General features: G+C 63.7%; 198 protein-coding genes and 14 pseudogenes (2 of these 212 running past the window's edge). 109 read left to right on the top strand and 103 right to left on the bottom strand.

Annotated features, from left to right (window positions below):
- From aspS to DRB87_RS24115, 14 genes and pseudogenes are all read right to left on the bottom strand, one after another.
- Positions 1 to 362, bottom strand: the 5' portion of a protein-coding gene (gene aspS / locus DRB87_RS03935) for an aspartate--tRNA ligase (RefSeq protein WP_130024947.1). Its footprint begins 1,441 nt before the window's first position; 362 of the gene's 1,803 nt are visible here — the first part of the coding sequence; the start codon lies at positions 360 to 362; its stop codon lies off the left edge, out of view.
- Between the two features lie 47 nt (positions 363 to 409).
- Complete coding sequence (locus DRB87_RS03930; protein WP_017235625.1) at positions 410 to 1,054, bottom strand: DUF502 domain-containing protein; 645 nt, start codon at positions 1,052 to 1,054, stop codon at positions 410 to 412.
- Positions 1,055 to 1,157: 103 nt separating this feature from the next.
- Complete coding sequence (locus tag DRB87_RS03925; protein ID WP_130024946.1) at positions 1,158 to 1,499, bottom strand: FmdB family zinc ribbon protein; 342 nt, start codon at positions 1,497 to 1,499, stop codon at positions 1,158 to 1,160.
- Between the two features lie 220 nt (positions 1,500 to 1,719).
- On the bottom strand, positions 1,720 to 3,165 hold the full coding sequence (locus DRB87_RS03920) for a sodium:solute symporter family protein (RefSeq protein WP_130024945.1): 1,446 nt from the start codon (positions 3,163 to 3,165) through the stop codon (positions 1,720 to 1,722).
- Positions 3,166 to 3,539: 374 nt separating this feature from the next.
- Complete coding sequence (locus tag DRB87_RS03915) at positions 3,540 to 4,238, bottom strand: methyltransferase domain-containing protein (protein ID WP_130024944.1); 699 nt, start codon at positions 4,236 to 4,238, stop codon at positions 3,540 to 3,542.
- A gap of 14 nt (positions 4,239 to 4,252) precedes the next feature.
- Positions 4,253 to 5,818 (bottom strand): ubiquinone biosynthesis regulatory protein kinase UbiB, encoded by a 1,566-nt coding sequence (gene ubiB / locus DRB87_RS03910; protein ID WP_130024943.1) that lies wholly within the window; start codon positions 5,816 to 5,818, stop codon positions 4,253 to 4,255.
- A 3-nt stretch (positions 5,819 to 5,821) separates the two neighbouring features.
- Positions 5,822 to 6,457, bottom strand: a complete 636-nt coding sequence (locus DRB87_RS03905) for an SCP2 domain-containing protein (protein WP_039830728.1) — start codon at positions 6,455 to 6,457, stop codon at positions 5,822 to 5,824.
- A 143-nt stretch (positions 6,458 to 6,600) separates the two neighbouring features.
- Positions 6,601 to 7,583 (bottom strand): annotated as a pseudogene (locus DRB87_RS03900) (TIM44-like domain-containing protein).
- A gap of 208 nt (positions 7,584 to 7,791) precedes the next feature.
- Positions 7,792 to 8,526, bottom strand: coding sequence for a bifunctional demethylmenaquinone methyltransferase/2-methoxy-6-polyprenyl-1,4-benzoquinol methylase UbiE (gene ubiE, locus DRB87_RS03895; protein ID WP_130024941.1), 735 nt, complete (start codon positions 8,524 to 8,526; stop codon positions 7,792 to 7,794).
- A gap of 59 nt (positions 8,527 to 8,585) precedes the next feature.
- Positions 8,586 to 8,999, bottom strand: a complete 414-nt coding sequence (locus DRB87_RS03890) for a gamma-butyrobetaine hydroxylase-like domain-containing protein (RefSeq protein WP_130024940.1) — start codon at positions 8,997 to 8,999, stop codon at positions 8,586 to 8,588.
- A 79-nt stretch (positions 9,000 to 9,078) separates the two neighbouring features.
- Positions 9,079 to 9,516: an HIT family protein gene (locus tag DRB87_RS03885; RefSeq protein WP_130027711.1), complete on the bottom strand. Its 438-nt coding sequence runs from the start codon at positions 9,514 to 9,516 to the stop codon at positions 9,079 to 9,081.
- Positions 9,517 to 9,590: 74 nt separating this feature from the next.
- Positions 9,591 to 11,282 (bottom strand): Na+/H+ antiporter, encoded by a 1,692-nt coding sequence (locus DRB87_RS03880; RefSeq protein WP_130024939.1) that lies wholly within the window; start codon positions 11,280 to 11,282, stop codon positions 9,591 to 9,593.
- Between the two features lie 52 nt (positions 11,283 to 11,334).
- Entirely contained in the window at positions 11,335 to 14,490 is a 3,156-nt protein-coding gene (locus tag DRB87_RS03875; protein ID WP_370363927.1) for a DUF3400 domain-containing protein, read from the bottom strand.
- 110 nt (positions 14,491 to 14,600) lie between these two features.
- Positions 14,601 to 15,329, bottom strand: a complete 729-nt coding sequence (locus DRB87_RS24115) for a DUF3683 domain-containing protein (RefSeq protein ID WP_370363479.1) — start codon at positions 15,327 to 15,329, stop codon at positions 14,601 to 14,603.
- A gap of 574 nt (positions 15,330 to 15,903) precedes the next feature.
- Here DRB87_RS24115 and DRB87_RS03870 point away from each other — a divergent pair.
- Both DRB87_RS03870 and DRB87_RS03865 read left to right on the top strand, forming a co-directional pair.
- On the top strand, positions 15,904 to 16,362 hold the full coding sequence (locus DRB87_RS03870) for a (2Fe-2S)-binding protein (protein ID WP_130024938.1): 459 nt from the start codon (positions 15,904 to 15,906) through the stop codon (positions 16,360 to 16,362).
- 15 nt (positions 16,363 to 16,377) lie between these two features.
- Positions 16,378 to 18,600 (top strand): xanthine dehydrogenase family protein molybdopterin-binding subunit, encoded by a 2,223-nt coding sequence (locus DRB87_RS03865; protein WP_240756171.1) that lies wholly within the window; start codon positions 16,378 to 16,380, stop codon positions 18,598 to 18,600.
- A 217-nt stretch (positions 18,601 to 18,817) separates the two neighbouring features.
- On the opposite strand, the gene DRB87_RS03860 is transcribed toward DRB87_RS03865, so the two are convergent.
- Entirely contained in the window at positions 18,818 to 19,417 is a 600-nt protein-coding gene (locus tag DRB87_RS03860) for a YqaA family protein (RefSeq protein ID WP_130024937.1), read from the bottom strand.
- Positions 19,418 to 19,559: 142 nt separating this feature from the next.
- Here DRB87_RS03860 and DRB87_RS03855 point away from each other — a divergent pair, with 142 nt between their 5' ends.
- The 4 genes from DRB87_RS03855 (at position 19,560) to queF (ending at position 23,642) form a co-directional block, all read left to right on the top strand.
- Complete coding sequence (locus DRB87_RS03855; RefSeq protein WP_017235558.1) at positions 19,560 to 20,180, top strand: NTP transferase domain-containing protein; 621 nt, start codon at positions 19,560 to 19,562, stop codon at positions 20,178 to 20,180.
- A gap of 121 nt (positions 20,181 to 20,301) precedes the next feature.
- Positions 20,302 to 21,831 carry a threonine ammonia-lyase, biosynthetic gene (gene ilvA, locus DRB87_RS03850; RefSeq protein WP_130024936.1) on the top strand — a complete coding sequence of 510 codons (1,530 nt, stop codon included), beginning with the start codon at positions 20,302 to 20,304 and terminating at the stop codon, positions 21,829 to 21,831.
- 64 nt (positions 21,832 to 21,895) lie between these two features.
- Complete coding sequence (locus DRB87_RS03845; protein WP_130024935.1) at positions 21,896 to 22,828, top strand: 5'-nucleotidase; 933 nt, start codon at positions 21,896 to 21,898, stop codon at positions 22,826 to 22,828.
- Positions 22,815 to 23,642: an NADPH-dependent 7-cyano-7-deazaguanine reductase QueF gene (gene queF / locus DRB87_RS03840; protein WP_130024934.1), complete on the top strand. Its 828-nt coding sequence runs from the start codon at positions 22,815 to 22,817 to the stop codon at positions 23,640 to 23,642. The genes DRB87_RS03845 and queF overlap by 14 nt, the downstream gene beginning before the upstream one ends.
- Before the next feature lie 68 nt (positions 23,643 to 23,710).
- Here queF and DRB87_RS03835 read toward each other — a convergent pair whose 3' ends face one another.
- The 5 genes from DRB87_RS03835 to DRB87_RS03815 form a co-directional block, all read right to left on the bottom strand.
- Positions 23,711 to 24,232 (bottom strand): hypothetical protein, encoded by a 522-nt coding sequence (locus DRB87_RS03835; protein WP_130024933.1) that lies wholly within the window; start codon positions 24,230 to 24,232, stop codon positions 23,711 to 23,713.
- Positions 24,229 to 24,651, bottom strand: coding sequence for a hypothetical protein (locus DRB87_RS03830; RefSeq protein WP_130024932.1), 423 nt, complete (start codon positions 24,649 to 24,651; stop codon positions 24,229 to 24,231). The genes DRB87_RS03835 and DRB87_RS03830 overlap by 4 nt, the downstream gene beginning before the upstream one ends.
- 193 nt (positions 24,652 to 24,844) lie before the next feature.
- Entirely contained in the window at positions 24,845 to 25,231 is a 387-nt protein-coding gene (locus DRB87_RS03825; RefSeq protein WP_130027709.1) for a RidA family protein, read from the bottom strand.
- 45 nt (positions 25,232 to 25,276) lie between these two features.
- Complete coding sequence (locus DRB87_RS03820) at positions 25,277 to 26,767, bottom strand: amidohydrolase family protein (RefSeq protein ID WP_130024931.1); 1,491 nt, start codon at positions 26,765 to 26,767, stop codon at positions 25,277 to 25,279.
- Between the two features lies 1 nt (position 26,768).
- Entirely contained in the window at positions 26,769 to 27,650 is an 882-nt protein-coding gene (locus DRB87_RS03815; protein ID WP_130024930.1) for a MurR/RpiR family transcriptional regulator, read from the bottom strand.
- 164 nt (positions 27,651 to 27,814) lie between these two features.
- Here DRB87_RS03815 and DRB87_RS03810 point away from each other — a divergent pair, with 164 nt between their 5' ends.
- Positions 27,815 to 29,086: an amino acid deaminase gene (locus DRB87_RS03810; protein WP_130024929.1), complete on the top strand. Its 1,272-nt coding sequence runs from the start codon at positions 27,815 to 27,817 to the stop codon at positions 29,084 to 29,086.
- A gap of 190 nt (positions 29,087 to 29,276) precedes the next feature.
- Here DRB87_RS03810 and DRB87_RS03805 read toward each other — a convergent pair whose 3' ends face one another.
- From DRB87_RS03805 to DRB87_RS23390, 4 genes are all read right to left on the bottom strand, one after another.
- Entirely contained in the window at positions 29,277 to 29,828 is a 552-nt protein-coding gene (locus tag DRB87_RS03805) for a MarR family winged helix-turn-helix transcriptional regulator (protein ID WP_130024928.1), read from the bottom strand.
- Between the two features lie 4 nt (positions 29,829 to 29,832).
- Complete coding sequence (locus tag DRB87_RS03800) at positions 29,833 to 31,428, bottom strand: MDR family MFS transporter (RefSeq protein WP_130024927.1); 1,596 nt, start codon at positions 31,426 to 31,428, stop codon at positions 29,833 to 29,835.
- 199 nt (positions 31,429 to 31,627) lie between these two features.
- On the bottom strand, positions 31,628 to 31,972 hold the full coding sequence (locus DRB87_RS23395; RefSeq protein WP_240756170.1) for a hypothetical protein: 345 nt from the start codon (positions 31,970 to 31,972) through the stop codon (positions 31,628 to 31,630).
- Positions 31,969 to 32,268 carry an alpha/beta hydrolase gene (locus DRB87_RS23390; protein WP_240756169.1) on the bottom strand — a complete coding sequence of 100 codons (300 nt, stop codon included), beginning with the start codon at positions 32,266 to 32,268 and terminating at the stop codon, positions 31,969 to 31,971. Before DRB87_RS23390 ends, DRB87_RS23395 begins: the two co-directional genes overlap by 4 nt.
- A 340-nt stretch (positions 32,269 to 32,608) precedes the next feature.
- Between DRB87_RS23390 and DRB87_RS03790 the strand changes: the two genes are divergently transcribed.
- The 5 genes and pseudogenes from DRB87_RS03790 (at position 32,609) to DRB87_RS03770 (ending at position 37,543) form a co-directional block, all read left to right on the top strand.
- A complete protein-coding gene (locus DRB87_RS03790) occupies positions 32,609 to 33,382 on the top strand; it encodes a helix-turn-helix domain-containing protein (protein ID WP_017235545.1) in 774 nt (257 codons plus the stop codon).
- 120 nt (positions 33,383 to 33,502) lie between these two features.
- Positions 33,503 to 33,967, top strand: coding sequence for a RidA family protein (locus DRB87_RS03785; protein ID WP_130024926.1), 465 nt, complete (start codon positions 33,503 to 33,505; stop codon positions 33,965 to 33,967).
- The gene (locus DRB87_RS03780) at positions 33,964 to 35,355 is read left to right on the top strand and encodes an adenylosuccinate synthetase (protein ID WP_130024925.1); all 1,392 of its coding nucleotides are present in this window, start codon (positions 33,964 to 33,966) and stop codon (positions 35,353 to 35,355) included. Before DRB87_RS03785 ends, DRB87_RS03780 begins: the two co-directional genes overlap by 4 nt.
- Positions 35,345 to 35,964: pseudogene (locus DRB87_RS03775) on the top strand (pyridoxamine 5'-phosphate oxidase family protein). Before DRB87_RS03780 ends, DRB87_RS03775 begins: the two are co-directional and overlap by 11 nt.
- Before the next feature lie 205 nt (positions 35,965 to 36,169).
- Positions 36,170 to 37,543 (top strand): MFS transporter, encoded by a 1,374-nt coding sequence (locus tag DRB87_RS03770; RefSeq protein WP_130024924.1) that lies wholly within the window; start codon positions 36,170 to 36,172, stop codon positions 37,541 to 37,543.
- Between the two features lie 166 nt (positions 37,544 to 37,709).
- On the opposite strand, the gene DRB87_RS03765 is transcribed toward DRB87_RS03770, so the two are convergent.
- Positions 37,710 to 38,279: a YdeI family protein gene (locus tag DRB87_RS03765; protein ID WP_130024923.1), complete on the bottom strand. Its 570-nt coding sequence runs from the start codon at positions 38,277 to 38,279 to the stop codon at positions 37,710 to 37,712.
- 439 nt (positions 38,280 to 38,718) lie between these two features.
- Positions 38,719 to 39,161: pseudogene (locus DRB87_RS03760) on the bottom strand (winged helix-turn-helix transcriptional regulator).
- A gap of 88 nt (positions 39,162 to 39,249) precedes the next feature.
- On the opposite strand from DRB87_RS03760, the gene DRB87_RS03755 reads away from it, so the two are divergent.
- The 5 genes from DRB87_RS03755 to DRB87_RS03735 all read left to right on the top strand — a co-directional run bounded on the left by DRB87_RS03755 (position 39,250) and on the right by DRB87_RS03735 (position 43,639).
- Positions 39,250 to 40,110, top strand: coding sequence for an oxidoreductase (locus DRB87_RS03755; protein WP_130024922.1), 861 nt, complete (start codon positions 39,250 to 39,252; stop codon positions 40,108 to 40,110).
- 9 nt (positions 40,111 to 40,119) lie between these two features.
- Positions 40,120 to 40,527: a hypothetical protein gene (locus DRB87_RS03750; protein ID WP_130024921.1), complete on the top strand. Its 408-nt coding sequence runs from the start codon at positions 40,120 to 40,122 to the stop codon at positions 40,525 to 40,527.
- Positions 40,528 to 40,622: 95 nt separating this feature from the next.
- The gene (locus DRB87_RS03745) at positions 40,623 to 41,624 is read left to right on the top strand and encodes an NADP-dependent oxidoreductase (protein WP_130024920.1); all 1,002 of its coding nucleotides are present in this window, start codon (positions 40,623 to 40,625) and stop codon (positions 41,622 to 41,624) included.
- A gap of 393 nt (positions 41,625 to 42,017) precedes the next feature.
- Positions 42,018 to 42,941 (top strand): LysR family transcriptional regulator, encoded by a 924-nt coding sequence (locus DRB87_RS03740; protein WP_240756167.1) that lies wholly within the window; start codon positions 42,018 to 42,020, stop codon positions 42,939 to 42,941.
- A gap of 284 nt (positions 42,942 to 43,225) precedes the next feature.
- On the top strand, positions 43,226 to 43,639 hold the full coding sequence (locus DRB87_RS03735) for a VOC family protein (protein ID WP_130024918.1): 414 nt from the start codon (positions 43,226 to 43,228) through the stop codon (positions 43,637 to 43,639).
- A 285-nt stretch (positions 43,640 to 43,924) separates the two neighbouring features.
- Here DRB87_RS03735 and argC read toward each other — a convergent pair whose 3' ends face one another.
- Entirely contained in the window at positions 43,925 to 44,854 is a 930-nt protein-coding gene (gene argC, locus DRB87_RS03730) for an N-acetyl-gamma-glutamyl-phosphate reductase (RefSeq protein ID WP_130027708.1), read from the bottom strand.
- A 136-nt stretch (positions 44,855 to 44,990) separates the two neighbouring features.
- Here argC and DRB87_RS03725 point away from each other — a divergent pair.
- Both DRB87_RS03725 and DRB87_RS03720 read left to right on the top strand, forming a co-directional pair.
- A pseudogene (locus tag DRB87_RS03725) lies at positions 44,991 to 45,874 on the top strand (LysR family transcriptional regulator).
- A gap of 52 nt (positions 45,875 to 45,926) precedes the next feature.
- On the top strand, positions 45,927 to 46,364 hold the full coding sequence (locus tag DRB87_RS03720; protein WP_130024917.1) for a GNAT family N-acetyltransferase: 438 nt from the start codon (positions 45,927 to 45,929) through the stop codon (positions 46,362 to 46,364).
- 159 nt (positions 46,365 to 46,523) lie between these two features.
- Here the strand turns inward: DRB87_RS03720 and DRB87_RS03715 are convergent, their stop codons facing one another.
- Positions 46,524 to 47,444 (bottom strand): alpha/beta fold hydrolase, encoded by a 921-nt coding sequence (locus tag DRB87_RS03715; RefSeq protein ID WP_130024916.1) that lies wholly within the window; start codon positions 47,442 to 47,444, stop codon positions 46,524 to 46,526.
- Between the two features lie 104 nt (positions 47,445 to 47,548).
- On the opposite strand from DRB87_RS03715, the gene DRB87_RS03710 reads away from it, so the two are divergent.
- Positions 47,549 to 47,917 carry a MerR family transcriptional regulator gene (locus tag DRB87_RS03710; RefSeq protein ID WP_130024915.1) on the top strand — a complete coding sequence of 123 codons (369 nt, stop codon included), beginning with the start codon at positions 47,549 to 47,551 and terminating at the stop codon, positions 47,915 to 47,917.
- A 504-nt stretch (positions 47,918 to 48,421) separates the two neighbouring features.
- Here the strand turns inward: DRB87_RS03710 and DRB87_RS03700 are convergent.
- Positions 48,422 to 49,312, bottom strand: coding sequence for an alpha/beta fold hydrolase (locus DRB87_RS03700; RefSeq protein ID WP_130024914.1), 891 nt, complete (start codon positions 49,310 to 49,312; stop codon positions 48,422 to 48,424).
- Between the two features lie 176 nt (positions 49,313 to 49,488).
- The gene (locus DRB87_RS03695; RefSeq protein ID WP_240756166.1) at positions 49,489 to 50,109 is read right to left on the bottom strand and encodes a TetR/AcrR family transcriptional regulator; all 621 of its coding nucleotides are present in this window, start codon (positions 50,107 to 50,109) and stop codon (positions 49,489 to 49,491) included.
- Between the two features lie 408 nt (positions 50,110 to 50,517).
- On the opposite strand from DRB87_RS03695, the gene DRB87_RS03690 reads away from it, so the two are divergent.
- Entirely contained in the window at positions 50,518 to 52,092 is a 1,575-nt protein-coding gene (locus DRB87_RS03690) for a SulP family inorganic anion transporter (protein ID WP_240756165.1), read from the top strand.
- A 361-nt stretch (positions 52,093 to 52,453) separates the two neighbouring features.
- Here DRB87_RS03690 and DRB87_RS03685 read toward each other — a convergent pair whose 3' ends face one another.
- Genes DRB87_RS03685 through DRB87_RS03675 form a run of 3 tightly spaced genes read right to left on the bottom strand, consistent with a single transcriptional unit; the run spans position 52,454 to position 55,246 of the window.
- Positions 52,454 to 53,452 carry an NAD(P)H-quinone oxidoreductase gene (locus DRB87_RS03685; protein WP_130024913.1) on the bottom strand — a complete coding sequence of 333 codons (999 nt, stop codon included), beginning with the start codon at positions 53,450 to 53,452 and terminating at the stop codon, positions 52,454 to 52,456.
- Positions 53,449 to 53,796, bottom strand: coding sequence for a carboxymuconolactone decarboxylase family protein (locus DRB87_RS03680; protein WP_130024912.1), 348 nt, complete (start codon positions 53,794 to 53,796; stop codon positions 53,449 to 53,451). Before DRB87_RS03680 ends, DRB87_RS03685 begins: the two co-directional genes overlap by 4 nt.
- A gap of 13 nt (positions 53,797 to 53,809) precedes the next feature.
- Entirely contained in the window at positions 53,810 to 55,246 is a 1,437-nt protein-coding gene (locus DRB87_RS03675) for an NAD-dependent succinate-semialdehyde dehydrogenase (RefSeq protein WP_130027705.1), read from the bottom strand.
- 343 nt (positions 55,247 to 55,589) lie between these two features.
- On the opposite strand from DRB87_RS03675, the gene DRB87_RS03670 reads away from it, so the two are divergent.
- Positions 55,590 to 56,555 carry a LysR family transcriptional regulator gene (locus tag DRB87_RS03670; protein ID WP_130024911.1) on the top strand — a complete coding sequence of 322 codons (966 nt, stop codon included), beginning with the start codon at positions 55,590 to 55,592 and terminating at the stop codon, positions 56,553 to 56,555.
- A gap of 273 nt (positions 56,556 to 56,828) precedes the next feature.
- Here the strand turns inward: DRB87_RS03670 and DRB87_RS03665 are convergent, their stop codons facing one another.
- A complete protein-coding gene (locus tag DRB87_RS03665; RefSeq protein ID WP_130024910.1) occupies positions 56,829 to 57,812 on the bottom strand; it encodes a LysR substrate-binding domain-containing protein in 984 nt (327 codons plus the stop codon).
- Positions 57,813 to 58,001: 189 nt separating this feature from the next.
- Here DRB87_RS03665 and DRB87_RS03660 point away from each other — a divergent pair.
- Positions 58,002 to 59,341: pseudogene (locus tag DRB87_RS03660) on the top strand (MFS transporter).
- Positions 59,342 to 59,375: 34 nt separating this feature from the next.
- Positions 59,376 to 60,941: a sulfatase-like hydrolase/transferase gene (locus DRB87_RS03655; RefSeq protein ID WP_130024909.1), complete on the top strand. Its 1,566-nt coding sequence runs from the start codon at positions 59,376 to 59,378 to the stop codon at positions 60,939 to 60,941.
- Positions 60,942 to 61,147: 206 nt separating this feature from the next.
- On the opposite strand, the pseudogene DRB87_RS03650 reads toward DRB87_RS03655, so the two are convergent.
- Positions 61,148 to 62,544: pseudogene (locus tag DRB87_RS03650) on the bottom strand (MFS transporter).
- Positions 62,545 to 62,657: 113 nt separating this feature from the next.
- Here DRB87_RS03650 and DRB87_RS03645 point away from each other — a divergent pair.
- Positions 62,658 to 63,530 carry a LysR family transcriptional regulator gene (locus DRB87_RS03645; protein ID WP_130024908.1) on the top strand — a complete coding sequence of 291 codons (873 nt, stop codon included), beginning with the start codon at positions 62,658 to 62,660 and terminating at the stop codon, positions 63,528 to 63,530.
- A gap of 168 nt (positions 63,531 to 63,698) precedes the next feature.
- On the opposite strand, the gene DRB87_RS03640 is transcribed toward DRB87_RS03645, so the two are convergent.
- Positions 63,699 to 64,484: an IclR family transcriptional regulator gene (locus DRB87_RS03640; RefSeq protein ID WP_130024907.1), complete on the bottom strand. Its 786-nt coding sequence runs from the start codon at positions 64,482 to 64,484 to the stop codon at positions 63,699 to 63,701.
- Positions 64,485 to 64,772: 288 nt separating this feature from the next.
- On the opposite strand from DRB87_RS03640, the gene DRB87_RS23215 reads away from it, so the two are divergent.
- The 4 genes and pseudogenes from DRB87_RS23215 to DRB87_RS03620 all read left to right on the top strand — a co-directional run bounded on the left by DRB87_RS23215 (position 64,773) and on the right by DRB87_RS03620 (position 68,289).
- The gene (locus DRB87_RS23215; RefSeq protein WP_206100066.1) at positions 64,773 to 64,958 is read left to right on the top strand and encodes a hypothetical protein; all 186 of its coding nucleotides are present in this window, start codon (positions 64,773 to 64,775) and stop codon (positions 64,956 to 64,958) included.
- A complete protein-coding gene (locus DRB87_RS03635) occupies positions 64,934 to 66,400 on the top strand; it encodes an AMP-binding protein (protein ID WP_206100065.1) in 1,467 nt (488 codons plus the stop codon). Before DRB87_RS23215 ends, DRB87_RS03635 begins: the two co-directional genes overlap by 25 nt.
- Positions 66,393 to 67,171: pseudogene (locus DRB87_RS24110) on the top strand (enoyl-CoA hydratase/isomerase family protein). The gene DRB87_RS03635 and the pseudogene DRB87_RS24110 overlap by 8 nt, the downstream one beginning before the upstream one ends.
- A 53-nt stretch (positions 67,172 to 67,224) precedes the next feature.
- Positions 67,225 to 68,289, top strand: coding sequence for an ABC transporter substrate-binding protein (locus DRB87_RS03620; protein ID WP_130024904.1), 1,065 nt, complete (start codon positions 67,225 to 67,227; stop codon positions 68,287 to 68,289).
- A gap of 16 nt (positions 68,290 to 68,305) precedes the next feature.
- On the opposite strand, the gene DRB87_RS03615 is transcribed toward DRB87_RS03620, so the two are convergent.
- The gene (locus DRB87_RS03615; protein ID WP_130024903.1) at positions 68,306 to 69,208 is read right to left on the bottom strand and encodes a LysR substrate-binding domain-containing protein; all 903 of its coding nucleotides are present in this window, start codon (positions 69,206 to 69,208) and stop codon (positions 68,306 to 68,308) included.
- A gap of 150 nt (positions 69,209 to 69,358) precedes the next feature.
- On the opposite strand from DRB87_RS03615, the pseudogene mdcA reads away from it, so the two are divergent.
- The 9 genes and pseudogenes from mdcA (at position 69,359) to mdcH (ending at position 76,873) form a co-directional block, all read left to right on the top strand.
- Positions 69,359 to 71,019, top strand: a pseudogene (gene mdcA, locus DRB87_RS03610) (malonate decarboxylase subunit alpha).
- A complete protein-coding gene (locus tag DRB87_RS03605; RefSeq protein WP_130024902.1) occupies positions 71,019 to 71,927 on the top strand; it encodes a triphosphoribosyl-dephospho-CoA synthase in 909 nt (302 codons plus the stop codon). Before mdcA ends, DRB87_RS03605 begins: the two are co-directional and overlap by 1 nt.
- A gap of 11 nt (positions 71,928 to 71,938) precedes the next feature.
- Positions 71,939 to 72,241 (top strand): malonate decarboxylase subunit delta, encoded by a 303-nt coding sequence (locus DRB87_RS03600; RefSeq protein ID WP_130024901.1) that lies wholly within the window; start codon positions 71,939 to 71,941, stop codon positions 72,239 to 72,241.
- Between the two features lie 12 nt (positions 72,242 to 72,253).
- On the top strand, positions 72,254 to 73,111 hold the full coding sequence (locus DRB87_RS03595; RefSeq protein WP_130024900.1) for a biotin-independent malonate decarboxylase subunit beta: 858 nt from the start codon (positions 72,254 to 72,256) through the stop codon (positions 73,109 to 73,111).
- Positions 73,108 to 73,929 carry a biotin-independent malonate decarboxylase subunit gamma gene (gene mdcE, locus DRB87_RS03590; protein ID WP_130024899.1) on the top strand — a complete coding sequence of 274 codons (822 nt, stop codon included), beginning with the start codon at positions 73,108 to 73,110 and terminating at the stop codon, positions 73,927 to 73,929. Before DRB87_RS03595 ends, mdcE begins: the two co-directional genes overlap by 4 nt.
- A 179-nt stretch (positions 73,930 to 74,108) precedes the next feature.
- A complete protein-coding gene (gene madL / locus DRB87_RS03585) occupies positions 74,109 to 74,504 on the top strand; it encodes a malonate transporter subunit MadL (protein ID WP_017235504.1) in 396 nt (131 codons plus the stop codon).
- Between the two features lie 13 nt (positions 74,505 to 74,517).
- On the top strand, positions 74,518 to 75,282 hold the full coding sequence (madM, locus tag DRB87_RS03580) for a malonate transporter subunit MadM (protein ID WP_026132280.1): 765 nt from the start codon (positions 74,518 to 74,520) through the stop codon (positions 75,280 to 75,282).
- A complete protein-coding gene (locus DRB87_RS03575; protein ID WP_174966536.1) occupies positions 75,279 to 75,938 on the top strand; it encodes a malonate decarboxylase holo-ACP synthase in 660 nt (219 codons plus the stop codon). Before madM ends, DRB87_RS03575 begins: the two co-directional genes overlap by 4 nt.
- Positions 75,935 to 76,873 (top strand): malonate decarboxylase subunit epsilon, encoded by a 939-nt coding sequence (gene mdcH, locus DRB87_RS03570; RefSeq protein ID WP_130024898.1) that lies wholly within the window; start codon positions 75,935 to 75,937, stop codon positions 76,871 to 76,873. The genes DRB87_RS03575 and mdcH overlap by 4 nt, the downstream gene beginning before the upstream one ends.
- A gap of 119 nt (positions 76,874 to 76,992) precedes the next feature.
- Here mdcH and yddG read toward each other — a convergent pair whose 3' ends face one another.
- Together yddG and DRB87_RS03560 are read right to left on the bottom strand one after the other, a co-directional pair.
- Positions 76,993 to 77,925, bottom strand: coding sequence for an aromatic amino acid DMT transporter YddG (yddG, locus tag DRB87_RS03565; protein WP_130024897.1), 933 nt, complete (start codon positions 77,923 to 77,925; stop codon positions 76,993 to 76,995).
- Positions 77,926 to 78,008: 83 nt separating this feature from the next.
- Positions 78,009 to 79,544 (bottom strand): PLP-dependent aminotransferase family protein, encoded by a 1,536-nt coding sequence (locus DRB87_RS03560; protein ID WP_130027703.1) that lies wholly within the window; start codon positions 79,542 to 79,544, stop codon positions 78,009 to 78,011.
- Positions 79,545 to 79,841: 297 nt separating this feature from the next.
- Between DRB87_RS03560 and tauA the strand changes: the two genes are divergently transcribed.
- The 4 genes from tauA (at position 79,842) to DRB87_RS03540 (ending at position 84,407) form a co-directional block, all read left to right on the top strand.
- A complete protein-coding gene (gene tauA / locus DRB87_RS03555) occupies positions 79,842 to 80,900 on the top strand; it encodes a taurine ABC transporter substrate-binding protein (protein WP_130024896.1) in 1,059 nt (352 codons plus the stop codon).
- Positions 80,901 to 80,979: 79 nt separating this feature from the next.
- Positions 80,980 to 81,804: a taurine ABC transporter ATP-binding protein gene (locus tag DRB87_RS03550; protein ID WP_130024895.1), complete on the top strand. Its 825-nt coding sequence runs from the start codon at positions 80,980 to 80,982 to the stop codon at positions 81,802 to 81,804.
- A gap of 140 nt (positions 81,805 to 81,944) precedes the next feature.
- Positions 81,945 to 82,760: an ABC transporter permease subunit gene (locus DRB87_RS03545; RefSeq protein WP_130027702.1), complete on the top strand. Its 816-nt coding sequence runs from the start codon at positions 81,945 to 81,947 to the stop codon at positions 82,758 to 82,760.
- 243 nt (positions 82,761 to 83,003) lie between these two features.
- Positions 83,004 to 84,407: an amino acid permease gene (locus tag DRB87_RS03540; RefSeq protein ID WP_130024894.1), complete on the top strand. Its 1,404-nt coding sequence runs from the start codon at positions 83,004 to 83,006 to the stop codon at positions 84,405 to 84,407.
- A 284-nt stretch (positions 84,408 to 84,691) separates the two neighbouring features.
- Here the strand turns inward: DRB87_RS03540 and DRB87_RS03535 are convergent, their stop codons facing one another.
- The 4 genes and pseudogenes from DRB87_RS03535 to DRB87_RS03520 form a co-directional block, all read right to left on the bottom strand.
- Entirely contained in the window at positions 84,692 to 85,579 is an 888-nt protein-coding gene (locus tag DRB87_RS03535) for an ABC transporter permease (RefSeq protein ID WP_240756164.1), read from the bottom strand.
- Positions 85,580 to 85,582: 3 nt separating this feature from the next.
- On the bottom strand, positions 85,583 to 86,845 hold the full coding sequence (locus DRB87_RS03530) for an ABC transporter permease (protein WP_130024893.1): 1,263 nt from the start codon (positions 86,843 to 86,845) through the stop codon (positions 85,583 to 85,585).
- A gap of 104 nt (positions 86,846 to 86,949) precedes the next feature.
- On the bottom strand, positions 86,950 to 87,984 hold the full coding sequence (locus DRB87_RS03525; protein WP_130024892.1) for an ABC transporter substrate-binding protein: 1,035 nt from the start codon (positions 87,982 to 87,984) through the stop codon (positions 86,950 to 86,952).
- A gap of 57 nt (positions 87,985 to 88,041) precedes the next feature.
- Positions 88,042 to 89,174 (bottom strand): annotated as a pseudogene (locus DRB87_RS03520) (ABC transporter ATP-binding protein).
- Between the two features lie 171 nt (positions 89,175 to 89,345).
- Here DRB87_RS03520 and DRB87_RS03515 point away from each other — a divergent pair.
- Positions 89,346 to 90,854: a PLP-dependent aminotransferase family protein gene (locus DRB87_RS03515; protein WP_130024891.1), complete on the top strand. Its 1,509-nt coding sequence runs from the start codon at positions 89,346 to 89,348 to the stop codon at positions 90,852 to 90,854.
- A gap of 233 nt (positions 90,855 to 91,087) precedes the next feature.
- Positions 91,088 to 92,371, top strand: coding sequence for a 4-aminobutyrate--2-oxoglutarate transaminase (gene gabT, locus DRB87_RS03510; protein WP_130024890.1), 1,284 nt, complete (start codon positions 91,088 to 91,090; stop codon positions 92,369 to 92,371).
- Between the two features lie 66 nt (positions 92,372 to 92,437).
- Here the strand turns inward: gabT and DRB87_RS03505 are convergent, their stop codons facing one another.
- The 4 genes from DRB87_RS03505 to DRB87_RS03490 form a co-directional block, all read right to left on the bottom strand.
- Positions 92,438 to 93,352 carry a GTP-binding protein gene (locus DRB87_RS03505; protein WP_130027700.1) on the bottom strand — a complete coding sequence of 305 codons (915 nt, stop codon included), beginning with the start codon at positions 93,350 to 93,352 and terminating at the stop codon, positions 92,438 to 92,440.
- 68 nt (positions 93,353 to 93,420) lie between these two features.
- Entirely contained in the window at positions 93,421 to 95,088 is a 1,668-nt protein-coding gene (locus tag DRB87_RS03500; protein ID WP_130024889.1) for an amidohydrolase, read from the bottom strand.
- Positions 95,088 to 96,509: a sodium:solute symporter gene (locus DRB87_RS03495; RefSeq protein WP_130024888.1), complete on the bottom strand. Its 1,422-nt coding sequence runs from the start codon at positions 96,507 to 96,509 to the stop codon at positions 95,088 to 95,090. Before DRB87_RS03495 ends, DRB87_RS03500 begins: the two co-directional genes overlap by 1 nt.
- Positions 96,510 to 96,641: 132 nt before the next feature.
- Positions 96,642 to 96,842, bottom strand: coding sequence for a DUF3311 domain-containing protein (locus DRB87_RS03490; RefSeq protein WP_130024887.1), 201 nt, complete (start codon positions 96,840 to 96,842; stop codon positions 96,642 to 96,644).
- Between the two features lie 300 nt (positions 96,843 to 97,142).
- Between DRB87_RS03490 and DRB87_RS03485 the strand changes: the two genes are divergently transcribed.
- From DRB87_RS03485 to DRB87_RS03465, 5 genes are all read left to right on the top strand, one after another.
- Positions 97,143 to 98,576, top strand: a complete 1,434-nt coding sequence (locus tag DRB87_RS03485; RefSeq protein ID WP_174966535.1) for an FAD-binding oxidoreductase — start codon at positions 97,143 to 97,145, stop codon at positions 98,574 to 98,576.
- A gap of 34 nt (positions 98,577 to 98,610) precedes the next feature.
- A complete protein-coding gene (locus DRB87_RS03480) occupies positions 98,611 to 99,000 on the top strand; it encodes a nuclear transport factor 2 family protein (RefSeq protein WP_130024886.1) in 390 nt (129 codons plus the stop codon).
- A 177-nt stretch (positions 99,001 to 99,177) separates the two neighbouring features.
- Positions 99,178 to 101,010 (top strand): sulfoacetaldehyde acetyltransferase, encoded by a 1,833-nt coding sequence (gene xsc / locus DRB87_RS03475; protein ID WP_174966534.1) that lies wholly within the window; start codon positions 99,178 to 99,180, stop codon positions 101,008 to 101,010.
- An 80-nt stretch (positions 101,011 to 101,090) separates the two neighbouring features.
- Entirely contained in the window at positions 101,091 to 102,131 is a 1,041-nt protein-coding gene (pta, locus tag DRB87_RS03470) for a phosphate acetyltransferase (protein ID WP_130024885.1), read from the top strand.
- The gene (locus DRB87_RS03465; protein ID WP_130024884.1) at positions 102,128 to 102,895 is read left to right on the top strand and encodes a sulfite exporter TauE/SafE family protein; all 768 of its coding nucleotides are present in this window, start codon (positions 102,128 to 102,130) and stop codon (positions 102,893 to 102,895) included. Before pta ends, DRB87_RS03465 begins: the two co-directional genes overlap by 4 nt.
- A 21-nt stretch (positions 102,896 to 102,916) precedes the next feature.
- Here DRB87_RS03465 and DRB87_RS03460 read toward each other — a convergent pair whose 3' ends face one another.
- On the bottom strand, positions 102,917 to 104,659 hold the full coding sequence (locus DRB87_RS03460) for a cobalt chelatase (RefSeq protein ID WP_130024883.1): 1,743 nt from the start codon (positions 104,657 to 104,659) through the stop codon (positions 102,917 to 102,919).
- Positions 104,656 to 105,642, bottom strand: a complete 987-nt coding sequence (locus DRB87_RS03455; protein ID WP_130024882.1) for an AAA family ATPase — start codon at positions 105,640 to 105,642, stop codon at positions 104,656 to 104,658. The genes DRB87_RS03460 and DRB87_RS03455 overlap by 4 nt, the downstream gene beginning before the upstream one ends.
- 219 nt (positions 105,643 to 105,861) lie before the next feature.
- Between DRB87_RS03455 and DRB87_RS03450 the strand changes: the two genes are divergently transcribed.
- A complete protein-coding gene (locus DRB87_RS03450) occupies positions 105,862 to 106,650 on the top strand; it encodes an IclR family transcriptional regulator (protein WP_130024881.1) in 789 nt (262 codons plus the stop codon).
- Positions 106,651 to 106,654: 4 nt separating this feature from the next.
- Here DRB87_RS03450 and DRB87_RS03445 read toward each other — a convergent pair whose 3' ends face one another.
- Positions 106,655 to 107,434 carry an IclR family transcriptional regulator gene (locus tag DRB87_RS03445; protein ID WP_130027697.1) on the bottom strand — a complete coding sequence of 260 codons (780 nt, stop codon included), beginning with the start codon at positions 107,432 to 107,434 and terminating at the stop codon, positions 106,655 to 106,657.
- Positions 107,435 to 107,867: 433 nt separating this feature from the next.
- On the opposite strand from DRB87_RS03445, the gene DRB87_RS03440 reads away from it, so the two are divergent.
- The 3 genes from DRB87_RS03440 (at position 107,868) to DRB87_RS03430 (ending at position 112,398) form a co-directional block, all read left to right on the top strand.
- Complete coding sequence (locus tag DRB87_RS03440) at positions 107,868 to 109,538, top strand: GMC family oxidoreductase (protein ID WP_130024880.1); 1,671 nt, start codon at positions 107,868 to 107,870, stop codon at positions 109,536 to 109,538.
- Positions 109,539 to 109,581: 43 nt separating this feature from the next.
- Complete coding sequence (locus tag DRB87_RS03435; RefSeq protein ID WP_130024879.1) at positions 109,582 to 110,910, top strand: MFS transporter; 1,329 nt, start codon at positions 109,582 to 109,584, stop codon at positions 110,908 to 110,910.
- 237 nt (positions 110,911 to 111,147) lie between these two features.
- A complete protein-coding gene (locus tag DRB87_RS03430) occupies positions 111,148 to 112,398 on the top strand; it encodes an EAL domain-containing protein (RefSeq protein WP_017231497.1) in 1,251 nt (416 codons plus the stop codon).
- 88 nt (positions 112,399 to 112,486) lie between these two features.
- Here the strand turns inward: DRB87_RS03430 and DRB87_RS03425 are convergent, their stop codons facing one another.
- Positions 112,487 to 113,593, bottom strand: coding sequence for an NADH:flavin oxidoreductase/NADH oxidase (locus DRB87_RS03425; RefSeq protein ID WP_130024878.1), 1,107 nt, complete (start codon positions 113,591 to 113,593; stop codon positions 112,487 to 112,489).
- 176 nt (positions 113,594 to 113,769) lie between these two features.
- Here DRB87_RS03425 and DRB87_RS24105 point away from each other — a divergent pair, with 176 nt between their 5' ends.
- Both DRB87_RS24105 and DRB87_RS24100 read left to right on the top strand, forming a co-directional pair.
- Positions 113,770 to 114,306: a LysR family transcriptional regulator gene (locus tag DRB87_RS24105; RefSeq protein ID WP_206100064.1), complete on the top strand. Its 537-nt coding sequence runs from the start codon at positions 113,770 to 113,772 to the stop codon at positions 114,304 to 114,306.
- Between the two features lie 214 nt (positions 114,307 to 114,520).
- Positions 114,521 to 114,691 carry a hypothetical protein gene (locus DRB87_RS24100; RefSeq protein WP_206100063.1) on the top strand — a complete coding sequence of 57 codons (171 nt, stop codon included), beginning with the start codon at positions 114,521 to 114,523 and terminating at the stop codon, positions 114,689 to 114,691.
- A 90-nt stretch (positions 114,692 to 114,781) separates the two neighbouring features.
- Here the strand turns inward: DRB87_RS24100 and DRB87_RS03415 are convergent, their stop codons facing one another.
- From DRB87_RS03415 to DRB87_RS03400, 4 genes are all read right to left on the bottom strand, one after another.
- Entirely contained in the window at positions 114,782 to 115,813 is a 1,032-nt protein-coding gene (locus DRB87_RS03415; RefSeq protein WP_130024877.1) for an Ldh family oxidoreductase, read from the bottom strand.
- Complete coding sequence (gene dctA, locus DRB87_RS03410; RefSeq protein WP_130024876.1) at positions 115,810 to 117,132, bottom strand: C4-dicarboxylate transporter DctA; 1,323 nt, start codon at positions 117,130 to 117,132, stop codon at positions 115,810 to 115,812. Before dctA ends, DRB87_RS03415 begins: the two co-directional genes overlap by 4 nt.
- A 183-nt stretch (positions 117,133 to 117,315) precedes the next feature.
- Positions 117,316 to 118,491 carry a UxaA family hydrolase gene (locus DRB87_RS03405; RefSeq protein ID WP_130024875.1) on the bottom strand — a complete coding sequence of 392 codons (1,176 nt, stop codon included), beginning with the start codon at positions 118,489 to 118,491 and terminating at the stop codon, positions 117,316 to 117,318.
- A gap of 49 nt (positions 118,492 to 118,540) precedes the next feature.
- The gene (locus DRB87_RS03400; protein ID WP_206100099.1) at positions 118,541 to 118,882 is read right to left on the bottom strand and encodes a UxaA family hydrolase; all 342 of its coding nucleotides are present in this window, start codon (positions 118,880 to 118,882) and stop codon (positions 118,541 to 118,543) included.
- Positions 118,883 to 119,052: 170 nt separating this feature from the next.
- Between DRB87_RS03400 and DRB87_RS03395 the strand changes: the two genes are divergently transcribed.
- Positions 119,053 to 119,820: a GntR family transcriptional regulator gene (locus DRB87_RS03395; protein WP_130024874.1), complete on the top strand. Its 768-nt coding sequence runs from the start codon at positions 119,053 to 119,055 to the stop codon at positions 119,818 to 119,820.
- A gap of 107 nt (positions 119,821 to 119,927) precedes the next feature.
- On the opposite strand, the gene DRB87_RS03390 is transcribed toward DRB87_RS03395, so the two are convergent.
- A complete protein-coding gene (locus DRB87_RS03390) occupies positions 119,928 to 121,037 on the bottom strand; it encodes a tartrate dehydrogenase (protein ID WP_130024873.1) in 1,110 nt (369 codons plus the stop codon).
- A gap of 107 nt (positions 121,038 to 121,144) precedes the next feature.
- Between DRB87_RS03390 and DRB87_RS03385 the strand changes: the two genes are divergently transcribed.
- On the top strand, positions 121,145 to 122,044 hold the full coding sequence (locus DRB87_RS03385) for a LysR family transcriptional regulator (protein ID WP_130027695.1): 900 nt from the start codon (positions 121,145 to 121,147) through the stop codon (positions 122,042 to 122,044).
- A 42-nt stretch (positions 122,045 to 122,086) separates the two neighbouring features.
- On the opposite strand, the gene bglX is transcribed toward DRB87_RS03385, so the two are convergent.
- On the bottom strand, positions 122,087 to 124,417 hold the full coding sequence (bglX, locus tag DRB87_RS03380) for a beta-glucosidase BglX (protein ID WP_130027694.1): 2,331 nt from the start codon (positions 124,415 to 124,417) through the stop codon (positions 122,087 to 122,089).
- Between the two features lie 205 nt (positions 124,418 to 124,622).
- On the opposite strand from bglX, the gene DRB87_RS03375 reads away from it, so the two are divergent.
- The 3 genes from DRB87_RS03375 to DRB87_RS03365 all read left to right on the top strand — a co-directional run bounded on the left by DRB87_RS03375 (position 124,623) and on the right by DRB87_RS03365 (position 128,667).
- Positions 124,623 to 126,260 carry a glucan biosynthesis protein G gene (locus DRB87_RS03375; protein WP_130024872.1) on the top strand — a complete coding sequence of 546 codons (1,638 nt, stop codon included), beginning with the start codon at positions 124,623 to 124,625 and terminating at the stop codon, positions 126,258 to 126,260.
- Positions 126,261 to 126,604: 344 nt separating this feature from the next.
- Positions 126,605 to 127,984, top strand: coding sequence for an MFS transporter (locus DRB87_RS03370; protein WP_130024871.1), 1,380 nt, complete (start codon positions 126,605 to 126,607; stop codon positions 127,982 to 127,984).
- 257 nt (positions 127,985 to 128,241) lie between these two features.
- Entirely contained in the window at positions 128,242 to 128,667 is a 426-nt protein-coding gene (locus tag DRB87_RS03365) for a hypothetical protein (protein ID WP_130024870.1), read from the top strand.
- 78 nt (positions 128,668 to 128,745) lie between these two features.
- Here DRB87_RS03365 and DRB87_RS03360 read toward each other — a convergent pair whose 3' ends face one another.
- Positions 128,746 to 129,624, bottom strand: coding sequence for an IclR family transcriptional regulator (locus tag DRB87_RS03360; RefSeq protein ID WP_240756161.1), 879 nt, complete (start codon positions 129,622 to 129,624; stop codon positions 128,746 to 128,748).
- Positions 129,621 to 130,442: an IclR family transcriptional regulator gene (locus tag DRB87_RS03355; protein WP_240756160.1), complete on the bottom strand. Its 822-nt coding sequence runs from the start codon at positions 130,440 to 130,442 to the stop codon at positions 129,621 to 129,623. Before DRB87_RS03355 ends, DRB87_RS03360 begins: the two co-directional genes overlap by 4 nt.
- A 251-nt stretch (positions 130,443 to 130,693) precedes the next feature.
- Between DRB87_RS03355 and DRB87_RS03350 the strand changes: the two genes are divergently transcribed.
- The 3 genes from DRB87_RS03350 (at position 130,694) to DRB87_RS03340 (ending at position 133,816) form a co-directional block, all read left to right on the top strand.
- A complete protein-coding gene (locus tag DRB87_RS03350; protein ID WP_130024869.1) occupies positions 130,694 to 131,653 on the top strand; it encodes an MBL fold metallo-hydrolase in 960 nt (319 codons plus the stop codon).
- 125 nt (positions 131,654 to 131,778) lie between these two features.
- A complete protein-coding gene (locus tag DRB87_RS03345) occupies positions 131,779 to 133,515 on the top strand; it encodes an FAD-dependent oxidoreductase (RefSeq protein WP_130024868.1) in 1,737 nt (578 codons plus the stop codon).
- 67 nt (positions 133,516 to 133,582) lie between these two features.
- Positions 133,583 to 133,816 carry a DUF2783 domain-containing protein gene (locus DRB87_RS03340; RefSeq protein WP_130024867.1) on the top strand — a complete coding sequence of 78 codons (234 nt, stop codon included), beginning with the start codon at positions 133,583 to 133,585 and terminating at the stop codon, positions 133,814 to 133,816.
- Between the two features lie 82 nt (positions 133,817 to 133,898).
- On the opposite strand, the gene DRB87_RS03335 is transcribed toward DRB87_RS03340, so the two are convergent.
- Positions 133,899 to 134,699, bottom strand: coding sequence for an IclR family transcriptional regulator (locus DRB87_RS03335; protein ID WP_130024866.1), 801 nt, complete (start codon positions 134,697 to 134,699; stop codon positions 133,899 to 133,901).
- Positions 134,700 to 135,000: 301 nt separating this feature from the next.
- Here DRB87_RS03335 and DRB87_RS03330 point away from each other — a divergent pair, with 301 nt between their 5' ends.
- From DRB87_RS03330 to pcaF, 3 genes are all read left to right on the top strand, one after another.
- Positions 135,001 to 135,678, top strand: a complete 678-nt coding sequence (locus tag DRB87_RS03330) for a 3-oxoacid CoA-transferase subunit A (protein ID WP_130024865.1) — start codon at positions 135,001 to 135,003, stop codon at positions 135,676 to 135,678.
- A 25-nt stretch (positions 135,679 to 135,703) separates the two neighbouring features.
- Positions 135,704 to 136,354, top strand: a complete 651-nt coding sequence (locus tag DRB87_RS03325; protein WP_130024864.1) for a CoA transferase subunit B — start codon at positions 135,704 to 135,706, stop codon at positions 136,352 to 136,354.
- Between the two features lie 102 nt (positions 136,355 to 136,456).
- Positions 136,457 to 137,659, top strand: coding sequence for a 3-oxoadipyl-CoA thiolase (gene pcaF / locus DRB87_RS03320; RefSeq protein WP_130024863.1), 1,203 nt, complete (start codon positions 136,457 to 136,459; stop codon positions 137,657 to 137,659).
- 155 nt (positions 137,660 to 137,814) lie between these two features.
- On the opposite strand, the gene leuA is transcribed toward pcaF, so the two are convergent.
- Positions 137,815 to 139,527, bottom strand: a complete 1,713-nt coding sequence (leuA, locus tag DRB87_RS03315) for a 2-isopropylmalate synthase (protein WP_130024862.1) — start codon at positions 139,525 to 139,527, stop codon at positions 137,815 to 137,817.
- Between the two features lie 342 nt (positions 139,528 to 139,869).
- Positions 139,870 to 140,343 (bottom strand): Lrp/AsnC family transcriptional regulator, encoded by a 474-nt coding sequence (locus DRB87_RS03310; RefSeq protein WP_130024861.1) that lies wholly within the window; start codon positions 140,341 to 140,343, stop codon positions 139,870 to 139,872.
- A gap of 290 nt (positions 140,344 to 140,633) precedes the next feature.
- On the opposite strand from DRB87_RS03310, the gene hppD reads away from it, so the two are divergent.
- The 3 genes from hppD to DRB87_RS03295 all read left to right on the top strand — a co-directional run bounded on the left by hppD (position 140,634) and on the right by DRB87_RS03295 (position 144,664).
- On the top strand, positions 140,634 to 141,707 hold the full coding sequence (hppD, locus tag DRB87_RS03305; protein WP_130024860.1) for a 4-hydroxyphenylpyruvate dioxygenase: 1,074 nt from the start codon (positions 140,634 to 140,636) through the stop codon (positions 141,705 to 141,707).
- Positions 141,708 to 141,871: 164 nt separating this feature from the next.
- Complete coding sequence (locus tag DRB87_RS03300; protein WP_130024859.1) at positions 141,872 to 143,260, top strand: amino acid permease; 1,389 nt, start codon at positions 141,872 to 141,874, stop codon at positions 143,258 to 143,260.
- A 204-nt stretch (positions 143,261 to 143,464) separates the two neighbouring features.
- Positions 143,465 to 144,664 (top strand): amino acid aminotransferase, encoded by a 1,200-nt coding sequence (locus tag DRB87_RS03295; protein WP_130024858.1) that lies wholly within the window; start codon positions 143,465 to 143,467, stop codon positions 144,662 to 144,664.
- Positions 144,665 to 144,777: 113 nt separating this feature from the next.
- Here DRB87_RS03295 and DRB87_RS03290 read toward each other — a convergent pair whose 3' ends face one another.
- From DRB87_RS03290 to DRB87_RS03275, 4 genes are all read right to left on the bottom strand, one after another.
- Positions 144,778 to 145,668: an MBL fold metallo-hydrolase gene (locus DRB87_RS03290; RefSeq protein ID WP_130024857.1), complete on the bottom strand. Its 891-nt coding sequence runs from the start codon at positions 145,666 to 145,668 to the stop codon at positions 144,778 to 144,780.
- Between the two features lie 57 nt (positions 145,669 to 145,725).
- Positions 145,726 to 147,084 carry an MFS transporter gene (locus tag DRB87_RS03285; RefSeq protein ID WP_130024856.1) on the bottom strand — a complete coding sequence of 453 codons (1,359 nt, stop codon included), beginning with the start codon at positions 147,082 to 147,084 and terminating at the stop codon, positions 145,726 to 145,728.
- A 64-nt stretch (positions 147,085 to 147,148) separates the two neighbouring features.
- Entirely contained in the window at positions 147,149 to 148,165 is a 1,017-nt protein-coding gene (locus tag DRB87_RS03280) for a succinylglutamate desuccinylase/aspartoacylase family protein (RefSeq protein WP_130024855.1), read from the bottom strand.
- A gap of 156 nt (positions 148,166 to 148,321) precedes the next feature.
- The gene (locus DRB87_RS03275) at positions 148,322 to 149,215 is read right to left on the bottom strand and encodes a LysR family transcriptional regulator (protein ID WP_130024854.1); all 894 of its coding nucleotides are present in this window, start codon (positions 149,213 to 149,215) and stop codon (positions 148,322 to 148,324) included.
- Between the two features lie 183 nt (positions 149,216 to 149,398).
- Between DRB87_RS03275 and DRB87_RS03270 the strand changes: the two genes are divergently transcribed.
- A complete protein-coding gene (locus DRB87_RS03270) occupies positions 149,399 to 150,118 on the top strand; it encodes a glutathione binding-like protein (RefSeq protein WP_130024853.1) in 720 nt (239 codons plus the stop codon).
- A gap of 126 nt (positions 150,119 to 150,244) precedes the next feature.
- Here DRB87_RS03270 and DRB87_RS03260 read toward each other — a convergent pair.
- Positions 150,245 to 152,766, bottom strand: a pseudogene (locus DRB87_RS03260) (penicillin-binding protein 1A).
- Positions 152,767 to 152,863: 97 nt separating this feature from the next.
- Positions 152,864 to 153,580 (bottom strand): FadR/GntR family transcriptional regulator, encoded by a 717-nt coding sequence (locus DRB87_RS03255; RefSeq protein ID WP_130024851.1) that lies wholly within the window; start codon positions 153,578 to 153,580, stop codon positions 152,864 to 152,866.
- Between the two features lie 322 nt (positions 153,581 to 153,902).
- Between DRB87_RS03255 and DRB87_RS03250 the strand changes: the two are divergent.
- The 5 genes and pseudogenes from DRB87_RS03250 (at position 153,903) to DRB87_RS03230 (ending at position 159,349) form a co-directional block, all read left to right on the top strand.
- A pseudogene (locus tag DRB87_RS03250) lies at positions 153,903 to 155,607 on the top strand (lactate permease LctP family transporter).
- 79 nt (positions 155,608 to 155,686) lie between these two features.
- The gene (locus DRB87_RS03245) at positions 155,687 to 156,469 is read left to right on the top strand and encodes a (Fe-S)-binding protein (RefSeq protein WP_130024850.1); all 783 of its coding nucleotides are present in this window, start codon (positions 155,687 to 155,689) and stop codon (positions 156,467 to 156,469) included.
- Positions 156,466 to 157,875, top strand: coding sequence for a lactate utilization protein B (locus DRB87_RS03240; RefSeq protein ID WP_130024849.1), 1,410 nt, complete (start codon positions 156,466 to 156,468; stop codon positions 157,873 to 157,875). Before DRB87_RS03245 ends, DRB87_RS03240 begins: the two co-directional genes overlap by 4 nt.
- A complete protein-coding gene (locus tag DRB87_RS03235; RefSeq protein ID WP_130024848.1) occupies positions 157,872 to 158,501 on the top strand; it encodes an LUD domain-containing protein in 630 nt (209 codons plus the stop codon). Before DRB87_RS03240 ends, DRB87_RS03235 begins: the two co-directional genes overlap by 4 nt.
- 140 nt (positions 158,502 to 158,641) lie before the next feature.
- Positions 158,642 to 159,349: an OmpW family protein gene (locus tag DRB87_RS03230; RefSeq protein ID WP_240756159.1), complete on the top strand. Its 708-nt coding sequence runs from the start codon at positions 158,642 to 158,644 to the stop codon at positions 159,347 to 159,349.
- Positions 159,350 to 159,525: 176 nt separating this feature from the next.
- On the opposite strand, the gene DRB87_RS03225 is transcribed toward DRB87_RS03230, so the two are convergent.
- Complete coding sequence (locus tag DRB87_RS03225; protein WP_130024846.1) at positions 159,526 to 160,098, bottom strand: cytochrome b; 573 nt, start codon at positions 160,096 to 160,098, stop codon at positions 159,526 to 159,528.
- Positions 160,099 to 160,687: 589 nt separating this feature from the next.
- Here DRB87_RS03225 and DRB87_RS03220 point away from each other — a divergent pair.
- Both DRB87_RS03220 and DRB87_RS03215 read left to right on the top strand, forming a co-directional pair.
- Entirely contained in the window at positions 160,688 to 161,521 is an 834-nt protein-coding gene (locus DRB87_RS03220; protein WP_130024845.1) for an aldo/keto reductase, read from the top strand.
- A gap of 85 nt (positions 161,522 to 161,606) precedes the next feature.
- Positions 161,607 to 162,875: an FAD-binding oxidoreductase gene (locus DRB87_RS03215; RefSeq protein WP_130024844.1), complete on the top strand. Its 1,269-nt coding sequence runs from the start codon at positions 161,607 to 161,609 to the stop codon at positions 162,873 to 162,875.
- Positions 162,876 to 162,957: 82 nt separating this feature from the next.
- On the opposite strand, the gene DRB87_RS03210 is transcribed toward DRB87_RS03215, so the two are convergent.
- Positions 162,958 to 163,959: an LLM class flavin-dependent oxidoreductase gene (locus DRB87_RS03210; RefSeq protein WP_130024843.1), complete on the bottom strand. Its 1,002-nt coding sequence runs from the start codon at positions 163,957 to 163,959 to the stop codon at positions 162,958 to 162,960.
- A 162-nt stretch (positions 163,960 to 164,121) separates the two neighbouring features.
- Here DRB87_RS03210 and DRB87_RS03205 point away from each other — a divergent pair, with 162 nt between their 5' ends.
- Positions 164,122 to 164,538: a helix-turn-helix domain-containing protein gene (locus tag DRB87_RS03205; protein WP_130024842.1), complete on the top strand. Its 417-nt coding sequence runs from the start codon at positions 164,122 to 164,124 to the stop codon at positions 164,536 to 164,538.
- 3 nt (positions 164,539 to 164,541) lie between these two features.
- Here DRB87_RS03205 and DRB87_RS03200 read toward each other — a convergent pair whose 3' ends face one another.
- From DRB87_RS03200 to DRB87_RS03185, 4 genes are all read right to left on the bottom strand, one after another.
- Positions 164,542 to 165,525 (bottom strand): succinylglutamate desuccinylase/aspartoacylase family protein, encoded by a 984-nt coding sequence (locus tag DRB87_RS03200; RefSeq protein WP_130024841.1) that lies wholly within the window; start codon positions 165,523 to 165,525, stop codon positions 164,542 to 164,544.
- A 142-nt stretch (positions 165,526 to 165,667) separates the two neighbouring features.
- Positions 165,668 to 166,987, bottom strand: coding sequence for an MFS transporter (locus tag DRB87_RS03195; protein ID WP_130024840.1), 1,320 nt, complete (start codon positions 166,985 to 166,987; stop codon positions 165,668 to 165,670).
- Between the two features lie 291 nt (positions 166,988 to 167,278).
- The gene (locus DRB87_RS03190) at positions 167,279 to 168,199 is read right to left on the bottom strand and encodes an alpha/beta fold hydrolase (RefSeq protein ID WP_130024839.1); all 921 of its coding nucleotides are present in this window, start codon (positions 168,197 to 168,199) and stop codon (positions 167,279 to 167,281) included.
- Between the two features lie 231 nt (positions 168,200 to 168,430).
- Positions 168,431 to 168,964, bottom strand: a complete 534-nt coding sequence (locus DRB87_RS03185; RefSeq protein ID WP_240756158.1) for a MarR family winged helix-turn-helix transcriptional regulator — start codon at positions 168,962 to 168,964, stop codon at positions 168,431 to 168,433.
- A 234-nt stretch (positions 168,965 to 169,198) separates the two neighbouring features.
- Between DRB87_RS03185 and DRB87_RS23385 the strand changes: the two genes are divergently transcribed.
- Positions 169,199 to 171,709, top strand: a complete 2,511-nt coding sequence (locus tag DRB87_RS23385) for an amidohydrolase (RefSeq protein ID WP_240756157.1) — start codon at positions 169,199 to 169,201, stop codon at positions 171,707 to 171,709.
- A 58-nt stretch (positions 171,710 to 171,767) separates the two neighbouring features.
- Here DRB87_RS23385 and DRB87_RS03170 read toward each other — a convergent pair whose 3' ends face one another.
- Positions 171,768 to 172,085, bottom strand: coding sequence for a DUF190 domain-containing protein (locus tag DRB87_RS03170; RefSeq protein ID WP_130024837.1), 318 nt, complete (start codon positions 172,083 to 172,085; stop codon positions 171,768 to 171,770).
- A 421-nt stretch (positions 172,086 to 172,506) separates the two neighbouring features.
- On the opposite strand from DRB87_RS03170, the gene DRB87_RS03165 reads away from it, so the two are divergent.
- Positions 172,507 to 173,070, top strand: a complete 564-nt coding sequence (locus DRB87_RS03165; protein WP_130024836.1) for a hypothetical protein — start codon at positions 172,507 to 172,509, stop codon at positions 173,068 to 173,070.
- 96 nt (positions 173,071 to 173,166) lie between these two features.
- Here the strand turns inward: DRB87_RS03165 and DRB87_RS03160 are convergent, their stop codons facing one another.
- From DRB87_RS03160 to DRB87_RS03135, 6 genes are read right to left on the bottom strand one after another with little or no spacing between them, the layout of a single operon-like run.
- On the bottom strand, positions 173,167 to 173,607 hold the full coding sequence (locus DRB87_RS03160) for a RidA family protein (RefSeq protein ID WP_130024835.1): 441 nt from the start codon (positions 173,605 to 173,607) through the stop codon (positions 173,167 to 173,169).
- Positions 173,608 to 173,665: 58 nt separating this feature from the next.
- Complete coding sequence (locus tag DRB87_RS03155) at positions 173,666 to 174,394, bottom strand: amino acid ABC transporter ATP-binding protein (RefSeq protein WP_150606890.1); 729 nt, start codon at positions 174,392 to 174,394, stop codon at positions 173,666 to 173,668.
- Positions 174,395 to 174,408: 14 nt separating this feature from the next.
- Positions 174,409 to 175,368: an agmatinase gene (locus tag DRB87_RS03150; RefSeq protein ID WP_130024833.1), complete on the bottom strand. Its 960-nt coding sequence runs from the start codon at positions 175,366 to 175,368 to the stop codon at positions 174,409 to 174,411.
- A 32-nt stretch (positions 175,369 to 175,400) separates the two neighbouring features.
- On the bottom strand, positions 175,401 to 176,063 hold the full coding sequence (locus DRB87_RS03145; protein WP_130024832.1) for an amino acid ABC transporter permease: 663 nt from the start codon (positions 176,061 to 176,063) through the stop codon (positions 175,401 to 175,403).
- Entirely contained in the window at positions 176,053 to 176,715 is a 663-nt protein-coding gene (locus DRB87_RS03140) for an amino acid ABC transporter permease (protein WP_130027689.1), read from the bottom strand. Before DRB87_RS03140 ends, DRB87_RS03145 begins: the two co-directional genes overlap by 11 nt.
- Before the next feature lie 29 nt (positions 176,716 to 176,744).
- Positions 176,745 to 177,605 (bottom strand): transporter substrate-binding domain-containing protein, encoded by an 861-nt coding sequence (locus DRB87_RS03135; RefSeq protein ID WP_026131704.1) that lies wholly within the window; start codon positions 177,603 to 177,605, stop codon positions 176,745 to 176,747.
- 200 nt (positions 177,606 to 177,805) lie between these two features.
- Between DRB87_RS03135 and DRB87_RS03130 the strand changes: the two genes are divergently transcribed.
- Positions 177,806 to 178,678: a LysR family transcriptional regulator gene (locus DRB87_RS03130; RefSeq protein ID WP_130024831.1), complete on the top strand. Its 873-nt coding sequence runs from the start codon at positions 177,806 to 177,808 to the stop codon at positions 178,676 to 178,678.
- 394 nt (positions 178,679 to 179,072) lie between these two features.
- The gene (locus DRB87_RS03125) at positions 179,073 to 180,362 is read left to right on the top strand and encodes an MFS family transporter (protein ID WP_130024830.1); all 1,290 of its coding nucleotides are present in this window, start codon (positions 179,073 to 179,075) and stop codon (positions 180,360 to 180,362) included.
- A 28-nt stretch (positions 180,363 to 180,390) separates the two neighbouring features.
- On the opposite strand, the pseudogene DRB87_RS03120 reads toward DRB87_RS03125, so the two are convergent.
- From DRB87_RS03120 to DRB87_RS03110, 3 genes and pseudogenes are all read right to left on the bottom strand, one after another.
- A pseudogene (locus DRB87_RS03120) lies at positions 180,391 to 181,298 on the bottom strand (LysR family transcriptional regulator).
- 53 nt (positions 181,299 to 181,351) lie between these two features.
- Entirely contained in the window at positions 181,352 to 181,933 is a 582-nt protein-coding gene (gene ruvA, locus DRB87_RS03115; protein ID WP_130024829.1) for a Holliday junction branch migration protein RuvA, read from the bottom strand.
- Between the two features lie 73 nt (positions 181,934 to 182,006).
- Positions 182,007 to 182,956: pseudogene (locus DRB87_RS03110) on the bottom strand (LysR family transcriptional regulator).
- Positions 182,957 to 183,149: 193 nt separating this feature from the next.
- Here DRB87_RS03110 and gtdA point away from each other — a divergent pair.
- The 6 genes from gtdA to DRB87_RS03080 all read left to right on the top strand — a co-directional run bounded on the left by gtdA (position 183,150) and on the right by DRB87_RS03080 (position 189,647).
- Positions 183,150 to 184,187 (top strand): gentisate 1,2-dioxygenase, encoded by a 1,038-nt coding sequence (gene gtdA / locus DRB87_RS03105; protein WP_130024828.1) that lies wholly within the window; start codon positions 183,150 to 183,152, stop codon positions 184,185 to 184,187.
- 99 nt (positions 184,188 to 184,286) lie between these two features.
- On the top strand, positions 184,287 to 184,985 hold the full coding sequence (locus DRB87_RS03100; RefSeq protein WP_130024827.1) for a fumarylacetoacetate hydrolase family protein: 699 nt from the start codon (positions 184,287 to 184,289) through the stop codon (positions 184,983 to 184,985).
- A 9-nt stretch (positions 184,986 to 184,994) separates the two neighbouring features.
- Positions 184,995 to 185,636 (top strand): maleylacetoacetate isomerase, encoded by a 642-nt coding sequence (maiA, locus tag DRB87_RS03095; protein ID WP_130024826.1) that lies wholly within the window; start codon positions 184,995 to 184,997, stop codon positions 185,634 to 185,636.
- A 40-nt stretch (positions 185,637 to 185,676) separates the two neighbouring features.
- Positions 185,677 to 186,894: a 3-hydroxybenzoate 6-monooxygenase gene (locus DRB87_RS03090; protein WP_130024825.1), complete on the top strand. Its 1,218-nt coding sequence runs from the start codon at positions 185,677 to 185,679 to the stop codon at positions 186,892 to 186,894.
- Positions 186,895 to 187,103: 209 nt separating this feature from the next.
- The gene (locus DRB87_RS03085; protein ID WP_130024824.1) at positions 187,104 to 188,447 is read left to right on the top strand and encodes an aromatic acid/H+ symport family MFS transporter; all 1,344 of its coding nucleotides are present in this window, start codon (positions 187,104 to 187,106) and stop codon (positions 188,445 to 188,447) included.
- 270 nt (positions 188,448 to 188,717) lie between these two features.
- Positions 188,718 to 189,647 (top strand): 2-hydroxyacid dehydrogenase, encoded by a 930-nt coding sequence (locus DRB87_RS03080; RefSeq protein ID WP_240756156.1) that lies wholly within the window; start codon positions 188,718 to 188,720, stop codon positions 189,645 to 189,647.
- 24 nt (positions 189,648 to 189,671) lie between these two features.
- On the opposite strand, the gene DRB87_RS03075 is transcribed toward DRB87_RS03080, so the two are convergent.
- Positions 189,672 to 189,923 carry an MJ0042-type zinc finger domain-containing protein gene (locus tag DRB87_RS03075; protein WP_017232582.1) on the bottom strand — a complete coding sequence of 84 codons (252 nt, stop codon included), beginning with the start codon at positions 189,921 to 189,923 and terminating at the stop codon, positions 189,672 to 189,674.
- A gap of 282 nt (positions 189,924 to 190,205) precedes the next feature.
- Between DRB87_RS03075 and DRB87_RS03070 the strand changes: the two genes are divergently transcribed.
- Both DRB87_RS03070 and DRB87_RS03065 read left to right on the top strand, forming a co-directional pair.
- Positions 190,206 to 190,517 (top strand): type II toxin-antitoxin system RelB/DinJ family antitoxin, encoded by a 312-nt coding sequence (locus DRB87_RS03070; protein WP_130024823.1) that lies wholly within the window; start codon positions 190,206 to 190,208, stop codon positions 190,515 to 190,517.
- A complete protein-coding gene (locus DRB87_RS03065; protein WP_130024822.1) occupies positions 190,514 to 190,816 on the top strand; it encodes a type II toxin-antitoxin system RelE/ParE family toxin in 303 nt (100 codons plus the stop codon). The genes DRB87_RS03070 and DRB87_RS03065 overlap by 4 nt, the downstream gene beginning before the upstream one ends.
- Here the strand turns inward: DRB87_RS03065 and DRB87_RS03060 are convergent.
- Complete coding sequence (locus DRB87_RS03060; RefSeq protein WP_240756269.1) at positions 190,813 to 191,703, bottom strand: AraC family transcriptional regulator; 891 nt, start codon at positions 191,701 to 191,703, stop codon at positions 190,813 to 190,815. The genes DRB87_RS03065 and DRB87_RS03060 overlap by 4 nt on opposite strands.
- A gap of 325 nt (positions 191,704 to 192,028) precedes the next feature.
- Between DRB87_RS03060 and DRB87_RS03055 the strand changes: the two genes are divergently transcribed.
- The 4 genes from DRB87_RS03055 to DRB87_RS03040 all read left to right on the top strand — a co-directional run bounded on the left by DRB87_RS03055 (position 192,029) and on the right by DRB87_RS03040 (position 196,189).
- Complete coding sequence (locus DRB87_RS03055; RefSeq protein WP_130024820.1) at positions 192,029 to 193,078, top strand: aldo/keto reductase; 1,050 nt, start codon at positions 192,029 to 192,031, stop codon at positions 193,076 to 193,078.
- A 223-nt stretch (positions 193,079 to 193,301) separates the two neighbouring features.
- Positions 193,302 to 193,976: a glutathione transferase gene (gene yfcF, locus DRB87_RS03050; protein ID WP_240756155.1), complete on the top strand. Its 675-nt coding sequence runs from the start codon at positions 193,302 to 193,304 to the stop codon at positions 193,974 to 193,976.
- 321 nt (positions 193,977 to 194,297) lie between these two features.
- A complete protein-coding gene (locus DRB87_RS03045) occupies positions 194,298 to 195,395 on the top strand; it encodes a branched-chain amino acid aminotransferase (RefSeq protein ID WP_130024819.1) in 1,098 nt (365 codons plus the stop codon).
- Positions 195,396 to 195,529: 134 nt separating this feature from the next.
- On the top strand, positions 195,530 to 196,189 hold the full coding sequence (locus DRB87_RS03040) for a YitT family protein (RefSeq protein ID WP_130024818.1): 660 nt from the start codon (positions 195,530 to 195,532) through the stop codon (positions 196,187 to 196,189).
- A 6-nt stretch (positions 196,190 to 196,195) separates the two neighbouring features.
- Here DRB87_RS03040 and DRB87_RS03035 read toward each other — a convergent pair whose 3' ends face one another.
- Positions 196,196 to 197,104 (bottom strand): LysR substrate-binding domain-containing protein, encoded by a 909-nt coding sequence (locus DRB87_RS03035; protein WP_130024817.1) that lies wholly within the window; start codon positions 197,102 to 197,104, stop codon positions 196,196 to 196,198.
- A gap of 167 nt (positions 197,105 to 197,271) precedes the next feature.
- Here DRB87_RS03035 and DRB87_RS03030 point away from each other — a divergent pair, with 167 nt between their 5' ends.
- From DRB87_RS03030 to DRB87_RS03020, 3 genes are all read left to right on the top strand, one after another.
- Complete coding sequence (locus tag DRB87_RS03030) at positions 197,272 to 198,297, top strand: DUF1338 domain-containing protein (protein WP_130024816.1); 1,026 nt, start codon at positions 197,272 to 197,274, stop codon at positions 198,295 to 198,297.
- A gap of 116 nt (positions 198,298 to 198,413) precedes the next feature.
- Positions 198,414 to 199,913, top strand: coding sequence for an aldehyde dehydrogenase family protein (locus tag DRB87_RS03025; protein WP_130024815.1), 1,500 nt, complete (start codon positions 198,414 to 198,416; stop codon positions 199,911 to 199,913).
- Positions 199,914 to 200,075: 162 nt separating this feature from the next.
- Positions 200,076 to 201,278, top strand: coding sequence for a PLP-dependent aminotransferase family protein (locus tag DRB87_RS03020; protein WP_130024814.1), 1,203 nt, complete (start codon positions 200,076 to 200,078; stop codon positions 201,276 to 201,278).
- Here DRB87_RS03020 and DRB87_RS03015 read toward each other — a convergent pair whose 3' ends face one another.
- The 3 genes from DRB87_RS03015 to DRB87_RS03005 are packed head-to-tail and all read right to left on the bottom strand — an operon-like array spanning position 201,279 to position 205,038.
- Positions 201,279 to 202,445, bottom strand: a complete 1,167-nt coding sequence (locus tag DRB87_RS03015; RefSeq protein WP_130024813.1) for a M20 aminoacylase family protein — start codon at positions 202,443 to 202,445, stop codon at positions 201,279 to 201,281.
- Positions 202,446 to 202,482: 37 nt separating this feature from the next.
- Positions 202,483 to 203,715: a diaminopropionate ammonia-lyase gene (locus tag DRB87_RS03010; RefSeq protein ID WP_130024812.1), complete on the bottom strand. Its 1,233-nt coding sequence runs from the start codon at positions 203,713 to 203,715 to the stop codon at positions 202,483 to 202,485.
- A 51-nt stretch (positions 203,716 to 203,766) separates the two neighbouring features.
- Positions 203,767 to 205,038, bottom strand: a complete 1,272-nt coding sequence (locus tag DRB87_RS03005; RefSeq protein ID WP_130024811.1) for a Zn-dependent hydrolase — start codon at positions 205,036 to 205,038, stop codon at positions 203,767 to 203,769.
- Between the two features lie 180 nt (positions 205,039 to 205,218).
- On the opposite strand from DRB87_RS03005, the gene DRB87_RS03000 reads away from it, so the two are divergent.
- Positions 205,219 to 205,692 carry an Lrp/AsnC family transcriptional regulator gene (locus DRB87_RS03000; RefSeq protein ID WP_130024810.1) on the top strand — a complete coding sequence of 158 codons (474 nt, stop codon included), beginning with the start codon at positions 205,219 to 205,221 and terminating at the stop codon, positions 205,690 to 205,692.
- A gap of 146 nt (positions 205,693 to 205,838) precedes the next feature.
- Here DRB87_RS03000 and DRB87_RS02995 read toward each other — a convergent pair whose 3' ends face one another.
- Complete coding sequence (locus DRB87_RS02995) at positions 205,839 to 206,423, bottom strand: fasciclin domain-containing protein (protein WP_130024809.1); 585 nt, start codon at positions 206,421 to 206,423, stop codon at positions 205,839 to 205,841.
- 46 nt (positions 206,424 to 206,469) lie between these two features.
- Positions 206,470 to 207,363, bottom strand: a complete 894-nt coding sequence (locus DRB87_RS02990) for an alpha/beta hydrolase (protein WP_130024808.1) — start codon at positions 207,361 to 207,363, stop codon at positions 206,470 to 206,472.
- A gap of 195 nt (positions 207,364 to 207,558) precedes the next feature.
- On the opposite strand from DRB87_RS02990, the gene DRB87_RS02985 reads away from it, so the two are divergent.
- From DRB87_RS02985 to DRB87_RS02975, 3 genes are read left to right on the top strand one after another with little or no spacing between them, the layout of a single operon-like run.
- Positions 207,559 to 208,245: a lipocalin family protein gene (locus DRB87_RS02985; RefSeq protein ID WP_240756154.1), complete on the top strand. Its 687-nt coding sequence runs from the start codon at positions 207,559 to 207,561 to the stop codon at positions 208,243 to 208,245.
- A complete protein-coding gene (locus DRB87_RS02980) occupies positions 208,242 to 208,772 on the top strand; it encodes a chalcone isomerase family protein (protein WP_130024807.1) in 531 nt (176 codons plus the stop codon). The genes DRB87_RS02985 and DRB87_RS02980 overlap by 4 nt, the downstream gene beginning before the upstream one ends.
- Before the next feature lie 6 nt (positions 208,773 to 208,778).
- Positions 208,779 to 209,375, top strand: a complete 597-nt coding sequence (locus DRB87_RS02975) for a DUF2878 domain-containing protein (protein WP_130024806.1) — start codon at positions 208,779 to 208,781, stop codon at positions 209,373 to 209,375.
- A 20-nt stretch (positions 209,376 to 209,395) separates the two neighbouring features.
- On the opposite strand, the gene DRB87_RS02970 is transcribed toward DRB87_RS02975, so the two are convergent.
- The 6 genes from DRB87_RS02970 to DRB87_RS02945 all read right to left on the bottom strand — a co-directional run bounded on the left by DRB87_RS02970 (position 209,396) and on the right by DRB87_RS02945 (position 215,744).
- Entirely contained in the window at positions 209,396 to 210,787 is a 1,392-nt protein-coding gene (locus DRB87_RS02970) for an MFS transporter (RefSeq protein ID WP_130024805.1), read from the bottom strand.
- 110 nt (positions 210,788 to 210,897) lie between these two features.
- Positions 210,898 to 212,466 (bottom strand): bifunctional 3-(3-hydroxy-phenyl)propionate/3-hydroxycinnamic acid hydroxylase, encoded by a 1,569-nt coding sequence (locus tag DRB87_RS02965; protein WP_130024804.1) that lies wholly within the window; start codon positions 212,464 to 212,466, stop codon positions 210,898 to 210,900.
- Positions 212,463 to 213,335 carry a fumarylacetoacetate hydrolase family protein gene (locus DRB87_RS02960; protein ID WP_130024803.1) on the bottom strand — a complete coding sequence of 291 codons (873 nt, stop codon included), beginning with the start codon at positions 213,333 to 213,335 and terminating at the stop codon, positions 212,463 to 212,465. The genes DRB87_RS02965 and DRB87_RS02960 overlap by 4 nt, the downstream gene beginning before the upstream one ends.
- A gap of 42 nt (positions 213,336 to 213,377) precedes the next feature.
- Positions 213,378 to 214,274 (bottom strand): VOC family protein, encoded by an 897-nt coding sequence (locus tag DRB87_RS02955; protein WP_130024802.1) that lies wholly within the window; start codon positions 214,272 to 214,274, stop codon positions 213,378 to 213,380.
- Positions 214,271 to 215,323, bottom strand: coding sequence for an amidohydrolase family protein (locus DRB87_RS02950; protein ID WP_130024801.1), 1,053 nt, complete (start codon positions 215,321 to 215,323; stop codon positions 214,271 to 214,273). The genes DRB87_RS02955 and DRB87_RS02950 overlap by 4 nt, the downstream gene beginning before the upstream one ends.
- Complete coding sequence (locus DRB87_RS02945; protein WP_130024800.1) at positions 215,316 to 215,744, bottom strand: heme-binding protein; 429 nt, start codon at positions 215,742 to 215,744, stop codon at positions 215,316 to 215,318. Before DRB87_RS02945 ends, DRB87_RS02950 begins: the two co-directional genes overlap by 8 nt.
- A 215-nt stretch (positions 215,745 to 215,959) precedes the next feature.
- Here DRB87_RS02945 and DRB87_RS02940 point away from each other — a divergent pair, with 215 nt between their 5' ends.
- On the top strand, positions 215,960 to 216,682 hold the full coding sequence (locus DRB87_RS02940) for a GntR family transcriptional regulator (protein ID WP_240756153.1): 723 nt from the start codon (positions 215,960 to 215,962) through the stop codon (positions 216,680 to 216,682).
- 237 nt (positions 216,683 to 216,919) lie between these two features.
- Positions 216,920 to 217,960, top strand: a complete 1,041-nt coding sequence (locus tag DRB87_RS02935) for a porin (protein WP_130024799.1) — start codon at positions 216,920 to 216,922, stop codon at positions 217,958 to 217,960.
- A gap of 229 nt (positions 217,961 to 218,189) precedes the next feature.
- On the opposite strand, the gene DRB87_RS02930 is transcribed toward DRB87_RS02935, so the two are convergent.
- From DRB87_RS02930 to DRB87_RS02920, 3 genes are all read right to left on the bottom strand, one after another.
- A complete protein-coding gene (locus DRB87_RS02930; RefSeq protein ID WP_130027684.1) occupies positions 218,190 to 219,050 on the bottom strand; it encodes a sulfurtransferase in 861 nt (286 codons plus the stop codon).
- Positions 219,051 to 219,491: 441 nt separating this feature from the next.
- Positions 219,492 to 220,022: a single-stranded DNA-binding protein gene (locus tag DRB87_RS02925; protein WP_130024798.1), complete on the bottom strand. Its 531-nt coding sequence runs from the start codon at positions 220,020 to 220,022 to the stop codon at positions 219,492 to 219,494.
- Positions 220,023 to 220,052: 30 nt separating this feature from the next.
- On the bottom strand, positions 220,053 to 221,159 hold the full coding sequence (locus DRB87_RS02920) for an MFS transporter (RefSeq protein WP_130027683.1): 1,107 nt from the start codon (positions 221,157 to 221,159) through the stop codon (positions 220,053 to 220,055).
- A 544-nt stretch (positions 221,160 to 221,703) separates the two neighbouring features.
- Between DRB87_RS02920 and uvrA the strand changes: the two are divergent.
- The 6 genes and pseudogenes from uvrA (at position 221,704) to DRB87_RS02890 (ending at position 229,076) form a co-directional block, all read left to right on the top strand.
- Positions 221,704 to 224,565, top strand: a pseudogene (gene uvrA / locus DRB87_RS02915) (excinuclease ABC subunit UvrA).
- A gap of 92 nt (positions 224,566 to 224,657) precedes the next feature.
- Positions 224,658 to 225,686, top strand: coding sequence for an AI-2E family transporter (locus tag DRB87_RS02910; RefSeq protein ID WP_130024797.1), 1,029 nt, complete (start codon positions 224,658 to 224,660; stop codon positions 225,684 to 225,686).
- A gap of 111 nt (positions 225,687 to 225,797) precedes the next feature.
- Complete coding sequence (locus tag DRB87_RS02905; RefSeq protein ID WP_130024796.1) at positions 225,798 to 226,472, top strand: transcriptional regulator; 675 nt, start codon at positions 225,798 to 225,800, stop codon at positions 226,470 to 226,472.
- Positions 226,469 to 227,449 carry a threo-3-hydroxy-L-aspartate ammonia-lyase gene (locus DRB87_RS02900; protein ID WP_130024795.1) on the top strand — a complete coding sequence of 327 codons (981 nt, stop codon included), beginning with the start codon at positions 226,469 to 226,471 and terminating at the stop codon, positions 227,447 to 227,449. The genes DRB87_RS02905 and DRB87_RS02900 overlap by 4 nt, the downstream gene beginning before the upstream one ends.
- Positions 227,446 to 227,844, top strand: a complete 399-nt coding sequence (locus DRB87_RS02895) for a RidA family protein (RefSeq protein ID WP_130024794.1) — start codon at positions 227,446 to 227,448, stop codon at positions 227,842 to 227,844. The genes DRB87_RS02900 and DRB87_RS02895 overlap by 4 nt, the downstream gene beginning before the upstream one ends.
- A 230-nt stretch (positions 227,845 to 228,074) precedes the next feature.
- Positions 228,075 to 229,076, top strand: a complete 1,002-nt coding sequence (locus DRB87_RS02890; protein ID WP_130024793.1) for a hypothetical protein — start codon at positions 228,075 to 228,077, stop codon at positions 229,074 to 229,076.
- Here the strand turns inward: DRB87_RS02890 and DRB87_RS02885 are convergent.
- Positions 229,070 to 229,618 (bottom strand): phosphonate degradation HD-domain oxygenase, encoded by a 549-nt coding sequence (locus DRB87_RS02885; RefSeq protein WP_130024792.1) that lies wholly within the window; start codon positions 229,616 to 229,618, stop codon positions 229,070 to 229,072. The two genes, DRB87_RS02890 and DRB87_RS02885, sit on opposite strands and share 7 nt — an antisense overlap.
- On the bottom strand, positions 229,578 to 230,686 hold the 3' portion of the coding sequence (locus DRB87_RS02880; protein WP_130024791.1) for a Na/Pi cotransporter family protein. It continues 709 nt past the right edge of the window; the window shows 1,109 of its 1,818 coding nt (coding positions 710-1,818); its start codon lies off the right edge, out of view; the stop codon is at positions 229,578 to 229,580. The genes DRB87_RS02885 and DRB87_RS02880 overlap by 41 nt, the downstream gene beginning before the upstream one ends.

Genomic DNA, 230,686 nt, shown 5'->3' with positions numbered 1-230,686 from the left:
TCCGACAGGTTTTCGTCGTCGAGCTGGAACGGGGGCGTGACCGACGGGTTGAGCACTTCGAGCGCGTGGCACAGCACTTCGATCTTGCCGCTCGTGAGGTTGGCGTTCTCGGTGCCCGCCGGACGGCTGCGCACCAGGCCCGTGATCTGCACGCAGAATTCATTGCGCAGGCCTTCGGCGGCCTTGAACATCTCCGCGCGGTCCGGATCGCACACGACCTGCACCAGACCTTCGCGATCGCGCAGGTCGATGAAAATGACCCCGCCGTGATCGCGGCGGCGATTGACCCAGCCACACAGCTTGACCGTTTGGCCCAGTTGTTGCTCGGTCACCAGACCGCAGTAGGAGGTACGCATGGACATTTTGCTGTTCCGATTTTCAAAAAATGGCGCCGGCGATTCCCAGTGGCTCAGAGGAGCGGACCGGGACGTTGCTGGCGCGGGTTGTGGGCGGGCGCCACCACGCCCATCGATACGATGTACTTGAGGGCGGCATCGACCGTCATGTCGAGTTCGACCACGTCGCTCGCCCGCATCATCAGGAAGAAACCCGACGTCGGGTTCGGCGTCGTCGGGACATAGACGCTCACGAACTCGCCCTGCAAATGATTGACCACGTCGCCGCCCGGCGCGCCGGTCAGGAAAGCGATGGTCCAGGAATCCGCGTGCGGATATCGCACGAGCAACGCCTTGCGAAACGCGTTGCCGTTGCTGGACAGCAAGGTGTCGGACACCTGCTTGACGCTGCCATACAGCGGTCCAACGATGGGAATGCGCGTCAGGATGGCTTCCCACCAGCCGACCAGCTTCTGGCCGATGAAATTATGCGCCAGAAGGCCAACGACGAACACGAACGCGAGCGTCACCACCACGCCGAAGCCGGGCACGCGCATGCCGATGAGGTGCGACGGCTGCCAGTCGTCCGGCAACAGCAGCAAGGTCTGATCCATCGTGCCGATGATCAGGCCGAGGACCCACAGCGTGATGGCGAGCGGCACCAGCACCAGCAGGCCGGTGAGGAAAATCGTCTTCAACGCGGGTTTCTTAACGCGCATGGCAGGGCTCGCGAAGGTGGGCGGCTATGGGGTGTGTCAGCAGGCGAATCCGCGTCCCGGCGCATCCGGCCGCCGGGCGCGAACGCGCATCGTTCTGTCTATCTCAGTGGCAGGCGCAACCGCCGCCACAGCTCGCCGCCGGCGCGCTCGACGACTCGCCGCCAGACGACGAGGCCGAAGCGGGCGACGTCGCGCTCTCGCCCGACGCCGCTGCCGGCGCCGACGAGGTCGACGCCGCACCCGAGGCACTCGCGCCGCCCGAACCGCCACGGAAATCGGTCACATACCACCCTGAACCCTTGAGCTGGAACCCGGCCGCAGTCACCTGCTTGCGAAACGTGTCCTTGCCGCATTCCGGGCACTGGGAGAGCGGATCATCGCTCATTTTTTGCAGCACATCCTTGGCGAAACCGCATGTTTCGCAACGATAGGCATAGATAGGCATGGTACTTTCCGACGGAAAAAGGCGCGCAAAGCCTTGAATTATAACCGCTTCACAAGGCTTTCGGGATTTGTCCAGCGACATATGGGGCCGCAACGCCCCAAGATCAAGGTCGCCCGTGGCCGCAGTCCGCGTAGTGGAAGGCTTTCCGGCCGGAACGCCCACCGCCCGCCGATGAAAAAGGGCGGCAATTGCCGCCCTTTCATTGCCCGGTGCGGGTTCGTCAGACCGTCGACACCTGCGGCTCCGCCGACTTCGTGCGTTCTGCGTTGGGCTGGAGAAGCGAGCCGACCACCATGCCGACGATCGAGGCCGCCAGGCCCGCCAACTGCGCCGGGACTATGGCCTCGGGCGCCAGCCATTCGCAGCCAATCCAGACGCCCAGGCCGAAGAGCACGGCGAGCGTGCCGCCGAGCGAGCTCGAACGCTTCCAGTACAAGCCGAACGCCAGCGGCACGAAACAGCACACCAGCGTGACCTTGTACGCGCTCTCGACCATGTGGAAGATCGACGCCGTGGAATTGAGCGCATACACCAGCACCAGCGCCGTGAAGCACAGCACGACGATGCGCATCAGACGCAGCAAGTGCTTGTCGTCAATCCGGCCGCGCAGCATCGGGCGGACGATGTTCTCGGCGAAGGTCACCGACGGCGCCAGCAGCGTGGCCGACGCGCAACTCTTGATCGCCGAGAGGAGCGCGCCGAAGAACATCACTTGTGCAACGATCGGCACGCTAGTGAGCACCAACTGCGGCAAGATCTGTTGCGGATCGGTGCCGATGTACTTCTGTACCATCGACGGGGCGATCAGCAGCGCCGAGTAGGCCAGGAAGATCGGGATGAACGTGAAGAAGAAGTACAGCACGCCGCCCGTGACCGAACCGGCGACCGCCACGTTTTCCGACTTCGACGACATCACGCGCTGAAACACGTCCTGTTGAGGAATCGAGCCGAACATCATGGTGATGCCCGCCGCGATGAACGCCAGCACTTCGGCCGGATTCAACTCGGGAAGGAACACGAACTTGCCGGCGTCCGCCGCGTGCGCGATCACCGCGCTCGCCCCGCCCGGCACCATGCCGGAGACTTGCACGGCGATGTACACGAGACCCACGACGATGATGATCATCTGGATGAAGTCGGTCACGGCCACCGAGATCATGCCGCCGAGCAGCGTGTAGGCCAGCACCGAGACCGCGCCGACGATCATGCCCGTGGGCTCGGACATCGCGCCGCCGGACACCGCGTGAAACACGAGACCCAGTGCCTTGATCTGCGCGCCGACCCAGCCGAGGTAAGAGATCACGATCGCGATACTCGTCACCACTTCAACCGTACGGTTGTACCTGAGCTTGTAGAAGTCGCCGATCGTCATGAGGTTCATGCGATACAGCTTGCGGGCGAAAAACATGCCGACGAGCACCAGGCACATCGACGAACCGAACGGATCCGAGACCACACCGCGCAGCCCTTCGCCGAGGAAGGTGGCGGGAATGCCGAGTACCGCTTCGGAGCCGAACCAGGTGGCGAAGACCACGGCGATGACCATGCCATAGGGCAGGCGACGGCCGGCGACGGTGAAATCCTTGGTATTGCGGACCTTGAGGGCGGCCAACAGCCCGATGGCCACTGAAATGACCCAATACAGTATGACAAACCAGATCAGCATAACGCGGCCCCCGCCAATCCCCGGGGCGTCGGTCATGGCGTGGCGGCGTCAGTCTTGCGTCCGGTCCGGCCTCAAAAGGCCACTGCGCAAGCGAACGATACCGCGCCTTGGGCCGCAGCCTTCCGGGCAACAGAAAATCAGGTCGTGCATGACGGGGCCGATGCGATGGAGCGCCTTTATCTGCCCGCTGTGCCGCCTGGCGAAAAAATTTCGGCCGATTATAGCGGCGCGCGCGCCACACGGGGAGGAAAAATCGCGACGGCCGAGTTCGATGGCGGCAAATATCGGGAATTGCCTAGCGTCTGGGGTGACGTTGCATGCTGATGGTGCCTGTGCGCAGTCACCGCCGTGACGCCAAAGGGACCGTTTGACGCTCAGCGCCGGCGCCAGATCATCCAGTGTTCGGCGCCGGCGAAGACCGGCACCGAGTCGTCGACCTGCCGGTCCGCCTCGCAGACGAAATCCTGACCGAGCAGAGCATCCAGGGCGTCCGGCGCGATGCCGAACGGCGGGCCCTTCAGCGTTTCCTTGAGGAAGAAAAATCCGGCCAGACGTCCACCTTGGGGCAGCAGTTGCGCCATCCGGCGGGAGTAGTCCTGCCAGAGGGTGCGGGGCAAGGCGCAGAGAAACGCCCGCTCGTAGACCACCTCGAGCGTGAACGGCGGCGTATAGGTGAAGAAATCGGCCTGTTCCACGAGCGCCGCGTGTGGACCGAGCCGCGCCTTGGCCGACGCGACGGCGGTCGCCGAGAAGTCGATGGCCCGCACCGGCCAGCCTTGCCTGTCGAGCCATGCGGCCTCATACGCCGAGCCGCAACCCGGGATCAGCGTGGCCCGGGGTGCGCCCTCGCCGGCTACGAAGTCTCGCAGCGCCTGGGGCACCCCGGCCGCGTCCCACGGCATGAAGGCGCTCGCGAAGCGCTCGTCCCAGAATTCCGCGCGCGACGGATCGCGATGGGAGAAAGACGGGACGGAAGGTCCGGCAGGCGCGGCGGGCGCACCGCCCGTCTCCGGCCGGTCATCCTCGCGAGGGGCGGCAAATGCGACGTAAGGCGTTCGGACGATGGGCACCATAGGCTCCGCCATTTTCAGAATCCGCCGTAGAGCCAGACAAACGCCGTCAACACGCCGATGGCGACGCCGCCCACCAGACAGAACGCGCCCGTCAGCAGCCGATTGGTGCGGCGTTGCTCCTGAAGTAACGCGAGCAGCACGGTGTCGTCCTGCGGACGCGCATGCGCGGCGAGCGCCTGGTGGATGAGCCGCGGCAGTTGCGGCATCGTCTTGCTCCACTGCGGCACTTCGGCCTTCAGCCGTTCAAGCCAGCCGCGCGGGCCGATCTGTTCGGCCATCCACCGTTCGAGGAACGGCTTGGCCGTCTTCCACAAATCCAGATCCGGGTCGAGCTGACGGCCGAGGCCTTCGATATTGAGCAGCGTCTTTTGCAGCAGCACGAGCTGCGGTTGAATCTCGACATTGAAGCGGCGCGACGTCTGGAACAGGCGCATGAGCACGAGCCCGAGCGAAATCTCCTTGAGCGGCCGGTCGAAGTACGGCTCGCAGACGGCGCGAATCGCCCCTTCGAGTTCTTCGACCCGCGTGTCGGCCGGCACCCAGCCCGACTCCAGGTGCAGCGATGCCACCCGGTGGTAGTCGCGACGGAAGAACGCGAGGAAATTCTGGGCGAGGTAGTTCTTGTCGAACTCGGACAACGCACCGACGATGCCGCAGTCGAGCGCGATATACCGGCCGAACGTCGCCGGATCGAGACTGACCAGGATATTGCCTGGATGCATGTCGGCGTGGAAGAAGCCGTCGCGCAGGAACTGGGTGAAGAAGATCTCGACGCCCTCGCGCGCGAGCTTCTTGAGGTCGACGCCCGCCTCGCGCAGCACGTCGATCTGGCTGATCGGCACCCCGTGCATGCGCTCCATCACGAGGACGGAGCTGGAACTGAACTCCCAATAGATCTCGGGCACCATCAGCATGCCCGAGTCGATGAAGTTGCGACGAAGTTGCGCGGCGTTGGCGGCCTCGCGCATCAGGTCGAGTTCGTCGTGCAGATACTTGTCGAACTCGGCGACCACTTCTCGAGGCTTGAGCCGTTTGCCGTCTGGCCACAGCCGCTCGACCCAACCGGCGAGATCGCGCATGAGCGCCAGATCGCTGTCGATCACGTTGAGCATATTCGGGCGCAATACCTTGACCGCGACTTCTTTGCCGGCGTGCTCGCCATCGCGAACCCGGGCGAAGTGCACCTGCGCAATCGAGGCACTCGCGACCGGCATGCGCTCGAATTCCACGAAGACGTCTTCGAGCGGGTGACCCAGCGACTTCTCGATGCTCGCGCGGGCCACTGCCGGATCGAACGGCGGCACCTGATCCTGGAGACGCGCCAGTTCCTGCGCGATATCGGGCGGCATCAGATCGCGGCGCGTCGAGAGCACTTGTCCGAACTTCACGAAAATCGGCCCCAGCGATTCAAGCGCGAGGCGCAAGCGTTCGCCGCGCGGCGCTTTGAGGCCACTGCGCCCGAACGACAACACGCGCAGCAGCCCGCGTGCAATGGGATGAGGAATGCTCGAGAGCACCAGTTCGTCGAGCCCGTAGCGGTAGCTGACGAAAAAGATCTTGATCAGACGCAGGAGGCGCATCGTTCAGCGACCTCCCAGGGGGCGGGATACCGAGGCGGCTGCCGCATCGCGCCCGGCCGTCTGGCGTTCGAGCTTCTCCAGGCGCTTTTCCAGTCGCGCGAGATCGTCGCGCAGCGTGCCGATGCCGCTGCGCATCGCATCGAGACGCCCACGCCCGACCAGCAGTGGGTTCTCTTCCACGAGGTAATCGGCGAGCGAGCGCGCCAGCGTGCCGCCGGTGCGGCGTGCGCCGGCCACCGCCGCCTTGCCGGTTTCGGTCACCCGGTGTGCCGCGGCGTCGCCGATCACCTTGCTCAGGTCTTCGGCCACCTCCCAGCGCAGATGCTGGGCCAGATAGGAGACCGTGTTGGCAAACTCGGCATCGCCCTCGATCTTGACGTGTCGCATGACAGCCGCCTGACCGCCGCCTGCGAAGTCGGCGAGCGCCGCCGGCGGCACCGCGATGCTGACGTCGCAAGACAGGTTGGCATCGGCGGCGACCAGATAGCCGTCGTCGCCCACGCGCAGACGCAGGTCGATGGCCGACATCGCCAGCCGGGCAGACGCCCCGATGTGATGGCGCAGACGGTCGCGCGCCCACGGTTCGCGGGCAAGCAAGTGGTTCACGGTGGCGGCAAAGGCTTTGGCGGCTACGGTCATGAGCTTGGCGGTCGGCCGGCGATGCGCGCCGGTCGTACCGAAAGACGCCGCCCGGCAACGAACGGCGGACGGCAAAAAAAAGAGCCCGCGCTTTAGACGCGGGCTCTCATTGTAAGGCAGGTTACGGCAAAACCGTCGTGCGCTTAGCTAGCCTGTTGAATCCCGGCGAGCACCCAGCCGCCGCTACCGGCCACCGGCTTGGTCAGGTTCCACACTTCGTTGAACGGCTCGGCCGCGGCACCCTCGGCTTCGCGGATCAGGCCCGAGAAGCGAACGCTTGCCACATACTCGACGGCCGATTCCTCGATGCCAAGCAGTTCGGCGTTGAGTTGCACGACGTCCGTGCGGTTGACCGACTTGCCGCGCTCTTCGAGGTCCATCTTGATTTCCGCGAACATCTGCGGCGTGGTGAACTCGTTGATATCGGCCTGATCGCCCTTGTCCCAGGCCGCTTGCAGACGGTTGAAGTACACCTTGGCACTGCGCAGGAATCCGTCAACATCGAAACCGGCCGGCACGCCGAACGGGGCGGCGGCTGCAGCGGCCCCCGCGGCGACGGGCACGCCCGACAGCGACGGCTGGGCCGACGACGACGCCGGTTGTGCCGGTTGTTGCGGCTGGCTGTCCCACGACTGGCGCAGCGTGTTGTTCGACGCGTCGTTGCCCGCGCCCGCATACGCCGGCGTCTGGGACTGCGACTTATTGCCGCGGAAGCGACGGATCAGCCACATCACGGCGAAGGCGATCAGCGCAATCATGATGACGTTGGCCATCATGCTGGCGAATGCGCCGCCCAGGCCGAAGTGCGAGAGCAGGGCCGCGATACCGAGACCGGCCGCCAGACCGGCGATCGGGCCGAGCCAGCGATTGGCCGGCTTGGCGGCGGCCGCCGCCCCTGCGGCACCGGCCCTGCAGCCGCCGGTGCGGCTTGCTGCGGTGCCGTGCCCGGCGTGGCTTGCGTCGGTTGTTGCGGCGCTTGCTGGCGCTGCGTCACGGTGCTGGACTGCTTGCCGATGCTCCGGCCGCCGCCAACGCGTTTGGCATCGGCATCCGCGATCGTCATGCCGACCGCCACTACGCCGGCCACCACGCCCAACAACAGCTTGTTTTTCAGGAACTGGAACATCGTTCTGGTCTCTCCGTGGAGTTTATAGGTTGCTGTCTACTGACAGGCGTCAACCGGAATGGTTCAGCACTTTTTTACGTACTAAAACCAGATGAGGCGACGGCCGATTCTGCCATAGCAGAATTAGCTTGTTCTTAGAGAAACGCCCCGGCGCGGCTTTTTTCCGCAGTCCGGGGCGCTGGGGCGCGTCAGGTAAGTGAGTGCGGACTCAGAATTTGCGTCCGATATGCAGCGCGACCACCCCTGCGGTGAGGTTGTGATATTCCACACGTTCGAGACCGGCCTGCTCCATCAGGGTCTTGAGCGTTTCCTGGTCCGGGTGCATGCGAATCGACTCGGCCAGATAGCGGTAGCTGTCGGCGTCGCCCGCAATACGCGAACCGAGCCACGGCAGCACCTTGAACGAATAGGTGTCGTACGCCTTCTCGAGCGGCTGCCAAACCTTCGAGAACTCCAGCACCATGACCTTGCCGCCCGGCTTGATCACGCGGCGCATTTCGGCGAGCGCGGCATCCTTGTGCGTCATGTTGCGCAGGCCAAACGCCACGGTGACCACATCGAAATAGTTCGACGGGAACGGCAGCTTTTCGGCATCGCACAGCAGGGTCGGGGTGACGATGCCCGCGTCGAGCAGGCGATCGCGCCCCACGCGCAGCATCGATTCGTTGATGTCGGTGAGCCAGACTTCGCCGGTCGGGCCGGCCGCGCGCGCAAATGCCTTCGAGAGGTCGCCAGTGCCGCCCGCGATGTCGAGCACCTTGAAGCCGGGGCGCACGGCGGCGCGCCCGATCGTGAACGCCTTCCAGATGCGGTGCAGTCCACCCGACATCAGGTCATTCATGATGTCGTACTTGCTCGCGACCGAATGGAACACCTCGGCGACCTTGCCGGCCTTTTCCTTCTCGTCGACGGTTTCATAACCGAAGTGGGTCTGTTGGCCCATTGCAATCTCCCTGATTCATGTAAGCGGGCGCGACACGCACGTGCGCCCCGCCGGGGGCCTCAATGGTGGTGGCAGCCACCCGCAGCCGGCGACGACATCGGCGTGTCGCGATCGACACCCGCTGCCGCGAGCTTGTCCAGGTATTCCTGCCACAGCGCGTCCTGACGCACGCACAGCTCGTAGAGGTAATCCCACGAATAGATGCCGGTATCGTGTCCGTCCGAAAACACCGGGCGCACGGCGTAATTGCCGATCGGCTCCAGGCCGGTCAGTTCGACGTCGCGCTTGCCGGTTTGCAGCGTCTCCTGCCCCGGGCCGTGGCCGCGCACTTCCGCCGACGGCGAGAGTACGCGCAGGAATTCGAACGGCAGGCGGTAGTGTGTTCCGTCCTCGTAGCCCAGTTCCAGCACCTTCGATGTGCGATGCAGCGTCAAGGAAACGGGAATCGGCGTGTCTTTCTCCAGCCCAGCCATGGTCTTGCTCCAGAATAATCGGTCGGTGCGCCGACATGCGACACATCGGCCGGCAGTATAGCCGCTCAGGCCTCAACGGTCATGCCGGCCACGCCGGAAGACGATTCAATTCCGCCACCAGGGCCTCGCGCAGGGCGGGTGTCCAGGCGGCGCGCTCGGCGAGCACCGCCGCCGGCACCTCGCGTTGCGGCGCGCTCCAGACCGAGCCGGGAAAGTGAACGTCGTCGCGATATCGCGGAATCACGTGCCAGTGCACGTGCGGCACCATGTTGCCCAGACTCGCCACGTTGATCTTGTGCGGCGACATGACCGTGCGCTGGGCGGTCTCGACGGCGAACACGGCGCGCATCACATGCTCGCGCGCCGCCGCGGGCAGATCGCTCATTTCGGCGACGTGGGCATGCCAGATCACCCGAGCGAAGCCCGGGTAGCCGATCTCGTTCGCCAGCACCACGCGCAGCACCGGGTCGCGCCATACGACGTCGCCGCCCTCTCCGGTGCAAAACGGACATTCCATCATGCGTTTTCCCTCGTTTGCCCTGCCCTCTCCGTGTGCGCCGCAGACGATTCAGGCCAGTGCTGTCAGTGCTCTCAATGCTTGTTGCGCTTGTAACGTTTGCCGGTGGCCGGGTCGACCGGGCCGAGCGCAAGTTCTGCGAAGTCGATCTCGCTGATCAGTTCGCGCAGCGTCTCGTCGTTGATGCGGTGCGCCATGCGCAGACGCGACAGTTCCCCGCGCTCGGCCTGCAGGGCGGCGGCGCGCAGCCGGCGTTCGACTTCGACCTCACGCACCGCGCGCACGCGCATCTCGTCGTCGGTAGCGTTCGACGCGTTGAGCGTGCGGCGATACCGCCCCATCACCCGCGCGGCCGCTTCGGCGCACACGGCAGTGTCGAGTTCGTCGCCCGACTTCGCAATGACTTTTTGCAGCGATTCAACGGTGCGGATCGCCGCCTCCGACGCCGCGAGGCGCGCCTCGCCCATCTCACGATTGCGCGGGTCTTCGACCGGCCAGCGCACGCCGCGCAGCAGGAACGGCAACCCGAGGCTGCCGCCGACAAGCGAGAGCAGAATCACGCCAGCGGCCAGGAAAATCAGCAGATCGCGTCCCGGAAACGGCGCGCCGCCCGGCAGGGCCAGCGGCACCGAGAGCGCACCGGCCAGCGTCACCGCGCCGCGCACGCCCGAGAGGGCCGTCACGCCAGTGAAGCGCATGCCGGGCTTCATTGTGATTTCGCCACGTCGCATACCGAGAAAATACATCACGCGCCACGCCACCCACACCCAGCAGAAGCGCAGCACGATGAGCACCGCCGAAATCGCGCCGACGTAGGCCATCAGTTCGCCGAGATTGAGCAGCGTTCCCCAATGCGGCTCGCCGGGACGCAACGCGGCACGCACGATGTCAGGCAATTGCAGGCCGAGCAGCACGAACACTGCGCCATTGAACACGAATTCGAGCATCGACCACACCCCGTTACCGAGAATGCGGGTGGCGGTGCGGGTATTGAGCAGATCGGTCGAGCTGACCGTCATGCCGGCGGCCACGGCGGCGAGAATGCCCGAGAAGCCGAAATGTTCGGCCAGCAGATAGGCGGCGAACGGCATGAGCAACAGCAGCAGCACGAGCGTCGCCGGCTCTTCGGTGGACGCCGCCATCACGCGTCGATGGAACTGTGTGAACAGCCACGTCACGGCCCAGCCGGCGAGCAGGCCGCCCAGCGCGATGACGAAAAACGAGAACGTGGCGTTACCGATCGAAAAGAGTCCCGTGGTCGCGGCCACGATGGCGAACTTGAACGCGACCAGGCCCGACGCGTCGTTCATCATCGCCTCGCCTTCGAGCACGTGCATGAGTCGCGTGGGCATCTGCAGGCGTGCGGTGATGGCGGAGACGGCCACGGCATCGGTCGGCGAGAGCACGCCGCCGAGCGCGAATGCCACGGCGAGCGGAATCGACGGAATCATCCAGTGGATGAAATAGCCCACGCCGAGCACCGTGAAGATCACCAGGCCGAGCGCCATCGCGACGATCGGCACGCGCAGGTGCCAGAACTCGCGTTTGGGCATGCGCCAGCCGTCGGCGAAGAGCAGCGGCGGGATGAACAGCAGGAAGAAAATCTCGGGGTCGAGATCGATGTGCAGCCCCGCGCCCGGAAAAGCGAGCGCGGCGCCCACGGCGATCTGCACGATCGGCACCGGCAGGACTTTGACGTAGCTGACCAGCACGCCGGTCAGCGCCACCACAAACAGCAGGATCAGCGCGGTGAGGACTACGCCCATGCCGCCTCCATGGTCCGTCGGTCAGGCATCGGCCGCGTCCCCGAGCGGGCCATCAGACCAGCACGCGTTCGATGCCGCCGTGGTTCGCATCCTTGACATAGTCCACCAGCCACTCATCGCCCAGCACGTGCTTGGCGATTTCCACGACGATATAGTCCGCCGTGATGTCGGCGTCGTCGTTATAGCGCGACAGCCCTTGCAGGCACGACGGGCAGCTCGTCAGGATCTTGACGTCCTGGACCTTGCCGTCCGCGCGCAGCTTCGCCGCGCCCTTGCGCATCTCCTCTTCCTTGCGGAAGCGGATCTGCGTCGAGATGTCCGGACGCGTAACCGCCAGCGTGCCCGACTCACCGCAGCACCGGTCGTTCTTCTCGATCTTGTAGCCGTCGTGCTCGCTGCCCATCAACTGGTTCACGAGCTTGACCGGGTCCATCGTCTTGATCGGCGTGTGGCACGGGTCGTGATACATGTAGCGCGTACCGTTCACGCCTTCAAGCTTCACGTCCTTCTCGAGCAGGTATTCGTGGATGTCGACGATACGGCAGCCCGGGAAGATCTTCTCGAATTCATAGCCCGCGAGCTGGTCGTAACAAGTGCCGCACGACACGACCACGGTCTTGATATCGAGATAGTTCAGCGTGTTCGCCATGCGGTGGAACAGCACGCGATTGTCCGTCACGATCTTCTCGGCCTTCTCGCCCTGCCCCGAGCCGCGCTGCGGATACCCGCAGCACAGATAGCCCGGCGGCAGCACCGTCTGCACGCCCACATGCCAGAGCATCGCCTGCGTGGCGAGCCCGACCTGCGAGAACAGGCGCTCCGAGCCGCAGCCCGGGAAATAGAACACCGCTTCCGAATCGACCGTGGTGGTCTTCGGATTGCGAATGATCGGCACGACCTTGTTGTCTTCGATGTCGAGCAGTGCGCGCGCCGTCTTCTTCGGCAGGTTGCCCGGCATCTTCTTGTTGACGAAGTGGATCACTTCCTCGCGCAGCGGCGGCTTGCCCACCGTCGCAGGCGGACGCGCCGTCTGCTTCTTCGCGAGCTTCTTGAAGATATCCGCGCCGAAACGCTGTGCCTTGTAGCCCCACTCGATCATCACCTTGCGAGTGATGTTAATCGTCTCCGGGTTCGTAGCGTTCAGGAAGAACATCCCCGCAGCGGCGCCCGGGTTGAACTTCTTCTTGCCCATCTTGCGCAGCAGGTTGCGCATGTTCATCGTCACGTCGCCGAAGTCGATCTTCACCGGACACGGCGTCACGCACTTGTGGCAGACCGTGCAGTGATCGGCCACGTCGTTGAACTCGTCCCAGTGCTTGATCGACACCCCGCGGCGCGTTTGCTCTTCGTACAGAAACGCCTCGATGAGCAGCGACGTTGCGAGAATCTTGTTGCGCGGGCTGTAAAGCAGGTTCGCGCGCGGCACGTGCGTGGCGCACACCGGCTTGCACTTTCCGCAGCGCAGGCAGTCCTTCACGCTGTCCGCGATCGCGCCGATATCCGACTGCTGCATGATCAGCGACTCATACCCCATCAGCCCGAAGCTGGGCGTATAGGCATTGCGCAGGTCGGCGGGCAGATCCGGCATATCGAGCAGCTTGCCCTTGTTGAAGCGTCCTTCCGGGTCCACGCGTTGCTTGTACGCGCGGAATTCGCCGATCTCGGCCTCCGTCAGGAACTCCAGCTTGGTGATGCCGATACCGTGTTCGCCCGAGATCACGCCATCGAGCGAACGGGCGATGGCCATGATGCGTGCCACCGCCTTGTGCGCATCCTGGAGCATCTCGTAGTTATCCGAGTTCACCGGGATGTTCGTGTGCACATTGCCGTCACCCGCGTGCATGTGCAGCGCGACGAACACGCGGCCGTGCAGCACGCGCTTGTGAATCGCTTGTGCTTCCTCCAGGATCGGCTTGAACTCCGCGCCCGAGAAAATCTTGCGCAGTTCCCCGCGAATCTCCTGCTTCCACGACACGCGCACCGTACGATCCTGCAGCAAGTCGATGAGTCGGGTGTGCGGCTGCTTGCTCAGCCGATCGTTGAGCGCCACGTTAAGGTCGCGCACGCCGTGTCGGTTGAGCAGCGGAATCGCTTCGGCCAGCGGCAGTTCGAAATGATCGCGCAGGAACACCCAGCGCGCGCGCACGTCGCGCAGCAGCGTGAGTGCCGTTTGCACGCGATCTTCCAGCAGTTCGGCCGACGGAATCTCGTTGGCGTCGTCGGTCTTGCCCAGCGGCAGATTGCCGGCGTCGAAGAAGGCCTCGAGCGCATCGACCAGTTGCAGCTTGTTCTTGAGCGACAGCTCGATGTTGATGCGTTCGATGTGATCCGTGTACTCGCCCATGCGCGGCAGCGGAATCACCACGTCTTCATTGATCTTGAAGGCGTTGGTGTGGCGCGCGATGGCGGCGGTACGCGAACGGTCGAGCCAGAACTTTTTGCGAGCTTCGGCCGACACCGCGACGAAGCCTTCGCCGCTCTTGCCGTTGGCCATGCGAATCACTTCCGACGTCGCCTGTGCGACGGCGTTGTCGTCGTCGCCGACGATATCGCCGATCAGCACCATCTTCGGGAAGGCATTGCGCTTCGACTTCGTGGCATAGCCCACGGCGCGCAGATAGCGTTCGTCCAGATGCTCCAGGCCCGCCAGAATCGCGCCGCCGGCCGCCGTCTGCGCGAACATGTAGTCCTTGATCTCGACGATGCTCGGAATCGCTTCCTTTGCCTGGCCGAAGAACTCCAGACACACCGTGCGCGTGTGCGCGGGCATCTTGTGCAGAATCCAGCGCGCGCTCGTGATCAGACCGTCGCAGCCTTCCTTCTGAATGCCCGGCAGACCGGCGAGGAACTTGTCCGTGACATCCTTGCCAAGCCCTTCCTTACGAAAACGCTTGCCTTCGATGTCCAGCTTTTCCGTCTTGAGCAGCACGGCGCCCGGCGCGTAATTGCCGTCGAACCACGTCAATTCGAAGCGGGCGACCGGAATGTCGTGAATCTTGCCGAGATTGTGATCGAGACGGGTGACCTCGAGCCAATTGCCCTGCGGGTCGACCATGCGCCACCACGCGAGGTTATCGAGCGCGGTGCCCCACAGCACGGCCTTCTTGCCGCCGGCGTTCATCGCCACGTTGCCACCGATGCACGATGCGTCGATCGACGTCGGGTCGACCGCGAACACCAAGCCAGCGCGCTCGGCGGCCTCGGCCACACGACGCGTCACCACGCCCGCGCCCGAGAAAATCGTCGGCACCGGCTCGTCGACACCCGGCAGCGCCGAGTACTCGACCTCATCGAGCTGCTCGAGCTTTTCCGTATTGATCACGGCCGAGAACGGCGTGAGCGGAATCGCGCCCCCGTGTAGCCGGTGCCGCCTCCGCGCGGAATGACCGTCAGTCCCAACTCGAAGCACCCCTTCACCAGCGCCGCCATTTCGGCTTCGCTGTCCGGGGTGAGCACGACGAACGGATACTCCACGCGCCAGTCCGTCGCGTCCGTCACATGCGAGACGCGCGACAGACCGTCGAACTTGATGTTGTCGTGGGCGGTCGTGCGGCCCAGCACCTTCTTCGCGCGACGGCGCAGCTCGGCCATCTTCGCGAACTCCTCGGCGAAATCCGCCACGGCACGGCGTGCCGCCACCTCCAGTTGCTCCACACGGGCGGCGCGTTCGCGGCCATTCGCATCGGCGTTCGCGGCCACATCCGCGCGGCGACGCTTGTCGATCTCGTTCAGACGATGGTCCAGCGCGTCGATCAGCAGCTTGCGGCGCTTCGGATTATCGAGCAGGTCGTCCTGCAGATAAGGATTGCGGCGAACCACCCAGATATCGCCGAGTACCTCGTAGAGCATGCGGGCCGAGCGGCCGGTGCGGCGCTCCGCGCGGAGTTCGTCGAGGATGTGCCAGGCGTCGGCGCCCAGCAGGCGCATGACGATTTCGCGGTCCGAAAACGACGTGTAGTTGTAGGGAATCTCGCGCAGTCGCGGCGGCTGGGCGGCGAGTGCATGCTTGGCGTCGTGCGGCTCGAAGGCGGGCAAGGGTGCGTTCATCTTGTCGGGCTCGTCAATGCGGCGGTGCATCCGCCGTCGGCGTTCGTCTCGCGAGACGCGCCGAAAGTCAAAATCGGGTAAGCGCAATGGATGCCGGCGGCAAGCGCGACGGGTGCGCGCGGGCCGGCAACAGACGATCTGCGGTCAACGAGATCGACGACTGCCGTGCGAAGACGTCGATGACGAATCGTGTTCGATCATCGCGTAGAAACACAGGGGGGTGAGGCAGTTCGTGCGCATGCCCAGATCTTTCTTCCGGCTTGGGAACAGGTTGGTAGGGGAATGTAGCCAGAATTGTACTTCATTGCACCGCAACACGTCGGCGCCGTGCCGAATTCGCCGCGAGGCGCGAGATTCCCCTCCTTCCCGACGCGCCGGCGCGTTCACTGCCGCGTTGACCGCCCCTACACGAGCGCCGGCCCGTTCGCATTCCCGCCATATCGCCGCCCTTCTTGCTGGTCGCTATATCCGAATGGATACAACGACTTATGACACACGCCTGCGCTGAAACTTTCACCGAATGGGAGTATGTTTTGCCGATCCCCAGTCTCTCCACCCGTCAAGAGGTGTCTCTATGGTCTCGTTTCAACTGAACGGCCGTGCCGTGCAGGTCGATGTCGACCCGGCCACTCCCCTGCTCTGGACGCTGCGCGACGCGCTCAACATGACCGGCACCAAGTTCGGTTGCGGCATGGCGCTGTGCGGCGCGTGCACCGTGCATCTCGACGGCGCGCCCATCCGAAGCTGCATCACCCCGGTCTCCGCCGTCGCGGGAAAGGCCATCACCACCATTGAAAACGTCGGGGCGGACGCCGTCGGGCGTGCTGTGCAGAACGCCTGGGTCAAGCACGACGTGCCCCAGTGCGGCTACTGCCAGAGCGGCCAGATCATGTCCGCCACGGCCTTGCTGCGCGAGAACAAACAGCCCAACGACGAACAGATCGACGCCGCCATGTCCGGCAACATCTGCCGTTGCGGCACCTACGCCCGCATTCGTGCGGCGATCAAAGACGCTGCGGCGTCGCTGGCCTGAAGCGAGGAGATACCCATGCGTGAACTTCGCTTTTCCCCGCGCCCTGGCGTCGCCGTGGGCGACTTCGCCGGCCTGACGCGCCGAGTATTTCTCAAGACCTCGGCGCTTGCGGCCGGTGGCCTCATGCTCGAAATGTCGCTGCCCGGCGCCATGCGAGCAGCCAGCGCCCAGGGTGCGGCCGCCACGCCGGTCGTGCCCTCGGCCTTCGTGCGCATCGCCCCGGACGACACCGTCACCATCCAGGTCAACCGCCTCGATTTCGGACAAGGCGTACAGACGGCGCTGCCCATGCTCGTCGCCGAAGAACTCGATTGCGACTGGGCCAAAGTGCGCAGCGAGCTGGCGCCGGCGGCCGACGTCTACAAAGACCCCGTGTTCGGCATCCAGATGACGGGGGGCTCGGGCTCCGTCGCGCATTCGTGGCTGCAATACCGGCGCATTGGCGCATCTGCGCGGGCCATGCTCATCGCGGCCGCGGCCCAACAGTGGAAAGTGCCGGCGGCGCAGTTGCGTACCGAGAACGGCGTCGTGCTCGGCCCGAACGGCCAGCGCGCCACGTACGGCAGTCTTGCCGCCCGCGCGCAGGCGCAGCCGGTGCCGGCCGATGTCGCGCTCAAGGAACCTTCGGCGTTTCGCCTGCTTGGCAAGCCGACGGGACGGCTCGACGCGCGGGCCAAGTCCATGGGCGTGCCGATGTACGGCATGGACTTCAAGCTACCGAACCTGAAAGTTGCTGTCGTTGCTCGCCCGCCCGTGTTCGGTGCCAAAGTGAAGCAGTTCGACGCCAAAGCTGCGCGGGCGGTCAAGGGCGTGCGCGATGTCCTTGAAATTCCGGACGATCGAGGCGGCACCGCCGTGGCCGTCATTGCCGATGGCTACTGGCAGGCCAAGACCGGGCGCGACGCGCTCAAGGCCACGTGGGACACGACGGGCGTCGAGCATGTCGATACGACCGCGCAACTGGCCAAATACGTGGAAATGGCCAAGACCCCGGGCACGGTCGCGATCGATGCGGACATCTCGAAGCTCAAGGGTGCGCCCAAGACCCTCGTCGCCGAATACCATTTCCCCTACCTGGCGCATGCGCCGATGGAGCCGCTCAACTGCACCGTGCAGCTTACCGACAAGGGCGCGCAAGTGTGGACCGGCACGCAGTTCCAGACGGTCGACCAGGCCGCCATTGCGCGCACGCTCGACCTCAAGCCCGAGCAGGTCAAACTGCACACGCTCATGGCGGGCGGCGGATTTGGCCGCCGCGCGGTCCCGACGTCCGACTATGGGGTCGAGGCGGCCCAGGTGGCGAAAGCGTGGCGGCGTGCGGGGCATCGCGAGCCGGTGAAAGTGATCTGGAGCCGGGAAGACGACATCCATGGCGGCTACTACCGTCCGATGTACGTCCATCGTGCCGAGATCGGCCTGGATGCCAAGGGCAACGTGCTGGCGTGGGATCACACCATCGTGGGTCAGTCGATTTTGCAGGGCACGCCGTTCGAAAAGATGATGGTCAAGAACGGCATCGACGGCACCAGCGTCGAGGGCGTTGCGGGCACCCCATATGCGGTGCCGTTGCGGCTCACCTTGCACAGTCCACAGGTCAATGTGCCGGTGCTGTGGTGGCGGTCCGTGGGCAACACGCATACGGCGTACGTCATGGAAACATTGATAGACGAATTATCGAAGGAAGCGGGTCAGGACCCGGTGGCGTATCGCTACGGGCTGATGGGAGATAAGCATCCTCGGCACCGGGAGGCGCTGGCGTTGGCGGTTGAACGTTCCGGCTATGGAAAGACGGCATTACCGTCGGGCCAGGCGTGGGGTGTGGCGGTGCATGAGTCGTTTGATTCCGTGGTGGCGTACGTCGTAGTGGCTGAGATGCACAATGATTCACCGCGTTTGGTGAGCGTGACGGCGGGGGTGCATTGCAATTTCGCGGTCAACCCGTTGACGGTGGCGGCGCAGGTCGAGGGAGCGGCCTTGATGGGATTGGGGATGACGATACCGGGCGCGGCGATCACGATGAAGGATGGAGAAGTTGAGCAGAGCAACTTCCATCAGTACATGGTGGCGCGTTTGCCCGACATGCCGGCCATCAGTGTGCACATTGTGGGTTCGGGGGATGCACCGACGGGGATGGGTGAGCCGGGGTTGCCGCCGTTGGCGCCGGCGTATGCGAACGCGATATTTGCGTTGACGGGCAAGCGGCTGCGGGCGTTGCCGTTCGACCTGACGAAGGCGTAACGGAAAAGGAGGCAAGGCGTAGCGCAAGCGCACGTCGGGCGGGTTGGGCTTGGGACAGCGTGACGGTTGGCCGGACCGGGGCCCCTTTCTGCAGCGAGTTGGGTTTATGTCTGAGAGGCGGAAAGGGGCCCCGGTCCGGCCTCTCGGGCATAGGAAGAAGGAAGCGCGGGGCATGACCACCGGTGTGTGCGTGTCGGTCCGGGCGTCAGCCCGGTCGTCAGCCAATGAGCAGGTGTTTAAAGGGCGCAACGATGCCGTGCCAAAACGACTCGGGCACGCGCAGCATCAGAAACGTGACGGCGACATAGCGAAGCGTCTTGCCGACGGCGATATAGAAGAGGCATTCGCGCCAGGAGAGTCGCAGCCATCCGGCGAGGGTACAGAGCGGGTCGCCGACCACGGGAAGCCAGGAGAGCAGGAGCAGGGGTGGGCCGAAGCGGCGCATCCAGCGGTGATAACGCTCGCTCATCGGGGCTTGTCCGTTGGGCCGCTTCCCGCCGGAGGGTTCCGGAATCGAGCCGCCCGCGAGTACGGCGGTACGGGCGTGAGCGCGCCGGCGGGCTTTCAGGCGAACGAAGCCGCGTCGAGCGGCGAAGCCCATCCACCAGTCGAGCATGCCGCCCGCGGTATTGCCCACGCTCGCCACGACGATGGCGGGCCAGAACATATGCGGATTGAGCGTCACATAGCCGAACAGCGCGGGCTCCGAGCCCATGGGCAGAAGTGTGGCCGACAGAAACGACACCAGGAAAATGGCCGGCAAGCCGACGCCGGGCAGGGCCAGCACGCCGAGCAGCCAGGTGATGAACGACTCCATGCAACTCCGGGAAAAGACAAAAACGGCTGAGAAAAGCGGGTAACGCTGCCACCATGACCGACCGGACGGTCGGGACATCCCGCACGACGGGTACGCACACACGTTTGGCAGAAACGAAAAGTCTGGCGCATAATGCACGACCATGACCCGACCCTCGACGCCGCCCGTGGCCATTCTACTGGCAGGCGGACTCGGTACCCGCTTCGATGCGGCGGGGCGCAGGAACAAGCTGCTCGCGCCGCTGCCTGGCGATCCCCTGAACCGACCCGTTGCCCTTGCCAGCGCCCACGCGCTGCTGGCCGTATTGCCGCGCGTCATCGCGGTCGTGCGCCCGGACTCCGCCGAGTTGGAGAGCGTGCTGCTGCAAGCCGGTTGCGAAGTCGTCATGAGCCACGCCACCCAACGCGGCATGGGCGCAACGCTCGCCGCCGGCATCCGGTCCGGTGTCGACGAAGCGCCGCCCTCGGGGCTCGAACATCTCGACGGCTGGCTCATCGCGCTGGCCGACATGCCCTACATTCATCCGAACACCATTCGCGCGATTGCCGGCGGACTCACGTCGCCCGACGCCATCGTCGCTCCGAGTTACCAGGGACAACGCGGCCACCCCGTCGCGTTCGGTTCCGCCCTGACACCGCGCCTGAGCGCCCTCGATGGCGACATCGGCGCGCGCGACCTGTTGATTAGCGGGCACATTACGATCGTCGATGTCGACGACGCCGGAATCGTGCGCGACATCGACACCCCAGACGACCTTCGCTAGGGCGCGCACTCTCCTTTCCCGATTTTTCCCGAGAAACCAAGCGCGACCGCCCCGGCGGACGTGCTGGTCTATCATTGTCCTTTCGTTCCTCGATGTGCCTAACCTGAAGACGCCTTAAATCATGTCCGACGCAGCTCCCGACTATCTGAAGAAGATCCTGACCGCCAAAGTCTACGACGTCGCCAAAGAAAGCGAACTCGAACTCGCACGCACGCTCTCCATGCGTCTGCACAATCGAATTTATCTCAAGCGCGAAGACAACCAGACGGTGTTCTCCTTCAAGATTCGGGGCGCATACAACAAGATGGCCAACCTGAGCGAAGCCGACCGCGAGCGCGGCGTGCTCACCGCCTCGGCGGGCAATCACGCGCAAGGCGTCGCGTTCTCTGCTGCGCGCCTGGGCTGCAAGGCCGTCATCGTCATGCCCGTCACCACGCCGCAGGTGAAAATCGAAGCCGTGAAAACCCACGGCGGGCGCGCCGTCGAAGTCGTGCTCGCGGGCGACTCCTACAGCGACGCCTACGCCCACGCGATGACATTGCAAGAAGAGCGCGGCCTGACCTTCGTGCCCCCGTTCGACGACCCCGACGTCATCGCCGGCCAGGGCACCATCGCCATGGAAATCCTGCGCCAGCACCAGGGACCGCTGCATGCGATCTTCGTACCCATCGGTGGTGGCGGCCTGGCCGCGGGCGTCGCCGCCTACGTCAAGGCCGTGCGGCCCGAGATCAAAGTCATTGGCGTGCAATCCGTCGACTCCGACGCCATGGCCCAATCGATCCACGCAGGCGAACGTGTCCTGCTGAGCGACGTCGGCCTCTTCGCCGATGGCACCGCCGTCAAATACGTCGGCGCCGAGACCTTCCGCCTGTGCGCGGCCTATCTCGACGAAGTCGTGCGCGTGGACACCGACCAACTCTGCGCCGCCATCAAAGACGTCTTCCAGGACACCCGCAGCGTGCTCGAACCGTCGGGTGCCTTGTCCGTGGCCGGGGCCAAGCTCTACACCGAGCGCGAAAAGCTCAAAGGCGAAACGCTCGTCGCGATCACCTCCGGCGCCAACATGAACTTCGACCGCCTGCGCTTCGTGGCAGAGCGTGCCGAAGTCGGTGAGGCCCGCGAAGCCGTGTTCGCCGTCACCATTCCAGAAGCGCGCGGCAGCTTCAAGCGCTTCACCGAAGTGGTGGGCAACCGCAACGTGACCGAGTTCAACTATCGCATCAGCGAAGCGTCGAGCGCCCACATCTTCGTGGGTATCCAGATGCACAACCGCGACGAAGGCGAGCGCATCAAAGCCGGCTTCGAACGCCACGGCTTTCCCACGCTCGACCTGTCCAACGACGAACTCTCCAAGCAGCACATCCGCTACATGGTCGGCGGCCGCTCCGCACTCGCCAGCCATGAAGTGCTGTACCGCTTCCAGTTCCCGGAGCGTCCGGGCGCGCTGATGACATTCCTCTCGGCCATGAGCCCGAACTGGAACATCAGCCTGTTCCACTACCGCAACCAGGGGGCCGATTACAGCAATATCCTCGTGGGGATTCAAGTGCCCGAGAACGAGAAGGCCGCGTTCCGCGACTTCCTCGCCACGCTCGGCTATCCTTACTGGGACGAGAGCGACAACCCGGTCTACAAGCTGTTCCTGGCGTAAGCCGGCCCCGATATACGGCCGACGCCGCCGCTCAACGCCACACGACAGGAGTTTCGCTGCCACCATGCCGATCACGCTCGAGAACAAACTCGTTGTCGCGATATCCTCGCGCGCGTTGTTCGACTTCGAAGAAGAGAACCGCGTGTACGAGGCCGGGGTGGCCGGCGGCGACGACCGATCGTACCGGCAGTACCAGCTCGACCGCCTCGACGTGCCCGCACGCGTCGGCGTCGCCTTCCCGCTCGTGCAGAAGCTCCTCGCCTTCAACCAGGGCAACGAGATCGACAGCCACCGCGTGGAAGTCGTCGTGCTCTCGCGCAACGATCCCGTGAGCGGCATGCGCGTGTTTCGTTCGGCGCGTCAGGTCGATCTCAAGATCGAGCGCGGCGTGTTCACGCGCGGGCGCGATCCGTTCGGTTATCTCAATGCGCTGGGCGCGCACCTGTTCCTCTCAGCCAACGAGCGCGACGTGCGCAGCGCGTTGGTGGCGGGCTTTCCCTCGGCCCGCGTCTATCCCGACTCGGCGAAAAAGGCCGAGCTGCATCCCGACGAAATCCGCATCGCCTTCGACGGCGACGCCGTGCTCTTCTCCGACGAAGCCGAGCGGGTCTTCCAGCGCAACGGCCTCGACGCGTTCCAGCAGCATGAGACCGAACGCGCCGCGACCCCGCTGCCGCCGGGTCCGTTCAAGCCGCTGTTGCAGGCCCTGCATCGCCTGCAGAGCCTGGCGGGCCACGAAGTGCCGGTCAAAATCCGCACGGCGCTGGTCACGGCGCGCTCGGCCCCGGCCCACGAGCGGGCCATCCGGACGCTGATGGACTGGAAAATCGACATCGACGAAGCGATGTTCCTGGGTGGGCTCGACAAAGGCGCGTTCCTGCGCGAATTCGAGCCCGATTTCTTCTTTGACGATCAGACACGCCACTGCGAGTCCGCTGCGCGGGTGAGCCCGACCGGACACGTTATCAGCGGCATAGCCAACCATGACCACGCCTGACCAATCTCCGCTCGGCAAGGAAGTTGCCTACACCGAGCAATACGCCCCGTCCCTGCTCTTCGCGATCGCCCGCGCCCCGGCGCGCGCGGCCATCGGCGTGCCCGACGTCCTGCCGTTCTTCGGCGCGGACATCTGGAACGGCTACGAACTCTCGTGGCTCAATGAAAAGGGAAAACCGCAGATCGCGCTGCTCACGGCCATGGTGCCGGCCGACTCGCCGAACATCATCGAATCGAAATCGTTCAAGCTGTATCTCGGCTCGTTCGCCCAGACCAAGCTGGCGAATGCCGATGCCGCCCGGGCGCTGATTCAGCAGGATCTGTCCGAAGCCGCGGGCGCGGCGGTGCAGGTGCGTCTCGTCGAGCCGGGCGGCTTCGCCAAGCTCGAACTCGACGAACTCGACGGTATGCTCATCGACCGGCTCGATATCGACACGGATATCTATTCGCCGGATGCGGCCTTGCTCAAGGCCGCGCAGGGTGAAGCGCCCGTGGAGGAAACCCTCGTCTCGAATCTGCTCAAGTCCAACTGCCCGGTGACTGGACAACCCGACTGGGGCAGTCTGCAGATTCGCTACGTTGGCCCGCCCATCGATCAGGAAGGGCTGCTGAAGTACGTGATTTCGTACCGACGCCACACTGGTTTTCACGAGCAATGCGTGGAGGGCATCTTCATGGATGTCCTGCGCCAGTGCCAACCGAGCCAGTTAGCCGTCTATGCGCGCTACACGCGGCGTGGCGGACTCGACATCAATCCGTTTCGCACGAACTTCACGTTGCCGATGCCGGACAACGCCCGCACGGCTCGCCAATAAATCCAACGGCGAAAAAAAGCGACGGGCTGATGAGGCCCGTCGCCAATCCGCGCACATCAGGAGGGGAGTCAGCGCATGAAGCTCACGCGGGCCATCATCCGACGGGCCGCGTTGCCCACGTTGGCATACTGGGGTCGACCGCCGCAGCGGTGCAGCGTTTCCTTCATGGCGCGATAGGCCGCGTCGAACTGGCGTAACTCGATCAGGCACTCGCCAACGCGATACATCGGGCCGGGCGACACCTCGTCCAACAACGCTGCCGCCATGAACAGCGACAGCGCCGCCTTGGGTTCACCAAGCCGCTGGACCGAGAGCGCCAGCGCCACCGCATAGTCGGCTTCGAGCGGGCATGCCGACAACAGCGGCGCGAAGCACTCGATCGCCTGCGCGTAGTCGCCACGCTCGTAAGCCCCATAGCCGCAGCGATACGCGGCATCGCACTGCGTCGCGTCCCACGCGCCGGGACTCGGCATGCCCATCGCCGCCTGCTGCTTTTGCGCGTCGCGCACCACCGCCAGCGCCTCGTCGATCTCCTTGGCGATATGCTGCGACGATGGTCGGTTGCCCTGGGGAATCTCGAACGTGCTCACGCGAGGCGTCCTCCCATGGTCGACTCGAATCGCGCCTGTTCGCTCAGCTCCAACCGCTCTTCCCGAGCGTCACGATGCTTCGCCGCGGCATAGCACACCTGACCGATACCATACGTCACCAGCATGCCCGCCAGGGCGCCCACCGTTCCACCGAAGCCATATCCGAGCTGTCCGACCCCGGTATCGCGAGAGGCGCTACCGACCGGCTTACTGGCCTCGACGCAGACGTAGACGGCGGCCGCGAGTCCCGCCAATCCGAAGACGAGCGTTGCCAGCCCCGCGAGGCCACTGGTACATCCTGCCGTGTTGACGTGGCTCGCGCTTTGAGACCGCGAACGCACCTCATCTGGCGTTGGCGGAAAGTCGATCGCGGCCTGCAGCACATCGACCGCGTCGACGTCCGGCCGCGGTGCTTGCATCGTCGGCGCGCTTCCGGAAATTGGTCCTAATGTCACAGTCCACCTCCTCTTGGGTTAGGAGATTGAAGACTGCGCGCACTCGACGCCGCCCGCCATCGAAGTCAAACCGTAAACTTTGTGAAACGGGTACCGAAGTGTCCGTCAATGCATGGCCCGCATGTCGCGGCCCGTCGGTCCGTCGATCCTTCGTTGCTTACGCGGCAGACTTCTTGTACGCCACGCAGTCCACTTCCACCTTGCAGTCGATCACCATGCTCGACACCACGCAGGCACGCGCGGGCGGATGATCGCCGAAGTACTCCTTGAACACCTTGTTGAACGACGCGAAGTCACGCGGATCGTCGAGCCACACGCCAATGCGCATGACATGCTCGGTGCCGTAACCGGCTTCGGTGAGAATCGCCAACATGTTCCGGATGGCCTGATGCGACTGGGCAACGATGCCGCCATCGATCACTTCGCCGTCTTTCATCGGCGTCTGGCCCGAGACGAACAGGAAGCCGTCGGCTTCGGTCGCGCGTGCGAACGGCATGCGCTGCCCGCCTGTGCCCTGCCCGCCTTCCACGCCATATCGTTTGATACTCATCATTGCTCCTTTCGACAAAACGGTTTCACTTTCACTTGTTCAAAGCACCGGCTGCGGCGTGCCGCGACGCACAAAGCGTCCGGCTCGTGCATTCTGCGTAGGCGCGCGATCCTGCCACGCCAGCACGCCGTTGACCCATACCGACGCAATGCCGTACGCAGGCTGCATGGGATCGGTGAAGGTCGCGGCATCGGCCACGGTGGCCGGATCGAACAGCACCAGATCGGCCCAATAGCCTTCGCGCACCAGCCCCCGGTCCGTCAGACCGAAGCGCTCGGCGGAGAGGCCCGTCATCTTGTGGACGGCCTCGGCCAGCGGGAACAGTTGCTGCTCGCGGCTGTAGCGACCGAGCACGCGCGGGAAGGCGCCCCACAGACGCGGATGCGGCAACGGATCGTTCGGCAGCCCGTCCGAGCCCACCACGGTCGCCGGATGCTGCAGAATGCGTCGCACGTCGTCCTCTTCCATGCAGTGATACACCGCGCCCGCCGGTTGCAGACGCCGCGCCGCCTCCCACAGATCGACGCCCCAGTCGGCCGCGATCGTCGCGAGCAACTTGCCGCCCTGATCCGGATGCGGTTGCGACCACGTCACCAGAATGTCGAAGTCGTCCGTCACCTGCTTGAGGTCGAGCGTCGACGAACTGGCCGTGTACGGATAGCAGTCGCAGCCGACCGGCTGGAAGCGCCGCGCTTGATCGAGCGCGTCGAGAATCTCCTGGCTGCGTCCCCAGTTATCGACGCCCGCGCACTTCAGGTGCGAGACGACGACCGGCACGCGGGCGTGACGGCCGATGCGGAAGGCTTCATCAAGCGCTTCGAGAATTTCGGCGAACTCCGTGCGCAGGTGCGTTGCGTAGAGACCGCCCGCCGCGGCGAGCGGCTCGGCGAGCGCGAGCACTTCCTCCGTCGGGGCAGCGTTTGCGTTCGCGTAGGCCAGCCCCGTCGACAACCCCAATGCGCCATGCTCGAGCGCTTCGCGCAGTTGCGCGCGCATGCCTTCGATTTCGGCCTCGGTCGCGGGCCGGTCGAACCGGTCCATATGGTTGCTGCGCAGCGCCGTGTGTCCTATCAGCGCCGCCACGTTGATCGCGGGCTGCGCGGCTTCGAGCGCTTCGACATAGGCGGCGAACGTCGGATACTGGAACGCGTCGGCGTCGCCCAGCAGGTTCATCGGATCAGGCGGATCGCCCTTGAGCGTGACCGGCGCCGCACTGATGCCGCAGTTGCCGACCACGACCGTCGTCACGCCCTGCGAGAGCTTCGGCGTCATGTCCGGCGTGCGCACGACATTGGTGTCGTCATGCGTATGCACGTCGATGAAGCCCGGGCTCAACACCTGGCCGTCGCCACGAATCTGTTGCGCCGCGTGCCAGCCCGCAAGTGCGCCGGCGGGGGCGATCGTATGGATGCGGCCGTCGCGCAGCGCGACGTCAAAGCGCGCGTCGGTCATGGGCGCGCCGGAGCCGTCCGCCAGACGCACGTTGGTGATGAGGGTGTCGACCGTTCGGTTCGCGAGGCAGTCAGTCATGTCAGTCTCCCAGGGGCTGGCGATCACCGCCGCCCCGATGCGTATCGAGTACGTATTTGATCCGCCGCAGCAGCGCTTGGCTCTGCGGCTTGGCGAGCAACGCCAGTTCCGTGGCCAGCACGTCCATCGCCAGCAGCATCGCGTAGCGCGACGACGACGGCTTGAAAATGAAATCCGTTTCCAGGGCACGGATCGGCAGCACCTCGTCGGCCAACGCCGCGAGCGGCGAGCCGGTCGCCGTGATCGCCACCACCTGGGCGCCGTACTCGCGGGCGATCTCGCAGGCCGAGACCAGCTCAGGCGTGTGGCCGCTCACGGAGAAGGCGAGTACCACGTCGTCGCGCCCGAGCGTGCTGGCGACCATGCGGGCGAGCACGGCGTCCTGATAGCTCGCGACCGGGCGTCCCAGCCGCACAAGCCGGTAACGCGCCTCATCGGCCATGAGCGACGAGCCGCCGCCCATTCCGAACGCGTACACCATGCGCGCCGACAACAGCCGGGCCGCCGCGCGACGCGCGGTGTCCGGCTTGATGAGGCTGCGATGCAACTGCAACGTGGTCTGGATATCGTCGGCAATGCGGTCGATGGTTTCCGTCGAGCCGTCGGGCCCGCTCGCCGCGTTCGCGCCGAAAAAACGCTGTCCGACGACGGCCGCTTGCGCCAGACGCAGCTTGAGATCGCGTACGTCGCGGCAGCCCATCGCCTTGGCGAAACGCGTCACGCTCGCCTCGCTCACGCCCGCGCGCTCGGCCAGCACGTTGATCGACACCGCTGCCGCGCCCGCAACATCGTCCAGCACCACCTGCGCGACCTTGCGCTCCGCCTGGCTCAGCGCGTCGGCGCGCTCGGCAACGCGCGTCACGATATCGAAGGTTTCGGGCATCTCTCGGGTCCATGCGGCCCCCACGACTCTATGCCGGGGTGCCTTGCTGATAGGTTGGCAACTTTTTTGGTACTTTATAACAAAATTGTCAAACACAGGGAATTAAAAGCTATTATAGGAGGCATCCAGCGGCCCTACCCGCATCGTCACGGAGATGATTCTCAATGAATGATACAAACTATCAGCACGGCATGATCGATACTCTCAACAAGGGTCTGGGGGCGATGGAAGTCCCGCTCGCCCCGTCCGCGACGGCCGGACTGGGATGGAATTTGCTGGACGAAGACCTGAGCCTGCCGACGGCAGTGCTCTATGAGGACAAGATCCGTCACAACCTCGCGTGGATGCAGCGTTTCGTGCATGAGTACGGCGTGAAGCTCGCCCCGCATGGCAAGACGACGATGGCACCCAAGCTGTTCCGCCGTCAGCTCGAGGGTGGCGCGTGGGGTATCACGCTCGCCACGGCGCAGCAGACCCACGCCGCCTATCATCACGGCGTGCGACGCGTGCTCATGGCGAACCAACTCGTCGGCAAGCGCAACATGGGGCTGATCGCCGATTTGCTGACGGATCCCGATTTCGAATTCTTCTGCCTGGTGGACTCCGCCGCCGCGGTGGAGCATCTGGGCAAGTTCTTCCGTGCGCGCGGTCAGTCGATCCAGGTGCTCATCGAACTGGGCGTGACGGGCGGCCGCACCGGGGTGCGCGACGCCGCGCAGCAGCAGGCCGTGCTCGACGCTCTGGCGCGGTATCACGACGCGGTCAAGCTCGCGGGTGTGGAAGTCTACGAGGGGGTGCTGAGCACCGAAGCGGACATTCGTGCGTTCCTGCAACGCGCGGTGAGCATCACGCGCGAACTGGTGGCGGCGGGTCGTATCGAGCGCACGCCGGCGGTACTCTCGGGTGCAGGTTCGGCGTGGTACGACGTCGTCGCGGACGAGTTCGCGCACAAGGACGTGGGCGCGCCGCTCGACGTCGTGTTACGCCCGGGCTGCTATCTCACGCACGACGTCGGCATCTACAAGGCCGCGCAGGCACAAATCGCCACGCGCAATCCCATCGCGAAGCAGATGCGCTCGCAACTGCAACCGGCGCTGCAACTCTGGGCGTATGTGCAATCGATTCCCGAGCCGGAGCGCGCGATCATCGCGCTAGGCAAGCGCGACGCGGCATTCGATGCCGGCATGCCGGAACCGGCGCTGCAGTTCCGTCCGGGCGAGAGCAAGACGCCGACGGCGACGCCGGCGCACTGGGAAGTCACGGGCATGATGGATCAGCACGCGTATCTGCGCATCGCTCCGGGCGACGACATCCGCGTGGGCGACATGATCGCGTTCGACATCTCGCATCCGTGCCTCACGTTCGACAAATGGCGTCATTTGCCGGTGATCGACAGCGATTACAACGTCGTCGACATCGTCCAGACGTTCTTCTGATCGCGCATCGACAACGCAACGCGTGTCGCTTGAGCCGCTGTTGCGCGCGCTACAACGACAACGCCGCCCGATGTGAACTGCCCCGCGAGGTTGGACGCGAATCCAACCGTTGGGATGCTGCTCACGATGGGCGGCTTCTTTACGTCCGACACGGTCGCGATGTGCGCAATGGCGCGTCGCGACGAGGCGCCTACCCCCGACTGCGCGACGCGCGTTTGCCGGGTGACGTGGCTAACGCCGGCGCCGGCGTCTTGACGTGCGCGGGTCGCGCCGCCTCGCCACTCGACTTGGCGTCCGTATCGGTCGCTTTCGCTCGCGACGCCACCGACTTGAACTGCGCTTCCAGATGGCCGAGCGCGCTTTCCAGCGTTGCGATCTCGGCGGGCGTCATGCCTTCGAGCGCGTCGTCGAAGAACGCCTGGCGGCGCGGCGTCGCCTCGTCGTACACGGCCGTGCCTGCGGCGGTGAGCGTGACGTTCGTGAGGCGGTTGTCATGCGGATCGGTTGCGCGAGACAGCCAGCCGAGCGCTTCCATCGCCTTCAACTGACGCGTGAGCGACGCCGGATCGAGACGGCAATGCTCCGCGAGAAACTTCTGAGAACAGGTACCACGCTCGGCCAGCGCGAGAATGATTCGCCAGCGCGGCAGCGGGTGTCCGACCTGAGCGTCGAAGGCGGCCATCATGGCGCGATAGGTCAGGCTAAGTTGCTGGATGACATTGCGTTTCTGTAGTGTGGGCATCGCATCACTCCCCGACGGGCGGCTGCGGCTTTGCGCCGCGCGTCAGACGAATGAGCGGCACACGCTTGACGAACCACAGACCGGCGAGCGCGGCCGCGAGCGACATCATTTGCCCGTTGTGGATGGCGGCAACGAGCGACGTGCGAGCCGATTCGATGAAGAGCGCGCCGTTCTGCCCCAGGGGTGCGAGCGCGCTCAGGAAATCGCTTTGCGATTGCGCATTGACGAGGATCTGCGGATCGGCGAGTTGCGGCACCCAATGCGTGCCACCGTTGGCGGCGAGGGCATCCGTCACGCGACCGGTGTAGCTGTGGTTCACGAGCGTACCGACGATGGCCGTGCCGAGCATCCCCCCGATCATGCGCAGCGATTGCATGAGCGCGGTGGCGATGCCCAGGTGCGCGGGCCCGGCAACTTCCTGGGCGAAGACGGTGAGGTTCGGCATGACGAAACCGAGGCCCAGTCCGGCGAACAGCATGTAAGTGGCGATCAGGGCATGCGGCGTGCCGCGATGCGTGGTGATCACGCCGGCGCAGGCGAGCGCGAGCAGAAAGAAGCCGCCGTAAAGCATCACGTTCGGATTCGGCAGACGGGTGATGAGGCGGCCGTTCACGATGCTGCCGACGGTGATACACACGACCATCGGCGTGATCAGCAGACCGGTTTCGCGCGGCGAGAGGCCGAAGCCGCCCTGGAGCAGCAACGGTGCGTAGAACAGCACCCCGAACATGGTGAAGCCGGCGAAGGCCGACAGCACGAAGAGCGGCGCGAGTTTCTTGTCGCGGAACATTTCGAACGGCACGATCGGATGCGACGTGCGTCGCTCCCACCAGTAAAGCGCATACGACGAGATCGCCAACAAGACGAGCAGCATGAGCACGCCGCGCGAGAGGCCATCGGCGGGCAGCCATTCGACGAGCATTTGCAGGCTACCGAGCGTGGCGGTGATCAGGACGGCGCCAAGCCAGTCGAGGCTCGCCTTGCCGTGCCCGCCGGCGCGCATGTGCGGCAGGTGACGGCCGACAAACCACAGCCCGAGCAGTCCCACCGGCAGGTTGACGTAGAACACCGAGCGCCAGCCGTAGGCTTCGGTGAGGAAACCGCCGAGCGAGGGCCCGATGGCGTTGGCGATCCCGAAGGCGGAGCTGAGCATGACTTGCCAGCGCAGGCGCACGTGGGGATCGGGGAACAGCTCGGGGATGCAGGCGAACGCGGTGCCGACGAGCATGCCGCCGCCGATACCTTGCAGAGCGCGCGCGATGACGAGGAACAACATGCTGTTCGAGGCGCCGCACAGGACCGATGCGGCGGTGAAGATGATGATGGCCGCAACGACGAAGGGCTTGCGTCCGTAGAAGTCGCCGAGGCGTCCGAAGATCGGCACGGTGATGACGGAGGTCAGGAGATACGAGGTTGCGACCCAGGCGTAGTACTCGAAACCCTTGAGTTCCGAGACGATGGTCGGCAGCGCGGTACCGACCACTGTCTGGTCGAGCGCCACCATCATCGTACAGAAGCACAGGCCAAGCATCGCCACGATCGATTGCCGGAACGGCAATACCTGCCCCGCCGAATGCGGGGTATTGGGACTGGGAGCCATTTTTTGACGGATCAATGTTTGATCAGTCAAAGATTTTAACACGTTGGAGGGGTGATGGGTTCGCTTAAGGCGACCGGTGACAATCGCGCCCGGCGCAATAGGGTGCCAGGAGCGACCATTCGCCAGCGGCGGTAACCGACCACAGTCCGTCGATCACGAGGGATCGCGAAGTATGGCCGGACATGCAATTATCGGGCAATTATCGGGCGTTGATCATCGTGAGAATCGCGCGCGAAAGATCGCTCCCCGCTTCGCCCACTCGGTCAACGGCATCGAAATGATGGCCGTCACGCTGGCGCACGATCCGTACGTCCAGACCGTGGTCGCTCAGTATCGTCTGGTACTGTGCCTGAAGTCGATGAAATTCATCCGACTCGTCTCCGCCCACACTGAGAATGCAGGTCAGCGGTACTTTAGGGAGATGATGGATCGGGCTATAGGCGGCCACATCATCTTCATCGAGCTGAACGGCCTTGTTCAGGTAGCACAGGCGTATCGGCTCAAGGTCGTAAAGACCGCTGATCGCACACGCCCCCTTGATCAAATCGGGGGGGCATCGTACGACACCCAGTCAGTGCCTGCCAACGCCGCCGTCAAATGGCCGCCCGCCGAGCTACCGCAAACATAAATTGCGTCGCGATCGATGCCAAGGCTCGCGGCATTTCGGTATAGGTGCAGCACTGCCCGACGATTGTCGTCGACGATATCTCCCATCCGCACATCCGGCGCCAAGCGATAGTTCACGACAACAAAGTTGATGTCGTTGGCCTGATATAGACCGGCCAGCGCGCTGAAATCGGATTTATCCAGCGATTGCCAGTAGCCGCCATGAATGAACACGAGCGTTGGCCGGCCTTGCCTCAGCGCTGGAAACAGATCGTAGGTCTGCTTTGCCTCGCTGCCGTACGCGACATCCCCCTGAAAGTCTTGGCGCGACGGAAGGCCTCGCCAGTGCGGGCCCAACGAGAAAAAATTTCGAGATGATCGGGAATGCCTGCGCGAACGTTGTACTGACGATCCAACGCCTCTTGATCAAATGAACGGTAAACCGGCATGCTAGCCTCACTTATCGGAATGGAAGTCGATCTCGCGCCGCATCGTTACGGCGCAAATTCCGAATCTAAGAGACACACGACGCCGCGGCGCGCGGACAAGTGTCAAGCTATGACGAGGTTACGCCATGTTCGGAAAAAGTGAGGATCGAGACGATTACCAGCGGATCGCGCGGCCGGTGGGTGGCATGGCTCGCGACCTGCCGGATCGCTTCTTCATCGATTATCACGAGCACATCCGTGGACAGCTGATCTATGCAAGCACGGGTGCCATTGTCGTCACCACCGCGAAAGGCAACTGGGTCGTGCCGTCGCTTCGCGCTGTCTGGGTACCGCCGAGCGTCAGACACTGCATGCAGGCGGTCGGCGCCATCGAAATGCGCACGCTTTATTTCGATGCCGACCGCGCCCCGCTTCGCTCAAGCGATTGCTGCGTGGTGTCGGTGTCGCCGCTGCTGCGCGAACTCATCGACGCCGTCACCCGGATGCCTGTCGACTATGCGCCCAATAGCCGGGATGCGGCCGTCGTAGATCTGCTGTTTCATGAGATTCGACCGCTGAGCACCGAGCCGCTGCACCTTCCCATGCCGTCGGATGAGCGCATCGCCCGCATTTGCCGGTGGATTCTTTCGAATCCCTCGGAAGAGACATCCGTCGCGGCGTGGAGCAGAGTCGTGGGCGCCAGCGAGCGCACCATCATCCGACTGTTTCCGGAACAGACCGGCATGACCTTTACGCGCTGGCGGCAACAAGCCCGATTGCTCGTGGCCGTGCAGATGCTCAGCGCGCAACATTCCGTGACGGACATTGCCTCGTCGCTCGGCTATGACAGTACAAGCGCTTTCAGCGCGATGTTCCGCAAGGCGCTCGGTTGCACGCCGACGGAATTTTTCAAGCCCTGAGTCGCCTGATGTCGATTGGCGCAATCGCGATATACGTCTGCGTCGCCGCTACATTTTCCACCTGCCGGATCATCCAGAATTGACAGGCAGCCGCAGCCGCGGCGCCATTCTGGAGATCTCATGAACATCTACGACCGCATCACCGCAGCGGGGCTGGCATTGCCGAGCCTTACGGTGGCATCTGCGCCTTTCAAGCCCTTCAAACTGCACGGCAACACACTCATCGTCTCCGGGCAATTGCCGGTGCGAAATGGCGTGCCCGTTTGGGTGGGCAAAGTGCCGTCCGACGTTTCGACCGATGACGCACGAAGTGCAGCGAGGCTTTGCGTGATGAATCTTCTTGGTTGGGCTCACGTTGCCACCGACGGACGCCTCGATCACATCGAGAGCGTGCTGCGGGTAGGCGGATTCGTCGCGACATCCGAAGGATTTGCCGACGCGCCGTTTATCGTGAACGCGGCATCAGAACTATTGACGCAGCTCTTCGGCGAGGCGGGAGCGCATGCTCGTATCGCCATCGGTGTGGCAAGTCTGCCGTTCAATGCGCCCGTCGAGGTGGAAGCCACGTTCGTCCTCGCCTCATGAGCGCCGGCTCGGGATATGCCGATGTTCTTGTCGGCCTGCAATACGGCGATGAGGGAAAAGCCAAGATCGTCGACATGCTTGCGGCCGATTACGACATCGTCGCCCGCTTCAATGGTGGTGCGAACGCGGGCCACACGGTGCAGACTCCACGCGCAAGCGCTCGACTCGCCCAGGTGCCTTCAGGCGTATTTCATTCGGGAAAGCTGCTCTACATCGGCTCCGGATGCGTGGTCAATCTGACGAAACTTTCCGACGAGATCACCACGCTCCGAAACGCCGGCTGTCGGTTGGCAACGCGGCTGTACTTGAGTGAACATTGCACGGTCATTCAGCCCGTGCATCTCGATCTCGATGCCGGACACGGGGCTGGCATTGGCACGACTGGCAACGGCATTGGTCCATGCTATGCAGACTTGTCGCTCCGTTGGCGGCGCGGCATACGCACCGTGGTACAGATTCGCGATCTGGTCGCCGACGAAGCGGGCGCGTTCGAGCAGATGGCGCGTTACGCGGCTTTACACAACAACTCTTCGGAAGCCCTAGCCGCGACAACCGCCGCAATCACAGGCATGCGCGCGGCATGGCGAGGCCTACAGAGCACCATCGTCGTAGCGGACTCGCGATGGCTTACGCGCAGGGTCAAGGGCGGGGCCCGCGTTCTGTTCGAAGGTGCCCAGTCCGTAATGCTCGACGTCACCGGCGGACAACAGCCTTATGTCACTGCCAGTCATACGGCGCCGGCATTTGCCTTCGTCGGTGGCGATCTTCCCAGTCAATATCACCGCAAGACGATCGGTGTCGCGAAGGCCATTGCTTCGCGCGTCGGCGCGGGGCCGTTTCGCTCCGAATTCGGAGGAGACCAGTCAGCCCGCTATTGCGCAGACGCCGAGCTGCGCGGTATTGGTTGGCGTGAGGAACAAAACCGATTCAACGCTCACGAAATGCTGGGGTCGGAGGATGAGTTCGCGGTCGGCGTCGCCCTTCGCCTGTTGACGGGAGAATACGGCACTGGCAGCGGACGGCCGCGCCGTCTTGGGCGACTCGACCTTGCCGAGCTGGCCGCGGTCATCGAGCGCCATGGCGTGGACGAACTATATCTGAACAAGTGCGACTGCCTGTCACTGTTCTCAAAGACACGCGACGGTCGGATTCCCGTTCTGGTCGACGAGGCACGGGAAGGTCGGTGGGTTCCGACAATCCGCCACTTCCCCGCATTCGACGCCCTCCCGGATACCCCGCTTGCCTTCTCTTTGCTTCCCTCGTCATTGCAACAATTTGTCCTGACGGTCCAGGAGATGACGGCATGTCGCGTCGCGGGCATCGGGGTGGGGCCCGGGCGAGAACAACAACTCATCATTTCAACAGGAGATATGGATTATGACGCCTGAATATCTGGATAACGCAATGCGCCGAACGGATCTGACGTGGACCGATTGGCCTGCCATCGAAGCGTTTTTGCGCGACGAGCTGATCTGTCGTGTGGCTGTGAACGACAAGCCGTTTCCCTACGTGGTGCCACAGAGCTTTACGTTTACAGGCGACGCCTTCCTGATTCACTGCTCGCGATTCGGAAAATTTTCCCAACTGATCCAAGAAGATCCGCACATTGTTATGGTGATCGATCGCCCCGTCGCATTGCTCAAAGCGCCCAAAGGGCAGAACACCAGTCTTGAGTACTACAGCGTCATCGCGCGATGCAAAGCTTTCGCCCGCATGGAAACACAGGACGTGATTGCGCATCAGCACCAGGCATTGGGGAAATTTCGCCCGGAAAACGACTACACCGCCATCGAACCGGGGGCCGCGAATCAGATCGTGGCCATTCGATGTCTGATCGAGAGCCTGAGCGCGAAGAAGCGCATTCTCGCAGACGGCCAGTATTCGCCGCCGGGCCAGCCTCAAGCACCTTACGTTCGCTATCCGTTCGAGCGGGGGCGTGCGTATCGGGCCTCCCGGAAGGAGCCTTCGATCCTCATCGTTTCAGTCGCACGAAATAATCGCGTTGGGCAGTTTGGGCACGCGCGCCGTCGCTTGCGTTGCAGCGTTCCGCGTGATCCCGCAGCGTCATCTTGGCGTAACTCCGATTGCATACGACATTTTCCCGCGCGCCTCACTAGTTTTGGCGGCCCACATTGACGAATGTCGGTACCGATCTCCGGTACTGACATATTCCACGGGATCGGCAAAAACGGAGGAGGTTGAATGAAAATGCAATCGATTGAAGTCGGTCGTGTAACGGCTGCCCAACGCCTGGAGCGACTGCCCGTCTGTGGGTATCACCGATGGCTGTTTCTCGTCATAGCGCTAGCGTTCTTCTTCGACAATATCGATCTGGCCACCATGACGTTCGTTCTCGGATCGATCAAGGCGGACTTCGCCCTTACCAATGTGCAGGCGGGGATGATCGGTAGCGCGAGCTTCGTCGGCATGGCGATCGGCGCAATCTGCTCGGGCATTGCTGCCGACCGCTTCGGACGAAAGCCGGTGTTTCAGATCAGCATGGTGGTCTGGGGACTGGGCAGCGTGCTCTGTGCCGTCGCATCGGGGCCGGTCGAGTTGAGTGCGTACCGGTTGCTGCTCGGGATCGGCATGGGAATGGAGTTACCCCTCGCGCAAACCCTGCTGTCGGAATTCATTCCCACAGACAAGCGAGGCAAGTATCTGGCGTTGATGGACGGTAATTGGCCTATCGCTTTTATCAGTGCCGGACTGCTTTCCTACTACGTTCTATCGCACCACGGTTGGCGCGTCTTGTTCGCCCTGGAGGCCGTGCCCGCGCTGTTCCTGTTCGTCATTCGCCGCTATGTACCGGAGTCACCTCGTTGGCTGGAATCGCAGGGACGGTATGCCGAGGCTGATGCGGTTGTAGCACGCGTGGAGCAGTCGGTCATGCGCCGACTTCACCTGAATGTCCTGCCCCACGTTCCACCGATCGCCGCGGAGAGTCTGCTCGAGGAGCGCGGCATGCGAGTTATATGGTCGGCGAACTACCGCGTTCGCGCGCTGGTCGTCGGTACGCTCTGGTTCTTCGCGCTTCTCGGATTCTACGGTTTGAATACGTGGCTTGGCGCGCTGCAGCAGGCGAGCGGGGTCGCAGTCACGCAGTCCGTTCTGTTCACGGTCTGTATCTCGCTCGGCGGCATTCCCGGCTTCCTTGTCGCTGCGTGGTCGGTAGAACGTCTTGGGCGAAAGTTGACGTGCGTCGGCACCCTTGTTGGCGGCGCGTTCGCCACCTATGTTTTCGGCCAGGTGTTGCAGACAGGGGCCGACCAGTGGTCGAGTTATGTGGCGGGGGCGAGCATGCAATTCTTCGCATTTGGTATGTGGGCGGTCCTCTACGCCTATACACCGGAATTGTTTCCTTCGCGGGCGCGCGCCACGGGGTGCGGATACGCCTCGTTCTGCGGTCGAATCGGCGCGTTGTTGGGCCCGACGCTCGTGGGGGTGATCGTCACCTGGTCAACGAGTGACGCCGTATTTCTGTTCGGGGCGGTTTGTTTCGGCATTGCCGCCGCGTGCGTTTGGTTCTTCGGCGTTGAAACGAAGGGCATTCAACTGGAGACGATCTCGACCTGAACTGCTCGCTCGCGCGTGGTTGCGGAGCGTAACGCTTCGCCCCATCTCCGCACGACCAAATAGCAGCGTCGGGGCCTCGACGCACGGCACGTGGCGCGCGCAGCGGGTTGCCCACCCTGCGCGCGGCAACGTCCGGTGACTTTGTTTGGATGTTGTACTGCCCGACTTAGGGATGAATGGTTTCACCGCGATTCAGCATGCCGATGAACTCCTCGATCCTGCGCGCCCGCGTCGCGGGCGTTTTGGCGTTCTGTAGCCGAAACAGGATCGCGTAGCGGTTTCGGCCGCTCAGTGTTGCAAAGAACTCGCTGGCCTTGGGATTGGCATCCAGTGCGACCTGCAGGTCGTCCGGCACGGCCGAGTTACTGGGCGAGGCATAGGCAGCCTCCCAGCGGCCGTCCGCTTTGGCTCTCTCGATTTCCCGCAAGCCGGAAGGCAGCATTCTGCCTGCGGCGATCAGCGTTTCGGCCCGCTGTTTGTTGAGCCTGGACCAGATACTTTTTGCGGAACGTCGCGTGAAGCGTTGCAACCAGTATTCATCACATTCAGTCTTTTTCTGACCGTCGATCCAGCCATGACAAAGGGCACTTTCCAGCGCCTGCTCATACGTCAATGTCTGCTGCCCGGCGCCCTTCCTGGCAAGACGTAACCATATCCCGGTCGACGTACCGCCGTTCTGAGTCAACCAGTTTTCCCATTCGTGCTGGTCAAGGAATGTGAAACGAGGTTCAGTCATGGAGAGATCCGGATGATTGCATTCACGCAGCGAGGATCCTTGATTCGCCGAAGCCTCACAGACTAACGATTTTTACGGATTTTGGAATACCCGATTCAGCGACAATCCAGCGTGGACTTGCCCGAGGGAAGAGGGAGGTCTTCCTGACTTAACATCCCGTTGATCGGGCATCCCGCCAATATCCGCCGTTGCCATCGGTTTCGGGAGAACCGGCGGGGGCGGCTAGCGCTATCACCATCGGGCAGGTATCGGCCAATTTCGGCCATTCGATCGCGCGTGCATCCAGACATCAGCATGCCTGCTTAGGCTGAGTTAGCGGACTGTCACGAACTATTCCGCCCAATAGATTTTTCAGCGGGATCCATCAGAAATCGAAGCGTCAAGGCGTTCGGTTTACTTACGTAACGACGCGACGCGACGCGGCACAATCATCGTAGCGTCAATCTTTGCCCGGGTCGACAACGCGTATCGGACGAGTCCCGATCTTTGCTCCCGTAACCTCGTCGACCGCCACCGCCCTGATCTCAGTTCCCGTTTCTGCATCGAGGAAGCGAACCAGCTTGCCGTCGCCACGGTATTGCCGCCCCATGCACCGATCATGAAGAGCACCGGCAGGAAGTCTCGCCCGGCGGCCGTCAGAAGGTACTCCTCGCGCGGCGGGTGCTCAGAGTAGCGGCGTTTTTCAAGTAGTCCCTCCTCTGTCAGCGTTGCCAGTCGTCGGGTCAGCATCGTCGGTGCAATACCCAAACTTTTGCGGAACTGGTCAAAGCGCGTGAGACCAGCATGGGCGTCGCGCAGGATAAGGATGCTCCACGCGTCGCCCGCGACACCCAGGCTGCGTGCGATCGGACACGGTTCATCGCAATGATTCTTGTCGCCCATACTATTTTGATAGTGACATATTCTCGATTTGCCAGTATAGTCGATTTCAATTTGATAGTTACCGCAATCCTCTTACAGGGAGCTTCGAATGGTCGACAGAAGGAATTTGGGTGTGGCCCTTGTCACGGGGGCATCTTCAGGCATCGGGCAAGCCACCGCACAGCGGCTCGCCGACGCAGGTTATACGGTCTTCGGCACCAGCCGACGGGCAGCCCTCACCGGCCAGCGATCCTTCGAGATGCTGACTCTCGACGTCACCAGCGATGAATCCGTCGCCGCCGTGGTCAACGAAGTCATACGACAGGCGGGACGTATCGACGTGCTGGTGAATAACGCCGGCTTTGGCGTCGCTCCCGCCGGCGCCGAAGAAAGCTCGATCGAGCAGGCCCGGTCGATCTTCGACACGAACTTCTTTGGAGTCGTCCGGATGACTCGCGCCGTCATACCCCACATGAGACAGCAGCGCAGTGGTCGCATCGTCAACATCGGCTCGGTGCTGGGTTTCGTGCCGATGCCCTTCGGAGCGCTCTATGCCGCAACGAAGCATGCAATTGAAGGGTATTCCGAATCGCTCGACCATGAACTTCGCGCTTGGGGCATCCGTGTGTCGGTCATCGAGCCGGCTTACACGAAGACGCCGTTCGACGCGAATTTTCTGGAGCCCGATGCGAAGCTCGATGCATACCGCGAGGCTCGTACGGTCGTCAGCAACCGTGTCAATGAGGTAATGGCAACGGCCACGGAGCCCCGCGTCGTGGCCGACGTCGTGCTGAGGGCGGCAGTTGCGGCTCGTCCGAAACTCCGGTACCCCGCCGGCGCGCTCGCGAGTCGTCTGCAATGGCTGCGCAGATTCGCGCCGGCGGCCATGGTGGATGCCGCGCTTCGGAAGGACTTGCGGCTCGACACGATACCGGCGTCACGGTCTGGCAGTTCGGGGGCGCAAAAATAGAAGATCCCCATGAACGTCAACTTCCGCCATTTTGCCATCCTGTCTGCACTTGCCTTCTTCGCTTTGGGACTCGCCTGGATGCTTGCACCGAGTTTCTTTCCGTCAACACGGGGTGTCGAGTTCTCATATCCGGTCGGACTGGCCGGTCCGCGCGGAGCTGCTTTATATATCGGCATCGGGGTTATGTTCTTCTCGGCGAGGAACACCGAACCATCGTCCGCGCGTGCCGCTGTCGTTAAGGGCTTTATTGTTGCTTGCTTAACGCTTGCGAGCCTTGGGGTCTTCGAACTCATCACCGGCCATGCCCGGTCAGGCATCCGGGCGGCCGTCCTGATAGAGGCTGCGCTTGCTCTCGCATTCGCGTGCGCTGCCCGCATCGGCGATGCGAGCCACGAAACAGGAACATTGAGTTCGTAGTTGCGGAACAAGCGACCGGGTGCAGGCTCAGGTCTCGATCACCCCGGAGAAATGAACGCGTGGGCCAAGAAATCACATCTGGGAAACAAAACACTATGAAAGCATTTATTCTCGAACGCTATGGACGCAAGGATGGCGTGCGGATTGGCGAAATGCCGGAACCGGAAGTACACGACGATGACGTGTTGATCCAGGTCCACGCCGCAGGTGTGAACCCGCTCGACTCCAAAATCCGCGACGGCGAATTCAAGCTCGTTTTGCCCTATCGCTTGCCGCTCATTCTGGGCAACGAGGTGGCAGGGGTGGTCGTCCGGGTTGGATCGCGCGTGCAGCGATTCAAGGCCGGTGACGAAGTCTATGCGCGGCCCGATAAAGACCGGATCGGCGCGTTTGCTGAGCTGATTGCAGTGAACGAAGCGGACCTCTCGCTTAAACCGAAGACGCTCACCATGGAAGAAGCCGCCTCCATTCCGCTGGTTGGTCTGACTGCCTGGCAGGCGTTGATCGAAAAAGCGCACCTCGCAAAAGGACAGAAGGTTCTCATCCACGCGGGCTCCGGTGGTGTCGGGACGTTTGCGATCCAGTTGGCGAAGCATGTCGGCGCGTTTGTCGCGACGACAACAAGCACGGCGAACGTGGACTGGGTCAAGCGCCTCGGTGCAGACGTCGTCATCGATTACAGGAAGGACGATTTCGAGAATATTCTTGCCGACTACGACGTGGCCATAAATAGTCTCGACGCAGAGACCCTCAGCAAATCCCTGCGCGTGCTCAAACCCGGTGGACAGCTCATCTCGATCTCTGGGCCACCGGACCCGGATTTTGCAAAGGAGCTTGGCTTGCCCCGGTTCTTGGGACTGGTGATGCGTCTGCTGAGTTATCGGATCAGGAAGGCAGCAAACCGTCGCAAGGTTAGCTATTCGTTTCTGTTCATGAGGGCAAGTGGAGACCAATTGCGCCAGATCACAGCCCTCGTCGATTCCGGTGTCATACGCCCGGTTGTGGATCGAATCTTCCCCTTCGAATCGACCAGAGAGGCGATGGACTACGTCGATACCGGGCGAGCCAAAGGCAAAGTCGTTGTCAAGATGAGGTGATTGGTGTGCCCGCCAAACGGGCGGCCATTCCGGGGAAGCAACGGTGGCCTGCCACTCTTGTTCGAATTTCCCGGACGGCCGGCCGTTATACCCTGAGCGCCGCCGACCGCGCAGCGGAGGTTCGAACGGCGGATGTGGGTCGCGAGCGACCAGTAGACTGACGACCGTAACCGGCCGGAAGGGGGCCATTCGCAACAGCCACTCGATAGCGGTCCCCCGTAGCAGAAATTGCTCCACAATCGGAAGAAGGGAAGATCACGACCTTCCCAGCCGCCCGTCAGGACAGTAGCATCTGCTTTTCCCGCAATCTCGCGGCCCCGCGCCTTCGCCTCCTAGTCGCCTCCTATGCCAGATCCCCGAGCGGCCTCCGCCATCTACAGAGAATCCGCCCCCATGCTGCAGAGCAGCGGTGCACATCTCGACGACTTGCTGCTCTTCACCCACGTGGTCGATGCCGGCGGATTCAGCGCCGCCGAGCGGCAGACCGGCATCGCCAAGTCGCGGCTGTCCCGCCGGGTGGCGACACTCGAGCGCGCGCTCGGCGTGCGACTGCTGCACCGGTCGGGACAAGTTTTCGGCCTCACGCCGGTTGGCGAGGCGGTGCTCGCGCACGCGCGGCAGGCGGCCGCGCACGTTGACAAGATCGGCGCCCTCACGCGCAGCGCCGTGGCGGAGCCATCGGGCGTGATCCACCTCCATACCTCCATGCTGATCGCCGAGACCACGCTTGCGCCGATCCTGGCCGAGTTTGCGCGCGCGCACCCGGGCGTGCAGGTGCAGTTGACGCTCTCGAATCGCTTTGTCGACCTGGCCGAGGAGCGACTGGACCTGGTCATCCGCGCGGCCGTTGTGCCCCTCGCCTCGGAGGACGTGATCGCCATGCCGGTGGCGACGTCGGCGTCGATCGTCGTGGCCCATCCGTCGTTGCTGGAAGCCGACGGTCCGCCCGCGCGCCTCGACGAGTTGTGTGGCTACCCCTGTCTCGCGCAGGGCACGCTGGCAAATCCGCGGCCGTGGCAGTTTGTCGACGCAGACGACAAGCCGATCGACATCCCTGTCAAGCCGGGCATCGCCGTGGATAACCTGCTGGTCATCCGCGAACTCGCGCTGCGCGGCGCCGGCATGGCACAGTTGCCGGCCTATCTTTGCCAGGACGCCATCGACGACGGCACACTGGTGCCCGTGCTGCAAGCTGTGCGCTCGCGCCCGGCCACGCTGTATGCCATGTACCCGAGCCGGCGCGGCATGACGTCCGCCGTGCGTGTGTTCCTCGAACTGGTGCGCGCAAGGTGGCCGTCCGATCCGGCCGCCGCCTGATCCCTTGCGTCCGGCGGGACCGTTCCAGTTCCGCAACGCCTCGTTGCAAACCGCGGGCTTCCCGCCACGGGGGCGAGCCGATAAGGTTCTCCGCATCGACGAGGCCCGTGCGGCAGTGACGTGCAATGGAAGTACGGCGCGCTGATCTGGTAGCGGCGTAGGCCGAACGCGGTCTCGTCGAACACATCGGTTCACCGTTAGTCAGTAAGATGTCATGGCAATCTCTTCATGGTTCACATCAACAACCAACGTTCATATATCGCTCAAATACAGGAAGCCAGATCATGAACAAGCAGATTTTCATCAACCTGCCCGTGACAGACCTGCCGCGATCCAAGGCCTTCTACGAAGCCATTGGCGCGATCAACAACCCCGCGTTCACTGATGAAACCGCGGCATGCATGGTGATCTCCGAGACGATCTACGCCATGCTGCTTACCCACGACAAATGGCGCCAGTTTACGGGGAAGCGAATCGTCGACGCGCACGCGGAGGCACAGGTACTCCTGTGTTTGTCAGCGGGTGGACGGGAAGAGGTGTCTGAACTCGTGCAGAAGGCCACCGACGCTGGCGGCAAGGCGGACCCCACGCCTATCCAGGATTTCGGCTTCATGTACGGACGCAGCTTCGAGGATCCGGACGGCCATATCTGGGAGGTGATGTGGATGGACCCGGAATCCATTCCGCCCCACGGTTAAGGGGCTGAGCGATATGCGGGAGCGAATCGCCTTTGCACCAGCGCTCCCGCATCAGGGCCTTCTGCGTTTCCTTAGCGTAGGTCCACTGTCACTGCTTCACGGCAACACCCCCGCTGCTCAGGCAGCTCTAGTGTGTTGCATCGACCGGTTAATCCACAGTCGCAAGCAGACGGTTGTGATCGGTCGCAATCGACCGGGACGATACGTTCGGCGGCCACAAACAGATGCGCCAACCGTCGTTGGCACATCCGTTGGTGGCCGAACGTCATCCCGAGCCAGCCATACCTATTGCGCCGCGAGCATCAGGTTCAGGTTCTGAACCGCGGCGCCAGATGCGCCTTTGCCAAGATTATCGAAAACGGCTGCCAGCAAGACTTGTCCGTCGTCCTCGTTATGAAACACGCTCAAGTGCATGTCGTTCGTACCGTTCAGCACTTGTGGATCCAGGTGTTCCACGGCGTTCGATTCGTGCAGCGGCAAGACCCGCACGTGAATCGCCTCAGCGTAGTGGCGTGCAAGGCAGGTGTGTAGCGCCGCACCGTCCACGCCGGGCGCCAGCAACCGCACCGCCAGGGGCACCGTCAGCACGATGCCCTGACGGAACGCTCCGTATGCCGGGACGAAAATGGGACGCTGCGCAAGCCCCGCGTGCCGCTGGATTTCCGGCGCGTGTTTGTGCGCGAGTTTCAGGCCATAGACCTGGTACGACGGCGCGTTAGCGGCGCCCTCCCCCTCATATTCCTCCACGCCCGCCCGTCCGCGCCCCGAGTAGCCGGATACCGCGTAAATGCTGATCGGGTAATCGCGCGGAATGAGCCCGGCCTGCACCAACGGCCCCAGCAAGCCAAGCGCACCAGTCGGATAGCAACCGGGGTTAGTGACGCGGCGCGCGTCGGCAATTCGTTCGGCCTGCCCCGGTGCCATCTCCGGGAATCCGTAAACCCAGTCCGGCTGTGTGCGGTGCGCGGAGCTTGCGTCGATGACTCGAACCGCAGGATTGACAATCGCGGCCACTGCCTCGCGTGCCGCGGCATCAGGCAAGCAGAGGATCGCGATGTCGCAGGCGTTGATGAATTCCGCGCGACGCCGCAAATCCTTGCGCTGCGCGGCATCAAGCGTCATCAGTCTGATGTCGGTCCGGTTACGAAGCCGTTCCTGGATTAGCAACCCGGTGGTGCCTTGATCGCCGTCGATGAATACAACGGGAGAGCTCATACGTGAAATACTCCGTTGACTTTGATTGGTAAGAAGCAAAAGCGAGCACGAGTCCCTATATTCCGTGGACAGATAGAATAGGGAAAGTTGAATTTCACAACGTGATCATTCAGTTTTTCTGACTTTGGACGCCGACATGCGAGAAATCAGCCTGGACCGCTTGCGCACCCTCGTGGCCATCGCAGACCGCGGCTCATTTGCCGAGGCGGCACGTGCTTTGCATTTGGCACCGCCAACGGTCAGCCTCCACATCGCGGAACTGGAAGACCGCATTGGGGCGCCACTGCTGTCGCGAAGGCGCGGACATGTCAGGCCGTCGGCGATAGGCGAGGTGCTGGTGGAGCGCGCACGTCGATTGCTGGCCGATGCGGAGCAGGCGTTAGCGGATATTCAACGCCAGGTGCAAGGACTCGAGGGGCGCGCGCGAATCGGCGCTTCGACGGGCGCGATCGCACACCTGCTGCCGCAAGCGCTTGAGGTGCTGCGCCAGCACCATCCCGCCATCGACATTCAGGTTGCAGTGCTCACGTCGCGGGAAACGTTGTCCGGACTGGTGGATGGAACGCTGGACGTTGGGCTCGTTGCACTGCCTCAGCCGCCCGAGGCTGGACTCGTGATCACGCCCTGGAGGCGCGACCCCGTGATGGCTTTTGTGCCGGCGCATTGGCGGTGCCCAGCCCGCGTCACGCCCGCATGGCTCGCTGGCCAACCGCTCATTCTCAACGACGCGACAACGCGCCTTTCACAACTCACCGCGGAGTGGTTCGCGACCGGGGGCATCAACCGATGCCGCGCATCGAGCTTAACTACAATGACGCGATCAAGAGTCTGGTCGCGGCAGGATACGGCGCCGCGCTGTTACCCCATGAGGCGACTGCGCCATTACCCGACAAGCGCGTTGTCATGCGCCCATTGCGGCCGGCGTTGTGGCGTCGGCTCGGCATTGCCCATCGCGCGGGGCACATCGAGCGCTCCACGCAACACGTACTTGATGTGTTGCGCGATCTGCGATTGGCATAGGCGTTGCTCTGCATGCGCCTCACATCGACACCCCATTGACGAGGCATGACGGATGAATGTGACATTCGAAAGCACAACGCACAGCAACGTCGAATCGCTGGTTCAAATGCGCATCGATGCGATGAAAGAGAGCTTGGAGCGCATCGGACGCTTCGATCCGCAACGAGCGCGGGATCGCTTCGTTTCATCCTTCGACCCCGCGTTGTGCAAGTTCATCGTGGTCGATGGCGTCACAGTCGGGTTCATGCAAACGCGGCTGACTGACGACCATCTGGTGCTTGAACATCTGTACGTCATTCCAGAACACCAGGGAAAGGGCATGGGGTCGGCCGTCATTGCCGAGCTCCTGCGCGCTGCCGACGCGCAATCGATGGCGGTCGCCGTGGGCGCACTCCGCGATAGCGACTCGAACCGCTTCTATCAACGGCACGGATTCGCGAAGACGACGGAAACGGAGTGGGATATCTACTACGTTCGCAAACCGCAATGACGAGCGTTACCGGCCATAAACGGACTTCGGCAAAGCACGGAAAGTCTGGCCATTCTCCTCGGACGTTGCGACGCTCAATCCACGCCAGGCTGCGTGGGAAGATTGAAATGATCGACTCCGGACACACCAGGCCGGCTTTGCGGGCCGGCCAGGTGCGAGTTAGTGGGCCTTCAAGAATGCGGCAATCAGTTCGGTAATCTCTTGCGGCGCATCCTCGAAGCTGTAATGGCCGACTCCGGCGAGTCGGTGAACCGGCGCCATGGGAAAGATCTCGCTGAACAGCGGAAGAAAGTGTTCAGCTGCCAGCGTCCGATCGGCCTCGCCCCAGATGGCAAGCGCTGGCTTTGAACGGATCGCGTCGAGTGCTGGCGCGTCTGGCACTTCGAAACGATGTGCCCCGATCGCGAAGCCCTTTGCCCAGCCAATCGCGCCGGCACTGTCGGTCGGCAGAGCAAAGCGCGAGCCGTAGGCGCGCAGCCACGTATCGTCAATACGCGCGTGGTTTTCGAAGCCGTTAAGCTTCAAGACACTCAGGATGTTGAAGCTGAGTTCGTCCAGCACGGGTTCGAGACGGCCTTGCGAATCGGCGCGGAGAATCCACTGGAACCATGGCGAGACTGCGGCATTCGCATTCAGTCGGTCGAATAACGTGCTTTGACCAAACGGCGTCGGGCCGTTCGTGCTGACGACTCGGCGAATGCGGCCCGGATGCCGCGCGGCGAGTCCCATGCCAACGGGGCCGCCGAAGTCGTGCATGACGAGAGTGATGTCGTCTAAATCCAGCGCAAGCACGAGCTTTTCAAGGTTGTCGATATGATCCTGTAGCCAGTACGTGCGATGTTCCGGCGTCTCGCTCTTGCCGAATCCCATGTGGTCGGGCGCGATCACACGGTAGTCGCCCGCGAGCGCCTTGATCAGATCACGAAACAGGTAGCCCCACGTCGGCTCCCCGTGAATGCACAGGACGACCGCGCCGTCGGCAGGCCCCTCGTCAACGTAATGCATGCGAAAGCCGGCAACATCGCTGAAGCGTGGCGAAAACGGAAACGTTCCGTCAAACGTGTCATTGGATGGTGTCATATTGGGGGTCTCTTGACGAACGGACCGGCGGGAAATCCGCGCGGTCGAAAGAGGTTAAACTTTGACATCGCTGTCAAGGTCAAGCGTGTCTTTCGGGGGATGTCATGCGTATCGGAGAACTGGCTCGCCGCACCGGCGTCAGTGAGCGGATGCTGCGGTATTACGAGAACGAAGGCCTCCTCAATCCGAAGAGGACCGATTCGGGCTACCGCGATTACGGTCCCGACGAAGTAGACGCCGCGCAGCGCATCCGCATGCTCACCGCGGCAGGTTTGAAGATCAGCAGTATCCGGCTGTTGCTGCCTTGTGTACTCGGTGCGAAGCCGGTGTTTCATCCATGCGCAGAGGCGCGCGCGTTGCTGCGCGGTGAAGTCGAAAAGTTAGACGTTCGGCTGCGCGAACTCAGTGAAACGCGAGAAGTCGTTGCGAAACTGCTCAATGCGGTCGATACCAACGAGATATTGGCGCTCTAACAGTTGCGTTGGTTTGAGCATTGATGCACCGCCGCTGGGCGAGGCCGATCAAGTTGACCTGTTTCGATCGAGGGTGGGAGCAAATGCTTCGGATCACCGTCCAGAAAATGTCTCCACGAATGACCGTAATCGAGCGTGGTAAAGACGCTCACCACCCGGACAAAGCAAATGGAGTTCAAGGAAGGCGGCTATTGGCACTACGCCATGACGACTCCTGACGGCCACCCTCGAACGACTCGACGAGTTGCTGCTCACCATCCTACCGCCAGACGAGCGTGCATAAGGACTACCGAGGGCCCCTGGCCAACAGCGGAAAATATCCATCACTCTCCGCGCTTGGCCACACGGCGAGAGGGCGATCAACGCCCCCATCGCAGACCATCGGCACATGGGCGAGCCGTGGACTCGACTGGTGTCTTGGCCAACGGTGAGGCAGAACGGCGCCCGTCGCGCAGGCGGAGAACACACAGATTCGCGTGCGACGAACGGCAGATCATCCGTCATTCAGACTGAACCGAAAAACCTCGCCAAGGCGTGCGCTACGGCTTCAGGCTGTTCCTCGGGCTGAAAGTGTCCGCAATTCAAGATGGTCTCCCCGCTCACCTCATCTGCGAATGGGCGGAGTGCAGCCGACATATCCGGGATCGACCCCTGGTCTGCACTGAGGCCGAGTACCGGCATCTTGAGCTTCCGGTCGTGCGACAGCGCACGGTTCTGTTCGACCGAAAGCGCCGCGGCGCGATAGAATGCGAGCCCCGCGCGCATTCCGCCAGGCGCGCAGTAGGTCCTCAGATACTCGGCAATTTCGTCTTCGCCGTAACATGCCGGATTGGCCGCCTTGCTCCAGAAGAACCATTCGAGATAGGCTCGTTCCCGCCCGACAAGAAGAATCTCCGGAAGATCCGGGACGGCGTGAAAGGAGAAATGCCAAGTCTTCCACGACAGCTTGGAAGACGACGGCAGCATGTCCGGCAGGGTGATGCCTGGGATGCCCGCATCCATCAGCGCCAGCGCCTCGACTTCTTCGCCGAATAGGTGCGCGTACGGAAACGCAACCCATGCGCCGACGTCATGAGCGGCGATGCTGTATCGCTTGATGCCGAGATGATTCACAAGGTCGTGCACGCGTTGTGCGACGGTTTTCGTGTCATAGCCGTCGAGCGGTCGATCACTATCGCCTTGGCCCGGCAAATCGATGGCGACGACACGAAAGTCATTGCCAAGCAACGGCATGACCTTACGCCACGCGTACCAACTTTCGGGAAAGCCGGCGATGAGGACGACGGTACGTTCTGCCTTCGCGCCACCCTCGACATAGTGGAACCGCAGACCATTCACGGTGGCAAATCGATGTTCAAAACCGGCGGGAGCGGCCGGCAGTACGCCATGTGTCATGACGGAATCCTTTTCGAATAGCGCAGCGCGACGGTCATCGCTGTCAGTGCGATCACGCCGCATACGCTGCCGGTGTATGAACAGATGGAAAGGTCGGTGCTGCCTTCGCTACGCGGTAAGCCGCGACTGGAGGTGAGTCCGACCGGCACGAGCGCAAAAAATCCAGCGGTCCATGGTCACTCCAGGACTTTGAGCGCAAGGGCAACAAATGCGTCCGCATCGTCGCTGAATGCACTAGCTTTTCCGAGCACGCGCATGCCCTGCAACAGCGCAAGCAACACATCTGCCACGGTCGCGGGATCGCTTGCGGTAGTGATCGAGCCGTCGTCCTGACCTTGGGCGACCAGTCTGGCCAATAGATCTCGACGCTGCGCAAGCTGGCCCCGCAACGCATCGCCGACCCGAGAGAATTGAGGCAGCTCGGCGATGCCCGCCACCAACAGGCAGCCGAGTTTGCCCTCCTTTCCTTGGCTCAGCCGGGCATATAGGCCTAGCAGTGCTGTGATGCTGGCGCGTGCGTTCTCCGCGCCTTTTATCATGACGCTGACCTCCGCCTCGCGCCGGGCGATATAACGCTCGAGCGCTTTGGCAAAGATCCCTTCCTTGTCCAGATACGCCTTGTAAAGGCTGCCGGCCGTCAGGCCGGTCGCCTGCTGGAGATCGCTAATTCCAGTGGCCGAATATCCTGAAGCACTGAATAGCGCGATGGCGCGACTAAGCACTCGCGCTTCGTCGAACTCTCTAGGCCGCCCCCGGGGCCGGCTTGCAACAGCCTGGATCATCTTCATCGCGCCCATTTAGGAAACGATCACATCCTAAATTCTCTTTTTCATGTTGTCAATCGACCGAGCGACAGGCTATCTCGAGGCCTGGCAGGATGGGCATGCGGGGCACCTATCGCGTCGAATTCGCTGGGACAACGGACGCATGCAGCCGGCAGAACTCAACTTGCGAGTTCAGTAACGAACTCGAGGAATCTCGCTCCGAACAAATCCGGCGATAATGGCTCGTCGGCGTGTGACGCCTTGACTGTTATCAACCGCCGTATATTCGATAACGCCCCTCGATATGACTATCGATACCGGCCATGCCGCCGCCGTACAGCTTCAGAAGCCATCCACCTATACGCGTTCGGTTGAGCCGCCTCCCCGCGACGGGTTCGTATTGGGCGTGACGTGCTGGCCGGCGTTTCGATAGCAGGCCTCTTGCTGCCCGAGGCCATTGCCTACGCGGGTATCGCTGGACTTCCACCGCAGGCGGGCCTGATTGCGCTGCTCACCGGGCTTGTCGTCTATGGGCTTACGGGCAGTAGCCGATTCGCGATCGTATCGGGAACATCCTCATCCGCAGCCGTGCTCGCCGCCACGGTGGGGGCAGGCGACGGGGGCATCGGTGCGCAGGTCGCCTACGCCGCCGCGCTCGTTGCGGCGACTGGCATTCTTTTTCTGCTGGCCGGCGCGTCGCGTTTGGGCGCCATGTCGGACTTTGTCTCGAAGCCGGTCTTGCGCGGTTTTGCGTTCGGCCTGGCGCTGACGATTGCCATCAAGCAACTGCCGGCCATACTCGGCGTGCGCTCGCATTACACCGATACGCTGCGAATCGCTTTCGATCTTGCGCATCAAGCGCCAAGTTGGAATTTCTATAGCGTGGCGCTGGGGGCGGCTGCGCTGGCCATCCTGTTCGGGCTGGGCCGAAGTGCCCGCATGCCGGCGACGCTGGCTGTGATTGTGCTCGGCATCGCGTTGGGGTACCGGATCGACTGGCATGGACATGGCATTGGCACCGTTGGCGTGATCGATTTTCACGACATGACGGTCGGCCTGCCACGGTTCGACCGCTCACAGTGGCTGCAAACCGCGGAACTCGCGTTTGCGCTGATGCTGATTCTGTATGCGGAATCGTACGGGTCGATCCGCAGCTTCGCGTTAAAGCATGGCGATGTCGTGTCGGCTAACCGCGACCTCATGGCACTCGGCTGCGCAAATCTCGTCTCCGGATTACTCCACGGGATGCCTGTGGGTGCAGGCTACTCGGCGACTTCCGCCAACGAAGCCGCCGGTGCGCAGACCCGCTTCGCGGGGTTATTTGCCGCAGCGGTCATTGCGCTAATCGTGCTGATGCTGTTACCGCAGTTGTCTCGCACGCCTGAACCGGTGCTTGCTGCGATCGTCATTTATGCCGTCAGTCACTCACTGCACCCGGACGTGTTCAAGCCGTACTGGACGTGGCAACGTGACCGACTGGTCGTGATCGCGGCGCTGCTGGCCGTGCTCGTGTTTGGCATACTTCACGGCTTGCTGGTCGCCATCGGGGTGAGCCTGCTCCTAACCTTGCGTAACTTGTCTGAGCCGGCGGTCTCGGTGCTCGGGCGCCTGAGAGATAGCCACGATTTCGTCGACATCTCCGCACACACGGACGCGACCCCCATTCCCGGCATCACGATCGTGCGGCCAGAGGTCCCTCTCTTCTTTGCCAATGCCGAACCTGTGCTCAGCAAGGTGCGCTTAATGCTGCGGGAGCAGTCGACGCCGGTGCACACGGTGATGCTGAGTCTTGAAGAAACGCCCGATGTCGATAGTTCAGTGATCGAAGCACTGCGCATCTTCGCTGCCGAACTGGCATCGCGTGGGCAGCGGCTGCTCCTGGTGCGGCTCAAGCCGCGCGCGCTGGCCGTGCTTGAGCGAGCCGAAGACGAGACGCTGCCGCGCAGCGCACTGTGGGAGTTGAGCGTCGATAAATGCGTGCAGTCGATTGCGGGTGAAACGGACCAGAAGGGCTGACGAAAACGCCAGAACCGCGGCTCGCAAACGGCATCCTTTTCTGCCGTAGCGTAAGGATTCGGCCCGTCCGCGAGGCGGCGTTTATGGAATGAGACTCGATCGGTTGGATCTGCATGTTGAACCGGTCGTTTCGCGTCTATCTGGCGAATGGTGATTGACGTTCAGCAACGCGGGATGTGCGTGAATGTCCACAGACTTGTCAAAAGCACGTCGAACGTGCGCCAGGTGTCACGGGTCCTGCAGGCTAGACTTTCTTGCACAACGCGCCCCCGAACCACGGGCGCCAATGCTGCGCAGCGCCCGAGAAAGGTGACAAAGCTACCGGCCTTCCGTGAAAGGACGGTGTCACGACTGCCGTACGTCAATTTGACGCTTGGCCCATCGTCAAGATGATCTTCCCAACGTTCGCCGACGATTCCATGCGTCGGTGAGCATCCGCCGCACGCTCAAGTTCAAACGTGCTGTCCACGACGGGCTCGAGGCACCGGCCGCCCGCAAAGCGGCCGAGCCAATGCTCACGGAAACGCCGCACCATGGCGTGCTTCTCCCGCTGATCCCGTGACTTCATGACCGTGCCGATAATCTGGATGTGGCGATAAAGAATCGTCTCCAGGTCGACACTCACCTGTCCGCCCCCACCCAGAATCCCGACCTGCACCAGGCGCCCACCATTCGCAAGCGATGCGATATTGCGCGCGAAATACGGCTCGCCCACAAAATCAATCACCACATCGACGCCGCGACCCTCGGTCTTCTGCGCTACGACAGCCGCAAAATCCTGAGTGCGGTAATCGATGACATGGTCGGCTCCCAGTTGCACAACGCGTTCCAGCTTGGTCGCCTCGGCGGTCGCAAACACGGTCGCTCCGGTCGCATATGCAATCTGGACCGCCGCAGAACCCACACCGCCAGCCGCCGCATGAATAAGCACTGAATCACCCTGCTTGAGGCGTCCGAGATGCATCATCGCCTCATGCGCCGTGACGAACACTTCGGGGATGGCTGCCGCATGCACGTAATCGAGCTGCTCCGGAATCGGCATTGCCATGCGCCAGTCGATGCGGGCCATTTCGGCGTACGCTCCGCCGCCGACCACGCCCATCACGCGGTCGCCGACCTGATAGCCTTCGACCGAGGCGCCGACTTCCAGCACCTCACCCGCGATTTCCAGCCCCATGAGGGTTGAGTCGCCGAAATTCGGCCGACCGTATCCGCCGCGTCGGTGTGTCAGGTCAGCGCGGTTCACGCCAGCCGCGTGTACACGGACCAGAAGATCGTCCGGTCGCAGTTCCGGGTCAGGGACGTCGGCGAGTTTGAGAACATCGGCATCGCCGAATTCGTTGAAGGTAATGGCTTTCATGATTGGGTGTCCAGGTGTGCCTTTACATCGCCGAGCATCGATTGCGCGACGGCGGAAGCCGAGATAGCGGCCGGAAATCCTGCATAGAACGCAAGGTGGGTAATGGTTGCCGCGAGTTCTTCCCGCGTGAGGCCATTGCTTACAGCACGGCGCAGATGCGCCGGAAGCTCGTCGTGGTGGCCGCCAACAATCAGGGCGGCGACGGTGACAAGGCTGCGGTCGCGCGACGAAAGCGCCGGATCTGCCCAGACCTGCGGAAACAGCACGTCGTCGACGAGTTCAGCGAGCTTCGGCGTGAACGCGCGCGCGGCTTCACGGGGGCTGTCGAAATTGGCTTTTGACATGGTTGAGTCCTCCTCAGACCTGGCTGATGAATTTGTTGGTGAGATAGAACTCGATGCCTTCTGCGCCACCTTCTGAGCCGATTCCGCTTTCCTTAAGCCCGCCGAAAGGAAGCTCGGTGGACACGATGCGGTACTGGTTAATGCCAATCATCCCGGCTTCCAACCCGTCACCAACGTCGATGGCAGTGCGGGCGTTGTTCGTGAACGCATAGGCGGAGAGCCCATACGGCAGGCGGTTCGCTTCGGCGAGACCGTCTTCCAGTTGATCGAAACGCATGAGCACCGCAATGGGACCGAAAGGCTCCTCGTGCATGACGCGGGCGTCCACCGGTACGTCGGCGAGCACGGTCGGTTCGAAGAAGTAGCCGTCGCCCGCGATGCGCTTTCCTCCGGTCAGCACCTTTGCGCCGCGCGCCACCGCGTCGGCGACGAGTTCTTCCATCTTTGCAAGCTGCCGCGGATTCGCGAGCGGGCCAACTTGCGTGCCGGGCTGCATGCCGTCGCCCACCTTAAGCGTCTGGGTCGCGGGTACGAAGTGACCAACGAACTCATCGTAGACCTCGCGCTGAATCAGGAAGCGCGTTGAAGAGATGCAGACCTGGCCTGTGCCTCGGAAGCGGTTAGCAGCGCCTTCGACAGCCGCACGTTCGACGTCGGCGTCCTTAAACACGAGCACGGGGCCGTGGCCGCCAAGTTCAAGCGTAATAGGCTTAACGCCTTCGGCGGCCCGCGCGGCGAGCAGTCGGCCGATGGGAAGGGAGCCCGTGAACGTCACCTTGCGGATAATCGGCGACGCAATCAACGTCTTCGACACTTCATCGGGCACGCCAAAGACCACTTGCAGTACGCCCTTTGGCAGACCTGCATCGTCGAGCGCACGCGCGAGCGCGAGTGCCGTCGCCGGGCTTTCTTCACCCGGCTTGATGATGACGCTGCAGCCTGCGGCCAGCGCCGCCGAGAGCTTGCGAGCCGGCGTGATGGCTGGGAAGTTCCAAGGCGTGAAGGCGGCGACCGGTCCGATGGGCTGCTTTTTCACCAGTTGCTGCACACCCGGTCGATTGGATGGCACCACGCGACCATCGATGCGGCGCGCCTCTTCAGCGAACCATTCGAAGTACTCGGCAGCGCGCAGCACTTCATCGCGGCTCTCGGCAAGGGGCTTTCCTTCTTCCAGCGTCAGCAGTTGGGCGATGTGCGCCGCGCGTTCGCGAATCAGGTTCGCACCGTCTTTCAGAATACGGCTGCGCTCCGCCGGCACCGTATTGCGCCACACGTCGAATGCACGCTTTGCCGTCTGCAATGCCAGGTCGAGGTCGGCTGCCGTCGCGAGCGGAACGCACGCCAGTTCCTGCAACGTGGCGGGATTGACGACCGGGGCAGTATCGCGTTGGCCGGCTGCAATCCATTCGCCGTTAATGAAGAGATAGAGTGAGTCGTAGTGAGCGTTCATTGTTTTCATACTCAAGTAAGTAGCAATTCGAATCGATGTGCACGCATGCCTCGCCAAACGGATGAGCATCATCCAGCGTTGTCAGGTCCAACGATGCCGATGGAGGCTATCGCGGCTTACGGGTGTCAGTGAGTGCCTGTCTGCGGAACCCAGTCTAGGCAGGAAGCCCGGCCGGTTATAGCCTGGGCAGAGAGAATGATTCTTTCCGTGAGAGAGAAAATCGGTGCGCTTCGCTCGGTTACGCTTGCCAACACGCAAGGCGGCGATCGCCTATGATGACCGGACGCCCGTGCGCCATGGCATGGGGTCGATACGATGAAATCAGACGAATGGGACAGGTGGGATGGACAAGTTATATAACATGTCGGTTTTTACAAAAGTCGTCGAGATGGGCAGTTTCACTGCCGTCGCGAACCATCTGGACACGACCGTGGGTAACATCTCACGCGCGGTTTCGGTGCTCGAGGAATCGCTCGACACAAGGCTCATCCAGCGCTCGACGCGCCGCCTTGTCATCACCGATGCTGGACGGCGGTTCTACGACCGGTGCGTGGCCATTCTGACCGATGTGAAGCATGCAGAGGCCGAGGCACGTGACGCCCTGCTCGAGCCACGCGGCACGTTGCGCGTTCACTCGGTTCCTGGGCTAGGGCGCAATCTGGTGACACGCGCCGTCATGGCCTACCGCAAGTCATATCCGGAGGTGTCAGTCGAGCTCATGCTGTCGCAACGCATGCCGAATCTGCTCGAAGAGCAACTCGACGTCGGTATCGTGATTACGCGAACGTTGCCCGACTCCGCATACGTGAGCCAGAACATCGGCACCAGTCATTGCATCCTCGCGGCGTCACCCGCTTATCTGGCAGCCCATCGCGCGCCGGAGGGCCCGGAAGATCTTATCGACCACCAATGCGTGCTGCTCGGGACTGTCGACTACGCGCCAGACGAATGGCGTCTTGAGAGCCCTGCCGGCGATGTGACCTTCCGCCCCACCGGCCCTCACTTCAGCGTCAACGATATGGACTCGATGTCACAAGCGCTTCGGGACGGAGCAGGTATTGGCCTGCTGGCGGCATTCTCCGCGATGGATGACCTGCGCAGCGGCGCGCTCGTTCGCGTACTGCCGCGGTACCACACGCATGTCCGCAACGTTTACGCTGTCTACCCGTCTCGCCAGTTCGTCGATGCAAAAATCAAACGGTTCGTCGAGTCTTTGAAGACGCACGTCGCCGAGCATCTTGAGGCCTACGCCAAGGAACTTGAAATTGCGCAAGTGTTGCCCGCCAAGCCCAAGGTAGTCCGCGAATAACCTTGGGGGACGGTTCTGGAGGCAGGTATTCGCGAGAATGCGCCAAGCAACCTCTGCTCGCGTGGGCGCGCACCTCGCCAACCGCCCAAACTCCCAGCGCTTTTGGAAAACGGCAACAGGAAGCGTGATATGGCTTAAAGACACAAAAAGTTTGGGCGTCCCGCCCCCAAACGATGGTGACGATGATCTTTTCGTTCGCTTCTCCAGTCATGTCAATTTATCAGCAGACCGGCACCCAACGGCAACTCGCGAGCGCCCTAACGCACGCCAACCTCAAATCCGCGCCACCTTCGCCGCCTCACTAAGGCAGGCACGAAACAGCGCGGTGGCTGGCGTGTCGTCGGCATCGGCGCGCCATGTGGTGCTGACCGGGCCGAGCGCGGCACCAAGGCTCAATGGCAGAATCTTCAGCGCGCCGCCCTCCTCGTGATGCCGCGCCAGCGAGCGCGGCAGCAGGCCCAGCACCGGATACGACTGCAACATGCCCACGTTCGCGTCGATCACCACCGACTCGATGGTGTTGATCGGGGTGCCAACGCCATGCGCCTCCAGTACCGACAGCAGATGCCGGTGCATGGGCGCGCCGGCACTTGGCACGATCCACGCCAACCCGGCCAGATCGGCCCACTTGATGCGCTTGCGCGATGCCAACGGGTGCGTGCGCGCCACCACGATGACCGTCGGGTCGTCGAACAGCGGCTCGCTGGTGAATTCCGGCGCGGACAGTCCCCGCGCGAGGCGCCCAACGATCATATCGAGCTGACCCACGCGCAGCGCAGGCAAGAGTTGATCCAGCGTGCCTTCGTGCAGGCACACCGTAGCCGTCGGCGAACGCTGCTTGAATAGCGCCACGGCCGCCGGTATCAGAATCGGCGCGGCCACCGACAGCACGCCCACCTCGACGCGGCCGCCAACGCCGCTGGTCATCGCGTGCAGCTCCTCACTGGCACGCTGGGCGTGCAGCAATAATTCGCGCGCATGGCGGATCAAGCACTCCCCGTAGGTCGTGGGCCGGATACGGCGGCCATCACGCTCGAACAGCGGCACACCGATCCCTTTCTCCATCTCGTTGAGCATCTTAGAGACGGCCGGTTGCGTCACGTGCAGTGCCTCGGCGACCTTGCCGACCGTCTGGCGATCGGCAAGCGCCACGAGCAACTGAAGATGCCGCAGCTTCAACTGGCGCGAAAAATACCCTTCAATCGCACTGCGTTCGAGCGACGCACCAGGCGATGCGCGGGAGGTTGCGGAAGCCATCGATTCATAACCTTAATTTTATGATTTGGAGGCAATATCTCATTGGACGGTAACGAAGTAAATCCACACAATCGTGATGGCCTGCCCCACGGACAGCCTTGAGCGCTCCGGTGGCGGCCATAACAACACAAGCACGAGACATGGCAGCCGCCCGCCCCGGAGCCCGGCCGCCGCCAGGAGGATTTCGCCATGCCAACCACGCCCGCCCTGCCCCGCGCCAACCGCCGGGCGATCGTCGCCGCCACCATCGGTAACGCATTCGAGTGGTACGACTTCATCGTTTTCGGCTTCCTGTCGGTGATCATCGCGCGGCAGTTCTTTCCGTCATCGAACCCGACGGTATCGATGCTGCTGACCACCGCGACCTTCGGCAGTGCGTTCCTGATGCGGCCGATCGGCGGCATCCTGCTCGGCATCTACGCCGACCGCGCCGGGCGCAAGGCCGCGCTCTCGCTGGTCATCCTGCTGATGACGGTGTCCTCGGCCATGATGGCGCTCACCCCCGGTTACGCGACGATCGGCATCGCCGCGCCGATCATCGTAGTGCTGGCGCGACTGCTGCAAGGCCTGTCGGCCGGGGCGAGTTCGGCAGTGCCACGGCGATGCTGATCGAATACGCGCCGCCTCACCGACGCGGCTTCTACGGAAGCTGGCAAAATTTCGGTCAGTTCGTCGCTGCGGTGACGGCCGCGCTGATGGGCGCCTTGGTCACACGCGGGCTGAGTCCAAGCACGCTCGATGCATGGGGTTGGCGTGTGCCGTTTCTGTTCGGCATGCTGATCGGCCCTGTCGGGTTCTATATCCGGACGCGGCTTCACGAAGTGGTGCCGGCGTATGAAGATGCCGGCGAAGGCGCACGCGCCGCCACGGCCGGCAAGGCCGCCTCGACACTCACGACGGTCTGGCGCGAGCACCAGGCGGCACTGTGGATCGCATTCGGGCTGGTCGTCGCAAGTTCCGTCGCTCAATACGTGCTGAATGTGTACTTGCCAGTCTACGCGGTGACCCAACTGAAGCTGCCGGTGTCCGCACCGTTCATCGTGCTGATGGTCACCGGCACGCTGCGCATGATCCTGATTCCGCTGTTTGGGTTGCTGTCCGATGCCATCGGGCGAAAGCCGGTGATGGGCGCCTCGATGACGCTGTACGTGCTGACCATCTATCCCCTGTTCCTTTGGCTCGTCGCCGCGCCGAGCCTGCCGAGACTGCTCGGGGTGGAGGTCGTGTTCGCGGTGCTGATGGCAGCCGCACTGGGCCCCGCGTCAACCGCGCTGGCTGAATTGTTCCCCGCACAGGTGCGAGCGACGGGACTTTCGATTTCCTACAATTTGGCCACCACGCTGTTCGGCGGCTTCTCGCCGTTTCTCGTCACCTGGCTCATCAGCGCAACCGGCGACAAGATGATGCCGGCCTACTTCGTGACGACGGCCATGCTTGTCGGTCTTGTCGCGTTGTGGCCGATGCCCGACCTGGCACGCCGCACGACCAGCGTGCGATTCGGCACCAGCAACAGCACGACTTCGCGCTGAACGTCATCTCTTAAATTCAATTCGGATACCTACGATGTCGTCGATCCGCAACGTGCTTTTCGTGATGTGTGACCAGCTACGGGCGGATCACCTGTCGTGCTACGGGCATCCCTATCTCGCCACGCCCAACATCGACGGTCTCGCCAGACGTGGCGTGAAGTTCGAGCGCGCGTTCGTACAGTCAGGGGTGTGTGGTCCATCACGAATGTCGTTCTACACAGGACGCTACGTCGCCAGCCATGGCGCGACGTGGAACCGCGTGCCATTGTCGATCGACGAAATCACGCTAGGGGAATATCTTTCCGCACGCGATATGAAGCTGGCGCTGGTCGGCAAGACGCACATGATGCCGGACAACCACGGTCTGAAGCGCCTGCATCTGGATGGCGGCAATGCGCTCGGCGCGCTGCTGCGCGAGGGGCATTTCACGCTGGTCGACCGCTACGACGGGCACCACGCAGAACCCGCCGGCGGCTACGCCGAATACCTTCGCCAACAAGGCTACGCAAGCGACGATCCGTGGTCGGACTTTGTGATCTCGGCCGAAGATGCGCAGGGCCGCATCGTCAGCGGCTGGCACATGCGCCATGCGCACCTGCCCGCGCGTGTGCGCGAACGCGACTCCGAAACGGCATACACCACTGACCAGGCGATCCGCTTCATCGAGCGCCAGGGCGATGCCCCGTGGGCGATGCATCTGTCATACGTAAAGCCGCACTGGCCGTATATGGCCCCAGCGCCTTACCACAACAAATACACCCTCGACCAATGCCTGCCCGTGCGACGCGCCGAGCGTGAGCGCGAGGCGCCACATCCGGTAACGGGTGCGTACTTCCAGCAGGAGGAATGCGCCAATTTCATGCGCGACGAGGTCATCGCCAAGGTGCGGCCCGCATATCAGGGTCTGATAAGCCAGCTCGACGATCATCTCGGACGACTGTGGGAAACCCTCGACAGGCTTGGGCGGTGGAAGGACACACTCATCGTCTTTACCGCCGACCACGGCGACTTCCTCGGCGATCATTGGCTAGGCGAGAAGGAATTGTTCTACGACACCGTGCAGCGCGTGCCGTATATCGTCTACGATCCGTCCCCCGAGGCCGACGCCACGCGCGGCCACAGCGACGCACGCTTCGTCGAGGCCATCGACACCGTGCCGACAGTACTGGACGCACTTGGCATGCCGATTCCCGATCACCGCGTTGAAGGTCGTTCGCTGCTTGCCCTTACGCGCAATGCCGGAACGCAACCGCCCTGGCGAGATGCCGTGTACTCCGAGCTCGACTACGCCTATCGTCAGGCACGCCAGATCCTCGGCCGCCGCCCCGACGCTTGCCGCGGCTGGATGGTGCGCACCGACGCGTGGAAATACATTCACTGGGACGGCTTCGCGCCGCAGCTTTTTGATCTGCGCAACGATCCTGACGAATTCGTCGACCTCGGCACCGACCCGGTGTTTGACAACGTGCGACAAGCCATGCGCGAGCGCCTGCTGGCCTGGTCTCTCGGCCTGCGCAATCGCACCACCGTGACGCATGACGACGTCGAACGCGGCACGCATCAGTACAAAAAGGCCGGGGTGTTCTACGGGGTGTGGTGAAAGGCGAAAGCGATGACCGACTCGCGCTGCGAAGGCAACGATGCAGTGGGGATAGGCGAGCGGCGACGGTGGGTCGGCTAGTGCCATCGGCATCGGGCAGATACCGGCCATCTACGGCCATCCGGTCGAAATTCGCGAGCGTCCGCTCGTGCGCAGCAACGAGTCATCATCAGCGTCGCGAAATCCCAGATCTAAAGTCCTAGGACCTATCTTTCCGATGCCAGTTTTTCGGAGGTGATCTCGGCATGAGTAACGTGCGGTACTCGAATTCCGTACACGCACATCACACTCCCAAGCAGCAGTAGTGCCGTCGCGCATGCAATGGAGAGATGCATACCCTGCATAAACGCGTCGGGGCTGGTATCCCGTACGAAGAACCCAAACACCGCCACCCCGAGCATTCCGCCGACCTGCCTTGCGGAGTTCAGCACGCCCGATGCGATACCGGACCGGGACGCGTCGACGGAAGACAGTGCGATGTTTGTCATGGTGGGAACCATCAACGCAATGCCGCTTGCGGCAATGAGCATCGGCACGACCAGTAACCAGTACGAGCCAGCGATACGGACTGGAAACAGGAGCAGATAACCCGACGCGGCAATCACCATTCCACCGGTCATCAGTTTTCTTGCGCCGACCCGATTGAGCAGGCGGCCCGCTAGGATGTTCACCGCCATCAGCACGACGGTCATGGGCAGGAATGCAAGACCCGTTTGCTGGGCAGAAAATTTTTGTTCTATCTGGAAAAACAGGCTGAAAACAAAGATCAAACCATAGTAGGCAAAGTTCACGATGACACCGGCCGTTGCTGCGGTGGAAAACGCGGCGGTCTGAAACAACGCCAGTGGAAGCATGGGTTCCGCGCTGCGTGACTCCAGTATGACAAATATCAAGGTGGCAACCACGGACAGCAGCAGCGCGCCATAGACTACCGGGTGCTGCCAACCGAGTCGGGCCGCGTCAGTGAGGCATATGGTCAAACCGATGAGCCCCACGATTGCCACCACCTGGCCGGGGAGATCGATGTTTCGACTACGCGCTGACGCGGCAGAAGCAGCATGACGCAGAGCCAGTGCCACACCCACGATGCCGACAGGCAGATTGATGAGAAAGATGCTGCGCCAACCCACATGAGTCACCAGCAGTCCCCCAGCACGGGGCCTGCGGCAAGCGCAATTCCCCCGGCAGCACCCCACCAGCCCACCGCACGGCTTCTCTGCTCGGTGTCCGGGAACGCCTGGCGCAGCATTGCGAGCGAGTTCGGCACGAGCAGCGCGGCGCCCACGCCCTGCACGACGCGCGCAGTCACCAGAAGCGGCAGTGAATTGGCCATCCCGCACATGATCGAGGCGACCGTAAAGACCGTAAGTCCCACGGTGAATATCCGCCTTGCGCCGAAACGGTCGCCCATCACTCCGGTCGTCAGAAGGAGAGAAGCGAACGCCAGCGTGTACGCGTTGACGACCCATTGCAGGCCGGTCACATCCGTTGCAAAGCGACCCCGCAGGGCGTCGAGCGCGACGTTGACCACACTGACATCCAGCAGAACGACGACGAAGCCCAGTCCTGCTGCAGCGAGAGTGCCGCGTTGATTGCGGCTCATGGCGATGCTCATCTGAAATAGCCCTTATCTACCTAACGAGTTTCGATGTTAGGTCGTTCGGCTTTGTGCGAATATTCCATGTAACCGCACACTCTCCTTGAGAAAATGCACAGATGTTCGATTGGGAAAATATCCGCCATTTCCTCGCCGTGGCTCGCATTGGCACGTTGTCGGGAGCCGCACGCAAACTGAAGGTCGACCACGCGACCGTAAGCCGTCGCTTGAGCGCGCTTGAGGACGAAGTCAAGACCCGGCTGGTCGAACGGCTTCCCAGGGCCTGCAAACTTACGTCGGCTGGGCAGCGTGTTTTCGAACTGGCACAGGGCATGGAAGAGAATGCTTACGCGATCCAGAGATTCCTGGACGCCAGCCTTTCCCCGCTGAGCGGCAAAGTTACGCTGAGCGCGCCGCCAGTGCTCGTGGCAAGTTTTCTGGTGAAGCACCTGAGAGACTTCCGGCTTGCGCATCCAGGTGTGCAATTGTCCGTTTCTGGCGAGGCGCGACAGGTTTCGCTCAGTCGGCGCGAAGCGGATATTGCCCTGCGACTGGTTCGGCCTGAGGAAGCGACCAGTGTGGTGCGCAAGCTGGGGCGTATGTCGTTCGATCTGTACGCGAGCAAGGACTACCCGCACCTGCATGATCCTTCCGCCTGGGAGTTCATCGTCTACGACGCTGGATTCGCTGACATGCCCCAACAAAAGTGGCTAATGAGCGTCGCAGATGGGAGACCCGTAGCCTGCGAAATCAGCGATATCACTGGTCACGTCGCTGCGGCGCGAGCGGGTGCTGGCGTGGCTGGTCTACCGTGTTTCCTAGCGGACCTCGATCCGAACCTGCAACGCGTCCCATACGACGGTCAACGGTTCGCGCGTGATATCTGGATGGCGGTGCATCGGGATCTGCGGCGGTCACCACAAGTGCGGGCAGTCATGGATTTTCTGCTGAAGATCGTTACGGAAAATGCTGCTTTTACGGCAAGCAGTTAGAAAGTGGATGTTCGGGCTACGCTTATGCTGAACGAGGCGCCCCAGCGGCGATAGCACATACCGGTGTGCGGCGACCGCTTTGGGCCATACACCGGACATCGCGCCGTCACCGGCGAAGGGCAGTTCAGGGTCGCAAGCAGACAACAGCGTCCGCTCGAAGTCAGCCGGTCACCCCGCCGAGGCCCCCTTCGCTGCTGCAACAACAAGCGGCACAAGTTCCGCAAGCGCCGCCTTCTCCGAATAACGCGATGCCAGCGTCGAGAGATTGATCGCGGCGATGGCGCGACCCGAAAAATCGAAAACAGGTGCAGAGATCGACAGGCTGTCTTCATCGAAGCTCTTCGCCGTCAATGAATATCCCGCGCTGGCTACCTTCGCCAGCATCGCAACGATATCGTCGTCACGCTTACCCGCGAATCGCTCACGCGCGGCGTCGGGCATGTGCGCGATGAGGGACCGCACCTCCGCTTCGCTGCGTTGGCACAGCAACACCTGACCGGATGACGACGAGAGCGCCGCAAAGCGGCTGCCCACCGACAACGTGATCGACGCCAGATGCACGCTCGGCACATTGCCGATCACCACGATCTCGTCGCCGTCCAGTTCCACCCACGAAACCGTCTCGCGTGTGTCTTTCGCCAATTGCGACAGCAATGGATAGCTACGCTCAAGCGCGGCGTTCGCGCCGATCATGCTGTGCACGAACCGGAACACCTTGGCGGAAACGGAATAGAGCTTCGACGCGGGATCGCGTCGCAAATAGCCGAGGCGGTGCAACGTGTAGACGAAGCGTTGCGTTGCGCTTCGCCCAAGACCGCTCATCTCGGTGATATCGGCAATCGACAGTTGCTGGCTCGACTGATCGAACGTCTCCATCACACGCATCGCCTTGGCGACCGAGGCAACGTAAAGACGCTCGTCCAGCTCGGCTTCTTCAGACAGGGGCAAGGTCAAGATCGCGCCTCCTCGACACGAACGAGAGAACTTTCATCGGGCGGCACGGCCGTCTCCCCCACTGGCGAGACGCGTCGCGCTCATACGCACTCACACACGCTTACACGCGCCCAAGTGCAGCCACGGGTAAACCACACCTTTGCGATGAATATTCTCGCGACTAGGATTTAGTGAAATTGGGATGCAATTTTAGTAATTACATCCCAATTATACGAATTCCGACGTCAAACACAAGCGATGTCGACATTCACGTTCATTCACTCGCGACATCGTTCCTATCACCGCCCCATGAGCCAGCCCACACCCGTCTTGCACACGCACGTCGACATCGCTTCGGTGCCGGATGAAACCATCGCGGCCACCCTCGCCCGCCGTGCCGAGACAACACCCGACGCGGTGTATTGCCGATTCAACGACGATGTCATGACGCTGGGGAGTTGGCGCGACGCGTGGATCGCCTGGCCGATATCCTGAGCGCGCAAGGGCTGCGTCATGGCGACCGGGTCGCGCTCATGCTGCCGAGCCACCCCGATCATCTCGTGGCGATCTTCGCGCTGACCAAGCTGGGGCTGGTACGTGTGCCCGTCAATGTCCACCTCGTCGGTGCGTCCCTCTCTCATCTGTTCGACCATCTGGCGCCCAAGGCCTTGTTGGCTGACCGCCAATATGCCGAAGCTCTCGGGCACGACATCGACAAGGTCGAACAGATGCTCTGGCGCGATGAGGTATTCGCGAACCGCACGAATACGGATACCGATGCGGACACGGACAAGCGCAGCGACCCCAAGCATTCCGTCGTGGTCGCCGACGACATCCTTGCCCTCACGCCAAGCTCCGGCACCACGGGCGCCCCCAAGGGTGTTCTCAAATCGGATCGCACACTTCGCGCCGGCGCGATGGCTATCCTGCGACTGACGGGCGCGCAACCGGGCGACACGTTCCTGCTCTGGGAGGCGTTGCACCATGGCGCCGGGGTTGCGGTTGCGATTTCCGCGCTGCTCGGCGGCACGCAACTCGCGATGGTGGAGCGCTTCAGCGCGTCGCGTTTCTGGGACGACACGCGGCGTTACGGCGTCACGCACATCCACTATCTGGGCAGCGTCCTGCCAATGTTGCTCAACCAGCCACCGCGAAGCGATGACCGGCAGCACGGCGTGCGTGTCGCCTGGGGCGGCGGTTGCCCCGCGGAACTCTGGACGTCGTTTGCGCAACGCTTCGGTGTCGAGATGCGAGAGGGTTACGGCCTGTCGGAACTGACCACCTTCGTTACGGTGAATCCCGATGGACCCGCGGGTTCGATCGGCAAGCCCCTCACCTATTTCGACGTCGCGCTCACCGACGAGAGCGGGCACCCGGTGGCGCCGGGCGAGATCGGCGAGATCACCGTGCGGGGACGCGTCCCCGGACTGGGCTTTCTCGGCTACTTCCGCAATGTCGACGCAGAATCGTCGGCTCGACGTGGCGAGTGGTTTCTGACCGGTGATCTCGCGCGCCAGGATGCACACGGCTACCTGTACTTCGCGGGTCGGCGCAAGGATATGGTCCGTCGTCGCGGCATCAACATCGCTGCGTGGGAGGTCGAGCGTGTTTTCGCAGAACATCCCGCCATCGAAGAAACCGCACTCGTCGGCGTGCCATCCGCCTTGGGTGAGGACGAGCTGAAGTTGTTCGTGCGACTCCGGGCAGGGCACGCCGTGGCCCCGCTCGACTTGATCCAATGGTGCGAATCACGAATGCCATATTTCCAGATTCCGCGCTACGTCAGTTTTATCGACGAATTCCCCAAGACCCCGACGCAACGCATCCGCAAGAACGATCTCGCGCGCTCGGTCGACGGGGTATGGGATCTTGAATTGTCCGGCTACACGCTGGCAAAAACGCGCACCAGTGCTCGCGACAGAGGCCGCCATGCCTGAGCTGATCGTCGAAGCGATCTGCCCCGGTGTCACCACCGTGCGCATCAATCGCCCTGAAAAACGCAACGCCTGCAATCGCGCGGTGTGGCAAGGCATTGCCGATGTCCTCAATGAACTCGCGCAACGCGACGAAACGCGAGCCGCGATCCTGACCGGCACGGGAGAACACTTCTGCGCCGGCGACGACATCGTTGCCTACAACGCCTCGAAATCCTCCCCGAGCGACGCGCAGCAGCACCGCAATGCCATCGAGGCAGCCTATACCGCGCTGCTCGATGTCCCCTTCCCGGTGCTCGCAGCGATACGGGGGCCTGCGTCGGCGGCGCGGTCAGTCTTGCGATGTGCTGCGATTTCCGAATCGCCCATACGTCGGCGCGCGTATCGATTCCTGCGGCCAAGCTGAGTCTTGTATATCCCACGGCGCATGTTCAGCGTCTCGTGCACCTTGTTGGCCTGTCGGCCGCACGGCGCTGGTTGTACACAGCCGAATTCGTCCATGCCCAGCGGGCGACGCATGCCGGCTTCTTCGATCTCATGACCGACGGGGACGTCGTCGAGGCAGCACTCGTGTTTGCAGGCCCCATGCTCGACAAGGCCCCGCTGTCGTTGCGCGGAAGCAAGAGGCAACTCAACGCCATCAGCACGGATACGCTCGGCGACGTACGCGCCGCCGTGGACGCGCAGATCGCCACAATTGAAAACTCCGAGGACTATCGCGAAGCCGTGCGATCGTTCCGCGACAAATCCACGCCTCGATTCACGGGACGCTGACCCAACGGTGCCCCTTTGTCCCTATCCACCGCCTCACGCCTGGGAGAGTCAACATGAGCAGCATCCACAGTGTTAAGCGCCGCGCCATTATCAAGTCGATCGGCGGACTTGTCGCGACCGGCGCGCTCTCGCCAATGGCGCGGGCGCAAAGTGACAAACGCATCGTCGTCAGCGACCCCGGGGGGCCATATGCCCTCGCCTATCGCAAGGCTTTCTACGATCCCTTCGAGAAAGCCACCGGCATTCAAGTCATCAACATTGCACGAGACTCGCAACCGCTGGCGCAGTTCTCCGCGATGGTCAAGACAAAGAACTTCATGTGGGACGTCACGACACTCACACTGTCGGTCGATGTGCTGCCCCTCGAAGAACAAGGCTTTCTCGAACCGATTGGACTGGACAGCAAGCAATTTCCCGGCTTGCTGCCCGACGCGGTGCGCCCCGATTGGCTCGGCGTCAACGTGTATGGCACCGTTCTCGCATATCGCAAGGACAAGTACGGCGCCAAGGGTCCGGCAAGTCTTCGCGATATGTGGGACGTGGCCCGTTTCCCCGGCCGGCGATCCCTGCGCAGAAGCCCGGTCGACTCGCTCGAACAGGCCTTGATGGCCGACGGCGTACCGCGCGACAAGCTCTACCCGCTCGACGTCGACCGCGCCTTTCGCAGCCTCGACAAGATCAAGCCCCATGTCGCGGTCTGGTGGAGCACCGGCGCACAGGCCTCTCAACTCCTGCAAAACGGCGACGTGGACCAGATCATCACCTGGACGTCACGCGCACAGGCGTCCATCGACAGTGGCGCTCCGGTCGCCATCGTCTGGAACGATGCCACTTACGCGATCGAAGGTTGGGGGATTCCGAAAGGCTCGCCGCGCGCCGAATTGGCAAAGGCCTTTGTCAGGTTCTGTGCCGACCCGGTTCGCCAATCTGTCATGCCCCAATACGTGGCCACCGGCCCGACGAACCGCGATGCCTTCAAGTTCATCGACCCGGCACGTGCGGCCCTGCTGCCGACCGCGCCTGACAACGTCAAACTCGCGGTCAATCAAAACGCGGCGTGGTGGGACAAGAACCGCAGGGCCGTCACCGAGCGCTTCAACAACTGGTTGATTGCCTGATCACACGATGCAACGCCTACGCCCTGAGCATGCGGCACTCCGCGCTCAGGGCGAGCAGATTCGGATCGCGCTCGCGGTTTTTCGGAAGCACCAACACAATATTTTGGCTGCGCGCATAGCGTTCCGCGAGCGGAATCAACTGCACCTTCGGACTGAAATCCGCAACGCGTCGCGGCAGCAGCGCGTACCCGATGCCGCCGCTCACGAGATTGATCAGCGAAAAGATATCGCCCACCTGCATCGCAATGTTCGGCGCGAATCCCGCGAGATCGAAGGCCGATTTGAAATCGTGATACGTCGCGAATTCGTCGCCGAGCGACACGAACTTCTCATGACGCACGGCCCTGAGGTCGATGGCCGTCTCTTTCGCATACGGCGAGCCCTGCGGCGCCGCGAAGAGAATGTCGTCCTCGAACATGGGGACGACCAATAGGTCCGGACTCTTCGGCGGTGCGCCGAGGGCAATGACGATCGCGTCCAACAGACCGTCGTCCAGCTTGGACATCAGATCGCGATTGGACCCCAGCGTAAGATCGATATCCAAAGCAGGCCGGCGCATTTTCAACCCGACCAGCAATCGCGGAATCGTCCCGACCGTCATCGAATACAGCCCGCCGATCTTGAGTCGCGTCGACGTGAATCCGGCCGCCTCGCGCGTGCGCTGCACACCGGTCTCGCACTCGCTCAACATGCGTGCCGCATGCTCGGAGAACACGTACGCCGTCGCCAACGGAATCAGCTTTCGACCGTCCTTCTTGAAGAGCGGACACCGGAGCCCGGCCTCCAGCGAGTGGAGCGCACGGTGCACGCTCACCGTGCTCTGCCCTAGCACTTCCGATACCCGGGCCATATTCCCCAGCGCCATGAACGCCTGAAACACTTCCAGCTTCTTCAGGGTGATGCCGTCGTCAATTGCCATGCTCGCGCCTCACTTCGTTTCGCTACGTTTGCTTCGAACCGCCCAATTATTACCCTAAAGCTAATGAACCGACACCTAAGTTGATTGAAACGACGGGTTTTGACGCATAGGTTAGAGGCTACTGACGACTCAATGGCTGGAGCCTCCGACATGCAAGAGATGCCCACAATCCCGGCGAAATGGCGCCGCCGGCGCGACGAAAAGGCGCGCCGCCTCGCGGCCGCCCACAGGATCGCCCACGGCAAGGTGATCGAGACCGGCGACATCGTGGCGGCCCTGCAAGCGCTGATCGCACCGGGCGACCGCGTGGTGCTCGAAGGCAACAATCAGAAGCAGGCAGACTTCCTTTCGCGCTCGCTGGTGAAAGTTGATCCGGACATCGTGCATGACCTGCACATGATCATGCCCAGCGTTGGTCGCGCCGAACACCTTGACCTCTTTGAAGTGGGCATCGCCAGAAAGCTCGACTTTTCTTTCGCCGGACCGCAGAGCCTGCGCATCAGTCAGTTGCTTGCCGACGGGCAGCTGGAGGTCGGTGCGATCCATACCTACATCGAGCTTTATGCACGGCTCGTGGTAGACCTGATTCCGAACGTTGCGCTGGTCGCCGGCTTCAAGGCCGACCGCGCCGGCAACATCTACACCGGCCCCAGCACCGAAGACACACCGGCGCTCGTGGAACCCACGGCGTTCTCCGACGGCATCGTGATCGTTCAGGTCAACGAGCTCGTCGACGACGTGACCGACCTGCCCCGCGTCGACATTCCGGCGTCGTGGGTCGATTTCGTCGTCGTGGCCGACAAGCCGTTCTTCATCGAGCCGCTGTTCACGCGCGATCCCCGACTGGTCAAACCCGTGCACGTTCTGATGGCGATGATGGCCATTCGCGGCATCTACGAGCGTCACAACGTTCAGTCGCTCAACCACGGCATCGGCTTCAACACCGCAGCCATCGAACTCATTCTGCCGACCTACGGCGAGCGCCTCGGACTGAAAGGCAAGATCTGCCGGAACTGGACGCTCAATCCCCACCCGACCCTGATCCCCGCCATCGAATCGGGATGGGTCGAAAGCGTGCATTGCTTCGGCACCGAACTCGGCATGGAGCGCTATGTGGCTGCGCGTCCCGACGTTTTCTTCACCGGTCGCGACGGGTCGCTTCGCTCCAATCGGATGCTCTGCCAACTGGCCGGTCAGTACGCGGTCGATCTGTTTATCGGTGCCACGCTGCAAGTCGACGGCGACGGACACTCGTCCACGGTGACACGTGGTCGGTTGGCCGGCTTCGGTGGCGCACCGAACATGGGGCACGATCCGCGCGGGCGCCGTCACGCCACGCCGGCCTGGCTCGACATGACGCAGCCCGACACGCTGCTGGAGCGCGGCAAGAAGCTGGTCGTTCAGATGGTGGAGACGTTCCAGGAAGGCGGCAAGCCCACGTTCGTCGAAACGCTGGACGCCGTTGCTGTCGCCAAACAATGCGGCATGCCGCTCGCCCCGGTGATGATCTACGGCGACGACGTGACCCACCTGCTCACTGAAGATGGCATTGCCTACCTCTACAAGGCACGCTCGCTGGAAGAGCGGCGCGCCATGATCTCGGCAGTGGCCGGCGTCACCGCGATCGGACTGAAGCACGACCCGGCCAATACGGCCAAGATGCGCAGCGACGGCCTCATCGCCTTGCCGGAGGATCTTGGCATTCGTCGCACGGACGCGAGCCGCGAGTTGCTCGCCGCCAAGAGCATCGGCGAGCTGGTGGAATGGTCGGGGGACTCTACGACCCGCCCGCGCGCTTTCGGAGCTGGTAATGGACAAGACCCTCATTCGACGGATCGAGTCGCCGGCCCAGCCGATCGCGATCGCAACGAAACTCGCCACGCTCGTCGAGTCCGCGCTGATCGACGAAGTGACGCTCTCGCCCAAGCCCGGCCTCGTCGACGTTCGAGGATGCGGCGCGCATCACGACCTCACGTGGAGCTTGATGGTGCAGTCCGCCAATGTGTTGCGGCCGACGTTCGAGGCCATGGCCAAAGCGGGTGTACTGATCGAAAACCCAATGCGCCTGCGCGAACAGATCGGCCGTCTCGGACGCTTGGGGGAAGCCGCAATGCTGGCGGCGACCGCAGGCGTGAACACTCACCGCGGCGCCATCTGGGCGCTGGGCCTCCTGATCACGGCCGCGGCGCAAGCGCCCAACGCACTGAGCGCCAATGCCGTTGCGCGTCGCGCCGCAACGCTCGCGCGCCTGCCCGACCGCTTCGCGCCGTGCGCCACCGGACACAAGGGGGAACGCGCCTGCCTCGACTATGGCGTGGGCGGTGCGCGAGGTCAGGCATGGGCGGGCTTTCCTCACGTGACGAAAGTCGCGCTGCCCGCACTCAGGCGAGCCCGCGCGGCAGGCATGCGCGAGGACCATGCCCGCATCGATGCCCTGCTCGCCGTGATGGCCACGCTCGACGACACCTGCGTGCTCGCGCGCGGCGGGCCCGACGCCCTGCACGCGATGCAGACCGGAGCGAGCGCTGTTCGCGCGGCGAGCGGCCTGTCGACACCGGACGGCCGACGCAAATTTCGAAAACTCGAGTCCGACATGCTGGCCCGACACATCTCGCCGGGCGGAGCCGCCGACATGCTGGCCGCCGCCCTGTTCCTCGACCGGCTATGCGCAGAGGGGTCGTCTTCGCGGCTTAACAAATCATCGTTTCTGAGTCTATAGGAAGTCCGTCCATGGAAACGCTTCAATTTCATTTCTCCGGCGGCGCACCCAGTGCGGGCCGAGCCTGCGTCGGTGTCGTCGGGTCGGGCGACCTGGAAGTCCTGCTGTCTCCGGGCGAGACGGGGCAGATCCACGTCGAACTCACGACCTCCGTCAATGGCCTGTCCGCGATCTGGCAAGCGCAGCTCGAGCGCATCTTCGCATCGCACGCCTGGCCCGCGCTGAACGTGGAAATCAACGATTTCGGCGCTACCCCGGCTGTCGTTCGCCTTCGCCTCGAGCAAGCGCGCGAAGCCCTCGAATCTCCCCAGTAAGGGCACATCGAGATGACCAATATTCCGATACAACGAGACAGCTTCATCGAACGCGACGCGCGCCGTCGCGCCCTCGCCCTGCTCGACCCCGGCACGTTCCGCGAGCTTCTGGATCCGTTCGAACGATTGTCCTCGCCCTGGCTGCCCCGGCAAGGCATCGTTGCGCAAGCGGACGACGGTGTGGTCGTCGCCCGTGGCACGCTCGATTCGCAACCGGCAGTCGTCCTCGCCATCGAGGGCGCCTTCCAGGGCGGAAGCATGGGAGAAGTCTCCGGCGCGAAAATCGCCGGGGCCCTTGAGCTTGCCGTCGAAGACAACCGGCAAGGCATACCGACACGCGCGGTCATCGTCTTCGAGACGGGCGGCGTGCGTCTGCAGGAAGCCAATCTCGGCCTCGCCGCCATCGCGGAAATCCACGCGGCCATCCATGAACTCAGAACGTTCGGGCCCGTCATCGGTATCTCCGCCGGGGTGGTCGGCTGCTTTGGCGGCATGAGCATCGCCGCCGGCCTGTGCAGCTATCTGCTGGTCACGCGGGAAGCAAGGCTTGGACTGAATGGACCGTCCGTCATCGAGCAAGAGGCCGGTGTCGAGGAATACGACTCGCGCGATCGGCCGTTCATCTGGGGACTGACGGGCGGGGAACAACGCAAGGCGACGGGCCTTGTCGACGCCTGCCTCGACGACGACACCGCGGCGATTCGCGCGCAGGTGCTCGCGTGGCTGCGCGCCCATGCGCCCACGCCGCAGCGCAGCGAACAAATCGAGTACTACCTTGAGCGGTTGATGCACGTCGATGTGACGAATCAGCCTTCGCCCGAAGACGTGCGCGCGCTTTACGCCGCCGCCCGCACAGGAGACCCCTCATGAGCCTTTCCGAACGTTCCTCACGAGGTGCCGTATGGATGCACGCTTTGACGTGCGACGCTGCGCACCGCACCGTCACCCATGACTACGGCGACACGTTGCAGGTTGTGGATGCGTCGCTCGCGGAATCCCCCGCTCGCTACATCGCCGTGGTTCCGGACGAGAACAATCGCTTTCCCCGCGCACGACACGGCGAAGTCGGATTGATCGAAGGATGGCAACTGGCGCGCGCCGTGCGAGACGTGATCGCACGCGACCGGGACCGCGGGAGCAAAGCCGCCATCGTCGCCATCGTCGACGTGGCGAGCCAGGCTTACGGACGCCGCGAAGAAGCCTATGGCATTCATCTCGCGCTTGCGGCGGCGGCCGATGCCTATGCCGCGGCGCGTGTGGCCGGACACCCGGTGATCGGGCTCATCGTCGGGCGAGCGATGTCCGGCGCGTTTCTCGCGCATGGTTATCAGGCGAATCGTCTGGTCGCGCTCGACGACGCGGGCGTGATGGTTCACGCCATGGGGAAAGAGGCCGCTGCGCGCATTACGCAGCGTTCGGTCGACGAACTCGAAGCGCTGGCCGAAACCATTCCCCCGATGGCGTACGACATCGCCAACTTTGCGTCGCTTGGGCTGCTGTGGCGCCTGCTGAAGGTCGGTTCCGCCCAACAGCCCGAGCCGGAAGACGTCGGTGAAGCGCGGCGCGTGCTGGCGCAAGCGCTCGCGGACATCCAGAGAGATCCGTCGCGCGGTCTTTCCAGCCGACTCGGCGCGCCTTCCCGACAGGCCTCATCGACGGTACGCGAACGACTCAAGGCACTTTGGTAGTTCGCTCCCGACCGCCCGGCGAGAGCGCCGAGCCATCCGCGAGACTCACCGCCGCGCGCCTGGAGAGCGATTGCCGGCCCGAATATCCGATTCCCGTTCCACCCTTAAATCCGACGACTCGACGCTTGCCATAACACCAGAAAAGACAGTTCGTCATTGCTTCAACCAGGAGACAGCAAGTGATTATTTACGGTACGACCCTTCTCGCGATCTGCCATCTCGCCGGCATCTTCCTAGGCGACTTGCTCGGCCAGGCCATTGGCGTGAAAGCCAATGTCGGCGGCGTCGGTATTGCCATGCTGCTATTGATCTTCGCTCGGCTCTATCTGCATCGGCGCGGCCTCATGCCCGCTGCGACCGAAGCCGGTGTTTCTTTCTGGGGCGCGATGTATATCCCTGTCGTGGTCGCCATGGCCGCTCAGCAAGACGTTGTCACCGCCTTGCGAGGCGGCCCCGTCGCACTGCTCGCCGCCGTGGGTGCCGTGCTGGTCTGCGGCGTCGCCATCGCGCTGATCAACCGAACGGGCAACGCGCAGCCGCTACCGCCGTTGTCCGAGACGGCACAGAACGCTTGAGAGAGGATCAATCATGCTATCCATGTTCGAGAAAATATTGCACCACAACGGATTGGTCACCGCCTTCGCCCTCGTGGGCATCATCATGGGACTTTCCATGTGGGTGTCCCGACGGCTGACATTCGGGCGCGTACACGGTTCGGCCATCGCCATCATGATCGGCCTTGTGTTGGCCTATTGGGGCGGCGCCGCCTCGGGCGGGCAAAAAGGACTTGCGGACGTCTCGCTGTTCAGCGGCATCGGACTGATGGGCGGCGCGATGCTGCGCGACTTCGCGATCGTTGCCACCGCGTTCGAGGTACAGGTCTCGGAAGCCCGCAAGGCCGGTCTGATTGGCGTTGTGTCCCTGTTGCTCGGCACGGTGCTGCCCTTCATCGTTGGGGCGTCGCTCGCCCATGCGTTCGGCTACACCGACGCCGTGAGCATGACCACCATCGGCGCAGGTGCCGTGACCTACATCGTCGGCCCGGTGACGGGCGCCGCGATCGGTGCCAGTTCCGACGTGATGGCCCTGTCGATTGCCGCTGGGCTCATCAAGGCCATCATCGTCATGGTCGGCACGCCGTTTGCCGCCCGCCTGCTGGCGCTGGACAACCCCCGCGCCGCCATGGTGTTCGGCGGACTGGCAGGCACGGTCAGCGGTGTGTCGGCGGGACTCGCCGCAACGGATCGCCGACTCGTGCCCTACGGCGCGCTCGTCGCGACGTTCCATACCGGCTTGGGATGTCTGCTCGGACCGTCGGTGCTGTTTCTTGCGACGAAGGCCCTTGTGCAATGACATCTGTCGGCGCTGTGCAACGGCCACCGCTACGGCCCCACGATCTTCTCTGGTGTGACGATGTCGCGTTCCCGGAGGGGATGGCGGTGCCGGGGTGGGTGGCTGACGCACTGGCAAGCGGTACGCCTGCCGTCGTGCGCAGGGCGCCGCTGGCGCAACCCGACCTCGTGCCGGTCGGGTTGCGTGGGACGTCCCGCGACCAGCGCATCGCGGCGCACGTGTCGCGCCGATCGGTGCGCCGCATCGTTACGCCGGAAGCGCTGCTCGATCGCGTCGCCGGGATCGAGCCCACAACACCGCTGCCGTGCCTCAGAGCACTTCGTGACCTCGCCCCGGCCCTCAATGCGCTGGGATTGCATTGGGGCCCCACGGGCGGCGTCGGCTTTGCGCTGGCCACCGGCTTGCCGGCCCTGCATCCGCAAAGCGATCTCGATGTCCTCATCCGGTTACCGTTTCCGCCATGCGACGCGCAATACGATGCGCTCGCATGGATTGCGCGCGACAGAACGTGCCGGATCGACATTCAGATTGATACCGGACGCGGCGGTTTCTCGCTTCGCGAATGGCTACGCTCGCCGCCTCGCATGCTGGTGAAAACCGACCGGGGTCCAAAGCTGGTTGCAGACCCGTGGGGCGACTTCGGAGACACGATGTGAGCGTCTTGTTCACCTATCCCGGTCAGGGGGCGCAGCGCGTTGGCATGTTGGGGGCATTGCCCGACACGCCCGAGGCTGAATCGACGCTGGCGGAAGCGCGCGATGCCATCGGTATCGAACCGATGACGCTATGCAGTGCCGAATCGCTTCGCTCAACAACGGCCGTGCAGTTAAGCCTGCTGATCGCAGGCGTCGCCATGACGCGCGCGCTCGCCGCCCAAGGCGCAACGCCGGATCTTGTGGCGGGCCACTCGATAGGGGCATGGACGGCAGCGGTGGCAGCGGGAGTGCTGGACTTCAGGGATGCGCTGGGGCTCGTCCGTTTGCGCGGCCATTTGATGGAAACGGCCTACCCCAGCGGCTACGGAATGACGGTGATTACCGGTTTGTCCGCCGTGGCCGTGGCGGACATCGTGCAAGCGGTGCACGCTGACGACTCGCCCGCGTACGTCGCCAATCTGAATGCGGAACTTCAGGTCGTGGTGGCGGGCAACGATGCCGCGCTGACACACGTGCAGGCGCTTGCCACGAAGGCCGGTGCGTCGCAGGTGGCTCGCCTGGCGATGACCGTGCCGTCGCATTGCGCGTTGCTCACTGCTCAGGCAAGCACTTTGGCACAAGCCACGGCGAAAGTGCGGTTCCAGCGGCCAAAGGTGACCTACATAAGTTGCTGCCGGGCGCGCGCGCTTTTTCGTCCCGAGGACATCGCCGACGATCTCGCCTGGAACATGGCCCGTCAGGTGAATTGGTATGACACCGCGCGTCACGCGTATGAGCGCGGGGCGCGGCTCGCCGTGGAGATGCCGACCGGCGGCGTGCTGACCCGGTTGACACGCCCGATATTCGGAAATGACTGCGCCATCGATAGCGCCATTGAAAAGGTGAGTTCCGTCGTCACGCGCATCGTTCGATACCGCCGTACAAATCGCGATTGACTGTGGACCGCGCTCACCCGCATTACCGGGCATCGGACACACGCTTCGTGTTCCGACAGGTGCCTACCCCCGCCGAAAAGTAGGTTACCAAATGCTCGGCACGTGCCGTTGTCGACGCATCACTCCCTCACATCCAACGCCTTCGACGGCACGCGTTCCTGCCGTCGCGATCGTGTCGCCGTCCAGCAAAGTATCGATCCGCCGCACACCATCGCCGCGCCTTGCCAGAACGCCAAGGACAGCGGCGCTTGCAGCAACGTCGCCGATATTGCCGCGGAAAACACCGGAATGAAATACGACGCCCCGGCCAGCACCGTCACATGGCCGCGCAGAATGCCGACGTTCCAGGCCGCATAGCCAAAGCCCATCGCACAGGCAGCCAGCACCAGATAGACGATGCCACTCACACGCAATTGCATCTGTCCACCGCCCGCCAACAGATACTTGGCCCACAGCGCCGCCGCCACCAGCATGAAGAAGAACGTCACGCCGTTTTTGCCCTCGGCATAGCGCGTCGTCACCGTGCAATACGCCGCCCAGATCACCGCGCCCGCGAACGCCAGGCCGTAACTCAGCGGGTTGGCAAGCACGTTGGCTGCCATCTCGGCGACGTCGAGGCCATGATCGCCGCCCAGTACCCAGCAGATGCCGAGCATCGACAGGAAGAACCCCGGAATCACCCAGAAATTCGCGCGCTGCTTGTTGAAGACGATGGCGGAGATCAGCGTGAACGTCGGCCAGAGATAGTTGACCATGCCGACTTCGATCGCCTGCTGCGCACTGTTCGCGTAGCCGATCGACAGTGACAGGCAAAGCTCATAGGCCACGAACAGCAGGCTTCCCACATACAGATATCGCTTCGGGAATGTCTTGAGACGTGGGAAGCCGACGGAGAACAGCAGGAACACCGAGGCCACGGTGTACATCATCGCCGCGCCGCCAGTCGGCCCGAAGCTCTCGCTCACGCCACGAATCAGCCCGACGATCGAACTCCACAACACCACGGCCGCCAATCCAATGAGCGTCGCCCGGTTCTTGCACTTGCTATCCATGCTCCCTGCCTGCCTCCATGTTCAACGATGTCGCCTGCCGACGCATCATAAGCCAGCACCGTGCGCTGACTGCCGGCCGCACGCTACCCCTGCGCCATCGTCTCGCGCAGAACCTCGGCCAGCGCGATGATGCCCGACTCGATGTGCTCGAGCCGTATCGACGAAAAGCCCAGCCGGAACATGTTGAGCGGCGGCGTATCGCCCATGAAGAAAATGTCGCCCGTCTCGATGAGAATGCCGCGCACCTTCGCCCGCGCCGCCAGCACGTTCGCGTTCAGCGTCGGCGGCCCTTGCACCCAGCACGACGCCCCGCCCTTCACCTGCACGAACGACACCTCCGGCATATGCGCGGCAAGCGCGGCGCTCAGCACCTCGGCTCGCTTCGCATAGGTGTCTGCCAGACGACGCAGCAAGGCGTCGTGATGGCCAAGCGCCAGGAACATCGAAAACGAGCGTTGAATGAACGCCGACGGATGGCGAATCATCAAGCGGCGCAACGCCCGCAACTCCGCCACCAACGCCGCCGGTGCCACGATATACCCCAGCCGCAGTCCAGGGGCGAACGACTTGGACAAGCTCCCGATATAGATCACACGGTCGCTGCGATCCAGGCTCTTGAGCGCCGGGATCGGGATGTCCGAGTAGCTGTTTTCGCTCTCATAGTCGTCCTCGATCACCACGAAGTCTTCGGCTTCCGCCCGACGCAGCAACGCCTCGCGATTCGCCAGCGGCATCGTGGTCGTCGTGGGGCACTGGTGCGACGGCGTGACGTACACATAATCGCACTGCGACAAGCGATCGTCGACCGGCAGACCCGACTCGTCCACGGGCAAGCCCACGAGCTTTGGCGTGCGTATCGCGAAGATGTTGCGCGCGTCCGGGTAGCCCGGGTCTTCGATCCCCACCGTCGTGTGCGCTCCGACCAGCAAATCCGCCAGTAGATACAGCGCCTGTTGCGCACCATTGGTGAGCACGATCTCGTCGGCGTCGGCCCACACGCCGCGTCGCGGCAGCACGCGCGTGCGGATCTGCTGGATCAGTGTCTCGTCGTCGCGCGCGATCATGTCCGGTGCCCAGTCGCGGATCTCCATGACGGTGAGTGCCTTGTGGCAACACTCCCGCCAATCCGCCGTCGGGAACATGGTCGGATCGAACTGGCCGTAAATAAAGGGGTACTGATACTTCTGCCAATCGATGGGCTTCACGATGTTGCGTTGCCCCGACGGGCGCACCACGTAGCGCCCCTCCCAGTCCGGTGTCGCCGGATCCCGTGGCGCGATGGTGCCAGCGGCCAACGCCGGCACATCGCGCGCCGGCGTGACCTGTGACCCGACGCGGGGCGCCAGAATATCGCCGTTGACGAAGTACCCGCGCCGCTCCCGCGCAATCAGGTAGCCCTCGTCGACCAGTTGCTGATAGGCGAGCACCACCGTGTTGCGCGCTACGCCAAGCCCTTCGGCCAACTCGCGCGACGACGGCACCGCAGCGCCCCGCATCAGCCGCTCGTCGAGAATCGCCGACACCAACATCTGGCGAATCTGGCTCTGCAAACTCATGCCGGCGTGCGCCGACATCTGAAACAACTGGTTCCACATCGCTGCGGAAATCCGGCTCGACATCGCGCCCCCTCTCGACTCACGCTTCCAGAACGTCAATTATTACTCAAGTGACGGTGACATCCATTCCGAGTTGGGGTTTATCCGCAGTCGCGCGAAATCACGCCGGATTCGAGCATTCATGCGGCTTGCAAGCCGATTTCGGGTCTGCTGGACCAGTTGGCATCATCAAATGCGGCCAACTGGCTCTAACGAACAAAAAGGCTGGCGGCAATGATGCAATCACTTGGCGCCGATTCTTAACCGCGTGTGCGTCAAACCCGAGTGTTCTACCGAAAACTCTCCGATTAGAGGTGAACCATGAATGGACTTCCGAACCGGCTGCGACGGGCGTTCGCCGCCACGGCGCTGGCGGCAGCTGTGCTCCCCGCGGCGCTGACGCTCGGGCTTACGCTGCCCTCGACGGCGCAGGCGCAGGAAAAAGAGGTGACGATTGCGTACCAGCAAATCGTCGATCCGTGGCTGGTCGCCATTACCGGCGGCGAGTTCGAGAAGGCCACCGGCTACAAGATCCACTGGCGTCAGTTCGAGTCGGGCGCCAAAGTTGCCACGGCCCTCGCCTCGGGCGACATCAAGATCGGCGTGCTCGGTTCCAGCCCGATGGCCGCCGCCGTCTCGCAAGGGCTGGACCTGCAACTGTTCTGGATTCTCGACGACATCAACCAGGCCGAGGCAATGGTGGTGCGCAACGCCTCGAACATCAAGTCGCCCGCCGACCTGAAGGGCAAGAAGATCGGGGTGCCGTTCGTCTCGACCACGCACTACCACACCATGTTTGCCTTGCAACAATGGGGCATCAAGCCGACCGAGGTGAAGGTGCTCAACATGCAGCCGAACCAGATCGTCGCGGCGTGGGAGCGCGGCGATATCGATGCGGCCTACGTCTGGGATCCGGCGCTCGCGCAGATCAAGAAGAGCGGTCACGTGCTGATCACCTCCGGAGAACTGTCGAAGCAGGGTAAGCCGACGTTTGACGGCATCGCCGTCGACCGCAAATGGGGCGAGGCGAACGCCGACTTCATGGCGAAGTTCGTCAAGGTGATCGCCGACGCCGACGCGGCGTACCGTGAACACCAGGCCGCCTGGACGGCCACCTCGCCGCAGGTCAAAGCCATCGTGAAAATGATCGGCGGCAAGCCGGAAGACGTTCCCGGCGCGCTCGCGCTCTACGCCTTCCCGTCAGCGCAACAGCAGGCATCGGCCGAATGGCTCGGCGGTGGCAAGGACAGCCGCGCCGCCAAGGGCCTCAAGGACACGGCCGAGTTCCTGAAGGGCCAGCAGAAGATCGATGCCGTCAAGGCCGACTACACGCCGTATGTCACGTCGCGCTATGTCGACGCCGCGCTTAAACTGAAGTAAGCCGTACCGGGGCGGTCACGCCGAAAGTTCAGGCGCGACCACCCCTCCCCGATCATTCGATCGACAGGAGAAGGGCTTCATGGAACAACTCATCGTCAACGACGTCAGCGTCGTCTATCCCGGCCGGCGTCCCGGCGAGCAGGTGCAGGCGCTCGCTCACGTCGATCTGACCATCGCACCCGGCGATTTCGTAGTGGCGCTCGGCGCCTCGGGTTGCGGCAAGACTACGCTGCTCAGTCTGATGGCTGGCTTCATCGCGCCCACGTCCGGCGAATTGCTGCTGGGCGACGCCCCGATCGAAGGCCCTGGCGCCGATCGCGGCGTGGTGTTCCAGAAGCACGCGCTGCTGCCGTGGCTCAATGTGATGGAAAACACCGAGTTCGGGCTGAAGCTGCAAGGCGTGCCGAAAGCCGAAAGACGTGCCATCGCGGCACGCAACCTCGCCCTGGTTGGGCTGCAGGATTTTCACAATCACATGATTTACCAGCTTTCGGGCGGCATGCAGCAGCGGGTCGGCATTGCCCGCGCGCTTACCTGCAATCCGTCGATGCTGCTCATGGACGAGCCGATGGCCGCACTCGACGCGCTCACGCGTGAAACCATCCAGGAACTGCTGCTCGACGTGTGGCGCGAGACCGGCAAGATGATCTTCTTCATCACGCACAGCGTCGAAGAAGCCCTGTTCCTCGCCAGCCGCCTGATCGTGATGTCGCCGCGTCCCGGACGCATCACGCACACCTACGAACTCGACTTCAACAAGCGCTATCTCGAATGCCGTGACGCGCGCACCATCAAGTCCAGCCCAGATTTCATCGCCATGCGCGAGACTGTGCTCAGCATCATCTACGGCGACGAACGCGCAGGCCAGACGGCAACGTCCGGTGCCAATGCCGTCGCAGCCTGATCGTCGCAGGAGAGAACACCATGATGACCAAACCCGTCACCCCTCACCCCACGCCGCCCGCCGCTGCCGCCAATGTTCCCGGCGCGCGCCGCCCGGCGGTAGCGCCCCGTACGCCGCGCCGGCGCGGTTTCTTCGCGCGCATGTTTGCCCCGCGCCCGGTCAAGGCCGGTGAGTCGTTCGGCGCCCCCGGCCAAGGCCCGAGCCTGGCGATCAGCGTCGTGACCGTGCTTGCGCTGTTGCTGCTGTGGATCGCCATTACGTCGTCGGGCATGATCAAGCCACTGTTCCTGCCCGGACCGCGCGCCATCATCGAGAAGTTCATGCAGGTCGCCACGGAGGGCTTTGCCGGCTCGACGCTGTGGGAACACACGCTCGCGAGTCTGTATCGCGTCTTCGGCGCCTTTGCGCTGGCCTGTGTGACCGCCATCCCGGTCGGCATTCTGATGGGCGTGTCGCGCATCGGTCGCGGTGTATTCGATCCGCCGATCGAGTTCTACCGCCCGTTGCCGCCGCTGGCCTACCTGCCGCTCGTCATCATCTGGTTCGGGATCGGCGAGTTCTCGAAAGTGTTCCTGATTTACCTGGCCATCTTCGCCCCGCTGGCCATTGCGGCACGGGCAGGCGTGCGCTCGGTGTCGATGGAGCAGATTCACGCGGCCTATTCGATGGGCGCTTCGCCGCGCCAGATCGTCATGCATGTGATCGTGAAGTCGGCGCTGCCGGAGATCTTCACCGGCATGCGCATCGGCATCGGCGTGGGCTGGACAACGCTGGTCGCCGCCGAAATGGTGGCGGCATCGAGCGGACTCGGTTTCATGGTGCTCAACGCGGCGGAATTCCTCGCGTCGGACATCGTGATCATGGGGATCATCGTGATCGGCTTTTTCGCCTTCGGTTTCGATCTGATCATGCGCTACCTCGAGCGCGTGCTGGTGCCCTGGAAAGGCAAGGTCTGACAAGACGTAAGCAGGTCCGTTGGTCATTACAAAAGACGCAGGGCGGCTCCCCCCGCCGCACCTGCCGTCGGATAAGGTCTTCAGGAGGTTGTGTGGTAGTCGAGACATTGCAGGTCGGGCGTGTTGCCCGTGAGCGGCGCGTTGTCGCATTGGCGGTTCCCCCCCGGTTCTCCCTCTCCCCTTGTTCCATCAGCGTCTCCGATAGCGCCGTGCGCATCGCACGCCCCATCACGGGAGGTCGTCATGGCCAATCGTGAACAGGGCACGCATCTGCAATCGAGCCTCAAGCAGCGGCACATGAGCATGATCGCGCTGGGTGGCGTGATCGGTGCGGGCCTTTTCGTCGGCAGTGGCGTAGTCGTGCATGCCGCCGGCCCGGCGGCCGTGCTGTCGTTCCTGATTACCGGCGCGCTCGTGGTGCTCGTGATGCGCATGCTCGGCGAGATGGCGTGTGCGCTGCCCGCGGTGGGGTCCTTCTACGAGTACGCGCGGCTCGCCTGGAACGACAAGCCGGTCGGCGGTGAGCTGGCCGGCTTTCTGACCGGCTGGATGTACTGGTACTTCTGGGTGATCGTGGTCGCGGTCGAAGCGGTCGCGGGTGCCAACCTGATCCAGTTCTGGCTCCCCGGCATCCCCGCGTGGGCCATCAGTCTCGTGTTGCTGGTCGTGCTGACGTTGACGAATCTGGTGTCGGTGGCGTCCTACGGCGAGTTCGAATTCTGGTTCGCGTCGATCAAGGTCGCGGCCATCGTCGTGTTCCTGTTTCTCGGCGGGCTCTTCGTGTTCGGCCTGTGGCCGGGCGCGGTGGCCAGCACCGGGCACCTGCTCTCGCACGGCGGCTTCATGCCCAACGGCATTGGCCCAGTGATGGCCGGTGCGGTCGCGGCGACCGGCTTTTACTTCGGCGCGGAGATCGTGACGATTGCCGCCGCCGAAGCGGCCGAGCCGCAGCAAGCCGTGGCGCGCGCCACCAACTCGGTCATCGGCCGCGTGCTGTTCTTCTACATCGGCTCGATCCTGCTGGTGGTGATGCTCGTGCCCTGGAACTCCGCCAGCATGGCCACGCCGTATGTGAGCGCGCTCGAAGCGATGCACATTCCGGCAGCGGCGCACATCATGAACGCCGTGGTGCTGACCGCCGTGCTCTCGGCACTGAACTCGGGTTTGTACGCCTCGTCGCGCATGCTCTTCGCGCTCACGCGCCGTGGCGATGCCCCGCGCTCGCTGGCCAAGCTCAATGCGCGTGGCGTGCCGGTTCGCGCCATTCTCATCGGCACGCTGTTCGGCTATGCGGCCGTGGTGATGTCTTACGTGTCGCCCGATACGGTGTTCGCCTTTCTGGTGAACTCCTACGGCACGGTGGCGATCTTCGTGTACGTGCTCATCGCCTTCTCGCAGTTGAAACTGCGCAAGCGGCTGGAGCGCGAGGCGCCGGGCAAGCTCAAGATTCGGATGTGGGGCTACCCGTACCTCACCTGGGTCGCGATTATCGGCATGCTGTCGATTGTCGGGGCAATGGCCTTCATTCCGGACCAGCGCACGCCGCTCGCCCTCGGGGTGGCCAGCCTGACGGTCCTGCTCGTGGCGTTCGCCGTGCGCTCGATCTGGCGCAAGCTGCGCTCGCCGGACCCGAGCTTCGAGATCTGAGATAGGTCGGTGTGACAAGGCCGGCGGCAGAGATTCTGTCGCCGGCCTTTCATTTGGTTCATCGGGGATGGCAGCTTCAACCGGTCGTCGCCACCGCTTCTCGCCGTCCGAGAAGGCATCGGGGCCTGCCTGAAGTCCCCGCTTTCGCCACGCCTCGATGCTCGGGTGATCAACGTCGATGGGCGAACGTTCAAATGCCGACGGCCGCTTGCCACCGCCCTCATTCGTGGACTACCGCTGGCATCGAGACGATGCGGCATGCCTTCGGACGGGCCAACGTGCGCTTATGCAGCGTTACGCTTGGCACCTCGCCCCCGCAGCCACTCGAGCACAAGTAGCAGACAAGTGGAAAAGACGATCAGGATGGTCGCAAGCGCGGCGATGGTCGGGCTGATGTTTTCACGAATCCCGGTAAACATCTGACGCGGCAGCGTCGCCTGCCCCGGTCCGGCGAGAAACAGTGTCACGACCACATCGTCAAACGAGGTCGCGAAGGCGAACAGCGCCCCCGATATCACCCCTGGCGCAATCACCGGCAGCGTTACGCGAAAAAAGGTTTCCAGGGGACCTGCACCCAGCGACAGGCTCGCACGTACCAAATTCTGGTTGAAACCCCGCAAGGTGGCCGACACCGTGGTGACCACAAACGGTGCGCCCAGCGCGGCGTGCGCCAGCACCATGCCCAGGTAAGTGCCGGCCAGCCCCAACGGCGCGAAGCACAGATACATGCCGACGCCGACCACGATCACCGGCACGATCATCGGTGACATCAGCACGGCCATCAGGATCGCCTTGCCACGAAATTGCACCTGGTTCAGCCCCGTTGCAGCCAGCGTGCCCAGTATCGTCGCCAGCAAGGTGGCCAACGGCGCAATAATGAAGCTATTGCGAGCCGCCGACATCCACTCGTCGGAGTTGAACAGGTTGTGATACCAGCGCAGCGAGTACGCCGGGATCGGATACGCGAGGAAGGTGCTGTCCGAGAACGACAGCGGCACCATCACCAGAACCGGCAGCACGAGGAACAACAGCGTAAGCGCATTGCCCCCGCGCAGCAGGTAGTACCAGAGCCGCTCGACCAGGGAAACATAAGGCGGAAAGCGCGATGGACGACCCACGGTTGCCGGCGGCTCCTGAAACGCGTTATGAGAATTGATTGCTTGTTGACTCATCGCTCACCCCATGCCCAATTCCGCGCGCGTCAGGCGCCCATAGACCACATACAGCACGAGCGTGGCGGCAAGCAACAGGCCGCCCAATGCACACGCCATGCCCCAATTGATGGAAACGTTCGTGAAATAGGCCACGTAGTAGCTGATCATCTGGTCGTTGGGTCCGCCCAGCAACGCTGGCGTGATGTAGTAGCCGATCGACAGGATGAACACCAGCAGCGCGCCAGCGCCAACGCCCGGATAGGTTTGCGGTAAATAGACGCGCCAAAACGCCGCGAACGGATGACTCCCCAGCGAGACGGCCGCGCGCTGATACGTCGAGGGAATCGATTTCATCACGCTATACAGCGGCAAGATCATGAAGGGCAACAAGATGTGGGTCATCGAGATGTACACGCCGACCCGATTGAACAGCAGTTCGAGTGGTGCGTGTGTCATGCCGCTCGCCATCAGCACCTTGTTGACCAAGCCTTGCCCTTGCAGCAACACGATCCATGCGGCGACACGCACGAGAATGGACGTCCAGAATGGGATCAACACCAGGATCATCATCAAGTTCGCGCGCCGCCCCGGCAGCGTCGAAATCCAATAGGCAAGCGGAAAGCCGATCAACAAGGCGAAGCATGTCACCACGGCGCTGATGCCGAAAGTGCGCGCAAAGATGTTCAGGTAGATCGACGCGTCCGGGTCGGCCGGCACCACCTCGCCGAACGCATTCTGCCGATGGTCCAGCGCCGCAAGCACATAGAACGCAGAGTAGCGGCTGCTGTTCTTGGCGATCGCCCGCCAATAGGGCAGTTCGCCCCATCGCGCATCAAAATTCACCAGCCGCTCGCGCGCTTGCGTGAGCGGTACTGCCTTGCCGTCGTCATCGGTAAACGGCAACGCCCGCGCCGTCTTCATCACAAGTGTGTGAAATCCGGGCACTTCCGTGTTGAGGCGTCGCGCGAGGCCGCCAAGGCTATCGCCGTCCTGTAGCGCCGTCAGATCACTCACCAGTGCGACGTACGCGGCGTCGCCGGGTAACTGCTTGCGATCCCAGTCGTGCAGCGTGCGGCTCGTCGTGGGCAAGGCGCCGACGACCTCAGGATTCTCGACCGCGCGAGTGAGTAGCATCGCAATCGGCACGACAAAAATCAGGAGCAGAAAAATCGCCAGCGGCGCAACCAAAGCCAGCGCCTTGATCCGCTTTCGATTCCGGGTCTGACGCAACTCGTCTTTAACGAGTCGCATGTTCTCGGCAACGGCCAGTGTTGCGGTTTGCATGTAGGAGATCTCTTTTCTCGACGTCGAATCTTGCGATTCCACTACCGTTTCGGGTTCGCTCGTCGGTGCCGCGCGAACCCGAAACATAGGCTTGCTACATCGTTTTATTTCGACGCCCAGGCCGCAAAGCGTTGCTCGAGTTCATCGCCGCGATCCGTCCAGAAGTCGATGTTCTGAAGCACGGCAGTCGTCACGTTAGCCGGCGAGTTAGGCAAGTCTTTCAGGGTGGAGGCATCGAGCGACTTGACCGCCTCATTGTTGACCGGACCGTAGGCTATGTGCTTGGCATAGGCACTCTGCGCGGGTGTCGACAGCGAATATGCGATGTATTGCAGTGCCAGGTCCTTCTTCGGCGATCCCTTCGGAATCGCCCAGTAGTCGAGATCGTAGATACTGCCGTTCCAGACCACCTTCAGGTTCTTTCCCTCGCGCTGCGCCGCATCGATGCGGCCGTTGAACGCCGTCGACATGACAACGTCACCGGCCACCAGGAACTGCGGTGGCTGAGCGCCCGCTTCCCACCACTGAATCGACGGCTTGAGTTCGCTCAGCTTCTTGAAGGCTCGATCGACACCCTCCTTGGTCGACAACACGCGATAGACATCCTTGGGCGCGACGCCGTCGGCCATCAGCGCAAACTCAAGATTGCCGCGCGCGCCCTTGCGCATCGCGCGCTTGCCCGGGAATTTCTTGGTATCCCAGAAATCGGCCCAACCCGTCGGCGCGGTCTTGAGCGCGCTTGCGTTGTATGCCAAAACCGTCGACCAGATGAAGATGCCTGCGCCACAGGTCTGCACCGCGGCGGGCGTGAATCCATTCTTCGGCCCGATCTTGCTCCAGTCGAGCTTTTCGTACAATCCCTCGTCGCAGCCACGGCCAAGGTCACCGGACTCGACTTCGACCAAGTCCCAATTCACATGCTTGGCTTCGACCATGGCCTTGACCTTGGCCTGCTCGCCGTTGTACTCGACGCTCGTCACATGGTGACCGGTGGCCTTCTCGAACGGCTGCACGAAAGCCGCTTTCTGGGCGTCGCCGTTGGCACCGCCGAAGTTGACAACGGTCACGTCGGCGGCTTGGGCAACGCCGAACAGCATTGCGCTGGCAACGACGAATACTGTGTTCACAACCTTCTTCATTTTCAACTCCTGTTGATGGTCAAACGGACAACTAGCCAAGGAAACTGGATATCTTGATCAAGTGAATACGCGCAGATGTTCCGGCTCGAATGCGAGCGCAACCGGTACGCCTGGTACAAAGTGCTCGAGCGCCGGCGTTCCCAGCGGCACCTTCACGAAGCATTCGTCCTGCTGCGGCAATTGGCAGCGCATGCGCACGTGGTCGCCGAAATAGATCAGGCCGGCTGCACGTCCCACCACGCCATTAACGCCGCCGTCGATCGACGAAGCCGGGTCAATCAGGCGCATGCGTTCGGGGCGGATGCATGCGCTCACCACTTCGCCAATCTGGGCGCGACGACCCGTACCGCCGACGTCGCGAGCCGCCGGCGCGCGAACGCTCATGCCGCGAACCTCGCTTCCGTCCGCGAGTCGCAACGTACAGTAGTCGTCCCCGAGTTGCGAGACCACACCGCGCAGGCGGTTACTGTCGCCAATGAAGTTCGCAACGAATTGATTGCACGGCGACTCATACAAGCGGTCCACGGTATCGAGCTGCTGGACATAACCTTGATCGAACACGGCGACACGATCGGACATCGTCAACGCTTCGCCCTGATCGTGCGTCACATACACGAACGTCACGCCCAACCGCTCGTGCAACGCCTTGAGCTCCAGTTGCATGTGTTCGCGCAGTTGCTTGTCGAGCGCACCCAGCGGCTCGTCCATCAACACTAGACGCGGCTCGAACACCAGTGCGCGTGCCAACGCGATACGCTGCTGTTGCCCCCCGACAGCTGCGCCGGATAGCGCTTGCCAAAACTCCCCATCTGCACCATCTCCAGCGCCGCGGCGACTCTCCTCGCACGGTCGGCGCCAGGCACACGGCGCACCTTCAGCGGGTATTCAACGTTCTGCGCCACAGTCAAATGTGGAAAAAGTGCGTAGTTCTGGAAAACCATGCCGATATTGCGTTGATGCGGCGGCACCGTGTTGAGCAGCACACCGTCGAGCCAGATCTCTCCGCCAGTGGGGTACTCGAACCCGGCCAGCATCATCAGGCAAGTGGTCTTGCCCGATCCCGACGGTCCCAGCAAGGTCAGGAATTCGCCTTGGTAGATGTCGAGGTCGAGTTGTTTGACCACCAACGTCTCGCCATCGTAGGTCTTGCTCACGCGACGAAAACTCACCAGTACCTGTTTGCTGTTCACCATCGCGGGCCTCTTCATCCCTGGTTGATATGCGCGCACCGAAGCCCGGCAAGCCCAATGCGCTTAGGTCGTTACGACGTTTGCGACGCCGTGGAACTTAACTTGAATCTGAATATAGACTGATTTGGCCCTACAATGGGGAACCATTTCTTTATTCTCGATGGGACCACTTTGGACGCAATCATTCTGTCGGACTGGCTGATCCAGCATCTCGACAAGGCGGGCGGCGAGCCGGCATATCGCCAGATCAATAGCCTGCTGCAGCAGGCCATCCTGAGCGGCCAGTTGCCGCCCGGCACGAAGCTGCCCTCCTCGCGAACGCTCGCCGCCGATTTGCAGGTGGCGCGCAATACCGTGCTGCACGTCTATGACCAACTGACTGCCGAGGGTTATGTCACTTCGTCAACGGGCAGCGGCACCTACGTGGCGGATACGCGGCCCGCGAGCGGTGTCGATACGGCCGCCTCAGAGGTGGCATCGCACGAGCAGCCCCACAGGCGCTTGTCGACGCGGGGGCAGCAAATGATCGATCAGGCGGGCGTATCAAAGCGACAATGGGGCGCTTTCATGCCCGGCGTACCGGACACCTCCGAGTTCCCGAGCAAGACATGGAACCGCCTCCAAGCCAAGCTCTGGCGCCAGCCCAGCCATGAACTGCTGACGTATGCATCGGGCAGCGGCTACCGTCCGTTACGACGTGCCCTGTCGGATTATCTGCGCGTGGCACGTTCGGTCAATTGCAATCCCGATCAAATCATCATCACGACCGGCGTGCATCAATCGGTCGACCTGGCGGTCAAGCTGCTGAGCGATATTGGCGACGTCGCGTGGCTGGAAGAGCCGTGCTATTGGGGTGTGCGCAGCGTGTTCCGGATGTCGGGCCTCGAACTGAAGCCGATCCCGATCGATACCGAAGGCCTCAACCCGAGCGTGGAGGACATGCAGGGCCCACCACCGCGCTTGATTCTCGTCACGCCATCGCACCAGTATCCGATGGGGATGGTCATGAGCCTGTCACGCCGCCGAATGCTGCTGGATTTCGCGAGCAAGCATCGTACTTGGGTGATCGAGGACGACTACGACAGCGAATTTCGCTACGGCAGCCGGCCGATCTCATCGCTACAAGGACTGGATACGGCAGGTCAGGTCATCTATGTCGGCAGCTTCGGCAAGACCATGTTCCCGGGTTTGCGCATGGGCTATATGGTCGTGCCCGAGAACCTGATCGAACACTTTCGCACCGGCCTGTCGGAGCTGTATCGTGAAGGCCAACTGATGCAGCAAGCGCTGCTGACCGACTTCATCATCGATGGCTACCTGACCTCGCACATCCGACATATGCGCGCGCTTTACGGCGAGCGGCGCACCTTGCTGATCGATACAATTCGCGCCAACTTCGGCGATGCGCTGCCGGTGATGGGCGACGAAGCCGGATTGCACTTGGTGCTGGGCCTGCATGGGCAGTCACGAGACCCGCGCGACAACCCCATTTCGGATGAGAGAATTACCGACGAAGCGCTGGAAGCGGGCATCGTGGTGCGGCCTCTGACGCGCTATTACATCGACCCGGCCTCGGCACAATCGGGCCTGTTGCTCGGCTATGCGTGCGTGCCCAACAACCGTATTGAGCCCGCCTTCGACAGCCTCGCCCGCGTCATCGAAAAGCACCTTAAGCCGTAGACAAGCGCTGCCGAAAATACCGATGCTCTGCCATTCGTGTCGGCGGGCGCGATTCCCCTGCAGCGACTGCCAATCCCCGTGCGAGGCGAAGCCGCACCTCATTTGCGAACAAAGCGGCTCCATTAAAGTTAATGAAATGGCTCTTTTTTAAGAACCAGACCTGAGTATATTCCGAACTATCAGCCAGATCGTGTCGAACCTCGGCGCGGCAACCGGACCACTCAGGAGTCGAAATGTCGAATGCGGAATTTCACGCGCGCAAAAATGCCGCCACCCCACGCGGGATTGGAGTCATGTGCGATTTCTATGCGGAACGAGCGAAAAATGCCGAGCTCTGGGATGTCGAAGGACGGCGTTTCATTGACTTCGCCAGCGGCATCGCTGTGCTCAACACAGGGCATCGTCACCCCAAGATCGTAGCGGCGATTCGAGAACAACTGGATCGCTTCACGCACACGGCATACCAGATCGTGCCGTATGAATCGTATGTGACGTTGGCCGAGCGCTTGAATGCCTGCACGCCGGGTGACCATTCGAAGAAGACTGCCTTCTTCACCACCGGCGCCGAGGCTGTCGAAAACGCGATCAAGATCGCACGTGCCGCCACGGGGCGTACGGGTGTGATCGCATTCGGCGGCGCATTCCACGGTCGGACAATGATGACCATGGCGCTGACGGGCAAGGTCATGCCATACAAGAAGGGTTTCGGGCCGTTCCCTGGTGAGGTGTACCACGTGCCGTTCCCATCGGCACTGCACGAGATCGACTCGGCGCAAAGCCTGATGGCGATCGAACAGCTGTTCAAGAACGATATCGACCCGCAGCGGGTCGCCGCGATCATCTTCGAGCCGGTACAGGGCGAAGGTGGCTTCTACCAGGCGCCGCTGGAGTTCGTGCGTGCCTTGCGAGCTTTATGCACGCAGCACGGCATCCTGCTGATCGCGGACGAGGTGCAAAGCGGCTTTGCTCGTACAGGCAAGCTTTTCGCGATGCAACACTACGACGTGATACCCGACCTGATGACCGTAGCCAAGAGTTTGGCCGGTGGCATGCCACTGTCGGCAGTCGTCGGTCGCACGGAGATCATGGATGCAGCCGCGCCGGGGGGGCTGGGCGGAACCTATGCGGGGAATCCGCTGGCCGTTGCGGCAGCGCATGCGGTACTGGATGTGATCGAGGAAGAGCAGCTTTCATCGCGCGCCGAGACCTTGGGCAACCAGTTGAAGGCGCGCCTGCGCAAGCTACAGGCTTCGGTGCCGCAGCTTGTCGAGGTGCGCGGACCGGGCGCCATGGTAGCGGCGGAATTCCACGATCCCCAGACCGGAGCGCCGGCACCGGAAGTCGTGAAACGGATCCAGGCTCGCGCACTCGAACAGGGCCTGCTATTGCTGAGTTGCGGTGCCTATGGCAACGTGATTCGCTTCCTGTTTCCGCTGACCATAGAACAAGCGGTGTTTGACGAAGCCCTCGGCATTCTGGAGACAGCCTTGCTCGAACTTAGCGACGTAACGGTCTGACCATGCCTCGTTTCCACGCACAGCAATTCACGCCGCCTATCGCATAGCCTCGCCGGCGCAAGCGCCTCAGAGAATGGCGGCTTCGAGCGCCTGCGTGAGCCGACGCTCGTCTTCGTCCGAAGCAATGCCGATGAACACGATGACCGACGACGCGGCAGGGAGATCCGAGCGACGTGTGAGCATCGAACGACGCCCGACGACATGCAGCTCGCTCATCTGACCGGCCTGCAGCGCCACGAAGCCCTTCGCGCGCAGCAGTTTGTCGCCCAACAGGGCCAGCGCCGCTTTCAGTCGAGACCGGTCGAATGTGCCACCGGTCTCGACGCTGAAGCTGCGCAGTCCACGCGGCAACGCGCGTGATACCGCCCCCATCGGGCGCGGGCTCAGCAACCCGGGCAAGGTCATCACGTCATCGGGAAAGAGAATGGCGGGTGGCACGACGCCTTGGTCCGCCGTGACAACGACCTGCGTTGCCCCGAGCGATGCCAGCCGTTCTCTGACGGCCTGCAACCTGGCGTCGTTCACCAGATCGGTCTTGGTCAGCACGAGCGTGCTGGCCGCCGCAATCTGGCGCCGAACGATGTCGCCGACATAGCGATCGTCCAGCGCGGCGTCGATGCCGTCGACGTCCACGGCCACCACAATGCCGTGCAAACGGTACGCCTTGTCGAGCAAGCCCACCTGCGCGATGCGCAGGGGATCGGACACGCCGCTCGCCTCTATCACGAGCAAGTCGGGCCGCTGCGCGCGTTCGCCCAGCGAGATCAGCGTCTCGACCAGGCGTCCGCCAATGGTGCAACACACGCAGCCGTTCTCGAGTCCGATCACGTCGTCGCCACGCTCACGAATGAGCGACACGTCGACATTGATCGAACCGAAGTCGTTGACGAGCACGGTAACGTGCAAACCCTCGGCATTTTGCAGCAGCGCGTTGACGAGCGTGGTCTTGCCCGCACCGAGATAGCCGCCCAGGACGACCATCGGGATCGGCGTCCGGGCGGCTGCGGCGACTGCCGCCGGCACGGAGGATTGACTGTCTTGCATGGTCGTCACGCCGGCGCGCGGAACACCTCGCCCCCGAGCACCGTGCCCCACACCGGCATCTGTCGCAGGTCGTCGACGGGCACCTCGAACGGATCGGCCTCAAGGACGGCAAAGTCGGCGTACTTGCCGACTTCGACACTCCCGACCAGATGATCCATTCCCAACGAGAACGCGGCGCCCAGCGTGATGGCGCGCAAGGCGTCTGCCATCGGCAAGCGCAGCGACTCGCCCAACACGCGTCCCGACGACGTCTCCCGTTTGGCCGCGCACCACGCGGTGAACAGCGGATTGAGCTGGGTGATCGGCGCATCCGAATGCAAGGCGAACGGCAGGCCGATCTGGCGGGCAATCTCGGCGGCATCCATCCGGTTGGCACGATCCGGACCCATCGTCTGCTGATAGTGCGCGTCGCCCCAGTAGTAGACGTGGTTCGCGAAGAAGTTCACACACATGCCGAGCCGCTGCGCACGCGTAAGTTGCGCGGCATCGGCCATCTGGCAGTGCTGCAACGTGTGGCGATGATCGACACGCGGATGCAGCGCCAGCATCGCCTCGATCGCATCGAGCACGACGTCGGTCGCCTCGTCGCCATTCGTATGAATATGCAATTGCAGGCCCGCCGCGTGGAACGGCATGAACGTCTCGACCAGTTGCGACGGTGGAATCAGCCAGAGCCCGTTGGGCTTGCCATTGTGGTATCCCGGCCAGCGCAGCCGCGCCGTAAAGCCTTGAATCGAGCCGTCGACGATGAATTTGACCGGCCCGTAATGAAGCTTGTCCGTGTTGCCCTCACACGCGCTCAATACGCGTTGTGGCCCACCTTCGGGGCAACGTTGCGGCGCAAACGCGGGCACGATGCGGATCGGATATGTCGGGTCACCTGTCGCCTCGCGAAGATTCGCATTGCCCGACGGCGTCAAGTCGTTGACGAGGTCGGTGGCCGTCGTCACCCCGGCGAGCTGCGCAACGCGTCCGAAATTCCAGATCGCGCGAACACTCTCGCTCGCGGCAATCGATAGTCCCTCCCCAATGACCCGATACACCGGAAACATCGCCGCGAACTCCTGCAATTCACCGGTCGGCTCGCCATCGGCGCCCATGACGACGCCTTCGACATCGGTGTCGCCGTCGATGCCCGCCAGCGCGAGCATTGCCGAATTCACATTCATCAGATGCACACTGGCATGCAGGATGGCAATGGGACGGGTGGCGGACACGGCGTCGAGGTCGCACGCGACGAGCGGCGCGCCCTCGAAGAAGATCGGGTCGTAGCCCCAGGCCAGCAACGGCTTGGGGTCGCCGGTCATGCGTTGCTCAGCCTCGCGCAGGCGCTCCAGCACGGCGGCCGGCGACTTCAACCCTTCCCACAAGTGTCCGTCGGGGCCGCGTCGGTCGTAGTAACCCACGTAGACGGCATCCCACATCGCGCCCTCCATGAGGTGGCAGTGCCCCTCCACCAGTCCGGGCATCAACACCTTGTCACGCAATGTGTCGATCGGTGCCGCGTCGGTCCAGCGCCGCATGTCCTGCAAATCGCCGACGGCCAGGATGCGGCCGTCGCACACGGCCACGTGCGTCGCAACCGGTTGCGCCGGGTTCATCGTCAGGATCTTGCGGGCGACGTAGACGCGAATGTCGTCGCGGCTGGCTGCGGTGTTGTCTCTGTCTGTCATCACGACTTCTTGTAGGTGGAAAGCGAACCGACCCCCGTGTCCATCGAACGCTCGCGACTGCCGCCAAGCAACAGGTTGAGCACCGACATCACGACGATGTTGACGACCAGGCAGATCAGCCCGAGGTTCACGCCGCCAAGGTCCGGATTCTTGAAGTAAAGGACGAGCGCCAGCCCCTGACCGGCCAGCACGCCGGCCGCGACCGCCGACGCTCGGACACGCGCTCGCAGGACCACGGCGATCACGCCCGGCAGGAACTGCGTCACCCCGTAATAGGCCATATTGATCAGCGTCAGCATGAGGTTCGGTGTGAGCAGCGTAAGTACGATGGAGCCCAGCAGATACAGCACGATCACGACCTTCGAGCTGGCTTTCTGACGATGTTCAGGCATGCCCGACAGAATGTTTCGCGTGACGATGGGGCCCAGTGCGAGGCAAATCCCTGCGAGCACCAGCAGACCCGACAAGGCCGCGCCCGCCGCCACGAGACCGACCAGCCACGACGGCAGCAACTGCGTCACGGCGGCGAAGAACGCCTCGTTCGGCGACGCCAGTGTGATGTTCCGGCTGATCGCGTAATACGACGCCAGCACGAGGAACGGATACATCAGCATGTACAGCGGCATGGCGACCTGCGTGCGGCGAATCGTCGACGCGCTTTTCGCCGTGAAGAAGTTCTGCACGCCAAATGGCATGACGTACATGCCGAGCGACTGGAAGACGATGGTCGTCATGGCGAAGGTGAGCTGTTGCGTGCTCATCGCGTTGCTCACGTGCTGGCTCGCCGCCTCGAACACGGGCGTCACGCCGACTTCCCACGCCACCGCCACCCCGGTGATGACGATGGCGGCCACCATCAGCACGTCCTTGAGCACGGCGATATAAGCCGACGCGCGCACGCCTGCAATGGCGATGTAGATGAAGGCCAACATCGCCGAAAAAGCGATGAGCCAAAGCGGCTGGAAGTTCCACCCCAGACCCTTGAGCGCCGCCACCAGACCGGTGAACTGCAACTGGCCCCAGGGAAGCAGGAAGACGATGGCGGTCACCGCCACCACCAGTTCGAGAAAACGGTTTTGGAAATGCCCCTTGAACAGATCGGGCAGCGTGATCGCGTTATAGCGTTTGCCCGCATCCCATATCTTCGGACCGAGGAAATACCCGACCGGATACGCCAGCAGGATGTAGCCGAGAAACCAAACGCCATACGTCGGCCCCTTGGCGTAAATGCCGCCGGGAAAGCCGACCATCGTGCCAATGCTGTAGATCTCGCCAGCCGCGAGGAAGAACACGAGCCACGCACCGAACTGGCGTGATGCAACGAAGAAGTCGTGCACGCTCTGCGGGCCGCGTCCACCGCGCGCCCGCAATGCGAGATAGACCGACAACAAAATGAAGCCGGCAAAGATGAGGGTTGCCATCGACGCAATCTCCGGAGATTCGGTAGTGACGCGCGACTCGTGTTATCCGCGCTGTCTGGGCACGGCGGCGCAGTGCGCCGGCCGCCAGGAACGAAGGAGGGACGGACGTCAGGACATCTGGACGCCAAGAGGTTAGGCCGGCTCCTCGACGGTATGCCGGTCGAACAGCATCCAGCACAGCCAGAGGCAGCCGGACGTGAGCACGAACCAAAGGAAGATCCAGCCGTAAATGAACGGCACCCCGAGCACGTAGCGATCGACGGACGCCGCCCACGGCAGCATTCCCACGACACCGAGATACGGCAATCCAAGACCAATGATCCATCTGAGCATCTTCTCTCTCCGCTGCGCGAGGCATGGTTCGGCATGCGTGCACCGGCCACGGCGGCGCACACGTGGCCCGCATCGCCGAATGACGATCAGAGGCCGGTTTTCTGGCCCAGTATCTACAGCCAAAATTCGCGCGGCTTAGAGCCACACGAGACAAAAATGTGGTGCCAGAGACGCACGTACCAACGCGCGAAAACGCCGCAGCGGTGCCGCTTTTCCCTGGCACCATCACAAAGCGGCGGTGGTACTAATCGCGGAAAAATCTTCTTGGCAGTATGGTCACATTTCCGTCAGGAGCCTACCGTGGGTACGATTGAAACCTTCGCGCTGGATCGTCGCTCCGAAGCTGCGCCATACGATCCCCTCTACGATCCGCTAGTCTCGGCCAGCCCTGGCCTTGGCATGGACTACGCGCCCACTTACTGGGTCGCCACCGCGGGCGATGCCCCCGAAGACGACGGCCCGCTGCCCGGCGACGCCGATGTCGACGTGGTCATCGTCGGCGCCGGGTTCACCGGTCTGGCCACCGCCCTGTTCCTCGCTCGCGAGCATGGCATTCGCGCCATGGTGCTCGAAGCGAACCGCACGTGCTGGGGCTGTACCAGCCGCAACGGCGGCCAGGGACAAAACGCCAGCGGACGACTCTATCGCTCGCAATGGATCGCGCGTTGGGGCAAGGAAACGGCCCTGCGTCTCGATGCCGAAATTCGCGAGGGCTTCAATACGTTCAAGTCGCTCATCGCCGAAGTGCCCGAGTGCGAGCCGCAACCGGGCGGCCATCTCTACATCGCGCACCGCGATCGCAAGATGGAATTTCTGCGCAACGAAGCCAAGGTCATGCACGACGTTTTCGGTTACGACACGCGCATCCTCTCGCGCGACGACGTTCGCGAGCAGTATGTCGACGACCAGGAAAACTGCGGCGCGATGCACGAACCCGACGGCATCGGCGTGCACCCGCTCAAGCTCGCGTTCGGCTATCTGCGCATGGCCCGCGCCCTCGGCGCTCGCGTGCATCCGTCCACACCCGTGCTGGATGTGCAGACGATCAATGGCGTGCATCACGTGCGCACGCCACGCGGGGTGGTGCGCGCCAAGGCCGTCGCCTTCGCCACCGGCGGCTACACGCGCAACGACGTGACGAAGGCCCTGCGCGCCAAGATCATGCCGATCCTGTCGAACTCGCTGGTGACGCGCGTGCTCACGCCCGAGGAACTCGCCGCGACGAACTTCCGCACCCACGAAGTCATTACCGATACGCGCACGCTGCGCTACTACTACCGTCTGTTGCCCGACAATCGCGTGCAGATCGGCAGCCGCAGCTCGATCACCGGTGCCGACGCGCAAAATCCAAAGCACATGGCGGTGCTCGTCGAAGGCCTGCACCGCAAGTTTCCGGCGCTGCGCGGCATTCGCATCGATTATTCGTGGTGGGGCTGGGTCGACGTGAGCCACGACATGATGCCGCGCGTGACGCAGCCCGATCCGCGACAAAGCCTCTTCTATGCGGTGGGTTACGGCGGCAATGGTGTGTCGTTCTCCGCGCATGCCGGACGCCGCCTCGCTCAGCGCATTGCCGGAGAGCGCGATCCGTCGTGGAACCTACCGATCTACGACTCGGCCCTGCAATACCCGAACGTGTTCGGCGCCGTGCAGTGGCAGGGCTTCGCGCCGTTCCGCCGCATCGGCCAGCGCTTCCTCTATCAGAAATACCACGCGCAAGACGAAGCGCGTTGAACCCTTTGCCTCTCTGCCTTTTTTGGAATTTGCCATGACGACTCAACACGACTCCACCGACATCCAGTTGCTCACGACCTTCAATGACGCCTGGAACCGGCACGACATCGACGCCCTCATGGCCTGCATGACCGATACCTGCGTGTTCCACGCCGTCGCCGGCCCCGACATGATGGGCCGCACCTTCGAAGGCCGTGACGCCGTGCGCGCCGCGTTCCAGTCCGCGTGGGAGACCTTTCCCGACGCGTCGTGGACCGAGGGCGTGCATTTCGTCACCGGGAATCGCGGCGTGTCCGAATCGACCTTCCGCGGCACGAAGGCCGACGGCACCCGCATCGAGGCCCGCATGGTCGACGTCTTCACCCTGCGCGACGGCAAGATCGAAGTGAAGAACGCCTTCCGCAAAGACCGCCCGGCGCTCTGAGACCGCCCCCGACATCTCGTGGATCTATGGCATCGCCGTCGTCAATTTCATTTTTCAATACAAAACGTACCAAATAATAAAAATACTGATTGACCACGGCAGATACTTCGCCTAAATTTCCACTTACACAACTAAATCGGAATTATTTGTTCCGTTTATTTTTCACTGGAGACATCCATGAGCGCCAAAGATTCGGCTACGGCCACCCAACAACTGACCGCCTCCGACGGTGGCCCGCAGGCCATGACGCCGTCTGAAGCCTTCGTCGAAACGATGGTCGCCAACGGCGTGAGCGAGATGTTCGGCATCATGGGCTCGGCCTTCATGGATGCGATGGACATCTTCGCGCCGGCCGGCATTCGTCTGATCCCGGTGGTGCATGAACAAGGCGCCGGCCACATGGCCGACGGCTACGCTCGCGTCTCGGGCCGCCACGGTGTCGTGATCGGTCAGAACGGCCCCGGCATCAGCAACTGCGTGACGGCGATTGCCGCCGCTTACTGGGCGCACAGCCCGGTCGTGATCGTGACGCCGGAAGCCGGCACGATGGGCATCGGCCTGGGCGGCTTCCAGGAAGCCAAGCAGCTCCCGATGTTCCAGGAGTTCACGAAGTACCAGGGCCACGTGACGCACCCGGCCCGCATGGCTGAATTCACCGGCCGTTGCTTCGATCGCGCGATGGCCGAAATGGGCCCGACGCAACTCAACATTCCGCGTGACTATTTCTACGGCCAGATCAAGGCCGAGATTCCGCGTCCGCAACGGCTCGACCGTGGCGCAGGCGGCGACGAACGCCTGAACGAAGCGGCCGAACTGCTCGCGCAAGCCAAGTTCCCGGTCATCATCTCGGGCGGCGGCGTGGTCATGGGCGACGCCATCGAAGAGTGCAAGGCGCTCGCCGAACGCCTGGGCGCGCCGGTCGTGAACAGCTATTTGCATAACGACTCGTTCCCGGCCAACCATCCGCTGTGGTGCGGCCCGCTCGGCTATCAAGGCTCGAAGGCCGCCATGAAGCTGCTGGCGCAGGCCGACGTGGTCGTGGCGCTCGGCTCGCGCCTCGGACCGTTCGGCACGCTGCCGCAGCACGGCATGGACTACTGGCCGAAGAACGCGAAGATCATCCAGATCGATGCCGATCACAAGATGCTCGGCCTCGTGAAGAAGATCTCGGTCGGTATCTGCGGCGATGCGAAGGCTGCCGCCATTGCGCTGTCGCAGCGTCTGGCCGAGCGCACCCTCGCGTGCGATGCCACGCGTGCCGCCCGCGCCGACCAGATCGCCACGGAGAAGGCCGCGTGGGAGAAGGAACTCGACGAGTGGACCCACGAGCGCGACCCGTACAGCCTCGACATGATCGAAGAGCAGAAGCACGAGCGCACGTTCAACGGCGGCGAGTATCTGCATCCGCGCCAAGTGTTGCGCGAGCTGGAAAAGGCCATGCCGGAAGATGTCATGGTGTCGACCGACATCGGCAACATCAACTCGGTGGCCAACAGCTACCTGCGCTTCAACAAGCCGCGCAGCTTCTTCGCGGCCATGAGCTGGGGCAACTGCGGCTACGCGTTCCCGACGATCATCGGCGCGAAGGTCGCCGCGCCGCACCGTCCGGCCATTTCGTATGCCGGCGATGGCGCCTGGGGCATGAGCCTGATGGAAACGCTCACCTGCGTGCGTCACAACATTCCGGTCACGGCCGTGGTCTTCCACAACCGTCAGTGGGGTGCGGAGAAGAAGAACCAGGTGGACTTCTACAACCGCCGCTTCGTGGCAGGCGAACTCGATAGCCCGAGCTTTGCCAACATCGCCCGCGCGATGGGCGCGGAGGGCATCGTGGTCGATCGTCTGGAAGACGTGGGTCCGGCGCTCAAGAAGGCCATCGACCTGCAGATGAACCACGGCAAGACGACGATCATCGAAATCATGTGTACCCGCGAGCTGGGCGACCCGTTCCGTCGCGACGCGCTGGCCAAGCCGGTGCGCATGCTCGACAAGTACAAGGACTACGTCTAACGTCGTCGAGGTCGTTCGTATGACAGCGCTCCCGGCTCTGTGGGTGCCGGGGGCGCTTTCTTTTTTTTGACATCGACATCATGAAAGCCATCCATCGCATTATCGACACGGCGCGCCGCGCACCGATGCGCATCGTGCTGTGCGAATCGGAAGACGAGCGGGTGCTCGCCGCCGCCGCACGGGCCACGCGCGAGGGCATCGCCCGCATCCTGCTCGTTGGCGACATCGGCAAGACACAACGTGCGGCCGAGGCGGCGCACATCGACCTGGCCGGCATGGAGCTGATCGATCCGGCCACTTCACCGCTAACGGATGCCTTCGCCGAGACCTGGTACGGCCTGCGCGCGAAAAAGGGAATGACGCGCGAGCAAGCCGCCGAGGAAATGCGCGCGCCGCTGGGCTTCGCCAACATGATGGTGCGGCTCGGGCACGCCGACGGCTCCGTCGCGGGCGCGGTCAACACCACCGCCGACGTGGTGCGCATGGCGATACAGATCATCGGGGTTCAGCCATCGTTCAAGCTCGTGTCGAGCTTCTTCCTGATGATGCTCTGCGAGCCGTTCCATACGATGAAGGGCGGCCTGATCTTTTCCGACTGCGCCCTGGTCGTCGACCCGGACGCCGCGCAGCTCGCACAGATTGCACTCGCCGCCGCCGATAGTGCGAGCGCCCTGCTCATGGAGCCGCCGCGCGTGGCGATGCTGTCGTTCTCGACCAGCGGCAGCGCGAAACATGCGGCCGTGGACAAGGTGGTGGAAGCGACCCATCTCGTACAAGCCGCAAGGCCGGAACTGGCAATTGACGGCGACGTTCAGCTCGATGCGGCCATCGTCGCCGAGATCGCGCAACGCAAGGTCGTGCACTCGCAAATCGAGGGGCATGCCAATACGCTCATCTTCCCGAATCTCGACGCAGGCAATATCGGCTACAAGCTCGCGGAACGCATCGGCGGTGCGAAGGCCATCGGCCCGCTCCTGCAAGGGCTGAACCGGCCGGCCAACGACCTGTCGCGCGGCTGCAGCGCCGACGACATCTATTACGTGATCGGCGTGACCTGCGTGCAGGCGCAGGCCGCTCAGGCAAAGCTCACCGGAACCTCGCCGCTCGCCACCCGGCCATGACGCTTCACGCCATTGCGGCCGACCTGCCGTTGATGCTGTTGCTGGGCTTCGCCACGTATTTCCAGACGGTCACGGGCTTCGGGCTGGGCATGATTGTTCTGGGCGGCGCCAGCGGGTTCGGGCTGGCGCCGGTGGCGAGCGTGGCCATTCTGGTGAGTCTGGTCACGCTGATAAACAGCGCCCTTGCGCTGCCGGGCACGCTGCATCACATCGACTGGCGAGCGGTAGGCGCGGCGACCCTTGGCATCCTGCCATCGGTCGTGGTTGGCGTGTTGCTCTTCGATTACCTGAACGGCACCGCGTCGAACGCGCTGCATCTGCTGCTCGGCACGGTCGTGCTGTACGGCGGCATTGGCTCGGCATTGCGTCCGGCACCGAAGACCGAACGCTCCGGCGACACCGGGTTCTTCCTCAGCGGCATCTTCGGCGGCTTGCTCAGCGGGATGTTCGGCATTTCCGGGCCGCCGCTGATCTTCTATTTCTATCGCCAGCCGCTCACGCTGGTACAGATTCGTTGCGCATTGATTCTGTTGTTCGCGGTCACGGCGTCGATCCGCACGCTCTACAGTGCCTTCGCGGGACAGTTGCCCGCGTCGATGATCTGGCAGGCGGTCGTCGCGCTACCGGTCGTGACGTTCGCCACCCTGTTCGCACGCCGTTATCCGCCTCCGCTCTCGAGCGTGACAACGCGGCGTCTCGCCTTCCTCACGTTGATCCTGTTGGGCACCCATTTGATGGTGAGCGCGTTGATGGAAATGGCTTAGGGACGACGACGCGGGCGGCGGTTACGTGTGTGCGCGACGACCACCGGTGCCAATCCAGTCGACGAGCCGCGAGAGCATCGTCATGTCGGGCGGCGACGTCAGGTCCAGCGCCAGCGAGTTCCGGTAATACGGGCTGAGATCGAGACCCACGCCGAGCCCCAGCACTTCCACATCGCCGAGCGCCTGCTGTTGCGCCACGACTTCGCGCAGGTGATGGTCGAGATAGTGGTCGTCGTTGGCCTGGTTGGTGGCGGCGTCCATCGGACTGCCGTCGGAAATCACGATCAGCAGGCGTCGGTTGACGCTGCGCGAGCGCAACCGCTCGCACGCCCATTCGACGGCCTCGCCATCGACACCCTCGCGGAACAGATCGGCCTTGAACAGCGACGCGATGTCGGACCGGGCACGGCGCCAACTCGTCACGGCGTCCTTGAAGATCAGATGGGAGACTTCGTTCAGGCGCCCCGGGAACTTGGGCTTGCCGCGCGCGAGCCAATCGGTGCGCGCGCGTCCGCCGTTCCATGCGCCGGTGGTGAAACCGAGGATTTCGTTGGTCACGCCCGCCGCATCGAGCGCCCGCGACAGGACGTCGACAATCATCGCAACCGCTTCGATCTGGGCCTTCATCGACCCGGAACAGTCGATCAGCAAGCTCACCATCGACTCGGCAATCAACGTGTGCTTTTCGAGCCGGAACAGCCGCCGCTCCGCAGGCGAGCTGACCAGTTGCGCGAGCCGCCGTCCGTCGATACGCCCGTGCTCTTCGCCGAACGACCAGCCGTCGCGCTGCGGCACCGCCAGCGCCGCCTTGAGCGCGCGCGCAAGCCTCGGCACATTGATCGCCTGCGCGACGATGCGCTCGTCGAGCCGTTCGCGAAATTCCGTCAGCAGCGCCCGGCGCACGAGCGTGCCGGCATACAGCTCACGGTCGTAACGCTGGGTGAACACGCAGTAGCCCTGCGCCGACGCCTTGAGCACGCGGCTATCGCCCGAATGCGCGAGCGTGATGCCATCGTCCTCGTGATCGTCGATATCGAGGAACAGCGAGAACGCGTTGCGCACACCTTTTTCGTCCTCGTCGTCCTTGGCATCGCCCTCGGCCTGGTCAGCGCCGGCGGCACGAATCAGGCCCGCGATATCGGCGGCCAGCGCGCGCGCGTACGCGGCGAAGGCGGCCTGATCGGCACACGTTCGGCGCATGCCCGCGAGGGCGCCGCCGATCTGTGGCGCGATGGCCATTCGCGTGGCTTCGATGAGACCTTCCGTATCCTCGATGACCGGATAGCCGGTGAGCCTCGACCAGCCCATCTGGGCGACCGTATAGAGCAGCAGCCCGACATGACTGTCGGCCACGCCGGCGGCGTGCATCGCGCGCGACCAGGCTTCGAAGCGATCGCGCACATTCTTCGCCACGCCGGGCATGCCCGCCGGGATGAACGTCTCGCAGCGCAATTGCTCCATCAGCTCGAAGAGCAGCCGCTCGAGCGGTGCGTCCGGTTGCAGACGGCGATGTAACGCCGCGTCGCTGTGCCGCAACCGCAGCGCCGCGCCGTCGGCAGCACCGCGCAGCGTCGCGAGCGGATCCGCGGGTGCCGGCAGCGTTTGCAGATGCGGGGCATGCAACGGCAACGGCCGCATGTTCCGGCACAGGCGCGCGCCGCTGTAATGCAGCGCGGCGTCGCCGGTCAGCGCGCGCACCGTCGCGGCGCACAGCGCCTCGCCACGCGCGGCGCGACGTGCCGCCTCGCGCTCGGACATCGTCATGACGCATCGGCCAGCAGTGACCTGCTGCCGTCGTTCGTGGGCAACTCGCTACCGAAGGCGCGCTGATAATACTCGGCCACCACGGCACGTTCGGCCTCGTCGCATTTGTTCAGGAACGTGAGCCGGAAGGCCAGCCCCGCATCGCGGAAGATGCCAACGTTCTCCGCCCAGTTGATCACCGTGCGCGGCGACATGAGCGTGGACAAATCGCCCGTCGCGAAGCCTTTGCGCGTGAGCTCCGCCACGCTCACCATCGAGTCGACGAGCGTGCGCCCGTCGCCGCTGTCCAGTTCCGGCACGCGCGCCAGCACGATGCCCGCTTCGTCCTCGCGCGACAGATAGTTGAGCGTGGCCACGACGTTCCAGCGGTCGATCTGGGCGTGGTTGAGCACCTGTGTGCCGTGGTAAAGGCCGTTGAGGTTGCCGAGGCCGACGGTGTTCGTCGTGGCAAACATGCGAAAGCCTGGGTGCGGATGGATCACGCGATTCTGGTCGAGCAACGTGAATTTGCCGTCGCGCTCCAGAATGCGCTGAATCACGAACATCACGTCGGGACGCCCGGCGTCGTATTCGTCGAAGATCAGCGCGACCGGACGTTGCAGCGCCCACGGCACGATGCCTTCCTGAAACTCCGTGACCTGATGGCCGTCGCGCACGACGATGGCGTCCTTGCCCACCAGGTCGAGACGGCTGATGTGCCCGTCGAGATTCACTCGCACGCACGGCCAGTTCAGCCGCGCCGCCACCTGCTCGATGTGCGTGGATTTACCGGTGCCATGCATGCCCTGCACCATCACGCGCCGGTTGCGCATGAAGCCGGCCAGAATCGCCAGCGTGACATCGGGGTTGAAGCGGTAAGCCGTGTCGATCTCGGGGACATGGTCGTCGCGCTCGCCGAACGCCGGCACCTGCAGATCCGTATCGATGCCGAATACGCTGCGGGCATCGACCAGACGATCCGGTTGTTGGGTTGCGGTCTCCATTACGTCCCTCTCCTGTTCAAAGCCAATTCAGCGCATCATAACGTTAACCATTTTTAGAAACAATTCGTTCCGAAAAATAAAAATACTGATTGACGACGCCTGATGGCTCATCTACATTTGAACCAACCGAAACGCATCGGAACCCAGCCCATGCCGTTCAATCCGTTCGATGGCCCGTTTGGGTACAATACCGCTGATCCATTTTCCGGAACGGCGCATATGAACGACGCAGCACTTCAGCTCGACTCTCCTGCAGACAACAAGGCGGATACCCCGACCCTGCGGGCGTTTGCGTTGCTCGAATATCTCGTCGCGGCCGACGCACCGGTCTCGCTCGCCGACATGGCGCACGACATCCAGATGCCGAAAGCCTCGCTGCACCGCATGCTCGGCTCGCTCGAAGCGGGCGGACTGGTGATTCGCGAGCCGGGGCAGAAGAACGCCTATGTGATTGGCCCGCGCCTGGCGCAACTGAGCCTGGGCGTGATGATGCAGGCGGGTGCTCGACGCATGCGCCACGCAATTCTTGGCCGTCTCGTGGCCGATCTGGGCGAGACGTGCAACCTCACGATGCTGCACGAGACCGAGGTGCTCTATCTCGACCGCATGGAAGCGCCGTGGCCGCTGCGTCTCGATCTCAAGCCAGGGTCGCACGTCCCCGCGCACAGCAGTGCGAGCGGCAAGCTGATGCTGGCCATGCTGCCGCGCGAGCAACGCGCCGCCCTCCTGCGCGCCATGAAGCTGCAACGCTTCACGCCGAACACGCTCACCGACCCCGAACTGCTGGAAAGCGAACTCGACCGCATTGCGCACAAGGGCATTGCCGTCGACAACGAAGAGTTCGTGCTGGGCATCGCCTGTGTGGCCGCGCCGGTGCTCAAGGACGACGGCACGTGCATCGCCGCCGTGGCCGTGCATGCCCCGGTCTCGCGCACGTCGCTGTCCAAGGCCATGGAGTTCGTGCCGCGCCTGCAGGAAGCCGCGAAGGAACTCGCCAAGACGTTCTGACACGTCAGACCGCTCTGCGCTGCTCCCGGGCGTCGGCCAGTTTCGCCAACGCCTCCGCCTTGCCGGCTCGTTGCCAGTCGAGCAGCGGTGCGAGCGCCGTCGCGGTCTCGCGCAGCGTGGGTACCAGCGCCAGCAGTTGTTCCAGCGTCACTCTCGCCGTCGGCCCATGCACGGCGAGCACCGCGCGTACGTGGCCGTCATCGAGTGCGCGCACCGGCACGCCCACCGCCACCATGCCGCGCACGAATTCCTCGTTATCGATGCCGATGCCGCGCGCGGCCAGCCGGTCCAGCTCGGCCTCCAACAGGCTCACGTCGGTGATGGTGCGCGGCGTCATGCGTTTGAGCGACAGGCGCGAGAGTACGGCGCGCCGTTCCGCCACCGGCATCTGAGACAGGAACAGCTTGCCGCTCGCCGTGCAATGCAGTGGCACACGCATGCCGGGATGCATCTGCATGCGCAGCGGCTCGTTCGTCTCCACCCGTTCGATGTAAAGAATCTCGTCGCCGTCGAGCGCTGTCAGGTTGACGGTCTCGCCGACACGATCGACCAACGCGCGCAGCAACGAGCGTGCCGCACGTGTGAAGTTGTTGTTCGCCAACGTGACCAGCGCCAGTCGCGCCGCGCGCGGCCCCAACGACAGACCTCGCTCCGATCCGCGCGAATCGGGCACGTGCGAGACATAGCCGCAGACCTCCAGCGCCTCGATCAGGCGCATGAGGGTGGCCTTCGGAATCGACAGGCGCGTGGCGAGCTGCGACAACGTGTAGGGCTGTCCGGCCATCGCCAGTCGTTCAATGACGGCCAGGGCACGCAGATTCCGCGCCTCGTCGCTCGCGCGCAACTCCCCTCCTCCAGCGTGACCGTCTCGCGCATTGCACCTCCTCGCTCGCCACAAACACAATAAAAGAAACAAAATATACCAATTATTTGAAAATCATCCGCCTCGGGATAACCCCGGGGCTGTCTGAAAGACCTCGCGGCGCTCCAGTCGATCGACGCATCGAGTCCGCGCGCCAACCCCTAGTAAAACCCCGCAGATGCGCTGCAGCAATCGTCTCGTTCTGAGACGCCAAGCGCGAAATCCGTTTCAGTTTTCCGCCACACGCGGTTTTTTGCTTGGCATTTGCGTACGGCTCGCCGACATTGGATCGAAACAATCCGAAACAAATCGTTTCACCCAATTCGAAGCAGAAGCGAGGCAGGAGACAAGCGGTATGGAACATGAGGTCGACTATCTGATCGTCGGTGCGGGCTCCGCCGGGTGCGTGCTCGCCAATCGCCTGAGCGCGGACCCGGCAAACCGGGTGCTGCTGCTCGAGGCCGGCGGCCCCGATAGCAATCCGTGGATTCACATCCCGGTCGGATATTTCAAGACGATGCACGACCCCGAACTCGACTGGTGCTATCGCACCGAGGCCGACGCCAACGTGGCCAACCGTCAGATCGACTGGCCGCGCGGCAAGGTGCTGGGCGGCTCCAGTTCGCTCAACGGGCTGCTCTACGTGCGCGGACAGCGCGAAGACTACGATCACTGGGCGGCACTGGGCAATCGCGGCTGGCGCTATGCCGACGTGCTGCCGTACTTCCGCAAATCCGAAGATCAGGAGCACGGTGCCAACGAGTATCACGGCGTGGGTGGCCCGCTCAAGGTGTCCGACCTGCGCCTGCGCCGCCCGATCGCGGAGCACTTCATCGCCGCCGCGAACGACACCGGCATTCCATTCAATGCGGATTACAACGGCGCGACGCAGGAAGGTGTCGGCTACTTCCAGCAGACGGCGTTCCGGGGCTTTCGCTGGAGTACGGCGAAGGGCTTTCTGAAGCCGGCTCGCGGGCGTCGCAACCTGGTGGTGGAAACGCGTGCGCAGACCTGCCGCGTGCTGTTCGAAGGCAAGCGCGCGGTGGGTGTCGAGTATCTGCAGAACGGCGAGCGCAAGAGGGCACGCGCACGCGTCGAGGTCATTCTCGCGGCCGGCGCCATCGGGTCGCCGCAGTTGCTGCAAAACTCGGGGGTCGGCCCGACGACGGTGCTGGCCAAGGCCGGTGTCGCGCTGCGGCATGCGCTGCCGGGCGTTGGCCGGAATCTGCAAGATCATCTGCAAGTGCGCCTGGTTTTCAAGACCCGCGAGCGCACCCTCAACGACGAGGTCAACAACCCGCTGCGCAAGGCACTCATCGGCCTGCAATACGCGATGTTCCGCACGGGGCCGCTCACGCTCGCCGCCAGTCAGGTGACGATCTTCACGCGCTCGCGCCCGGAGCTCACGCGTCCCGACATCCAGTTCCACATGCAGCCGCTCTCGGCCGACAAGCCGGGCAAGGGTGCGCACCGGTTCTCGGCGTTCACTTCGTCCGTGTGCCAGCTGCGCCCGTTCAGCCGGGGCAGCGTCGAGATCCGGTCCAACGATCCGCTGCAATACCCGGCGATCCACGCCAACTATTTGTCGGATGAGCGCGACCATCGCGTGGTAATCGACGGCATCAAGGTGGCGCGCCGCATTGCCGCCGCCCCGTCGCTCGCACCGCACATCATCAGCGAGTTCATCCCGGGCGCGCAGTACCAGAGCGACGACGAGTTGCTTCAGGCCGCGCGCCAGTTCAGCCAATCGATCTATCACCCGGCGGGCACTTGCCGGATGGGTCACGACCCGATGTCGGTCGTCGACGACCGTCTGCGCGTTCACGGCCTTGCGGCGCTGCGCGTCGTGGACGCGTCGATCATGCCCGAGCTGGTTTCGGGCAACACGAATGCACCGACCATCATGATCGCCGAGAAAGCGGCCGACATGATTCTCGAAGACAGGAAGCAGGCGTCGGGCATGCAGGAGATTCGCGGCAGCGAGGCGCCGCCAGCAGAAGCGGCACGTGTTGCCGTCGCCATTTAGCCAGTCACGTCAGCCCCAACCATTAAAATATTCGGAGACAACCATGAATGCATCGAAGCAGACCGACGCCCGGCAGATGCGCCGTGTCGTCGTCGCCAGCCTTATCGGCGCCACCATCGAGTGGTACGACTTTTTCCTGTACGGCGTTGTCGCCGGCATCGTGTTCAACAAGCTGTACTTTCCCGGCAGCGACCCGCTCGTCTCGACGATGCTCGCCTATGGCACGTTCGCCGTGGGCTTTCTCAGCCGGCCGCTGGGCGGCGTGATCTTCGGGCATTTCGGTGACAAGCTCGGCCGCAAGAGCATGCTCGTGATGACACTCACCATCATGGGCATTGCCACGATGCTCATCGGACTGGTGCCGACGTATGCACAAATCGGCCTGTGGGCGCCGGTGCTGCTGCTCGTGCTGCGGGTGCTGCAAGGCATCGGGCTGGGCGGCGAGTGGGGCGGCGCGGTGCTCATGGCATTCGAATATGCGCCCAAGGAAAAGCGCGGCTTCTACGCCAGCCTTCCGCAGGTGGGCCTCGCGCTCGGCCTGTGCCTGGCCTCTGGCGTGGTTGCCCTGCTGTCATACACCCTCACCACGGCTCAGTTCCTGGCATGGGGCTGGCGCGTGGCGTTCTTCCTGTCGGTGGGGCTGGTGGCCATCGGCATGTACATTCGCCTGAATGTGATGGAGACGCCCGAGTTCACGAAGATCAAGAAGGCCGGCACCGAGATCAAGATGCCGATCGCCGAAGTCCTCATGCGCAGCCCGGGCAATGTACTGGCCGGCATGGGCGCGCGCTTCATCGACGGCGTGTTCTTCAACGTCTTCGGTGTCTTCTCGATCTCCTACCTGACGCAGACGCTCAAGCTGTCACAGACCGAAGCGCTTACCGGCGTGATGGCCGCCGCGTTCGTGATGATCTTCACCATTCCGTTCTTCGGCAAGCTCTCGGATCGCATCGGTCGCACGCGTATCTACTTCTGGGGCTCGCTCGCAACCGGCCTGTCGTCGTTCGCCGGGTTCTGGCTGATGAAGGCGAGCGGCGGCAACGTGATGCTCGTCTGGCTGTCCATCGTGATTCCGCTGGGCGTGATCTACGCCTCGATTTACGGACCGGAAGCCGCCCTCTTCTCGGAACTGTTCGACGCCAAGGTCCGCTACACCGGTATCTCCTTCGTCTACCAGTTCTCGGGCATCTTCGCGAGCGGCCTGAGCCCGATCATCGCGACGTACCTGTTGCAGAAGAATGGCGGGGAGCCGTGGATGATCTGCATCTACGTACTCTGCGCCGGCCTCATCAGCGCGCTGTCCGCGGCGTGGATCGGCAGCCGCCAGCGCCGCCAGAATGTATGGCACGGGGCCGGCGTGACCGAGCATTGACGGGCCAAGCGCCGCCGCGCCGGGACGGACATCCGGCGGCGGCGCGATGTCGGGCGCCCTAACGCCCAGGCCCCAGTTTGGTGCGAAGGCGACGCACGCTGGTGCGATGCGTCGTCTGCCGGGCGAAAAATCGCGGAAAATCAGGGACAATAGCGCCGGCGCCGCCGGGCGCCGTTGAGCACGGTTCTTGCTCATCTATCCTGTACTTAACCCTGCTGCCCCGCGCCCGTCCCTACCATGACCATGATCGATCTCGACGCCCCCGGCTTGCTGCCGCCCCGTTTGACGGCGGCCGAAGACGGCCGGCGCATCGTCATCTACGGCGACTTCACGATCTGCAGCGTCTTCCAGCCGGTTTTCTCGGTCTCGCACCGGCGCGCCATCGGCTACCACGCGTCCCTGCGCGCGCACGACGCGCAAGGTCGCCACATCCCGTCGCACGAAGTCTTCACGCTGGCCGCGCGGCACGGCGACATGCTCGAACTGGGCCGACTGGCCGAATCGCTGCATCTGGGCAACTTCCATGAATTCGACGGCCGCGATGCGTGGCTCTTCCTGAGCCTGCACCCCGCCGCCCTGATGGACACTGTCTACGGCGACGCACTCATCGCCACGCTCAAGGCCATCGGCCTGTCGCCGCAACGCGTGGTGCTCGAAGTGCCCGAGCAGGCGGGCGGCGACACGCCGCGCTTTGGCGCCATCGTCGGCAGCCTGCGCAAGGCGGGTTTCCTGATCGCGCTGGGCGGCTTCGGGGCCAAGCATTCGAACATCGACCGGGTGTGGGATCTGCGCCCGGACATCGTGGTGCTCGATCGCGGCATTCTCGCGCAGGCGACCGAGCAATCGCATCTGGCACGCGTACTGCCCGGGCTCGTGTCGCTGTTGCACGAATCGGGACAACTGGTGATGATGGGCGGCCTGGCGACGGATCGCGAAGCGCTCATCGCGCTGGAGTGCAACGTCGACTTCGTGCAGGGGCTGTACTTCGCGGGGCCGGATGTCGACCCCGTGCAGCCGAAGGTCGCGGCCGAGCGCATGGACGCGCTGTCGTCGGCGCTGCGCACGCAACTCGTCGAGCGGGAGCGGGCCGAGCATGCCCGGCTTGCCCCGTATGTGGCGGGCATCGAGGCCGCCGCCGCCCACTTGGCTCAGGGGCAGGACCTCAGACACGCGACGCACGACCTGCTCGCGCTACCCGATGCCGCGCGATGCTTCCTGCTCGATGCCGCTGGACGCCAGATCGGCGACAACGTGCTGCCGCACAACCATTCGTCACAGCGCGCCAAGCGTTTCCGTCCGCTGTTGCATTCGGAGGGGGCGAACTGGGCACGGCGGCCTTATTTCATCGATGCCATGCGAGCGCCTGGCGAGGTGCACTTCACATCGCCCTATCTCTCGATCAATGAAGCTCACCTGTGCGTGACCGCCTCCATCGCCACGCCCGCCAAGCAAGGCCTGCATGTGCTCTGCGTCGATATCAACTGGTGACGGCGACCGTTTGAAGCTCGCTTGAAATGCCAACGCCCCCGTACGTCTTCCGATGCACGGGGGCGTTGTTCATGGCGCGTCGCCGTGATCAGGCGGCGCGTTGCACGCGATAGCGTTCAAGCCAGTGCGCATACGGGGCGGGCAACACCCACGACGGACGCGCCACATCCAGTTCGCGCGCTGCGTAATACGGCCAGTGCGGGTTGGCGAGCAGCGCGCGGCCGATCATCACGAGATCCATTTGACCGTCGGCCACCACACGCTCGGCCGCACGCGGATCGTCGATGCTCCACGACGACGCCACGGCAATCCCCGCTTCTTTCTTGACGCGCTCGGCGATCGGCGCGAGGAACGCGGAGCCCCAGGGGATATTCGCGGTGGGTGTCGAGAAGCCGACGCTCACGTTGAGCAGATCGAGACCGCCTTCACGCATCTGCCGCGTGAGCGCAATCGATTCCGCCAGCGTTTCTTCATCGCGGCCGTCGTATTCGAGCACGCCGAAACGCGCGGTGAGCGGCAGATGCTCGGGCCACACCTCGCGCACGGCGGCGAGCGTCTCAAGCAAGAAACGGCTGCGTCGCGCGACGTCGCCGCCGTAGGCATCGTCGCGATGGTTCGCATGCACCGAGAAGAAGCTCTGCGCGAGATAGCCGTGGGCAAAGTGCAATTCGAGCCATTCAAAGCCCGCCGCCAAGGCCCGGCGCGCCGCTGCCACGAAGTCGGCTTTTACGCGTTCAATGTCGTCCAGCGTCATCGCCTTGGGCACTTTGCCAAGATGCGCGCCGAAAGCGACCGCCGACGGCGAGATCGTGGGCCAGCCGCGCGGATCGTCTTCACCGATGTGATCGTCGCCCTCCCAGGGGCGATTGGCGCTGGCCTTGCGTCCGGCGTGCGCGATCTGAATGCCGGGCACCGCGCCATGCGCCTTGATGGCCGACGCAATGCGCGCCATGCCTTGCGCCTGAGCGTCGTTCCACAGTCCGGTGCATCCCGGGGAGATACGGCCTTCGGGCGAGACGGCGGTCGCCTCGACGATCACCAGCCCGGCGCCGCCACGCGCCAGTCCGGCGTAATGGGCGAGGTGCCAGTCGTTGATAAGACCGTCGACGGCGCTGTACTGGCACATCGGCGGAATGGCCACACGGTTGCGCAACTTGACGCTTTTCAATTCAAACGGGGAAAACAGGGCGGACATGGGTTTCTCTTGGAGTCAGGGGAGCGGCGCTGACGGACGACATCGGTCGCTGAAGACCATGTTGGATGTCGGTATTTCGCAGTGCCTCGACCGTGGCAGGTCGACCAACGCCATGTTAGTCGCACAACGCTATAATGAAAACCATCCACACATTATCGAATTGATAACAGTTCATTATGGTCAATCCTCAGTGGCTCAAATCGTTCGCTACGCTCGCCGAGCTCGGTAACTTCACGCGCACCGCCGACCGGTTGGGCCTGACGCAGGCGGCCGTGAGCCAGCACGTGAAGCATCTCGAAGCGGAGTTCGGGCCGTTGTTGGTGCGGCGTCCGCGCGCCATCGAACTCACGCCCGCCGGCCAGGCGCTGCTGACCTACTGCCGCGAAGTCGAGTGTGCGGCGCGGCATCTTCGCTCACGGCTGGACGATGCGGACGACGATTGCGGTGAAATCACGCTCATCACGCCGGGCAGCATCGGGCTGTACCTGTGTCCGATCCTGCTCGACATGCAGAAGGCCAACCCGGCGATGGTCGTGCAGCATCGCTTCGCGCCTGACCGGGAGGTGCTCGAAGGCGTGTTGCAGAATCGTTTCGAGTTGGGCCTGGTGACGTTGCGGCCGGACGATCCGCGGCTTGCCGCCACGCCGTTCACGCAGGAGCCGCTCGAACTCGTGGTTCCGGCGGGGAAGACGTGCACAAATGGGAAGACTTGAAGCGCATTGGGTACATCGATCACCCGGATGGCGAGGCGATGTCGACGCGCTTGTTGAGTCGTCGATTTCCGGGCAATCCCGGCGTGCAGAGCCTGCCGTGCAAGGGGTGCACGAACCAGATCGGCCTGATTCTCGAATATGTTGCGCGGGGCTGGGGTTCACCATCATTCCGCAATACGCGCGGCAGGCTTTCGCGTCGCAGGCGGCCATCCGCGTGGTGGACTGCGGCCCGCCGGTGGTCGACACGCTATGGCTGATCCATCGCGCCGAGTGGCCGCTGTCGGCGCGCGCGCAGCGGGCGGTGGCGCTGCTGCGTGAGCGTGTGGACGCCCCGCGTGCGCGTGCCTTCGGCGGCGAACGGGTGTTATCGGGCGCGAACATTTGAGCCACCAGCTCGCCGGTCTTGTTAGTGACGTCCGCGCCTTGCGCGCGCGATTGGACAAACCGTCGCCCAATGCGCCGCGCGCACTGTCGATCATTGGCCGGAACAGCCTGCCGCCAGCGATTCGAGTTGCGCCAGCAGATCCTGCGGGACCGCGATCCCCGCGTGCGTGGCCTCTTGCGCGATGGCATCACGTCGCGCCCCGGGCAATCGCACCGTTTCATCCATCAGCATCAACTCAATAAGCGTCTCGATTCGCTCCTGGTAGGCCTCGGTACCCGCGAGCGCGGCGGGATCGATCAGCCAGAACAGGTGACCGACGCGTGAGCGTTTGCCCTGCGCAACCAGGAACGAGCCCGCCTCTGCACCGAACTGCGCCCCTGACAACGCCGCGGCGAGCAGTTCCACCATCAATGCCAGCATCGCGCCTTTGGCACCGCCGAACGGGAGCATCATGCCGTCGAGTGCCGCACGTGCATTGGTCGTCGGCTGCCCGTCGGCGTCGGTCGCCCAGCCTTCGGGAATCGAATCGCCACGCTGCGCCGCGACCATGACCTTGCCCCGCGCGACTTGCGACATCGACAGGTCAATCATCAGCGGCGGCGCCTTCGCGCGCGGAAATACGGCTGCGATGGGATTCGTGCCGAACAGGGGCCGTGTACCGCCCCACGCGGGCATGGCGCCCGGTGCATTACTGAAGGCCAGCGCCACGAGCCCCGCCGCGCCCGCGGCTTCGAGATGAAAAGCGCCCGCACCGAAATGATGGCTGCGAACGACGCTCGCCGTGGCCGTGCCAAAATCTCGCGCACGTGCAATACCGGTGCGGATGGCCAGGTCGCACGCGGCGAACGCCAGGCCGTCGCAAGCATCGACGAGAAACGCCGCGCCCTTGTCGCGCACGATCGTGGGCTGCGCGGCCGCATCGACGCGGCCATTGCGCAACTGAGCAACATACATCGGCAGGCGTGCCACACCGTGCGACGTGAGACCGCGCTCGTCCGCATACACAAGCGCCTGCGCGGCGGCATCGGCCGTCGCCTGCGTCGCGCCCGACGCGCTCAGCACGCGGCGCACGAGCTGACGCAGGTCGGCCGGCATCACCCTTTGCTTTTCGTTCTCGCTCATGGCTTCATGTCCTGCATGGCCTGATGCGGCACCGACTCGACCAGCGGGCTCGACGGCGCCTCGCGTCCTGCATCCGGTCGGGCGAGAACGGCGCGCGCCGTATCGACATCGAACACGCCCTCCCAGCGCGCTACGACAAGCGTCGCGACCGCATTGCCGATCATGTTCACCAGCGCGCGAATTTCGTTGAGCACGCGGTCAATGCCGATGATGAGCGTGATCCCCGCCACGGGGATGATGTTGTGCGACGACAGGGTTGCCGTGAGCGCCACCAGCGCCGCCCCGGCCACCCCGGCACCTCCCTTCGACGTGACGAGCAGGATCGCCAGCAGCCCGAGCTGCTGCATCAACGTCAGATGCGTGTTGGTCGCCTGCGCAATGAACAGCGAGGTCATCGTCAGATAGATGGCTGCGCCGTCGAGGTTGAATGAGTAGCCCGTCGGCAAAACAAGTCCCACGACCGTTTTCGGGCAGCCGAGGCGTTCGAGCTTGTCCATCAGGCGTGGCAGCACCGACTCCGTTGTCGACGTGCCGAGCACGATCAACAACTCCTCGCGCAAGTATCGCAACAACGGCCACAGACCAACACCCGCCCAGCGGCATGCGGTTCCCAGCACGATCACCACGAACAGGATGCTCGTCACGTAGAAGCACAGAATCAGCAACCCCAGTTGCTGCAACGCACCGATGCCGTACTTGCCGACCGTGAACGCAATCGCCCCGAAGGCACCAAGCGGTGCGAGCCGCATGATCATCTCGACGATGCGCATCAACGCGTCGCCGAATTGCTCGATGGCCATTGAGAGGAATTTGCTGCGATCAGACATGATCGAAAGGGCAACGCCGAACAGCACCGAGAACAGCAGCACCTGAAGCAGATCGCCGCGCGCGAACGCGCCAACCACGGAGTTCGGTACGATCGCCTCCAGAAAACTCTTGTGCTCGGCAACGTGGACTTCGGTGACGAAATGCGAGACCGCGCCGGGATCAAGCGTCTTCGGATCGATGTTCAGCCCCGCGCCGGGATGCAACACGTTCGCCACGATCAGGCCCAGGACGAGCGCGAGGGTGGTGACCACTTCGAAGTAAAGAATCGTCTTGAATCCAACGCGCCCGACCTGCTTCAGGTTTTCCATTCGCGCGATGCCGACAGACACCGTGCAGAAAATCAGAAGCGTGATCAGCATCTTGATCAGGCGGATGAAGGTATCGCCCAGCGGCTTGAATTGAACGCCGAGAGCGGGCGCGAAATAGCCGACGAGAATGCCGGCGGCCAGGCCGATCAGGACCTGGACATAGAGATGTTTGAGCACGCGCAAGATGGTGTCTCCTCCACTTGCAAACAGACGACATGCGGCACAGGCGCCCGGTTCGCACCGCTCATGGGGCGGTTTGGCGAACCGGTGCGCGCACCGGACGGGGACCTCTGTACTGCTCCTGCATTGACGCCATAAGGCAACGCGCAGCGCCGCACCGGGCGCCGCGCGCGACTGCGGTGCGAATTATGCGCTTTCGAACAGGCGCGTCAGCACGAACTCGCGATGGCCGAGGACTTCGGCAGACGTCCAGCGACCGTTGGCGGTCGCAAGCATGCACTCGAGAAGCTTGTCGCCGGTCTCGTCGAGGTTCTGCTCCCGCTGCAACAGACCCGAGACATCCACGTCGATGTGCTCGCCCATGGTACGAACGGTACGCGGATTCGCGCAGATCTTGATCACGGGAACGATCGCGTTGCCGATCACGTTGCCTTGTCCCGTGGGGAAGAAGTGCACTGCGAAGCCCGACGCGGCGCACAGCGTCACCATCTCGGCCGCCGCAGACGACGAATCCATGAACCACAGGCCCGAATGCGTCGGTGCTTCGGCCTTGTCGAGCACGCCGTCGACCATGCACTTCTTGCCGATCTTCTGAATGTTACCGAGGGCCTTTTCCTCGATCGTCGTGAGGCCGCCCGCGATGTTGCCCTTGGTCGGCTGCGACTCGGAAAGGTCGTCCGTCTTCCAGCGATTGATCATGTCCTGATAGCGATCGAACATGAACTGGAATCGCTCGCGCACGCCGTCATTCGCACAACGCGCAGCAACGATCTGCTCGCCGCCCGTCAGCTCCGAGGTCTCGCCGAACACGAGCGTGTTGCCAAGGCCGTACAACTTGTCGAACGCATTACCGACGGTGGGGTTCGCGCCGCAGCCTGACGTCGTATCCGATTCTCCGCACTTGGTCGACACCCACAACTCGCTGATCGGGCACTCCTCGCGCTCGAGCGTGCTCGCGTGGTGCACCATTTCCTTGGCGGCTTTCGACGCACGCATGATCGTGTCGTGATCGCCGTGCAGTTCAATGCCGAACCCCATGACCGGCTTGCCCGACTTCGCAATGCCGTCGACCACGCGCTTGGTCCAGCCCTCTTCGATACCGATAACGATCACCGCGGCAACGTTCGGATTGCTGCCCGCGCCGATAAGCGTGCGGAAGTGCAAGTCCAGATCCGCGCCGAATTGCAGCCGGCCGTAGGGATGCGGAATTGCCATGGTGCCCTTGATCGCCGATTCCACGGCCATCGCGGCAGCATTGGACAGATCGTCCACGGGAAGAATGATGACGTGGTTGCGCACGCCGACGCGGCCGTTCTCACGGCGATAGCCACGGAAAATGGTGTCCAGTTGAATCACGCTCATGATGTCTCTCTCGATGTGGGGTAAGGGAAGCTCGGGGCCGACGTGTCGATCACCAGCGCTTCGTCTTGATGTTGTGAACGTGCGCGTGTTCGCCCGCACTGATCGGTGACACCACCTTCCCGATATCCACGCCGTACTTGAACACCGTGTCGCCTACCTGCATGTCCTTGAGCGCCACCTTGTGACCGATGGGGATGTCCTGCTTGGCCGGGAACGTGACGATCTCGTCCTCGTCCATGATCCAGGCGTTCAACTGCGATCCCGCCTTGATGCCCTCCACCACCGCGACCCCCACCGTGTCCTTCGCCTCGTGCAAGACGATGTGAATGGTCTTGCGCTCACCCGCTTTCGCCTTCGTTGCCTCGCCCACGCCCGCTGCTGCCTGACTCATGTCTGCCTCCTGGTTGACGATGTTGAGCGCCCTCCTGTCTCGATAGCGCCCGCCGTTGAAACCGATAGTAGGCGTCGAATTCATCCATGTCAACCATATCATCTATATGTGTTACATCTTTCAAATCGGGTGAGTACAATGGCGCCATATTCAAAGCATTCGGGGGAAACGTGAGCACAGTCACGGTCATGCCGTCCGCCCCGGGCGGCACGCGTTACAAGGAAGTGAAGGAAGCGATGCTGGCTGCGCTGACGGCACAGGAATGGAAAGGCGGCGAGGTGATCCCGTCTGAAAAGCGCCTTGCCGAGCGCTTCGGGGTATCGATCGGCACGCTAAGGAAAGCCATCGACGAGCTATGCGCCGAGAACATCCTGATTCGTCACCAGGGCTTGGGGACATTCGTCGCGCAGCATCGTCGCGATCGTCACTTCTTTCGCTTCTTCCGCGTGGCGCGGCGCGACGGAGAGCGCTCGTATCCGGTCGTGACCCTGGTCAACTACCGGAAGTCGCAAGCCCCCGCGGCCATTGCGGCGAAGCTCGGTATCGAGCCGGGGGCGCGAATCATTACGTTCACAAACGCGTTGGCATTGCACGAACGGGTCGTGATGGTCGACACGATCACGCTACCCGAGTCGATATTTCCAACGCTGACCGAAACGATGCTGCGCGACAGGCCGAATACGCTCTACAACTTCTACCAGGATGCGTTCGGCATCAACGTCGCCAGCACGGACGAGCGACTGCGCGTTGCCCGGGCCAGCGACAGCGAGAGCACGCTGCTGGGCCTTCCCGAAGGGGATCCCGTGCTGGAAATCGAGCGCATTGCCTATTCCATCAATCTCAAACCCGTCGAATATCGGCTGACGCACGTGAACACGCAGGACTATGAGTACGTCGCAAGCGCGACGAAACATGGGGCCGAGACGGGTGTCGCGTAATCAGGCGTCGGACTGACCCCTGCCGCGAGTCGTCGGGCGGGCCAGCCACGACCCGCCGCCATGCTGCGTCGCGCACCGCGCCCACGCGACGGGCGTCATGCGATCGCTCAGCCCGCGCTGAGCACGGCGGCAATCGCCTGACCCACTTCGGTCGTGTTCGCCTGCCCGCCCAAATCGCCGGTGCGCGGCCCGTCCTTGATGACCTGCGTGATCGCCGCGAGAATGGCGTCGTGCGCCTCGCGCGCACGGCCTTCGCCGCGGCCGATGAAGTCGAGCATCATCGCGGCCGTCCAGATCATGCCGATCGGGTTGGCGATGTTCTTGCCCGCGATGTCCGGCGCCGAGCCGTGCACCGGTTCGAACAGCGACGGGAATTTACCTTCCGGATTCAGGTTGCCCGAAGGCGCGATGCCGATGGTGCCGGTGCAGGCCGGCCCCAGATCCGACAGGATGTCGCCGAACAGATTCGACGCGACCACCACGTCGAAGCGGTCCGGATTGAGCACGAATCGCGCACACAGAATGTCGATGTGCTGCTTGTCCCAGGTGATGTCCGGATACTTCGCCGCCGTCTCGGCCGCGCGCTTGTCCCACCACGGCATCGAGATCGATATCCCGTTGCTCTTGGTCGCCACGGTCACGTGCTTGCGCGCGCGCTGCCGGGCGAGATCGAACGCGAACTTCAGCACGCGCTCCGTGCCGTGACGCGTGAAGATCGACTCCTGCACCACGAACTCGCGCTCCGTGCCCTCGAACATCACGCCACCGACCGACGAGTACTCGCCTTCGGTGTTCTCGCGCACGATCAGGAAATCGATATCGCCCGCCGCGCGGCCCGCCAGCGGCGACGGCACCCCATCGAACAGACGCGCCGGGCGCAGGTTGATGTACTGATCGAATTCGCGACGGAACTTGAGCAACGACCCCCACAGCGAGATATGGTCGGGCACCGTCTCGGGCCAGCCCACGGCACCGAACAGAATGGCGTCGACGCCGTCGAGCTGCTGCTTCCAGTCGTCCGGCATCATCTGGCCGTGCTTGGCGTAGTAGTCGCAGCTCGCCCATTCGATGTGCTGGTAGTCGACGGGAATACCAAAGCGCCGGCACGCGGCGTCGAGCACACGCAGGCCTTCGGGCATCACCTCTTTACCGATGCCGTCGCCCGGAATCACGGCGATCTTGAACGGACGCGCAGGGCGCTGGGACGTGTCGGTCATGGTCTGTCTCTCCTGAGGGTTGGACGATGACACTAGGTTATTCCATTGCAACGCGGATAAAATCCCTCAATCGGTTAATCCACTATCCACGAATCGTGAATAAACCTCTGCCCGTCAACCCGAATCTCGACGATCTGCGCGTGTTTTGCCAGGTCGCGCGCCGTGCCAGCTTTTCGGCGGCAGCCGAAGCGCTGGGCGTCTCGCCCGCGTATGTGAGCAAGCGCGTCGGCATGCTCGAAGCCGACCTTGGCACGCGCTTGCTACATCGCTCGACCCGGCGCGTGGCCATCACCGACGCAGGGGAACGCGTGTACGCCTGGGCGGAAAAGATTCTCGACGACGTGAATCACCTGATCGAGGACGTCTCCAGCACGCGGCAGGTGCCGCGCGGCACGCTGCGGGTGTCGAGCAGCTTCGGCTTCGGACGGCATGCGGTGGCGCCCGCCATGTCGCGGCTGCGCGCGCTGCATCCGCTGCTCAACGTGCGCCTCGACCTGTTCGACCGGATCGTCGACGTGGCGGCCGAGGGGTATGACCTCGATGTGCGCATCGGCGACGACATCGCGCCGCATCTGATCGCCCGCAAGCTCGCGGACAATCATCGGGTGCTGTGCGCCTCGCGCGCCTATCTCGACACGCACGGCACGCCGCGCCAATTGAGCGACCTGGCCGGGCATGCGTGCATCGTCATCAAGGAACGCGATCATCCGTTCGGCATGTGGCGGCTGCAACAGCGCGGCGAGGCCGTCGCCCTCAAGGTGACGGGGCCGCTGTCGACGAACCACGGGGAGGTGGCCGTGCAGTGGGCGCTCGACGGACAGGGGATCGTGCTGCGCTCGATGTGGGACGTGGGCGCACTTATCGCGCGCGGGGATCTGGTGCAGGTGCTGCCCGACGTGACGCAACCGGCCAACGTCTGGGCCGTGTATCCGTCGCGCGTGGCGTCGTCGGCCAAGGTCCGTGCCTGCGTGGAATTCCTTCGCGAGGAATTCCAGACGCAGACGTGAGGTCCGTCAAATCGCGACACCACGCCGCGACACGCGGTGCCATTACTGCAGAGTGAACGACGCCTGTTCGACGTGTTGCGAATCGAGCCCGATCTCCACGTTGAAGTCGCCGGGCTCCGCCACGTATTGCAGTTTCGCGTTGTAGAACTTCAGCAGGCTTTCATCGATCGCGAAGTGAACGGTGCGCGATTCGCCGGGCTTCAGGCTCAGGTTCTCGAAACCCTTCAGCTCCTTGATGGGACGCACGATCGACGCGGCAACGTCCTGCAAGTAGAGCTGCACGACGGTCGCGCCCGCGCGCTTGCCGGTGTTGCGCACCGTCACGCTCGCATCGAGCTTGCCGCCGCGGGCGAGCGTCTTGCTCGATAGCGTCACCTTCGACACCGCGAACGAGGTGTAGCTCAGGCCGTAGCCAAAGGCATACAACGGGCCGGAGTCTTCCTCGAAGTATTGCGAGGTGTAGTTGGCCGGCTTGCCCGGTGTGAACGGACGACCGATGCGCAACTGGTTGTAGTACGTCGGGATCTGGCCGATCGAGCGCGGGAACGAGATCGGCAGCTTGCCCGACGGGTTGTACTCGCCAAACAGCACGTCCGCAATCGCGTGGCCGCCTTCGGTGCCGGTGTACCACGTCTCGAGCATGGCGTCGGCGTTGGCCTTCGGCCAGTTCAGATCGAGCGGGCGACCGTTCATCAGCACGACGACGAGCGGCTTGCCGGTCGCCTTGAGTGCCTGCAACAGCGCCAACTGGCTACCCGGCAACGACAGACTCGTGCGGCTCGACGCCTCGTGCGACATGCCGCGCGCTTCGCCCACCGCCACGATCAGCGTGTCGGCATTGCGCGCGACTCGCACGGCTTCGTCGATCATCTGCTGCGGCGCTCGCTTGTCCTGCACGACTTCCGGATTGTCCCAATCGAGGAAGTTGAGATATTGCACCACGCGCGGGTCGTCGGTGATGTTCGCGCCGCGCGCGTAAGTGACCTGCGCCTGCGGGCCCAGCGCATCGCGCACCCCTTGCAGCAGGGTGACGGCCTGCGACGCCACGCCCGCGGCCGACCAGCTCCCCAGGATATCGATCTTCGCGTCCGCGAGCGGCCCGATCACCGCGACCTTGCCCGCTTTGGCCAGCGGCAGTGTGTGGTGCCGGTTCTCCAGCAAGACAATGGACTTGCGCGCGGCATCGCGCGCGGCGTCACGATGCAGACGGCTCTGTGCATTCACATCTTTCGGATCCTGCGCCGCGTGGCCAATCCGGCGATACGGGTCGGCAAACAGGCCCATGTCGTATTTCGCGCCGAGGACTTCGCGCACGGCGTCGTCGATGTCGCGCATCGGCACCTCGCCCGACTTCACGAGCCCCGGTAATTGCTTGAGGTACTGCACGTCGGCCATGCTCATGTCGACGCCTGCCTCGATGGCCAGCTTCGCGGCCTCCCGGCCGTCCTTCGCCACGCCGTGACGCATCAACTCCTCGATCGCACCGTGATCGCTCACCGTCACGCCCTTGAAGCCCCATTCGTCACGCAGCAGATCGCGCAGCAGCCACTTGTTCGACGTGGCCGGCGTGCCGTTGATGGAGTTCAGCGCGATCATCACCCCGCCCGCGCCGGCGTCGATCCCGGCGCGGTACGGTGGCAGATAGTCCTGGTACATGCGCATCGGACTCATGTCGACCACGTTGTAATCGCGTCCGCCCTCTACGGCACCGTACAGCGCGAAGTGCTTCACGAAGGCCATCAGGCTGTCCGGGTTGGCCGGCGACGTGCCCTGGAACCCCTCCACGCTCGCGCGCGCCGCTTGCGAGACCAGATAGGGATCCTCGCCGAAGCCTTCCGAGGTGCGCCCCCAGCGCGGGTCGCGCGAGATGTCGACCATCGGCGCGAACGTCGCATCCAGCCCGTCGGCGCTCGCTTCGATGGCGGCCACGCGTGCGGCTTGCTTTACGACCGACATGTCCCAGCTCGACGCCAACCCGAGGCTGATCGGGAACACGGTGCGATGCCCATGCACAATGTCGTAGGCGAAGAAAATCGGAATCTTCAGGCGGCTTTGCTTGACGGCCGCATCCTGCAACGGGCGGTTGTCGCTGCGCGTGACCGAGTTGAACGTGCCCCCTACGCGACCGGCAGCAATCTCCTTGATGAGCATCGGCTGCGGCATGTCCGAACCGATGCTGATCAGGCGCAACTGGCCAACCTTCTCATCGAGCGTCATGCGTGCGATGAGATCGTCGATAAACGCCCGCTTGGCGGACGCAGACGGCATGGCCGCCGGGGGATTGCCTTGAGCACCATTGCCCAGGGCGGCAGGCGTGTCGGCGAAGGCCGGCGCGGCCGCGAGACTGGCCGCGAGCGCCAGTGCGGAGAACATTCTCATCTGATAGCGATCCAATGTGGCGCGACGTCTGGATGACCGGCGAGATCGCGCGGCAGCGCCTTGCGTCGTATCAACTGGTGTTACCCATACCGGCGCAACGATCCGGGTGCGTAACTCGAAGTGCGAAGTGTGAAGTGCGATACTTTGCCACAATTGGTTTTTCCCGAAGGTGTTCGTCCCACCTTTCGCGAACGTCGCGATGCCATCGGACGTGATACGCCCCCCAACGACTGGAGAATTTCGTGGTTCTGCTTCCCCCGCCAAATCTTGGCATCGACGCGCCCATGCGTTCGTGTCCGCCTTTGTCACGGGTGCCGCCCTGCTGAGCGCCGCGCATGCGTATGCCTTCTCCCTCGACGACGTCACCGCCCGTGCGAAGACGCTCGCCGACAAGCCCTACGTCGCGCCAGTGAGCAATCTCACGCCCGCGCTCGCCAAGATGCCGTTCGGCGACTACATCAAGATCCAGCCGCGGCGCGACGCCTTCGAATGGAACGATCAGCCCTCGCCGTTCAAGCTGGGTTTCTACCACCAGGGCATGCAGTTCAGCACGCCGGTGAAGATCAATGAGATCGTCGGCACCGGCGCCAACGCGAAGATCGACGAGATCAAGTACGACAGCCACCGCTTCGACTTCGGCGATCTCAAGCTTGACCGCAGCGCCACGCACAACCTCGGCTACGCGGGCTTTCGCGTGCTCTACCCGATCAACGAGCCGGGCAAGCTCGATGAAATCATGAGCGTGCTCGGCGCGAGCTACTTCCGCGTGATCGGCAAGGGACAGGTCTACGGTCTGTCGGCACGCGGTCTGGCCATCGACACGGGCCTGCCCATCGCGGAGGAATTCCCGGCCTTTCGCGAGTTCTGGATCGAACGGCCGAACGCGGGCGACAAGCACCTGGTGTTCTACGCGCTGCTCGACTCGAAGCGCGCCACCGGCGCCTATCGTTTCGATCTGACGCCCGGCGAGGATTCGCTGCTGAAGGTGCAGGCACGGGTCTTCCTGCGCGCCCCGGTGACCAAGCTCGGCATCGCGCCGCTCACGAGCATGTTCCTGTTCGGACCGAATCAGCAGCGCGATCCGTACAACTTCCGCCCGGCGTTGCACGATTCGAACGGCCTGGCCATTCACGCCGGCAATGGCGAATGGATCTGGCGTCCGCTGAACAATCCGCGCAATCTGGCCATCAGTCAGTTCCAGGTGACGAATCCGCGCGGCTTCGGCCTGCTCCAACGCGGGCGCGATTTCGCGCAATACGAGGACCTGAAGGATCGTTACGATCTTCGCCCAAGCGCCTGGATCGAGCCGCAGGGCGACTGGGGCAAGGGCCATATCGAACTGGTGGAAATCCCGTCGCCGGACGAGACCAACGACAACATCGGCACGTTCTGGACGCCTGACCAATTGCCCCCCAAGGGGCAGCCGCTGCAGGCCGATTACACGATCCACTGGACGACGAACGAGCGCGGCATCGTCGATCGACGTCTGGCCTGGGTGAAGCAGACGCTGCGCACGGCGGGCGAGATTACGCAAGCCAACCTGATCCGTCACTTCGACGGCAGCACCGGGCTGATCGTCGACTTCGACGGCGGCCCCCTCGCCACGCTGCCCGCCGGTTCGGTCACGCCACAGGTCAGCGTGAGCGATAACGCCACCCTCATCGAGCAGACGCTGCAACCGAACCCGGTCACGCATGGCATGCGCCTGAATCTGCGCGTGATGGTCAAGGATCCGGCCAAGGTCGTGGAACTGCGGGCCGCCCTCGTCTCCGGCGGCAAGGCCGTGAGCGAGACCTGGAGTTATCAGCTCCCGCCGTTTTCGGTCGCCAAGCAATAAGTTGCATCCTGCGTCTTCGTGCGGCGGTGTCCTGCCGCCGCACCCCCCTCCTACTCCGCGCCCGCCGCCACCACAATTAAACAGGCACTTACGCGCCTTGATTCCTCCTGTAAAACCCTGAATCGGGCAAATTGTCCTTGCAGTGGATCGTCATTTCGCGTTTACTGCATGCACAATATTGCATAAATAGCTGCCCATCGAAGTGTGTTGAGGCAGTCGGCTTCCTCGGCAACGGTCCTCGGCCGCCCGGATGGGGCCCGGCCTGGTGCCGCTTGCGTCGGTCAAGACATCCCCAAGACTCTCCGCATTTCGACGGAGGGCGGATTCGTTATGGAGACACTCGCATGCGACCTATCGACGTACATGAGTTGGCTGACAACGCCCGCTTGAACGGCTATCACTACCGCATCCTGCTCTGGTGCGCGCTCATCATCATCTTCGACGGCTACGATCTCGCGGTCGCGGGCATTGCGCTGCCCTCGATCATGAAAGCGATGAACGTCGACGCCACCAGTGCCGGTTTCATGGTCAGCGCCGCCCTCTTCGGCATGATGTTCGGCGCCATTGCGATGGGCATGGTGGCCGACAGCATCGGCCGGCGCAAAGCCATCGCCATCTGCGTGCTGATGTTCTCGCTGTTCACCGCCATGGCCGGATTCACGCACGAGCCGATCAGCTTCTCCGTGACACGCTTCTTTGCGGGCGTCGGCATCGGCGGCGTGATGCCGATCGTGGTCGCGCAAATGACGGAGTACGCGCCGCGTCGCCTGCGCGCCACGCTCGTCACGCTCATGTTCTCGGGCTATTCGGTAGGCGGCATGCTCGCCGCGCTGCTCGGCAAGGGGCTGATCGAGACGCACGGCTGGCAGTCCGTCTTTCTGGCGGCGGGTCTGCCCGCGCTGCTCGTGCCGTTCGCGATGAAGGCCCTGCCGGAATCGATGCCGTTCCTGATCCGCACGGGCCGTCTCGACGCGCTCAAGCAGGTGCTTGCCCGCCTCGCGCCGGATTATGTTGCGCAGCCGGGCGATCAGTTCGCGCTGCCCTCGACGGATCGCAAGCAGGCTGCGCCGCTCTCGCGTCTGTTTCAGGACGGGCGAGGCATGAGCACCGTCATGCTGTGGGTCGCGTTCTTCATGTGCCTGTTCATGGTGTATGCGCTCAGCTCGTGGCTCGCCAAGCTCATGGCAAGCGCCGGTTATAGCCTCGGCTCGGCGCTCACGTTTGTGCTCGTGCTGAACTTTGGCGCGATGCTCGGTGCCATCGGCGGCGGCTGGCTCGCTGACCGCTTCAACATCAAGTACGTACTTGTGGGCATGTATACGCTCGCCGCCGTGTCCATCACGCTGCTCGGCGTGAAGGTACCGACGCCGGTGCTCTTCGTGCTGGTGGGGTTGGCCGGGGCGTCGACCATCGGCACGCAGATCGTCACCTACGCCTACGCGGGACAGTTCTATCCAATGGCCGCGCGCGGCACGGGCATCGGCTGGGCCTCCGGGGTGGGACGCAGCGGCGCCATTCTCGCGCCCATCGCGATCGGTATGCTGGTGAGCCTGTCACTGCCTTTGCAGCAAAACTTTATGGCAATCGCCATTCCCGCCGTCATCGCGGTCGTTGCCGTGTTGTTGATCGACCACAAGAAATCGGCGTCGGTGCAGCAGCAGGCGGCAACGCAAGCGCACGTCACGGCGGCAAAACTCGCGAACGGCGCGGGAGAACCGGCGTAATCTCGCGCGTCAAGGCACGCTCGGCCCGCCATCACCGACGCAACGGCATGGCGACGCAATCGCGCGTCGCCATGCGAAAATGCGCGCCGCGGCGGTTATGGGAATGATCGCGGCTTTCAGTGACGCAACGCGCCGGTGTCGGGGCAATCCGTCAACGTCCGGCGCATCCGCGGCACATGAAAATTTCCTTCAACCCGAGCGCCTCAGGCGCCGATAACCAGATATCCGTCCCAACGGACTCTCTGGGGAAAATCAATATGCCGCGTATTGCTTTGCTGAGTGCCCTCGTGCTGACCGTCGCCCACGCGCCGGCCTTCGCCGCCCCGCTGAACGACGCCACCGTCGTCAATCTCTCCACCCGACAAACCCTCGCCAGCGACGCCGTGTTTCGTGGCGGCCAGACCGCCACCCTCGGCACCGACGCGCTGCGCAACGCGCACGGCAGCTTCGGCGTGAACGTTGCCGCCGGCGCGCTCAACTTGCAGTCGAATCAGCTTGTGCTGGCGAACGCCTCGCGCGTTGCGGTCGATACCCGTCAGACGATCCGCAACACGACGATCCTGACCGGCGTGCCGAGCGCGTCGCTGGGCGACCGGGCCCTGATGGGCGCCTCGGGCAATCTCGGTGTGAACGTGGTGGCCGGCGTGGCCAACGCACAGGCCAACGCGTTGGCCATTCATTGACGACTCGCTGAACCTTCACCCGGCCGGATCACGTCTCGGCCGGGATCGGTCTGTACCGATCGTGCGGCCGCCGCGCGCTTATCCAACCGCGCCAACCGAACCTACCGCGCCGTCCGCCCGGCCCACCGCGCCAAAGCGCCACGACAGCCGGCGCGCCGCCGCCTGCAAGGCCTGCGCCGGCGACGCATCGAGCGCCGTCTCGAAACTGCCCGCCGACCCCATCAACGCAAGCACCAGCGTCACCTCCCCCGTGTGATCGAACACCGGTACCGCCACTGTGTCGATACCCGGCACGGGATTGCTTTGCGCCGTATCGAATCGTTGGTCGCGAATCGCCTTCAGCCGCGCGGCAAAGTCGGCTGGCGGCGTCGACGCGCGCCCTTCCGCGCCGAGGCCCGCCATGCGCACCGATTCCTGTGCGAGCATGCCGTCGAGTACCGCATCGGGCAGGAACGCCGCGAACGTGCGGCCAATGGCCGTGTTCACCAACGAGAGCACTGTGCCGATGCGCAGGCTCACGTGCTGCGGACGCATCGCCTCCTCAAGCCGAACCACCGTGGGACCGACCGGACCGAGCACGGCCATCGCGGCCGACAATCCGGTGGCGTGAGCCAGCGCGAGAATCTCCGGCTCGGCTTCCCCCGTAGGCGAGAGACGCTGCAATGCCATCAAGCCAAGCTCAAGGCTGAGCGCCCCCGCCTCGAAATTGCCGTTCGCATCGCGCGAGAGCAAGCCGGCACGTTGCAAGCTCACCAGATGCGGATGCGCCTTCGCCGGTGCCATCCCCGCGTCGCGCGCGAGTGCATTGAGCGGCAGCGGACGCCCCGCCGCCGCCAGCGCCTCGAGCAATGCCCCGGTGCTTTCCAGCGCCTGAATGCCGCGCTGCGGTTTCGCGGGCATCGATGCCACGTCGTCAGGCACCTCGTGCGTTTCCTTTCGGCTTTGCGTCGCGTTCATGCGCCCTCCTTGCCGTCTGCGCCACGAGCATCGACTTGCGCGGCGATGTCGCTCGCCGTCGCGCGCAATGCATTCGCCGCCGCGCCGTCCCATGCGACATCGAGGGCCGCCGTCGGCCCGATCGCGGTGAGCGCAAGACGCAGCCGCCCGCTCGCATCCAACACCGGCGCGCACAGGCTGCTCACCGACGGGCTCGGCGTATTCACGCTACGCGCCACACCGTGCGCGCGTGTCTCGTCGAGCAGCGCATCGAAACCTTCGCGCTCGGTCGGGGATGTCGGCATCTGCTCACGCCACGCCTGCGGCCATTGCGCCTGCGGGGTGAACGCGCAAAACGCCCGCCCGGTTGACGTCGTCGTGAGCGACATGACCGATCCCACGTGCAGATTCACATGCAACGGAAACGCCGCACGCTCGAAATGCACGACGAGCGGGCCCTGCGGCGCACTCGTGCAGATCGCGACACAAAGCCCCGTCTCCCGTGCCAGCGCAACGACACGCGGCACCGCCGCGCGATACGCCGGGTCGTTCTCGAGATGCAGCAACGCGAGACGCAACGTCATCGGTCCCGGCGTGTAGTCGCCCGACATCGGGTCGCGCTTGAGCAAGCCGAGCCGCGTGAGGCTTACCAGATACGGATGCGCCTGCGCAGGCGGCAGCCCGGCGAGCGCGGCGAGATCGCCCGGCCCCAGTGCCCGGTGCGCCTGCGCCAGCGCCTGAAGCACGCGCGCCGCTACGTCCACGCTTTGCACACCGCGCGAGGCACGCCCGGGTTGGCCGCTCGCGTCGGCCGTGCCGTCCATCGGAATTCGATTCATGCGATCAAGGGAGGCGGGCTCCCACAGGAAAATGGCCTAGATTCTAAACAAGTCGACGCCCGCAATGGCATCGTTCCCGACGTTCCTCGGGGTTAACCCAAGGCGGGAACGTCATTCCATCGCCCATGACTCAACATTAGCAAATAACGATACTATTTGTCATTGACAAATATTAAGGGCATTTCGTAAGATGGCTTCATCGACCCCATCAGTCGCATCATCCCCGCAGACGAGATAAGAGAGAGACAAGCATGGCCAAAGCATTCGCCTCGCAAGCCGACCTGGAAACCAAGAAGGTCACATTCACCCAATTGTCGGAAAACACCTGGGCCTACACGGCCGAGGGCGACCCGAACTCCGGCGTCATCATCGGCGACGACGGCGTGATGATCGTCGACACGACAGCCACGCCCGCCATGGCGCAGGATCTCATCGCGAAGATCCGCACGATCACCGACAAGCCGATCAAGTATGTGGTGCTCTCGCACTATCACGCCGTGCGCGTGCTGGGTGCGTCGGCCTACTTCGCCGAAGGCGCGCAGCAGATCATCGCAAGCCGTGGCACGTACGAGATGATCGTCGAGCGCGGCGAAGCCGACATGAAGTCGGAGATCGAGCGCTTTCCGCGTCTGTTCGCCGGTGTCGAAACGGTGCCGGGTCTCACGTGGCCGACGCTCGTCTTCGAGAAGGAAATGACGCTCTTCCTCGGCAAGCTCGAAGTGAGGATCGCGCACCTCGGTTCGGGTCACACCAAGGGCGACACGGTGGTATGGGTGCCGTCGCAAAAGGTGCTGTTCTCGGGCGACCTGGTCGAGTACGACGCCGCATGCTACACCGGTGACGCGCAACTCGCCGAATGGCCGGCCACGCTCGACGCGCTGGCCGCGCTCGGCGCCGAAAAGCTCGTGCCGGGCCGGGGCCCTGCCCTGACCACGCCCGACGATGTCGCCAAGGGCCTGGCGTACACGAAGGACTTCGTGACGACATTGTTCGAAGCGGGCAAGCAGGCCGTCGAACAGAAGCTCGATTTGAAGGGGGCGATGGCACTGACGCGTCGCGCGATGGATCCGAAGTTCGGTCAGGTCTTCATCTACGAACACTGCCTGCCGTTCGATGTGACCCGCGCGTTCGACGAAGCGAGCGGCATCACGCATCCGCGCATCTGGACGGCGCAGCGCGACAAGGAAATGTGGACCGCTCTGCAGGACTGAGGTCGCGCAGATCGGCCTCGGCGCGGCGATAGACGCCGCGCCGGGCGCAACATCAAGAGTAAAAGCAAAAAGCGGAACCCGCCGGGGCGCTTGCGCCGGTGCGGTGCCGACGATGGAGACATTGTATGAGCAGCATCGATTACCAGCGTCTGACGTTCGATTACCAGCCCTGCGCAGAACAGTCCGGCAACGCCGCGGGTGATATTCACCCGGTCATCGTGGTCGGCGCGGGGCCGGTGGGACTGGCGAGCGCCATCGACCTCGCGCAGCAGGGCGTGCCCGTGATCGTGCTCGACGACGACTGCACGCTCTCGGCAGGTTCGCGCGCCATCTGTTTCGCCAAGCGTACGCTCGATATCTTCGACCGTCTCGGCTGCGGCGAGCGCATGGTGCAAAAGGGCGTGTGCTGGAACGTCGGCCGCGTGTTCCTGCGCGATCGGGAGGTCTACAACTTCGACCTGCTGCCGGAAACGGGACACCTTCGTCCGGCGTTCATCAACCTTCAGCAGTACTACGTCGAAGGTTATCTCTACGAGCGCGCACGCGAACTGCCGAACATCGACATCCGCTGGAAGCACAAGGTCGTGGGGCTCACGCAGCAAGGCACGCCCGGTACGCCCGAGGCGAGCGTCACGCTCACGGTCGAGACGCCCGACGGCAACTATCAAACCAGCGCACGTTACGTCGTGGCCGCCGACGGATCGCGCAGTCCCGTGCGCAAGTTGCTCGGTGTGGACACCCACGGACGCACATTCAAGGACCGCTTCCTGATCGCCGACGTGAAGATGACGGCAGACTTTCCGACCGAGCGCTGGTTCTGGTTCGATCCGCCGTTCCATCCGAATCAATCCGTGCTGTTGCATCGTCAACCAGACGACGTGTGGCGCATCGATTTCCAGTTGGGATGGGATGCCGACCCGGCCGTCGAGAAGACGCCCGAGCGCGTGATCCCACGCGTGCAAGCCTTGCTCGGACCTGACGCCAAATTCACCCTGGAGTGGGTCAGCGTCTATACGTTCTCATGCCTGCGCATGGACGACTTCCGTCACGGTCACGTGCTGTTCACCGGGGACGCCGCGCATGGTGTATCGCCGTTCGGCGCGCGCGGCGCTAACAGCGGCGTGCAGGATGCGGAGAACCTCGCGTGGAAACTGGCGCTGGTGCTTGCCGGCCAGGCGCCGGATACGCTGCTCGACACTTACGCCCGTGAGCGCGAATTCGCCGCTGACGAAAACATCCGCAACTCGACGCGTTCCACCGATTTCATCACGCCCAAGAGCCCCGTCTCGCGGGTCTTTCGCGATGCCGTGCTGACGCTCGCCCGCGATCACGCGTTTGCGCGTCAGTTGGTCAACAGCGGGCGGTTGTCCGTGCCCGCCGTGCTGAGCGAGTCGACACTGAATACGCCGGAGCGCGACACGTTTGCGGGACGCATGGTCCCGGGCACGGCCTGCGTCGACGCACCGCTCGTCCGGCATGGGCAGGACGGCTGGCTGCTGCCTCGCCTGGGCGGGCGCTTCGTCGCGCTCGTATTCGGTGCACCGGCGTCGCTCGATGCGGCATCGCTCGCGGGCCTCGACGCGCTCGCGAACGACAGCGTGCCCGTCGTGTCATTGTTCGTCACGCCGGATGCCGAAGCGGCGCAGGACGCGCGCGGCGAATCCCATAGCGTCTGGCACGACGCGCAAGGCCTGGCGGCCCAACGCTACGACGCCGCGCCGGGAACGGTGTATCTGATTCGTCCGGATCAACACGTGTGCGCGCGGTGGCGCAGCGTCGACGCGACGGCGATTGCCGCCGCGCGCGAGCGGGCGTTGGGACGTACCGCCCCGGAAGTCGCGCCGATGCAATGCGCGGCCTGAGGTGCCGCCGGCCAAGCGCATCGACCCACATCCCGATCCCATCGATCCCGCAGTAAGGAGCCCCTTCATGGCACTCGATACACAACCGCGTCTGACGCGTCCGGACGACTTCTACGAAGCCCTGATCGACATGCACCGAGATCTCGACGAGGCGCAAAGTCAGGCGGCCAACGCGCAACTGATCCTGCTGCTCGCCAACCAGATCGGCGATCACGACACGCTGCTTTCGGCGCTTCGGCTGGCGCGCGCTGGCGCACTGGGCACCGCGACGAGTGGATCGACGGACGGTCCGCAAGCGTGACACAAGCAAAAGCGGGGCGCCCGGCCATCGGGCGCCCCGCTTTGTTCGACGCGAGACCGCGCAAGCAACGCGCGTGCGGACGTTACACCACCACCATCTGCGAAATCTTCTGCGCGGCCGCCAGCAGGGGCGCGAGGAATGTGGCTTCCATTTCCGCCGCCGACGTGCGGTTGGCCTGACCGCTGACGTTCATCGCCGCAATCACCTGCCCCGCGCGGTTGCGAATTGGCGCAGCGATCGAAATCATCCCCTCTTCCAACTCCTGATCGACGATGGCCCACCCCTGGGCGCGCACGTCGAGAATGCGCTGACGCAACGTGTCGATATCCGTCACCGTGCGGCGCGTGTGCTGACGAATGTCCGCGCGACGCAAGGCGGCGTCGAGTTCGTCGTCGGGCAACGCCGAGAGCATGACGCGCCCCATCGAGGTACACCATGCCGGCAGACGGCTGCCGATCGACAGGTTGATCGACATCACCTTGCGCACCGGCACGCGCAGGACATAGACGATGTCGTCGCCATCGAGCACCGAGGCGGAACTGCTCTCATGCACTTGCTGCACCAGCGCCTCCATGAACGGCTCGGCCAGATTCCACAGCGGCATCGACGTCAGATACGAAAAGCCGAGGTCGAGAATACGCGGCGTGAGCCGAAACAGGCGCCCCTCGCTTCGCACATAGCCCAGCGCTTCGAGCGTGAGCAGAATGCGACGCGCCCCCGCACGGGTGAGACCCGACGCCTGTGCGACTTCCGAGAGCGTCTGCGCCGGACGCGTCGCGTTGAACGCCTTGACCACAGCCAACCCGCGCGCAAACGACTGCACGTAGGAGTCACCCGGTTTCTTGTCGGTGGGTTCGGTAGCGTCGTTGAGCACGGGTGTCATGGAAAAGGCGGATGTCGAAAGGCAATGGAACGGCAAGCGTAATGGATTTGTGTCGCCGGTTCCACCGCACGACACACGGCACTGCGTCGTCTGCGCCAGACCGGCGTCCCCCCCTCGGGCCGACCCTCGCTTGACGGCCGACACGAGAAGGCTTACGCTGTTCTTATAGCGAATACATGTTCGCTATAAGAACATTGTGAACCAGACGATGCCGCCTGACAAGACGCCATCGCCGGGAGACACCCAACAAGGGCCACGGCCGAGAGTCCGCCAGCCCGATGGAACTGCCCAGGAGGCACGTGTGATCAACAAGATTTACGATTCGCTCGCCAGCGCGGTTGCCGACGTTCACGACGGCGCGACGATCATGATTGGCGGCTTCGGCAATGCCGGGATGCCCTCGGCGCTCATCGACGCGCTGATCGAGCAAGGCTCGCGCGAACTGACCATCGTCAACAACAACGCCGGGAACGGTGAGACCGGCCTCGCCGCCCTGCTCAAGGCCGGGCGCGTGCGCAAGATCATCTGCTCGTTCCCGCGCCAGACCGACTCGCAGGTGTTCGACGCGCTCTATCGCGCGGGCAAGATCGAGCTGGAACTGGTGCCGCAGGGCAATCTGGCCGAGCGCATTCGCGCCGCAGGCGCCGGCATCGGCGGCTTCTTCACGCCGACCGGCTACGGCACGCTGCTCGCCGAAGGCAAGGAAACGCGCGTCATCGACGGCAAGCCATATGTGTTCGAACTGCCGATCCACGCCGACTTCGCGCTCATCAAGGCGCTCAAGGGCGACCGCTGGGGCAACCTCGTGTATCGCAAGACCGCCCGCAACTTCGGCCCGATCATGGCCACGGCGGCCAAGTGCGCCATCGTTCAGGTGAATGAAGTCGTCGCGCTGGGCGACCTCGATCCGGAAGCCGTGGTCACGCCCGGCATCTTCGTTCAACGCGTCGTCGCGGTGCCTGGCACCGCACGCGCCTGATCCCCATCTGAACTCGGAGCACGACATGAACCGACTGACCCGCGACCAGATGGCCGCCCGCGTTGCCCAGGACATTCCCGACGGCGCCTACGTCAACCTCGGCATCGGCCTGCCGACCGCTGTCGCCAATCACCTGCCCGCCGAGCGAGAGATCATTCTCCAGAGCGAAAACGGCGTGATCGGCATGGGCCCGGCCCCCGCCAAGGGCGAAGAGGACGAAGACCTCATCAATGCCGGCAAGCAACCCGTCACGCTCAAGCCGGGCGGCGCGTACTTCCACCATGCCGATTCGTTCGCGATGATGCGCGGTGGCCACCTGGACTTCTGCGTGCTCGGCGCGTTCCAGGTCTCGAAGACGGGCGATCTGGCCAACTGGCACACGGGCGCTCCCGACGCCATTCCGGCCGTGGGCGGGGCGATGGACCTCGCCAGCGGCGCCAAGCAGGTGTTCGTGATGATGGAGCACCAGACCAAGCAGGGCGAGAGCAAGATCGTCGAGCAGTGCACGTATCCGCTCACCGGCGTGGGTTGCGTCACGCGCATCTACACCGATCTGGCGGTGCTCGACGTCACCCCCGAGGGCCTGCGCGTCGTCGACATGGTCGACGGCCTCACGCTCGACGAACTCCAAGGTGTGACCGGTGTGACGCTGCTGCCCTCACCGGCTGTTGCCTGACGCGGCACAAGCCCCCACCGCCGGGACATCGCCTGATGCAACCCGGCGTTTTTTCATCTGCGAGACTCCCTGCGCGAGTTTCGATTCGGCTGAGGTAGACCCATGAGTGAAGTCTTTATCTGCGACGCGATTCGCACCCCCATCGGCCGCTACGGCGGCGCGCTGTCCTCCGTACGTGCCGACGACCTCGGCGCCGTGCCCCTCAAGGCGCTCATGGCGCGCAACGGCGGCGTCGACTGGACGCAGGTCGATGACGTGATCTTCGGCTGCGCCAACCAGGCCGGAGAAGACAACCGCAACGTGGCACGCATGTCGTCGCTGCTGGCCGGCCTGCCGCAAGACGTGCCGGGCGCCACGCTCAACCGCCTGTGCGGTTCGGGCATGGACGCCATCGGCACCGCCGCGCGCGCCATCAAGGCGGGCGAAGCCGGCCTGATGATCGCCGGCGGCGTGGAGAGCATGAGCCGTGCGCCGTTCGTGATGGGCAAGGCGGCGAGCGCGTTTTCGCGTCAGGCGGAAATTTACGATACGACCATCGGCTGGCGTTTCGTCAATCCGTTGATGAAGGCGCAGTACGGTGTGGATTCGATGCCCGAGACGGGCGAGAACGTTGCGACCGAGTTCGGCATCAGCCGTGAAGATCAGGATCGCTTCGCGGTGCGTTCGCAGGAAAAAGCGGCACGCGCCCAGGCCGACGGCACGCTGGCCCAGGAAATCACGCCGGTGTCCATCGCCCAGAAAAAGGGTGAGGCGATCGTGGTGGATCGCGACGAACATCCGCGTGCAACGAGCATGGAAGCGCTCGCCAGACTCAAGGGCGTGGTACGCCCGGATGGCACCGTGACCGCCGGCAACGCTTCTGGCGTCAACGACGGCGCCTGCGCTCTGCTGTTGGCAGACGAGGCGAGTGCGGCGCGCTTTGGCCTGACGCCGCGTGCCCGCATTCTGGGCATGGCGACGGCAGGGGTGGCACCGCGCATCATGGGCATCGGTCCGGCTCCCGCAACGAAAAAACTGCTCGCTCGGCTCGGTATGTCGATCGATCAGTTCGATGTGATCGAACTCAACGAAGCGTTTGCGAGCCAGGGCCTGGCCGTGCTGCGTCAGCTCGGCGTGGCCGACGACGACCTGCGCGTCAATCCGAACGGTGGCGCCATTGCGCTGGGCCATCCGCTCGGCATGAGCGGCGCACGTCTGGTGACGACGGCGATGTACCAGCTCCAGCGTACGGGTGGTCGCTTTGCGCTGTGTACGATGTGCATTGGGGTCGGCCAAGGCATCGCTATCGCCATCGAAGCGGTGTAATCCCACAACACCGCCCGTGTTTCAGGGCCGGGCGCGCGTGCGGGACTGGGTAAGTCCTGCCACGCCGCACCGGGGTCCCGCCGGCACGATCAGTGCCGGGCGGGACGCATCTGCCCTCAATCTCCTTCCGTCCTTCCTCAGGTTCCCCTGACCGTTCAGACAGCCTTGGCGACGTCACGCATGACGGCGTCGAAGAACGTTGCCCGCGCGTCCGCTTCGCTGCGGGCATACGCGCGGTTGATGCCGCTGATCACTGCCCGAATCGATGCGGTCGTCAGATTCGCATCGATGCCCACGCCGAAAGCACTGCCCACGATGGCGTCGCCGGCCATCTCCGCGATGGCGATCGCACGGGCGTCGGCCCCTTGCGTGAGCGCGCGCTCCTCGTAGTGCTGGACGCGCACAGGCGTGCGCATGGCGTGCATCAGGGCGTCCAGCGGTCCGTTACCGGTGCCCGAGACGGTCGTGCGGTGACCGTGAATGTCGAGCGTCACGGCGATTTGCTGGCGGCCGTCTCGCTCGGACAGCGTGTGACCGACGTAAGCGACCGGCTCGTTCGACGCCACGTATTCCTTCTGGAACAGTTGCCAGATCTGCGACGCGGTGACTTCGGCCCCCGTCTCGTCGGTGTAACGCTGTACGGCCGAGCTGAAATCGACCTGCAGCCGACGCGGCATCTGCACGCCATACGACTGCTCGAGCAGATAGGCGATGCCGCCCTTGCCCGACTGGCTGTTCACGCGAATGATCGAGTCGTACGTGCGGCCGAGATCGCTCGGGTCGATGGGCAGGTACGGCACTTCCCAGACGGCATCAGGTTTTTGCGCCGCCAGGCCCTTCTTGATGGCGTCCTGATGCGAACCGGAGAACGCGGTGAACACCAGGTCGCCGACGTACGGATGTCGCGGATGCACGGGCAACTGCGTGCATTCTTCCGACGTGCGGGCGATCTCGTTGATGTTCGAGAAGTCGAGGCCCGGATCCACACCCTGCGTGTACAGGTTCAAACCGAGGGTGACGAGGTCAACGTTGCCCGTGCGCTCGCCGTTGCCGAAGAGGCACCCTTCGATGCGGTCGGCGCCGGCCATCACGGCCAGTTCAGCGGCGGCCACGGCCGTGCCGCGATCGTTGTGCGGGTGGACCGAGAGAATCAGCGAATCGCGGCGCGCGAGGTGACGGTGCATCCACTCAATCTGGTCGGCATAGTGGTTCGGCGTGCCGATTTCCACCGTGGCCGGCAGGTTGACGATGCACTTGCGCTGCGGCGTCGGCTGCCACACATCGAACACGGCGTCGCACACGTCCTTGGCGAACTCGAGTTCGGTGCCGGTAAACGTCTCGGGGCTGTATTGCAGCGTCCATTGCGTGTCCGGCGCGGCGTCGGCACAGCGTTTGATCGTCTTGGCCGCGGCCACGGCAAGCGCCTTCACGCCGGGCTGATCGAGGTTGAAGACGATGCGGCGGAATTCGGGCGCGGTCGCGTTGTAGAGGTGGACGATGGCGCGCGGCGCGCCCTTGAGCGCGGCGAACGTGCGCTCGATGAGGTCGTCGCGGGCCTGCGTGAGGACTTCGATGGTGACGTCGTCGGGGATGTGACCGCCTTCGATCAGTTCCCGCACGAAGTTGAAATCGGTATCGGACGCCGACGGGAACGCCACTTCGATTTCCTTGAAGCCGATGGCGACGAGCGTCTTGAACATGCGCATCTTGCGCTGGGCATCCATCGGCTCGAACAGGGCCTGGTTGCCGTCTCGCAGATCGGTGCTCATCCAGATCGGGGCGCGCGTGATGGTGCGGCTCGGCCATTGTCGGTCGGGGATATTGACCGGGGTGAACGGGCGGTACTTCGTGGCGGGGTGCTTCAACATGGCGTTGTCTCGATGGTCAGCAAAAGTGGCAACCGGACGACGCATGAACGCAGATAAGCTACGACCGCCGGTTGGAGGAACCGGGGCTCAGATCGGCGTAACTGGGGAAAATCAGCGGTGCTTCAGAGAAATCTTCAGACGATGCACGCGCGCAGCAACGGACCAAGCCCGGTGGAGCGGGCTAGTAGTCGTAGCGAGAGGGAGAATTGCGCGGTGATCATGGGCCTCATGAAATCACAGAGTTTCAGGCACTGTCAACCATGATGTGTTGCTTTGCGAGATTGCCGTCGTGGGCAACTACGCGCCGCCGTTGAGCGGCGACGCCAGGAGACCGCCGCCCCATCAGGCCGTGAGCGGCACGGCCGAGGTGCACTTGATCTCGTCGAGACAAACGCTCGACTTGACGGCACTCACCCCGGGAATCCGCATCAGCGTATCGAGCAAGAACTCGGACAGCGCCTTCAGATCGCGGGCCACGACCTTGAGCACGTAGTCGATATCGCCCGTCACGGAAAAGCACTCCTGAATCTGTGCCAGCTCCGCCACCAGTGCCTTGAAGTTCGACAGGTCGCGGATATGACCGCGCTCCATCGTCACATGGACGAAGGCGACCACGCCGAAGCCGAGCCGCTGCGCGTCGAGCCGTGTGTCGTAGCCCTTGATGACGCCCATCTCCTCGAGCCGCCGGTGACGCCGCAGCGTCTGCGCGGGCGACAGCTTGATCGCCTCGGCCAGCTCAAGATTCGAAATTCGCCCGCGCGACTGCAATACCCCCAGCAACCGGACGTCGATTCGATCGATCTCGATATCATGCACTTTTATCTCTCCTCATACACATTTTCCGAAATATTAGTGCATAAACTAGGGTTTCCCTAACACCGTTACGAAATCCTATTTTGCGGTGCCCCCCTTACACTGAGCGCGGTAAAACGTCGCATATGCGCGCCACCTTCCCAACATTTCAGGGATTACGGCGAACGGAACGGGCCCGCCGGTTGATCCCAACCCGACGGTCGACAAAGCGCAATTTTGTTGCACTTCCCGTTGTCGCCCGGCGTTCGACGAATCTGACACCTTATCCATCACCTGACCCAGCCGAGACGATCATGGCCGACCTGTTTGACAACCCGATGCAACTGATGGGCTTCGAATTCGTGGAATTCGCGTCGCCTACCCCGAACGTCCTCGAACCCATTTTCGAGCAGATGGGCTTCACGCTGGTGGCGCGTCACCGTTCGAAGGACGTAGTGCTGTACCGCCAGGGCGACATCAACTTCATCGTGAACCGCGAGCCGAACAGCGAAGCGGCCTACTTCGCCGCCGAGCACGGTCCGAGCGCCTGCGGCATGGCATTCCGCGTGAAAGACTCGCACAAGGCCTACGCCCGTGCACTGGCGCTCGGTGCGCAGCCGGTGGAGATCGAGACCGGCCCGATGGAGCTGCGTCTGCCCGCGATCAAGGGCATCGGCGGTGCGCCGCTGTATCTGATCGATCGCTTCGAGGAAGGCAAGTCGATCTATGACATCGACTTCGAATTCATCGAGGGCGTCGACCGCCATCCGGTCGGCCACGGCCTGCGTCTGATCGACCACCTGACGCACAACGTTTATCGCGGCCGCATGGCCTATTGGGCCAGCTTCTACGAGAAGCTGTTCAACTTCCGCGAGATCCGCTACTTCGACATCTCAGGCGAATACACCGGCCTGACGTCCAAGGCCATGACCGCGCCCGATGGTAAAATTCGCATCCCCCTGAACGAGGAATCCGCCAAGGGCAGCGGCCAGATCGAGGAATTCCTGATGGCCTTCAACGGCGAAGGCATTCAGCACATTGCGTTCCTCACCGACAACCTGCTGCAGGTGATCGACAACCTGCAAATGGCCGGCGTCGATCTCATGACCGCGCCGAACGACTTCTACTACGATGCGCTCGAGACCCGTCTGCCCGGTCATGGCCAGCCGATCGGCGAACTGAAGTCGCGCGGCATTCTGCTCGACGGCACGACCGAAGGCGGCAAGCCGCGCCTGCTGTTGCAGATCTTCTCGAAGACGCTGCTCGGCCCGGTGTTCTTCGAGTTCATCCAGCGCGAGGGTGACGACGGCTTCGGCGAAGGCAACTTCAAGGCGCTGTTCGAATCGCTCGAGCGCGATCAGATCGAGCGAGGTACGCTCAAGGTCTGAGTCGGGGGAGACACGATCGTCGGCACACGCCGACGATCCCAAAGGACACGGCGGCGGCGTCATAAGCGCTGCGCCGTGGCGGCTCAACGGTTCCGGTTCGTTCGCCCACAGGACGAAACAGAGAAGCGCGCCGCATGGCAACGAAGGTAGGGTAAGGAACAGACATGTCCGCCAACGCACCACAAGAAGGCTCGCTCCACCGCGGCCTGAAGAATCGTCACATCCAATTGATCGCGCTGGGTGGCGCGATCGGCACCGGCCTCTTTCTCGGCATCGCCCAAACCATCAAGACCGCCGGTCCGTCAGTGCTGCTGGGCTATGCCATTGCCGGCGTCGTCGCGTTTTTCATCATGCGCCAGCTCGGCGAAATGGTCGTCGACGAGCCGGTCGCCGGCTCGTTCAGCTACTTCGCCAACAAGTATTGCGGCCATTTCGCGGGCTTCGTGTCCGGCTGGAACTACTGGGTGCTCTACGTGCTGGTGTCGATGGCCGAACTCTCGGCCGTGGGCATCTACGTCCAGTACTGGTGGCCGGCCATCCCCACCTGGGTCTCGGCCCTCGTGTGCTTTGGCGTCATCAACGCCATCAACCTCTCCAGCGTGAAGTCGTACGGCGAGATGGAATTCTGGTTCTCCATCATCAAGGTCGCCGCCATCGTCGGCATGATCGGGTTCGGCGGCTATCTGCTGTTCTCCGGCAACGCCGGCCCTGAAGCCAGCGTGACCAACCTGTGGCGACACGGCGGTTTCTTCCCGAACGGCGTATCGGGCCTGGTCATGGCGATGGCCGTCATCATGTTCTCCTTCGGGGGACTGGAACTGGTCGGCATCACGGCGGCGGAAGCGGACAACCCGTCGCACACGATTCCGCGCGCGACCAACCAGGTCATCTACCGCATTCTGATTTTCTACGTTGGCGCGCTCGGCGTGCTGCTCTCGCTGTATCCGTGGGAGAAGGTGGTATCGGGCGGCAGCCCGTTCGTGCTGATCTTCCACGCACTGAACAGCAATGCCGTTGCCAACGTGCTCAACGCCGTGGTGCTGACCGCGGCGCTCTCGGTCTACAACAGTTGTGTGTACTGCAACAGCCGCATGCTCTACGGTCTGGCCGGTCAAGGTAACGCGCCGCGTGCGCTGCTCAAGGTCAACCGTCGTGGCATTCCGCTGCTGGCGCTGGGCGTCTCGGCCGCCGCGACCGCCGTGTGCGTGGTGATCAACTACTTCATGCCGGGCAAGGCATTCGAACTGTTGATGGGGCTGGTCGTGTCGGCGCTGATCATCAACTGGGCGATGATCAGTGTGATCCATTTGGTCTTCCGTCGTGCCAAGGCGCGCGCGGGCGAGACAACGCTGTTCAAGAGCCTCGGCTACCCGCTCACGAACTACCTGTGCCTGGCGTTCCTCGGCGGCATTCTGGTCGTGATGTACCTGATTCCGGACCTGCGCATTTCGGTCTACCTGATCCCGGTGTGGCTGGTCGCGCTCGGCATCGGCTATCTGGTGCGTCAGAAAACACACCGCGTAGCCCCGATTCAGGCCAGGGCGGCACGCTGAGGTCCCCCGCCCAAGGCCGACGACCACCGGCGCCAGCCGGTCGCAGCGCCTCGGGCGCCAACCGCCCGGGGGCATACCCGGCGACACCTCACTAGCGGTATCATCAACTTCTTGGCGCAGTCCGGGCCGCCGGGACCGATCAGACGGTCCGGCGGCCCGGCGCCCGCACTCCACCGACTTTCTCTCGTTTTTCCAGGAACCGCCATGTTCGAACATATCGATGCCTATCCCGGTGACCCGATCCTCTCGCTCAACGAGAATTTCGCCAAGGATCCCCGTACCAACAAGGTCAACCTGAGCATCGGCATCTACTACGACGACGATGGCCGCCTTCCGGTCATGCAGGCCGTGCGAGAGGCAGAAGCGCAGTTGCTCGGCGAAGTCGGTCCGAAGCCGTACCTGCCGATGGCAGGGCTGGCCACCTATCGCGACGCCGTGCAAGCGCTCGTGTTCGGCGACGACTCGCCGGCACGCGCCGACGGTCGCATCGCTACGGTACAGACGCTCGGCGGCTCGGGTGCGCTCAAGGTGGGTGCCGATTTCATCAAGCGCTACTTCCCCGGCGCGCAGGTCTGGGTGAGCGATCCCACGTGGGACAACCATCGCTTCATCTTCGAGCGTGCCGGTTTCACCGTGAATACGTATCCGTATTACGACGAGGCCACCGGCGGCCTGCGTTTCGACGCGATGGTCGACGCCATCGACAAGCTGCCTGCGCGTAGCGTGGTGCTGCTGCACGCGTGCTGTCACAACCCGACCGGCGTCGATCTGAACGATGCGCAGTGGGTGCAATTGATCGACGTACTCAAGAAGCGCGAGTTGCTGCCCTTCGTCGACATGGCGTATCAAGGCTTCGGCTCGGGTCTGGACGCCGACGCGTTCGTGATTCGTGAACTGGCACGTCAAGGGGTGCCGGCCTTCGTCGCCAACTCGTTCTCGAAGAACTTCTCGCTGTACGGCGAGCGTTGCGGCGGCCTGTCGGTCATCTGCGAGTCGGCCGAAGCGGCCGATCGCGTGCTCGGTCAGCTCACGAGCGCGGTGCGTTCAAACTACAGCAACCCGCCGACGCACGGCGCGAAGATCGTCGCCAAGGTATTGAGCACACCGGCACTGCGCAAGTCGTGGGAAGCCGAACTCATGGCCATGTGCCAGCGCATCGCGCGCATGCGGGGCGCGATTCACGACGGCCTGCGCGGGCATATCCCCGAGGCGATGCTCTCGCGCTACCTCGAGCAGCGCGGCATGTTCACGTACACGGGGCTGTCGGCGACGCAGGTCGATGTCCTGCGTGATACGTACGGCGTCTATCTGATCCGCTCGGGCCGCATGTGCGTGGCGGGCCTCAACGAGAAGAACGTGGCGGTGGTGGCCGACAGCATCGCCAAGGTGTTGAGCCAAGGCTGAGCGTCGCTCCGTATTGGAAGCCCCACGAAAAAGGGACGGCGTGCGCCGTCCCTTTTTCAATTCAATGCGGCGTGCTTAACGAGTTGCACGGTAAGCTTGCCCGGCGTGCTTCGTCACCGGGGTGCCGAGGCGAGGTACTGCCACGACAGCCCTGCCGCACCGCGCACGACCTTGCCTGCCGAGCCCTCGGGAAAGTGGGCTGGGAACACAGTGGTTCCGGCGTCAGCCGCCAGACCGAGCAGCCTGCGGCGCGACACGTCGGCCTGAACCGGATCGAGACAGAACGCCGAACACCACTCGGGACGATAGACCTGCACGGGGCTGTGCATGACATCGCCGGAGAACAACGCGGTCTCCCCCTGCGACGCGATCGAGATAGCCATGTGACCCGCACTGTGGCCTGGCGTCGGCAGGAAGCGAACGCCGTCAAGCACCTGTTCACCGCCGTCGGGCACCTCATGCACAAGGCCGGCGTCGAGCAGCGGCAACACGCTGTCTTCGAACACCATTCGACGTGCGGCGCCCGGACCGGTGTCAAAGAACTCACGCTCGCGCCGGGCGAAGACATACGTGGCGTTGGGAAATACCGGCACCCAGCGCTCTCCTTCGCGAAAGGTGTTCCAACCAACGTGATCGACGTGGAGGTGCGTGTTGAACACGTAGTCGACCTGTTCGCGATCAAATCCCGCCGCGCTCAGGCGCGCCAGCACGGGATTCGACAAGCGGTCGAACAACGGACTGAAGGCCCGCGTCTTGCCATTGCCGATACCGGTGTCGACGACGATCGTCAAGCCGTCGAACTCCACGATCCAGAGATGCGTTTGCAACGCGACGCGTCCATTCGAGGGATCGAACGACGCCGGCGAAAGCCTTGTCGCGAGATCAGCCCCGGCCTCGGGTGCCCAATCGGGAAACAGTCGCGGCGCGGGCAACGCAAACGCGGTCTCGAAGATGCCCGTGATTCGGGCGGATCCCACATGAAAGACGGGGACAGACGGCGTCATGTTCGAACTCCAGGACGTTATCCAGCAGAATAAGCAACGCATGCAATGACCGGCACATCACTCGCTACCGGATGCCAATGCCACCGCGGCGCGGCGCGTGGCAAGCGCATAGCAAAGGAAGCTGGCAATCGCCGCGACCGTCCCCACCAGCGCAAGCGCCGTGCCCAGACTACTCGCCGATCTTCCAAGGTGCTCGTTGATCGCGCCAACCGCAAACGGACCCACACTGCCGCTGATGGCATTCGTCATGAAGACGAGCAGCGCGATCGCCCGACCGCGCATTCGGTTTGGCAGCGCGATCTGAAGCGGAACAGGCGCGAGCGCCATGGCGATGCTTGCGGCGAACGCACACACGCCATAAAGCACCACTGCCGCCAGACTATGGCTCATCAGCGGCATCGCAAACGCCGCAGGAATCAGCATGGCCGCGCCGCCGGTGGACAGGCCCAGTACCCGGCGCAGCGCACTACGATCCGTCGCACGCGCGGCGAGCAGGCCCGCACAGACCACACCGAGCACGCCACCCAGCATGTACGCGGGCGCCGCAAGTTCGCCGACCGTCCGGGCGTCGAGCTGAAACTTGCGCATGAGTAGCGCAGGAAACCAGGCGGCATGGGCGTAGAAGAGCGTGATCAGCGCCACATACGCCGCGAAGTATGGCAGGCAAAAGCGATTCCTGACGAAGAGCTCGCGCATCACTTCCCGCATCGACGGCAAGTCGTCCTCGCCGACGGCACCGGCGCGTCCGAGGCCGCGGCGTGTTGGCTCGCGCACCGTGAAGAACACCAGGGCGCTGAGCAGGAAACCCGGCAGACCGACGGCAACGAAAACGGACTGCCACGGCGTCAGCCCATGGGTCGCCAGCCAGGCACTGACGGTGTGATCGCTGCTCAGGGTGAACAGATAACCGCCGCCGAACAATGCCAGCCCGCCGCCGACATACGGCCCCAACATGAAGATGCTGCTGGCGCGGGTGACCTTTCGCGGCGCGAAGAGATCGCTAAAGATCGAGAGCACGGCAGGGCTGAGTGCCGCTTCCGCCACGGCCGTCCCGGCGCGCGCGAACAACAGCTCCGTAAAGTTGGTCGCAAACCCGCACAGCACGGTCGATGCCCCCCAGATGGCCACACAGGCCGCGATCAGCGTCACGCGATTGGCGCGGTCGACCCAGCGGGCCACGAAGACCCCCGCCGTGGCATAGCACATGGTGAAGGATATGCCTTGCATCAGACCGATCTGCACGTCGGTGAGCCCAAGCGTTTGCTTGATCGGCTGCACGAGAATGCTGACGACCTGACGGTCGAGATAAGAAAACGCAAAGCAAACGAAAAACAGCAGCACCACGTAACCGTAATAGCCGGCACGTCCGTGTTGCTCATCTGCCGACGTGGCAATGATGGCGGGTTGAGCGCTCATGAGAATGTCCTGTTTGACATGCAATGTGTCGAGATGACGGAGGCTGCGATCGGCGCAGTACGCGTCAGTCCCAGGGACTGTCGCTGGCGAGCAATGCGATGCAGTCGCCCGGCTCCACTCGGGCGAACGTGCGCATGCACATCACCGTGCCGTCGCTGCGGAAGGCGATTTCGCGGGGTGCCTCCCACGGGGCGTGCGGATCGAACAGGCGCCCGGCCAGTTGCCCGTCGCGCACGTCGTCGCCGAGCCGGAACGCCGGCTCGAAGACACCGCCCCGCGGCGCGTAGACGTAATGCCTCGGCCCGTGCACGGCCATGACGCGGGTGTCGTGCGACGGTGCCGGACCGTCCTCCGACGTAACGCCCAGCACGCGCAGAACGCGTTGCAGACCGGCTTCGACAATGGCGAGGTTGGCGGCGTCGCAACCCGCGCCGCCACCAAATTCGCCGCAGAGAAATAGTTTGTCGTGACGTTGCGCCGCGGCGCCGAAGGTGCGGTCTTCGCCGAGCAGATCCATAACCATCGTGTACGGGGCACCGAAGGCGCGAACCAACTGCAGATAGCGAGCGCGGCGCGCGACGTCGACGGGCGGCGCGGCCAGCAAGGTCGGTGCGTGGTCGAACGACGCCCCGCCGGCGTGCAAGTCGATCACGACGTCGGCACGGGGCAGCAGCTCGGTCTCCACGTAGTGCGCGATCATCTCGGTCGGCTGTCCATTGCGCGCGCCGGGGAACAGCCGGTTCAGGTTGCCCTTGTCGATGGGCGACGTGCGCGTGCCGTTCGCGAACGCCGGATAGTTCAGCGCGGGAATCACGATCAGCCGGCCGCGAACCGACATGGTGGGCAGGCGCTGCAACAGCTTCATCAGGGCGATCGGACCTTCGTATTCGTCGCCGTGATTGCCACCGGTCAGCAGCACCGTTGGGCCGGTGCCCGGGCCCGCGTTCAGCACTGCGGCCGGAATCGGGACATGCCCGTAAGCGGATCGGTCGTGAGAATAAGGCAAGCGCAGCGTGCCGGTCTGGAGACCGGTGCGCTCATAGTCGATATCGGAAGCAATCAGGGACGCAGAGTTTTGCATGACGAGAGAGTGAAAAGCCAGGCGATGCCTTGGATGAATTCACTATCGCAGACGCAAAAATGCTTGACCAATGCCGTTCATTGACCGGGGTGATGCCTCCAACGCATCGCCCGACGTGGCGGCGGATGCCACGGCATCCGATCGCACGTCGGAGCGTCAAGCCGCCTGTACGGCGGCCAACTGTTCGATGAAGCGTTGCAGGGCGGGCTGTGGCGGATGCTGCGCCGAGTGGCAGAAGGCCAACGGCAAGCGCACCGAGAGATCGCGAATGGCGGCAAAACGCACGCGGGCCGGCGGCCGGTCGCGATTCGCATCGTTGACGATCGCCAGCCCGACACCCGCAGACACCAGCGACAGGATCGCCGCCTCGGTCGACACTTCCTGACGAATGTCGAGCGTCAAGCCATGCTCGGCACATGCGGCGATCAAACGATCGTAGTACGCGGGATAAACCGCGCGCGGAAAGGCCACGAAGGGGTGCGCGCGAAGCGACGCGATGTCCACGTCGCCCTCGCGCCCCATCGGCCAATCTGCCGGCACCGCGAGGACGACATCGTGTTCGAGCAGGGGCACTTCGGCGCATCCTTCGCGCAACGCGCCGAAACGATAACAAAACCCGCCGTCCAGCGTACCGGCCGCGATGGCGTCGAGCTGTTCGGGCGTATTCATCGGTATCAGTTCGAGCGCCACGTCTGGCGTGGTGCGCTGAAAGGCATTGAAGGCGGCGGGCACCAGACCGTCCCAGGACGCGTTCTCGACAAAACCGATGCGTAACCGGCCGGTGACGCCCGACGCGAGGCGCCGTGCGGTACGGTTCGCGCTTTCGACACGGGCGAGGATGTCACGGGCTTCAGCGAGATAGGCCGTTCCGGCAGCGGTCAGCACGAGGCCGCGCGCCGTGCGCGTGAAGAGCGCCGCCCCGATGGTCTCTTCGAGATCCCGGATCTGCCGGGAGACGGCCGGTTGCGTCACATGCAGAATTTCGGACGCCGCGCGCACGCTCAACTGCTCTGCCACCGCAATGAAATATCGGAGATGCCTGAGTTCCATGGTCCGGCCGAGGAAGGTGCTTCGTGTCTCGCCTGCGCAGACAGCCTCCGCGCGACGGGTCAAAGTGCGAGCAGTCTACCGGAAAAGCCCGACGCCACCGCGCCCGGCAAGCCAGGCGACTTGGCGGTATATTGGTCGTCCCGCGGCGCTGCGCGTCGCTCCAACACGAACGCATCGATCCTCATGTCCGATCTATCCCCCGATTTGTCCCAGTTTCCCATCACGCGCAAGTGGCCCGCCGCGCATCCCGAGCGTCTGCAACTGTATTCGCTGCCCACGCCCAACGGCGTGAAGGTGTCGATCATGCTCGAAGAAATCGGGCTGCCGTACGAAGTGCACCTGGTGAACTTCTCGACCGACGACCAACTCTCGCTCGAGTTTCTCACGCTCAACCCCAACAACAAGATTCCGGCGATCCTCGATCCCAATGGCCCCGACGGCAAGCCGATGCCGCTGTTCGAGTCAGGCGCGATCCTCTGGTATCTCGCCGAGAAGACCGGCAAGCTGCTGCCCGCCGATCCGGCCGCGCGTTACGAAACGCTGCAATGGGTGATGTTCCAGATGGGCGGCGTGGGGCCGATGTTCGGTCAGGTCGGATTCTTCCACAAGTTCGCGGGCAAGGACTTCGAGGATAAGCGTCCGCGCGACCGCTACGTGAGCGAAGCGAAGCGCCTGCTAGCCGTGCTTGACGCGCGTCTGGCGACACACCAGTGGATCATGGGCGACGAGTACACGATTGCCGATATCGCCACGTTCCCGTGGGTCCGGAATCTCGTCGGCTTCTACGAGGCAGGAGAGTTGGTCGGCTTCGACCAGTTCAAGCACGTGCAACGCGCGCTCGACGCATTCGTCGCGCGGCCCGCCGTGAAGCGCGGGCTCGACATTCCGAAGCGCTCCGCCTGAACGCCCGGATCAGGCCGGAACGTCGTTGCGACGATCGGCCTGTAACTGCGAGAAAGCACGCGTGTAGTGACGCGCACGCCGGACGTCGGTCAGACGCTCCTGAGAGCTCGCCATGCCGCGAACGGATTACGGCGACGCAGGACCCGATGCGGCGGGTGACGGGTGCGCCGGCGTCACGAACTGAGTCGCCGGTGACGGCGAATCGCCCGCCGAGCCGGAGGGCGTAGTTGTGCCGTTCGACGACGCCGCGCCCGGGCCGTTCCATTCGCCCGGCACGCCCGGAATCGTGGCGCCATGCGGCGCGCTCGCGGGCAATCCGGACGCCGGCTGCGCCAGCACGGCCGACGCTACCGGCACCGGCAACGGCCCGCTATCGCTCGCGACGGCAGGCGTGGCGTCCGCGGCGGCGGGTGCAGGCGCCGCACGCTTCACCGGGGCTTTCGCCTTGTGCGCCGGTTCGGGGCCTTCTTCGCGAACAGCCCCGTCACCCAATCCGACACGCGCGTCCACCCGTCGCTATACCAATGGTGGTTATCCGGTGCTTCGAACTTCGCGTTCGCATCGATCACCTTCGAGCGCAAGGCTCGCGAAAACACATCGCCGACGATCGGCAACGCGCTATGCGCGCCCTGCCCCCAGTAATCGCTGCGCAGCGTCACGCGACTGTCGTTGAAACCGACCCACGCCCCCGCCACCAACTGCGGCTGCATGAGGATGAACCAGCCGTCCGCGTTGTCTTGCGTCGTGCCGGTCTTGCCCGCCACATCGGCGCGAATGCCGAAGCGTGTGCGAATCGCAGTGCCCGTGCCACGATTGATGACACTGCGCAGCGTGTCGAGCAGTGTGTAGTCGTCGTTCACGGAAAGCGCACGCTCGGCGCGCGCAGGTGAGAACGTGGCGAGCACATCGCCATCGCTGTTCGTGATCTCGGTGACCATCGTCGGCTCGCGATACTCGCCGCCGTCCGCGATGGTGCCGTAAGCGGTCACCATCTCCTTGAGCGAGACGGGGCTCGTGCCGAGCGCCAGCGACGGCACCGGATCGAGCTTGCTCTCGCGCACGCCCATCGCCCGCGCCAGTCCGGCCACACGCGACGGCCCCACGTCCTGCATCAGTTGCGCCGTGACGGTGTTGCGCGACTGCGCCAGCGCGTCGCGCAACGTCATGGGCCTGTTGGTCGGCGCGGTGTCGTCGCTCGGTCGCCAGATCTCTCCGCCCGCAAGCGGAATCTCGACGACTTGGTCGACGATAGTGTCGTCCGGCGTTCTGCCCTTGACGAACGCCGCGCCATACACGAATGCCTTGAATGTCGACCCCGGCTGCCGCCGCGCCTGTTGAACGTGATCGAATGGATCGGTCGTAAAGTCGCGGCTACCGACCCATGCGCGAATTTCACCCGTGCGCGGATCGAGCGCCAGAAAACCCGCTTGCACCCGGGTCTTCGTCGCGCGCAGATTCTGCATGAATGTCTTGTCGGCGAGCTGACGCTTCATCGCCGCGTCCGGCGCCTCGCCTCCCGCCACCGCGTTGCGATACTCCGGCGATTCGCGCACGAACGCATGCACCAGCGCCGCGCTGTCGCGCCAGCCACCGCGTGCCGACCAGTTGGCGTCGGCAATGCCCTGCAATTGATTGGCCTGATGCGTGAGCGCCTGCGTGGCCATCGTCTGTAAGCGCGAGTCGATGGTCGTATGCACGACGAGGCCGTCGGAATAAATGTTGTAATCGTGACGATCGGCCCAGCCGATCAGCCACTTGCGCAATTGCTGGGCAAAGTGCGGTGCGGGCCCGGGTTCCTCGGTCTGCCGCTCGAAGTTGATGCGCAGCGGGCGTTTCTGCAACGCGGGGAGCTTCGACGCATCGAGCCCTCCGAATTTGACCATCTGGGCAAGCACGGTATTGCGACGTTGCAGCGCACGCTCAGGGTTGATCACCGGGTTGTAGTAACTGTTGCCCTTGAGCATGCCGACGAGCGTGGCGGCTTCGAGCAAATCGAGCTGGTCGGCCGACTTGTCGAAGTACGTGCGCGCGGCCATCTCGATACCGTACGCGTTGTACAGGAACGGCACCGTGTTCAGGTATGTCTCGAGAATCTCGGGCTTCGTGTAAAGCGCTTCGATCTTCAGGGCGGTGATCGCTTCCTTGAGCTTGCGCGTGAGCGTGGGCGCCCGGCCGATCTCGTCCGGATACAGATTGCGCGCGAGCTGCTGCGTGAGGGTCGACCCGCCCTGCCGGTCGCCGGAGAACGTGTGCAGCGCCGCCGATGCGGTACGCTTCAGGTCGATGCCATGATGCTCGTAAAAGCGGTGGTCTTCCGTCGCAACCAGTGCCTTGACGACGTTCGGCGATACGTCTTTCAACGGCACCCATTCACGGTTCGCCGGCCGGAATTCGGCAAGCAGCTTGCCGTCGGCCGACAGCACCTGCGCCGGTCGGTCGATCCTGGCGCGCCGGATGTCGCGGATGCTCGGTGTGAATGGAATCAGGATCAGCGTGTACGCGACAAGCAGGCACGGCAGCGCCGCGACGGCGATGAGCACGCCCCGGCGTGTCGGGTGACGCACGTGAAACCACGCACGGGCCGCATACGGCTTCAGGGGTTGCGCGAGACGCAGACCATGCCGCCCCGTCTGGGCGATGGCATGCAACAGCGACGAGAACAGCGACGAAATCGGGCGCTTCACGATGGGGGATGGCGTGGCAAAGTCCGCATCCTACCAAAACCGACAGACGAACCCGGCAAGCTCAAGGCACGATCGGCACCGGCGAGTCCGGTTCGAGCTTGCGCCACACGAAGCCGATATGCTCGCGCATGATGCGGCGCGCCGCTTCGGGCTGGCGGGTACGGATGGCCTCCCACAGTGCGAGATGGTGCGCGAGGATAGTTTCCGACGCCTGCTCGCGCAGATCGAACAGCCCCGAGTTGTTGAGCGAGATGTGCTCGTGGAGCATCTTGGTCACGCTGCCTTGCAGGTGTCGAAGCATGGCGTTGTGCGACGCGTTCGCAAGGGCCGTATGAAAATCACCGTCGAGCCGCGACTCGCGCACCGTGTCGCCGCGCTCGTGCGCGTCGACCAGCCCATCGACCAGTTCGGACAGACGCGCAAGATCTTCATCGGTCGCCCGCACGGCCGCCAGATAGGCGGTGGTGCCCTCCAGCATCAGGCGAAACTCGAGCATGTCCGGACGCAACTCCGGATGATCGCTCACGAGTTGCCGCCAAGGCGAAATCAACCCCGTCTGCAGACGATCCGAGACATAAACGCCCGACGCGGCCCGCGTCTTGAGCAGGCCGCGGGCAACGAGACGCTGAAGCGCTGCGCGCACCGTCGAGCGTGCCACGCCCAGCGATAGCGCCAGCGCCCGCTCGGACGGAATACGCTCGCCTGGCGCCCATACGCCTTCGATCAAACGGGTCTCGAGGTCGCGAGTGATGCGCTCGGTCAAAGTGGGACCGCTCACGGTGACGTCTCCTGCAATCGGTCAGATGCGTGCGTCGATGGCGACGCGGCACCCAAGTTGCGACACACGAGCACCTCGATGCCTGGGCGTGCGTCGTCGGCGCGTGTTTTGCCTATGCCGCGATTTTGCCCTGTCGGTTCGCATTCACAGCAACTGGTACGACCAGTTTGCCCGAACGTTTCACGGGTGTCGATCATCGCGTCAGCCGGACGACACGTCCGTGCCACCGTCGTGCCAACCGCCATTCAGACGCGGCCGCGCGCACGGCGACACCGCCTGACCAAGCCTTATAGCAATCGATCACCAAATCGAGGAGACGCAAGTGGAAGTGTGGGTACAGAACTACGTGCCGGGTGGCACGCTATGGATCGCGGCGCTCATGGCCGCGCTACCGATCATCGTATTCTTTGTCGCCCTGGCGGGACTGCGCATGAAAGCGCATGTCGCGGGCGCGCTGACCGTTGGGATCGCACTGATCATCGCCGTCGCTTACTTCGGCATGCCGGCCAGAATGGCCGCCATGTCCGCCGTGTATGGCTTCGCTTACGGTCTGTGGCCCATCGCCTGGATCATCATCACTGCGGTCTTTCTTTATCGTGTGGTCGTCAAGACCGGACAGTTCGACATCATTCGCAGCTCGGTGGTCTCGCTGACCAACGACCAGCGGCTTCAGATGCTGCTGATCGGTTTCTCGTTCGGCGCGTTTCTTGAAGGCGCGGCGGGCTTCGGTGCACCGGTCGCCATCACCGCCGCGCTGCTCGTCGGCCTCGGCTTCGAGCCGCTGCGCGCCGCAGGCCTGTGCCTGATCGCCAACACCGCGCCCGTTGCCTTCGGTGCGATGGGCATTCCAATCATCGTGGCGGGTCAGGTGAGCGGCATCGACGCGTTCCATATCGGCGCGATGGCCGGACGCCAATTGCCGCTGCTCTCCGCCTTCGTCCCGTTCTGGCTCGTGTTCATCATGGACGGCAAGCGTGGCGTCAAGGAAACGTGGCCTGCCGCGCTTGTGGCGGGGGCAGTTTTGCCGTCGCGCAGTACTTTTCGTCGAACTATATCGGACCGGAACTGCCGGACATCATCTCGTCGCTGTTCTCGCTCGTGTGCCTCGCCAGCTTCCTGAAGGTGTGGCAGCCGAAGACGTCCGCCGCGCGGGCCCATTCCGGCGTGTCGATGTCGGGAGGCAGCGCAGCGCTGGGTGGGTTCGGAGGCCTTGGCGGCGGATCGGCACACAGCGCGACGGCGTCGCCCTACTCCGCCGGCCAGGTCCTGCGTGCCTGGTCGCCGTTCCTGATCCTGACCGGCATGGTCACGATCTGGAGCCTGCCCGCCTTCAAGGCACTGTTCGCCGCAACAGGCCCGCTCGCGTGGACCGTGCCGTCGCTGCACGTGGCCGGGCTCGACCGCCTGGTGTCCAAAGCCGCGCCCATCGTCGCCAAGACGACCCCGATGGACGCCATCTTCAAGTGGGATGCCCTCTCGGCGACGGGCACGGCGATCTTCATTGCGGCACTGCTCTCGATGGCCCTGCTGCGCATGAAACCCGTCGACGGTGTGAAAAGCTTCTTCGAAACCGTCATGGCGCTGAAGAAGCCCGTGCTGGCCATCGGTCTCGTGCTGGCGTTTGCATTCGTCATGAACTATTCGGGCATGTCGACGACGCTTGCGCTGTTGCTCGCGCACACGGGCGCGGCGTTCCCGTTCTTCTCGCCGCTGCTCGGTTGGCTGGGGTGTTCCTGACCGGTTCCGACACGTCGTCCAACGCGTTGTTTGCGAGTCTGCAAAGCACCACCGCGCAGCAGATCGGTGTGTCGAACACGCTACTCGTGGCCGCGAACACCACCGGCGGCGTGACCGCCAAGATGATTTCCCCGCAATCGATCGCGGTGGCTTGCGCGGCCACCGGCCTGATCGGCAAGGAAGCCGATCTGTTCCGCTTCACCGTCTGGCACAGCCTGATGTTCGTCTTGCTCGCCGGTGTGATGACGCTGGTGCAGGCTTACTGGCTCACGGGGATGTTGGTGCATTGAGTCGGCCGTCGTTGTAGACACTCGCCGCGGCGCCGATCGTGCGCCACGGCGAGTGTGTCGTCCCCTGTTGGAGAACCCCATGAAAGCGGCCTTGTTCGTCCCCTGTTTCATCGATGCCCTGTTTCCCGAAGTCGGCATCGCCACGCTGGAGTTGCTGGAGAAACTCGGCTTGAGCGTCGATTACCCGCGCCGTCAGACCTGTTGTGGACAGCCTTTGGCCAACAACGGCTGCGAAGCCGACGCCGCGGGCGCCGAGTCGCTCTTTGTCGACAACTTCGCCGGTTACGACTACATCGTGGCGCCGTCGTCGAGTTGCGTGCATCACGTGCGCAAGCACCTGAGCGCAGCGGGCGAGTCGGAGCGCACGGCCGCCGTTCGCGCCAACACCTACGAACTCACCGAGTTTCTCCACGATGTGCTCAAGGTCCGCCACTTTCCGTGGGCCGAGTTTGCGTACACCGTCGGGCTGCATAACAGTTGCAGCGCCATCCGCCACCTGCATGCGGCGTCTGCCAGCGAGATTCCCGGCGAGCCATGGTCGAAGGCCCGCACGCTGCTCGACGGCGTGCGCGGCATCCGCTTCGCGGCGCCGCGTCGTCCCGACGAATGCTGCGGCTTCGGCGGCACGTTCTCCGTGTCCGAGCAGGCCGTCTCGGTCAAGATGGGGCAGGACAAGGTACAGGACCACCTCGACGCTGGCGCGCAGTTCATCGTCTCCGCCGACATGTCTTGCCTGATGCACCAGAAAGGTTGCGCGGCACGCGCGCAGACACCGATGCGCTTCCTGCATATCGCTCAAGTCCTCAATGGCGTTGACCTCGACACCCTCGCGCCGGCGGCGCATGCGCAGGTGACGGCATGAGCCGGGCCGAGCGCGTGAATCACGCCAGACAGGCCGAGGCATTTCTCGCGAAAACCGCGCACGTGGCATTTCACGACAAGCGCCTGTGGGACCTGCGCATGAAGCGCGACGCGCAGGCCGCCTCCATTGGCGAGTGGGAAACGCTGCGCACGCTCGCGTCACAGATCAAGGAACACACGCTCTCGCGATTGGGCGACTACCTCGACCAATTCTCGACACAAGCCGAAGCCAATGGCGTGAAGGTTCATTGGGCGCTCGACGCCGCTGCGCACAATGCCATCGTCCACGGCATTCTCGCGGCGCATGGCGTCAAGACACTCGTCAAGAGCAAGTCGATGCTCACCGACGAATGCGAATTGCGCGAGTATCTCGAACCGCGCGGCATCGAAGTCATGGAGACCGATCTTGGCGAGCGCATTCAGCAGCTCGACAAGCAGCCGCCGTCGCATGTGGTCGTGCCTGCGGTGCACAAGCTGCGGGGCGACGTCGCAAAGCTGTTCGGCCGCACGCTCGGCACCGATCCCGACAACGACGACGTGCACTATCTGGCCGAGAGTCAGCGTCAGACCACGCGTCCGGCGTTTCTCGAAGCGGGCGCCGGCATGACCGGCTGCAACTTCGCCGTCGCGGAAACGGGCACGGTCGTGGTGTGCACCAACGAGGGCAATGCCGATCTGTCGGCCAACGTACCGCCGGTGCACATCGTGTCCATCGGCATCGAAAAGCTGATTCCGCGCACGGCCGACCTCGGCGTGTTCATTCGCTTGTTGTCGCGCAGTGCCCTCGGGTCGCCCATCACCCAATACACGTCGCACTTTCGCGCGCCGCGTCCGGGTACGGAGATGCACTTCGTCATCGTCGACAACGGCCGCTCGGCGCGTCTCGCGATGGACGACTTCTGGTACTCACTCAAATGCATTCGCTGCGGGGCCTGCATGAATACGTGTCCGGTCTACCGACGCAGCAGTGGCCTGTCGTACGGCAGCACTTATGCAGGGCCGATCGGCGCCATTCTCAATCCCGCCTCCGACCTCAAGCGCTACAGCGCGCTGCCGTTCGCATCGACGATGAATGGCAGCTGCACCAACGTCTGCCCGGTGCGCATCAATATTCACGAGCAGTTATACAAGTGGCGACAGATCGTGGCGCAGGAAGGTGAATTGCCCCGCGTCAAGCGCAGCCTGATCAAGGTCGCCGGCAAGCTGCTCGCCAATCCGGTGCTGTATCGCACATCGATCAAATCGATGAACGTCGCCCTGCACCGTCTGCCGAACCTGGTGCTCTACAACCCCCTCAACACGTGGGGCAAGGGGCGCGACCTGCCCGACGCCCCCACCCAGACCTTCCGCGACTGGTACGACGCCCATCGAACATCGCGCGACGCGACAGGCCAGGAGACGCCATGAGCACTTCCCGCAATGAATTTCTCGTGCGCGTGCGCGCCGCGCAGCGCGTGTCGCTGCGTGATGACGAACGGACTGTCGACGGGGCGTACGAACCGTTTCCCTTGCCCGTACTGCCTGTCTTCGAGACACCCGAGGGCGACCGGTGCGAGCGCTTCGGCCTGAACCTCGTTGCGATGGGCGGCAAACTCGCGACGCTCGACCACGCGCATGAACTGCCCGCGTGGCTTGCCGAGCGGTTTCCCGGCGTGACGCCCGTCACCGCGACAGCGCAAGCCACTACGGCGGCACCGCTCGACCTCAGGCGCGCGCCGGCGTCGCTGCATGACGTCGACGTCGCCATCGTGCGTGCGCGCTTCGGCGTCGCGGAGACCGGCTCCGTCTGGCTCTCCGAGCAGGAGTACGGAGTGAACGCGCTCGGCTATCTCGTGCAGCATCTCGTGGTGTTGCTCGACCCACGCGACATCGTCGATGGCCTGCAGGACATCTATCGATTGCCAGACTTTGCGTCGGCGCGTTACGCGGTCCTCGTCACCGGACCGTCCGCAACGGCCGATATCGAAGGCGTGCTGATTCAAGGTGCCCAGGGCGTGCGTTCCCTCACGGTCGTGTTGCTGCCTCGCGACTGATTGCGTCCCAACGCCGCTCGGCGCCGCGACGCTTTGTCGCACAGCGCCCGTGCGTTCTCCCGCACTTGACGCGCATCAAGTTCGCCCCGGGAGGCGGCTTCTACCATCGGTCGGGCTCACTCACGACTATGGAAACCACCATGAAGCTCTCTCTTGGCGCTACGGCCATCGCCGCAGCATTCGCCAGCTGTGCCGCCGTCTTCAGCCCATTCGCGGCGGCACAGGCAACGTCACAAACGACCGACACCCCCCCGGTCGAGTCAGCCAAACCCTTCGGCTTCATCAAAGACAGCTCGCAAGGGATTTACGCCGGCGACATCCTCGCACGCGTTCGCGTCATCGGCATTTTGCCGGACTCGCATGCAAGCGGCAGCGTGTTGCCAACACTGGGGGTGAGCGTGAACAACGCCATCGTGCCGGAGCTGGATTTCAGCTACATGATTCTCGACAACGTCGGTGTTGAACTGATTCTTGGCATGTCACGTCATCAACTGACGTCCAGCATCGGGAACCTCGGCAGCGTGAACGTATTGCCGCCGACGCTGCTGCTTCAATACCACTTCAATCACGCGGGCAAGGTACGACCGTACGTTGGCGCAGGCGTCAACTACTCGCGCTTCTGGAACAGCAACCTGCACGCGGGCGGCACGCCGATCTCGATCACGAACCACAGCGTCGGGCCGGCGCTTCAAGCGGGCGTGGACGTTCAAATGACCAAGCATCTGTTCGTCAACATCGATATCAAGAAGCTCTGGATGAAGACGGATACCGCGCTTGGCGGCACCGACCTGGGTACGCTCCACATCGATCCGTTGATCGTTGGCGTGGGGCTGGGCGTGACGTTCTGATACCCCGGCGGGCGCGCAAGAGAAACGTTCGGGCCACACGCCGAAACGCGAGGGCCATTACAAACGGCCAGCGCGCTCGCCCATGCCTTGCTGGGCAGCACCGCACCCGCACACACGCGGCGCCCGGGGAGGCGCCGCGCAATGTCCCCTCAGAGCGGGTGACGGCAAAATCCCTTTTAAAGCATGCGTCGCAACGTATCGTCGCGACGGAAGTAGTGGTGCCACAGCGCCGCCAACGCATGGAACCCGATCACCCAATAGAACGCGTTGCCGATCGTCTCGTGAATCTCCTTGATCGAGCGGCCCGTCTGTTCGTCTTTCGCAATGAACTGCGGCAGCGCGATATCCAGCCCCGGAATCGTGAGCGGATGCCCCTGGGCATTGAGCGTCAGATAGCCCAGCACCGGCTGCGCAAACATGAACAGATAGAGCAGCAGATGCGCGGCAGACGACCCGGCTCGCGCCCACCACGCTTGGCCTGGCAGCGCCGCCGGCGCGCCCTTGATCAATCGAATGAGCAAGCGCGGCACAGCCAGCACCAACACCGCGAGCGCGGCCCATTCGTGGATCGTGAGTGATAACGCACGTGGCGCACTCCCTCTCGGCAAATAGCCTTTGATGATGACGGCGGCATAGGCGATCACAATCAGCAATGCGATCACCCAGTGAAAGAAAACCGAGGGCGGCGCGTACCGCTCACCGGGCAAGAGCGATGAACCGCGCGAGCGGAACTTGATCGTGTTATCCATCTGGGGAGTTCCTCAAGATTGGGGTCCCCCATTATCGCGTTCGTCCCGCGACAAGAAAAGATCGCCAATTGTCACATTTGTTACCCAACGTTCCCCCAGACATTCGGAATCCTCCTTCCCATAGGCAGATCGACTATGCCGACAATACGTCTGAAGCGCGCCCCCACTCGATGTTCGCGCCGCGCTGCAATGAACCTCCTTGGCCGACGCACGCTCGGTCGGCCTTTAAGCCCCGCTCGCGGGCTTTCTTTTTGCCCGGAACGCTCGCCCCCTATTCTTACGAACCCTTCTGTCCTCACAGGTCCGATGCACACGACGGGAGCCATCACCGAGCCGTCTCGCTGCGGAGCAACAATCGCCATGTACATCGGTGAAATGAGCTTATCGCGGCAGTGCGACGATAGGGCTGTGAACTATCCGAGAGAATCGGTGCACAAATGCAAAAGCGGCAATTTCCGAACGGTGCTTCAGGCGAGTCCGAGTCAAACGATCGGACGACACCGCAAAGTGTTGCGTGAAGCCCTCACGGCACTGGTCATCGCTCGACTTGCCGGCCGATAATGGTGACCAGGATTACGGAGGACAGACCATGCGAAAAATCGCGCTGCCCCAGGGCGACACCATGCCGGTACTCGGCCAGGGCACTTGGATGATGGGCGAGAAACCGGAGCGGCGTCGCGAGGAGATCGCGGCGTTGCAACTGGGCGTCTCGCTGGGCATGACGCTCGTCGATACGGCCGAAATGTATGGTGAAGGGGCGACCGAGCGTCTCGTGGGCGAAGCGCTCGACGGACTGCGCGATGAAGTATTTCTCGTGAGCAAGGTCTACCCGCACAATGCCTCGCGACGTGGCGTGATCGCCGCTTGCGAGCGGAGTCTGGAACGCCTGCGCACCGATCGCCTCGACCTCTACCTGCTGCACTGGCGCGGCGACGTCCCGCTCGAAGACACGATTGCCGGCTTCGAAGCATTGCGTGAAGCGGGCAAGATCCGGCACTGGGGCGTGAGCAATTTCGATACGGACGACATGGAAGACTTGTTCGAACTGCCCGGCGGCGACCAGTGTGCGACCGATCAGGTGCTGTACAACCTTTCGCGGCGCGGTCCCGAGTATGACCTTGTCCCGTGGCTGGCGGCGCGCGGTCTGCCGATGATGGCGTATTCGCCGATCGAACAGGCACGGCTGCCGGCAAAAGGCGCACTCGGCGACATCGCCGCCGCGCGCCATGTCGCACCGCTGCAGGTTGCGCTTGCCTGGGTGCTGAGCCGCCCGGGCGCCGTCGCCATTCCCAAGGCGAGCACGGACGCTCACGTACGCGCCAATCGTGCTGCCCATGACATCGATCTGACGGCGGAGGAACTATTACGACTCGATCATCAGTTCGAAGCGCCGTCGCGAAAGCGCCCGTTGGAAATGATCTGAACTCACGCCTGAATTTTTACGGCGTTCAGGGGTACGTACTTAACCCGGTACACTAGGTGCTTTCGTGCTTTCGCAGGGCGGCTTCATGAATGATTCACGTCCCGTCGTCGTTATCGGGGGCGGTTTGGTCGGCGTATGTACGGCCGCGTATCTTCAACGCGCCGGACACGCGGTGGTGATCGTCGACCGGCAATCGGCACGCCAGGCGGCGTCGCTTGGCAATGCGGGCTGCATCAATGGCTCGTCGGTCGTGCCCATCGCCATGCCCGGCGTGCTGTGGCAGGTACCCGGCTGGTTGATGCAACCGGATGGTCCGTTGGTGCTGCGTTGGGGGTACCTTCCGCGCATGGTGCCATGGCTGATGCGCTTCGTCGCCGCCAGTCAGCCCGCACGTGTCACCGCGCAGGCGCGCGCGTTGCGCGCACTGCTCGGCCCCGCGCTCGACGCCTATCAACCGTTGCTTGACGATGCGGGCGCAAACGATCTCGTCACGCGTCGCGGCTATCTCATCGCCTATTCCAGTCAGAAGGGTATGACGGGCGACGAAGGTGGAATGGCGCTGCGCCGCGACAACGGCGTGCACATCGAAACGCTGGATGCGAGCGCATTGCGCGAGTTCGAGCCCACGCTATCGCATGACTTCGTCGGTGCCCGCTACATCGGCGAGACCGGCCACACGCCTGATCCCGGCGCGCTGTTGGCGCGCTTGACGGCGCAAGTGGTCGCGCGGGGCGGGCGCGTTGTCGATGCTGCCGCCACCGCCATCGAGACCAATGGCGCGCAGGCCGTGGCCGTGCACACCGACCGGGGCCGCGAAGGCGCAAGCGCCGTGGTGATCGCGGCCGGTGCATGGTCCGCACCGCTCGTGCGCCAATTGGGCGACACCGTTGTCTTCGACACCGAGCGCGGCTATCACGTGGAAATTCCGACGCCGCACGAGATGCCCTCACGTCCCGTCATGTGGGCTGAAGGCAAGCTGTTCGCCACACCGATGAACGGCCGTCTTCGCGGTGCGGGCACGGTCGAACTGGCCGGTCTGCAAGCCTCACCGAACTGGCGGCGCGCCGATCTGCTGCTCAATCAGTTGCACAAGATGTTCCCCGGCGCAGTGAACGGGACGAAGCCGACACAATCGGTCGACGGTGCGCGCTGGCAAGGATTCCGACCGAGCACGCCCGATTCGCTGCCGGTACTGGGCGCGGCGTCGAAGGTGCCGAACGCTTTCTATGCATTCGGCCATGGCCACGTAGGTCTGACCGCCGCCGCCTCGACGGGACGCACGATTGCAGCGCTGGTGTCCGGCGAGCGGCCCGCCATCGACCTCTCGCCCTTCTCCATCGGCCGCTTTCGCTGACGGGGCAGGATCAGGCGGAGGACAGCGAGCGTGATCGTTGCGCCCCCCTCCTTCGCCAATCCTCACGACGCGCTGCGTATCGTCATGACTTGCAGACGGACGCGACGATATCGCACGAGCGCAGGCGCAGCGCGGGATCGTAGATGTCGGTGACGAGCATCAACTCATCGGCCTGCGTGCGCTCGACCAGATCGGACAGACCAGCCCGCACCCGCTCGGGGCCACCCACCACGGCCACGCCGAGGAACGCTTCCACCGAGTGCCGTTCGGCCGGATCCCAGCGCGCGTCCATATCGTTCACGGGCGGCTGCAATTTCAGGCTTTGCCCGCGCATGAGCGCCAAAATCTTCTGCTGCGCGGACGTTGCGAGAAATGCCGCTTCCTCGTTCGTGGGCGCGGCCACGACTGGCACGCCCACCATCACGTAGGGCTTATCCAACGCTGCCGAGGGACGGAATCGCTCGCGGTAAAGCCGAAGTGCGTCGAACAAAAACCGCGGGGCGAAGTGCGACGCGAACGCATACGGTAGCCCCAAATGCGCCGCGAGTTGCGCGGAAAACAACGACGAGCCCAGCAACCACACCGGAATATCGCTACCCGCGCCGGGCGTTGCGACAAGCCGCTGTCCGGGCTGCGCGGGCGCAAGCAGCGCGCGCAATTCGGCGACCTGCTCGGGGAAATCGTCGCCATCGGACAATCGGTCGCGACGCAGCGCGCGCATGGTGGCCTGGTCTGCACCAGGTGCGCGCCCCAAGCCCAGATCGACACGTCCCGGATACAGCGCGGCGAGCGTGCCAAAGTTCTCGGCAACGACCAACGGCGGGTGGTTCGGCAACATCACACCGCCCGACCCCACTCTAATACGCGACGTCTTGCCCGCAACGTGACCGATCAACAGCGCCGTCGCCGAACTCGCGATGCCGTCCATGTTGTGGTGTTCGGCCAGCCAGAACCGCGTGAAGCCCAAGCGTTCAACGTGCTGCGCCAGTTCCGTGGATTGTTTCAGGGCATCGGCCACCGTGCCGCCGGCACGCACCGGCACCAGGTCCAGCATCGAGAGGGCCGTCTTCGACAAACTGCTCATGGGAGTCTCCAGGTTCCTGCGCGCGCCCACCCCGCATGTCGATCCGCAAGCTTCCTGGCTTCCTCACACCGGATGACGCGCACTATCGCCACAAAGTATAGTGACGAAGGTCCCAAATCCCCAGTAGGCACCTTTCAGTTGAATAGTCACCAATTGGTAACCATGAACAAACCAGCCCCGTTCGTTTTCGAGGAAACCTGCGTGCCGCGCCGCGTGCTGGAGCTCTTCAGCGTGAAGTGGACGAGCATGGTGTTGTACGCGTTGCAGTGCGGCACGACACGCACGGGGGAACTCCAGCGCCGCTTGCCGGGGATTTCCAAGAAGATGCTCACGCAGACGTTGCGCGAACTCGAACGCGACGGTCTGATTCACCGCGAGGTGTTTGCCGTCGTGCCACCCAAGGTGGAGTATTCGCTGACGCCGCTGGGTGAATTGTTCATCGAGCCCATCGAGATGCTCTACCGCTGGGGCAATCAGCACGCCGACGTACTCGCCCAACTGAGCCTGCGCCGCGGCAAGCGGGCGCAGGCTGGCGATTCCGGCGATTCCGGCTTCGCTACCGACACGACGATCCCATAGGCATCAACGATCCAGTAACCGTCCCAGACGCATCATCGTGACATTCACACCAAGGTGCCGCATCGACGGTTGCACGATGACGCAGTTGTCATAGGGGGTGACGATCACCTCGTCGCCATCGCGGGCGATCTCGGTGCCGGCCTTCTCGATCACCTCGAGCCCCGTGAACGGCTGCGAGAAGCGGAAGTCCATCGAGCGTGCCACGACTGGCTGTGTGATCTCCACGAACTTCTGGCGAGCGGGACGCATCTGCGTCAGGTACGGCGTCATATCGGCCTCGGCCACGACGCCCGCGTGAATCAGGAAACGCGCCGCGCAATCGAGTGCGACATCGCGGGCGCTTCCCGCGAAATGCTGACCGGTTTCGATCAGCAGTGCGTTCTTCGGGCTGGCCGGGTCGCCGAAGCCGCCGTAATCGCGCATGCGCGTGCCATTGGCGTGCCCCTTGTCGACGATGACGTGCTCGGGCGTGCCGAGTTCTGCAGCAAGGGCAATCGCCTTTTCCAGCGGGCCAGTCATCATCAACGGCGCGGACGCCTCATGCATCGAGTGGATGTCGAGCAGCAGATCGACCGTGTCGATGAACGGACGCATCGCACGGGCACGCGCGAGCTCGCGGCTCTGACGCGCTCCGTCGAGCGTCGATGCGGTCCAGACGCGGTTCATGTCTTCGTCGAGGAAACGGGTGGCGTCGGCGTTCTCCGCGCTGAATAGCTCGTACGCACCGATATTGCCGAAGCCGAGCGACAGACGGCCCGCTGTGGGACGCACACCGGCGGCAAGCAACGTATCGACCGCGATGGCGCCGCTCACTTCGTTGCCGTGCGTGAGCGCAAGAATCATCACGTGCTTGCCGGGCTTGCCGCTGTCGAACGAATGTAGGTAGTCGATGCCAGTGTTGCCCTCGCGCCAGCGGGTGATGTCGGGGAACGAGACTTCGATGGGGTACGCCGGCAGGGCGGCGCGGATCGCTTCAAGCGTGGTCATGAAAATGCTCCACAGAGGATGCCGCGAACGACGACGTCTCGGCAGGGAATGGCGAACGACGTCGTTGCGGCGGGATTCAGTTCATCGGACGATGGCGCCGGTGCAGAAGGTGCATCGCATGCCGATCGTCCGGGGGCGTCGATCAAATCTCGGATACGCGTGGCGAGCCGTGCGTCATGCCGGCGATCTTGCCGGCGCGCACCCGGCGGCCGAGCGATATCACTGCGGTAACGCTGAGTACGGCGGTCGCCATCACATAGAAACTCGGCGCAAGCTTGTTGTGCGTGGCATCGATGAGCCAAGTCACGATGAGCGGCGCAAACCCGCCGAACAACGTCACCGAGAAGTTATACGACAGCGCCAACCCCGTGCCGCGCGTGCTCGTCGGGAAGATGTCCGCCAGCAGGGCGGGCAGCGGCGCGAGACTCACGGCGATGAGCAGACCGACGAGCGCCTGCACCATGAGCAGCGTCTGGAACGTCGGATATTTGTTGAGCAACACGAACAAGGGGTACGTCGTGACGCCCACGAGAATGAGTGCCCAGAGCATTACGCGAATGCGGCCGAAGCGATCCGAAAGGTGGCCTACGACCGGGGCGGCGATCATCAACATCACGCCGGTGACGACCGCGCCGATGAACGACGACGTCGCCGGAATATGCAGTTGCTTGACGGCATACGTCGGCATGTAAAGCTTGTGGACGTAGTTGAACGCTGTGGCGGCCGCGACAACCCCCGCGCCGAGCAACATGTTGGCGCGATCACGACCGAAGACTTCGCGCAGCGGCGACGTTTCGCGTTGCTTTTGACCGAGCTTCTTGAAGTCGGCGGTCTCGTCGATGTTGCGGCGGATGTAGAGACCGACCGGGCCGATGAGCAGGCCCACGGCGAAAGCGATACGCCATCCCCATGCGCTCAGTTGGTCGGCCGTGAGCAGCAGGCTCAGCAGCGCGGACACGCCGGCGGCGAGCACGGTGGCAAGACCTTGCGTCGACATCTGCCAGCTCGCGAAGAAGCCACGACGCTTCGCGTCGGCATGTTCGACCATGAAGGCCGTTGCGGCGCCGAACTCGCCGCCCGTCGAGAAGCCTTGCAACATGCGGGCGACGATGATCAGGAGCGGCGAGAAAATGCCGATCTGCGCATACGTCGGGGCGAATGCGATCATGGCAGTGCCGAGCATCATCAGGGCGATGGATACCGTGAGCGACGCTTTGCGACCGGCACGGTCAGCGTAGCTGCCCAGAACGATCGAGCCTAGGGGACGCGTCACGAAGGAGATGCCGAAGGTGCCGACGGAGAGCAGCAGCGAGGTCGTCGGGTCGTGCGAGGGGAAGAACAACTGCCCGATCACGATGGCGAAGTAGCCATAGATCAGCAGATCGTAAAACTCGAGTGCGTTACCAATGCTAGCGGCGCAGATTTCGCGCCACGGGTTGTGGGGTTTGGCGTTGTGGGTCATGCCCGGCTCCTCTGGATCGCTGGCGTTGGGGATAGGTGTGCGGCGGCCGTGCACCACGCCACGAAGGCGCGCCAAGGCCACCAGCCAGTCTCAGGAAGCGGAGTGTAGGCGGCAGAAAAAAAGGCTTCGTGCCGATTCGGCACGCGCGGGTGCTGATTGAGAAATCGGGGTGTGCGCTTGTGACACGACACCGGCCGCCCCGCCGCTGGACCCCAACGGCCGGGGTAACGTCAACGTCGCACCGGATCCGGCGTTGCCGCCCCATCGATCAACGCGCCGTGGGCATCGCCATCACTGGAGGAACTGAACGATGGCCGCCACCGTCGCGTTCGGCTGCTCTTCCATGAGCCAGTGGCCCGCGCCTGGGATCACGACCCCCTGCACATTGCCGGCGGCCCCACGCGCCACCGTTTCCATCATGGGGCCGAAGGATTTCTCGCCACCGATAGCGAGCACCGGCATCGGCAACGGGCCTTTGGCGAGGAAGGCCTTGTTATCGATGGCGTCCTGGTCGAAAGCGTGGAACTGCTCGAAGCCGGAATGCATGGCACCTGGCAAGGCGTACAACTTGGCGTAGTGCCGGCGCGATGCCTCGTCGAAGTTTTTCGGATTCGCCGAGAAATCGTTCCAGAAGCGATCCAGGTAGATGCGCTCGCGGCCTTTCACCAGCCGCTCCATGTCGGGCCCACCAAATCGGAAGTGCCACAGCAGCGGACTCTTCAGGATTTCCTCCCACGGGCCGACGCCGGGTATCGGGGCATCCATCAACACGAGCTTGGACACGCGCTCGGGCTGCGCGGCCGCGAAGGCGTAAGCGACCATGTTGCCGATGTCATGGGCGACCACGTCGACCTTGCCAATCTGGAGCGTGTCCAGAACACCGGCGATATCGCGCGCTTCATTCTTCTTGTCATAGCCGGTCGCGGGGTGGTCGGAAAGCCCCATGCCCCGCAGATCCGGCACCACCACCGTGTGAGTGGCAGCCAGCTTCGCGGCGAGCGGCGCCCACATGTCGCCGGTCTCACCGTAGCCATGCAGCAACACCACGGCAGGCCCATGGCCGCCAACGCGAACGTAAATCCTTGCGCCGTTGGTCGTAATGGTCCGCGTCTTGAAACTCGCCGGAAATGGCACGACTGCGGAGAAGGCGGGGACGACAGGCAAGACGTACAGCGAGGCAAGCAACAACAGAAAAGAGAGCATCTTTCGCATTTCTAACCTCCGAGGGTTGAGAAAGCCGATCCACGACGCCACCGTTGGCGCCATCGATCGCTACCGCGAACCACGTGCTTCGTTACCGCGTCGTACCCGTGCTGGTTGTCTCCATGAAAGAATCGGCGCCGATGCGAACACCCTCTATCCCCATGACGCGCTACGCCCTAGAACGTTCATGGGCTGTCGTGTCGCGCCGAACCGACGACCTCGCCCGCGCGTCCGCGACGTTCACCCCGGCGCCTTTCCTGCCTTCTGAAACGCGTCGACCAGCTTGTCGACAATGCTATTGAGTTGCCCACGCTCGTCGGCACTGAGCATCGACAGCATTTCCGTCTCCATCGACTGCCCGAGCTCGTCGCTGGACACGCGCAAGCGCTTGCCGGCCGCCGTCGGCCACAGTTGAAAGTGACGCGCGTCGTCGGGATGGATCGAGCGCCGAATCAGCTTGCGTTGAATCAGGTCCGCAATCAGCTTCGAGAGCAACGTCTTCTCGATGAGCGTCTGCGCATTGAGCGCGCTCGCGGTAATCCCGGGTGCGTCGCAGATCACGCGCAGCACGCGCAATGAACGCACATCGAGCCCGAACGCGGGGCGGTACTCGGCGTTGGCACGGCTGATCATCTCGCTTTTGATCAGGTCCAGCTTGAACGTCAAATAATAGGCCACGCCACCGGCCGTGCCGCCTTCGGCTTTGGCCTTGTCGTCTTTGCCACGGCCCTCCGGTCCTTCGTCATGCCCCACCGGTGACGTGTCTGCTCGCATGTGCTGCCGCCCTGTCTGAAGTCTGCATCCCATCGAAGCGCGTTGCGCCGGCCTACCCTCGCCCGCAGCCGCTTCGCCACGGACGATGATAGCTCAGCCGGATCGATGGCCGACAACATCCGGGTAATTCATTAGTTGAAATATTCAACTAATGAATTACCCTTCGACCAGAAGCATTCGTCCGGGCTGCCCCTGGACACCCCCACACTCACTCATGGAAAAGAGGTCGGCGCAATGCAGACGGATGACGAATTGAGCAATCTTGGTGAACAGATGCGCACGTGGCGCAGGGACATCCACCAGCATCCGGAGTTGGGCTTTCACGAGCATCGCACGGCCGGCCTGGTGGCAAGACTGCTCGCCGACTGGGCCATCGACATCGAGACCGGTATCGCCGGCACCGGCGTTGTCGGCACGATCCGCGGCACGCGCGGCGAAGGGCCGTCGATCGGCCTGCGCGCCGACATGGACGCGCTGCCGATGAGCGAAAAAGGCACCGCGGCGCACCGCTCGACGCACGACAACGTGTTCCACGGCTGTGGCCACGACGGCCACACCGCCATCCTGCTCGGCGTCGCCAGACACTTGTCCCAGAATCGCGATTTCCGGGGCACCGTCCATTTGATCTTCCAGCCGGCCGAGGAAACGCTGCGCGGCGGCTCGGCCATGATCGACGAGGGCCTGTTCGAGCGCTTCCGTTGCGACGAAATCTACGCATTGCACAACAACAATGCCCTGCCGGCCGGCAAGGTCGGCGTGCGCCGCGGCGCCATTCTGTCGGCATGCGACCTGTTCCGCATCACCATCCAGGGCATCGGCAGCCACGCGGCGATGCCGCACAAGTCGATCGATCCACTGATCGTCGGCACCACGCTTGTGCAGTCTATCCAGAGCATCGCGAGTCGCAACATCGACCCGCTCGACACCGCCGTGGTGAGTGTGTGCAAGTTCCTGTCGGGTACGGCGATCAACGTCATCCCCGACACCGCCGTGCTCGAAGGCACCGTACGCACGCTGTCGGTCAAAGCCCAGGACATCACGCTGGCGCGACTGCGCACGATCTGCGAGGGCGCCGCGACGATGTATGGCTGTGAAGTCACCTTCGAACATCTGCAAACTTCGCCGCCGACCGTCAACACGCCCACCGAAACCGATCATGTGCGACGTGCGGCCGAGCGCGTGCTCGGTGCGGACAACGTGATCGTCGACGTCGCCCCGCTGATGGCCTCGGAAGACTTCGCCTTCATGTTGCAACAGCGCCCGGGCTCGTACTTCTTCCTCGGTCACGACGGCCTCACCTGTCACCACCCGAATTCGATTTCGACGACGATACGGCGCCCACTGGCGTGGCCGTGTTCCTCGAAATTGTCCGGCAACGGCTTGGCTAAGCCTGCCTCATTCCCAACAAACGATCAGAGGGGAACCGCAATGAACGAAAACCCGACGCCGTCGCCGGCGATGGTGCGCAAAGTCGTCATCGCCTCGGTACTCGGCAATGCCTTCGAATGGTTCGACTTCGCGATCTACGGCCTGTTCGCCGTGATGATCGCAAAGCTGTTCTTCCCGAGCGGTAACGAGTTCGCGTCAATGCTGCTCACACTCGCGACGTTCGGCGTCGGCTTCGCGGTACGGCCGCTCGGCGGCGTACTGCTCGGCCTCTATGGCGACCGGGTCGGCCGCAAGAAAGCGCTGTCGCTGACGATCGTGCTGATGGCGGTCGGCACCGGCATGATCGGCATCTTGCCGACGCATGAGGCTATCGGCATTGCGGCGCCGATCCTGATGGTGCTTGCGCGGCTGATCCAGGGCTTCTCGGTCGGCGGCGAGTTCAGCGGCGCGACCACGATGCTGGTGGAGTTCGCCCCCGCGAATCGCCGCGGCTTTTTCGGCAGCTTCCAGATGTGCTCGCAGGCGCTGGCGTTTTCTCTCGGTGCATTGGTGGCGTATCTGCTCACGGTCAATCTCGCGCCGCACGATCTCGAGTCGTGGGGCTGGCGTCTGCCGTTCCTGCTCGGCATTCTGATCGGGCCGGTCGGCTGGCTGATCCGCTCGAACGTCGACGAATCTCCGGAATTTCTCAATTACGCGAACGATGTGAAACGCGGCAAGATTCAGCGCGTGAACACGCCGCTGCGCACCGTGTTCCGTGACTATCCGCGCGCGGTGCTCGGCACGCTCGGCATCTCGGTGGTCGGCACCGTGTCGGCCTATGTGTTCGTGTTCTTCCTGCCGATCTTCGCGAAGAAGCAACTGGGCATGTCGGCCGCCGACGTCAACCTGAGCACGTTCATCGCCACCCTGGTCATCCTCGTGTTCTGCCCGCTTGCCGGCTATTTGTCGGATCGCTACGGCCGCAAGGCGGTCCTGCTGCCGGCGATCATCGCGTATGGCGTGGCGTCGTACGTGCTGTTCAAGCACTTCGTCACCCTGCCGAGCCTGGGCTCGCTGCTGGCGGTGCAGATCGGCGTGTCGTTCTTCATGAGCTTCTTCTGGGGTCCGACGCCGATCGTGCTGACCGAGGTCTTTCCGGTCAGCGTGCGCTCGACCGGCGCCGCTGTCACCTACAACCTCGCGGTGCTGGTGTTCGGCGGCCTCGCGCCGTTCCTGAATACGTGGCTCGTGCATGTCACCGGCAGCAATCTCGCGCCGATCTACTACGTGCTGACGAGCGTGGTCATCGGGCTGGCCGGTGTGTTGGTGTTGCCGTCGGCCGGGCGTCGCGCCTCAGCGGCGCTTGCGACCTGAGCCGCGTACAACGCACGCGCGAACGGGGCGGTCGGCGGCGTCGCGCCTCCGCCCTGCGCTAACGATCGCCAAGCATGCCGAATTCAATCGGGAAGCGCGTATAGAAGACGTGGACGCGTTGCGCACGAATCACGTCGAGCAGGCGTTCGGCTTCCTCGTCCGTGATCGCCAACACGACCTCGATCGGTTGTTCGGCGAGTTCGAAGAATCGGGCGGCATGGCGCTTTCCGACATGATCGATACCTTCCGTGCCCACGAACAGGGTGGCCCCGCGAATCCCCAGCTGCCGCACTTCGCTCATGATCCATTGAGCGACCGGCTGATGGCCATGGCGGTGATTCTGCTGCGTGTAGAAGGTGAGTTGACATCCATGCATGACGACCTCCCCAGGCGCGGCGTTCGCGACGTTCGCGCGCCCCTGACTGGCATACCCTCGCCCGTTGATTTAAATCTAGCACATCGCGCTTCGCCGGGAACGCGACTCGTTCAATGGGCCGCCCGACCTCCGGTCCGCTGCGTCGGCAACCGCTGTCACGATCTCGGGACAAACCCCGAGCCGCGTCGTTGCTCCCCACGCCAGCGTCAGGTCTGACGGGCTTGGGCGGCCAGTCCCGGTCTGACGACGATCAACCTTGGTACAAATTGGGGTGGCGGGACGCAAATGACTGACTACACTTCCTAAGTGCGTACGACGCGAAGAGACCACGCAAGACGGTTCGTTATACGAAGGTCGTTGTACGTAAGACAAATTGGGGCTGGCGACGTAGCGTTTCCATTCCTTCACGGGAGGCATGTCCATGACGTGCCTAGGCAAATGGATGATCGGCGCGTGTGTAGTCACGCTAAGCGGCGTGGCGATCGCAGAGGGCGCCAACTCGGGCTCATCCGAACAGATGATGCTGGCCAACGTTGGCCCCGGGCCGCTCCCCATACAAGTGCCGCAACCGCCTCCACCGGTCTCCGTCGCTGCCGTTCCGGCCGTTCGGGTCACCCTTTATCCGTTTGGTCGCGAGGGTCCGGAGCCGACCGCGCAGGCCGACGACAACGCTTTCCTTTACACGCGCATCGAAGCGATCAACAGTGCCCTGCCGACGGCGGACAACGGTCATGTGGACTGGATCGACACCTCGACCTCGGAACCGGCCTCGCGGCCAACTCACAGCTACCTGAAGATCGGACCTTCCACGGCGCCGCAGTTGTCCCTCGTGCAGTGGGCCAACACCGACGACAAGCTGGGCTCCGACCCAAAGCGCGGGCTGTCGCTCAAGACGGAGGACTGGACGTTTTCGGCAAGTGCCCGTGTGCCGCTGCTGCGCTCACACGACTTCGGTGCAACGATTTACGTCAAACGCCGCTTCTGAGTGCGCTTCTGTGCGCTTGACCGCGCTTGGCGCAGCGCGATATCTGGCCGGCGCTTGCATGCCGGCCCGACGTTGTTGTTGCTTCACTTATGCGGCTTATGCCGCTCGTGCCGCTTCTGCCAGCGACGCCGTCGGCTTCACCGCCGTCACATCGATTTCGACCAGCCACTCCGGGCGCGCCAGCGCCTGCACGACGATGCCGGTCGACACTGGAAACACGCCCTTGAGCCAGCGTCCCATGACGTTGTAGACCGCCTCGCGATAGCGCGGATCGACGAGATACACCGTGACCTTGCAGATATCCGCGAGCTGGCTGCCGCACTCGTCGAGCAGCATTGCAACGTTGGCCATGGCCTTTTCGGCTTGCGCGGCAACATCGCCAATGCCAACGGATTCGCGCGTATCGAGATCCTGGCCGATCTGACCACGCAGATAAATGGTGTTGCCGGCGACGACCGCCTGACAGAGGTCGTTGTCGAGCTTCTGCTCCGGGTAAGTATCGCGGGTGTTGAATTTGCGGATTCGGGTGTGCGTCATGATGTCTCGGTATGGAGTCTTGAGGTGGGTGGGCACGGCGCGCGATGGCGTCACGCACTCAATGCGTGAGGATCTTCGAGAGAAAGCGTTTGGCGGCGGCACTGGCGGCGTCGTTGAAGAACATGTCGGTCGGACTGTCCTCGACGATGGCGCCGTCTTCCATGAACACCACGCGATGGGCCACGCGTCGCGCGAAACCCATTTCGTGCGTGACGACCATCATCGTCATGCCTTCGCGGGCCAGTTCGACCATCACGTCGAGCACCTCGTTGACCATCTCCGGGTCCAGCGCCGAGGTCGGCTCATCGAACAGCATGGCCATCGGGTCCATCGACAACGCGCGCGCAATCGCCACGCGTTGCTGCTGACCGCCCGACAACTGCCCGGGATACTTGTGCGCATGCGCCGACAGACCGACGCGATCGAGTAGCGCGCGCGCCTTGGTGCGGGCCGCGTCGACGCCGCGGCCCAGCACGATCTGCTGCGCGAGCGTGAGATTGCGCGTGAGATCAAGATGCGGAAACAGCTCGAAATGCTGGAAGACCATGCCGACCTTGCTGCGCAGCTTTGGCAGGTCGGTCGTCCTGGCCGTGAGCGACGTGCCGTCGACGACGACATCGCCCTTCTGGAAAGGCTCCAGTGCATTGACCGTCTTGATCAGGGTCGACTTCCCAGACCCGGACGGTCCGCACACCACCACGATCTCGCCCGCGCCCACCTGCGTTGAGCACTGCTTGAGCACGTGATGCGCGCCGTACCATTTGTCGACGTTCCGGATGTCGATGATGGGCTGTGCGGTGCTCATTTGTCGAAGTACCCCGCGCGAATCGATGCGCCGATCAGGTTGAGAATCAGACGACCGGCCGTCACGCACGAAATCATGTTGGCGTCGTCCTTCTCGGGCTGAATCTCCACGATGTCCATGCCGACCACGCGCCCCTTGCGCACCAGGCCGTGAATCAGCTTGCGCGCCTGTACGAACGTCACCCCGCCTGGCGCCGGACCGGCAACGGCCGGCATCGTCGACGGATCGAGGCCGTCCGCGTCGATGGTGAGGTAGTAGTTGCCGCCGTCCGGGATGCGATCGAGCACGGCGTCCATGCCGATGTCATGCAGTTCGTACGCGGTCACCAGTTCGGCACCGTAGGCGCGCGCCGCGACGAGTTCCTCGTAACGGCCGCTCCCCTGCGCGCGCAGGCCGATCTGCACGATGCGGTCCACGTGCGCCATCTCCGAGGCGCGGCGAATCGGGCTTGAGAGGCCTTCGCGCACGCCGTTCACTTCGTCACGCCAATCCAGGTGGGCATCGATGTGCACGAGCGTGATGGGCCCCTTCTGGTCCAGGCCGCGCAGCACGGGCGTCGTAATGCCGTGGTCGCCGCCAAGCACGATGGGCATCGCGCCGCCGGCCACGATGCGACGCACCGCCGCCTCGGCGCGGGCGTAGTGCTCGCCGGGCTTCGTCAGATCCGGGATGATGTCACCACAATCGACGAAGCGAATATCCGTGCGTCCCTGGAGCAGCGGCCCGTCGATATCGAAGTCGTAGTGGTTCGGGCGACGCGCGACGCGATCCGTCGCCTGGCGGATGGCGGACGGCGCATTCGTCTGGTCGTTGCTGAAATCCGACGGCGCGTACGGGGCGCCATACGGCATGCCCAACACCGCGATATCGGCCTTGAGGTTGTCGATGTCGAGATCCAGCGCCGAGTACAACAGGGTCGGATGGCCGGTACGGGGCGCCACGGTGTAGGTCGTCATGAGAGTGTCCTCGGGTGGGAGTTTCGGGGGCGTCAGGCGTGCCGGGTACGTCGCCCGACAACGGTTTCCAGTCGTCGCCCCACGCTGGCCAGCAACACGCTGCTGACCCAGTAGATCAACGCTGTCGTGCCAAGCACTTCAACGTAGGCGAATGTGTTGGCCGTGAGCAGATTGCTCTGATAGGTCATCTCCGGCAGGCTCATGACCGAAAAGATGGCCGAGTCCTTGAACATCATGATCACGAGGCTCGTCGTCGGCGGAATCAGGAAGCCGAAGAGCTGCGGTGCGATGATGTGCCGTTGCGTCTGCCAATAGCTCATGCCGAGCGAGAGCGCGGCATGCGTTTGTCCGCGGGCGACGCTGCGCAGTGCCGCGCGCAAGATCTCGCAGAAGTAGCCGCCCGTGTAGAACGCCGTGCACCCCACCGCGACGGTCATGGCCGATGCACCGACGCCGAGCTTGGGCAAGCCGAAAAACGACAGATAAACGAGGATCAGATACGGGATGTTGCGCACCAGCTCCACGTAGCCCAGCGCGACAGGTCGCAAGACCGTGCGCGACTGCGCCGCATAGGCGGCGACGATGCCGATCGCCACGCCGAGCGGAATGCCGATGACGCTGACCAGTGCCGTGACGCGCAGGCCTTCGAGCAGCACGGGAATCGCTTCCCTGACGATGGAGACATCAATGGCCATGGGGCAACATCCTGGAAACGCGGCGCTCGCACAGACGCGAGGCGGCCGAAATGCAGAACAGAAGGACGAAGTACACGGCGGCGGTGATCGCGAACACCTGTAATGGCAGGTCGGTCTGCAGCGTGGCATTGCGGGCGACTGTCGCCAGTTCCGGCACGGCGATGATCGACATCAGCGACGACGCCTTGAGCAGGATCGTGAACTCGCTGGTAAGCGGCGGAATGGCGCGATAGATCACCTGTGGCAGGAGTACGTGCCGCCAGACCTGCGAGACGCGCATGCCCATGGCGTAGGCGGCGGCGCGTTGCCCACGCGAGATCGTGCCGAGCGCACCGCGCAGGATCTCGACGATATAAGCGCTCGTGTTACAGGCCAGCGCAGCAATTCCGGCGACGATGGGCGAGATCGAGATGTCGAACAGCGCCGGCACCATGTAGTACGCGATCAGCATGTGAATCAGCGCCGGCGTGCCGCGAATCAGGCTCACCCACAGCACGACGAGCGAGCGCAATGGCGCGAGCGGCGAGATGCGGGCGAGCAGCAGCACGACACCGAGCGCCAGACCGATGGCGAAGGCGACGGCCGACGCGGCCAGCGTGATCGCCGTTCCCGAGACGACACCTTCGAGAAACGGTGCGATCACGCCGCCCATGTCAAGCCCGCCGACGGTGGTCGCGGGCGTCAAATGGCACCTTGCGGCAGGTAGTTCGCGTGCGGCGTGTCCATCGACGCGCCGAACCACTTTTTCTGCAAGGCGGCGAGCTTGCCGTTCGCGCGGAATTCATCGAGCGAATCGTTGATGAACTTGCGGATCTCCAGATCGTTGGGATTGGCGACCCATGCCAGCAGCTTCGGCTGGCCGATGGTCCCGGCAATGCGGAACACGTTGGGCTGCTTGCGCATCTGGACGGCGGCGATATTGGACGGCATCAGCGCCACGTCGATCGTCTTGTTCGCGAGCGCGTTCGACACATCCGGATAGGCCTGGAACAGGCGCGTGCCGGCGTATCCCTTGCCGGTCTTTTCCTTCAGTTCCTTCTCGAATTCGTCGGCCACCGGCTGCGAAGACGACCCCATCTGGGTACCGATGGTCTTCCCGGCGATGTCCATGTCCTGCTTGATCGCTACGTCGTCGGCGCGCACCATCAGAACCGAACGCACCACGCCGACCGGCTGGCTGAAGGCGAAGCGCTTGGCGCGCTCCGGCGTAATGCCAACACTGGTGGCGACAAAGTCGAACTTGTGCGACATCAGGCCTGGCAGCAAGCCCTGGAACGGCAGGTTCATCTGCTCGAGCTTCACGCCGAGCTTTGCCGCCATCAGTTCAAGCACATCGTGCCCATATCCAACCACCTGACCGTTTTCCACGAACTCGAACGGCTCGTAGGCCGCCTCGGTGCCGACCGTCAGCTTGCCGCGCTTCTTGATGTCGGCCAGGGTGCCGCCTTCGGCATACGCCATCGTCGGCAGGGCCGGCAGGGCCAATGCGGCGCTCGATGCGAGCGTCGCCTTTACAAAGGATCGTCTGGACCAGGTCTTCATCGCTTGCCTCGCGGGGTGTGGGTAGGGGATTGCGCTGGCGCATCGGCTCGGTCGGGTCCGGCCCGGTGCGAGTGAAATCCAATGTATGCGGGCAAAAAGATCATGAAAAATGATTTTTTTATTGGTATGGTTCCAAAAAATGAAACCTTCTGACACGCGCCATCCGCAGCGGATATGGCGCTATTTCCGGGAGTGGAGCAGTGGCAACTCGTGACTTCAGTGAGCGAGATCTGCGTTCGTTGCGCATCTTCTGTGCAGTCGCTCAGGCCAGCGGCTTTGCGGCGGCGGAGAAGCAACTGAACATGTCGAAGGCGTCGATCAGCCGGCACATTCGCGAGGTCGAGGAAACCTTGGGCACTCGTTTGTGCGAGCGTGGACCGTCCGGATTTGTTCTCACGCACGCGGGCAAGGTCGCGCTGGACCTTGCCCGTGACGCGCTGAAGTCGCTGGAGCGCATACGTCCCGAAATCGATGCGGTGCGCGGTGTGCTCTCGGGCACGTTGTCCATCGGCATGGTCGAGCACGTCGTGTCCGACATCGGCTGTCACATACCCGAGGCGCTTGCCGCGCTCAAGGCGCAGGCGCCCGACGTGAAGGTCGAACTCACGGTCATGACGTTCAACGAGCTCGACCTCGCGTTGCGCGAGCGCCGGGTACAGATCGCAATTCGCGGGATGTATCGTCGCGAAGCCGGGTTTCACTACCAGCCGCTGTTTATCGAGCGTCACCGCCTATACGTTGCACGGCATCGGATCAAGGACGCGTCGACGCTCCCCCTCGTCTACCGGAGCCAGCCGTTTGTCCATGAAGCGCTCAATTCTCTCGGACTCACGCGAGGGCCAACGGCGTCAGGACTGGAGGCCGTCGCCATGCTGGTCCTCTCCGGGCATTACGTCGGACTGTTGCCGCAGTATTACGCCGCGTTGTTTGGTAAGCGCCACGCGTTGGTGCAGGTTCCGACAGGCCCTGAGTATGAGAATGCCATCAGCGCCATCACCGAGGCCTCGCGGCCCAGGACTCGCGCGCTGGAGCTGTTTCTCGATCTGCTGGCGCAGTGTCACCCGCGCGAATGAGGCGTGAGGGTTCGGCCGCGCGGCGCGCTAGCCGATGCGGTGCACAAGCCATCAGAAATAAATTTTCTCGATTTTCCGCGCGTCGTCCCGCCCATCAAAACGCCCGTAACCTGCCCGCAAATCGCCGTCCGACGGGCGCGATCACCATGCTGCAACGCAACAATCCAGGCGATTGTTTCGATATTCACAATAATCGATTCAGCACTCAGGCATTGTCTGCGCATGCCCACACCCGCTATAGTTGGCCCGCCCCCGGGACGCGATGCCGGGTTGTGCCTCCGGACAGGTGATCCCTGTGAGGCGAGCGCATCAGCGTCATGTTGCAAACGTAGTTATTAATGCGATGTCACCATCGCCCGTAGAAATGAGAGACACAGCTACTACCGACGCCGCCATGGCCACCAAACCGCCCACGCAGGAAGAAATCCGCAAGCGCGTTTTCGCGATTGTCGCGGCATCTTCCGGGAATCTGGTCGAGTGGTTCGACTTCTATATTTATGCGTTCTGCGCGATTTATTTCGCGCCGGCATTCTTCCCGAGTGCCAATCCCACCGCACAGTTGCTCAACACCGCGGGCGTGTTTGCCGCAGGCTTCCTGATGCGCCCCATCGGCGGTTGGGTCTTCGGCCGCATCGCCGATCGCAATGGCCGCAAGAACTCGATGGTCATCTCGGTGATGATGATGTGCTTCGGTTCGCTGATGATCGCCGCGCTCCCGACGCACGCCAGCATCGGCAACTGGGCGCCGGCATTGCTGTTGCTGGCGCGACTGCTGCAAGGTCTGTCGGTGGGTGGCGAATACGGCACGACGGCGACGTACATGAGTGAAGTGGCGCTCAAGGGCCGTCGCGGCTTCTTCTCGTCGTTCCAGTACGTGACGCTCATCGGCGGTCAGCTGCTTGCCGTGCTCGTGGTCGTGATTCTCCAGCAATTGCTCAGCGAGGCCGAACTCAAGGCCTGGGGCTGGCGCATTCCGTTCGTGGTCGGCGCGATCACCGCCGTCGTTGCCCTGCTGCTGCGTCGCACGTTGCACGAAACGTCGACGCGCGCGAGCCGCAACAGCAGCGAGGCCGGTTCGATCACAGGTTTGTTCCGCCATCACAAGGCTGCGTTTTTCACGGTGCTCGGCTACACGGCCGGCGGCTCGCTGATCTTCTACACCTTCACCACGTACATGCAGAAGTATCTGGTGAACACGGCCGGCATGCCGATCAAGACGGCGAGCTACATCATGACGGGCTGCCTGTTCGTCTACATGTGCATGCAGCCGATCTTCGGCATGCTGTCGGACAAGATCGGCCGTCGCACCAACATGCTGCTCTTCAGCGCGCTCGGCGCCATTGCCACGGTACCCATCCTCACGACGCTCAAGACGGTGCAAAGCCCGACCGCGGCGTTTGTGCTGATATGCCTGGCGCTCGCCATCGTCAGCTTCTACACGTCGATCAGCGGCATCGTGAAGGCCGAGATGTTCCCGATCGAAGTGCGTGCGCTCGGCGTGGGTCTGGCCTACGCCGTGGCCAATGCCATCTTCGGCGGTTCGGCCGAATATGTGGCGCTCGGCCTCAAGAAGGCCGGCATGGAACCCACGTTCTACTGGTACGTGACCGGCATGATGGTGCTGGCGTTCCTCGTCAGCCTGCGCCTGCCGCGTCAGGCGAAGTACCTGCAGCACGAGCACTGATCGGTCACGTCGGGGGTTGGCGCGCAGTTCAGGCGTCGTCCCCCGAGGCCTGACGAGCGCTCTGCCAGATTGCGTCGAGCACCGGGTGCGGTTGGTGCCGCCGCCGGTAGAGCGCAATATCGAAGCCGATCTGCCATTCCTTGCCACCCACGATCGCGAGCGTGCCGCGCGCAATGTCGTCGGCCACCAGGCGTTGCGGCAACCACGCGATACCGGCACCGCGTCGCGCCATCGCCAGAATCGCTTCGTACGAATCGGCCTGATACACCGGCTTGAGCGTGGGACGGTTTGCCATCTCGGCAAGATGGCGGGCCAGCACGGCCCGCAACGTCAGTGTGCGGGAGAACGCCAGCCAGGGAATCGGCGACGGCCCGGCGGCAAGCCGATAGGAGGCGCGCCCCTTGGCGTCGAGCGCACTCACCGGCACCAGCACTTCACGCGCGACACTCAACCAGTCGTAACGCTCCTGATCGATCAGCAGACGCGTGTGCGCGCTCGAATATACGATGAGCAGATCGACCTCACCGGCCGCGAGCCGCAGAATGGCCTCCTCGGCGCCCCCGTGGACAGCGTCGCGGTAAAGAAGCCGATGCGCGAGACCGCCTCGTCGTACCAATCCGGGAAAAATGTCGCCGCCAGGGTGCGGCCCGTGGCGATCTTCAGATTGTTTTCGAGCGTGGGCGCGGCGTCCTGCAACTGCGTGCGCGCGCCGTGAAGAATGTCGAGCGCATTGGTGGCCGCATCGAGAAAAACGGTGCCGGCAGCGGTCAGTTCAAGCGGTTTGCTCCGCTCGACCAGTTGTGTGCCCACCCACTCTTCCAAGGCGCGGATGCGTCGCCCGAATGCCGGGTGCGTGACGAAACGGTTTTCCGCCGCTCGCGTGAAACTGCGCGTGCGTGCCAGTTCGACGAAGTCTTCAAGCCATCGCAGTTGCATACCGTCTCCTCACGGCGTCCCCGCGGCCTCGACGAGGCCGATTCGTGTTGCGCTCAGGCCTTGGAGAGCGACTTGAGCGCGTGCTTGATGCCGTCGGACACACTTGTGCCGTCGGGCACGCTCTTGACGGCGGCGAGCGCTTCCTTGTCGGAGTAGCCCAGCGCGAGCAAGGCGTTGACCACATCGCTCTTGTGATCGTGCGGCGTGGCCGCGCCGGGCACCGTGCCCAGTTGCGCGCCGAGCTTGCCCTTGAGTTCGAGCAGCAGACGCTCGGCCGTCTTCTTGCCGATGCCGGGGATCTTCGTCAGACGTCCCGACTCCTGCAGCGTGACGGCCTGCGCGATGTCCGCGACGCTCATGCCCGAAAGAATCGCAAGTGCCGTGCGTGCGCCCACGCCGGAGATCTTGAGCAGTTCGCGAAAGGTATTGCGCTCGTCAGGCGAGCCGAAGCCGAAGAGCAGTTGGGCGTCTTCGCGCACAATGAACTGGGTGAGCAGCGTCACGCGTTCGCCGAGATTCGGCAGGTTGAAGAAGGTGCTCATCGGCACCGAGATTTCATAGCCTACGCCCTGGCAATCGACCAGGATGTGCGGCGGATTCTTTTCCAGCAACGTGCCGGAGATGCGGCCAATCATTGACGCCTCGGGAGAGTGACTTCGACAGGCGGCAAGTGTAGCAGCCGCCAGCTCGGCAACGGACTCGGCAAGCTCATCCGTCGCCTTCAATGCCCGCGACCGCGTCGCCCGTCGAGCGTCTTGCCGCGCTGCGCAAACACTCGAGCGTCGCCGCCACCGCGGCCCGATTCGCGCCGTCGTCGCGCCAGTACATCGAGATCGCCCCAAACCCCGCCAGCCGCAGCGGCACGATCCGCAACGCGCCGAGCGCCTGCAAGCGGCTCGCCGTGCGGTGCGACGCCAGGCCGATCATGTCGCTGTTATTGAGCAACGTGAGATTGAGGATCGTGGAGTTCGACTCGATGGTGTCGTTCGGCAACGGATAACCGGCCTCCGCGAGCGCCGCCTCCAGCGCGTTGCGGATCGGTGTGCCACGCGGCCAGACCACCCAGCGGTAACGCTGCATATCGGGCCAGTCGACCATGTCCAGCGAAAAGACCGGATGGCGCGCGCGCGCAACGAAATGCAGCGGCTCCAGATATAGCGCCTCGGCGCGAACGTTGCGGTCCTGCAGTTCGGGGGCCGAGCGCCCAACGACGATATCGATCTCGCTGTGCGCGAGCTGATTCATCAGCCGGTCCATCGTGTTCTCGATCACGCGGGCCTGCACGCGGGGCATGCGCTGCAGGAGCAACAACATCGCGAGCGGCACCGTGTCCGCCGACGATGCCCCGACGTGCCGATGGCCACCAACCCGCTGCCGCCCTCGCGCATGGCATCGAGATCGTCGCGCGCCGTGTCGAGCTGCGCCTCGATTCGCCGCGCGTGCTGGATCAGGGATTCCCCGTAGGCCGTCGGACGCAATCCCCGCGCCTGACGCTCGAACAGCGGCAGGCCAATGTCCTCCTCCAAATCCTTGAGCCACTTCGACAAACCGGGTTGCGTCGTGTTGAGCAATGTCGCGGACTGGCTCATGTTGCCGGTCTCCGCAAGGGTCAGCAGCATTTGCAGATTGCGCAGACGCAGTCGATGGGTCCAGTCCATACGAAGTCTCCGGGCCCCCTCGGGGCGTCCCCAAAACCACCCAATCCATACTATTTTTCGTATGGATCCGATGATTTATTCATTTCAAAGAATATGTCTCGCCGAGTATAACGCTACTCATAGACCCGCAAGCCCTCGTCGGCCGAGCTTGTCAGACGAGTTGACCGGGCCCCATATCGACACGGAGACACGCATGTCCGAACGCGCCCCCAGCGCCGATCGCGCTGCCTATTACGAACACATCGGGCACAACCACATGGCCCCGCTGTGGGAATCGCTGCACAGTCTCGTCCCCCCGCAGCCGCGCCCGCGCGTGGTGCCCGCCATCTGGAAGTACAACGAAGTGCGCCCACTCGTGATGGAAGCGGGACGCGTCATCAGCGCCGCAGAGGCCGTGCGTCGCGTGCTGGTCTTGCAGAACCCGGGAACGCCGGGCTCGTCGAGCATTACCGGTTCGCTTTACGCCGGGCTACAACTCATTCTGCCGGGCGAGATCGCACCGAGCCATCGCCATACGCAATCGGCCCTGCGCTTCATCGTGGAAGGCCGCGGTGCGTGGACGGCCGTGAACGGCGAGCGCACCACGATGCACCCCGGCGACTTCATCATCACGCCGTCGTGGACGTGGCATGACCACGGCAACCCGGCGGACGGCGAGCCGGTCGTGTGGCTCGACGGCCTCGACATTCCGCTCGTGCAGTACTTCGATGCGGGCTTTGCCGAGAACTACCCCGAGTCGCAACAGCCGGTGCAGCGCCCCGAAGGCGACAGCTTCGCGCGTTACGGCCACAACATGCTGCCGGTGCATCACAAGGTCAGCGATCCGACCTCGCCGATCTTCAGCTATCCGTACGACCGCTCACGCGAGGCGCTCGACACGCTGTACCGCAACGGCGAACTCGATCCGTGGGACGGCATCAAGCTGCGCTATGTGAATCCGGCGACCGGCGGCTGGCCGATGCCGACCATGGCGACGTTCATGCAATACCTGCCCGCCGGCTTCCAGGGCAAGACCTATCGCAGCACCGATGCAACGGTCTTCTCGGTGGTCGAGGGTCGCGGCACGGTGCGCATTGGCGACGAGGTCTTCCAGTTCGAGCCGCGCGATCACTTCGTCGTGCCTTCGTGGGCGCCGGTGCAGCTCGCCGCGCTTGAAGACGCCGTGTTGTTCAGTTATTCGGATCGCCCCGTGCTCGCCGCCCTGAACCTGCTGCGAGAGTCGCGCGCCTGAGGCCGCCCCAACGCTCACTTGTCGGCCCCGCGCGCAGAACACCCGCATGAGCGGCGCGCACAGCCTCTGCCCTATCCTTTATTCGTTGAGTCAAACCCTATGTCCTTCGTCTTCGCTCCGCCCGCTACCGTTGCCATTCCCGTTGTCGGCAGCGCCGACCAGTTCGCCGTGCGCCGCGTGTACTGCGTAGGCCGCAACTACGCCGCGCACGCCCGCGAAATGGGCTTCGATCCAGACCGCGAACCGCCGTTCTTCTTCTGCAAGCCGGCCGATGCCGTGCTGCCGGTGGCCTACGGCGAAACGCTGACGCTGAAGTATCCCGCGCAAACGACCAACTACCACTACGAAGCCGAGCTGGTCGCCGTGATTGGCAAGGCGGGTTCGGATATTCCGCTCGAGCAGGCGCTCGACCATGTCTGGGGTTACGCCGTGGGTCTCGACATGACGCGCCGCGATCTGCAGATGAAGATGCGCGAAATGGGCCGTCCGTGGGAAATCGGCAAGGCGTTCGATGCCTCGGCCCCGATCGGCCCGATTCACCCGGTGTCGAGCGTCGGTCATATAGAGAAAGCCGCGATTTCGCTGACGGTCGACGGCGTGCAAAAGCAGAAGAGCGACATCACGCATCTGATCTGGTCGGTGGCCGAAACGGTCTCGTACCTGTCGCAATTCTTCCGTCTCGAGCCGGGCGATCTGATCTACACCGGCACGCCCGAAGGCGTGGGCCCGGTCAAGGCCGGGCAGACGATGGTCACCGCCGTGGAAGGGCTCGGCGAGATCACCGTGCGCGTGGTCTGAGGCATCGCCATGCAGCTCTATAGCTTCTTCAACAGCTCGACGTCGTATCGCGTACGCATTGCGCTCGCGCTCAAGGGGCTGGAATTCGACACCATTCCGGTGAATATCCGCGCCGGCGAGCATCGCGCCGGCGCGTATGTCGACGAGGTCAATCCATCGGCCAGCGTACCCGCGCTCGTCGACGGCGAGATCGCGCTCGGCCAGTCGCTCGCCATCCTCGACTATCTCGACACGAAGTATCCCGAGCCGCGTCTGGTGCCGCAGGACATCGAGGCACGCGCCCGCGTGCTCGAATTGGCGATGCTCGTCAGTTGCGACATGCACCCGGTGAACAACCTGCGCATTCTGAAGTATCTGCAAGGCCCGCTGGGCCTCAGTGTCGAGCAGAAGAATGCGTGGTACCGCCACTGGGTCGACGAGGGCATGGCAGGCGCGGAGCGATTGCTCGGCAAGCATGGGCACGGCGCATGGTGCTTCGGCGATGCACCGACGCTCGCCGACGTCTGCCTGATTCCGCAAATCGCCAATGCCCGGCGCATGGGTTGCGATTTGTCGGCGTATCCGCGAGCGATGGCGGTCTACGCGCAGGCGCAGACACATCCGGCCTTCCTCGCGGCAGCGCCCGATCGTCAGCCGGATTACACGGCCTGATTTCCATCCAGAACGGCTGGACAGGCCGAAGGAGACAACCATGAGTCAAACCTCTCAACCCAAAGCGCTGGTCGTTGGCGGTGGCATCGGCGGCCTGGCGGCTGCACTCGCGCTCGCCAATCAGGGCGTGCAAATCGAACTGCTGGAGCAGGCCGAGACCATCGGCGAGATCGGCGCGGGCATTCAGCTCGCCGCCAATGCGTTCGCGGCACTCGACGCCCTCGGCGTTGGCGAAGCGGCGCGCGGTCGTTCGGTCTTCACCGACCACATCACCCTGCGCGACGCCATCGACCGCAGCATCATCGCGCAAGTCGACGTTGGCGCGCCGTATCGCGAGCGCTTCGGCAATCCGTACGCCGTGATCCACCGCGCCGACATCCATCTGTCGATTCTCGAAGCGGTACAGCGCAATCCCCTGATTCAGTTCCGCACCGCGACGCGTGTCGTCTCGCTGGCGCAGGACGACAAGCACGTCACCGTCACCGACCAGCATGGCGAGCGCCATACGGCCGACGCCGTGATCGGCTGCGACGGCGTGAAGTCCGCCGTGCGCGCCGTGCTGATCGGCGACGAACCGCGCGTGACCGGTCACGTGGTGTATCGCGCGGTCGTCGACGTCGAGAACATGCCGAAGGACTTGCAGGTCAACGCGCCGGTCGTCTGGGCAGGACCGAACTGCCACCTCGTGCATTACCCGTTGCGCGGCGGCACGCAATACAACCTCGTGGTCACGTTCCACAGCCGCGAGCAGGAAGTCTGGGGCGTACGCGACGGCAGCAAGGAAGAAGTGCTGTCGTACTTCGAAGGCATCGATGCGCTGCCGCACCAGATGCTCGACCGTCCGACCTCGTGGCGACGCTGGGCCACCGCCGACCGCGACCCGGTCGCGCAGTGGAGCTTCGGCCGCGCCACGATCCTGGGCGACGCCGCCCACCCGATGACGCAGTACATCGCGCAAGGCGCCTGCCAGGCGCTCGAAGACGCCGTCACGCTCGGTGCCGCGTATGCGGCGGCGAACGGCGATTTCGTCGACGCCTTCCGCCGCTACGAGCACGCCCGCATTCCCCGCACCGCCCGCGTGCTTTACGGCGCACGCGACATGGGCCGGGTCTACCACGCCAAGGGGGTGGATCGCTGGGTGCGCAACTCGCTGTGGACGGGCCGCACGCAAACGCAGTTCTACGACGCTCTGCAATGGCTGCACGGCTGGCGCGCCGAGAACTGCCTGTCGCAAACGCCGTGGCTGGCTGACGCCTAAGCCCCGACCACGCACCGCCCCCACGACTCACTGCCCGGCATCCGGGCATCCCGCCGCGCGACGGACCAACACGGTCGCGCGGCACCCTCTCGCCTCGCGTCTCGCGACGCGAGCGCTTGGCAGCACCCATAACAACAATCACTGCAACACGTTTCGGCGACGACGGCCGACTTGCCGCGCCGCTTCTGGCAACCCTGAGGAGACAACCCATGCCAGCCACCCCCATCAACGTGACGGCGTTCATCGACCGCCATCGCATTTCGCCGTTCCAGGTGATGATCGTCGTGCTGTGCTTCCTGATCGTCGCCATCGACGGTTTCGACACGGCCGCCATCGGCTTCATCGCCCCTGCCATTCGCACCGAATGGTCGCTCACCCCGGCGTTGCTCGCGCCCCTTTTCGGCGCCGGGCTCGCGGGCCTGATGGCCGGCGCATTCCTGTTCGGGCCGCTCGCCGACAAGTTTGGCCGCAAGACCATTCTCATCTTCTCCGTGGTGTTCTTCGGTTTGGCGAGTCTCGCGTCCGCAGGGTCGATGGAACTGTGGCAACTGATCGCGTTGCGCTTTCTGACGGGCCTCGGCCTCGGCGGCGCCATGCCAAACGCGATCACGCTGACGTCGGAGTACTGCCCTGAGTCGCGCCGCTCGTTCCTCGTGACGACCATGTTCTGCGGCTTCACGCTCGGCTCGGCGCTGGGCGGTCTCGCGTCGGCCGGGTTGATCGATGCCTTCGGTTGGCGCGCCGTGCTGATCGTAGGCGGCGTCATGCCGCTCGTGCTCGGTGCGGTCCTGATGCGCGCGCTGCCCGAGTCGGTGCGCTATCTCGTGATGGCGGGCAAGTCGCCGGAGCGCATCGCGGCATCGTTGCAACGCATTGCGCCGCACGAAGACCTGCGCGGCGCGACGTTCAATGTCGCGACGAAGCCGTCGACCGCATCGCCGGTGAAGCATCTGTTCAAACCCGAATTGCTGCGCGGCACGCTGCTTTTCTGGGGCACGTTCTTCATGAGCCTGCTCGTGATCTATCTGCTCTCGAGCTGGTTGCCCACGCTACTTCGCACCAACGGCCTGACGCTGCGCAACGCCGCCATCGTCACCTCGATGTTCCAGGTGGGCGGCACGCTCGGTGCCATCGTGCTCGGCTGGTTGATGGACCGCGTCAACCCACACTACGTGCTTGCCGCGGCCTACGTGCTTGCGGGCGTATGTGTCGCCGCTGTCGGCCCTGTCGCCAGCTCGCCCGTGCTCGCCTCGGTAGCCGTGTTCTGGGCCGGGTTCTGCGTGTCGGGCGGTCAGGTCGGCGCGAATGCGCTGTCCGCCGGGTTTTACCCCACCGACTGCCGCGCCACGGGCGTGAGCTGGGCCAACGGCGTCGGGCGACTGGGGTCGGTGGTCGGCTCGGTCGGCGGCGCGTCGATGCTCGCCATGGGATGGTCGATGCCGGCCCTCTTCGCCGCCATCGGCGTGCCGGCCGTGCTCGCCGGTCTGACGATGCTCACGCTGGGTCGCCTGCGTCACCATCAGGCCGCGCGCGCGGTGCAAGCCACGGCCTAAGCGTTTCGGCCCGCGCAACAAGGCATACGCAACGCACACCGCCGCGGGTCTCGGGCCTGAGCGGGCGCCATTCGCATTGGGCGATGGCGCCCGCTTGCGTTTCCGGCCGGGGAGTCCCGACAGCAAAGAAGTCGCGTGGCGTGCTGCATCGCGCAAATCGTTGCGGATAGGCATACAGTGTCGACTGGCGGCGAATTCGAGGTGTCCATTCGGCACCCGCGTCATTGCGACGCTGCGCCGCGAGCCCCCATTCCCCTGTGGAGATTGAAGGTGTCGTTGCCCTCATTGCTGGTCCTGATCCCGCTGCAACCCGAGCAGTTGTCCGCACTGCAAGCCCATTTCAATGTGGCCTACCACCCGAGCTATCACCCCGCGCTGCAAGGCTGGGGACCCGACGGCGAGCGGGCGCGCTTCGTGCTGACCCACGGCGCGCGTGGTCTGAGCGCCGCCGAGCTGTCGCATCTGCCTAACGTGGTGTTGGTCAGCGCGCTGGGCGCCGGCTACGAGAATCTGGACGTCGCCGCCATGCGGGCGCGCAATATCGTGGTCGTGAATGGTGCCGGTGCGAATGCGCCGACGGTAGCGGATCAGGGCTTCGCCCTGCTGCTTGCTGCCGTGCGTCGTATTCCGGCGTACGATGCCGCCTGTCGCAAGGGCGTGTGGCGCGACGCGCTGCCGATGCAGCCCGGCGTGTCGGGCAAGAAGCTGGGGATCGTGGGGCTGGGGGCGGTCGGACGCCAGTTCGCCAAACGCGGTGAGGGCTTCGATATGCAGATCGGCTACCGGAATCGGAATCGTCGCGACGATGCGCCCGCGCACTATCAATATTTCGACAGCGTGCTGGCCCTGGCCGAATGGGCAGACTACCTCGTCGTGACCGCTCCGGGCGGCGCGCAGTCCCATCACCTCGTGAATGCCGAGGTGTTGCGCGCGCTGGGCAAGCATGGCTTTCTCGTCAATCTGGGGCGTGGCAGCGTCGTCGACACAGCCGCCCTGGCGGACGCATTGCGCGATGGCACCATCGCTGGTGCCGGGTTGGACGTCTACGAAGGCGAGCCGTCACCGCCTGCGGCACTGATCGATTTGCAGAATGTGGTGCTCAGTCCGCACGTCGCCGGCCGCTCGCCCGAAGCGGAAGCCGCCACGCTCGCCCTGTTCCTCGAAAATACGCGTCGCTTCCAGGCGGGGAGCCGGTGTTGACGCCGCTGTGAGTGGCGAATGGCGTCAGTGATTGTCGAGCCCGTCGATGCTTCGCACGGGCGACGGCGAGAGCGTGACGCCGTCGTTGACCGGCTCGAACTCGATGCTGCTGTTGGCGCTGCCCGTGGTGAAGGCCGTCTCGCACGTCGGGCACTTCACTTCGGCATCCGAATGGAGATAGTCGTACATCGCCTGGACGGTCGGCTCGCTCGCCGCGACGGGGAAGCGGGCTTTACAGGTGGGACAAACGACGAAACCGGTGTGGATCGACAGCATGGCAAGCCTCCTGTAGGCAAGTCGGCAACGTCCTCGATTTTACAACCCGCCGGTTCGGAGTGTGGCGCGAGCCGGGAGGGGTTCGCTATGGAATCAATCCTCTTGTGCGCGGAGGATTCGTCCGATTTGACGGGCGCTTAGCCGGTATGCGCAGCGCCGTTAACCGGCGGCCCGCTTGACGATACGCCCCTGGGCATCGGGCGAAAGTGTGCCGTGGCACGGTGCATTTGTCATTCATTTGAAATACAATGAATGACATTGCAATCGCCAACGAGTCCGACCATGGCCACTAGCGCACTTGTGCAAGCCCGCATCGATCCCGAACTGAAGGAACGCGCCACCGACGTCCTCGACAGGATGGGGTTGACCGTCTCCGATGTAGTTCGGATTTTACTCACGCGCATTGCCAACGAAGGTGCGCTACCTTTTGGTTTCGTCGCGGATCCTGACGCTCACGATGCATGGTTCAAGCGAAAGGTGCTGGAAGCGCTGGAAGACACACGTCCAGCCATTCCGGATGAAGACGTCGAATCCCATTTCGTAGCACGCCGTGCCGCCGCACGCAAACGCAGCTCCCCAAAAGATAAGCCGTGAAATTAGAGTGGTCCCAACACGCGATTCAAGATCGCAGCGATATCTTCGAATACGTCGAGCGATTCAGTCCAAACGCCGCCATCTGGATAGATACACGCATTCACCAACAACTCACCACGTTGTTGCGGTATCCCGCCGCAGGTCGCCTCGGGCGATTGCGCGGCACGCGCGAACTCGTCGTCACGCGCACCCCATACATCGCGGCGTATCGTCCGCTACCCACACGTGTGCGCGTGCTTCGCATTCTGCATAACGCGCAAATGTGGCCCGACACTGCGGGAACAACGTCGCCACATTAATTTCTCGGCGCCCCGGCCTCTCCCTCCTGCAACCAACGGCGTTTGTCGCGCAGCGGCGCTTCGCCAAACACGCGCGCATATTCACGGCTGAACTGCGATGCGCTTTCATACCCCACCGTCTGCGCTGCCGCCGCCACGGTGATGTCCGCCGCGAAGATCAAGCGCCGCGCCTCCTGCAAGCGTAACTGCTTCTGGTACTGCACCGGACTCATGGCCGTCACCAGCTTGAAGTGGTGGTGCAGCGAAGACACGCTCATGTGCACCTCCTGCGCCAACGCCTCCACCCGCAGCGGTTTTGCGTAATGCTCGCGCAACCATCGCACGGCGCGCGCAATGCGATTCATCTGGCTGTCCTGCAACGCCATCTGCCGCAGCAACACCCCCTGACCGTTCATCAGCAATCGATAGACGATCTCTCGCTTGATCATCGGCGCCAGGATCGGAATGTCGCGCGGCGTGTCCAGCAAGCGCAACAAGCGCAACACCGCGTCGAGCAACGCCGCGTCCAGCCGATTGACGTACATGCCACGCCCACTCTCTGAAGGCGCCGGCGGCGGCAAATGCTCGTCGCCGATGAGCGACGTCACATCCTCGGCCACCAGGTCGAGGCGCATGCCCAGATACGGCGATTGCTCGCTCGCCCCCGACACTTGCGCCACCACCGGCAAATGCACCGACGACACCAGGTAGTGCATCGGGTCATACGCGTAATCCTCGTCGCCGATCCGCAAGCGCTTCTCGCCCTGGGCGATGACGGCGAACGCCGGTTGTTGAAGCGCCGGCTTCGGGCCGCCCGGATGAAGGATCCGATGGACGAACAGGCCCTCCACCGCCGTCGGCGTCGTGCCCTCCAAGCCGTGCGCCGCACGCTCCAGCAAGTGCACCAGTTCGGTACGCGCGGCGCGCGACGGATCCCCTCGAACCCGCGCGGCGAGGCCTCGCGCGGCTCAGTCTTGACCAAATGCATGACCATGCCCTCACTCCAGTGGCGACCGATCCCCACGTCACGGCCGCAATGCTGCACAGCATACCCTCGTCACAATCGCTTGCCCGATCCTCCGACCCGGGATTCACACGATCAGGCAGGAAATGTGCAGGAACAGGTACTGCTCACCCGATGCGCCTCGACGCATAATTTCTCCCATCCCGTGCAAACCGTCGCCCCTCCCTGACGGCCCCTGCGACGGGCAGCCATTTCAACGGAGTGATGCAATGCGACAAAGAAAACTCGGCAATACCGGCCTCTTCGTCTCGGAACTGTGCCTCGGCACGATGACCTTCGGCGGACAGGGCGAACTGTGGAGCAAGATCGGCCATTTGCAGCAACATGATGTCGACACACTCGTGGGTCGCGCGCTCGATGCCGGCATCAACTTCATCGACACCGCCGATGTCTATTCGGAAGGGCAGTCGGAAATCCTCACCGGCCAGGCCCTGCGCAACCTCAAGGTACCGCGCGATAACGTCGTGGTCGCTACCAAGGTCTTCGGTGCTACCGGCGCGCAGGGGTCCAATTCGCGCGGCCTGTCCCGCTACCACATCATGGACGGCATCAAGGCCAGCCTCCAACGCCTGCAACTCGATCACATCGACCTGTATCAGGTGCATGGCTTCGATCCGGTCACGCCCATCGAAGAGACACTCGGCGCGCTCGACACGCTGGTGCGTCAAGGGCACGTCCGCTACATCGGTGTCTCGAACTGGGCAGCCTGGCAAATCACCAAGGCGCTGGGTATTTCGGCGCGGCTGAACCTCGCGAGCTTCGCTTCGCTGCAGGCGTACTACACGGTCGCCGGACGCGATCTCGAACGCGAAATCGTGCCGATGCTGCGCAGCGAGAACGTAGGCCTGATGGTGTGGAGCCCGCTCGCCGGTGGCCTGCTCTCGGGCAAGTACACCCGCGACGGTCAGGTCGAAGCGGGCAGCCGCCGCCAAAGCTTCGATTTTCCGCCGGTCAACGTGGAGCGCGCCTACGACGCCATCGACGTCATGCGCGGCATCGCCGCCGAGAAAGGTGTGTCGGTCGCGCAGATCGCGCTTGCCTGGCTGCTCGCCCAGCCGGTCGTCTCGACGGTCATCATCGGCGCCAAGCGGGCCGATCAGCTCGACGACAACATCGCGGCAACGCGTGTCACGCTGAGCGCGCGCGAACTGTCGGCTATCGATGGGGCTAGCGCACTGCCGAGCGAGTATCCCGGCTGGATGCTCTCGCGCCAGGGCGACCCGCGCCGCGCCCAACTCGCCGAGGCCGGTCTGCTTTGAAAGTGTGGATAAGGGTGAACCGAGCCGAGTCCAATTGAGCGAGGCACGTCGCGCCGCGGGCGAAGCGTAATGCGCTAACACGACGCAGGCGACGCATGGGTTCAGTGGGCCGCAAGGTGTGAACATGGTCCCCGATTTGCTGGCGATGATTGCGGTAGCTTTTTTCCGTGCGCATGGGGCAACATATGCCTTCGCCAGCAAATCCCTTGAAAAGGAGTCAAACGTGTCCGCCGCCGCCCCCGCCTCGTTCACCCTCTATGCCGACGCCCGCCTCACGAGCCCCTACGCACTGTCGGCGTTCGTCACGCTGCGCGAGAAAGGACTGCCGTTCGATCTGCGCACCGTCGATCTCGTGCAAGGTGCGCATTACGAAACCGCCTTTGCGGACCTGTCGCTCACGCGCCGCGTACCTACGCTTGTGCATGGCGACTTCACGTTGTCCGAATCGTCGGCCATCACCGAATATCTCGATGCGATTTCACCCGAGGTGCCGGTGTATCCGACGGACGTGCGCGAGCGAGCCCGCGCTCGTCAGGTGCAGGCGTGGCTGCGCAGCGACCTCGGCGCATTGCGCGAGGAACGGTCAACGGAAGTGATCTTCTACCGCCCCGTGGCCACCCCGCTCTCCGATGCAGGCCGCATGGCCGCGAGCAAGCTGATAGCCATCGCCCAGAGCCTGCTGCCTCATGGCCGCATGTCGCTATTCGACGAGGTGTGTATAGCGGACGTCGATCTCGCGCTGATGATCAACCGTCTTGTCTACAACGATGACGTGGTGCCGGGCGCACTGGCCGAGTATGCCCGTCGCCAATTCGCGCGACCGCCCGTGCAGGAATGGCTGGCGATGACGCGTCCGCCACGTCCGGGCGACAGCATCGACGGCAGGGCCGCGGCCTGAGGGGCCGTCGCCCTGGACGGATAACCCAGTCGCCCCTCCTGATAAACGAAAACGCCGTTTGACACGTTGCTGTCCTTCGTGGAGACGAACGGCGGCAGCCGTCATTTCGCCGGAATATCGGCAAATCCCGCACTTTTCTTCTAAAAATCGGCTAATTTCCGATTTTTATCGGCGCCATCGCCCTCTGAATGATGTTGTGACGGCGCGGGTGGTGAATTCAGTCGACAGGCAGGGGGCGAAAGGAGGAAAATACAGCGACCTTGCCGTTTACGTTAACGGCACTGACGACTGAAGCCCCCTCTGCCGAGACATTCAAGAAACATGAGCGCCGATAATCAATTGCGTTTTGTCGTGGAGCCGCACGCCAACCCCACCCCTGCCGACCAGATCGCCGCCAAGCTGGCGAACCCGGTGTTTGGCCGCGTATTCACGGATCACATGGTCACGATTCGCTGGACCGAGGGCACGGGCTGGCATGACGCGAAGGTAGAGGCCCGCCGTCCGTTCGAGATCGATCCGGCCTGCGCCGTGCTGCACTACGCGCAGGAAATTTTCGAAGGGATGAAGGCCTATCGCAGCGAAGACGGCAAGATCTCGCTGTTCCGCCCGCAAGCCAATGCCAAGCGTTTCCGTGAATCGGCCCAGCGCATGTCGATGGCCGAACTGCCGGAAGCCGTGTTCCTCGAAGCGGTGGAAAAGCTGGTCGACATCGATCGCGCATGGATTCCGGGCGCGGAAGGCAGCAGCCTCTACATCCGCCCGTTCATGTTCGCCTCGGAAAGCTTCCTCGGCGTGCGTGCCGCGCATGAGTACATCTTCTGCGTGATCGCCTGCCCGGTCGGCCCCTACTTCAAGCCCGGCAAGTCGGCCGTGACCGTGTGGGTGTCCGACCAATACACGCGCGCCGCCCCGGGCGGCACGGGCGCCGCCAAGTGCGGCGGCAACTACGCCGCGAGCCTGATCGCGCAGACCGAAGCCAGCGGCAAGGGCTGCGATCAGGTCGTGTTCCTCGACGCCGCGCAACATCGCTGGATCGAAGAGCTGGGCGGCATGAACGTCTTCTTCGTGATGGACGACGGCTCGCTCCAGACCCCGCCGCTCGCCGGCACGATCCTGCCGGGCATCACGCGCGCGTCGATCATCGAAATGGCCAAGCGCGACGGCATGACGGTCAACGAAACGCCGTACGAGTTTGCCCAGTGGCAAGCCGACGCGGCCAGCGGCCGTGTGAAGGAAACGTTCGCGTGCGGCACGGCAGCGGTCGTCACCGCCATCGGTCAGGTGCGTCACGCCAAGGGCGAGTTCAATATTTGCGACGGCGGCGAAGGCCCGGTCACCAAGCGCATTCGCGATCAGCTCACGGGCATTCAGCGCGGCAAGGTGGCCGATCCGTTCGGCTGGGTACATCACGTCGCCTGATCGACGGACGTTGTCCATATAACAAGTTGTGAAGTTGCGCATCGCCCGAGACAGCGATGCGGGAAATCATCGGCGGCGCGCCACGACACCAGGAGAGTCGGGCGCGCCGTCTTGTTGTATTTGACTTGCAGATCATGGAACAGAATCCAGGCGCCATGGCGGGCAGCCCCCGCAGCGCCCTCGCGGCAGCCGACACAATCGGCGTTCCGCACTCCGTGCTCGAAGACATCTATGCGATGGTCATCGGCATGGCATTCGTGGTGGTCGGGTTGGTGCTGCTCAAGGCAGCCGGGTTGGTCACCGGCGGCGTGGCCGGCATTGCACTGCTCGCCTCTTACGTCTTTCCCCTACCGGTGGGCACCATCTTCACGCTGGTGAACATTCCGTTCTTCCTTTTCGCGTACGTCACGATGGGCCCGCGCTTCGCGCTCAAGTCCACCGTCGCGAGCGTCGGCATCACGTTTGCCCTTGCGGCCATGCCGCAGACGTTCAACGTCGCCTTCGTCAATCCGTTGTTCGCCGCATTCGTCGGCGGCACGCTGTGCGGCATGGGGATTCTGGCGCTCGCGCGTCACGGGGCCGGCGTGGGCGGCACAGGCATCGTCACGCTGTGGCTGCAACGCGAGCGCGGCATCAACGCGGGCATTACCCAGGCGTGCATCGACACGACGATTCTGCTCGCCTCGCTCACCACGATCCCCGCGGGACGCGTTGCCTGGTCGGCACTGTCGGCGCTCGCCATGAGCGCCATGGTGGTCGCCTGGCACCGGCCGGGCCGTTACACCGGACGCTGAGCCGCGTCAGACGGGCGCGTCCGGGCGATAGGCACTGGCCTGTGTCAACAGCCACTCGCGGAACACGCTGAGTGGCTGCCCGTGCGTGAGTTCGGTCGGATAGACGAGGTAGTAGGCCGACTCGGCCACGCTCTTCACATCCACCGGAATCGTCAGGCCAAAATTGGCCAATTGTCCCTCGACGAAGAATTTCGGCACCAGCGCGACGCCGAGCCCGGCGGCCGCGCCCGCGATGAGCATCGTGTGCAGCTCATAGCGCACTCCCTGGAGCGCCCGATGGTCCTCGATGCGTTGCTCCGCAAACCATTGGGTCCAGGCACTGGGGCGCGTCGTCGAGTGCAGTAGCGGATACGCGAGCAGATCGGCGGCCGTGCGAACCGGCCCCTTGAGCAATGACGGCCGGCATACCGGCACCACCTCCTCACCGAACAGATAATCCGACGACGTGCCCGGCCAGGTTGGCTGCCCGAAATGGATGGCCGCTTCGAAGTGCGTCTCGTCGAACGTGAACAGGTCGGTGTGCACCCCCATGTTCACCCGAACCTCGGGGTGGCGCTCGTCGAAATCCTTCATTCTCGGAATCAACCACTCGGACGCGAACGTCGGCAGCACCGCCAGTTCCAAATACCCGCCCCCGCTGCCGTGCGCCATGATCGAGAGCGTGTCTCGATCAAGTTGTTCCAACGTGCGGCGCACTTGCATGCCGTACAGGCGTCCGGCGCGGGTGAGCACCACGCGCTGCTTGGCGCGAACGAACAGACGCACCCCCAGTTGCGCCTCCAGCGTGGCGATCTGACGTGACACGGCACTCTCCGTCAGAAACAGCTCGCGCGCCGCGTGCGTAAAGCTTTCGTGCCGGGCCGCGGCCTCGAATGCCAGCAGCGCCGCTGTGCCGGGGGTCTTGAATTTGCGCATATTGATTCCAAAAACGCATCAAGTGGCAATTTTATCTCGCTTTACGAGCGAGGCATCCATTCCAATAATGCTGTCAATGCAAGAGGGCATGGGGCAAGGCGTTCCCTGCCGTGCCCTGACACCCTGCGATACCGCCTGAGACGGCGGTCCCCCTTTGAGACAATCCGATGCGCAATGCCAATGTGCAGTCCCTGCTGGTTTCCCTGATCGGGCAAGCGCGTACCGACGCGCTCTTTGCGACACTCAATTCGCCGTCGATCCTGGCGGATGCCGAGCCGGGATGCGTGACGCGAGCCGAACTCGCGCAGGCCATGAACATGGCCCTGTTCGAAGGGCTGCTGGCGCGTTCGCCGAACGGCCGCACCTACACTGAAGAAGCGATTGCGGGCGGTGGCAGCGTCTACTTCGATCACGGTGCGCTGCGCACCGTGCGCTGGGCCGCGAACGGCGCGCTGCCGCCGGGCGAAGCGGCCTTCACGCGCATTTTGCGCCCGCTGGGCTTCCGTCTGAACGGTCGCTATCCGCTCGACCGCCTCGGCATGACCGGCCGCGCCTATGCGCACGCTGACGCCCCCGAAGAGATTTCGCAGTTCTTCGTGAGCGAGTTGCATCCCGAGCGTTTCTCCGAGACGTTCCAGCAAGCCGTGTCGCGTGTGGTCGGCACGTCGAAGGATCCGCTCACACCGGCAGCCGTCGGCCAGCTTTGGGAACTGGAGCGCGACGGCACGCTGCCGCTCGAAAGCGCACAAGCGCTGCTGCCGGTGATCGTTGGCGCGTTTGCTCGTCAGCACGATGTGCCGAGCGAAGCCGATTACGAACTGCTGTTGGCGGAGTCCGCCGAAATGGCCTGGATCGCGACCGAAGGCAATGCGTTCAATCATGCGACCGACCGTGTCGACGATGTCTTCGCGTTGTCCGACGCCGAGAAGGCCAAGGGCCGCCCGATGAAGCCCGACGTCGAACGCTCGCGCTCGGGCCGCGTGTTCCAGACGGCCTATCGCGCCGACATCGTGCGTCGCGAATTCCGTGACAAGGACGGCGAGATCGTGACGCGCGAAGTGCCGGGTTCGTTCTACGAATTCATTACGCGGCATCGCGAATACGACACCGAGAAGCGTTGCTGGAAGATCGACCTGCGCTTCGACGCGGGCAATGCGCAGGGTATTTTCAAGATGACGGCCAACGCAAAGTAATCGAGGGTTCTCGGCGTCCGGCGCACAATAGGTCCGTGCGTCGATGCTGCGCCTCAATCCGCCGACACCGGTGAACAGCACCGGCGGCCAACACTGAATTCCATAGGGGTATCCACGTGAACGCAACTTCCATCCTCAACGAACTGGGCATTGCCAAACTGGCCGAAGCGGGCGACATCGCTGTGCATTCACCCATCGACGGCGCATTGATCGGCCGCGTAGCCAGCGCCTCGGTCGCCGACGCCCAAGCCACCCTCGCCCGCGCGCACACCGCGTTCACCGCCTGGCGCGACGTGCCCGCACCGCGTCGCGGTGAACTGGTGCGTCTGCTCGGCGAAAAGCTGCGCGAGCGCAAGCAGGCGCTGGGTGCGCTCGTCACGCTCGAAGCCGGCAAGATCCTGCAAGAAGGGTTGGGCGAAGTGCAGGAAATGATCGACATCTGCGACTTCGCCGTCGGTCTGTCGCGTCAGTTGTACGGCCTGACCATCGCGTCGGAGCGTCCGGGCCACCGCATGGCCGAGACGTGGCATCCGATGGGCGTGTGCACGGTCATCTCCGCCTTCAACTTCCCGGTCGCGGTGTGGGCCTGGAACGCGGCGCTCGCGCTCGTGTGCGGCAACGCCGTGGTGTGGAAGCCGTCTGAGAAGACGCCGCTGACCGCACTGGCCGTCAACCACTTGATGAACGAGGTCATCGCCGAATTCGGCGATGCGCCGGAAGGCCTGACCGCGCTCATCGTCGGCGGTCGCGACGTGGGCGAAGCACTCGTCGCCGATCCGCGCTCGGCCATCGTGAGCGCGACGGGCAGCACGGAAATGGGCCGCAAGGTCGGCGTGGAAGTCGCGCGCCGCTTTGGCCGCTCGATCCTGGAACTCGGTGGAAACAACGCGGGTATCGTGACCGGCAGCGCCGACATGGAACTCGCCCCGCGCGGCATCCTGTTCTCGGCGGTGGGTACGGCCGGTCAGCGTTGCACCACGCTGCGCCGCCTGTTCGTGCACGAGAGCGTGTACGACAAGACCGTCGAGCGTCTGAAGACACTGTATGGCAAGGTTGCCATCGGCAACCCGCTGGAGCGCGGCACGCTCATGGGCCCGCTGATCGACGAAGGTGCCTTCCATCGCATGCAGGACGCCCTGGACAAGGCTCGCGCGCAAGGCGGCAAGGTCACGGGTGGCGAGCGTTACGCGGTCGCGGGCGCGGAGAACGCGTTCTATGTGAAGCCGGCTATCGTCGAGATGCCGTCGCAGACGGAGATCGTGCTCACCGAAACGTTCGCACCGATCCTGTACGTGCTCAAGTACAGCGATTTCTCACAAGCCATCGACGCCAACAACGCCGCCTCGCACGGCCTGTCGTCGTGCGTGTTCACGACCGATCTGCGCGAAGCCGAGCGCTTCACGTCGTCGGCGGGTAGCGACTGCGGCATCGCCAACGTCAACATCGGCCCGAGCGGCGCGGAGATCGGCGGCGCCTTCGGCGGTGAGAAGGAAACGGGCGGCGGACGCGAGTCGGGCTCGGACGCGTGGAAGGGCTATATGCGCCGTGCCACCAACACCGTCAACTACTCGTCCGCCCTGCCGCTCGCGCAAGGCATCGACTTCTCGATCGAGTGAAGTCGCGATAACCCGCCCCGACGTCGCCCATGCCCATGCGCGACGTCATGCAACGGGTTACGCATCTGGCCAATGCCGGACGTGCCTTGCCCCCTCGGCAGGCGCGTCCGACGCCCCTCCCTGATAGCCGAATTCCGTCACGCTTTGTTTAGCGAGGCCCCCATGTACGCCTTCACTTCCGTGTTCGCCAACCCGGCTGGCTCGCCGATTCGCGAATTGTTCAAATACTTGTCCGAGCCGGGCATGATTTCGTTCGCGGGCGGCTATCCCGCAAGCGACCTGTTCGACGTCGACGGTCTCGCCGCAGCGCAGGCCCGCGCCTTCGCGCAGCCGACGCGCTGCCTGCAATACGGCCCGACCGACGGCCTGGCCGAACTCAAGGCGCAGCTTGTCGCGCTAATGGCCTCGCGTGGCGCGCCCTGCGCCGCCGATGAGCTGCTGGTGACGACCGGCTCGCAACAAGGTCTGGACCTGTTGCTGCGCGTGATGATCGCGCCGGGCGATGTCGTGGTGACCGAACAGCCCGCGTATCCGGCGACGTTGCAGGCATTGCGACTGCAGCAAGCGACGATCGTGACGGTGCCTGTCGACGCACACGGTCTTGACGTCGCCCATCTGGGCGCGCTGCTGCGCGAGGGCAAGATTGCCGTGCCGAAGCTGCTGTACACCGTGCCGACGTTCGCCAATCCGACCGGCGCAACGCTCTCGCGCGAGCGTCGTATCGCGCTGCTGCAGTTGGCGGTCGAGTACCGGTTCATCATCGTCGAGGACGATCCGTATGGCGACTTGCGATTCGCGGGCGACGCGGTGCCGACCTTGCTCGGCCTGACGGCGGAAGTACCGGGATCGCGCGACTGGGTCGTGCACTTCTCGAGCCTGTCGAAGATCGTCGCCCCGGGGTTGCGCGTGGGTTGGACGGTCGCGCCGCCGGAGATTGCGCGCCGATGCGTCGTCGCGAAACAGACGGTCGATCTGTGCAGCGTGCCGTGGACGCAAGCGGTGGCGGCGGAGTATCTCGCCGACGGCGCGTTGGCACGCCATCTGCCGAAGATCACGCAAGCCTATCGTCGCAAATGCGACGCGCTGTGCGACGCGTTGCGCGAGACGCTGGGCGACGCCATCGCGTTCCATGCCCCGCAGGGCGGCATGTTCGTGTGGGCGCGTCTCGCCGCAGTGAAGACGCGCGATCTGCTGCCGCACGCGATCGCCGAGAAGGTGTTGTTCGTGCCAGGCACGGCGTTCTTCGCAGAACAGGCCGACGAGGCTTCGCTGCGGTTGTCGTTCGCGGCGCCGGCCGTATCGGCGATCGAGCAAGGCGTGGCACGACTTGCCCGTGCAATGCACGCGACCAGCGCCACGCGATGATCAAAGCGGCAGGCTGTCGCGCACGATCCGCGCGAAGTAGCGCGCGCCGAGCGGCAGAATCGCGTCGTTGAAGTCGTAACAAGCGTTGTGCAGCGGGATGGCGCCTGGCGCGTCACCGCTGCCGTTGCCGATGAACGCGAAGTTGCCCGGCACGTGCTGAAGGAACATCCCGAAGTCCTCCGAAGCCATCATCGGCGCAACGTCCGCGTCGACGCGCGCTTCGCCCACCACCGCCTGCGCCGCGCGAACGGCGAGCGCCGTATTGTCCGCCCAGTTCATCGTCGGCGCGAACTCGTGCGTGTACTCGAACTCGCCATGCGCGCCGTGCATCGCACAAACGCCCAGGCAGATCTCACGCATGCGTGTCTCGATCAGTGACTGCACGTCCGGCGAATAGCTTCGCGTGTCGCCCTTGATGACGACGTTCGTCGGAATGGCGTTGCGAATGCCATCCGTCATGAATTCCGTGCAAGACACCACCGCCGACAGCCCCGGATCGACACTGCGCGACACCACGGTCTGAAGCGCCACAACGATCTGCGCGCCGATCACGAGCGGATCGATGCCCATGTGCGGGCGCGCCGCGTGGGTTCCCTTGCCGCGAATGCGGATGACGAAGTTGTCTTCGCTCGCCATGATGCCGCCGATGCGCGTGGCGAAGCGACCTGCCGCGATGCCCGGCATGTTGTGCAGGCCGTAAATCGCATCGATCGGGAAGCGTTCCAGCAACCCATCCGCAATCATCGCCTTCGCGCCGCGGCCATGCTCCTCGGCGGGCTGGAAGATGAAGCGCACCGTGCCGTTGAAATCGCGCGACGCCGCCAGCAGCTTCGCCGCGCCGAGCACCATCGACATATGACCGTCGTGCCCGCAGGCGTGCATCTTGCCCGGTACTTGCGACGCATAGTCGCGCCCCGGCGCCTGCTCGGCGATCTGCAACGCGTCCATGTCGGCCCGAATGCCGATCGCGCCGCGCCCGTCGCCCACCCGCAGGTTCGCGACAATCCCCGTACCGCCGATGCCGCGATGCACGTCCAGCCCAAGGCTTTCCAGAATCGTCGCGACCGTCTGCGACGTGCCGACTTCCTCGAACCCGGTTTCCGGTTGACGGTGGAACGCGTGCCGCCACCCGGTCAACGCCTTGGCGAAATAGAGGTCCTGCGTCATGGCCGACTCCTGTGAATGCTGTTGATCCGAGGCAACGTCAGCGGGCCAGCCAAGCGTGCTGGCGTTGCGTCACCGACGCGTCCGGCTCGCCCACGAGTTGCGCATATACGAGCGGCGCGGTTGCCCCTTCCGTGTTGATCAGCAGGACGTGGGAATCCGCGTTCAGACCGATGGCCGATGCCAGCGCAGGCGTTGCGGCCGCCTGCATCAAGCCCGCCAGACCCGCCACCCCCGACTCTCCTGCGACAAACGGCACGTCGTTGTCGCTGCCGCGTGCCAGACGCCGCATCGCCTCCAACGCCTCGGCATCGGTGACGGTCATGAACGCGTCGACCGACGGTTGCAGGAACCGCCACGCCAGCGGCGACGTCTCGCCGCACGCCAGCCCGGCCATTACGGAATCGACCGACCCCGACGCCGAGGCGGCCTTACCCGCAATGGCGCTCTGGTAGAGGCAATCGGCCTGCATCGGCTCCACGAGAACGAATGTTGGACGCCACACGCCCCAGCGCTCCCAAAGATAGCTCACGATACCCGCCGCCAGTCCACCCACGCCCCCTTGCAGGAAGACGTGCGTGAGCGGGCATGCGGCGTCCGTGGGAGCGTCTACGCCGCAGAGCGCTTCATCGACTTCGGCCGCCACCGTCCCGTACCCCTGCATGACGTCGCGTGGAATGGCCTCGTAACCCTCGTAAGACGTGTCCGAAACCACATGCCAGCCGTGACGCGCGGCAAGCGCCGCCGCCGCGTCCACCGACGCATCGTAATTGCCCTCGACGCGCACGATCTCGGCACCGTACGCGGCGATCGCCTGTTCGCGCTCCTCGCTCACCTGCGCGTGCAGCACGATGACGCAGCAGCAACCCATGCTCTGCGCCGCCGCGGCGAGCGCGCGGCCGTGGTTGCCGTCCGTCGCGCTGATGACCGTGACCGTGGCGAGCGCGTCGCGATGCTCACCTCGCAGCAACGTCCGCGCGGTGAAGCCTTCTGCTTCGCACTCGCGCAACAGAAGGCGGACGAGCGCAATCGGCGCGCCCAGCGCCTTGAAACTGCCCAGCGCCGAGCGCAGCGCTTCGTCTTTCACGAGCACGCTGCGAACGCCCAGCGATGCGGCCAGATCGGGCAGCGCGCGCAGCGGTGTGCTCCCGCGCGTCAGCCCATCCCAATGGGCGAGCCACTCGCGGCTCTCTTGCGCGCGAGCGATGCTCATGATGTCCTGAAGGTGCGCCGGGTAAGGCGCGCGAGCGGCGTGGGGATTGACGTACAGCATGGGGGGCTCCGGTATTGCGGTATTTCGGGATGTCGGGATGTCCGAACGGTTCTATCGATGTACGGCGAGGCGCCTTGCAACGACATCGAGCAGCACTTTCGCGCCGTTCACCAGTTGCTCGTCGTCGGTGTGCTCGCGAGGGTTGTGGCTGATACCGCCCCGGCTCGGCACGAAGATCATCGCCGCCGGGGCGATGCGCGCGATCATCTGTGCGTCGTGGCCCGCGCCCGACGTCATGCGCATGGACGACAGCCCTAACCGACTGGCGCTCGCTTCAATGACGTCGGCCAACTCGGCATCGAAAACGACCGGCGAGAAGCGCGCCAGGCGCTCAGCCGAAATGCGCACGCCCTCGTCTTGTGCGAGCTTCGTCAGGAATGCCGAAAAATGCGCTTCGCTCGCTGCCAGACGTTGTTCGTTCGGGTCGCGCATATCGACCGTGAATACCGCCTTGCGGGGAATCACGTTGATGACGCCCGGCTCGACCCGCAGCGTGCCAACGGTCGCGAGCGTCGTGCCGGAGTCGACGGCGATGCGCCGCAGCTCGGCGACTGCGGCGGCGGCGGCATAGCCGGCATCGTGGCGCAGCCGCGTCGGCGTGGTGCCCGCGTGATTGGCGTTGCCTTGCACGGTGATCTGCTGCCACGAAATGCCCTGTAGATTCTCGACGACGCCGATCTGCAGCCCTTGCGCTTCGAGAATCGGACCTTGTTCGATGTGCAGTTCGAGATACTCGTGGGGCACGAGGGTGCCCGGCATCATCTCGCCGGCGTATCCGATACGCACGAGTTCATCGCCCAGACGCGCGCCATCGGTGCCGATGGCATCGAGCGCCTCGGCCAGCGGCAAACCACCCGCGTGAACCAGCGAGCCCATCATGTCCGGATGAAACCGCGCGCCTTCCTCGTTGGTGAATGCCGCGACCGTGATCGGCCGCGACGGCACGACGCCCGCTTCGCGAAATGCCCTCACGACGGCCAGGCCACCAAGCACGCCATAGCACCCGTCGAGCGCACCCGCGTTGACGACGGTGTCGATGTGCGACCCCATCATGAGCGGGCGCGGGATCTCGCCCGACGCATCGTTAGCGGCCGACGCCAGCGTGCCGAAGATATTGCCGATGCGATCGATCCGCACGTCGAGATCGAGTTCGCGCATCCACGCGACGACCTGATCTCGCCCGGCTTTCTCGGCGTCGGTGAGCGCGACGCGAGTGCGGCCGCCCGCAACGGGATCGGCGCCGATCTCGCCGAGTTCACGCAACTGTTGCAACAGGACAGCGCCGTTCAGGCGAAGGACGGTGGGGGCGTTCGTATCGGACATAGGGGAATTCGGTCATTTCGGCGGAGAGATCGATGGGACAGCCGCTCGCGCAAGCCCGTTCAGCGACGGGTTTTTCGCGTCACCGCTAGCGGAGTATCATCGGCCTGCCTGAATAATATTCCGTGTCGCGCGTACGATTAACCCGATTTCAACCGAGAAATCGAATTTTTATTTCGCCACATGACCCTGGACAGTTACGACGTCGCCCTGCTCGCCGCGATCCAGCAAGACGCGACGACGCCTCAGCATGCGCTTGGCGCGCAAATCAATCTGTCATCTGCCGCGGTGAATCGGCGGCTCAGAAAGCTGGCCGACGAAGGTGTGACACGCAAGACCGTCTCGCTGGTGGATCCGGCGAGCGTCGGTTATGCGTTGACGATCATTACCGAGGTCGAAGTCGAGAACGAGCGGCTCGATCTGCTCGATGCGATGCGACGCAGCTTTCTCGCGTGCCCGCAGGTGCAGCAATGTTATTACGTGGCGGGCGAATGCGACTTCGTGGTGATCATGGTCGTACAGAACATGGCGCAATACACCGAACTCACGCGCGCGCTGTTCTTCGAGAGCAACAACGTCAAACGCTTCAAGACGCTCGTGTCGATGAGCAACGTCAAGGTCGGACTGGAAGTTCCGCTGGACGCGGTCGGCCGCTGAGCGCAGCAGTCACGGCAATCGCGGTGGCGCTGAAGCGCGTGTGGGCGACGCGAAGGCACGCGTCGGATCGTGGTGTGTTGCCGGCACGCGGCGCACGCCCGATCGTTCGCCAGAGCGTTGCGCCCTGGCGAACGATCGGGGAAATGTTACGGCATCAGTACTTTGTCCACGACATGAATCACCCCATTCGATTGCATGACGTTGCTGATGGCGATTTTAGCCACTCCGCCCTTGTCATCCGTCACCATCAGATGCCCGCCCTTCTGCGTGACGGTCAGCGAATTGCCTTCGACCGTTTTCAACATGGCCTTGCCGCCCCCGTCCTTGACAGCCTTCATCAGATCCTGCGCGGAGAGCCGGCCCGGCACCACGTGATACGTGAGCACCTTGTCGAGGGTTGCCTTGTTCTCGGGCTTGAGCAGGGTATCGACAGTCCCCGCCGGCAGTGCCGCGAACGCTTCGTTGGTCGGCGCGAAGACCGTGAAGGGCCCGGGGCCGGAGAGTGTGTCGACCAATCCGCCGGCCTTCACGGCGGCGACGAGTGTCGTATGGTCCTTTGAGTTCACCGCGTTTTCGATGATGTTCTTCGAGGGGTACATCGCCGCCCCGCCGACCATGACCGTCTTCTCACCGCTGTCCATCGACGCCGCGCATGCGCTGAGCGACGATCCGAACACACAGCAGGTTGCCACAAGCACCGGCAGAAATCCGGTCGAGTAACGAGTCTTCATTTTCTCACCCCATTGATGGCGCTTCGCAAAACGGAAGCCCTTCTACTTACGAGCAAGCCGGGTGAACGGATGCACGTTCGGGAGCGGAATTCACGAAGGAGGCAATGTCGTCCAGCACGGGGGCATAGCCTCGAAGCGGTGCGCTAAGGGTTCCCAGAAGCATCGCGTGCCCAAGATCATAGTGACGCACTTCCACCTCATCGTTCATCCGTTGCAACCGGCGAGCAAACCGCGTTGTGTTGCCCGGATCGACGACCGTGTCCGCGTCGCCCACGGCCAACCACATCGGCGGTTCCCTGCCCGTCACGAAATGAATCGGCTGGCTGGCGAGTCGCACCGGCTCGGGAAATATACGGCGAAGCACATCGCTCTTGAGCGGCAGGAAATCGTAGGGACCGGCCAGGCCGATGACGCCCGCGATATCGCACTCGCGCATGCCATTGGCATGCAGGTAGCGGGCATCGGTCGCGAGTAGCGCCACCATTTGCGCGCCCGCCGAATGGCCCATGAGAAACAGGCGTTCGGGGTCGCCGCCAAACGCTCGTGCACGGTCGCTCGCCCAGCGCACCGCGATCGCGGCGTCGTCCATGAAGCCCGGGAAAGTCACCTCCGGATAGGTCCGATAATCTGGCAAGACCACCAGGAAGCCGCGCGAGGCGAGCGCCTCGCCGACAAATCGGTAATCCCCTCGTTGGCCGTTCTGCCAACTCCCTCCGTAGAAGAACACGACCACCGGCATGCCGCTCGCACCCGCGTCGGGGTGTGTTGGCACATAGACGTCGAGTCGCTGCCGCTCGAACGTGCCATAAGCGAGGTTTGTGACTTCACGATACGTGGTCCGCGGCGTTAGCGCATTCACGAGTGTGACGGGACTGCACGCACACAGTGCGACGCTGATGAGCGCCACGGCCAACGCGCCGCCGAGCGAGACATTCGTCATGTTTCCTTCCTGTCGAATAGAGGCCGGGGTGGGCCGATGCCCCCCGGGCTTGCCTTCGTCAGTACGGGGATGGCGATCGCCCGGATGCACGTCCGAGCGGAAATCGGCGGATTTTTTTGTTTCCGCTGCATCCGAGGGATCGCGACGTCCGTATACCCGTGACACGCGTCTTGAACCCGCTACGGAGCTTGCATCATGCCTGCCGCCGCCATTGCATTCGTCGGACTGAATCTCGCGCTGTATGCCGCGTGGCTTTCTCGATGGCGCAGCCACGAAGGCGTCAAACGAACGCGCCACGTTGCGGTTGGCGTGTTCGTCGGTGCGAGCGTGCTGCTGGCGGGTTGTACCGGCGCGCCGCCCAACCCCAACCCTCGAGCAGACGTTCCGCTTCACACGGTGCCGGTCGACCTGCCGCGATACATGGGCAAGTGGTATGTAATCGCCAACATCCCCTACTTCGCCGAACGCGACTTCGTCGGCAGCCGCGCCGAGTGGAAGTTGCGCGACGACGGCAAGATCGACGATCACTTCTATGGCCGCAAGGACGGGTTCGACCAACCCGAGCGTCATTACCAGTTCCTCGACACTGTGGTGCCGGGCAGCGGTGGCGGGGAGTGGCGTGTTCGCCTGTTCTGGCCCGTCTATGTCTCGCAGCTCACCGTGTACGTCGATCCGGCGTATCAGTACACATTGCTCGCTTATCCCGACAAGTCATTGGGCTGGATCTTTTCCCGCGAGCCGACGATGGATGACGCGACTTACCGCGCACTGCTGTCGCGTTTCGATGCCATGGGCTACGACACCACGCGCTTCCGGCGCGTCCCCCAGGTGCCCGAGCAACTCGGTCAGCCGGGATTCGCCACCCCCGGGAAAAGCGAATGAAAGCGAGTCGTCTGGCACGCGTGATCGTGTGTCTGGCCGGCGCGCTGACAACAGCGGCGGCGTGGTCGGGATGCCGCGATGCATTGACAACGGCCCATCGCATTGGCGCGGGCGAATTTTGCGTGTTGGGCTTCTGTCTCTACAAGGCTGAGCTTTGGTCGCCGCACACGCCCCTCTCGGCCGACACGCCCTTCGCGCTTGTGCTCAAGTACGAGCGAAGCGTGAGCGGGGCGCGCATGGTCTCGACGGGCCTCGACGAGATTCAACGATTGGCCCCGCGTCCGATCGCGAACGAGACGCTCAACGCGTGGCGCGACGACATGCAGCGTGCGTTCGGCGACGTGTCGCGCGGAGACGAGCTCTGTGGCGTCTATCTGCCTGGGCGCGGCGCACGGTTCTATACGAACGGGGCATTGACGGCCGACGTTCCCGACATGGCGTTCGCGCGGGCCTTCTTCGGCATCTGGCTCGACCCGAACACGCGGGCGCCTTCGCTTCGCAGACATCTGTTGGGCGAAAGCCCATGACCGGCCGTGGCATCGCGGCAATGTAACCCACCGCACCCGGGACGTTGCCTCGGCCTGGTCTACGTTGTACTCGGCCAGGTGGGGTGGTTCACGTGCGTGCTCAGCGCCGCCCAGGGAGACGGATGGATAGGCGTCGCGCTCGTGGCCGCCATGGCGGCGGGTCATCTGTGCCTGGACCGGCGACCGCTTCGAGAAGCCGGGTTTCTCGTCGTCGTCACAGTGCTGGGTTTCGGATGGGAGTCCTGCGTTTATCGCACCGGCTGGATCGCCTACCCGAATGGCGTGCTTGTCCCCGGATTCGCGCCGTATTGGATGGCCGGGCTATGGGCCCTCTTCGCGTTGCAGATCAATCCGGTCTTCGCGTCGCTTCGCCGTCGCCGGCTTCTGTGCGCCATGCTTGGCGCGGTGGGCGGTCCACTGTCGTTTCGCGCGGGCGCGGCTTTGGGGGCCGTCCAGTTCATCGATATCTGGCGAGCGCTCGCCCTGATTGGCGCGGGATGGGCAGTCATGCTGCCCGGACTGATCGCGCTGGGCGCGGCGATCGGTTCGGGGCCGATCACCTCCGGCAAGGCTACCGACGCCATGCGACATGGCGATCGGTAGTCATCCGGTAGTCATACCCCTCAACGTTGTTCGGCCGGCACGCTGGCCGCGCCACTGACCTCATTGCTGCGCGCTTCCGATGCCGGCACCAGCCCGACCGATGCGATCTCCTGGCGTCCCAGCGAGATGATCGCGGCGGCGAGCGCCAGTGCCACGGCGAAGATACCGAACGTGTAGCTCGGCGACGGGTTGAACGTGGCGACGATGCCAATGATCATCGGTCCCATGATGCCGCCCACGCGGTTCAGCCCCACGGCCACGCCCATCCCCGTGCCACGCACTTCCGTGCGATAGCACATCACCTGGTAGTTGTTGAGCACGGCCTGCGCACCGAAGATGAAGAAGCCCAGCGCTGCGACGAACGGCGGTGCCCACAGATTGCCCAGCGCAATGCCGACCGAGATCATGGAGATCGATGCCAACGTGTAGCCAATGATCATCGCCTTGATGCGGCTGCGCAGCCTGTCCGCCAGCCAACCCATGCCGATTCCGCCAAACACCGACGCCAGCATCACCAGCGTGCCGTAGGCGAACGCCGATGACACACCGCCGCCGCTCGCGACGACCAGCGTCGGCAGCCAGCCCGTCAGACCGTGGATGCAGAACAGACTGAGGAACCCAACGATCCAGTGAACAATCGTGTTGCGGCGATACATCGGCGAGAGCAGTGCCGCGATCGAGCCGATCGTCTGGGGCTTGTGCATCGGCGAAAACGTCGCCGTGCGATACACCGCCTCACGCTCAGGACGCAGCTTGGCGAGCAGTACGCGCACTTCCGATTCCCGTCCGCGCAGCATCAGGTACTGAATCGATTCAGGCAACCACAGTGTCGCGGCAATCACCACCAACAGCGATGCGGCACCGATGTAGTACAGCGACTCCCAACCGAAGTGCGCCGTCATCGAGAGCCCCGCGATGCCTGCGAAGATCCCGCCTGCGGAGAAGCCCAGTTGGAACACCCACGTCGCAAACGTGTTCGCGTTCTTCGCGGGTGCCCACTCGTTGATGCAGGTCAGCGCCAGCGGCGTCACCATGCCCAGCGCCGTGCCCATGATGAGGCGGAAGATCGCAAACCCCAACGGCCCGTGCACGACGGTGGCGAGAAGGCCGCTCGAGATGGTCAGCATCCACAGTGCCAGCAGCATGACGCGGCGGCGTCCGAACCGGTCGGACAGCAGGCCTTGAAGCACCGAGCCGATCGACAGACCGATGATGCCGCTCGAGAGCATGAAGCCGATCATGCCGGGCGACGGGTGCCACGTCTTGCGCACCAGTGGAATGACGTACGCGGCATTGAACAGATCGTAGCCATCGAAAAACATGATGGCAGTGAGCAGCACGGCGAACTTGAAATGAAACCCGCCGAATTTCGCCTGCGCGATTTCTTCGCGCGCGGTAATGGTTGTCGTCACGATTGTCTCCAGACCGTGTCAGTCGCGGCCGCGCCGGTCTGGTGCCGGCGTGTTCCGCGTATTTAAATGGCGGCTTGCCACACCCCCGCCAGCGGGCGTGGCGCCGACCGTCACCTCAGCGCGCCGATCAGGGCGTCGAGTTGGGTTGCCAGCGCACTCGCGTGTCCCGCGACACCCCAAACGTAGTGGTCCGGTCGCACGATTGCCGCGTGGCAATCGTGCTTCTCGAACCATCTCGCGAGGACACCTTCCTTCTCCTGCACTGCCACACTGCCGGCCGGCAGGGATGCTGCCGAGCCAAGCACCACGACCCTTGCGCCGATATCGCGCGCCGCGGCAACCCAACCGCTGTCCAGCAACGCGACGTCGTCGACAACCACTCGCCAGCCGCCGCCGACCACGTCGTCGAGCAACGCGGAGGCATTCGCAGTCGTCGCAACGAGCGGTTGCGGGAACAGCGTGCCGTTCACGGCATTGCCGTCAGCGGCAAGCAATCCGCACTGCAACGGCGGCACGATCTCCTGACGCGTAACGGTCTTCACCACACCGCCGCACTCGGCCAGCAGTCGTGCGTCGCGCGCCGTGGCCGCCGCCTCGTCACGCTCGCAGATCACGCGACCGATCTCCTTGATGCGTGTGGTCAGCGTCGTCACGTGCTGCTTGCGTTCCACTTGATACGTGTCGAGCAGCGCGTCCGACGCCTTGCCGCGCAGCACCCGCTCGAGCTTCCAGACCAGGTTGACGATGTCGCGCACACCCTGACACATTCCTTGACCGATGAACGGCGGTTGCTGGTGCGCGGCATCACCCGCGATGAACACGCGCCCACGGCGCCATTCGCTCGCCACCAGCGCATGGAAGCGATAGCTAGCCGCGCGCCACAAGGTGCCGTCTTCCGGGGTGAGCCAGCGCGAGAGCAGTTGCCACACGCTGTCGTCTTCGCGCATTTGCGCGGGATCTTCGCCGGGCGAGAGCATGATTTCCCAGCGACGATGCCGTCCGGGACCCACGATGTATGTGCACGGGCGCTTCGGCTCGCAATACTGGATCGCCACCTTCGGCAGCTTGGCCAGACCGCTGTCGTTGACCATCACGTCGACCACGACCCACGGTTCGTCGAACACGAGGTCTTCGAGCGCGATGCCCAGCGTGGTGCGCACGAAGCTCGACGCCCCGTCGGCGGCAATCAGATACTTGGCCGTGACGGTGCGCGTCTGGCCGGCGTCGTCGCGCAGGCGTGCGGTGACCGCCTCGCCCATGTCTTCGAAGCCGATCAGCTCAGTGCCCAGCGCGAGGCTCACGCAGTCGTAGCTCGCTGCCTGATCGCGCAGCGCTTGCTCGACCGGCGGCTGCGTGAAGGTCATCGTCGGCGTGTAACCCATCGGATAAGGCTTGTCGACGGTGGCGATGCGCTTGATCAACTGCCCTTGCGTGCCGTAGTACTCCGACGGCGGAAACACATCGACGAACGGGGCGATACGCTCGGCCAGACCTAGGTCTTGAAAGATGCGCATGATCTCGTGATCGAGCGCAATCGCACGCGGCTTGTCGTAGACTTCGCGCGCCTTGTCGACGCACAGCGTGCTCACGCCGAGCTTGCCGAGCAAGTTGGCGGCGACGGCCCCCGAAGGGCCGAAGCCGGAGATGAGAACGTCGTAGGACTCGTTCATGACGCTCATTTCGCCTCGACTTCGTCCTGCACGAGGTTGGACAGCAGGCCCACACGCTCGATGTCCACTTCGACGCGATCGCCGTCCTTCATCCACACGGGCGGCGTGCGGGCGAAACCGACACCGGCCGGCGTGCCCATCGCGATCACGTCGCCCGGTTCCAGCGTCATGCATTCGGACAGCAGCTCGATGGTTTCGGCCACGCCCCAGATCATGTCCGAGGTGTTGGTCTTCTGCATCACCTGGCCATTCAGGCGCAGTTCCATCTTCAGTTCGGTGGCGCCGGCCGGCAGGTCTTCCGGCGTGACGATCCACGGGCCGAACGCGCCGGTGCCGTCGAAGTTCTTGCCGATGGTCCATTGCGACGTGCGCTTCTGGAAGTCGCGCAACGAGACGTCGTTGAAGCAGGCGTAGCCGAAGACATGCTCGAGCGCGTCGCTGCGCTTGATGTGACGGCCGCCTTTGCCGATCACCACTGCCAGCTCGGCTTCGTAGTCGAGCTTCTCCGACACGTACGGGCGGATCACGGGGTCGCCATGCGCAATCAGCGAGGTCGCGCCGCGGAAGAAGATCAGCGGGTACACCGGCTTCAGGTTGCCGCCTTCCTTGGCGTGATCGTAGAAGTTGTGGCCAAGGCAGACGATCTTGCCCGGACGCGGCAACGCCGGTGCGAGCTTGACATCCGACAGGCGCACGCGCTGGCCGGCGCGATTGGCGAGCGCACGCCTGGCGGCGCCGAGCACATCGACATCCTGCTCGAGCGCAACGCGCAGATCGGACGGTACGCCGGGTTGGGCAGCAGCCAGGTCGATGACGTCGTCGCCATCGACCACACCCAGGCGCGTGCCTGCTTCATTCTTGAACGTGACGAATTTCACCGTAAGACTCCATGGACTTGATTGAGAATTGGCGCGACGGCGTCAGCCGTGGCGAAAGCGAATGGTTTTCTGGGCTTCCTTGAGGCGCGGCGACGGCGACTTGCCGACACCCCACTGGTCGATGCGTCCGGGCGGCCACTTCCAGTCGTCGGGACCGCCAGTGCGGTAGGTGTCGTCGACCTGTTGCACTTCGGCGGTGTACTCGATGACGAAGTCGAACGGCCCGAGGAAATACGCGAACACGTTGTTGCCCGGACCGTGACGGCCGACGCCCCACTCGATCGGGTAGCCGGCATCGTTCATGCGGCCGCCACCGCGCATCACCGAATCGAGGTCCGGCATCACGAAGGCGATGTGGTTCAGGCTGGTCTCGGTGGCATCGGCCAGCGCGATGCTGTGGTGATCGCTACCGCATCGCAGGAAGGCCATGATGCGGGTGCGATCCGAGAGCTTGAAGCCCAGCGCCTTTTCGAAGAAGGTCTGCGCGACGGCCACGTTCTCGCTGTTCATCACGACGTGCGTGATCTTGATCGGCGCGTCGGCACGCTCTGCCGTGTCGGTCCACTGCTCGTCGCCGACGATGAAACGCAGCACGCGCCCTTGCGGATCGTGGGCGAGCAACTGCGTGCCGCCACCGGGTTCGGTCACCGGCGCCGGCCCGTCGATCACCTTGCCGCCGTGGGCCGGGATCGTCTCGGCCAGCATCGACAGCGCGTCGAGCGAGGGCACATTGAAATCGACGCTGCGCACGTCGGCGCGGTCGCTGCGATGCAGCGCCAGAATATGATGCGCCGCGCCCGTGCCGCGCAGGTAGACCACGTCATCGGTGCGTGCGACGACGCTCAGATGCCAGGTCTCGGTATAAAAGGTTTCCGCGAGCGCGAGATCCGGCACGCCGATGGCGATGCCGCGCAGTGCGCTGACGAGGGACGACGTCATGAATGACTCCTTGCAGGCATGCCGAGAAAACGTTCGGCATTGAGATGAATCAGGGATTCGCGCCGTGTCGCGTCGGCGAACGCGCGCTCGATGCTGGCGACCGGCGTGGTCTCGCGAAACGCGAACGGATAGTCGGTGCCGAGCATCAGTTGTGTGTGGCCGAAGCTGCGGACGAGGTGCGCGAGCGTGTCATCGTCGAACACGAGTGTGTCGTAGTACAGACGCCGCGCTTGCGCGCTGGGCGATTCGAGCAGCGTGTCTTCGAGCGGCTTGAACACCTTGTGCGCGCGTTCGAGTCGCGGCAACAGCGATGCGAGCGTGCCGCCACCGTGACTGAACGCGATACGCAGCGTCGGGCGGCGCACGATCAGATTTGTCGTGAGTACCGACGCGGCCGCCAGACCGATGTCGGTGGGGTAGCCGAGGGCTTGCATCAGGGGCTTGGGCCCCACTAGCCGCGCTTCGCCGGCCGGACGCAGCGCGTGCACGAAAATTGCCGCGCCGAGCGCTTCGGCCGCTTCGAAAAAGGGATCGAAGCATGCCGCGCCAATCGGCACGCCGTTGATATTGCTGCCGAGTTCCACGCCCGCGAACTCGCCCGAGGCCATCAGTCGCGTCAGTTCGGCAATGGCGAGATCGATGTCTTGCAACGGCACCGCGCCAAGCCCGATGAAGCGCGTCGGCGCGTACGCGACCATCTTCGCGATCTCATCGTTGACGTAGCGATTCAGATGCGCGGCATCGGTTGCCGGCAGCCAGTAGCCGAGCAACTCGGGCATGGGCGACAGTGCTTGCAGGCCGACCCGCTGTTCCGCCATGTCGTCGAGCCGCTTGCCGGCATCCCAGCAACGGTCGGAAACCGTGCGGTAGAGACCGCCGTCGATCATCACGTGCCGATGGCATTCGTGCGCAGGGGCCATCGACGGCCAGCCGGCCGGCGTGATGCCCAGCGATTTCGGGAACTCGGCGGGAATCACATGGCAGTGCACGTCGATACCGGGCAGCGCAGCACAGTCGCAACCATGGCCGTGTGCGACATGCTCACTCATGACGCAGCCCCGCGGCCATCACGCCGGCGATGCAGATCGCTTCGTCCTCGTCGCCCGTGCCGCCCGATGCGCCCACGGCGCCGATGACGCGGCCGTCGGCATCGCGAATCGGAACGGCGCCGGTCTGGGGAATGAACTTGCCGCCGTGCGTGACCGCAAGCGCGTTGAAGAAGGCGGGATTGTCCTTGGCACGAGCGAGCAGCGCGCGGCTGCTGGCGCCCATGCTCACACAGGCCCATGCCTTGCCGGTCGCGACGTCCACTCGCGACATCGACGCGCCGTCTTCGCGCTGCACGGCCTTGATGTGGCCAGCATCGTCGAGCACGACGACCGCCATCGCCTTGTACTGATGTTGGTGACTCGCAGCGAGTGCCGCCGCGATGATTTCGTTGGCGTGCGCCAACGTCAGGGGGGATGCCATACGACTGATCTCCGAACGCGTCCAGGCGTTGCGATCTCGATCAAGCGATCGCACCGGACCTTTGTTGCGAGCAATTATATATATAAAAACACTGATTTGTTATTTTTGTACATAAATTATCGTAAACACCTAGGTTTCCGTCGTTGGCATTGGGCTGACCCGTTTCAGATATACTTGCACGTAACTTCCCGCCCCCATCTGATCGAGGTAACGTTTTGTCCCGCATATCCGCGCTGTCCTCTGCCAGCCAGACCGCTAGCCAGGCCGGGTCGAACGTCACGCTGGCGACCAATCTGTACGACCGGATGCGGGCCGATCTTCTGGCCGGCAAGCTCGAGCCGGGTCGCAAGTTGCAGATCGAATTCCTCTGCGATCAATACCAGGCGGGCCAGACGCCGGTACGCGAAGCGCTCAACCGGTTGACCTCCGATGGCCTGGTGGAGCGGCGGGATCAGCGGGGATTTGCCGTCACCGGCATCAGCGCCGCCGACCTTCGCGAGATCACCAAGACGCGCGTCTGGCTCGAGGAAGTCGCCCTGCGCGAGGCGTTTGCGGCCGACCAGCCGGAGTGGGAAGAGGCGCTCGTGCTGGCCTATCACCGTCTCTCCAAGGTGCCGCGCTCGCTCAGCGAAACTCAATACCTCGAAAATCCCGAATGGGAGCGGCTGCATCGGGCGTTCCATCGCACGCTCATCAGCGGCTGCCAGTCACGCTGGCTGCTCAACTTCTGCGAGCAACTCTCGGATCAGTTGTACCGCTATCGCCAGTTGTCGGTGAAGCGTATCTACCCGAATCGCCACGAGCGCGAAGAGCACAAAGCGATGCTCGACGCCGTCATCGAGCGCGACGCAGCGCGTGCGATCCAGCTCATGCGCAAGCATTACGAAACCACGGCCGACATCATCCTCGCCGACGCCAATCTCTTCCCCACGGAATAAGCCGTCTCGCACGGCCGGCCCGATCGCTCGGGCTGGCAACGCTGCCTCCCCTCCTTTCCCGCATCGTCACATTTCGCGTCGCTCACGCGTGCCGCGTGTTGCAGACACACATCACGAATACTCCCGGTTTACCCGAGTTGTGACATTAAAATTTGATTTGCCTAAAAATATATACAAAAATTGCAATCAGCCATTTTTGTGCAAATGAATGGCCTATGACGACAAAGGAATGGAGACATGGCAATGATTCGACGTTTTGGCGCCGCTGCGGCGCTTTCGCTGTGTGCGAGCGTGGGCGCGCATGCGCAATCCGTGACGCTGTACGGCATCATCGACACGGGCGTGCAATATGCGCATACGGGCGGCACCAGCGTGTCGCGGGTGGAATCGAGTTCGGTGGCGCCGTCGCGATGGGGGATGATTGGCACCGAAGACCTGGGGGGCGGCCTCGCCGCCGTGTTCAAGCTTGAAGATGGCTTCAACGTGAACAACGGCACGATTGCGGGCAATGGTGCGCTGTTCAATCGCGAGGCTTGGGTCGGATTGCGCAGTAACTCGTGGGGGCAGGTGCAGGTCGGCAACAACTACACGCCGCTGTTCACAACCTATGTGACGTATTCGCAGGGCGACCTCAACACACTCGGCTGGGGCAACGCGACGAACAACTTCGTCTTCGTGCCGGTTGCGCGCACCGCCAATTCGATTCGCTATGTGTCGCCGGTGTTCGCGGGCCTGACCGTACGCGCGTTGTATGCGCGCGGCGCCAATGGCGCGGCTGGTCAGCCGCGTACGTTGGGCGATACGGCGTCGGTGGGTTTCAACTTCAAGGTGGGGCAATTCTCGGCTGACGCCGACTACCTGCAACAGCGCTTCACCACGACGTCGACCGTCACGACGGCGTCGCCGACGGGCACCGGCCGCTACTACCTGTTCGGCGCGTCGTACGACTTCGGGTTCGTCAAGCCGGCATTCCTGTATCAGATGCACCGCAATACCGATAGCGTGACGACCGCGAGCAACGCGGCCTACGCGAATCCGGAAAACGACTTCTATGAAATCAATGCGCTGGTGCCGAACCTGGCGAACGGCACGCTGCTGCTGAGCTTCGGTCAGTACCGCTTGCGCGGCAATTCGTCAGGCAATGCGCTGTCGTATGGCGTGCGCTACGACTACTTCCTGTCGAAGCGCACCGGGTTGTATGCGGGTGCCAGCTACGTGAAGAACAAGGCCAACGCGGCCTTCACGATCAACAATGCGGGCGGCGCAGGCATCCCGTGACCGCCGGCAACAATATCGTGAGCTTCATCGCGGGTATCGTGCATCGCTTCTAAGGCTTGCGACGACGTGACACGGGATCTGACGCGGTACCGGAGGATGATCGGTACCGCGTCAGATCTGCTCGAGACAGCGCAGATGACGCTGCGCAGCTTGCGCGGGGCGGGGGGGTGCAGACGTGTAAATTGCGCTGACACCGACCGATGACGTGGAGGTGCGTATCCGCACGGACCTAGTACGGCAACCCCTCATCAATCGGCAGCGAAGGATCCCTTGACCATTCATTCCACGAGCCGAGGTAAAGGCGCACGTCCCTGATGCCGGCCTCTTCCAGTGCAACAAAGGTGTTGGAGGCTCGCGCTCCTTTGAAGCAGAACACAACAACAGGCGTATCGCGACGAATACCCACGGTCGCACACTCGGCCAGAATCTCGGCGGGCGACTTGAACATCTGTCCGGTGGGGGTCGGCTTCATCATTCGATACCACTCTAGCCAGACCGAGCCGGGAATGCGGCCTTTTCGCGGACAAAAATCCTTGCCATAAGGCGATGAGCTTTCGGCAATCCATTCATCGACGTCGCGTACATCGAGCTTCACGATGTGCGGGTCCGCAACGGCGGCCTTCATCCCCGCCAGATCGACAAGGATGCTGCTTCCGCTCGTACCCGGAGGAAACTCGGTGGGTGTTGGTGAAGGAACTTCCGTTGTGCTTGGCAGCCCGGCGGCACGCCATGCACTGTAGCCGCCGTGAAGTACCTTGATTTTTTCGCGGGGATAGCCGAGATGACGGAGCAGTACATAGCCCCGGCAGGATTGGCCAAATCCCGTTGTCATTGACTGTTCGTAGATGACGGCCGTCTCCTTCCCGGACAACCCAGCCTTCGCAAATGCCCCGGTGAATGTGTCGCGCAAGGCAGCAAGACCTTGGGGTGTCGAGGTCGCCAGATAGGTAAATATCTCATGGATATTCACCGCGCCTGGCAGATGGGCTTCGGCAAAACTTGCCGCGTCTCTCGTGTCGATCAGGACCACCGGCCCGGACTTCATCAACTGCGTCAATTCATCCGGTGAAACAAGAACTCGCTCGTGCATGGCAGCCCCCATCTGGCTTGGCCTGCGGTTGGCCCCAAAAAATGGACCACAAACCGACGCGGTGCGCAGTGGCAAGCTCGGCGCCAACCTGTCGAACTAAGTCTAGGCGACGACGGGTGAACCGCTTTGATGCTCATCAAAGGAAAACCCACGAGAGGAAGCCGTCCGGGGCAGTTGCGCCACGCGCCCCGTTCGCGCTGGCATACCCCGTCCAGAGATTCCCGCTATGGCTAACGTTAGGGAGGCCGGACGTGGCTTTCAGGACGCGGCAAGACGGCGAGCGCACCCTACCAGCATTGTCGACAGACCTGTGCCGATTTTGGGCGGACCGTGAGGGTTGGACCTCGCAACTCGAACGCCCGCAGCACAAAAAACAAAAGGCCCGCACCGAAGACGGTTGCGGGCCAGCTGATCACACGTTCTCAAGCGCCTAAGTGCCTATTAGAACGGGATATCGTCATCCATATCGTCAAAACCGCCACCCGACTGCTTGGCCGGTGCTTGCTGACGGGCACCACCGCCGCCGCTGCCACCGCCGCTGCCGCCGCGCGAATAGCCACCACCACCGCCTTCGTCGCCGCCACCACCACCGCCGCGCGAGTAGCCACCACCACCGCCACCACCGCCCTCACCGCCGCTGCGGCCGCCCAGCATCTGCATCTGGTCTGCCACGATTTCCGTGCTGTAACGCTCGGTGCCGTCCTGCGCCTGGTACTTGCGCGTGCGGATACGACCTTCGATATACACCGCCGAGCCCTTCTTCAGGTACTCGTTCACGATCTCCGCGAGACGGCCGAAGAACGACACACGGTGCCATTCAGTCAGCTCCTTGAACTCGCCAGATTGCTTGTCCTTGTAACGGTCGGTCGTCGCCAGACGAATGTTCGCGACCGCATCGCCGCTCGGCATGTAGCGGACTTCGGGGTCGGCGCCAAGATTGCCGACCAGGATTACTTTGTTGACTGATGCCATAAATCTTTCTCCGCGATTGCTGATATCCGATCAGGATTGACGAGGCGCTGGCGTCCTCATCGGTGCGGCGATTATAAGCCACACGAGAGCCCCGACTGAGCAAGTCATGAAGATTGCGTTCTGACCGTAGTGGGTCATCAGAAAACCCCCTAGTGCCCCACCGCAGAACAACCCAAGTGCCTGCGTCGTGTTGTACACGCCCACCGCCGCACCCTTGCGTTGCCCCGGCGCCAGCTTTGATACCAGCGACGGCTGCGAGGCCTCGAGCACGTTGAAACCCAGGAAGTACACGAACAGCACGCACGCAATCACGCCCACCGTCGGCGGCAATCCGCCCAGCGCCGCCTGCGCCACCGCGACCAGCGCAATCGCCGAGAGCAGCACCACCTTCATCTTGCCCCGCTTCTCGGCCGCAATGATCGCCGGCACCATCGCCACGAACGACAACCCCATCACCGGCAGGTACACCTCCCAGTGCTGCGTCACCGGCAATCCCGCCGCCACCAGCATGCGCGGCATCGCCACGAACAGCGCCGTCTGCGTCGCATGCAGCACGAACACGCCGAAATTCAGACGCAACAACTCCGGGTTGTGCAGCACTTCCGAGAACGGCGCCGGGCCCACCTTGGGATGCGCGGGCGGCGTCGGCACGACCCACAGCACCACGAAAATCGCCAGCACCGCCAGAATGCCGATGGCCGAGAACAGGCCACTCATGCCCAACCAGTGATACAGGAACGGTGCACACACGATGGCCACCGCAAACGACAGGCCAATGCTGCCGCCGATCATCGCCATCGCCTTCGTGCGGTTGGCTTCGCTCGTCAGATCGGCCACGCAAGCCATGACCGCCGAGGAAATCGCTCCCGCGCCCTGAATCGCCCGGCCAACGATGATCCACGCCAGATCATGCGCCATCGCCGCCACGAGCGAGCCTATCGCGAACACGATCAGGCCGAACACGATGACAGGCTTGCGCCCCAGCCGATCGGAAGCCCAGCCGTACGGGATATAGAACAGGGACTGCGTCAGACCGTAGATGCCGATGGCCAGTCCAACGAGAAAAGTGTTGTTGCCGCCAGGGATCGTCTGCGCGAACACCGAGAACACCGGCATGATCAGAAACAGACCGAGCATGCGCAGCGCAAAAATCCCCGCGAGCGATGCACTCGCGCGCACTTCTAGGGGGTCATGCGGCCACCTCGGCCGCGCGTCGTGGCAGGGGAAGTGGAAGTCACGGAATCGGTAGACATTACGTCCTGAGAGATGGAAAAAACGCGCGCAACATCGTGCAGCATCGGAATCGTCTGATGATTGCTGCCCGGGCGCGCAACACGCCAGCCGCCTGGAGGCATGTCGATGGGCCTGGACGACGGCCCGGCGCCAGCCCCCTGGAAAGCGGACGATTCGCCCCCACCTATGGTCCGTGCCGGTATGTCGCCCGAGACTGCCCGTCAGCCGGTTCAGCTCCAGCCATCAAACTTAGGTATATTAGCAGGTTTAGCCGCCCGGATTTTCCCCCAGCGGCCCGCCCGACCGCTCCCGCCGCCTGCAGCGTCGACGCCCGGCCAACGCCGCGCCGATATCGCGCGACGTCCCGGGAAACTCGGACTCTTGGGGCCGGAAACCGCCCCGCGACAATTCGCCGCGCGGATTCCTCGGCGACGACCCGGAACCGTGAATGGAAACCATCCGTATTCGTGGGGCTCGCACCCACAACCTCAAGAACGTCAATCTCGACTTGCCGCGTCACCAGCTCGTGGTGATCACCGGCCTGTCAGGCTCCGGTAAATCGTCGCTCGCCTTCGATACGCTCTACGCGGAAGGTCAGCGTCGCTATGTCGAGAGCCTGTCGGCCTACGCCCGCCAGTTCCTGCAACTGATGGAAAAGCCCGACGTCGACCTGATCGAAGGCCTCTCGCCCGCGATCTCCATCGAACAGAAGGCCACGTCGCACAACCCGCGCTCGACGGTGGGCACGGTCACCGAAATCCACGACTACCTACGTCTGCTCTACGCGCGTGTAGGAACACCCTACTGCCCCGACCACGGCCTGCCGCTCCAATCGCAAAGCGTCTCGCAGATGGTCGACGCAGCGCTCGCGCTGCCGGAAGACACCAAGCTCATGATCCTCGCGCCCATCGTGGTCGATCGCAAGGGCGAGCACGTCGACCTGTTCGAGACGATGCAGGCCCAGGGCTTCGTGCGCTTTCGCATCCGCTCGGGGGCGGCGCGGCCAACGAAGGCACGGCGCGTGTCTACGACATCGAATCCCTGCCCAAGCTCAAAAAGACGGAAAAGCACTCGATCGACGTGGTCATCGACCGCGTGAAGGTACGCGCCGATCTGAAACAGCGTCTGGCCGAATCGTTCGAAACGGCACTGCGACTGGCCGACGGCCGGGCCGTGGCGCTGGAAATGGACACCGACAAGGAACACGTTTTCAGCTCGAAGTTCGCATGCCCGGTGTGCTCGTATTCGCTTCAGGAACTCGAGCCGCGGCTGTTCTCGTTCAACAATCCCATGGGGCGTGCCCGAGCTGCGACGGTCTTGGCCACATGACCTTCTTCGATCCGAAGCGCGTCGTCGGCTTCCCGGCGCTCTCGCTCGCCTCGGGCGCGATCAAGGGCTGGGATCGCCGCAACCAGTTCTATTTCCAGATGCTGCAGAGCCTCGCGGCGTTCTACGACTTCGATGTCGACACGCCCTTCGAGGAACTGCCGGAAGCCACCCAGAAGATCGTACTCTTCGGCTCGGGCGAGCAGACCATCCCCTTCACCTATGTGAACGAGAAGGGCCGCACATCGGTGCGCGAGCATGCCTTCGAAGGCATCATCCCGAATCTCGAACGACGCTATCGCGAAACCGATTCCGTCGCCGTGCGCGAAGAGCTGGCCAAGTACCAGAACAATCAAGCCTGCCCCGATTGCGAAGGCAGCCGCCTGCGTCGCGAAGCTCGTTTCGTCAAGGTCGGCGAAGGCCAGCAGGCGCGCGCGATCTACGAGATCGGCAACCTGCCGCTGCGCGAAACGCTCGGCCACTTCCACGAACTGGTACTGCACGGTGCTAAGCGCGAGATCGCCGACAAGATCGTCAAGGAAATCGTGGCCCGCCTCACGTTCCTGAACAACGTGGGCCTCGACTACCTTTCGCTCGAACGCAGCGCCGATACGCTCTCGGGCGGCGAAGCGCAGCGCATCCGCCTGGCGTCACAGATCGGTTCGGGCCTCACCGGCGTGATGTACGTGCTCGACGAGCCGTCCATCGGCTTGCATCAGCGCGATAACGACCGCCTGATCGGCACGCTCAAGCATCTGCGCGATCTTGGCAACTCGGTGATCGTGGTCGAACACGACGAGGACATGATTCTCGCAAGCGATTATGTCGTCGACATGGGGCTGGGCGCGGGGATCCACGGCGGCAGGGTGATCGCACAAGGCCGCCCCGAGCAGATCGAAAGCGCGCCGGAGTCGCTCACGGGGCAGTACCTGTCCGGCGCGCGGCGTATCGAAGTGCCTGCGCAGCGACGCGCGCCGAGCGACGATCGTCTGCGAATTCTGGACGCATCGGGCAACAACCTCAAAAACGTCACGCTGGATTTGCCCGTCGGGTTGCTGACCTGCGTAACCGGTGTATCCGGTTCGGGCAAGTCGACGCTGATCAACGACACCCTGTATCACGCCGTCGCACGGCATCTCTACGGGTCGTCGGCCGAGCCGGCGCCGTATGACCAGATCGAAGGGCTGGAGCACTTCGACAAGGTCATCAACGTCGACCAATCGCCCATCGGACGCACGCCGCGCTCGAACCCGGCCACCTACACGGGCTGTTCACCCCGATCCGCGAACTCTTCGCCGGCGTGCCCGCGGCCAAGGAGCGTGGCTACGACCCGGGCCGTTTCTCGTTCAACGTCAAGGGCGGACGCTGCGAAGCCTGTCAGGGCGATGGCGTCATCAAGGTCGAGATGCACTTCCTGCCCGATGTGTATGTGCCCTGCGATGTCTGCCACGGCAAACGCTACAACCGCGAAACGCTCGAAATGCAGTACAAGGGCCGCAATATCTCGGAGGTGCTCGACATGACGGTCGAGCAGGCGCATGAGTTCTTCAAGCCGGTGCCGGTGGTCGCGCGCAAGCTCAGGACATTGCTGGACGTGGGCCTGGGCTACATTCGCCTTGGCCAGTCGGCGACCACGCTCTCGGGCGGTGAGGCGCAGCGCGTGAAGCTCTCGCTCGAACTCTCGAAGCGCGACACGGGCCGAACGCTTTATATCCTTGACGAACCGACGACCGGGCTGCACTTTCACGATATCGAGTTGCTGCTCACGGTGATCCACCGGTTGCGCGATCAAGGCAATACCGTGGTCATCATCGAGCACAATCTCGACGTGATAAAAACGGCGGATTGGGTGATCGATCTCGGGCCGGAAGGCGGCGCGGGCGGTGGGCAGATCATTGCGCAAGGCACGCCCGAGCAAGTGGCGGCGAACAAGGCCAGCTTCACCGGCAAGTATCTCGCCCCATTGCTCGCACGCGGGCAGTAAGCGCATCGCCCGTTCGGGCTGTCTTACGTCACGACACGGGCGAGCGCCGCCCGTGTCGTCGCGGCAGAGTCTTTTGACAAGGACGTCATTGCATGGAACCGCGCTCTGGCTGGCATCCGGATCGAGATGCCTGGATCGAACTGGCGAGCTATGCCGCGGCCGCCCTGGCCCTGTGGCTGATTCTCAGCATCCACCTGCTCTCGGTGGTGCTCGCGGGGACGGTCGTCTATCAGCTCGTGCACGTGCTCGGGCCGCGCCTGCAACTGCGCATCTCCAGCGAACGCGCCCGGCTGGTCGCCGTCGCCCTCCTGTCGGCGGTGATCGTCGCGCTGATGACCGCGGTCATCTTCGGCATCATCACCTTCTTTCGCAGCGACGCCGGCCATCTTGAACACCTCAACAGTCGGATGATGGAAGTGGTCGGGCAGGCGCGTGCGCAGTTGCCCGCCTGGATCACGGCACGCCTGCCGGCCGACAGTGACGACATCCACCAGTCGATCACCGGCTATCTGAAGGACCACACGCAGGAGATGTCGCTCGTCGGCAAGGAAGCGCTCAACGCGATGGTGCACATCATCGTGGGGCTCGTGCTCGGTGCACTCGTGGCCCTCTCGTCGATCCGACCCGTGCACAGCATGCGCCCGCTCTCGGCCGCCCTCTCACGACGCGTCACGCTGTTTGGCGACGCGTTTCGCCGCATCGTGTTCGCCCAGGTCAAGATCTCGGCGATCAACACGCTTTTCACCGCGATCTTCCTGATCGGTGTGCTGCCGCTGTTCGACGTTCACTTGCCGCTGCGCAAGACGATGATCGTGGTGACGTTCGCCGTGGGCCTGCTGCCGGTCGTCGGCAATCTGATCTCGAACACGTTCATCGTGGTGCTGGGCCTGTCGGTCTCGTTGTACGTGGCCATCGCCGCCCTGACCTTCCTGATCGTGATTCACAAGCTCGAGTACTTCCTGAACGCGCGCATCGTCGGCACGCAAATTCAGTCGCGCTCCTGGGAGATCCTGCTCGCCATGCTCGTCATGGAAGCCGCGTTCGGGCTGCCCGGACTGGTCGCCGCGCCGATCTATTACGGCTATCTCAAGAGCGAACTGGCGGAAAAGCAACTCGTCTGAGTATCGCCCGGCGCTCTGGCGCCTGCTGCCACCGCCGAATCATCGACAGGCACCGGGCGTTTTTCCGGATGCCATTTGACATTTCGTCACTGAATGACATAATGTCAAATCATGAAATCTGCCAAATCGTCCGCCACCCGCAAGCTCGACGAGAACGCCTTGCTGCTTCGTGAAAGCCGCAAGATCGTCGAGGCGCTCGGTCGGACGTTCGCGCCGCTTGTCGAAGTGGTGTTGCACGACCTGACCGATCCAGACCATGCCATCGTGGCGATCGCCAACAATTTGTCGGGGCGCGAACCCGGCGATGCCGTCACGGAGATGGGCCTCGCGCGCATCGCCGACCCGGCATTTCCCGAGGTCATCGCGAACTACGCGAATCGGTTTCCCGATGGGCGTCCGGCCAAGAGCACGTCCATCGGCCTGAAAAACGGCCGCGGCGAGTATGTCGCCGCCATTTGCCTGAACATGGACATCTCGATGCTCGCGGCGGCGGCGGCCAGCGTACAGCAACTGGTGAGCGTGCCCAATCATGCGCCGACGCCCGTGCGCGAGACGCTCACGACGCGCCGTCTCGACGACATCGTTCCACTGATCACAGACTTCGCCGCGCAGCGCAACACCACGCCGCAGGGCCTGACGCTCGCGCAGCGCCGCGAAGCCATCCGCCTCGTCGAGGCTCGCGGTCTGCTCGATCTGCGCCACGCCCACGCCGAAGTGGCACGTGCGCTGGGCGTCGCCCGCTCGACCGTCTACACCTATCTCTGCGACACGAAAGGCTCATCATGACGACTCCTTCACTGGCGATTACCTATGGCGACATCGTTGCCGCCCACGACCGGATTCGCGAGGCGGCGCATCGTACGCCCGTGCTGACGTCGCACACCGCCGACACCGTGACGGGCGCCCGCTTGTTTTTCAAGGCGGAGAATTTCCAGCGTATGGGCGCGTTCAAGTTCCGCGGGGCCTACAACGCGATCTCGCAGTTCACGGCAGAACAAAAGCGCGGCGGCGTGCTGGCCTTCTCGTCGGGCAATCACGCGCAGGCGATCGCGCTCTCCGCGCGTGAGCTTGGCGTGCCGGCCGTCATCCTGATGCCCCAGGACGCCCCGCAGATGAAGATTGACGCGACGCGCGGCTACGGGGCGGAAGTGATTCTCTTCGACCGTTACCAGGAGGATCGCGAAGCGCTCGCCAAGCGTCTCGCGCAGGAGCGCGGCATGACGCTGATCCCGCCGTACGACCATCCGCACGTGATGGCAGGCCAGGGCACGGCGGCCAAGGAATTGATCGAGGACGCCGGCGAATTGGACACTCTCGTCGTGTGCCTCGGCGGCGGCGGATTGCTCTCGGGTTGCGCCGTCGCGGCGCGCGCATTGAATCCTGACATCGAGATCTACGGGGTGGAACCGGCCGCAGGCAACGACGGCCAGCAGAGTTTTCGCAAGGGCAAGATCGTGCACATCGAAACACCGCGCACGATCGCCGACGGCGCGCAAACCCAGCATCTCGGCGAATACACGTTCCCGGTGATCCGCGCGCTCGTCGACGACGTCGTGACCGTGACCGACGAGGAACTCGTACAGACGATGCAGTTCCTCGCAAGCCGCATGAAGATCGTGGTCGAGCCGACCGGTTGCCTCGCCGCGGCGGCGGTGCTGCAAGGTAAGCTGGATATCCGCGGCAAGCGCGTAGGCGTCATCCTGTCGGGCGGTAACGTCGATATGGCGCGCTTCGCCAAACTCACGCTGGGGGAAACGGTATGAGCCCCCAGGCCGATGGCATCGACGCCGTGAACGTGGCGGCGTTGCAGCCGCCGCGCGGTCACTATTCGCATGGGGTCCGCGCGGGCGGGTTCGTCTTCGTGTCGGGGCAGTTGCCGATCACGCCGGAAGGTGAACGCCTCGCCGGCGCGCCGTTCGCCGTACAGGCGAAGCAGGCATTGGATAACGTTGCGACAATTCTTGCCGCGTGCGGCACGCGCATCGACCGCTTGGTGCAGGTGCGCGTGTACATCACGAACGTCGACGACTGGGGGCCCTTCAATGAGGTCTACGCCGCCTGGGCAGGCGAAGCGAAGCCCGCCCGCGCGGTCGTGCCGGTACCCGCCCTCAGTCACGGTGTGGCGGTGGAGATCGAGGCGACGGCGTTGGCGGGCTGATTGGGCTGCGTCATTGCGTAACGACCTCGCAATGGGGACGCGCCCTGATGCCCCCTTCGAGGGATAGAGGCTCGGGGGCGCAGCGCTCACTGTTTAACGCCTTCCCCACCGGATAGGGCGTCCGTTTTCCAAACCCACACGACGGTTTGCGAAATTTCCCGGGATTTCCGCGCGTACAGATTCGTCCGACGGATACACTTTGGGCCACGAACGCCAACGACCATCACGCTATGACAACTCCTGATTTCCCGCCCTCGCCGCAGGGGGCCGCGCCAGATCTGCCGCCGTCCTCCCCACCGCAGCAACGCATCGACGACGAGCCGATGCGCCTGATTACCAGTTTCAACGACGTGTTCGTCGTCGTGGCGTCGGCGCTACTCATGTTCGGCACGGTGTGGCTGACGCACTCGCTTGCGCCGTGGATCACGGCGCTCGTCTGCGCGGCGGTCTTGTGGGGTTTGTCGGAGGTATTCGTGCGGCGGCGCCGCATGGCGCTGCCCGCACTCGTCTATTGCTTCGGCTTCATCGCCGCGTTTGCGAGCGTCGGCTTCATCGGCATACAAGCCACCGGGCATGGATTCGGCGCGAGTGAACATATCCCGCCCGAAGCCGAAGGACTCGCGCTGGGCGCCCAGGTGTTGTTATCGCTTTTCGCGAGCTACGCCGGCATCGCTATCGGCACGGTGCTTTACTGGCGACGCTTTCGGGTGCCCGTCACCCTCGCCATGGGCATTGGCGCGGTGGTATGCCTGACCTGGCTCTTCGTCGTGATTCTCGGAGACAACCTCATCGACGCCATGCGCGCCGTGACCATCGTCGCCGGTCTCGCGATCTTCGTCTGGGCATTGCGCTGGGACGTCCGCGACCCCAAGCGCACGACCTTCCGCTCCGACGTCGCCTTCTGGCTGCACCTGCTTGCGGCTTGCATGGTCACGCATCCGATCTTCTGGGCGCTCATGCCCGAGCACTCTGTCGCAGCCATCGCCTTCTTCGTATTGCTCACGGGAATATCGCTAGCGATCGACCGTCGCGCCCTGATGATGTCGTCGCTGCTGTATGTGATTACGGCAATGCTCAACCTTCTGGTGACGTCAGAGGACACGCACGCGTTGGCGGTGGTCGCCGTCGTGGTCGGCGGCGCGCTATTGCTGCTGTCGGCCCTATGGCACCCGTCGCGCGCGGCCGTCCTGAAGCTGGTCCCTGCGGGCTGGCGCGCCCGCCTGCCTCACTGAGGCGTTACCCGCGCCAGCAATTTCATATAGTGATCGAGCGATGGCGTCGGCATGCCGGCAACCTTCGCCCGGTCGTCCCAGCGGCGCAGCCGCAGCGCCGCCTCGGCATGCTCGCGAGCCAGGAACGTCTTCGCCTCCTCATCGCTGAACACCCCGCCTTGCAGCGCCAGACTGCGCACGGAATCGGCCGAGAGTTTGCCGAAGTACTCGGGATCGACCGCGCACAGACAGCGCTTGGCATCCACGTGCAGACGAATGGGATCGAGCACCGCGTCGCTGAACAACGGGCGCAGAAAAGGCAGGGCAAAGTACTGATGCAGGTCGTCGATGCCGCGCTCGGAGGGCGTTTCGCCCTGAAGGTTGAGCAGATGGCCGAGATCGTGCAGGAAACTGGCGGCGACGAGCGCCTCGTCGGCGCCCTCGCTCTCGGCCAGTGCGGCGCTTTGCAGCGCATGTTCCAGTTGCGTGACAGGCTCGCCGCTGTAGGCAAGCGAGCCGAATTTATCGAACAGGGTGCGGATGTCCGGCAGGCTCAGGGCCATCGTGTGAACTCTCGTTGTCGTCGCGAACACCAGCGGCGGCGGCCGTCGCGACATCGGCCAATACCGCCAACGTCGACGCCTTCGATTCCTTGGGCGTCTTCAAATCCCTTGCATCCTTCGCGTCCTTGCCGTCCTTCGGCTTGTCCCGCATGCGGCTCTTGCGCAGCGCACCGGCATCGTCGAGCACCGGATACGCGGTCGAGCAGAACAACGAGTTCAAGCGCTTCATGTCGCTGATGATGTCCAGGTGCAGCGAACTCGTCTCGATGCTCTGCACCGACTGACCCGCCAGACGGTTCAAGTGCGTGTACGAATAGGCGCGCTCCAGATCGCGGAAGCTCTCCTTCTCGGCCATGAGCCGCTGCGCACTCCGGAGGTCGGTGTTCAGGAACACCGAGAGCCCCATTTGCAGGTTCGTCACCAGCCGCGCGTGCATGTCGCAGATTTCCTGCAACCCCGCTTCCGAGAACGACAGTTTGTGCGAGATCTTCTTCTCCTCGACCTCCGTCACCATGCGCTCGATGATGTCGCCTGCGTGTTCCAGATTGATCGTGAGCGAAATGATGTCCGTCCAGCGGCGACTGTCCTGCTCGCTCAGGTTCTCGCGCGACACGCGCGTCAAGTACATCTTCACCGCGGTATAGAGATGGTCGACGTCGTCGTCGAGACGGCGCGTTTCGCGCGCTCTCGCCACATCGTTGCTGCGAATGACTTCGAGCAACCCATTGAGCATCTGCTCCACGATGTCGCCCATGCGCAACGTCTCGCGTGTCGCGTTGGACAGCGCCACCGACGGCATCTCCAGCGCGCTCTCATCCAGGTGGCGAGGACGCATCACGCCGTCCGCCTCCGGCCGTTCCGAGAGCAGACGCACGCACAGGCGCGCCATCGGCTCGGTGAACGCGAGAAACACCACGCATCGCACCAGGTTGTAGAGCACATGGAAATTGACGACGGCTTGCGCGGGTGCATCCGAGAGCCAGCTCACCAGCGCCGGCGCATAGTCGACGAACGGCAGCACGACCAGGCAGCCGATCAGTTTGAACACAAGACTGCCGAAGACCACGC

It is taken from the genome of Pandoraea sp. XY-2 (assembly GCF_004193915.1).
Lineage (GTDB): Bacteria > Pseudomonadota > Gammaproteobacteria > Burkholderiales > Burkholderiaceae > Pandoraea > Pandoraea cepalis.
Note: the sequence above shows the minus strand (reverse complement) of the source record. Positions and strands in the feature narration are given on the sequence as shown.

Coding starts and splice junctions, on each gene's coding strand:
- DRB87_RS23215 (WP_206100066.1), top strand. CDS start 64,773: ATGAGCCAGCCCACACCCGTCTTGCACACGCACGTCGACATCGCTTCG.
- DRB87_RS03350 (WP_130024869.1), top strand. CDS start 130,694: ATGGCCAAAGCATTCGCCTCGCAAGCCGACCTGGAAACCAAGAAGGTC.
- DRB87_RS03400 (WP_206100099.1), bottom strand. CDS start 118,882: ATGAGTCAGGCAGCAGCGGGCGTGGGCGAGGCAACGAAGGCGAAAGCG.
- DRB87_RS03930 (WP_017235625.1), bottom strand. CDS start 1,054: ATGCGCGTTAAGAAACCCGCGTTGAAGACGATTTTCCTCACCGGCCTG.
- DRB87_RS03230 (WP_240756159.1), top strand. CDS start 158,642: ATGAAGCTCTCTCTTGGCGCTACGGCCATCGCCGCAGCATTCGCCAGC.
- DRB87_RS03435 (WP_130024879.1), top strand. CDS start 109,582: ATGAATGCATCGAAGCAGACCGACGCCCGGCAGATGCGCCGTGTCGTC.
- DRB87_RS02885 (WP_130024792.1), bottom strand. CDS start 229,618: ATGGCCCTGAGCCTGCCGGACATCCGCACCCTGTTCGATAAATTCGGC.
- DRB87_RS03550 (WP_130024895.1), top strand. CDS start 80,980: ATGGAACAACTCATCGTCAACGACGTCAGCGTCGTCTATCCCGGCCGG.
- DRB87_RS24105 (WP_206100064.1), top strand. CDS start 113,770: ATGGTCAATCCTCAGTGGCTCAAATCGTTCGCTACGCTCGCCGAGCTC.
- DRB87_RS03145 (WP_130024832.1), bottom strand. CDS start 176,063: ATGGCCATTGATGTCTCCATCGTCAGGGAAGCGATTCCCGTGCTGCTC.
- DRB87_RS03750 (WP_130024921.1), top strand. CDS start 40,120: ATGAACGTCAACTTCCGCCATTTTGCCATCCTGTCTGCACTTGCCTTC.
- DRB87_RS03335 (WP_130024866.1), bottom strand. CDS start 134,699: ATGACACCCGTGCTCAACGACGCTACCGAACCCACCGACAAGAAACCG.
- DRB87_RS03780 (WP_130024925.1), top strand. CDS start 33,964: ATGAGCGCCGGCTCGGGATATGCCGATGTTCTTGTCGGCCTGCAATAC.
- DRB87_RS03800 (WP_130024927.1), bottom strand. CDS start 31,428: ATGGCTCCCAGTCCCAATACCCCGCATTCGGCGGGGCAGGTATTGCCG.
- DRB87_RS02895 (WP_130024794.1), top strand. CDS start 227,446: ATGAGCCCCCAGGCCGATGGCATCGACGCCGTGAACGTGGCGGCGTTG.
- ruvA (WP_130024829.1), bottom strand. CDS start 181,933: ATGATTGGCCGCATCTCCGGCACGTTGCTGGAAAAGAATCCGCCGCAC.
- DRB87_RS03600 (WP_130024901.1), top strand. CDS start 71,939: ATGGAAACGCTTCAATTTCATTTCTCCGGCGGCGCACCCAGTGCGGGC.
- DRB87_RS03700 (WP_130024914.1), bottom strand. CDS start 49,312: ATGACACATGGCGTACTGCCGGCCGCTCCCGCCGGTTTTGAACATCGA.
- DRB87_RS03165 (WP_130024836.1), top strand. CDS start 172,507: ATGACGTGCCTAGGCAAATGGATGATCGGCGCGTGTGTAGTCACGCTA.
- gtdA (WP_130024828.1), top strand. CDS start 183,150: ATGTCCGAACGCGCCCCCAGCGCCGATCGCGCTGCCTATTACGAACAC.
- DRB87_RS03830 (WP_130024932.1), bottom strand. CDS start 24,651: ATGCAAGCACCGCGGCCGGACGTCGACGCGGTCGATGTGCTGCAGGCC.
- DRB87_RS03100 (WP_130024827.1), top strand. CDS start 184,287: ATGTCCTTCGTCTTCGCTCCGCCCGCTACCGTTGCCATTCCCGTTGTC.
- DRB87_RS02935 (WP_130024799.1), top strand. CDS start 216,920: ATGGCAATGATTCGACGTTTTGGCGCCGCTGCGGCGCTTTCGCTGTGT.
- DRB87_RS03135 (WP_026131704.1), bottom strand. CDS start 177,605: ATGAAGACCTGGTCCAGACGATCCTTTGTAAAGGCGACGCTCGCATCG.
- DRB87_RS03075 (WP_017232582.1), bottom strand. CDS start 189,923: ATGCTGTCGATCCACACCGGTTTCGTCGTTTGTCCCACCTGTAAAGCC.
- DRB87_RS03015 (WP_130024813.1), bottom strand. CDS start 202,445: ATGACGCAGGACCTCTATTTCGCCAAGGCGTTGACCGGGTGGCGGCAC.
- DRB87_RS03620 (WP_130024904.1), top strand. CDS start 67,225: ATGAGCAGCATCCACAGTGTTAAGCGCCGCGCCATTATCAAGTCGATC.
- gabT (WP_130024890.1), top strand. CDS start 91,088: ATGTCGAATGCGGAATTTCACGCGCGCAAAAATGCCGCCACCCCACGC.
- DRB87_RS03300 (WP_130024859.1), top strand. CDS start 141,872: ATGTCCGCCAACGCACCACAAGAAGGCTCGCTCCACCGCGGCCTGAAG.
- DRB87_RS03360 (WP_240756161.1), bottom strand. CDS start 129,624: ATGAACGCGACGCAAAGCCGAAAGGAAACGCACGAGGTGCCTGACGAC.
- DRB87_RS03920 (WP_130024945.1), bottom strand. CDS start 3,165: ATGCTGATCTGGTTTGTCATACTGTATTGGGTCATTTCAGTGGCCATC.
- DRB87_RS03685 (WP_130024913.1), bottom strand. CDS start 53,452: ATGAAAGCCATTACCTTCAACGAATTCGGCGATGCCGATGTTCTCAAA.
- maiA (WP_130024826.1), top strand. CDS start 184,995: ATGCAGCTCTATAGCTTCTTCAACAGCTCGACGTCGTATCGCGTACGC.
- DRB87_RS03865 (WP_240756171.1), top strand. CDS start 16,378: ATGCGTGAACTTCGCTTTTCCCCGCGCCCTGGCGTCGCCGTGGGCGAC.
- DRB87_RS03665 (WP_130024910.1), bottom strand. CDS start 57,812: ATGGCTTCCGCAACCTCCCGCGCATCGCCTGGTGCGTCGCTCGAACGC.
- DRB87_RS03160 (WP_130024835.1), bottom strand. CDS start 173,607: ATGACGCACACCCGAATCCGCAAATTCAACACCCGCGATACTTACCCG.
- tauA (WP_130024896.1), top strand. CDS start 79,842: ATGAATGGACTTCCGAACCGGCTGCGACGGGCGTTCGCCGCCACGGCG.
- DRB87_RS03325 (WP_130024864.1), top strand. CDS start 135,704: ATGAACCGACTGACCCGCGACCAGATGGCCGCCCGCGTTGCCCAGGAC.
- DRB87_RS03675 (WP_130027705.1), bottom strand. CDS start 55,246: ATGAACGCTCACTACGACTCACTCTATCTCTTCATTAACGGCGAATGG.
- DRB87_RS03710 (WP_130024915.1), top strand. CDS start 47,549: ATGCGTATCGGAGAACTGGCTCGCCGCACCGGCGTCAGTGAGCGGATG.
- DRB87_RS03070 (WP_130024823.1), top strand. CDS start 190,206: ATGGCCACTAGCGCACTTGTGCAAGCCCGCATCGATCCCGAACTGAAG.
- DRB87_RS03755 (WP_130024922.1), top strand. CDS start 39,250: ATGGTCGACAGAAGGAATTTGGGTGTGGCCCTTGTCACGGGGGCATCT.
- DRB87_RS03280 (WP_130024855.1), bottom strand. CDS start 148,165: ATGCAAAACTCTGCGTCCCTGATTGCTTCCGATATCGACTATGAGCGC.
- DRB87_RS03235 (WP_130024848.1), top strand. CDS start 157,872: ATGAGCACTTCCCGCAATGAATTTCTCGTGCGCGTGCGCGCCGCGCAG.
- DRB87_RS02900 (WP_130024795.1), top strand. CDS start 226,469: ATGACGACTCCTTCACTGGCGATTACCTATGGCGACATCGTTGCCGCC.
- DRB87_RS02980 (WP_130024807.1), top strand. CDS start 208,242: ATGAAAGCGAGTCGTCTGGCACGCGTGATCGTGTGTCTGGCCGGCGCG.
- DRB87_RS02965 (WP_130024804.1), bottom strand. CDS start 212,466: ATGAGCGTCATGAACGAGTCCTACGACGTTCTCATCTCCGGCTTCGGC.
- DRB87_RS03055 (WP_130024820.1), top strand. CDS start 192,029: ATGCGACAAAGAAAACTCGGCAATACCGGCCTCTTCGTCTCGGAACTG.
- DRB87_RS03045 (WP_130024819.1), top strand. CDS start 194,298: ATGAGCGCCGATAATCAATTGCGTTTTGTCGTGGAGCCGCACGCCAAC.
- DRB87_RS03185 (WP_240756158.1), bottom strand. CDS start 168,964: ATGCGAGCAGACACGTCACCGGTGGGGCATGACGAAGGACCGGAGGGC.
- DRB87_RS03480 (WP_130024886.1), top strand. CDS start 98,611: ATGACGACTCAACACGACTCCACCGACATCCAGTTGCTCACGACCTTC.
- DRB87_RS02990 (WP_130024808.1), bottom strand. CDS start 207,363: ATGACGAATGTCTCGCTCGGCGGCGCGTTGGCCGTGGCGCTCATCAGC.
- DRB87_RS03790 (WP_017235545.1), top strand. CDS start 32,609: ATGTTCGGAAAAAGTGAGGATCGAGACGATTACCAGCGGATCGCGCGG.
- DRB87_RS03845 (WP_130024935.1), top strand. CDS start 21,896: ATGCCGATCACGCTCGAGAACAAACTCGTTGTCGCGATATCCTCGCGC.
- DRB87_RS03000 (WP_130024810.1), top strand. CDS start 205,219: ATGACCCTGGACAGTTACGACGTCGCCCTGCTCGCCGCGATCCAGCAA.
- DRB87_RS03440 (WP_130024880.1), top strand. CDS start 107,868: ATGGAACATGAGGTCGACTATCTGATCGTCGGTGCGGGCTCCGCCGGG.
- pcaF (WP_130024863.1), top strand. CDS start 136,457: ATGAGTGAAGTCTTTATCTGCGACGCGATTCGCACCCCCATCGGCCGC.
- DRB87_RS03670 (WP_130024911.1), top strand. CDS start 55,590: ATGGACAAGTTATATAACATGTCGGTTTTTACAAAAGTCGTCGAGATG.
- DRB87_RS03285 (WP_130024856.1), bottom strand. CDS start 147,084: ATGAGCGCTCAACCCGCCATCATTGCCACGTCGGCAGATGAGCAACAC.
- DRB87_RS03205 (WP_130024842.1), top strand. CDS start 164,122: ATGAACAAACCAGCCCCGTTCGTTTTCGAGGAAACCTGCGTGCCGCGC.
- DRB87_RS03275 (WP_130024854.1), bottom strand. CDS start 149,215: ATGGAACTCAGGCATCTCCGATATTTCATTGCGGTGGCAGAGCAGTTG.
- DRB87_RS03530 (WP_130024893.1), bottom strand. CDS start 86,845: ATGCAAACCGCAACACTGGCCGTTGCCGAGAACATGCGACTCGTTAAA.
- DRB87_RS03455 (WP_130024882.1), bottom strand. CDS start 105,642: ATGGAGACCGCAACCCAACAACCGGATCGTCTGGTCGATGCCCGCAGC.
- pta (WP_130024885.1), top strand. CDS start 101,091: ATGAAAGCCATCCATCGCATTATCGACACGGCGCGCCGCGCACCGATG.
- DRB87_RS03815 (WP_130024930.1), bottom strand. CDS start 27,650: ATGCCCGAAACCTTCGATATCGTGACGCGCGTTGCCGAGCGCGCCGAC.
- DRB87_RS03545 (WP_130027702.1), top strand. CDS start 81,945: ATGTTTGCCCCGCGCCCGGTCAAGGCCGGTGAGTCGTTCGGCGCCCCC.
- DRB87_RS03925 (WP_130024946.1), bottom strand. CDS start 1,499: ATGCCTATCTATGCCTATCGTTGCGAAACATGCGGTTTCGCCAAGGAT.
- leuA (WP_130024862.1), bottom strand. CDS start 139,527: ATGTTGAAGCACCCCGCCACGAAGTACCGCCCGTTCACCCCGGTCAAT.
- DRB87_RS03225 (WP_130024846.1), bottom strand. CDS start 160,098: ATGGATAACACGATCAAGTTCCGCTCGCGCGGTTCATCGCTCTTGCCC.
- DRB87_RS03915 (WP_130024944.1), bottom strand. CDS start 4,238: ATGGTGCCCATCGTCCGAACGCCTTACGTCGCATTTGCCGCCCCTCGC.
- DRB87_RS03460 (WP_130024883.1), bottom strand. CDS start 104,659: ATGACGATGTCCGAGCGCGAGGCGGCACGTCGCGCCGCGCGTGGCGAG.
- DRB87_RS03215 (WP_130024844.1), top strand. CDS start 161,607: ATGAATGATTCACGTCCCGTCGTCGTTATCGGGGGCGGTTTGGTCGGC.
- DRB87_RS03125 (WP_130024830.1), top strand. CDS start 179,073: ATGGCCACCAAACCGCCCACGCAGGAAGAAATCCGCAAGCGCGTTTTC.
- DRB87_RS03465 (WP_130024884.1), top strand. CDS start 102,128: ATGACGCTTCACGCCATTGCGGCCGACCTGCCGTTGATGCTGTTGCTG.
- DRB87_RS03345 (WP_130024868.1), top strand. CDS start 131,779: ATGAGCAGCATCGATTACCAGCGTCTGACGTTCGATTACCAGCCCTGC.
- DRB87_RS03150 (WP_130024833.1), bottom strand. CDS start 175,368: ATGACGACCTACACCGTGGCGCCCCGTACCGGCCATCCGACCCTGTTG.
- DRB87_RS03805 (WP_130024928.1), bottom strand. CDS start 29,828: ATGCCCACACTACAGAAACGCAATGTCATCCAGCAACTTAGCCTGACC.
- DRB87_RS03855 (WP_017235558.1), top strand. CDS start 19,560: ATGACCCGACCCTCGACGCCGCCCGTGGCCATTCTACTGGCAGGCGGA.
- xsc (WP_174966534.1), top strand. CDS start 99,178: ATGAGCGCCAAAGATTCGGCTACGGCCACCCAACAACTGACCGCCTCC.
- DRB87_RS03735 (WP_130024918.1), top strand. CDS start 43,226: ATGAACAAGCAGATTTTCATCAACCTGCCCGTGACAGACCTGCCGCGA.
- DRB87_RS03880 (WP_130024939.1), bottom strand. CDS start 11,282: ATGGGCGTAGTCCTCACCGCGCTGATCCTGCTGTTTGTGGTGGCGCTG.
- DRB87_RS03500 (WP_130024889.1), bottom strand. CDS start 95,088: ATGACAGACAGAGACAACACCGCAGCCAGCCGCGACGACATTCGCGTC.
- DRB87_RS03810 (WP_130024929.1), top strand. CDS start 27,815: ATGAATGATACAAACTATCAGCACGGCATGATCGATACTCTCAACAAG.
- DRB87_RS03290 (WP_130024857.1), bottom strand. CDS start 145,668: ATGACGCCGTCTGTCCCCGTCTTTCATGTGGGATCCGCCCGAATCACG.
- DRB87_RS03715 (WP_130024916.1), bottom strand. CDS start 47,444: ATGACACCATCCAATGACACGTTTGACGGAACGTTTCCGTTTTCGCCA.
- DRB87_RS03885 (WP_130027711.1), bottom strand. CDS start 9,516: ATGGAATGTCCGTTTTGCACCGGAGAGGGCGGCGACGTCGTATGGCGC.
- queF (WP_130024934.1), top strand. CDS start 22,815: ATGACCACGCCTGACCAATCTCCGCTCGGCAAGGAAGTTGCCTACACC.
- DRB87_RS02945 (WP_130024800.1), bottom strand. CDS start 215,744: ATGGCATCCCCCCTGACGTTGGCGCACGCCAACGAAATCATCGCGGCG.
- DRB87_RS03765 (WP_130024923.1), bottom strand. CDS start 38,279: ATGACTGAACCTCGTTTCACATTCCTTGACCAGCACGAATGGGAAAAC.
- DRB87_RS02950 (WP_130024801.1), bottom strand. CDS start 215,323: ATGAGTGAGCATGTCGCACACGGCCATGGTTGCGACTGTGCTGCGCTG.
- DRB87_RS02995 (WP_130024809.1), bottom strand. CDS start 206,423: ATGAAGACTCGTTACTCGACCGGATTTCTGCCGGTGCTTGTGGCAACC.
- DRB87_RS03090 (WP_130024825.1), top strand. CDS start 185,677: ATGAGTCAAACCTCTCAACCCAAAGCGCTGGTCGTTGGCGGTGGCATC.
- DRB87_RS03870 (WP_130024938.1), top strand. CDS start 15,904: ATGGTCTCGTTTCAACTGAACGGCCGTGCCGTGCAGGTCGATGTCGAC.
- DRB87_RS03010 (WP_130024812.1), bottom strand. CDS start 203,715: ATGCTGTACGTCAATCCCCACGCCGCTCGCGCGCCTTACCCGGCGCAC.
- DRB87_RS03355 (WP_240756160.1), bottom strand. CDS start 130,442: ATGAATCGAATTCCGATGGACGGCACGGCCGACGCGAGCGGCCAACCC.
- DRB87_RS03240 (WP_130024849.1), top strand. CDS start 156,466: ATGAGCCGGGCCGAGCGCGTGAATCACGCCAGACAGGCCGAGGCATTT.
- DRB87_RS03645 (WP_130024908.1), top strand. CDS start 62,658: ATGTTCGATTGGGAAAATATCCGCCATTTCCTCGCCGTGGCTCGCATT.
- madM (WP_026132280.1), top strand. CDS start 74,518: ATGCTATCCATGTTCGAGAAAATATTGCACCACAACGGATTGGTCACC.
- DRB87_RS03085 (WP_130024824.1), top strand. CDS start 187,104: ATGCCAGCCACCCCCATCAACGTGACGGCGTTCATCGACCGCCATCGC.
- DRB87_RS03245 (WP_130024850.1), top strand. CDS start 155,687: ATGAAAGCGGCCTTGTTCGTCCCCTGTTTCATCGATGCCCTGTTTCCC.
- DRB87_RS03200 (WP_130024841.1), bottom strand. CDS start 165,525: ATGACCACGCTTGAAGCGATCCGCGCCGCCCTGCCGGCGTACCCCATC.
- DRB87_RS03190 (WP_130024839.1), bottom strand. CDS start 168,199: ATGCGAAAGATGCTCTCTTTTCTGTTGTTGCTTGCCTCGCTGTACGTC.
- DRB87_RS03525 (WP_130024892.1), bottom strand. CDS start 87,984: ATGAAGAAGGTTGTGAACACAGTATTCGTCGTTGCCAGCGCAATGCTG.
- DRB87_RS03005 (WP_130024811.1), bottom strand. CDS start 205,038: ATGTCCGATACGAACGCCCCCACCGTCCTTCGCCTGAACGGCGCTGTC.
- DRB87_RS24115 (WP_370363479.1), bottom strand. CDS start 15,329: ATGAACGCACCCTTGCCCGCCTTCGAGCCGCACGACGCCAAGCATGCA.
- DRB87_RS03905 (WP_039830728.1), bottom strand. CDS start 6,457: ATGACCGTAGCCGCCAAAGCCTTTGCCGCCACCGTGAACCACTTGCTT.
- DRB87_RS03745 (WP_130024920.1), top strand. CDS start 40,623: ATGAAAGCATTTATTCTCGAACGCTATGGACGCAAGGATGGCGTGCGG.
- DRB87_RS03445 (WP_130027697.1), bottom strand. CDS start 107,434: ATGGCCGGACAGCCCTACACGTTGTCGCAGCTCGCCACGCGCCTGTCG.
- DRB87_RS03195 (WP_130024840.1), bottom strand. CDS start 166,987: ATGACCCACAACGCCAAACCCCACAACCCGTGGCGCGAAATCTGCGCC.
- argC (WP_130027708.1), bottom strand. CDS start 44,854: ATGAGCTCTCCCGTTGTATTCATCGACGGCGATCAAGGCACCACCGGG.
- DRB87_RS03655 (WP_130024909.1), top strand. CDS start 59,376: ATGTCGTCGATCCGCAACGTGCTTTTCGTGATGTGTGACCAGCTACGG.
- DRB87_RS02890 (WP_130024793.1), top strand. CDS start 228,075: ATGACAACTCCTGATTTCCCGCCCTCGCCGCAGGGGGCCGCGCCAGAT.
- DRB87_RS03495 (WP_130024888.1), bottom strand. CDS start 96,509: ATGGCAACCCTCATCTTTGCCGGCTTCATTTTGTTGTCGGTCTATCTC.
- DRB87_RS03425 (WP_130024878.1), bottom strand. CDS start 113,593: ATGTCCGCCCTGTTTTCCCCGTTTGAATTGAAAAGCGTCAAGTTGCGC.
- DRB87_RS03040 (WP_130024818.1), top strand. CDS start 195,530: ATGGAACAGAATCCAGGCGCCATGGCGGGCAGCCCCCGCAGCGCCCTC.
- DRB87_RS03220 (WP_130024845.1), top strand. CDS start 160,688: ATGCGAAAAATCGCGCTGCCCCAGGGCGACACCATGCCGGTACTCGGC.
- ubiE (WP_130024941.1), bottom strand. CDS start 8,526: ATGGGCCAACAGACCCACTTCGGTTATGAAACCGTCGACGAGAAGGAA.
- DRB87_RS03030 (WP_130024816.1), top strand. CDS start 197,272: ATGCGCAATGCCAATGTGCAGTCCCTGCTGGTTTCCCTGATCGGGCAA.
- DRB87_RS03270 (WP_130024853.1), top strand. CDS start 149,399: ATGTCCGATCTATCCCCCGATTTGTCCCAGTTTCCCATCACGCGCAAG.
- yddG (WP_130024897.1), bottom strand. CDS start 77,925: ATGGATAGCAAGTGCAAGAACCGGGCGACGCTCATTGGATTGGCGGCC.
- bglX (WP_130027694.1), bottom strand. CDS start 124,417: ATGTTCTCCGCACTGGCGCTCGCGGCCAGTCTCGCGGCCGCGCCGGCC.
- DRB87_RS03140 (WP_130027689.1), bottom strand. CDS start 176,715: ATGGGCGGCGTGATCGCACCGTTTCTCGAAGGTGTCGTCTCGGGAACG.
- ubiB (WP_130024943.1), bottom strand. CDS start 5,818: ATGCGCCTCCTGCGTCTGATCAAGATCTTTTTCGTCAGCTACCGCTAC.
- DRB87_RS02925 (WP_130024798.1), bottom strand. CDS start 220,022: ATGGCATCAGTCAACAAAGTAATCCTGGTCGGCAATCTTGGCGCCGAC.
- DRB87_RS03860 (WP_130024937.1), bottom strand. CDS start 19,417: ATGGAGTCGTTCATCACCTGGCTGCTCGGCGTGCTGGCCCTGCCCGGC.
- DRB87_RS02930 (WP_130027684.1), bottom strand. CDS start 219,050: ATGCACGAGCGAGTTCTTGTTTCACCGGATGAATTGACGCAGTTGATG.
- DRB87_RS03170 (WP_130024837.1), bottom strand. CDS start 172,085: ATGCATGGATGTCAACTCACCTTCTACACGCAGCAGAATCACCGCCAT.
- DRB87_RS03210 (WP_130024843.1), bottom strand. CDS start 163,959: ATGAGCAGTTTGTCGAAGACGGCCCTCTCGATGCTGGACCTGGTGCCG.
- DRB87_RS03405 (WP_130024875.1), bottom strand. CDS start 118,491: ATGAGCGTGATTCAACTGGACACCATTTTCCGTGGCTATCGCCGTGAG.
- DRB87_RS03390 (WP_130024873.1), bottom strand. CDS start 121,037: ATGACCGACACGTCCCAGCGCCCTGCGCGTCCGTTCAAGATCGCCGTG.
- DRB87_RS03020 (WP_130024814.1), top strand. CDS start 200,076: ATGTACGCCTTCACTTCCGTGTTCGCCAACCCGGCTGGCTCGCCGATT.
- DRB87_RS03785 (WP_130024926.1), top strand. CDS start 33,503: ATGAACATCTACGACCGCATCACCGCAGCGGGGCTGGCATTGCCGAGC.
- DRB87_RS03820 (WP_130024931.1), bottom strand. CDS start 26,767: ATGACTGACTGCCTCGCGAACCGAACGGTCGACACCCTCATCACCAAC.
- DRB87_RS02920 (WP_130027683.1), bottom strand. CDS start 221,159: ATGCTCGGTCTGTTTCTGATCATGCCGGTGTTCTCGGTGTTCGCGCAG.
- DRB87_RS03490 (WP_130024887.1), bottom strand. CDS start 96,842: ATGCTCAGATGGATCATTGGTCTTGGATTGCCGTATCTCGGTGTCGTG.
- DRB87_RS02985 (WP_240756154.1), top strand. CDS start 207,559: ATGCCTGCCGCCGCCATTGCATTCGTCGGACTGAATCTCGCGCTGTAT.
- DRB87_RS03450 (WP_130024881.1), top strand. CDS start 105,862: ATGAACGACGCAGCACTTCAGCTCGACTCTCCTGCAGACAACAAGGCG.
- DRB87_RS03035 (WP_130024817.1), bottom strand. CDS start 197,104: ATGCGCAAATTCAAGACCCCCGGCACAGCGGCGCTGCTGGCATTCGAG.
- DRB87_RS23385 (WP_240756157.1), top strand. CDS start 169,199: ATGCAGACGGATGACGAATTGAGCAATCTTGGTGAACAGATGCGCACG.
- DRB87_RS03365 (WP_130024870.1), top strand. CDS start 128,242: ATGCCGCGTATTGCTTTGCTGAGTGCCCTCGTGCTGACCGTCGCCCAC.
- DRB87_RS03605 (WP_130024902.1), top strand. CDS start 71,019: ATGGACAAGACCCTCATTCGACGGATCGAGTCGCCGGCCCAGCCGATC.
- DRB87_RS03340 (WP_130024867.1), top strand. CDS start 133,583: ATGGCACTCGATACACAACCGCGTCTGACGCGTCCGGACGACTTCTAC.
- hppD (WP_130024860.1), top strand. CDS start 140,634: ATGGCCGACCTGTTTGACAACCCGATGCAACTGATGGGCTTCGAATTC.
- mdcE (WP_130024899.1), top strand. CDS start 73,108: ATGAGCCTTTCCGAACGTTCCTCACGAGGTGCCGTATGGATGCACGCT.
- DRB87_RS03535 (WP_240756164.1), bottom strand. CDS start 85,579: ATGAGTCAACAAGCAATCAATTCTCATAACGCGTTTCAGGAGCCGCCG.
- DRB87_RS03680 (WP_130024912.1), bottom strand. CDS start 53,796: ATGTCAAAAGCCAATTTCGACAGCCCCCGTGAAGCCGCGCGCGCGTTC.
- DRB87_RS03575 (WP_174966536.1), top strand. CDS start 75,279: ATGACATCTGTCGGCGCTGTGCAACGGCCACCGCTACGGCCCCACGAT.
- DRB87_RS02910 (WP_130024797.1), top strand. CDS start 224,658: ATGGAACCGCGCTCTGGCTGGCATCCGGATCGAGATGCCTGGATCGAA.
- DRB87_RS03890 (WP_130024940.1), bottom strand. CDS start 8,999: ATGGCTGGGCTGGAGAAAGACACGCCGATTCCCGTTTCCTTGACGCTG.
- DRB87_RS03695 (WP_240756166.1), bottom strand. CDS start 50,109: ATGGGCGCGATGAAGATGATCCAGGCTGTTGCAAGCCGGCCCCGGGGG.
- DRB87_RS03430 (WP_017231497.1), top strand. CDS start 111,148: ATGACCATGATCGATCTCGACGCCCCCGGCTTGCTGCCGCCCCGTTTG.
- DRB87_RS03615 (WP_130024903.1), bottom strand. CDS start 69,208: ATGGCAATTGACGACGGCATCACCCTGAAGAAGCTGGAAGTGTTTCAG.
- DRB87_RS02905 (WP_130024796.1), top strand. CDS start 225,798: ATGAAATCTGCCAAATCGTCCGCCACCCGCAAGCTCGACGAGAACGCC.
- DRB87_RS03740 (WP_240756167.1), top strand. CDS start 42,018: ATGCTGCAGAGCAGCGGTGCACATCTCGACGACTTGCTGCTCTTCACC.
- DRB87_RS02955 (WP_130024802.1), bottom strand. CDS start 214,274: ATGACGTCGTCCCTCGTCAGCGCACTGCGCGGCATCGCCATCGGCGTG.
- DRB87_RS03505 (WP_130027700.1), bottom strand. CDS start 93,352: ATGGTCGTCCTGGGCGGCTATCTCGGTGCGGGCAAGACCACGCTCGTC.
- DRB87_RS03415 (WP_130024877.1), bottom strand. CDS start 115,813: ATGAGCGAGAACGAAAAGCAAAGGGTGATGCCGGCCGACCTGCGTCAG.
- DRB87_RS03720 (WP_130024917.1), top strand. CDS start 45,927: ATGAATGTGACATTCGAAAGCACAACGCACAGCAACGTCGAATCGCTG.
- DRB87_RS03540 (WP_130024894.1), top strand. CDS start 83,004: ATGGCCAATCGTGAACAGGGCACGCATCTGCAATCGAGCCTCAAGCAG.
- DRB87_RS03560 (WP_130027703.1), bottom strand. CDS start 79,544: ATGTCGAGCCGGATTTCCGCAGCGATGTGGAACCAGTTGTTTCAGATG.
- DRB87_RS03770 (WP_130024924.1), top strand. CDS start 36,170: ATGAAAATGCAATCGATTGAAGTCGGTCGTGTAACGGCTGCCCAACGC.
- DRB87_RS03295 (WP_130024858.1), top strand. CDS start 143,465: ATGTTCGAACATATCGATGCCTATCCCGGTGACCCGATCCTCTCGCTC.
- DRB87_RS03595 (WP_130024900.1), top strand. CDS start 72,254: ATGACCAATATTCCGATACAACGAGACAGCTTCATCGAACGCGACGCG.
- ilvA (WP_130024936.1), top strand. CDS start 20,302: ATGTCCGACGCAGCTCCCGACTATCTGAAGAAGATCCTGACCGCCAAA.
- DRB87_RS03375 (WP_130024872.1), top strand. CDS start 124,623: ATGCCATCGGACGTGATACGCCCCCCAACGACTGGAGAATTTCGTGGT.
- DRB87_RS03370 (WP_130024871.1), top strand. CDS start 126,605: ATGCGACCTATCGACGTACATGAGTTGGCTGACAACGCCCGCTTGAAC.